Origin of the sequence: Pseudomonas sp. NY5710, assembly GCF_013305665.1 — a bacterium.
Lineage (GTDB): Bacteria > Pseudomonadota > Gammaproteobacteria > Pseudomonadales > Pseudomonadaceae > Aquipseudomonas > Aquipseudomonas juntendi.
The window spans coordinates 3,582,605-3,812,207 of sequence record NZ_CP045554.1 but is presented as its reverse complement, the minus strand read 5'-3'; the positions used below and the strand labels follow the sequence as shown (position 1 = coordinate 3,812,207).

The window sequence follows — 229,603 nt, the reverse complement described above, 5'->3', positions numbered from 1 at the left end:
AGGGATGTGCACACCTTTACCGTCGAGCCCGCCGACGCCACGCTGCAATGGCGGTTGACCGGCCTACCCGGCAGTTCGGGGGAGTGGGGGCGTATCGATGCCGACACTGGCACCTATACCGCGCCGGGCCTCAATGCCATGGGCGGCCTCGCCACGCGCATCATGGTCACCGCGACCGATAGGGCCACCCAGCAGACGAGCGACGTGCTGGTTACCGTGCTGCCCCACGGGATCAGCGTCAACCCCTTGATCAGGGTGCTGCAGCCAGGGGATAAGGGGCAGTTGAGCGCGGCATCGAACGGCGGCGGCAACCTGGCTTGGTCTATCGAGGGCGCAGGGCCAGGGGCGGGTCTCCTCGAACCGACCCCCGATGGGGCCTTCTGTACGTACACCGCGGGTAGCCCCGATCCCGAGAAGGCGTGGGTGATCGACGAAATCGTCGTGAGCGATGGGCGAGGAGAAAGCCGCAAGGTACACATGCTGGTGGAGCAGCGCCAGCCGCTGCTCGACATCGCCCTCGGCGCGCTGCAACCGGGCGGCCGTGTGCAACTGGAGGCGCGTTTCAACGGAACCCTGTTGGATGAAGTGACGTGGAGCCTGCCGCTGGGTGGCCCCGGCTCTATCGATAAGCAGGGCATGTACGCGAGCGATCCGCTGGCCTTCGAGCATTACGCCCTGGTCGCCGCCAGCTATCAGCATCCCGAGTACGGCACCTTTGAGGGCTACTCGATTCTGCCACTACCGCTTTCGGCCCACTCGGCACTGCTCTCGCAGCTCGTCTGGCATGAGGCAAACGTCACAGGCAGCAATGATCCGCAATGACACGAGGCAATCGACATGCTTAGTAATTCACGTAACGACATTATTGCTCGGCTGCAAGGTCCAAGTACGCGTGGTTGGGGGGCGGTCTCGGTGTTCAGCCGCGCTCGGCTCAATCGGGCGCTGGAGCAGCAGTACTTGAGCCGTTTGGAAATGCTTACCTTTCTGCCGCCCTGCTCACTCGAATTCCAGGCAGCGGACAAGCGCATCGCCCTGGTCATGATCGAGTTCGGCACCCCGAGGCTGTCTTTTGAAACGGCCTCGCTCGAGGATTCGCAGGCCAGCTTGACCTTGAACATCATCGGCGGTCAGGTGCTCGAATACGGCGGCACGGGCGAGCTATTGGCCCGGTATGAGCTGTCCGAAAGCATGGGCTACACCCTGGAGATGGCCATCGAGTTGACCCAGGTGCAAGGTATCGTCGATCAACGCGGGCGCGTGGTGCTCGATCTGTCCCAGGGCACCCGCCTTGCCAGCAACCTGTACGAAGGGGAGCTCGCCGAGGCATTGAACCCCCGGCTCGGTAGCTGGTTCGCCGGGTTACCTCGGCATCGCACCCTGTTCGACCTGGGCATCATCGACCTTCAAGGGGTAAGCCCGCTGACACCGGATCGTTTCATCATTCGTACCCAGGCCGCGCCCGGGGCGCAAGTGCTGGGTGCGAACAACTATGGGGCTGGGGCGGTGGTGGTGTTCATCAAGCTGCTAGGCAACGAGGCAATCGGCCTCGAGCCTGACCGCGAATTCCCCTACCTGATACCTGACGATGGCGATGGCGAACGGTATTCCGCGTCGCTGCTGGTCCAGCGGGAAATGCTCGAGCATGTCACCGGCGGCCGTCTCGATGTACTCAGCAGCCTGTTGTTTCCTGGTGGCCAGGTGTTCCAGGAGGTCGACCGTGATTTACCCAGGGATCTGATCGTGTTTGGCGACATCGCGCCACACCGTAGTCTGTTGACCTTATCGCCGGCGACTCGAACGCTACAGGCCGGGGAGACGGTCCAGTTCACCTTGCATGATGCCGATGGCGCGCCGCTACAAGCGACGCGCTGGACGGCGATGAGCCTGCGCAGTCACCAGCGCAAGGCGGATGGCATGTTCGTGAGTGGCCGCCCGGGCTTGTACCAGGCCGCCGACGTAGAGACCATTGGCCAAAACAGCCTGACCGTGGTGATCACCGCCGAGCACGAGCAAGGCGGGGTCCTGCGCAAGGCCAGCGCCCGGTTGCTGGTGCAGCACCAGCCGGTCGCCTTCGCGCCTGCGCTGTACAAGACCGTTGGCAGCCTGGAACCGGTGAGGTTGAACGCCTCGCGTACCGATGACAATGCCTTGTCCTGGCGCTTGCTGGGGCCTGCATTGGGCACCTTGCTACCAGAGGCACGGCAAGCGAAATTCGAACCTGCTGCGGGCATAACCCACGACGTGGCGTTGCAGCAGATCGCTGTCGACGCCGAAGGCAAGCAGCGCCTCGGGGTCGTGCTCAACAACAGCTATCAGCCGGCCCGCATCAACTCCAGCGAACAAGGCGTGATCAAGCCTGGCCAGCAACGCACGTTCATGCACGACGATGCCACTTGGTTGCCCAGCGCCGAACGTCGTTGGCGCGCACTGGGCAATGGCGTACTCGATGCTCAGGGCCAGTATACCGCGCCCACCGACTTGCTCGCGGCCACGGATGTGGTAGCGCTGGCGTTTATCCAGAACGGTGTGAGCTACCCTGGTGGGCACGCGGTAGTGACGGTCTCGAGCCTGGAACCGGAAAAGAGCTGGACAGATCTAGACATATTTCAGGTAACGCTCAGTAGCGGTGTGGGGAGCACGCATGAGGGGCGCGCATTTGCTAACGGTTACCAACAGTTGCAGGTAGACATCAAGGTGAAGCCGGTTCAGCCCGTTTCTGGAGACGAGGTGTATTGGCTCAGCCCTACGGAAATCGCCAGCATCCGCTTGCGCGATCGCCGGTCGGGGATAGACATCGACATTCTGGATGAGGAGGACGAAGGCATCGAGAGCGGCTCAACGTCTCTGTACGCAACGCGCACCACGCGCAATCGGTTCCGGCTGTCCCAAGGCGGGCAGGGCCATACGCGTTTGGCCGACGCTGACGAAGGGGTTACCTTCAAAATGCTTTTTTTGCACGCACGCGACGAGAGCGCCCAGAATGCCGAGTTCAACGTGGTGCTGCATAAGGAAGGGGGCGGCGAGTTTGTTTCGACAGAAAAGACCCTAGATAACGTCTCGTTCACATTCAAGCATATACCTCGCCCTATTTTCAAAGAGGAGCAGTACAGCATTAGGCGTTGGCGCGCCGAGGGCGGGTCGGCGGCCCCGGGCGACCCGGTAGAGGACGATTTCGTCTTTCATCTCCGGACCCAGGATTACTTTATTCTGGAGTATGGTCAGGGTATTTTCGAGACATGCAAGTTCTATTGGCTCAATGACTACGAAAAAGACACCGTGGGAACACCGCCCTGCTCGCTGCTGACTTGGGAAAGCAGCTACAACAACGAGGTGATGGCCAGCTATACCGGCTGGATTTTCCGCGATCGCCTGGAAAAAACGGAAGGCGATGGCCCGCCCCCACTTGAAATAAAGTATGACAGCCGCCTGAAACCTTATGTGGAGAAAGTGATCGGGGACTTCAAGCAGACGGTGGACCTCACCGGTTTCAAGGACGGCGCGTTGGTAATCGTCAACTTCAGGCATGACGACTTTCCATTCAATGCGAAAGCGCTGGCTGCCGTCGATAAAGATCTAGGCGTCGAGTTGGTAGACCAGGACGGCAATGCCCACTATCTGCGCCTTTCTTACGGACCGCCCACTCAGGTTGGGCGGCGCAATCAGGTGGAACTCAAAGTCGAGCAACCTCCGCGGAGCGTGATGCGGGCCAATTCGAGAGGAGCGATATAATGAAAATTCGTACGGGCTGCATGTTGGCGATACTGGGGCTGCTGGCACTCGATACAGCGCTTGCCGGAAATATCGAATTCGCCGAAAAGTGGGACAGCGCCAATGGCCCCGGCGGGGATCGGTGTTCAATTGAAGTAGTAAGAATGAAAGGGGAACAAACCTTTGACTTCAAAGATGATGATACTAATAATTGCAAGAATGATCAGATGACCTACTTCAAGCTTAACAATGTGCCGTCAGCGACCCTGATCGGCTTGTACGCAGAGGCTAACTGTAGAACGGAAAGAACACCGGATTGGTATTTCATTTTGCGCGTGTATATAAATCCTATGTCGACGGGTTGGATAGCCATTCCTGATTTAGAGCATGTATCTAAGGATGGAATTGTTAAGGGGGGGGTGTGCGACGCGTGAGCTATGTTCATAATCAGGGAAAAATCAAAGGGAAATTGTCTTGTGTATCAATCGATCACTACTGACTGGTCGCACGCACAATCCTTTCTGGAGATACCAACATGACCGATTCCACTGCCGTTCATTCGAACGCCTTCAACTTCATGAGTTACCTCGCTTCCGGTGTCGACCCACGCACTGGCCAATATACATTCTCGGTCAACTTGCCCGGGCTCAATTGCAACTTCCTGCAGGGGCCGCTGTTCGAGTTCCCGTTGTTCTACAGTCCGCTCAATACCGTCGATTCGGGGTTCGGCAAGGGTTGGACGTTGCGGCTTTCGCAATTCAACCCCGCCACGGACGTCGTCTCGCTGGCCACCGGTGAAAGCTTCAAGGTCACTGGTAAACCCGCCGGCAAACCCTGGGTGATGAAAGAGCAGAAACTCGAAACGTTCCACTTCTACGCGCACGGCAACCGAGGCTATCGTATCGTGCACAAATCGGGCGCTGTCGAAGTGCTCAAGCCGCAAGGCGCCCGCAACCTTGCCGTGCCCGTGGAAATATACAATGCGCAAGGCCATGGCATACGCCTGTACTACGAGGACTTTGGTGGCTTCCCGCAGTTGGCATCGGTCACCCAGGACGATGGCGAGGTTGTGTTGCAGATCAAGCGAGAAGGGAATGCGCTGTACGCCACGACTTTTCCCAACCTGGAAGACGCACAGGCCCGCACGGCCTTCACGTTGCTTCTGAGGGGTGATGGGCAAGTGGACCGGCTCATACTGCCGACCGAGGAGCAAGCTTCCTGGCGCTTTCGCTACGAAACCATGCGCGACCTGCAGTGCATCGTCGAGGTGCAGACCCCGACCGGCGCCCTTGAAGCGTTGCGCTATGAAGACGAAGGCCATTTGTTTCCCGGCAATGCACGCACCTCGCTCCCTCGGGTCACGCACCATTTGATCCACCCCGGATTCGAGCAACCCACGATCGAGAAGCGCTATGGTTACGAACTCGATCCTGGCCGGCCCAACAAGCACAATTTCCTCGGTTACGGGCTGCCGGTGACCTGGCAGGACGATGGCTTGGACAACCTGTTCCGCTATGTCGGCACGTATGCATACGGGTCGGTGGAAACCTGGTATGTCGCCGATGAGCAAGGCGCCGCACAGCCGGTGCGCACCATTACCCGTGCGTTCGATCAGTTCCACCTGCAAACCAGTACACAGACCGTCCAGAACGACAGTGTTCAACGCTCGAGCACGGTGTACAACGTGCAACTCGACAGTGACGGCAACATGATTGAGTTCGCCCAGCAACCGGCCAATATGCAATTGCCCACCCAGAGTACCGAGGCCTGGTGGCGCCTTTCACAATCGGCCCTGCGCCGTGAACAGAGCGTCCTGACGCGGTATGACCGGTTCGGCAACCTGCTGGAGCAGGTCGATGCCACTGGGGTGAAGACGCTGCAGCAGTGGTATGACGCGTCGCATCAGGACGGGCATGACGCCGACCCTGAAGGGTTCACCCGAGACCTCAAGCAGAAAACCGTGGTGCCGGCCGAAAACGGTGTGGGCGCGGCCAGCGTCCTGGTAAGCCGTTACCGTTATGCGACGCTGGCGGCATTGGGCAATGATGGCGAGGCGGGCGTGGAGCTTGCGCCGTGGTATGCACTCGACAGCGAGACCCTGGTGGAAATGTTGCCGGCCGACACTGAACGGCAGTGGCAGGAAATGACCTACGAGTACGAGACCGACCCCGCCGAACGCTGGACATACGCTCGACCGCGGCGCAAGGTTCAGCGCATGGAAGGTGGCGACCTCACCACACGGTATGCGTATAGCCAGCAACCCTACACTGCTGGCCAGACCGCGCTGCTGGGCAATACCGTGCTCCAGGTCCAGGAAACCCTGACCGGTTCGCTCGAAGGCGACGATCAGCACTCGCCTACCCGAACCATCGTGTCCCAGCATTCGGTAGTGCTCGACGAGCCTTTGCTGACGCGCGACGACAACGATGTCGAAATACGCTACGAATACGACGCCTTGCACCGGGTCACCTGCGAGACTGTCGCGCCCGGCCGGCCCGAGCAAGCCAGTCGGCGTTACCAGTACCAGCTTTGTGCCGCTACCGGCGAGCAGGCAAGCCAACTGAGCTTTGACGTCAAGTCGGTGGCCACCCGCAGCGAGTTCGACGGTTTGAATCGGGTCATCGCTGAACTGCGCGAGGACGTCGATGCGCTCATTGATGGCAGTGGTGACCTGCATCCGACCTATCGCGCTGCCTTCAACGCGCTGGGAGAACAAATAGCGGAAGAAGACATCGACTGGGTAGACGGCAAGTTGTTGCAACTGCGCACGACTTACCGTCATGACGACTGGGGGCAACGATGCTGCACGGTTGGGCCTGACCGGGTGCACCATTATGCCTATACCGACCCGGTAGGGGTCGCTGGGCACGACGGGGTGGTCACTCGGGCCTGGGACGAGGTCGAGGCGGAGGCTTCGGACGGAACCCGTCAGTGGCTCAAGTCGGGCGTGACGGTCACTTGGCTGAACCTTTTCGACAAAGAGGTACGCACCGAACGGCAAGATATCGAGGGCAACACGATCAGTATTCAGGAAGACAGCTACGATGGGTTGGGGCGCCACACCCGCGAGGTCATCAACACACGGGTCAACCAGTACCAGTATGACGTCTTCGACCGCTTGCTCGAGCATAAGCTGCCGTATGATCACATTGTCGTGCGTACGTATGCGTCGCACAGTGCCGACGACCTGCCAACGTCCATAGCGATCAACGGCAAGATACTGGGCGAACAGAGCTTCGATGGCCTGGGGCGGATGAGCACCTCCACCACTGGCGGCCGGCTGCAAACCTACACTTACAACGGCAGCCAACTGCGTCCGCAAACCGTGACCATGCCCAGCGGCGATGTGGTCGAATACGACTACTTGCCAACGCTTGTCGATGAGCCCGTCAGCAGGACTATCGCTGCGTCGGGAACCGATCGAGCAGGGCTGGCGAACGAACAGGACATCTACGACTACGATCGCCAGAACGGGCGGCTGTTGAGTTGCGTCGCGGGGGACCAGACGGTCGTGCGCAGCTATTACAGTACCGGGGAGGTGAAGGAGGAAACACGGACTTACACTGCGCCAGCCGCGAACGGCGATGATCAGACCTTCACCATGAAGTACGGCTATAGCGTCAAGAAGCGCCTGATGAGTTACCAGGACGTGCTCGGCGGCGTGCAGACCTATGACTATGATGAGAGCGGCCGCTTGTCCCGGACGACTTTGGGCTCCACCACGGCGGACTTCACCTACGATGCATTCGGACGCACCCATTCCATCACGACGAAGGACGGCGACCAGCAGTTGGTGACGACCTTGATGTATGACGAGTTCGATCGTGAGGTCTTGCGTACGTTCGATTTCGGCGGTGGCCTGACGCAGAGCTTGACGCAGGTGTACAACGACATCGATAACTTGGTGCAACGTACGTTGTGCGAAGGCAACACGGTACTGCGCGATGAGTTCTTTAACTACGACCTTCGTAATCGGTTGACGGATTACCAGTGCAAGGGCGAGGGTGGGCAGCCTGCATTGCAGGCCCCCGAGGACCCGTGGGGCAATGTGATCGCGCGGCAGGCATTCATGCTCGATGAGTTGGACAACATTACCCTGGTGACCACCACCGATGCTGAAGGCCAGATCCACAGGACGCGCTACAATTTCGACAACCCGTTGGATCCGGCGCAGCTGACCGGTCTGGTCCATTACCCTGCAGATCGGTCGGTGCCGCCACCTGTGTCATTCACCTACGATGCCAATGGCAATATGACGTGCGACGAGGCAGGCCGCACCTTGATCTATGATGGCGTGAACCGGCTGCGCGAAGTCTTCGATGGCCAGGCCAGCCACCAGTACCACTACGATGCTCAGGACGTGCTGACGGGCACCTCCGGGCCGGCTTGAACCTGTCGCGGTGCCGCGCTAGCGGTAGCGCAGGGTGAAGTTCAGCGCGCCGCTGGCAGCGCCAGGGACAACGGTGTCCTCGGTCTGGAACAGGTGGGCACCCAGGTCCAGGCGCATGTCGCCCGAGCTGATCGGCAGCATGTCGTGCTCGACTTCCAGGGGGAAAGGCGAGCTATCGTTCTTGACCACCTGGATCCCGACGCCGTCGGCGTCCGCGCCAGCGCCCATGCTGAAAACGCCGGGGTGGCGCGGGTCGGCCTGCGAGCCGTTGGTCGGGTCCAATTGCAGCGTCACCCGGCTATTGCCGCCAGGGTCGGCTACGCAACCTTTCAAGGCGATGGTGAACGGTACGGTCGTGGTGCGCGACCCTGGTCCGGTGAAGTCGCTTTTCTGCCATTCCCCAAGCACCACGGGGTTCGGGCTCACCGCGTCGCCGACGATACTGCACTCGGCCTGGACGATGGTGGCCGATACCAGGAACTTGAACGCTTCACCGAAGTTATTGAAATCGAGGACGGCATTGAACATCTGCTTGGCGGCGATCCTGTGGGGGCCGGGTGCGATATTACCGGTTTTGACGAAGGTGATCTGTGTGTAAAGGAGCCCCAATATTGTTCCGAGAAGACCGTTGTCGGTATCTCTGTAAGCGACGTAAGGCACACGCGTGTCACCGTTCTCTGGAATGAAGCTACTGGATATAACGCCGTCAAGCGGCCTCTTGACCCGGATGCGCACACCTATGCCGTCAATACCGGTTTCGAGAATGTGTCCATCTGAGGGTTCACCGCCGATCGGTGGCAACGGGTGTGGGACAATGGGCACGCTCGCGTTGAGGTGCAAGCGCATGTAGGCGCCGTCGCCAAAATGAAAGCATATAAGCCTTGCGCCGTCGGTCGTTTCCCAGGTTTCAGGGTCGAGTTGGCCGATGACCGTACCGACCGGGGCGTCGCGCGGCACGTGCAAGGTTCCCAGGTCACGGTGATAGGTCATGGGAATAGGCCCGTGAAGCTCCACGGTACAAAAGGAGGGGGCTGCGCTTGGCGCTGCTTGGCCGTGCGGCAGGAAGCCGAGCGTACAGATCAACGTGGTGATAGCGAGGGTATTGCGGGGGCTGAACATTGAATATCCTTGTCTGGCGGTCAACCCGTGGGCGACCGGCCAAGGCTGGTGAGTCAGTTGCAGGTCAGGGTTTGCTGTCGATACCCGCCCGAGATGGGCAGGCCAGCAGGGTTCAGTTGCACCTGGCAGCGTGGTTGGTCGTCTTCGCCCCAGTGCGCGGTCAGGGTGTGCTCACCCTCATCCAGGGCCAGCAATAGCTGCCCGCCCTGGCCGACCATGCCTACGACCTCTCCCGAGTGGTCGAGCAGTTGTGCGCCGAAGGGCAGCACGTAGCCTTCGGCGTTGTGCAGGGTCAGCACCATGCGGTTGATGCGGCGGGCCTCGAAGCGGTGCCTGACAACCGCTCCGCGCCGTGGCACAAGCTGGGCAGTGGCATTTTCGATGGTCACATCCGCCCCGAGTTGGTCGGTATCCAGTACCAAGGCATTAGGCTTGTAGGGGCGCAGGTGAGGAATCAGCGCGTAGCCGTTGGCATCGGTACGGGCTGCGCCACCCTGGCGTATGCCGACGTCGGCGATACCTGGCACCTGAACCAGGCCCATGGTGTCTCCCAGGTAGGGGCCGAAAGCCAGGCCGTCTTCATGCAGCAGCACGGCGCCGCTGGCATTCACCGATACGTTACGGTACCGCTCGCTCAGCACGCCTCCCGCACCGAGGCTGGCGTGCGGTGTTTGGTATGCCAAGGCCAGTGAAAGGGTATCATTGCGCTGCTGATCACGCTGAACGCTGGCGTTATAGCCTAGCTCCTGTCCCGCCTGGCCGCTGAGTGAGGTGCGCAGGCTACTGCCACTGGCGCTGTGCGACACGTCGGTCGACAGCCGGTGGGCGGCGCCGAACTCCAAGGGCATCGACAGGCTCAGGCCAATTTGGCGGTCACTGTGTGAGCCGGCGCTGGTCAAGGATTGCGAAGCATACAGGTTGTAGTTGAGCGAGCCATGATAGCCGCTGAAATTGAACTGGAACTGACGTTGTACGTCCTGGCGCTGCCAGTAGTCCTGCTGCGACAGGTTCAGGCTGACCGAGTGCCCTTTGCCGATTTTCTGGTAAACAGAGGCCTCGAGGCGGCTGCGACGGCTGCCGAGAAAGCTGCGTTCGTTGCTGCCTTGTCGGACCCATTCGTCGAAATCCCGATACCCTGGGGTGGAATAGCGGTAACCGGCGAAGCGCAGGTGCGTGTCGGCGCCGAAGCTCTTGCTGTAACGCATCGAATAGCTCTGGCCCTGCAGGTCGCGGTGCGGCGCTGGCAGCTCGCTGCTGGCGTGGGTCACATCCAGTGAAAGCGCCCCCAGCTCGCCCAGGTCGCGCGCTATGCCCAGCGCGACTGCGCGATACCCGGTGCTGGACATCACCCCGCCGTACACCGATGAGCGCCAGGGCGTGCCCATGGCCAGGCCGGCCTGCCAGAATACCGGGGTGTCGAACTTGTCGGGCGGGTTGTAGCGCCCCACTGCGGCGCTGTAGTTCCAGACCCCAGGCCGTAGAAGGTTGCCGATGCTGGCATAGGGTTGCTGAAAGCGGCGCACCTGCCCGTCAGCTTCGGTCAGCACCACCTCCAGTTCTCCAGTACCACCTACGCTCAAGTCGTCGATGGCATAGGGGCCAGGGCTGACATAGGTGGAGTAGATCGGGTAACCGTTCTGCCAGACTTCCAGCTTGGCGCGGCTCTGGGCGACGCCGCGGATCACGGGGGCATAACTGCGCAGGGCATCCGGCAGCATGTCCTGGTCTGCATTCGCGCGGATACCGAGCATGGGAATGCTTCGAAACACCTGGCTGTCGGTGAACGACTCGCCCAAGGTCACGGCTCCCCACGTCCCGGGCAGGTCGTGCTGGGCGAAGGTATTGGTCCTGTCCCAGTGTGCCCCGCTGCCGCTGTCTTGACGCCAGGACTGTTGGCTGCGTAGGCGCCAGCCCTGCACGTTCAGACCGGTATTGAGGTACAGGTCCTGGCTGTACTGGCTACTCTGGTAGCCGTCGCTGCGTCGCGCCGAGGCCTGGTAATTGACGAATGCTGCGTTGATGCCACTGTCCCAACGCTGGGGATCGACATAGCCTGCCACATCACGGCGCAAGGCGATTTGCGGTATGGACAGCGATAGCTGGAGCTTTTCGCTGTCGAAGTTCACTTGCGCGCCGGGCACTACGCCCGGCAGGTCCAGGCACTGGAGGCTGGTGGCCGTCGGATCCTCCAGTGCATCCAGGCGCAACCCCAATTCACCTAGGAGCGCCGGGGGGAGGCAGGCTTCGAGCGTTTGCGTGCGGGCATCGTTTTCGAACGTCAGCCAGTGCTCACCGATGTCCTCGAGATTGACGATCAGCCTCACCCGGTAACGCCCCGGCGGTAGTTGCTGTTCGTCGCTCAAGGCGCCGAGCGCCAGGGCGCTGGCGCCAGGTTGGCGGGGGTCTTGGCGAAGAAAACCGGCTTCGAAAGGTGCAGCTATGGCTCTGCCCGGTTGCACGAGCAGGGGTACTAGACAGCTGAGCGCGAGCAGCGCTCGCCGCACCGACTCGCTGTCAGGACAGGTTGGTGATGGGTTCATGTGTTCCATTCCTGAAGGCGACTCGCTACGCTCAGATAGCGTCCTGCACGGGGAGGGTCAGAGGCTGGGTCAGGCCACCGTAATCGTTGATGAACGTAACGGTGACCTTCAGGCCACTCGTGCCGAATTGGCGCGGTATCGCATAGCGTTGCGTGTCTAGCGGGCGCAGCATGTCGGCCTCACGCAGCGGGTGGCGCTGGTCGGCGAGCTGCAGCTCGAACCGGCTGAACACGTAGTGATAAGGCGTGGGATTACGTACTTGCAGGTAGCGGCGGCCGCCCTCCTGCACGGTGGAGAACTCCAGCTTTTTCAGCTCGCGTGCCGGGTTCCCGGCGATGGCGGTGGGCCGATAGAACAGCTTGATGCGTGTACGCAGGGCGATGCGTAGCGTATTGCGAGCAGCCGAGTCCGGGTCGGCTTGTGGCACTTCCTGCAGGTTGAAGAAGAACAGCGACTCGCGGTCCTGGGGTAACTCATTGGGTAACCCATTGATCTGCACGGTTTGCTCTCGGCCTGGGTTCAGGCGAAACAGTGCAGGGGTGGTGACGAGCGGCACGCTGGTAGTGGTGTCGTCGGCCTCGGTGTTGACCCAAGCCTGTGCGGCATAAGGCTGCCCCGAGGGATTGGCGACAACTACCGAGGCACTGCGTTGATGAGCGTCGTAGACGATGCGGGTGGTGCTGATGGTGAGCGCTGCCTGGGCACCGTTAGGCGCCAGGGCGAGCGGCAACAGACAAGCGCATAGCAAGCGCCTGCCTGACGTCAGAACATTCATGTCGAGACCGTTCGAGGTGAGGTTGTAGCGGAAAACTCCAGGTGCGCGGGCGGCACCTGGAGTGAATCGTCAGGGCAGTTCGACCGAGAAATTGACGCGGGCCTCTGCGAGGCCTTCGGTCACTACCGCGTCTGTCGATTGGTAAGCTGCATAGAACTGCATGTCAGTCGGTAGCGACGGAGAAATGTCGTACTCTTCCGACTCCATGTCGGGCTTGAGGATGTTGTGATTCTGATCCTTGATCAGTACGCCCAGGCCCGATGCTGTGCCGTCGCCCCGGCGCAGCCCGTAGAGCTCGTCGCCACCCACTACGCCATGCAAGGCTTCGAAAGTGACCTTGGCTTTGGTGCTGGGCGTGCAAGTCGCGTCGGGCGTAATGCGCAGTGCGAACGCCTTTTCCGGTGAAGTGGTACCCACTACCGGGAAGTGCTTGGGCAGGAAGTTGCCCATGGAAACGGAAGGCAGGACGCCCATGCCCGGCTCGACCACCTCGATTGGGCAGGTGCCGCCAGCGTAGATGTAACCCGTGAAGTCGATGCGGCCGGTTTCTGTCGCCGCTGAAACGGTTGTACTCGCCAGCGCAAGGCCTAGCGGGAAAAGCAGTCTTTTCATCGTGATGTCCATAATCAAGTTCAGGTGGCTGCGTGAACTCCGCAGGTTCCGGAGCGCGAGTGAGCAGTGCACTTGCGGAACTCGAACAGTTTATGGACGGGCGAATAGGGCGAATGTAGGAAGACCGCGAATAACGTTAAGTAATGGGACAAGAGCGCGTAGGAAATAATGCTCTATTCGCGAAGGGCAGTTTCCCGGGGACGCTTCTACACAGTGTCACCGGGCAACCGTGGCATCAGTGGGGGAGATCGGGCGAACCAAGCGTACGTTTTTGCAGGTTCCAGTCGAAGGGTTCGCCTTTGCGTTCAGCTTCGTAGCGCAGTTCTTCCAGGCGCTGATAGAGATCGAGTTCTTCGTCCGGCATGTAATGCAGGCAATCGCCGCCGAAGAACCACAGCAGGTCGCGGGGCACCAAGTGTGCGATTTGCGGGTACCGCTGGATCACCTGGCAGATCAGGTCCTGGCCCAGGTACTGGCTTTCCAGCGGGTCTTGCGGCAGCAGGGTCAGCAGTTCGTCGAAGCGTTCGAGGAATAGAGCGTGGCTTTCCTCTGGTACCTGCTCGGCTTCACTCAAAGCCACCAGGATAGTGCGCAAGTGGTTCAGCAGTTGCAGGTGGTATTCCAGATTGGGGGTGGCCATGGGGCGGTCCTCGGTGTCGTTGAAACGGTCGCGGAGTATACGCCAGATCATGTCTTTTGGAGACAGTGCGGCCCGCCATGGGCCGCTCCGGTCTAGCGGACCTTGCCGGGCTCGGGCAGCAACTGATCCTTGTCGAAGGCGTCCACGTCGATCACAGCCCGCCGTGCTGCCTCGGCTGCCAGCAACCGTTGCCCCTCGGTCGACTGCAGCACACCCGCCGCCACGGCGGCCTCTATGGTCGATTGCCCGGGCGCGGGCCGCACTCGGCCATCTTTGAGCGCCTGGTGCACGTCTTTTTGCAGGGGGGCCGCTTCACCCAGCAAGTCACAGGCCCGTTGGAGGGCCGCTACCGGGTCTCCCTCAGCCTGGGGCCTGAAGCAGCCGGCCAGCAGTTCTTCCAGCGCTGGGTCGCCTTTATGACGGCCGATCAGTGCAGCCACCTCGGCGTCCAGTTCATCGCTCGGCCCGGTGTGACGGCGCCCGAATGGGAAAACCAGCACGCGCAGGGCGCAGCCGACGAAGCGGTTCGGGAAGTTGTCGAGCAGGCTATCCAAGGCCTTTTCCGCTTGGCCCAAGCTCTCTTCCATGGCCCAACGCAACAGCGGCCGCATATGCTCGGGTGAGCCAAGGTCGTGGTAGCGCTTCAGGGCGGCACTGGACAGGTAAAGATGGCTGAGCACATCCCCCAGGCGCGCACTCAAACGTTCGCGCCGCTTCAGCGCGCCGCCGAGCAGCATCATGGAGAGGTCGGCCAGCATCGCGAACGCGGCAGCCTGACGGTTCAGGGCATGGAAATACCCTTGGCTCAAGGCATCGCCCGGCACCTTCTCAAATCGGCCCAGGCCGATGCCGTGGATGAACGTACTGGCCGCATTGCCAGCGGCGAACATGATGTGCTGCATCAACAGGTCGTCGAACTCGCGCAGTGCCTGGTCGTGGTCCTGGCGCCCGGCCAGGGCCATTTCCTTGAGCACGAACGGGTGGCAACGGATGGCGCCCTGGCCGAAGATCATCAGGTTGCGCGAGAGGATATTGGCGCCCTCAACCGTGATGAAGATCGGCGCCCCCTGCCAGTTCCGGCCCAGGTAGTTGTTCGGGCCCATGATGATGCCCTTGCCGCCGTGCACGTCCATGGCGTGCTGGATGCATTCTCGGCCGCGCTCGGTGAGGTGGTACTTGAGAATCGCCGACAGCACCGAGGGCTTTTCGCCCAGGTCCACGGCCTTGGCGGTGAGCAGGCGGGCGCTGTCCATCAGCCAGGCGTTGCCGCCGATGCGCGCCAGGGATTCCTGGATGCCTTCGAAGGCCGCCAGCGGCACATTGAACTGCTCGCGGATATTGGCGTATTGGCCGGTGACCAGGCTGGTGTACTTGGCCGCCCCCGTGCCGACGGCGGGCAGAGAAATCGAGCGGCCAACCGACAGACAGTTCATCAGCATCATCCAGCCCTTGCCGAGCATGGCCTGGCCACCGATCAGGAAACTCAGCGGTATGAACACGTCCTTGCCGCTGTTGGGGCCGTTCATGAAGGCAGCGCCCAGCGGCAGGTGGCGCTTGCCGATTTCGACGCCGGGGGTGTCGGTAGGGATCAGGGCCAGGCTGATGCCCAGTTCTTCCTGCTCGCCCAGCAAATGGTCCGGGTCGTAGGCCTTGAAGGCCAGGCCCAGCAGGGTCGCGACCGGGCCGAGGGTGATATAGCGCTTTTCCCAGTTCAGGCGCAGGCCGAGGACTTCTTCGCCTTGCCATTGGCCTTTGCAGATGACGCCAGTGTCGGGCATGGCGCCAGCGTCGGAGCCGGCCAATGGGCCGGTGAGGGCGAAGCAGGGGATTTCTTCGCCACGGGCCAGGCGCGGCAGGTAGTGGTTGCGTTGCTCATCGGTGCCGTAGTGCAGCAGCAACTCAGCGGGCCCCAGGGAGTTGGGCACCATCACAGTCGACGCCAGGTCGCCGCTGCGGGTCGCCAGCTTCATCGCCACCTGGGAGTGGGCATAGGCGGAGAAACCTTTACCGCCATATTCCTTGGGGATGATGAGGGCAAAAAAACCGTTCGACTTGATATGGGCCCACGCTTCGGGCGGCAGGTCGAGGTCCTGGCCGATCTGCCAGTCGCTGACCATTGCGCAGAGCGCTTCGGTGGGGCCGTCGATGAAGGCCTGTTCTTCCTCGGTCAGCTTTGGTGCAGGATAGGCCAGCAGGGTACGCCAGTCGGGGCGGCCGCTGAACAGTTCGCCGTCCCACCAGACGGTGCCTGCGTCGATCGCTTCGCGCTCGGTTTGCGACATGGGCGGCAGGGTGCGCCGGAACCAGTTGAACACCCGGCCGGTGAACACCTTGCGGCGCCAGTCGGGCAGCGCCACCAGGGCTACCTTGAGCGCCAGCACGATCCAGATCAGCGCTAGCAGCCAGCCGGGGGCGCTGCTGAAAATGCTCATCAGCAGGGCATAGGCCGCCACGCTGCCGAGAATCTGCAGGGGCGCCAGGCGCCGGTGCGTGAGGTATGCCGCGCCGATCACCAGCACTACCAACCATAACAGCAACATAATCGGTCCTCCTTGGAACCAAGGGCTTGAGCCGTCCCGGATAGCTTAGACGCAACGCTGTGAACGGCAGGGTCAGAACAGTGACAGGGTGTGGCGGTGGGAGTTTCAGGATATTTTCAGCCTGTGCCGGCCTCTTCGCGGGCACGCCCGCTCCCACAGGGATATCACAGGGTTCGAGACTGGTGAGACACCTGTGGGAGCGGGCGCGCCCGCGAGGAGGCCGGTACAGGCGAGAAAACTCTGGAGTAGACTGTGCAGCCCTCCACATTCATAAGGACGTTGCCATGCTGAAGATCTGGGGCCGCAAGAATTCGAGCAATGTGCGCAAGGCGCTGTGGATTGCCCACGAACTGGGCCTGGACTTCGCGTCCATCGACGCCGGCGGCGCCTTCGGCGTGGTCAACGAGCCGCACTACCGCGCGCTCAATCCCAACGGCCTGGTGCCCCTGCTGGAGGACGGCGACCTGGTCCTGTGGGAGTCCAACGCCATTGTCCGCTACCTGTGCGCCGAGTACGGCGCCGAGCGAGGCTGGTACCTGGAAAACCCACGCCAGCGCGCCCTGGCCGACAAGTGGATGGACTGGACCACGTCATCCTTGGCAACCCCCTTCCGCCCGCTGTTCTGGGGCCTGCTGCGTACCCCGGAAGACCAGCGCGACTGGGTGGCGATCAACGCTGCGCACAAACGCTGTGCCGAGCTGCTGGCGATGGCCGATGCAGCCCTGGCCAAGCAACCGTATCTTTCCGGTGACCAGATCGGCATGGGCGACATCCCACTGGGGTGCTTAGCCTATGCCTGGTTCGAGCTGCCCATCGAGCGCCCGGCCATGCAGCATCTGGAAGACTGGTACGCACGACTCAAGGCACGCCCGGCCTACCAGGCTGCGGTGATGACGGCGTTGACCTGAATCGAACACCACGGCTGTTTCGATAGTCACTATCAATACACATGACTGTACTTGTGCGGCCAGGCCTTGCACCATTGGCCGCACTCACTGCGCCAGTGACGTTATCTGGCGTGTCCTGCACCTTATTCTTCGGTAAGTGACCCGCTATGAGTTCTGCCCTGTCCATCCGACAGCTCACCAAAACCTACGGCAACGGCTTCCAGGCCCTCAAGGGCATCGACCTGGACGTTGCCGAAGGTGACTTCTTCGCCTTGCTCGGCCCCAACGGCGCCGGCAAGTCCACCACCATCGGCATCCTGTCCACGCTGGTGAACAAGACCAGCGGCACGGTCAACGTGTTCGGCCATGACCTGGACCGCGAGCCCGCCGCGCTCAAGCGCTGCCTGGGCGTGGTGCCGCAGGAGTTCAACTTCAACCAGTTCGAGAAAACCTTCGATATCGTGGTGACCCAGGCCGGCTACTACGGCATCCCGCCCAAACTGGCCAAAGAGCGCGCCGAGCAATACCTGACCCAGCTGGGTCTGTGGGACAAGCGCGACGTGCAGTCGCGTTCGTTGTCTGGTGGCATGAAGCGCCGCCTCATGATTGCCCGCGCGCTGATTCACGAGCCGCGCCTGCTGATCCTGGACGAACCTACCGCCGGGGTGGACATCGAGCTGCGCCGGTCGATGTGGAGCTTTCTCACCGAGCTGAACCAGAAGGGCATCACCATCATCCTCACCACCCATTACCTGGAAGAGGCTGAGCAGCTGTGCCGTAACATCGGCATCATCGACCACGGCACCATCGTCGAGAACACCAGCATGCGCCAGTTGCTGGGCAAGCTGCATGTCGAAACCTTCGTCCTCGACCTCAAGCAGGACCTGGCCACGGCGCCGCTGTTGCAAGGCTACCCTTGCCGGCTGCTGACCCCGCACACGCTGGAAGTGCAGGTGGACAAGGACATCGGCATTACCGCGCTGTTCGGCCAGCTGGCCCTGCAGAACATCGAAGTGCAAAGCCTGCGCAACAAGACCAACCGACTCGAGGAGCTGTTCGTGTCCCTGGTGGAAAAAAACCTGTCGAAGGTGGCCGTATGAGTGTGGAACTGCGTACCAACTGGGTCGCCCTGAACACCATCGTCTACCGTGAAGTGCGGCGTTTTCTGCGCATCTGGCCGCAGACCCTGCTGCCGCCCGCGATCACCATGGTCCTGTACTTCGTGATTTTCGGTAACCTGATCGGCCGGCAGATCGGTGACATGGGTGGTTTCACCTACATGCAATACATCGTGCCCGGGCTGATCATGATGTCGGTGATCACCAACTCTTATGGCAACGTGGTGTCGAGCTTCTTCGGCAGCAAGTTCCAGCGCTCGATCGAAGAGTTGATGGTGTCGCCGGTATCGCCGCACATCATTCTCGTCGGTTATGTGCTGGGTGGCGTGTTGCGTGGCCTGGCGGTGGGGGTGATCGTGACCATCCTGTCGATGTTCTTCACCGACCTGCAGGTGCACCACCTGGGCGTGACCGTGGCCGTGGTGCTGCTGACCGCGACCATCTTCTCGCTGTTGGGCTTCGTCAACGCGGTGTTCGCGCGCAACTTCGATGACATTTCGATCATCCCGACCTTCGTGCTGACGCCACTGACTTACCTGGGCGGGGTGTTCTATTCGATCAACCTGCTGCCGCCATTCTGGCAGACCGTGTCGCTGGCCAACCCGGTGTTGCACATGGTCAACTCATTCCGCTACGGCATCCTAGGGGTGTCGGATATCAGCATTGGTACGGCGATCACCTTCATGCTGGTGGCCACCGCGGTGCTCTACCTGCTGTGTGTGCGCCTGCTGGTCAGCGGCCGCGGCATGCGCGCCTGAGGCCTTGCACCGGCATTGGCGCCGCCGCCACTGCCGGCCCACCCACCAGCGCCAGTACAGCATGGTGCCGAAGTAGCCAAGGATGCCCAGCACCACGCCGCACACCACCGAGCCGAGCAGGAAGGGTTGCCACAGCGTCGACAGCTGGTCGGTGATCCACTCGAAGGTCAGTTCGTCGGGCAATGTGCGCGGTGGTACCTGCATCAGCCAAGCGCCGGTCATGTAGGTGACGAAGAACACCGGCGGCATGGTCAGTGGGTTGGTCAACCATACCAGGCTCACCGCGATCGGCAGGTTGCCGCGCACTGGAATGGCCAGCGCGGCGGCCAGCAGCATCTGCGCCGGCATCGGGATCAGTGCCGCGAACAGGCCAACGCCCATGGCCCGCGCCACCGAATGGCGGTTCAGGTGCCACAGGTTCGGGTCGTGCAGCAACTTGCCGAAAAAGCGTAAGGACTTGTGTTCCCGAATACTGGTCGGGTCCGGCATGTAGCGTTTGAAAAGTCGGCGCGGCATGTAGGCTCCCGGAGCGTTGACCCGGGCAGTATGCCCTTATTCCCGCTCAGCCTCGTTCAGAGTTTGTGACAATTGTTGAGCAAGCCGTGCCGGCAATTGGGCTATGCCTCAGAAGGTGATTTCGCTTCTGGAGCTCTACCTCATGCGCACAGGGATGTTGGCGCTTGCGCTCGGGCTGCTGTGCCTGGGCTTTCTTCCTGCATTGCCACCGGACGGGTGGTTGTGGGTGCTGGCGGCTTGCGCTGGCGTCTGCCTGTTCACCCGCGGGTGGCCATTGGGCTGTTTTCTGTTGGGGCTGTGCTGGGCCAGCTGGTCTGCCCAGCAGGCCGTGGATGACCGCCTGGCGGCCGCTTTGGATGGCCGCACCTTGTGGCTGGAGGGGCGGGTGGTCGGTTTGCCGGCGCGCACTGCGCACGGTGTGCGTTTCGAGCTGGAGGCCGCCCGTTCGCGCCGTGCCGAATTGCCGCAACGCCTGCAGGTCAGCTGGTTCGACGGGCCGCCGGTTCGGGCTGGCGAGCAGTGGCGGCTGGCAGTGACCTTGCAGCGCCCGGCAGGGTTGTTGAACCCGCATGGGCCGGACCGTGAAGCGCAGCTGCTGGCCCGGCGGGTCGGTGCTACCGGTACGGTGAAGGCGGGGCAACTGCTGGCGCCGGCCAGCTATGGGTGGCGGGACTCGCTGCGCCAGCGCTTGCTGGCGGTCGATGCCAACGGCCGGCAGGCCGCGCTAGTGGCCCTGGTGCTCGGCGACGGGGCCGGTCTTGCGCGGGAAGATTGGCAGACGTTGCAGGCCACCGGCACGGTGCACTTGTTGGTGATTTCCGGCCAGCACATTGGCTTGGTCGCCGGTTTGCTCTATGGCCTGGTCGCCGGGTTGGCCCGCTGGGGGCTGTGGCCCGCGCGTCTGCCATGGCTGCCCTCGGCCTGCGCGCTGGCCATGGGGGCGGCACTGGCCTACGGCTGGCTGGCCGGCGCGGGGGTGCCGGTACAGCGTGCCTGCCTGATGCTGGCCGTGGTGTTGCTGTGGCGGTTGCGTTTTCGGCACCTGGGGGCGTTCCTGCCACTGTTGCTGGCGCTGGTGGCCGTGTTGCTGGTCGAGCCGCTGGCGGCACTGCTTCCGGGCTTCTGGCTGTCGTTCGGCGCCGTGGCCACGCTGGTGTTTTGCTTCAGTGCCCGCCTGGGGGCATGGCGGCCATGGCAAGCCTGGACGCGGGCGCAGTGGGTGATTGCCATCGGTTTGTTGCCGGTGCTCCTGGCTGTGGGCTTGCCGGTGAGCCTGAGTGCGCCGCTGGCCAACCTGGTGGCGGTGCCCTGGGTGAGCCTGGCGGTACTGCCGTTGGCCTTGCTGGGTACCTTGCTGTTGCCGTTGGGTGGGGCTGGGGAGGCCTTGTTGTGGCTGGCAGGTGGCTTGCTGGATGTGCTGTTTCAGGTGCTGGCGCTGGTTGCGCAGCAACGCCCGGCATGGGTGCCGCCAGCCCTGCCGCTATGGGCCTGGCTGCTGGTCTGCCTGGGGGCTTTGCTGGTGCTGCTGCCCCGTGGCGTGCCGCTGCGAGGGTTGGGCGGGGTGATGCTGTTGGCCCTCTGGGTGCCCCGCGAGCCGGTGCCTTTCGGGCAGGTGGAGGTCTGGCAACTGGACGTCGGCCAAGGCTTGGCGGTGCTGTTGCGCACCCGGCATCACAACCTGCTGTATGACGCCGGGCCGGCGAGGGGCGACTACGACCTGGGGGAGCGGGTGGTGTTGCCGACCTTGCGCAAGTTGGGGGTGAGTCACCTGGACGTGATGCTCATCAGCCATGCCCACGCCGATCATGCCGGCGGTGCTGGGGCGATACAGCGGGGTTTGCCGGTCGAGCGGGTTATCGGTGGGGAAGCGCTGGATGATGTTCAGTTGCAACCTTGTGCCAGTGGCGAGCAATGGGAATGGGATGGCGTGCGTTTTTCGCTGTGGCGCTGGGCGGATGGGCGCAGCAGTAATGACCGCTCCTGTGTGTTGCTGGTCGAGGAGGCGCAGGGGGAACGGTTGTTGCTCGCCGGCGACATGGAAGCGGGGGCGGAGCGTGCCTGGCTGGCGGCGACCGACGCGCCACGCATTGACTGGCTGCAGTCGCCGCACCATGGCAGCCGCAGTTCTTCCAGCGAGATGTTCATGCGTGCCACGGCGCCGCGTGGGGTGCTGATATCGCGGGGGCGCAACAATAGTTTTGGGCACCCGCATGCGCAGGTGGTGGAGCGGTACCGGCGGCATGGGGTGGTGGTGCATGACACGGCGGTGCAGGGGGCTTTGCGGTTGGTGTTGGGCGGGTGGGGGGAGGTTGAGGGGATGCGGGGGCAGCGGCGGTTCTGGCGGGGTCGGGGGGAGTGAGGGGAGGGGCTTGCAGGTGCTTGCCATGACATTTTCTATGCCCCAGGGGTTCGCCATGACAGTTGCAGCGCCTGTGAAATCGAGCGCCGCCCGCGCGGCGCATCGCCGGCAAGCCGGCTCCCACATCTGTTTTGAGCCAGTCTCTCCTGTGAACTCACCGCTGCGCGCCTTGTTCGTTCCCTTCGATATTGAAGGTGTCGCCTCTGTCTTTCATCAATATCCAGCCATGCACCAAGGGTGCGCGCGCCTAAGGTGCAGGAGTAACTGGCCCGAAACAGATGTGGGAGCCGGCTTGCCGGCGATGCGCCGCGCGGGCGGCGCTCGGTCTCACAGGCGCTGGAAAACCCAAGGCATGCACCTGTCAGCTCTGATACCCACCCAAGGCATGCCCCTGTCAGCCCTGATACCCATCCAAGGCATGCTCCCTGACCTCCGGCAGATGAGCCTCCGCCGTGCCTATGGTAGAGTGGCGGCCTTTATCCGAAGGGGCGTTTACTGTGTGGGAATTGGTCAAGTCCGGTGGTTGGATGATGCTGCCGATCATTCTGAGCTCCATCGCTGCCATGGCTATCGTCATCGAGCGCCTGTGGACCCTGCGCGCCAGCCGCGTCACCCCGCCACACTTGCTCGGCCAGGTCTGGATATGGATCAAGGACAAGCAACTCACCAGTGACAAGCTCAAGGCGCTGCGCGCCGATTCGCCACTGGGTGAAATCCTCGCCGCGGGCCTGGCCAATTCGCGCCATGGCCGCGAAATCATGAAAGAGTGCATCGAAGAGGCGGCTTCGCGCGTCATTCACGAGCTGGAGCGCTACATCAGCACCCTCGGCACCATCGCCGCCATGGCCCCGCTGCTGGGCCTGCTGGGCACCGTGCTGGGCATGATCGACATCTTCAGTGCCTTCATGGGCACGCAGATGACCGCCAACGCCGCGGTACTGGCCGGTGGTATTTCCAAGGCCCTGGTCACCACGGCGGCGGGCCTGATGGTTGGTATTCCGGCGGTGTTCTTCCACCGTTTCCTGCTGCGCCGCATCGATGAACTGGTGGTGGGCATGGAGCAGGAGGCGATCAAGCTGGTGGAAGTGCTGCAGGGCGACCGCGAAGTGGAAGTGGCTGGAGGCAAGGCGTGAAGTTCCGGCGCAATCGCCAGCGGGAGAACGTCGACATCAACCTGGCGTCGCTGATCGACGTGGTGTTCGTGCTGCTGCTGTTCTTCGTGGTCACCACCACCTTCACCCGTGAAACGCAGCTGCGGGTCGAGCTGCCAGAGGCCGCCAGTGCCGAGCAGGCGCCGGCCGACCAGGGCAAGCTGGTGGAAATCACCATCAGCGCCGAAGGCGTGTACTCGGTGAACAACCACCTGCTGCCCAAGAGCGACCTGGCCACCCTGAGCGAGGCCATCGAGCGTGAGTCGGGTGGTGACAACAAGCTGCCGCTGGCCATCAGTGCCGATGGCAAGACCCCGCACCAGGCTGTGGTCACTGCGATGGATGCTGCCGGCAAGCTCGGCTTCAGCCAATTGCGCATGACCACCGTCGAGGCGGCCCAGGGCACGCCCTGATGGCTATCGCCGACCGCCTGCTCGCCGCCTGGTACGCCGGGCACCCGGCGCTGGCGCTGCTGCGCCCGCTGGAGGCGTTGTACCGCCGCGTGGTCACGCGCAAGCGCGCGCGCTTTCTAAAGGGTGAAAGTGCCAGCTACCGCGCACCGGTGCCGGTCATCGTGGTGGGCAATATCACCGTGGGTGGCACCGGCAAGACACCGATGATTCTCTGGCTGATCGAGCATTGCCGCCAGCAGGGGCTGAAAGTCGGCGTGGTCAGCCGTGGCTATGGCGCCAAACCGCCGCAGTTGCCGTGGCGGGTGCTGGCCGACCAGTCGGCCGAACAGGCCGGGGACGAACCGCTGCTGATCGTGCAGCGCAGTGGGGTACCGCTGATGATCGACCCAGATCGCGCCAGGGCCGTGCAGGCCCTGCTGGCCAGTGAACCGTTGGACCTGATCCTGTGTGATGACGGCATGCAGCACTACCGCCTGGCACGTGACCTGGAGCTGGTCCTGATCGATGCCGCGCGTGGCCTGGGCAACGGCCGCTGCCTGCCGGCCGGCCCGCTGCGCGAGCCTGCCGAACGCCTGCAGGGCGCCGACGCGGTGCTGTTCAATGGTGCCGGCGAAGACCGTGCCGGTGGCTTTGGCCTGCGCCTGCAGCCATCCGCACTGGTCAACCTGCGCAGCGGCGAGCGCCGCGCACTCGACCATTTTCCCGCCGGCCAGCGCCTGCACGCGGTGGCCGGTATCGGCAACCCGCAACGTTTCTTCAATACCCTGCTGGGGCTAAACTGGCAGCCGCTGCCGCACCCTTTTGCCGACCATGCACAATTCAGCGCCCGGAGCCTGGCCTTCAGCCCACCGCTACCGCTGGTCATGACCGAGAAAGACGCCGTGAAATGCCGCGCCTTCGCCGCCGACGACTGGTGGTACCTGGCTGTCGAAGCACAGCCCACGCCGGCATTCAGCGCCTGGTTCGACAGCCAACTGCAGCGTTTGCTGCACCAGCCCTGAGCCCGTTTTCATTTCTGGCCATCTGGCCTAAAGGAAGCCTTCAATGGACACCAAACTGCTCGATATCCTCGCCTGCCCGATCACCAAGGGCCCGCTCAAGCTCAGCGCCGACAAGACCGAGCTGATCAGCAAGGGTGCCGGCCTGGCCTACCCGATTCGCGACGGTATCCCGGTCATGCTGGAGAGCGAGGCACGTACCCTGACCGACGACGAGCGCCTGGACAAATGAGCCTTGACTACACCGTGGTGATTCCTGCCCGCCTGCGTTCCACGCGCTTGCCAGGCAAGCCGCTGTTGGCCATCGCCGGCAAGCCGATGGTGCAACATGTATGGGAGCAGGCGCGCAAGAGCGCGGCCAGCCGCGTGGTCATTGCTACCGACGATGCCAGCATCTTCGAAGCTTGCCAGGCATTTGGCGCCGAAGTGCTGATGACGCGTGTCGACCATGAGTCGGGTACCGACCGCCTGGCTGAAGTGGCGACGCAACTGGGCCTGGCGGCCGATGCCATCGTGGTCAACGTGCAGGGTGACGAGCCGCTGATCCCGCCGGTGATCATCGACCAGGTAGCTGCCAACCTGGCTGCTCACCCGCAAGCGGCCATCGCCACCCTGGCCGAGCAGATCCATGAGCCGGAAACCGTGTTCAACCCCAATGCGGTGAAGGTGGTCAGCGACAAGCATGGCCTTGCCCTGAGCTTCAGCCGGGCGCCGCTGCCGTGGGCGCGTGACACCTTCGCCAAAGGCCAGGACCAGTTGCCCGCCGGCGTACCTTACCGCCGCCATATCGGCATGTACGCCTACCGCGTGGGCTTCCTCCACGACTTCGTCAGCTGGGGCCCGTGCTGGCTGGAGCAGACCGAAGCCCTGGAGCAGTTGCGTGCCCTGTGGCACGGTGTACGCATCCACGTCGAGGACGCGATCGAAGCGCCTGCCGTGGGCGTAGATACCGCTGAAGACCTGGAGCGCGTACGGCGCTTGCTGGAGGCCTGATGCGCGTACTGTTCGTGTGCCTGGGCAACATTTGCCGCTCGCCGACTGCCGAAGGCGTGCTGCGCCACCAGCTACAGGCTGCCGGGCTCGCCGACCGCGTGCATGTGGCCTCTGCGGGTACGGGCGACTGGCACGTTGGCAAACCACCCGACAGCCGCACCTGCAAGGCGGCGCAGGCGCGTGGCTATGACTTGTCCAGGCAACGCGCGCAGCAGGTCAAGCAGCGGCACTTCGCCGAATACGACCTGGTGCTGGCCATGGACGAGAGCAACCTTCGCGACCTGAGTGCCCTGCGCCCGCCAACGGCGACGGGCGAGCTTGACCTGTTCCTGCGCCGCTATGGTGCGGCATTGGATGAAGTGCCTGACCCGTACTACGGCGGCGCCGATGGCTTTGAGCAGGTACTCGACCTGATCGAATCGGCCTGCCAGGCGCTGGTGCTGGAAATCAAGGGGCGGTTATGACCGGGCAATGGCAGGAGCAGGTATCGCTCAAGCCTTACAACACCTTCGGCATCGACGTGAAGGCGCGGTACTTCAGCCAGGCGCATGATGACGAGCAGATACGCCAGGCGCTGACGCAGGCGCACCAGCGCGGCCTGCCGGTGCTGGTGATCGGTGGCGGCAGCAACCTGCTGTTGACCGGCGATATCGACGCGCTGGTGCTGCACATGGCCAGCCGTGGCCGCCGCGTGCTAAGCGACGATGGCGAGCGCATCGTGGTCGAGGCCGAGGCCGGTGAGCCTTGGCACCCGTTCGTGCAGTGGACGCTGGCGCAGGGCTATTGCGGGCTGGAAAACCTCAGCCTGATCCCCGGTACCGTGGGCGCCGCGCCGATGCAGAACGTGGGGGCCTATGGGGTCGAGATCAAGGACGTGTTCGTTGGTCTGACCGCTCTGGATCGCGAAACTGGCGAGCTGCGGGACTTCGATCTGGCGGAATGTGCCTTCGGTTATCGCGACAGCCTGTTCAAGCGTAACCCTGGGCGTTGGTTGATCCTGCGCGTTCGGTTCGCCTTGAGTCGTACTTTGCAGGCTCACCTGGACTACGGACCGGTGCGCCAACGCCTGGCCCAGCAGGGGGTGGCTACGCCGACTGCGCAGGCGATCAGTGATGCGATCTGCAGCATTCGTCGCGAGAAGCTGCCGGCCCCGGCAGAGCTGGGCAATGCCGGGAGTTTCTTCAAGAACCCGGTGGTATCGACGCAACTGGTTGAGCGTATTCGTGCGCAGTACCCGGGCGTGGTGGCTTATCCCCAGGCTGATGGCCAGGTGAAGCTGGCGGCGGGCTGGTTGATCGAGCAGGCGGGCTGGAAGGGTTATCGCGAAGGTGATGCCGGGGTGCATCGTTTGCAGTCGCTGGTGCTGGTTAACTATGGCCAGGCGAGCGGGGTGCAGATGCATGCGCTGGCGCGACGGATCCAGGCCGATATCCTCGAACGGTTCGGGGTTGAGCTGGAGATGGAGCCTAACCTGTACTGATTGCTCCCACAGGTTTACCGCTGCATTAGAGGGCGGTGCAGAACCTGTAGGGGCGGGCCTTGTGTCGCGATGGGGCGCAAAGCGGCCCCAGGAATATTTGCATTGACGCTGAAATCTGGGGCCGCTACGCGCCCCATCGCGACACAAGGCCGCTCCTACAAAGGGCAGCGCCGGCGCTGACATAAAGTGATAGGCCAAGAAAAAGCCCCGCCAGTTCGCACTGGCGGGGCTTTTTCATTCAGCCTTGGCTATCAACCATGATGAGGCTTTTGCTCATCGGCGGTTTCCAGGGTTGGCTCTCCGGCGGCTGCAGCAGCTTCCTGCGCGGCTTTGGCGGCAGCCTCGGCCTCACGTTTGCGGCGGCGAACTTCACGCGGGTCATTCGGCGCACGGCCGTTGGCCAGCATGACAGTGGCAGGCTCTACCACGGCTGGGGCCGCGACCGGCGCAGGCTCGACAACCACAGGTGCAGGCTCGGCCACTACTTCTGGCTGGGCTTCGGCAACCGGGGCAGGCTGTTCGGCAGCCGGCGCAGCCTCGACCACGGTCGGGGCCTGCTCGATTTCACCGGCTTCGACAGCTGGCGCTTCTACCGGAGCTTCGACAGCCACGGCCGGCTCGACAACAGGCGCTTCTTCGACGACCGGTTGTGGCGCGACTTCGACCACTGGCTCGGCAGTTGCCTCGACCACGGCTACAGGCTCGCTGACCGGCTGCTCGACCACTGGGGCCACGGCCACTTCTTCAACCTTGGTGCCAACTTCGACTTGCTCGACCTTTTCAGCCTGCTCAACCGGCTGGGCGGCTTCGCTGTTGTCGGTTGCTGCAGCGGCAACGACGTCAGCGGTGGCGCGCTCGGCCTGCTGGTTGGCCTGGGCTTCGGCGTCGCTGCTGATGTTGCTGGTAGCGACAGCGGCAGTCACGGCCAGGCCGGCCGCCAGTTCAGCACCCAGCTCGGTGGCCTGGTGCTGCTGTGGCTGTTCGTCGCTGCCTTCTTCTTCGCCGTCGATCAGCTCGCCATTGGCATTGCGCTGACGTTCACGACGGTTGCTGCGGCGACGCTGGCCACGCGAGCGGCGGCGCGGACGCTCGCCATCGGTGCCTTCCTGCTCGTCTTGCAGTTGTTCTTCATTCGGCAGTTGCTCTTCGGCCAGCTCGGCAGCCTGTTCGGCCGCTTCTTCGGCCGCGCGTGGCTGACGCTCTTCACGGGGTGGGCGCGGGGCGCGCTCTTCACGCGGAGCACGTTCTTCACGTGGTGCACGCTCTTCACGCGGGGCGCGTTCTTCACGTGGTGCACGCTCCTCACGCGGGGCGCGCTCTTCACGTGGTGCTCGCTCTTCACGCGGCGCGCGTTCTTCACGTGGTGCTCGCTCTTCACGCGGCGCGCGTTCTTCACGCGGGGCACGCTCTTCACGGGCTACGCGCTCTTCGCGCGGCTGGCGCTCTTCACGCTCGGCTGGCGGGGTGGCATCCAGCGGCTCGCGCAGTTCGCGCACGCGCTCTTCGCCACGGTTGCCACGGCGGTCTTCGCGTGGCTGGCGTGGGGCGCGTTCCTCACGTGGTGCACGCTCTTCGCGTGGTGCACGCTCTTCGCGTGGTGCACGTTCTTCGCGCGGGGCGCGCTCTTCACGTGGCGCACGTTCTTCACGCGCAGCGCGTTCCTCGCGTGGCTGACGCTCTTCGCGTGGTGCGCGCTCAGCACGCTCTTCGCGTGGTTTACGCTCTTCGTCGCGGCGGCCATTGCGGTTGCGGCTTTGCTGACGGCCGTTGCGGCGTTCTTCGTTGCGTGGGCTGCGCTCGGCGGCCGGTTTTTCGGCGGCAGGGGCGACCGGGGCAGCGGCAGGCTCGTCCTTGCCGGCGAACAGGCTGACCAGCGACTTGACCAGGCCCTTGAACAGGCTTGGCTCCGGCGCGCTCGGCGCGGGGGCGGCAGGTGCAGGCTGCTGCTCTTCGGCGGGGGCCGGTACCGGTGCATTGGCGCGGGCCGGGGCGGTTTTCACTGCCGCCTCCTGGCGAACCAAAGTACGGGTGGCAGTCGGTTGTGGTGCTTCTTCGGTTTCGCTGGCGGCGATTTCGTAGCTGGACTGGTTGTTCAGCACTTCCGGGTTGTCGTCGCGCAGGCGCTGGACTTCGAAGTGCGGGGTTTCCAGGTGATCGTTCGGCAGGATGATGATGCGCGCACGGGTGCGCAGCTCGATCTTGGTGATGGAATTACGCTTTTCGTTGAGCAGGAACGCCGCCACCGGGATTGGCACCTGGGCACGCACTTCGGCGGTGCGGTCTTTCAGGGCTTCTTCTTCGATCAGGCGCAGGATGGCCAGCGACAGCGACTCGACGTCACGGATGATGCCGGTGCCGGAGCAACGTGGGCAGACGATGCCGCTGCTTTCACCCAGCGATGGGCGCAGGCGCTGACGGGACATTTCCAGCAGGCCAAAGCGCGAGATGCGGCCCACCTGCACGCGGGCGCGGTCGGCTTCCAGGCACTCACGCACGCGCTCTTCGACGGCGCGCTGGTTCTTGGCCGGGGTCATGTCGATGAAGTCGATGACGATCAGGCCGCCGATATCACGCAGGCGCAACTGGCGGGCGATTTCCTCGGCCGCTTCCAGGTTGGTCTGCAGGGCGGTTTCTTCGATGTCGCTGCCTTTGGTGGCGCGCGCCGAGTTGATGTCGATGGACACCAGGGCCTCGGTCGGGTCGATCACGATCGAGCCCCCGGACGGCAGGTCGACCACGCGCTGGAAGGCGGTTTCGATCTGGCTTTCGATCTGGAAGCGGTTGAACAGCGGTACGCTGTCTTCGTAGAGCTTGACCTTGCTGGCGTACTGCGGCATCACCTGGCGGATGAAGGTCAGGGCTTCTTCCTGGGCGTCGATGCTGTCGATCAATACTTCGCCGATGTCCTGGCGCAGGTAGTCGCGGATGGCGCGAATGATGACGTTGCTTTCCTGGTAGATCAGGAACGGCGCGGCGCGGTCCAGGGACGCTTCCTTGATGGCGGTCCACAGCTGCAGCAGGTAGTCCAGGTCCCACTGCATTTCTTCGCTGCTGCGGCCCAGGCCGGCGGTGCGCACGATCAGGCCCATGTCGCCCGGTACGGTCAGGCCGTTCAGGGCTTCGCGCAGTTCGTTGCGCTCTTCGCCTTCGATGCGGCGCGAGATGCCACCGGCGCGCGGGTTGTTGGGCATCAGTACCAGGTAGCGGCCAGCCAGGCTGATGAAGGTGGTGAGGGCGGCACCTTTGTTGCCACGCTCTTCCTTCTCGACCTGAACGATGACTTCCTGGCCTTCGCTGAGCACTTCCTTGATGTTCACCCGGCCTTCCGGGGTTTTCTTGAAGTATTCGCGGGAGATTTCTTTCAGCGGCAGGAAGCCGTGACGTTCGGAACCGAAGTCGACGAAGGCGGCTTCGAGGCTGGGTTCGATGCGGGTGATCTTGCCTTTGTAGATGTTGGCCTTTTTCTGCTCACGCGCGCCGGACTCGATGTCCAGGTCGTAGAGACGTTGGCCGTCCACCAGGGCTACACGCAACTCTTCGGGTTGAGTTGCGTTAATCAGCATTCTTTTCATGTTGTACCGTCGGTTTCCGGGCTGCCGGAAACGGCGTTCGGCACACACGACGTCTCATGGTCGGTGCCAAGGTGCGCAAAGGGTGGCCGGGCCACCCCCGTGTCGAGCAACGTTCGGCACCAGCCGGTTGCCCAGCCTGCCGTTGTCGCGACGACGCGTCCTGTTTGCTGCGGTGCCAACAAGGCCCCGGTGGCTTCGAATGGGTATCCGAATCAACCAAGCGGGCCTTGTGCACTCAGTCAGGAGGAGGAATCAACCGTCAGCCGTGGACGCCCGGGGGCATCTGTTCAGGACCTTATCCGCTCACCAGCCTTCAATCGGCTGCTGGCCGGACGCGGTGCTACACGGTCCGAGGGCTGTGCATCTCCACCCTGCACGTATCCCTGATAATTCGGGTGCTGCCGCGCGCTGAATCCGCAACGGGTTGCATTTTTCGCCAGCTTCGAATGGGAAGCTGACGCCATTACATGTCCAAGGCTGTTGTTTCCGGAGCATTCGCCTGGCGTTGCGTGGAAGCGACGGGGCGGGCAGAGCTACAACGAAAAGAATCGGGTAAGCAGGTGAACAACCACACTTGTCGTTTTTTTCGGTCTTCTCTACACGGCGCTGGTGGCGATTCCAGACAATTCGGTAAACTGGCGAAAACCCCGTAGGACGGCCTCGCGTCCTGGAGAATTGCGTAGGTCAGCAGCCGGCTCAGGGCCTGGTTTTGCTGGCCTGCCACTTTTGGCGGCGTTCGCGACTATAGCAGCAATGATTAAGTGCTTCAATTCCATAAAAAATTGTTATGATTCCCGCCATGACGACCAATACCCCTCCGACTTCCGGCGTACAGCTGATCGAAGTCGCGCCGGAGCTTGCCGGCCAACGCATCGACAATTTCCTCATCACGGCGCTCAAGGGCGTGCCCAAGACCCTGGTCTACCGCATCCTGCGCAAGGGTGAGGTGCGGGTCAACAAGGGCCGCGTGAAACCCGAGTACAAGATCCAGGCCGGCGATATCGTGCGGGTGCCGCCCGTCCGCCTGCCGGAGCGCGACGAGCCGGCACCGGTTGCCCAGGGGCTGTTGCAGCGCCTGGAGGCGGCCATCGTCTATGAAGACAAGGCGCTGATCGTGATGAACAAGCCCGCCGGCATCGCCGTGCATGGCGGCAGCGGCCTGAGCTTCGGCGTGATCGAGGCGCTGCGCCAGCTGCGCCCCGACGCCAAGGAGCTGGAGCTGGTGCACCGCCTGGACCGCGACACCTCCGGCCTGCTGATGATCGCCAAGAAGCGCAGCATGCTGCGCCACTTGCACGCGGCGCTGCGCGGTGATGGCGTGGACAAGCGCTACATGGCATTGGTGCGGGGCCACTGGCCCACGGCCAAGAAACAGGTCAACGCGCCCCTGCTCAAAAGCAACCTACGCTCGGGCGAGCGTATGGTCGAGGTGAACGATGAGGGCAAGGAGGCGCTGACCCTGTTCCGCGTGCTGCGTCGCTTCGGCGATTTCGCCACCATTGTCGAGGCGCGGCCGATCACCGGGCGTACCCACCAGATTCGCGTGCATACCCTGCATGCCGGGCACATGATCGCCGGCGACAACAAATACGGCGACGAAGATTTCAGCCGCGAAATTCGCGAGCTGGGTGGCAAACGCCTGTTCCTGCATGCCTACGCGCTGACCGTGCCGCTGCCGGACGGTGGCGAGCTCAAGCTTGAGGCGCCGGTGGACGAAGTCTGGGCCAAGACGGTGGAGCGGCTGAGTGCGCCGTGACCTATGAAAAAAGCTTATGAACTGCTGATCTTCGACTGGGACGGCACGCTCGCCGACTCCATCGGGCGCATCGTGGAGTCCATGAACGCGGCTGCCGTGCGTGCCGGTGAGGCGCAACGCAGTGATGATGCGATCAAGGGTATCATCGGCCTGGCCCTGGACGAGGCCATCCATACCCTGTACCCGCACCTGGAGCCCGTTCAGGTCGAAAGCTTCCGTCAGCATTACGCTGATATCTACACCGCCCTGGATCAGCAGCCTTCGCCGCTGTTCGAGGGGGTGAGCGAGTCGCTTGACGCCTTCCGCGCCGAGGGTTACCGCCTGGCGGTGGCCACCGGCAAGGCCCGTCGCGGCCTGGATCGGGTGCTCAAGGCCAACGGCTGGCAGGCGTTTTTCGACATTACCCGCGCCGCTGATGAAACCCGCGGCAAGCCGCACCCGCTGATGCTCGAGGAAATTCTCGGCCATTGTGGTGTAGAACCGCAGCGAGCGCTGATGGTCGGAGATTCTGCATTTGACCTGCAAATGGCCAGCAATGCCGGCATGCATTCGGTGGCCGTGGGCTATGGTGCCATGTCGTTACAGGCGCTGGCCGAGTTCGGCCCGCAGGCGTGCATCGAGCATTTTTCCCAGCTGCGCGAGTGGTTGGCTGGGGCCGCAATTCCACTTCCAAGGTAGGTGAGCATGGCAGACGAATGGAAAGCCCCCGAGGCCGAGCCCGGGGAGCGCGAAGAGCGCAAGAGCTGGCAACTGCTGGAAAAGACCCTGTTGGCCAGTGTGCAGGAGCAGCGCCGCTCACGGCGCTGGGGTATTTTTTTCAAGCTGCTGACCTTCGTTTACCTGTTCGGCATCCTGGCGCTGTTCTCGCCGCTGATGGATATGGACAAGGCCGCCTCGCGCGGTGCCAGCCATACCGCACTGGTCGAGGTGCGCGGCGTGATTGCCGACCAGGAGGCAGCCAGCGCAGACAATATCGTCAAGAGCCTGCGTGAGGCCTTCAAGGACAGCAAGACCAAGGCAGTGGTGATGCGCATCAACAGCCCGGGTGGCAGCCCGGTACAGGCCGGCTACGTGTACGACGAAATCCGCCGCCTGCGTGCCGAATACCCGGCCATCAAGCTGTACGCGGTGATCGCCGACCTGGGGGCGTCCGGTGCGTACTACATTGCCAGTGCCGCAGACGAGATCTACGCCGACAAGGCCAGCCTGGTGGGGTCGATCGGGGTAACGGCGGCCGGCTATGGCTTTGTCGGCACCATGGAAAAGCTGGGTGTCGAACGCCGCGCCTATACCTCGGGTGAGCACAAGGCGTTCCTTGATCCGTTCTCGCCGGAAAAGCCCGAGGAGACGCGGTTCTGGCAAGGGGTGCTGGACACCACGCACAACCAGTTCATCGCCATGGTCAAGCAGGGCCGTGGCGAGCGCCTGAAAGACAAGGAGCACCCGGAGCTGTTCAGTGGCCTGGTGTGGTCGGGTGAGCAGGCCAAGGCGCTGGGGCTGGTGGATGGGCTGGGCAGTGCCAGCTATGTGGCCCGCGAGATCGTGGGCGAGAAGGAGCTGGTGGACTTCACCGTGCAGGAATCGCCGTTTGACCGCTTCTCCAAGCGGGTCGGGGCCAGTGTGGCTGAGCACCTGGCCATGTGGATGGGCTTCCAGGGGCCACAGCTGCGCTGATAGCCTGTTCAGGCCCCATCGCCGGCAAGCCGGCTACCACAGGCGCCCCACAGTTCTCAAAACTTGTGCAGTATCTGTGGGAGCCGGCTTGCCGGCGATGGGGCGCAAAGCGGCCCCAGGCCCTCAAGGAATCACCACCCCTTCCTTGGTCAGCATGTCCACCAGCCGAATCAACGGTAGCCCGATCAGGCTGGTGGCGTCGCAGCCATGGGTACTCTGAAACAAACTCACCCCCAACCCCTCCGCCTTGAAGCTGCCAGCGCAGTCCAGCGGCTGCTCCGCCGCTACATAGCGCTCCACCTGCTCCCGGCTCAGTTCGCGCAAGGTCACGGTAAACGGTACGCAATCGACCTGGCATTGCCCGGTGGCGCTGTTGAGCAGCGCCAGCCCGGTCAGGAAGCTCACCTGCTGCCCGCTGCACGCCAGCAATTGCTCGCAAGCGCGCTCGAAGGTATGTGGCTTGCCCAGCACCTGTTCGCCCAGTACGGCCACTTGGTCCGAGCCGATGATCAGGTGCCCGGGGTGGTTGCCCGCCAGTGTCTCGGCCTTCTGCCTGGCCAGGCGCCGCACCAGCTTTGACGCCGGCTCGTCGACCTGGCGCTGCTCGTCTATGTCGGGGCTTGCCCAGGTGAAAGGCAGCTGCAGGCGGGCAAGCAGTTCGCGGCGATAGGCAGAGCTGGAAGCCAGTAACAGAGGAAGCATGGTAGACTCCTGATTCAGTTGAACAAATTCTATCACGCACGATGCCGCCTAATTTCCTTTGACAGGGGCGGGGGGCATCCCTATTATGCTGCGCCTATGTTGAATGACCCGATTCCACCTCACGTTGACCCGCGCAAATTAGCCGATCGTGGCGTAACCCTTAACGGTTCGCTGCAGCTCGCTGATTTGGAAAGACTCTGCGACCCGCTTTCCGACAATGTCGGTACGGTGCAGGCGAAGTTCGATTTTGAACGAGATGAACAGCACGTGGTGGTTATCCACAGCGAGCTGGACGTCGAAGTCAAAATGGTTTGCCAGCGTTGTCTTGAGCTGGTCACCCTGCCGATCCATAGCGAATGCACTTACGCTGTGGTGAAGGAGGGTGCGAATACCCAGTCGTTGCCGAAAGGCTATGACGTGCTGGAACTGGGCGAAGATCCTTTGGATCTGCAGGCATTGATCGAGGAGGAGCTTCTGCTCGCCCTGCCAATCGTGCCTGCTCATCATCCGGAAGAATGCCAGCAGCCGGCGGGCGCAGACGAGCCCGAATCGAGCAAGGACGAGGTATCGCGGTCCAACCCGTTCAGTGTTTTGGCGCAGTTAAAGCGTGACCCAAACGTTTAGGAGTTAATCAATTATGGCTGTTCAGCAGAACAAAAAATCCCGCTCTGCCCGTGACATGCGCCGTTCGCACGACGCTCTGTCGGAAAACGCGCTGTCGGTAGACAAGTCCACCGGTGAAGTACACCTGCGCCACCACGTTTCGCCAGAAGGCGTATACCGTGGTCGCAAAGTGGTCGACAAGGGCGCTGACGAGTAATCCTTGTCCGCTCAGGTCATCGCGATCGACGCAATGGGCGGGGACTTCGGTCCCCGCAGCATTGTTCAGGCTAGCATTGCCTGCCTTTCCGCTACCCCCTCGTTACACCTGACCCTCGTCGGTCAACCCTCCCTCCTGGAAGATCTTGTCAGCGGCCTTGCGGCTGCGGATCGCGCGCGCCTGCAAATCGTCGCCGCCAGTGAAGTGGTCGGCATGGACGAGCGGCCATCCCAGGTGCTGCGTGGCAAGCCGGACTCGTCCATGCGCATCGCCCTTGAACTGGTGCGTGATGGCAAGGCTCAGGCCTGCGTCAGTGCCGGCAATACCGGCGCGCTGATGGCGTTGTCACGCTTCGTGCTCAAGACTCTGCCGGGTATCGATCGCCCGGCCATGGTGGCGGCGATCCCGACCCAGGCCGGTTACTGCCAGTTGCTCGACCTGGGTGCCAATGTCGATTGCAGTGCCGAAAACCTGTACCAGTTCGCCGTGATGGGGTCGGTGGCCGCCCAGGCCCTGGGTGTTCATCGCCCGCGCGTGGCGTTGCTGAACATCGGTACCGAGGACATCAAGGGCAACCAGCAGGTCAAGCTGGCGGCAAGCCTGTTGCACAATGCCCGCGGGCTCAACTATGTGGGCTTTGTCGAAGGTGACGGGCTGTACCGTGGCGAGGCTGATGTGGTGGTGTGCGACGGCTTTGTTGGCAATATCCTGCTCAAGTCCAGCGAGGGTCTGGCCACCATGATCGGTGCGCGGATCGAGCAATTGTTCAAGGGTGGCTTGCTGGCGCGGGCTGCTGGAGCGGTGGCCATGCCCCTGCTCAAGCGTCTGCAGGCCGACCTGGCCCCGGCCCGGCACAATGGCGCGAGCTTCCTGGGTTTGCAGGGTATCGTCATCAAGAGCCATGGCTCCGCGGGCGTTCAGGGGTTCCAGAGTGCCATCCAGCGGGCGTTGATCGAGATTCAGGAGAATCTGCCGCAGCGTTTGCACGGGCGTTTGGAGGACCTGCTGCTTTAGCCTGCGACGGGGCCCGAGCAGGCAAACAAAGACCTTAGGCATATCACCGATGAAGTGCTTAAATGTGACCGCTTGGTCTGCGTCTTCATCCAAGCTTTCAGATTCCGCGCCTGGCCCAAGGCCTGGCGTACCCTATCCGACGACAAGATCATAAGGGCTTGTTCAATGTCTGCATCTCTCGCATTCGTCTTTCCCGGTCAAGGTTCCCAGTCGCTGGGCATGCTCGCCGAGCTCGGCGCCGAGAAGCCAGTGATCATCGAAACCTTCAAGGAAGCTTCTGAAGCACTCGGTTACGACCTGTGGAAGCTGGTCCAGGAAGGTCCGGAAGAGCAACTCAACCAGACCGACAAGACGCAGCCGGCGATCCTCACCGCGTCCATCGCGCTGTGGCGTCTGTGGCTGGAAGAGGGCGGTGCCACGCCAGCTTTCGTGTCCGGTCATAGCCTGGGTGAGTACAGCGCCCTGGTCGCTGCCGGCAGCATCAGCCTGAAAGACGCTGTGCGCCTGGTCGAGCGCCGTGGCCAGCTGATGCAGGAAGCGGTACCTGCCGGGCACGGGGCCATGGCCGCCATTCTCGGCCTGGACGACGCTGTGGTCGTGGAGCTGTGCGCCGAAGCGGCTGAAGATGAAGTGGTCAGTGCCGTCAACTTCAACTCGCCAGGGCAGGTGGTCATCGCCGGCAACAAGGCGGCGGTCGACCGCGCCATGGAGCTGTGCAAGGCCAAAGGCGCCAAGCGCGCCCTGCCGCTGGCTGTCAGCGTGCCTTCGCACTGCGCCCTGATGAAGCCGGCTGCCGAGCGCTTTGCCGATGCGGTGAACGCCATCGAGTGGAAGGCCCCGCAGATTCCGGTGGTACAGAACGTCACCGCCGCCATCGCGGCCGACCTCGATGCCCTCAAGCAGGACCTGCTGGCGCAGCTGTACCAGCCGGTACGCTGGGTTGAGTGCGTGCAGGCCCTGGCGGCCAATGGTGCAGTCAATCTGGTCGAGTGCGGCCCGGGCAAAGTGCTGGCTGGCCTGAACAAGCGTTGCGCCGATGGCGTGACCACTTACAACCTCAATACCCCTGACGCCGTTGCCGCCACCCGCGCGGCACTGGCCTGAATTGGAGAAGCTTGCATGAGCCTGCAAGGTAAAGTTGCACTGGTCACTGGCGCCAGCCGTGGCATTGGCCAGGCCATCGCCCTGGAACTGGGCCGCCAGGGCGCAACCGTGATTGGTACCGCCACTTCGGCCTCCGGCGCCGAGCGTATCGCCGCCACCCTGAAAGAGCACGGTATTACCGGCACCGGCATGGAATTGAACGTGACCAGCGCCGAGTCGGTGGAAGCGGTACTGGCTGCCATTGGTGAGCAGTTCGGCGCCCCGGCCATTCTGGTCAACAACGCCGGCATCACCCGCGACAACCTCATGCTGCGCATGAAAGACGACGAATGGTTCGACGTGATCGACACCAACCTGAACAGCCTCTACCGTCTGTCCAAGGGCGTGCTGCGTGGCATGACCAAGGCCCGTTGGGGTCGTATCATCAGCATCGGCTCGGTCGTCGGTGCCATGGGTAACGCTGGCCAGGCCAACTATGCAGCTGCCAAGGCCGGGCTGGAAGGCTTCAGCCGCGCCCTGGCGCGTGAAGTCGGTTCGCGTGGCATTACCGTCAACTCGGTGACCCCTGGTTTCATCGATACCGACATGACCCGCGAACTGCCTGAAGCGCAGCGCGAAGCCCTGCAAACCCAGATTCCACTGGGCCGCCTGGGGCAGGCCGACGAAATTGCCAAGGTGGTTTCGTTCCTGGCTTCGGACGGTGCAGCCTATGTAACCGGTGCAACCGTGCCGGTCAACGGCGGGATGTACATGTAACCCTGCAACTCAATGTGACGGATTTCGTAAAAAAAGAGTCATACTGCGAGCCTAAAATCCGTTATAAAGCTGCAATCAGATTCCAGACAGCGGGTGCGGTGACTAGCCTGAAGGCAGGTTCAGCTTGAAAAGCGAACGTCTTTCTATAAAATTAGCCACCGGCCAGCTGCCTGCATATATCCATTAGGAGTGAAAACTAGGTATGAGCACCATCGAAGAACGCGTCAAGAAAATCGTCGCCGAGCAACTGGGCGTCAAGGAAGAAGAAGTGACTGCTGAGAAGTCCTTCGTCGATGACCTGGGTGCCGATTCGCTTGACACCGTTGAACTGGTGATGGCTCTGGAAGAGGAATTCGAGACCGAAATCCCTGACGAAGAAGCCGAGAAGATCACTACCGTTCAAGCTGCTATCGACTACGTCAAGAGCCACCAGGCTTAAGACGTTACCGTCGACGCTACTTGTCGGGGAAAACCGCACTGCCTTCGCTGGCGTGCGGTTTTTTCTTTGCGAGCGCCGCGTATTGTCCAGGCCGCCTCGTTCACCGCGCACCAAGAGCCTGTTGCCATTTCATTCCAGCGCTTGAATGCAATGCCAAGAGACTCTGTTATTAGAAAAGGAGAGTACTGTGTCGCGTAGACGCGTCGTGGTCACCGGTATGGGTATGCTGTCGCCACTGGGTACCGATGTACCGAGCACCTGGCAGGGCATTCTGGCTGGCCGCAGTGGCATCGGTCCGATCGAACACACGGACCTGTCTGCCTACTCCACCCGTTTTGGCGGCTCGGTGAAAGGCTTCGAGGTGGAGCAGTACCTGTCGGCCAAAGAGGCCCGCAAACTCGACCTGTTCATCCAGTACGGCCTGGCGGCCGGGTTCCAGGCGGTGCGTAATGCCGGCCTGGAAGTCACCGACGCCAACCGCGAGCGCATCGGCGTGGCCATGGGGTCGGGGATCGGTGGCCTGACCAACATCGAAGAAACCAGCCGCACCCTGCATGACTCGGGGCCGCGTCGCATTTCGCCATTCTTCGTGCCGGGCTCGATCATCAACATGATCTCGGGTTTCCTGTCGATCCACCTGGGCCTGCAGGGCCCCAATTACGCCATTGCCACGGCCTGCACCACCGGCACCCATTGCATCGGCATGGCCGCGCGCAATATCGCCTACGGTGAAGCCGATGTAATGATTGCCGGCGGCGCCGAAATGGCCGCTTGCGGGTTGGGCATGGGTGGCTTCGGTGCTTCGCGCGCGCTGTCCACCCGCAACGACGAGCCTGCCCGCGCCAGCCGCCCATGGGACAAAGGCCGCGACGGTTTCGTGCTGTCCGACGGTGCCGGTGCCTTGGTGCTCGAAGAACTGGAGCATGCCCAGGCCCGTGGGGCGACCATCTATGCCGAGTTGATCGGTTTTGGCATGAGCGGCGACGCTTACCACATGACCTCGCCACCAGACTCCGGTGAAGGCGCTGCGCGCTGCATGGCCAACGCCCTGCGCGATGCTGGCATCCAGCCGGAACACGTGAGCTACATCAACGCCCATGGCACTTCGACCCCCGCGGGCGACATTGCCGAAGTGGCGGCGATCAAGCGCGTATTCGGCGAGCACGCCTACAAGCTGGCAGTCAGCTCGACCAAGTCGATGACCGGCCACCTGCTGGGGGCAGCTGGCGCGGTAGAGGCGATCTTCAGTGTGCTGGCGATCAACAGCCAGATGGCGCCGCCGACCATCAACCTGGACGAACCGGACGAAGGTTGCGACCTGGACTTCGTACCGCACCAGGCGCGCAGCATGCCGATTGATGTGGTGTTGTCCAACTCGTTCGGCTTTGGTGGCACCAACGGCTCGCTGGTGTTCCGCCGGTTCGCCGGTTGATGCTCAGCTGGATCGACGGCCAGCCCGCGACTGCGCTCAATCTGCAGAACCGCGGCCTGGCCTACGGCGATGGTCTGTTTGAAACCATCGCCGTTCGGCATGGCCGGCCCAGCCTGCTGGACGGCCATCTCGCCCGCCTGGCGCTGGGTTGCCAGCGGCTGGCGATTGGCGCCGACCTGGCGCAGGTGCGTGAGGAATTGCTGCGTTATGCCAGCCAGCTCGGCAACGGGGTAGCCAAACTCATCCTCACCCGTGGCGACAGCCAGCGTGGTTACGCGCCGGTTGCCGATGCCGTGCCCCGGCGTATCCTGCAGGGCGGCCCGTTACCCAGCTATCCTGTTGCCCATGCCGAGCAGGGCGTACGCTTGTTCCCCTGCCAGACACGGCTTGGGGAACAACCGTTGCTGGCCGGGCTCAAACACCTCAACCGCCTGGAGCAGGTGCTGGCCCGTGCCGAATGGCAGGACAGTGACCATGCCGAGGGCCTGATGCGTGACGGGCAAGGCCGGGTGATCGAAGGGGTATACAGCAACCTGTTCCTGGTGCGCGACGGCGTGCTCTTTACCGCCGACCTCAGCCGTTGTGGCGTGGCCGGGGTCATGCGCGGTGCCTTGCTCGACCAGGCGCGCTTGCAGGGTATTACGGCCAACGTCTGCGACCTGCCGTATGATGCGCTGGAGCAGGCCGATGAAGTATTTGTTTGCAACAGCGTCTATGGCGTGTGGCCCGTGCGCGGGCTTGCCGCGTTAAACTGGTCGCCGGGCCCGCTTACCCGAAAACTGCAGGCCGTTGCCCGTACGTTACTGGAAACCTGAATTCGTGAGACGTAAATTCCTGCTGTTGCTGGAAATGGGTCTGATCCTCGCCGGTCTGGCGCTAGGCTGGTCGGCCTGGAAAATCAACTCGGTCCTGGAGCAGCCACTGCACGTCACGCAGGAACGCCTGCTCGACGTGCCCAATGGCACCACCCCCAACCGCATGTTCTACCGCATGCAAACCGAAGGGCTGCTCGACGACGCCGTCTGGTTGCGCCTGTACTGGCGCTTCAACATGGCCGGTACCCCGTTGCACACCGGCGAATATCGCCTTACCCCTGGCATGACCGTCGAGCAGCTGTTCGACGCCTGGCGCCGGGGCGACGTGGTGCAATACAACCTGACCCTGGTCGAGGGCTGGACCTTCCGCCAGCTGCGCTCGGCCGTGGCCAAGCATGAAAAGCTCAAGCACACCCTGGATGGCCTGTCGGACGCCGAGGTCATGGACAAGCTCGGCCATACCGGTGTATTCCCTGAGGGCAGGTTCTTCCCCGATACCTACCGCTTCGTGCGCGGCATGAGCGACGTCGAACTGCTGCAGCAGGCCTACATGCGCCTGGAAGAAGTGCTGGCCAAGGAATGGGCCGAGCGCGCCACCGACCTGCCGTACCGCGATCCCTACCAGGCGCTGATCATGGCTTCGCTGGTGGAGAAGGAAACCGGCATCCCCCAAGAGCGCGGGCAGATCGCCGGGGTGTTCGTGCGGCGTTTGCGCCTGGGCATGATGCTGCAGACCGATCCGACGGTTATCTACGGGATGGGTGAACGCTATAACGGCAAGATCACCCGAGCCGACCTGCGCGAGCCTACGCCCTACAATACCTACACCATCACCGGCCTGCCGCCTACGCCGATTGCCATGGTCGGCCGCGAGGCGATTCACGCGGCGCTCAACCCGGCCGATGGAACCAGCCTGTACTTCGTCGCCCGTGGCGACGGCAGCCATGTGTTCTCCGACGACCTCAACGATCACAACTCGGCGGTACGGGAGTTTCAGCTCAAGCGGCGGGCAGACTATCGCTCCAGCCCCGCGCCGCAGCAACCGGCAAAACCGGGTGACGATGACGCGGCGCCAGCGGCCAGCGAAGAGCAGCCGGCGCCGGCCGCTCCCGGCGGTGATGCCCAGGCGGCCGAGCCGGCAACGCCCGACGAACAACATTAAGGACTGCCTGTGAGCGGCTTGTTTATTACTTTGGAAGGCCCCGAAGGCGCGGGCAAAAGCACCAACCGCGACTACCTGGCGGCGCGCCTGCGCGAGCATGGCCTGGATGTGGTGCTGACCCGTGAGCCTGGTGGCACGCCGCTGGCCGAGAAGGTGCGTGAACTGCTGTTGGCCCCCAGCGATGAACCCATGGCCGCCGACACCGAACTGCTGCTGGTGTTCGCTGCCCGCGCCCAGCACCTGGCGCAGGTGATCCGCCCGGCGCTGGCCCGTGGCGCTGTGGTGTTGTGCGACCGGTTTACCGATGCCACGTATGCCTACCAGGGCGGTGGCCGCGGCCTGTCGGTCGAGCGTATCGCCACCCTGGAGCAATTCGTCCAGGGCGACCTTCGCCCGCAGCTGACGCTGGTGTTCGACCTGCCGGTCGAAGTCGGTTTGGCCCGTGCCGCTGCGCGCGGTCGCCTCGACCGCTTCGAGCAGGAGGGCCAGGCGTTTTTCCAGGCTGTGCGCCAGGCTTACCTGCAGCGCGCTCGGCGCGAACCCCAGCGTTACAGCCTGCTGGATGCCGCACAGCCGCTCGCGGCCGTGCAGCGTGCTATCGATGCGCTGTTGCCGGCCATCGTGGAGCGGTGCCGTGGCTGAGGCCTACCCATGGCAGCAGGCGCTCTGGCAGCAATTGGCCGGGCGCAGTCAGCATGCCCATGCCTACCTGCTGCACGGTCCGCAGGGCATTGGCAAGCGGGCCATGGCCGAGCGCCTGATGGCCCGCCTGTTGTGCCAGCAGCCGCAAGGCCTCGATGCCTGCGGCACCTGCAAGTCCTGCCTGCTGCTGAAGGCAGGTAGCCACCCTGACAACTACATCCTTGAGCCCGAAGAGGCCGATAAGCCGATCAAGGTCGACCAGGTCCGCGAGCTGGTGGCCTTCGTGGTGCAGACGGCGCAGTTGGGTGGGCGCAAGGTGGTGTTGATCGAGCCGGTGGAAGCCATGAACGTCAATGCTTCCAACGCACTGTTGAAAAGCCTTGAGGAGCCTTCCGGCGACACCGTGTTGCTGCTGGTCACGCACCAGCCCAGCCGGCTGCTGCCGACCATCAAGAGTCGTTGCCAGCAGGTGGCCTGCCCCCAGCCGAACCTGGCCCAGAGCCAGGCCTGGTTGGCCGCGGCGTTGCCTGATACGGCCGAGGCCGAGCGCGATGAATTGCTGACCCTGGCCGCCGGTTCGCCGCTGATGGCGGTCAGCCTGCAGGCGCAGGGAGTGCGCGAGCAGCGTGCGCTGGTTACTGACGGGGTGAAGAAGTTACTCAAGCAACAGCAATCGCCCAGCCAGCTGGCCGAAGCCTGGAAGGCTGTGCCGGTGTTGAGGGTATTCGACTGGTTCTGCGATTGGGCGCACCTCATTCTGCGCTACCAGTTGACCCAGGACGAGGAGGGGTTAGGCTTGGCCGATATGCGCAAGGTGGTGCAGTACCTGGCGCAGAAAAGCCGCCAGGCCAAGGTGCTGGAGGTGCAGGCGTGGATCCTCGAACAGCGCCAGAAGGTGCTGGGCAAGGCCAACCTCAATCAAACCCTGTTGCTCGAATCGCTGCTGGCCCATTGGCTGCAACTGCCGGGCGCCCGCTGATTTCCCATTTTCCATGTGTGCCGCTATCCCATGCTCGTAGACTCCCATTGCCACCTTGACCGTCTTGACCTCAGTGCCCATCAGGGCTCGCTCGATGCTGCGCTGCAGGCGGCGCGTGATCGCGGGGTGGGGCATTTCCTGTGCATCGGTGTCAGTGCCGAAAACGCCGGCGCGGTAAAGGCGTTGAGCGAGCAGTACGCGGATGTCGACTGCTCGGTCGGTGTACACCCGTTGGACCTGGCGCCGGGCGAAACCCCGGCGCTGGAGTGGCTGTTGCGCGAACTGGCCCACCCGCATGTGGTGGCCATTGGCGAAACCGGGCTGGATTACCACTACGAGCCTGAAGCCGCTGAATTGCAGCAGACCTCGTTCCGCCTGCACCTGGAGGCTTCGCGGCAGACCGGCAAGCCAGTGATCGTGCATACCCGTGCGGCGCGGGCCGATACCCTGGCGCTACTGCGCGAGGCCAATCTGCCGCAGGCTGGCGTGCTGCACTGTTTTACCGAAGACTGGGACATGGCCAAGGCGGCGCTGGACCTGGGCTATTACATATCGCTGTCTGGCATCGTTACCTTCCGCAATGCCGATGCCCTGCGGGAAGTGGCGCGGCAAGTGCCGGTCGACCGCTTGTTGGTAGAGACCGATTCGCCGTACCTGGCGCCGATTCCGTATCGCGGCAAGCCGAACTTGCCGCAATATGTGAGAGAAGTGGCGGAGTATGTGGCTTCGCTGCGCGGGGCCAGTTATGGGCAATTGGCTGAGCAGACAACGGCTAACTTCAAGCGGTTGTTTCCGTTAGCGCGGGTGGGTTGATTCATTGGAGTTGAAGGTTGTGTGAGGGCCATGAGGTGCCTGCCACAACAAATTCAGCGCCCGTGAGATCGAGCGCCGCAGGTGTTCGCCGAAGGATTTGCAGCGCCTATGAGATCGAGCGCCGCCCGCGCGGCGCTTCGCGGCTAAAGCCGCTCCTACGTTTGTTTCGGGCCAGTATCGCCTGTGCCAGGCGCGCGCGACCGCCTTGTTTGTATGACGCCATATCGTGCCATGCGCCAAGGCGGTCGCGCGCAAATCCCACAGGAATAATTGGCCCTAAACAAACGTAGGAGCGGCTTTAGCCGCGAAGCGCCGCGCGGGCGGCGCTCGATCTCACAGGCGCTGCAAATGCTTCGGCGAACACCAGCGGCGCTCGTACCATCCCCAAAAATCCCACCTCCAACGCCCGCCGCAAACACACAAAAAAAACCCGGGTTCTGGGGGAGGAATCCGGGTTAAGACCATTAGGAGTAAAACAAAGGTACGCGGTCCCTGAGCACCTTTATCGGCGCGCCGCTAGGGGGGATGCGCCGCGCCAACACTTCTAGTATTGGCCAGGTTTGGCGGCCTGCCAGTGGCTATTGGTCGTTTTTTAAACAAATTTGGAATACGCCCGCGTCTGGTTCCTCCCGCAGCGTATGGCCGAGAGCATCCTGAAACACAGCCATGCTCTGAAGATCCGTGCAATTTCCCGCAAGTTAGGCATAATAAACCGCTTCGATTGTCATCCAGTCCTTCCCATGCAGAAAGAACCTCGTAAGGTCCGTGAGTTTCGCCGTCGCGAACAGGAAATCCTCGATACCGCGCTCAAGCTGTTTCTCGAGCAAGGTGAAGACAGCGTCACCGTCGAGATGATCGCCGACGCCGTGGGCATCGGCAAAGGCACGATCTACAAGCACTTCAAGTCCAAGGCCGAAATTTACCTGCGCCTGATGCTCGACTACGAGCGCGACCTGAACGGGTTGCTGCACTCGGCCGACGTCGACCGTGACAAAGAGGCCCTGTCGCGTGCCTATTTCGAATTCCGCATGCGTGACCCTCAGCGTTACCGGCTGTTCGACCGCCTGGAAGAGAAGGTGGTCAAGGGCAACCAGGTGCCGGAAATGGTCGAACAGTTGCACAGCATCCGTGCCTCCAACTTCGACCGCCTCACCCAGCTGATCAAGGGCCGCATCAGCGAGGGCAAGCTCGAAGACGTGCCTCCTTACTTCCATTACTGCGCCGCCTGGGCACTGGTGCATGGTGCCGTTGCGCTGTACCACTCACCGTTCTGGAGCAATGTGCTGGAAGATCAGGAAGGCTTCTTCCAGTTCCTGATGGACATCGGCGTGCGCATGGGCAACAAGCGCAAGCGCGACCCGGAGCCGTCCCACTGAGCTACGCCCCACCGGCTATGTGTACAGGGCTTGCAAAAACCTGATTTATGAGTCAGCTTTTGCCGGCCCTTCTATCCATGCCGGAGTCATCCATGATCGTCGATCGTCAAGGCAGGCGGTTTCGTAACCTGCGTGTCAGCCTGACGGCTGCCTGCAATTACGCCTGTACCTATTGCGTGCCCGACGGCAAGCGCCTGGTGGCGGCGCAGGATGAGCTTTCGGCAGACGCACTGGCGCGTGGCGTGGCCTACCTGATTGAAGCAGCCGGCATCGAGCGCTTGCGTATCACCGGTGGTGAACCGCTGGTCAGTCCGCGCCTGGATCCCTTTCTCGCCGCGGTGGCCAAGCTCGGCCTCGAGGATATTTCGCTGACTACCAATGGTCAGCTGCTGGGCCGTAAGTTGCCGCAATTGCAGGCAGCCGGAATTCGCCGGCTGAATGTTTCGCTCGACACCCTGGACCCGTTGGCGTTTCGCCAGATCGCCCGCGGCGGCGACCTGGCCACGGTGCTGGCGGCGATGGAGCGGGCCCGCGCCATGGGCATGCAGATCAAAGTGAACATGGTGCCGATGCGCGGGCAAAACCTCGACCAGGTGCTGCCGTTGCTGGATTACTGCATGGCGCGTGGCTTTGAGTTGCGTTTTATCGAACTGATGCGTATGGGCCACCTGGCGCGTGACCACTCTGCTTTCCTGCGACAATTTGTCAGCCTCGATGACCTGCTCACGCTGATCGGCGGTCAGCACGCCTTCGCCCGTGTCGCTGCGCCGGTGGACGCCACCGCCATGCGCTATCAGATCCCCGGCAAGGGGCACTTCGGCGTCATTGCAAATGAGAGCGTGCCGTTCTGCCGGACGTGCTCCCGGCTGCGGCTGTCATCCACAGGTTGGCTGCATGGCTGCCTGTCGTCGGGTAATCGTCATTTCGTTGGCGACCTTCTGGAAAAGCCACGCCACCAAGCCTTGCCCGCGCTGCAACGGTTGCTGGTCAAGGCCCTGGCTGACAAGCAGGCTTTGGCGTTTTCCGGCGGTGTGACCGTGATGAAGGTCATCGGCGGCTGAAGCTGGCGCAAAAGCTGCATCCGCCGGCTATTCGCCGGTTTTTCGTCGCCGGTCACTGGAGGAAAGATGCGTAGCCTGGTCTTGCTGCTGGCGCTGATGGCGTTGAGCGGCTGCATGAATGTCAGCGATATGGGCGAGGGCGTCCGCTATCACATGAGCGACGCAGGGCTGCTGGACCATAGCGAAACCCGGCGCACGCTGTCGATTCGCCTGCAGCCTGACTCGTTCATCTTCATAGGGCAGGGCGCATTCGTGCCGCCTGGCAAGGGCCCGGTACCCCGGCAGAATGTAGTGGCCGAGCAGGCGTTCAAAAGTTTCGTCGAGTATTTCCCGCTTGTGCGCCGCGCCCAAGGCCCGCTGGGCCTGGAAGAGGCCATTGCGCAGGCCCGTTCGGTCGGTGCCGACTATGTGCTGTATACCCGCTTTGCCCGCACCGACGACCGCATCGGCAATGGTGACGAGTGGTACGACGAGCAAGCCGTCGACCGCCTGGGCTGGGACAGCGGCGTGGTGCAGATGATGCTGATCGAAACCAATACCCGCTACCTGATCGATACCGCTCGCATCAAGAGCCGTGGCGGTTTGTTGACGTTCCACGACAAAACCCCCGAGGATTTGCTTGCCGCACCGATGCGCGAGTACGCTCGTAGCCTTCTGGGCATGAGTGAGTGAGGCGAGTGTGATGAGCGACACCGGTAAGGCCAACGACCTGCTGGCGCAGATCCCCAAGGCCAAGGGCCTGCCGCCGGTCCACCTGTGGAACCCGGATTTCTGCGGTGACATCGACATGCGTATCGCCCGCGATGGCACCTGGTATTACCTGGGCACGCCCATCGGCCGCAAACCGATGGTGCGGCTGTTCTCTACCATCCTGCGCCGCGATGGTGACGATTACTTCCTGATTACCCCGGTGGAAAAGGTGGGCATTCAGGTAGACGATGCGCCGTTCGTGGCAGTGGCGCTGGAGGTGCAAGGGCAGGGCGAGCAGCAGGTGCTGCGCTTTACCAGCAATGTCGAGGATCAGGTAGAGGCCGGCCCGGCCAATCCGCTACGGGTAGTCACCGATCCGGTGACGCAAGCGCCGTCGCCGTACGTGCTGATGCGCAGTAATCTCGAGGCATTGATACACCGCAATGTGTTCTACCAGATGGTGGAGTTGGCGGTGCCGCGCGAGATCGATGGCGAGCCATGGCTGGGCGTTTGGAGCGGTGGCGAGTTCTACCCGATTGGGCGCAGCAGCTGATTGGATTGTGCGTGCGTCGCCGGCTTCGCAGCAAACGAAAAAGCCCCCGGGTGCTGTGACAGCTGGGGGCTTTTTCAATGTTTGGCTCCGCGACCTGGACTCGAACCAGGGACCCAATGATTAACAGTCATTTGCTCTACCGACTGAGCTATCGCGGAATCTGCGCACATCATACCGATCGCCAGGGGGAAGTCAAGCCACCCCCTGGCAAATCAAGCAGTTACAGCACTTGCACGATCGCTTTGGTGACGACATGGATGTTGCTCTGGTTCAGCGCAGCCACAGCGATGCGGCCAGTGTCCAGCGCGTAGATGCCAAAGTCGTTCTTCAACCGGGCCACCTGCTCTACGCTCAGGCCCGAGTAGGAGAACATGCCGACCTGGCGACCGACGAAGCTGAAATCGCGGTTGGCACCGTATTCGGCCAACAGCGCGACCATCTGCTTGCGCATACCGTGGATACGTTCGCGCATTTCGGCCAGTTCGGTTTCCCACATCTGGCGCAGCTCGGCGCTGTTCAGCACGGTAGCGACGATGGTTGCGCCGTGGGTGGGCGGGTTGGAATAGGTGGTGCGGATCACGCGCTTGACCTGCGACAGCACGCGGGTGCTTTCGTCTTTGGAGGCGGTAACCACCGACAGCGCACCCACGCGCTCGCCGTACAGCGAGAACGACTTGGAGAACGAGCTGGATACGAAGAACTCCAGGCCCGACTCAGCGAACAGGCGGACCGCGAAGGCGTCTTCGGCAATGCCGTCGCCAAAGCCTTGGTAGGCCATGTCGAGGAACGGCACGTGGCCTTTGGCCTTGACCACTTCCAGCACGTTTTTCCAGTCGTCCAGGCTCAGGTCGACGCCCGTCGGGTTGTGGCAGCAGGCGTGCAGCACCACGATCGAGCCAGAGGGCAGGGCGTTGAGGTCTTCTAGCATGCCGGCGCGGTTGACGTCGTTGCTCGGGGCGTCGTAGTAGCGGTAGGTCTGCACCGGGAAACCGGCCGACTCGAACAGGGCGCGGTGGTTTTCCCAGCTCGGGTCGCTGATGGCCACCACGGCGTTTGGCGAGATCCGCTTGAGGAAGTCGGCACCGATTTTCAGTGCGCCAGTACCACCGACGGCCTGCACGGTGACCACGCGGCCGGCGGCCAGCAGTGGCGATTCGGCACCGAACAGCAGCTTTTGCACGGCCTGGTCGTAGGTGGCGATACCATCGATCGGCAGGTAGCCGCGCGAGGCATGCTGGGCTGCACGCTGGGTCTCGGCTTCGATCACGGCGCGCAGCAGCGGAATGCGGCCTTCCTCATTGCAATACACGCCAACACCCAGGTTGACCTTGTCGGTACGTGGGTCGGCGTTGAATGCTTCGTTGAGGCCCAGGATAGGGTCGCGGGGTGCCAGCTCGACAGCGGAAAACAGGCTCATTGTTACTTCGGCTCTGATTGGAGAGTGATAGGGCGTACACGCTCCAGCCGAATGCACTGAAGCGGTGCACAAACGGGGAGTCAGTATAGTGATACCGACCGGTGACCGCGACACTCTGGCGCGGCTTTTCCGGGTATTTGCGCAAATATTTTTTGACCATCGGTCTGATTGCCCGGTCAACCGTAATACCTGGTTGTGGCTGTGCCTTGAAAGCCGCCCCTTGCGGGCGCATTTGGGTATAGACTACTGGCTAAATTTACAGTTGCTGCAGCACCGCGAGGTCCGTCATGTCCGAGTTCCAGCTCGTTACCCGTTTCCAGCCTGCCGGCGACCAGCCCGAGGCGATCCGTCAGATGGTCGAGGGCATCGAGGCCGGGCTGTCGCACCAGACGCTGCTGGGGGTGACCGGTTCGGGCAAGACGTTCAGCATTGCCAACGTGATCCAGCAGGTCCAGCGCCCGACCCTGGTGCTGGCGCCGAACAAGACCCTGGCCGCGCAGCTGTACGGTGAGTTCAAGGCGTTTTTCCCCAATAACGCGGTGGAGTACTTCGTCTCCTACTACGACTATTACCAGCCGGAAGCCTATGTACCGTCGTCGGACACCTTCATCGAGAAGGATGCATCGATCAACGACCATATCGAGCAGATGCGTCTCTCGGCGACCAAGGCGCTGCTGGAGCGCCGCGATGCGATCATCGTCACCACCGTGTCGTGCATCTACGGCCTGGGCAGCCCCGAGACCTACCTGAAAATGGTCCTGCACGTGGACCGCGGCGACAAGCTCGACCAGCGCGCACTGTTGCGCCGCCTGGCCGACCTGCAGTATACCCGCAACGAGATGGACTTCGCCCGCGCTACATTCCGGGTAAGGGGGGATGTGATCGACATTTTCCCGGCGGAATCGGACCTGGAGGCCATCCGCGTCGAGCTGTTCGATGACGAGGTGGAGAACATCGCGGCGTTCGACCCGCTGACCGGCGAGGTCTTCCGCAAGCTGCCGCGGTTCACCTTCTACCCCAAAAGCCACTATGTCACCCCGCGGGAAACCCTGCTGGATGCCGTGGAGGGCATCAAGGCAGAGCTCAAGGACCGCCTGGAGTACCTGCACAAGGCCAACAAGCTGGTCGAAGCCCAGCGCCTGGAGCAGCGCACCCGGTTCGACCTGGAGATGATCCTGGAGCTGGGCTACTGCAATGGCATCGAAAACTACTCGCGTTACCTGTCTGGCCGCCCGGCGGGTGCACCGCCGCCAACGCTGTACGACTACCTGCCGCCCGATGCGCTGCTGGTGATCGACGAATCCCACGTCAGCGTGCCGCAGGTGGGGGCCATGTACAAAGGCGACCGTTCGCGCAAGGAAACCCTGGTCGAGTATGGCTTCCGCCTGCCGTCGGCACTGGACAACCGGCCCATGCGCTTCGATGAATGGGAGAGTGTCAGCCCACAGACCATCTTCGTTTCCGCCACCCCGGGGCCTTACGAGGCCGAGCATGCCGGGCGGGTGGTGGAGCAGGTGGTGCGCCCCACCGGGCTGGTCGACCCGCAGGTCGAGATTCGCCCGGCGCTGACCCAGGTCGACGACCTGCTGTCGGAGATCCGCAAGCGGGTGGCTGCCGGCGAACGGGTGCTGGCCACCACCTTGACCAAGCGTATGGCCGAGGACCTCAGCGACTACCTGGCCGATCACGATGTGCGGGTGCGCTACCTGCACTCGGACATCGACACGGTGGAGCGGGTAGAGATCATCCGTGACTTGCGCCTGGGTACCTTCGACGTGCTGGTGGGGATCAACCTGCTGCGTGAGGGCCTGGACATGCCCGAGGTGTCCCTGGTGGCGATCCTCGATGCCGACAAGGAAGGCTTCCTGCGCTCGGAGCGGTCGCTGATCCAGACCATTGGCCGTGCGGCGCGTAACCTCAATGGCCGGGCCATCCTGTACGCCGACAACATCACCGGCTCGATGCAGCGGGCGATCGATGAAACCGAGCGCCGCCGCGAGAAGCAGATCGCCTTCAACGAAGCCAACGGCATCGTGCCCAAGGGCGTGATCAAGGACATTACCGACATCATGGAGGGCGCCACCGTACCGGGTGCGCGCAGCAAGAAGCGCAAGGGCATGGCCAAGGCCGCGGAGGAGAGCGCCCGTTACGAGGCCGAACTGCGCACGCCTGGGGAGATCACCAAGCGTATCAAGCAGTTGGAAGAGAAAATGATGCAGTTCGCCCGCGATCTGGAATTCGAAGCCGCGGCGCAGTTGCGTGACGAGATCACCAAGCTGCGTGAGCGGTTGATCACCAGCTGAAGGCTGGCGCCGGCCCTGTGGGTGCATCGCAACAAGCTCAATGGGCCTCGCCAGCTTTCAAGCCCTGGGGCAATTTGCGCGTCAGCAGCACCGCCACCATGCTTACCGCCAAACCAATCCCGACGAAGTGGAAGGCGTCGTTGTAAGCCATGATCAGCGCCTGCTGGTGGGTGATCTCGCTCAGCTTGCCCAGCGCTGCATTGTCACTCCCCAGGCGCTCCGTCAGTTGCGCCAGGCGCTCGGCCACTTGGGGGTTGGTGGGCACCACGGCCTCACGCAGGTAATCGAAATACACCTTGGTCCGCGCGTCCAGCAGTGTTGCCAGCAAGGCAATGCCAATGGCGCCGCCGAGGTTGCGCAGGATATTGAACAGGCTCGACGCAGACCCTGCGTCCTGCGGCTGAATATAGGCGGTGGCGATCAGCGAGATGGTGACCATGATCATTGGCTGGCCAAGTGCGCGAATGATCTGCACATGGTTGAACTGCGGCCCGGCAAAGTCAGGGTTCAGTACCCCCGAGCCGAAACTGGCAGCGCCGAACAGGCAGAAGCCCAGCGCACACAGCACCTTGGGTGATACCACCTTCATCAGCTGCGGCACCAGCGGAATCAGGAACAACTGCGGAATACCCATCCACATGATCACTTCGCCAATCTGCAGGGCGTTGTAGCCCTGCACCTGGGTCAGGTACAGCGGCAGCAGGTAGATCGAGCCATACAACCCGACGCCCATGCCCAGGCTGGCGATGCTCGACAGGCCGAAGTTGCGGTTGCCGAGGATGCGCAGGTTGATCAGTGGGTGCGGCCTGGAAAACTGCAGGATGACGAAGGTGATGAGGCTGATCAAGGCGACGCTGCCCAGGGCTACGATCAAGTGCGATTCCAGCCAGTCCTTGCGGTGGCCTTCTTCGAGAAATACCTGCAGGCAGCCCAGGCTCAGGCCGAGTGTGAGGATGCCGCCATAGTCGGTGCTTTTCAGCAGGTCCCAGTGCGCCTCCTTTTTCTCCAGCCCGTACAGCAGGCCAGCGATCATCACCAGGCCCGGCGGAATGTTGATATAGAAGATGTATTCCCAACCCCAGTTCTCGGTCAGCCAGCCGCCCAGGGTGGGGCCGATCGAAGGCGCGAAGGTGGCGGTCATGGCGAACATGGCCATGCCCTTGGCGCGGTGGTGCTCCGGCAGTTTGGTCAAGGTCAGGGTGAATGCCAGCGGTATCAGCGCGCCGCCGGTAAAGCCTTGCAGGGCGCGGAACAGGATCATGCTTTCCAGGTTCCAGGCCATCGAGCACAGTAACGAAGACAGCAGGAACCCGGCCGAAACCCACACCGCCAGGCGCCGCGCCGACAGCAGTTGCACCAGCCAGGCCGTCAGCGGGATCATGATGATTTCCGCGACCAGGTACGAGGTGGAGATCCACGAACCTTCTTCCAGGGTGGCCGACAGCGCGCCCTGGATGTCCTTGAGCGAAGAGTTGGTGATCTGGATGTCCAGCACCGCCATGAAGGCGCCGAGCATCACGCTCATCACGGCGATCCAGTCGCGGCGGCTGGGCTCCCCTGTCGGGCGCAGCAGTTGTTCAGCGGCCATCGTGGCCTTCGTCTTCGTTGCGCAGATCCACGGTGGCAGTGACCGACATGCCCGGGCGAATACGCCCGTGCAGAGGGTTGTCGGCGCGGAAGGTGAGTTTTACCGGGATGCGCTGGACCACCTTGGTGAAGTTGCCGGTGGCGTTGTCCGGTGGCAGCAGGCTGAATTGCGCCCCCGAGGCTGCGAACAGGCTGTCGACCCGGCCTTCGATCGGCGTATCGGGGTAGCTGTCGAACAGTAGTTCGGCGCGCTGGCCTGGCTGCATATGCCCAATCTGGGTTTCCTTGAAGTTGGCCTGCACCCAGATGTCTTCGTCAGGCACGATCGACAGCAAGTAAGCCCCGGCCTGCACCACCTGGCCATTGCGGGCACTGCGCTGGCCGATGGTGCCGCTGATGGGCGCGCGGATCTCGCAGCGGGTGAGGTTCAACTCGGCCTGGGCCAGGTCGGCGCGGGCATTGGCGATCTGCGCATCAAGGCGCTTGAGGTCGGCATTCAGTGCGCTGACCTGCTGGCGCTGGCTTTGCAGGTCGGCACGGGCCTTGTCCACTTGCGACCCGGCAACGTGGCTGTCGGCCGACAGGGTGGTGACGCGTTCTTCCGACACAAACCCTGGCTTGCGCAGTTTCTCGGCGCGGCTCAGGTCCAGCCGCGAGCGGTCGAACGCGGCCTTGTTGGCGGCCACCTGGGCCTGGCCGGCGGCAATCAGGCTGCTTTGCTGGGTAAGGCGGCTTTGCGCCTGGGCGTACTCGGCTTCGCGGGTGGCCAGTGCCGCACGGGCGCGCTCAAGGGCCAGCTCGAAATCGGCCGCATCCAGGCGCACCAGCAGGTCGCCCTGGTTGACATGCTGGTTGTCTTCGACCGGCACGCTGTCGATGCGCGCGCCCAACTGGCTGGAGACACGGGTGATCTCGCCCTGTACGTAGGCGTTGTCGGTGCTTTCGTAGAAGCGCCCTTTGAAATACCAGTGGGCCAGGAAAGCCAGGGCAATGATGGCCACCAGGGTGAAAAATATCGCCAGGCGGCGTTTGAGTTGGGCAGGCATGGGGGATTGTCGTTGCAGAAATGTAAATAAATTTAACAGCGGCAGATGGCCAGTCGGCAAGTGACGTTCGCGCCATTGCTGGAGCCCGGTGCCCGCCACCTGCTAACATCCCGCCTTTGTTTCATCTTTCGTTCGAGACTCTCCATGACCACCGTACGCACGCGTATCGCGCCATCGCCTACCGGCGACCCTCATGTTGGCACTGCCTACATCGCCCTGTTCAACTACTGCTTCGCCAAGCAGCACGGCGGTGAGTTCATCCTGCGCATCGAAGACACCGACCAGTTGCGCTCCACGCGCGAGTCGGAACAGCAGATCTTCGATGCCCTGCGCTGGCTCGGCATCGAATGGAACGAAGGTCCGGACGTTGGCGGCCCGCACGGCCCTTACCGGCAGAGCGAGCGTGGCGAGATCTACGCCCAGTACGCCAAGCAACTGGTCGACGCCGGCCACGCTTTCTACTGCTTCTGCACCGCCGAAGAGCTGGAACAGATGCGTGCCGAACAGCAAGCCCGCGGCGAAACCCCGCGCTATGACGGCCGTGCCTTGCTGCTGAGCGACGAGGAAGTGCAGCGCCGCCTGGCCGCTGGCGAGCCGCACGTCATCCGCATGAAGGTGCCAAGCGAAGGCGTGTGCGTGGTGCCGGACATGCTGCGTGGCGATGTCGAAATCCCGTGGGATCGCATGGACATGCAGGTGCTGATGAAGAACGACGGCCTGCCCACGTACTTCCTGGCCAATGTGGTGGACGACCACCTGATGGGCATCACCCACGTGCTGCGCGGCGAAGAATGGCTGCCATCGGCACCCAAGCTGATCAAGCTGTACGAGTATTTCGGCTGGGAGCAGCCCAAGCTGTGCTACATGCCGCTGCTGCGTAACCCCGACAAGTCCAAGTTGTCCAAGCGCAAGAACCCGACGTCGGTCACCTTCTACGAGCGCATGGGCTTCATGCCGGAAGCCATGCTCAACTACCTGGGCCGCATGGGCTGGTCGATGCCAGACGAGCGCGAGAAGTTCTCGCTGGCCGAGATGGTCGAGCACTTCGACCTGTCGCGCATCTCGCTGGGCGGCCCGATCTTCGATATCGAGAAGCTGTCCTGGCTCAACGGCCAGTGGCTGCGCGAGCTGCCGGTCGAGGAGTTCGCGGCGCGCCTGCAGAAGTGGGCGTTCAACAGCGACTACATGATGAAGATCGCCCCGCATGTGCAGGGCCGGGTGGAAACCTTCAGCCAGGTCGCCCCGCTGGGCGGTTTCTTCTTCGAAGGCGCGTTGAAGCTGGACGCCAAGCTGTTCGAAAGCAAGAAGTTGTCGGCCGACCAGGTGCGCCAGGTCATCCAGCTGATCCTGTGGAAGCTCGAAAGCCTGCGCCAGTGGGAAAAAGAACGTATCACCGGCTGTATCCAGGCTGTGGTCGAGGCCCTGGAGCTCAAGCTGCGCGATGCCATGCCGCTGATGTTCGCGGCCATCACCGGCCAGGCCAGCTCGGTATCGGTGCTGGACGCCATGGAAATCCTTGGCCCGGACCTGACCCGCTACCGCCTGCGCCAGGCCCTGGACCTGCTGGGTGGTGTGTCGAAGAAGGAAAACAAAGAGTGGGAAAAGCTGCTGGCTTCCATCGCCTGATTCAATACTACACCTAACCTGTGGGAGCGGGCGCGCCCGCGAATGCGGTGTTTGATCTACGATCGCATTCGCGGGCACGCCCGCTCCCACAGGCCCAGCTGAAGCCCAAAAACCGGGGTAGGGCGGTAAGTGATTGTTATCTGTGAAAAAATTTTTGGTTATTTTTGAAAATTCGTTTGACAGCCCTGCAATCCGATCTTAATATGCGCCCCGTCCACAGCGATGAACGTAAACGAAGCGCCAGGCACCCAGTCAGCGGTTCGGTTCAAAGCGACATTGTGGGGCTATAGCTCAGCTGGGAGAGCGCCTGCATGGCATGCAGGAGGTCAGCGGTTCGATCCCGCTTAGCTCCACCAAATTCCGCTTAACAGCCCAGGCTGGTAAGCAAGACCGGGTCCAGCAACCGGGTCTTGAAGGTAAGAAGGTTCGTCCCCTTCGTCTAGTGGCCTAGGACACCGCCCTTTCACGGCGGTAACAGGGGTTCGAGTCCCCTAGGGGACGCCAGTTTTGCACAAGCGATGTTGTAGATGTCGCTGGGCCGCGAGGCTAAAAATCCGGGGCTATAGCTCAGCTGGGAGAGCGCCTGCATGGCATGCAGGAGGTCAGCGGTTCGATCCCGCTTAGCTCCACCAATTCTGCCAGGGTTCATGCAAATGAATCTTTGCGAAGGTTATGTCCCCTTCGTCTAGTGGCCTAGGACACCGCCCTTTCACGGCGGTAACAGGGGTTCGAGTCCCCTAGGGGACGCCACTTTTCCTGCGTTTTGCAGGGCTTAAAAAGGCTCGTCGATTATTGATGAGCCTTTTGTTTCGGGGCTATAGCTCAGCTGGGAGAGCGCCTGCATGGCATGCAGGAGGTCAGCGGTTCGATCCCGCTTAGCTCCACCATTTATGCCAGGGTTCATGCAAATGAATCTTTGCGAAGGTTATGTCCCCTTCGTCTAGTGGCCTAGGACACCGCCCTTTCACGGCGGTAACAGGGGTTCGAGTCCCCTAGGGGACGCCAATTTTTTTACCCGCGTTTTGCGGGACTTTGAAGGCTCATTCGATTATTGAATGAGCCTTTTGTTTTTTCCCTTCCCCCGTTTTCCCTGTCATACCTGCTCTGGAATAGGGCCATGGCTTTTGCCTGGCGAACGCATTCTGCAGGCTGCGCAGGGTGCTTTGGCCCTGGAGCATGGCGATGTCGCTGGACATTGACCCGCTCGGCGCTGCTAAATCGGCTTTTGCGCCAAGGAAGCGAACATGAGTTGGGACCTGCCAACACCCTTCGTCATCGACCTGCGCGTCGGCAGCGAGGACATCGATGGCCTCGGCCACGCCAACAATGTCGTCTACGTCACCTGGCTGGAGCGCTGTGCCTGGCGTCACTCCCAGCGCCTGGGCCTGGACCTTGCCGCGTATCGCCGGCTGGACCGTGCAATGGCTGTGGTGCGCCACGAAATCGATTACCTGGCGGCCGCCTACGAAGACGACGAATTGCAACTGGCCACCTGGATCATCGACTGGGATCAGCGCCTGCGCATGACCCGGCGTTTCCAACTCCAACGCCCGCGTGACGGTGTGACCCTGTTGCGAGCGCAGACCACCTTCGCCTGCATCGAGCTTTCCAGCGGCAAGCCCAGGCGCATGCCGGCAGAATTTCTCGACGGTTATGGGCCGGCGCTGATCGGTGCCTGAAACGCCGGGTTTTTTTGTTAGACTGCCGCCTTTTTCCGCCGAGACCCCGACATGCAAATTGCTCTGGCCCCCATGGAGGGGCTGGTCGACAACATCCTGCGCGACGTGCTGACCCGTGTGGGCGGTATAGATTGGTGCGTCACCGAGTTCATTCGGGTGTGCGACCGCCTGTTGCCGCCGGCGTCGTTCCACAAGCTGGCGCCCGAGCTGCGCCAGGGGGCGCTGACGGCTGCCGGGGTGCCCATGCGCGTGCAATTGCTGGGGTCGGACCCGCTATGCCTGGCGGAAAACGCCGCACTGGCCTGTGAACTGGGCGCGCCGGTCATCGACCTGAACTTTGGCTGCCCGGCCAAGACAGTGAACAAGTCCCGCGGTGGCGCCGTGCTGCTCAAGGAGCCGGAGTTGCTCCATGCCATCGTGCATGCCGTGCGCCGCGCGGTGCCTGCGCATATCCCGGTAACCGCGAAGATGCGCCTGGGCTTCGATAGCCCGGCCGGCGCGCTGGATTGTGCCATGGCGCTGGCTGATGGCGGCTCGGCGCACCTCGTGGTGCATGCGCGGACCAAGGTCGAGGGCTACAAGCCACCCGCCCATTGGGAGTGGGTGGCGCGGGTGCAGGACGTGGTCAAGGTGCCCGTGTTTGCCAATGGCGAGATTTGGACCGTGGACGACTGGCGGCGTTGCCGTGAGGTCAGTGGTGCTGAGGACATCATGCTTGGCCGTGGGCTGGTTTCGCGCCCTGACCTTGGCCTGCAGATAGCCGCGGCGCGGGATGGGCGTGATTACCAGCCGCTGGGCTGGCAGGACCTGCAGCCGCTGCTGCGCGAGTTCTGGCGCCAGGCCCAGGCCAAGCTGTCACCGCGTTATGCGCCCGGCCGACTGAAGCAGTGGCTGGCCATGCTGACCCGTAGCTACCCGGAGGCGGTGCTGCTGTTTGCCGAGTTGCGCCGCGAGGATGACTGTGCGCGCATCAGCCGGTTGCTGGGCTGTGATGCGGTGGCCGAGGCCTGTGTTGCCTGATCGGCCATCGGTCTGTTCACCTCTGCAGATTTTTCAATTTACCCCCTTGAAAGCCGTTGTCTCGGCCCTATCTATTGAGTACGCGATGCCGAATTCGGGTCGCGCAATGACTTACTTGCTGATACTCAGGAGTTTATGACCATGACTACCGCTTTCTCTCTTGCTCCACTGTTCCGTCATTCCGTTGGCTTCGACCGCTTCAATGACCTGTTCGAATCTGCGGCCCGTAATGAGGCTGGTAGCAGCTACCCGCCCTACAACGTGGAAAAGCATGGCGATGACCAATACCGTATCGTGGTTGCCGCAGCCGGTTTCCAGGAGCAGGACCTCGACCTGCAGGTCGAAAAGGGCGTCCTGACCGTCACCGGTGGCAAGCGTGACAATGGTGATGCTGAAGTGACCTACCTGCACCAGGGTATCGCGCAGCGCGCCTTCAAGCTGTCGTTCCGCTTGGCCGACCACATTGAAGTCAAGGCTGCCGGCCTGGCCAATGGTCTGCTCAGCATCGACCTGCTGCGCATCGTGCCTGAAGAAGCCAAGGCCAAGCGCATCCCGATCAACGGCGACAAGCCAGCGCTGAATTGATGGGGTCGTTGTAAACAAGGGCACCTTTGGGTTAATGCCTGCGTAACTGGGGCTGCTTTGCAGCCCTTCGCGGGCACCCCCGCTCCCACAGGTTTAGCGCTGAACTCAAGAAATGCGCTATCCCCTGTGGGAGCGGGCGTGCCCGCGAAGGGTCGCAAAGCGGCCACAAATTACTTAACTGACTGGCATTAACCTTCGGGTGCCCTTTTTTTGCCTGGCCCTGCGCAAACGGCGACACCGGCGTTCCAGTCAGTAATCCGCGGGTGCTTCCAGCAACATCTGCCGGAACTCCGCCAACGGCAACGGCCGGCTATGCAGGTAGCCCTGGTACAGGTAGCACCCCAGCTGCTCCAGAAACTCCAGCTGCTCTGTGAGCTCGACCCCTTCGGCAATCACCGCCAGGTCCAGGCTGCGGGCCATGGCGACGATGGCACGGACGATCTCGGCATCGTTCGGGTCGACAGTCGCATCGCGCACGAAGCTCTGGTCGATCTTCAGCGCATCGACCGGCAAGCGCTTCAGGTACGTCAGTGATGAGTAGCCCGTGCCGAAGTCATCCATGGCGAAACTCACCCCGTAGCGCTTGAGCTCGCGCATCTTGCTGATGGTGTCTTCCAGGTTCTGGATGACGATGCCTTCGGTGATTTCCAGCTTCAGCATCTTGCGTGGCAGGCGGTAGTCGTCGAGGCTGCGCAGTACCCGCCCCACGAAGTCGGCCTGGCGGAACTGCCGCGGGCTGATGTTCACGCACAGGCTGAAGTCGTCGGCGTCGATCAGGCCGTCCGTCAGCATGCGCGCGCAGGCGTCGCAGGCCTCGTCCAGGATCCAGCTCCCCACTTCCAGAATCAGCCCGCTTTCCTCCAGTACCTGGATGAACTGCGCGGGTGGCTGCTGGCCAAGTTGCGGGTGGTGCCAGCGCAGCAGCACCTCGGCACCGACGATGCGGTTGTCACGGGCATCCACCTGCGGTTGGAAGTGCAACGCCAGTTCGCCGCGGGCCAGGGCCAGGCGCAGGTCGTTCTCCATGCGCAGGCGTTCGCTGGCGGCCTTTTGCATGGTGGTGTGGAACAGCTGGGTGGTGTTGCGCCCGGAATCCTTGGCCCGGTACAGGGCGATGTCCGCGCGTTTGAGCAGGTCGGCCGGCGTGGCGCCATGGTCGGGGATCAGCGCCACGCCGATGCTTGGCGTGACCTGCAGGCGCTGGCCATCCAGCGACATGGGCTCGGCCAGCAGCTCGCGCAGTGTGTCGGCCAGTTCGCGCACTTGTGCTTCCACCACTTCCCGGCTGCCCTCCAGGCCACTGAGCAGCACCACGAACTCGTCGCCGCCCAGGCGCGCCACGGTGTCTTCCAGGCGCACGCTGGCTTCCAGGCGCGCGGTAATGATCTTCAGCACCGCGTCGCCCACCGGGTGGCCCAGCGAGTCGTTGATGTGCTTGAAGTGGTCAAGGTCGAGGAACAGCAGCGCCCCGCGCAGGTTATGGCGCTTGAGCAGGGCGATCTGCTGGCTGAGGCGGTCCATCAGCAGCGCGCGGTTGGGCAGGTTGGTCAGCGGGTCGTGGTAGGCCAGGTGCCGGATCTGCGCCTGGGCGTTCTTCAGCTGGCTGACGTCGCGGGCGGTCAGCAACAGGCAGTCCACTTCATTGAGGGTGATCCGCTCGACCGACACCTCCACGGTCAGGATATCGCCGCGCTTGTTGCGCCCAAGCATCTCGCGGTGATGAACCCGGCCGCGCTCGCGTAGCTCGGCGAGCAAGGCGCCGCGTTGCTTGTCATCGGCCCAGATGCCGATTTCGTAGACTGTCTTGCCCACCACCTGCGCAGCGCTGTAGCCGGTCAGGCGACAGAAGCCATCGTTGACTTCCAGGTAGCGGCCACTGTTGTATTCGGTGATGGTGATGGCGTCAGGGCTGGAGTGGAAGGCCTTGGCGAACTTTTCCTCGCTGGATTTCAGGGCCGCTTCGGCGCGTTGCTGTTGGGTGATGTCGCGCAGGGTGGTCACGCTGCAGGGCTGGTCGTCGACAGTAATCAGGCGGCTGGAGATCACGCACGTCAGGGGCGCCCCACTGCGATGGTTGACGACCACGGCGACATTGCTCAGCGCCTGTTCGCGGATCACCCGTTCGATCCGTTGCGCACGCTCGATGGATTCGGCCCACAAGCCGATCTCCTCGGCAGTGCGGCCAAGCACTTGCTCGCTGCTCCAGCCGAAGTTCTGGGTGAAGGCCGGGTTGATCTCGATGAACTGGCCAGTGTCCTGGCGGGTAACGCAGATGGGGTCAGGGCTGACCTGGAACAGGCTGGCGAACTTCTCCTCGGAGGCGCTCAGGCGCTGCTCGCGTTCGACCTGGTCGGTAATGTCGAGCAGCGTGCCGGCCATGCGCAGCGGGTTGCCCTGGTCGTCCCGGTAAAGCCGGGCGCGGCTCTCGATGTAGCGCGAAACGCCGTTTTCCAGCTGCACCCGGTAGGTGATCTGGTAGTTGCCGGCAGGGCCTTCGCGCAGGCTTCGGTAGGCCTGGCGCATCGAGTTGCGCTCTTGTTCCGGTACACCCTCGAAGAAGGCGTCGAACGACTCGTGGAAAGGAGTCGGCGGCAGGCCGTGCAACTGCGCGGCGCGGGCCGAGCCATAGAGCATGCCGCTGGGGATATGCCAGTCCCAGGTGCCCAGCTGCGCCGAGTCCAGGGCCAGGTCCAGGCGCTCCTGGCTGTCTTTCAGGGCCTGCTCGGCGCGCTTGCGCTCGCTGGTATCGACGAAGGTGCTGATCAGGAAGGTCACGCCTTCCAGTTCGATACCCTGGGTACAGAGAATGCCGTCGTGCACCTTGCCGCTGATGGCCCGGAACTGGACCTCCATGATCTGCGGGTCGCCGTTGGCACGGGTCGATTCGATTACCTGCTGACGCTGCTCGGGGTTGACCCACAAGCCCAGCTCCAGGCTGGTCTTGCCGATGACCTGGCTGCCAGGCCAGCCGAACATGTCTTCGAAATGCTGGTTGACCTCGAAGATCATGCCGTCGTGGCGGCGGGAGAGCAAAATGGCGTTGGGGCTGAGGTGGAACAGCGTGGCGAAGCGCTTCTCCGAGTTGATCAATGCCGCTTCCCGTTCGCGCTGGCGGGTGATTTCACGTACCACCCCGATCATCTGTGGCCGGCCATGCTGGTCGTGGGTCAGGCTGCCGTTGATCTCCAGCCAGTGCAGGCTGCCGTCCGGCCAGCGGATGCGGTGGCGCATGGCGCGTTCCACCGGCTCGCCGTTGAAAATCGCCTGGAACACCTGGCGGGTACGGGCGCGGTCCTCTTCGGGCAGCAGGTCGAGGTAATCGGCATCGGCGGGCAGCGGGCGCTGGGGGTCGAAGCCGAACAGCGCCTGGGTGCCGCGTGACCAGCTGACCCGGCCGCTTTCGATATCCCATAGCCAGGCACCCAGGCGAGCGCCGTTGAGCGCGGCCAGCAATTGTGGGGCGTTCTGCCAGGCCTGCTCGGATTCCTGCGGGTCGGCCGCAGGTATTCGCGGCAGGCGCAAAAAGCGGTTCACTGATTTGGGCATCGGTACCAGACCTTTGGCGTAAGACGCGTCCTTGGAGTTGGAAATGCCGGGCTGACGGCCGGTCAGGCGGACCCCGCGTGGCTGTCGAGCAACGCCATGAACGCCCTGGCCGCGTTCGACAGCGTACGCTCCGTGTGCAAAATGTAGCCTAGCTGGCGCGACAGCTGTATGCCGGGCAAGGCGATGGGTGCAACCTGTTCATCGAGCATGGTGCGCGGCAGCACGCTCCAGGCCAGGCCGATCGATACCATCATCTTGATGGTTTCCAAGTAGTTGGTGCTCATGGCGATGTTCGGCGTCAGGCCCTGGCTTTCGAACAGGCGCTGGACGATATGGTGGGTAAACGTGTTGCCACCGGGGAACACCGCCGGGTGGCGGGCGACATCGGCCAGGCTCACTGCCTGGTTGTTGGCCAGCGGGTGCTCAGGCGCCGCGACGAAATCCAGGGCGTCGTTCCATACCGGTACCGCCTTGACCAGGTGGTGCGGTTCGGGCGCCAGGGTGATCACGGCAATTTCGGCGCGGCCATGAAGAATTTCGTCGTAGGCCTGTTCTGAATCCATGAACTGAATATCCAGTGCTACTGCTGGGTATTCGCGGGTGAACGCCCGTAAAAGCGGGGGCAGACGGTGCAGACCGATATGGTGGCTAGTGGCCAGGGTCAGCCGACCACTCACTGCCCCGTTCAGGTTGGTCAGCGCCCGTCGGGTATCATCGAGGACGTTGAGGATCTGGTAAGCGCGGGGCAGCAGTGCCCGCCCGGCCTCGGTCAACGTCACTTCACGCCCCAAACGGTCGAACAGGCGTACGTCCAGCTGCTGCTCCAGGCCCGCGATGCGCTTGCTGATGGCGGGCTGGGTCAGGAACAGGCGTTCCGCTGCCCCGGAAAAGCTGCCGCTTTCCGCAATAGCGATAAAGGCACTAAGGTTGGCCAGGTCCATGGTTTGGTATTCCTTTTGGCTATCCAAAGCATAAAAATTATGAATTTGAGTTATTCAATCTAACCCCATAGCATCGTCCATACAAGCCAAGGGGTTTTTGGCACAGAAAGACGCTGATGAGGAACAGTCTGATGGCTGGCAAAACGCTCTACGACAAACTCTGGGAAGCCCATGAGGTCAAGCGCCGTGATGACGGCTCGTCCTTGATCTACATCGATCGCCACATCATCCACGAAGTGACATCGCCCCAGGCCTTCGAAGGCCTGCGCCTGGCCAACCGCAAACCGTGGCGCATCGACGCCAACATCGCGACGCCGGACCACAACGTGCCAACCACGCCAGAGCGCAAGGGCGGTATCGAGGCCATCGTCGACCAGGTGTCGCGCCTGCAGGTGCAGACTCTCGACGAGAACTGCGACGAATACGGCATCGTCGAATTCAAGATGAACGACGAGCGCCAGGGCATCGTCCACGTCATCAGCCCGGAGCAAGGCGCCACCTTGCCGGGCATGACCGTGGTCTGCGGCGACTCGCACACCTCGACCCATGGCGCGTTCGGGGCTCTTGCCCACGGTATCGGCACCTCCGAGGTCGAGCACGTGCTTGCCACCCAGTGCCTGGTCGCCAAGAAAATGAAGAACATGCTGGTCCGGGTGGAAGGCGAGCTGCCGGCCGGCGTCACCGCCAAGGACATCGTCCTGGCCGTGATCGGCAAGATCGGCACCGCCGGTGGCAACGGCCACGCCATGGAATTCGCCGGCAGCGCCATTCGTGCGCTGTCGATGGAAGGCCGCATGACCATCTGCAACATGTCCATCGAAGCCGGTGCCCGCGTGGGCCTGGTGGCCACCGACGCCACTACCGTTGCCTACGTCGAAGGGCGCCCCTACGCGCCGAAGGGCGAGCAGTGGAAGCAGGCGGTCGAGGCGTGGAAAGACCTGGTGTCGGATGACGACGCGGTGTTCGACACCGTGGTCGAGCTGGATGCCAGCCAGATCAAGCCGCAAGTCAGCTGGGGCACTTCGCCCGAGATGGTCCTGGCCGTCGACCAGCGCGTACCGGACCCGGCCGCCGAAGCCGACCTGGTCAAGCGTGGCTCGATCGAACGTGCCTTGAAGTACATGGGGTTGACGGCCAACCAGGCCATCACCGACATCAAGTTGGACCGCGTATTCATCGGCTCGTGCACCAACTCGCGCATCGAAGACCTGCGTGCCGCGGCGGAAATCGCCAAGGGCCGCAAGGTGGCCGCCAGCGTCAAGCAAGCCATCGTCGTGCCGGGTTCGGGCCTGGTCAAAGCGCAGGCCGAACGTGAAGGCCTGGACAAGATCTTCCTCGAAGCCGGTTTCGAATGGCGTGAACCAGGCTGCTCGATGTGCCTGGCGATGAACCCGGACCGCCTGGAGAGCGGCGAGCATTGCGCCTCCACCTCCAACCGCAACTTCGAAGGCCGTCAGGGCGCCGGTGGGCGTACCCACCTGGTCAGCCCGGCCATGGCCGCCGCTGCCGCGGTAGCCGGTCATTTCATCGATGTTCGCGAGTTGATCCAAGGGAGCGCAGCATGAAAGCCTTTACCCAGCACACTGGCCTCGTCGCACCGTTGGACCGTGCCAACGTAGACACCGACCAGATCATCCCCAAGCAGTTCCTCAAGTCGATCAAGCGCACCGGCTTTGGTCCGAACCTGTTCGACGAGTGGCGTTACCTGGACGTGGGCCAGCCTTACCAGGACAACAGCAAGCGCCCGGTCAACCAGGAGTTTGTGCTCAACTACCCACGCTACCAAGGTGCCAGTGTGTTGCTGGCGCGGGAAAACTTCGGTTGCGGCTCCAGCCGCGAGCACGCCCCTTGGGCGCTGGACGAGTATGGCTTGCGCAGCATCATTGCGCCGAGCTTCGCTGACATCTTCTTCAACAACAGCTTCAAGAATGGCTTGCTGCCCATCATTCTCAGCGATGAGGAAGTGGACGAGTTGTTCAAGCAGGTGGAAGCCAACCCGGGCTACCAGCTGACCATCGACTTGCAGGCCCAGGCAGTGACCCGCCCAGACGGCAAGGTGCTGCACTTCGAGATCGACGTCTTCCGCAAGCACTGCCTGCTCAACGGCCTGGACGATATCGGCCTGACCCTGCAGGACAGCGATGCGATCAAAGCCTTCGAGGGCAAGCACCGTGCTGCGCAGCCTTGGCTGTTCCGGGATGCCTGAATGATGTAGCCGGGTTTGCTGGCCTCATCGCCGGCAAGCCAGCGCCCACCGGGTTCCCACAACTTTCAGGCTGTGGTGCTCCTGTGGGCGCTGGCTTGCCGGCGATAGCGCCCGTAGAGCCAACCCAGACCCATAAAGGATTAAGACATGACCAGCAGCCAACACACCGACGTGGTCCAACGCCAGTTCGGCGAACAAGCCAGTGCCTACCTCAGCAGCGCTGTGCACGCCCAGGGCAGTGAATTTGCCTTGCTCCAGGCCGAACTGGCCGGGCAGGGCGCCGCCCGTGTGCTGGACCTGGGCTGCGGTGCCGGGCATGTCAGCTTCCACGTCGCGCCGCTGGTCGCCGAAGTGGTCGCCTACGACCTGTCGCAGGCCATGCTCGATGTGGTCGCCAGCGCCGCTGCCGAGCGCGGCCTGGGCAATATCATCACCGAACGCGGCGCGGCCGAACGCCTGCCGTTCGCCGATGCATCGTTCGACTTCGTTTTCAGCCGCTACTCGGCCCACCACTGGAGCGACCTGGGCCTGGCCTTGCGCGAAGTGCGCCGGGTGCTCAAGCCAGGCGGCGTGGCGGCGTTCATCGACGTGATGTCACCGGGCAGCCCGCTGCTCGACACCTACCTGCAAACGGTAGAAGTGCTGCGCGACACCAGCCACGTGCGCGATTATTCCGCCGCCGAATGGCAGCGCCAGGTCAGCGAAGCCGGTTTGCACGTGCGTAGCCACACCCGCCAGCCGCTGCGCCTGGAGTTTTCCAGCTGGGTCGAGCGCATGCGTACCCCCGAGCCGATGCGCGTGGCTATCCGCCAATTGCAGCAAGCCATGGGCGAAGAAGTACGGCAGTATTATCAGATCGACAGCGATGGCTCGTTCAGCAGCGATGTACTGGTGCTGTGGGCAGAGCGATAAGTTTTTTTCGGTGGGGCCCGCTTGGCCGCGCCGTGTGAATGGATAGAGGAAAGCATGAGCAAGCAGATTCTGATTCTCCCAGGTGACGGTATCGGGCCGGAAATCATGGCCGAAGCGGTCAAGGTGCTGGAGCTGGCCGACGACAAGTTCCAGCTCGGTTTCAGCCTGGCGCATGATGTGATTGGTGGCGCTGCCATCGACAAGCATGGCGTGCCCCTGGCCGACGAAACCCTGGAGCGTGCGCGCAAGGCCGACGCGGTCTTGCTGGGCGCGGTGGGCGGGCCGAAGTGGGACAAGATCGAGCGTGATATCCGCCCGGAGCGCGGCCTGCTGAAAATCCGTTCGCAACTGGGCCTGTTCGCCAACCTGCGCCCGGCCATCCTCTACCCGCAACTGGCCGATGCGTCTTCGCTCAAGCCCGAGATCGTTTCCGGCCTGGACATTCTCATCGTTCGTGAGCTGACCGGCGGCATCTACTTCGGCGCCCCACGCGGCCAGCGTGAGCTGGAAGGTGGCGAACGCCAGGCCTACGACACCCTGCCGTACAGCGAAAGCGAAGTGCGCCGCATCGCGCGTGTCGGTTTCGACATGGCCCGCGTGCGTGGCAAGAAGCTGTGCTCGGTGGACAAGGCCAACGTGCTCGCTTCCAGCCAGCTGTGGCGCGAAGTGGTCGAAGACGTGGCCAAGGACTACCCGGATGTGGAACTGAGCCACATGTACGTCGACAACGCCGCCATGCAACTGGTGCGCGCCCCCAAGCAGTTCGACGTGATGGTGACCGACAACATGTTTGGTGACATTCTGTCGGATGAAGCTTCCATGCTGACCGGGTCCATCGGCATGCTGCCTTCGGCCTCCCTGGATGCCGACAACAAGGGCATGTACGAGCCTTGCCACGGCTCGGCCCCCGACATCGCCGGCCTGGGTATCGCCAACCCACTGGCGACCATTCTGTCGGTGTCGATGATGTTGCGTTACAGCTTCAATCAGTCGGCCGCCGCCGAGGCGATCGAGAAGGCCGTGAGCCTGGTTCTGGACCAGGGGCTGCGCACGGGCGACATCTTCTCGGAAGGCTGCACCAAAGTTGGTACGCAGGAAATGGGCGACGCAGTAGTCGCAGCCCTGCGGAATCTGTAATCTCTCTGGCCCGCCACCCCAAATTCCTGGTGGCGGCCCACTTTTAGCAAAGGTGTAGTTGCGATGAAACGTGTAGGTCTGATCGGTTGGCGCGGTATGGTCGGTTCCGTGCTCATGCAGCGGATGCTGGAGGAGCAGGACTTCGACCTTATCGAGCCGGTGTTCTTCACCACCTCCAATGTGGGTGGCCAAGGCCCGAACGTGGGCAAGGATACAGCGCCGCTCAAGGACGCTTATTCGATTGAAGAACTCAAGACCCTCGACGTTATCCTGACCTGCCAGGGCGGCGACTACACCAACGAGGTCTTCCCCAAGCTGCGTGAAGCCGGGTGGCAGGGTTACTGGATCGACGCCGCCTCGTCCCTGCGCATGCAGGACGACGCGGTCATCATCCTCGACCCGGTCAACCGCAAGGTCATCGACCAGCAGCTGGACGCCGGTACCAAGAACTACATCGGGGGCAACTGCACTGTAAGCCTGATGCTGATGGGCCTGGGTGGCCTGTTCGAAGCTGGCCTGGTCGAGTGGATGAGTGCCATGACCTACCAGGCAGCCTCGGGCGCCGGCGCGCAGAACATGCGTGAGCTGATCAAGCAGATGGGTGCTACCCACGCGGCCGTCGCCGACGACCTGGCCAACCCGGCCAGCGCCATTCTCGACATCGACCGCAAGGTCGCCGAGGCCATGCGCAGCGAAGCGTACCCGACCGAGAACTTCGGCGTACCGCTGGCTGGCAGCCTGATCCCGTGGATCGACAAGGAACTGCCGAACGGCCAAAGCCGTGAAGAGTGGAAGGCCCAGGCCGAGACCAACAAGATCCTCGGCCGCTTCAAGAGCCCGATTCCGGTCGACGGTATCTGCGTGCGCATCGGCGCCATGCGTTGCCACAGCCAGGCGTTGACCATCAAGCTGAACAAGGACGTGCCGATTGCCGATATCGAAGGCATGATCAGCCAGCACAACCCTTGGGTGAAACTGGTGCCTAACCAGCGTGAAATCAGCATGCAGGAGTTGTCGCCGACCAAGGTCACCGGCACCCTGAACATTCCGGTTGGCCGCCTGCGCAAGCTGAACATGGGCTCGCAGTACCTGGGCGCGTTCACCGTGGGTGACCAACTGCTGTGGGGCGCTGCCGAGCCACTGCGCCGCATGCTGCGGATTCTGCTGGAGCGTTGATCGTTCTGGTTCGTCTGAAAACCCGTGCTGGCAACAGCACGGGTTTTTTGTTTGGCGCCAGCTGCTGCAGCCTCGGCGAACCACCGCTGGCCCCGTCAAGCAGTCTGCTACCGTAGCTGGCCCAACCAAGCTAAAGCCGTCACAGACAAAACCCTGCAATCCGAGTAAAGTGCCGCCCCCGCCGTTTTCTGCAAGAGGATCCCTACCATGACACACCCATTGGACATCGCCGTCGTCGGCGCCACCGGCAGCGTCGGTGAAGCCTTGGTACAGATCCTCGAAGAACTGGATTTTCCCGTGGCGACCCTGCACTTGCTCGCCAGCATGGAGTCTGCCGGCAGCAGCGTGATGTTCGCCGGGAAGAAACTGAAGGTTCGCGAAGTCGACAGCTTCGACTTCGGCCAGGTGAAGCTGGCGTTCTTCGCCACTGGCGCTGCGGTCAGCCGCAGCTTTGCCGGCAAGGCGCTGCAAGCCGGTTGCACGGTGATCGACCTGTCCGGTGACCTGGACGAGGCCCTGGCGCTGGTGCCCGAGGCCAACGCCGAGCGCATCGCCGGCCTGGCGCTGCCCGCGCGAATTGTCAGCCCGTGCTCGGCCGCTGTCGCCTTGGCCGTCGCCCTGGCGCCGCTCAAGGGCCTGCTGGAGATCGAGCGTATCCAGGTGATGGCTGCACTGGCCGTTTCGGCACAAGGCCGCGAGGGCGTCAGCGAACTGGCCAGGCAGACGGCCGAACTGCTCAATGCTCGGCCGCTGGAGCCACGCTTCTTCGACCGGCAGGTGGCGTTCAACCTGTTGGCCCAGGTCGGTGCCGCCGACGATCAGGGCCATACCGCGCTGGAGCGCCGCCTGGTCTCTGAGGTGCGTGTGCTGCTCGGCCTGCCTGAGCTGAAGATTTCCGTGAGCTGCATTCAAGTCCCGGTGTTTTTCGGCGATAGCTTCAGTGTGGCCGTGCAAAGCCGTCACCCGGTCGATCTGGCCGCGGTCAACCAGGCTCTGGAGGCCGCCGACAGCATCGAACGGGTGGAAAATGATGACTATCCAACCCCGGTTGGTGACGCAGTCGGGCAAGACGTGGTCTATGTTGGTCGTGTACGGCGCGGTATTGATGAACAGCAGCAGCTCAACCTCTGGCTGACTACCGACAACGTGCGCAAAGGTGCCGCGCTCAACGCTGTGCAAGTGGCGCAATTGTTGATTAAACACAGGCTGTAAAAGATACTGGCGAGCACTTTTGTCCTGCTCCGCATGCAGGTTTCGGGACGATTCATACAAGGGAAGAGGTCATGCTTCGAATTCGCAAACTGGTTCTGGCCATGGCTGCAGCTTCAGCGCTGTCGTCTGGCATGGCGAATGCGCTGGGCCTGGGGGAGCTGACCCTGAAGTCGGCACAGAATCAGCCGCTGGACGCCGAGATCGAATTGCTCGACGTGCGCGACCTCAAGGCCGCCGAAGTGGCACCCAGCCTGGCGCCTGCGCAAGAGTTCAGCAAGGCCGGGGTGCCATTCGCGGCCTACCTCGAAGACCTCACCTTCACGCCGGTCATCAACCCCAATGGCAAAAGCGTGCTGCGGGTGACCTCCAGCCAGCCGCTGCCTGGGCCCGTGGTCAAGTTCCTGGTCCAGGTGATGTGGCCGCAGGGCCGCCTGCTGCGTGACTACAGCGTGTTGCTCGACCAGGCCCAGGCCCAGGGCGACAAACCGGCTGCTGGCAATCTCAACCCGGCCAGTACCGCTGCCAGCAGCTACACCACCCAGCGTCGCGACACGTTGTGGCAGATTGCCGCGCGCAACACCCAGGGCGGTTCGATCCAGCAGACCATGATCGCCATCCAGGCCCTGAACCCGGATGCCTTCATCGGCAATAACATCAACCAGCTGAAGGTTGGCCAGGTGCTGCGCCTGCCGGACCAGCAGCAGGTTCAGAGCATCCCCCAGGCTGAGGCCAACCGGGAAGTGGCCGAGCAGTACACGGCCTGGCGTGAAGGCCGTCGGCTAGGCCCGCGTGCCCGACAGCTGGATGCCACTCGCCGCGGCGCCGCCGACGCCGCGCCTGCACGTGTTGCCCAGGGCGACAACCTGCGCTTGGTCAGCCCGGGCAACCAGGCGGGGGCCGACCAGGCCAAAGCGCTAAGCGACAAGCTGGCGGTGGCGCAGGAAAGTCTCGATACCAGCCGCCGCGACAACGACGAACTCAAGAGCCGCATGAGTGACCTGCAGAGCCAGCTGGACAAGCTGCAGCGTCTGATCGACCTGAAAAACGACCAGTTGGCGCGTCTTCAGGCGCAGGGCGCCGCCACGCCGCCCTCGGCAGGCGTCGCCCCGGCGCCCGCGCCGCAAGCCGCGTCAGCGCCTGCGGCAGGTGCCGAGAGCGGCGAGCCAGCCCCCACCCAGGCTGCACCTGCCAGCAAGCCGGCGGCAGAGCCTGCCCCGGCCGCGGCCAGCCAGGCGAACGGCGCGCTCGAGCAGATTCTCGGTAACCCTTGGCTGCTGTGGTTGATCGCCGGGTCTGCCATTCTGGTCTTGGCCCTGTTGTTGTGGCTGCTGGCGCGCAAGCGCAAGGCTCAACAAGAAGCGGAAAAGCACCTGCGCATGGCGCGGGCGCTGGAAGAAGAGCAGGGCACCGGTTTCGACACCGACACCGAAAGCTTCGACGGCGTCGAAGTGGCCGAGCCGAGCGTAACCTTGTCGCCTGCAGTGGTCGCCGCATCGGCTGCCGCTGCCGTGGCTGCGGAAAAAGTGGCCGAACCGGCTGCCGCAGAGCCACCGGCAGACCCTCACGCCGCGCTGCTGGCGGAGGTCGACCAGTGCCTGGCCGAGGGGCGCCTGAACCGTGCCGCCGATCTGCTCGAGCCTGCCGTGGCCGCTGCCCCGGCCCGTGATGACCTGCGCCTGAAACTGATGGACGTATACGCCCGCCAGGGTGATCAGACGGCCTTCGCCGAGCAGGAGCGCCAGTTGCCAGGGAGCGAGCACAACCGCGCCGCTGTGGCCGAGTTGAAAGAACGCTACCCAGCCATGCTGGGCCTGGCAGCTGCCGGCCTGGGTGCGGCAGCTTTGGCGGCCGAGATGGACGAGCAGTACGTGCAGGAGTTGTTGCACGACGATGCCGCGGCGCCGGTGGTGGCCGAAGGGGTGCCTGAGCAGGTGCCAGAGCTCGAACCGCAGGCAGTGGCTGAGCCGGAGGTTGGCGTTGAACCTGATGCCGGGCTGGACCCTCTCGATGAAGTGCCTATCCTGGACGTCGCCGGCCTGGAGGATCAGGGGCTGGGCGAGCCGGACCTGGACCACACCTTTGACCTGAGCCTGGGGGAAGACCTGCCCGAGGACGATCAGCTGGCCGCGCCGATGCTCGACGAGCCCGCGGCGCAGGAGCCAGTGCCTGATGAGCTGGTGATTGCCGAGCCGGTGCTGGACGAGCCCGTGCAGCCAGGTGTGCCGCCTGAAGAGCAGTCGTTCGCCCTGGATGAGGACCTGCAAGCCGACGCCGATGCGGATTTCGAAGCCATGCTGGCCCAGGCCGAGCCGCAACCCGCGGTCGACCTGTCGGATTTCGACCTCGATGTCACCGAACCCGTCGCCCCCGCTGCTGCGCCAGCAGCCGACGCCGCCGCGGGCGATGTGGCTGCCGAGCTGGCGGCGTTCGACAGCGTGCCAGAGTTCGATCCGGTCTCCGAGTTCGATCTGCCCTCGGACTTCGACTTGTCACTGTCGCTGGAAGACGACTCTCCCGCAGCCAAAAGCTTTGCCTCGGAACTCGATGACGTGAACGCCGAGCTGGACAAGCTGTCGCAGAGCCTGGAGGCGCCCTCGCTGGAACCGCACTTCACCAGCGAAGATGCAGCCGCGCAGCCAGAGCCCGAGCCGCTGGACGATCTCGACTTCGATTTCTTCTCCGGCAGTGACGAAGTGGCCACCAAACTGGACCTGGCCCGCGCCTATATCGACATGGGCGACAGCCAGGGCGCACGCGATATCCTCGACGAAGTGGTGAAGGACGGCGACGACACTCAGCGCCAGGAAGCCAAGGACATGCTGTCCCGGTTGGTCTGACGCCGGCGAGGCGGCCCTCGGTTACAGTGAACAAGCAACGGCAGCCCTACGCGGCTGCCGTTGTCGTTATAATCCCCGCCATTTCGTACACCCCACAGGTTGCATGCTCTTGGACATCATCGACACCGCCGCCACCGAATCCGCGGCCGAAGGCTACTCCCGCATCGCCCTGGGCGTGGAATACAAGGGCGCACGCTACCGCGGCTGGCAGCGCCAGGCCAGCGGCGTGCCCAGTGTCCAGCAAGCCTTGGAGCAAGCGCTGTCCAAGGTCGCCAACGAGCCGATCGCCGTGGTTTGCGCCGGCCGCACCGATGCCGGTGTTCACGGTTGTGGGCAGGTTGTGCATTTCGACACCCGTGCCGTGCGCGACGAACGTGCCTGGACCATGGGCACCAACTTCAACCTGCCGCACGACATCAGTGTGGTCTGGTCGCAGCCGATGCCGGCTGATTTCCATGCTCGCTTCAAGGCATGCGCCCGGCGCTACCGCTATGTCATCTACAACGACCCGATCCGCCCGGCGCACTTGGCCGAGGAGGTGACCTGGAACCACCGCCCGCTCGACGTCGAGCGTATGGCCCAGGCGGCACAGTCGCTGCTCGGTACCCACGATTTCAGCGCCTTCCGCGCCAGCCAGTGCCAGGCCAAGTCGCCGATCAAGCATATCTACCACCTGCGGGTTACCCGCCATGGCCAGATGATCGTGCTGGACGTGCGCGCCACCGCCTTCCTGCACCACATGGTGCGCAACATTGCCGGCGTGTTGATGGCCATCGGTAGCGGCGAACGCCCGGTAAGTTGGGCGCGTGAGGTGCTGGAAGGGCGTGACCGCCGCGAAGGCGGGGTAACCGCCCATCCCTATGGCCTGTACCTGGTGCAGGTGGAGTACCCCGACACATTCACCCTGCCAAGGCGTTACATTGGCCCACACTTTTTAAGCGGGTACGAAGGGTTGGCGGACTGACGGGCGAAAAGCCATTTGCTAAGATCCGGCCTTTGACCGTTATCATCAGGGTTCGCGTTTCATGAGCTATGTTCGCAGCAAGATCTGCGGGATTACCCGCATCGAAGACGCGTTGGCTGCTGTCGAGGCCGGGGCCGATGCCATCGGTTTCGTCTTTTATGCCAAAAGCCCACGTGCAGTGGACGCGCGCCAGGCGCGGGCAATCATTGCTGAACTGCCGCCGTTCGTGACCACGGTAGGGCTGTTCGTCAATGCCTCGCGGTGCGAATTGAACGAGATCCTCGAAGTGGTTCCGCTGGACCTGCTACAGTTCCACGGCGATGAAACCCCGGAAGACTGCGAGGGCTACCACCGCCCCTGGATCAAAGCCCTGCGGGTGCGCCCGGGCGATGACCTCGAGGCAGCCTGCCAGCGCTATGCCGGCGCTCGCGGCATTCTGCTCGATACCTATGTGGCGGGTGTGCCTGGGGGAACCGGCGAGGCGTTCGACTGGTCCCTGGTCCCGGCGCGGCTGAGCAAGCCGATCATTCTTGCCGGTGGGCTTTCGGCGGCCAATGTCGGCCAGGCCATTGCCCAGGTACGGCCCTACGCAGTGGATGTCAGCGGTGGCGTCGAGCAGGCCAAAGGCATCAAGGACGCCGCGAAGATCGAAGCCTTCATGCAGGCGGTAAGGCAGGCATGATGGCAGATGTGACGGCTGGCTGCGCGCCATCGTCCATAGCATTCGCAGCCCTGCCGGGCAGCCGCCTCCATGGTGGCGGCAACACAACGCATTAACGGTGGACTGGCGCGCTGGAAGCCCTGGCGGCCGGTCCATCATCGTTTCGTAAAAGATTTTGAGCTCAAGGGCAGGGCAGGCCGACGATAACGGCCCCCGCCTGCCAATACTGGAGAAAAAAAGCATGAGCAACTGGTTAGTCGACAAACTGATCCCTTCGATCATGCGTTCCGAGGTGAAAAAGAGCTCGGTGCCTGAAGGCCTGTGGCACAAGTGCCCGTCCTGCGAGGCCGTGCTGTATCGCCCGGAGCTGGAAAAAACCCTCGATGTCTGCCCCAAGTGCAACCATCACATGCGCATCGGCGCACGCGCGCGCATCGACATCTTCCTCGACGCCGAAGGCCGTGCCGAACTGGGCGCCGACCTCGAGCCGGTCGACCGCCTGAAATTCCGCGATAGCAAGAAGTACAAGGATCGCCTGACCGGCGCGCAGAAGCAGACTGGCGAAAAAGACGCGTTGATCTCCATGAGCGGTACCCTGATGGGTATGCCGATCGTGGTCAGTGCCTTCGAGTTCTCGTTCATGGGCGGTTCCATGGGCGCCATCGTCGGTGAGCGCTTCGTCCGCGCTGCCAACTACGCCCTGGAGAACCGTTGCCCAATGGTCTGCTTCTCCGCTTCCGGCGGTGCGCGCATGCAAGAGGCGCTGATCTCGCTGATGCAGATGGCCAAGACCTCGGCGGTGCTGGCGCGCCTGCGCGAAGAAGGCATCCCGTTCATCTCGGTGCTGACCGACCCGGTCTACGGCGGTGTATCCGCCAGCCTGGCCACGCTTGGCGACGTCATCGTCGGTGAACCGAAGGCGCTGATCGGCTTCGCCGGCCCACGTGTGATCGAACAGACCGTACGCGAAAAGCTGCCTGAAGGCTTCCAGCGTAGCGAGTTCCTGCTGGAGCATGGCGCCATCGACCTGATCATCTCCCGTGGTGAGCTGCGCCCGCGCCTGGCTCGCCTGCTGGCGCAGATGACTGGCCAGGAAACCCCCGAGCAAGCGCGTGAGGCGGCTGCCGTCGCGTGATGAAACAACGATCCCTGGGCGAATGGCTCGCCTACCTCGAACAGTTGCACCCCTCGGCCATCGACATGGGCCTGGAGCGGTCGCAGCAGGTGCTTGCCCGGCTGGCGCTGGGTAAGCTGGCGCCACGCGTGGTGACCGTGACCGGCACCAACGGCAAGGGTTCGACCTGTGCTTTCGTGGCCTCGTTGCTGCGTGCCCAGGGGTTCAAGGTGGGCGTGTACAGCTCGCCGCACCTGTTGCGTTACAACGAGCGGGTGCTGATCGATGGCCTGGAGGCCAGCGATGAGCGCCTGTGCGAAGCCTTCGCCGCCGTGGAGGCGGCGCGGGGCGATATTTCCCTGACTTACTTCGAGATGGGCACGCTGGCTGCGTTCTGGTTGTTCCACCAGTCGCAGCTCGATGCCGTGGTGCTGGAAGTGGGTCTTGGCGGGCGCCTGGACACCGTGAACGTGGTGGATGCTGACCTGGCCCTGGTGACCAGTATCGGCGTCGACCATGTCGATTACCTGGGCGACACCCGTGAGCAGGTGGCCTTTGAGAAGGCCGGTATCTTCCGCCCGGGCAAACCGGCCCTGTGCGGCGATCTCGACCCGCCACAACCGCTGCTGGAAAAAGCCGCCGAACTGGCTGCGCCCTTGTTCCTGCGCGGCCGTGACTTTGACCTGGCAAGCGCCGAAAACGGCTGGAACTGGCGTGGCACTGCTGCCGATGGCGCGCCCGTTGAGCTGCACGGCCTGCCGTTGCTCGACCTGCCGATGGAAAACGCCACGCTGGCCCTGCAGGCGTACCTGTTGATGGGCCTGCCGTGGGATGCCGCGCAGGTGCGCCAGGCGTTGCTGGATACCCGGATTACCGGGCGTCTCGACCGTCGCCAGCTGGTCTGGCAGGGCCGGCCGGTGGAGTTGCTGCTGGATGTCGGGCACAACCCGCATGCGGCGCAGTACCTGGCCCGGCGCCTGGCGAGCCGGCCGCTGAAGGGGCGCCGGCTGGCGGTATTCGGCCTGCTCGCCGACAAGGACCTGGCAGGCGTGGTCGCGCCGCTGCACGGGTTGATCGATGACTGGGCCGTGGCCCCGCTGGACACCCCGCGCAGCCGGCCAGCTGCCGAGTTGGCCGAAGCCTTGACGAACCTTGGCGCGACGGTGAAGTCTTATGCCGGAGTCGACGCGGCCCTCGAAGGGCAATGCGCGCAGGCAACGGCAGATGACCAGATCGTGCTGTTCGGTTCGTTTTTCTGTGTCGCCCAGGCCCTGGCGTGGCTGGAGCGGCATGCCCAGGAGGGTAGAGTAGATGGCAGTGCTGGATAAAGGGATGAAACAGCGCATGGTCGGTGCGCTGGTGCTGGTGGCACTGGCGGTGATCTTCCTGCCGATGCTGTTCACCCGCGAGGACGAGATGCGCCAGGTGCGCGTCGAAGCCCCGCAGGCACCTGCCATGCCCAGCCTGCCGGAAGTGAAGGTAGACCCGGTGACCGTGCCGCAGCCGCAGGAAGTTCCTGAAGCACCGCAGCCGGCGCCGGTGGTGGTCGACGAGTCGACTGCCCCTGCCAGCACGCCCAGCCAGCCGATCACGGCCTCGCCACAGACCCAGGCACAGGCCCAGCCGGTCAAGCCGCAGGCGTCCGCACCGGCGGCCAAGGTCGAAACCAAACCTGCAGCGACGCCGGCCCAGGCTGCGCCATCGAAGATCGACGTCAACGGGCTGCCGGTCAGTTGGTCGATCCAGCTGGCCAGCCTGTCCAACCGCGCCGGTGCCGAGAAGCTGCAGCAAACCTTGCGTAGCCAGGGTTACAACGCCTATATCCGTTCGGCCGGCGGCATGAACCGGGTGTATGTGGGGCCATTGATCGAGCGCGCTGAGGCCGAGCGCGTGCGCGATGCGGTCAACCGCCAGAACAGCCTGAAAGGCTTTGTGGTGCGTTTCCAGCCTGAGCGCGGCTGATATCGCCAGGGCGGCTTTGCCGCCCATCGCCGGCAAGCCAGCTCCCACAGGGGCTGCACATGGCTTGAGGTTTATGCAGTCCCCGGGAGCTGGCGTGCTGGCGATGGCGCAAATACCCATCCACCTGACATAGGAGCTGCACATAGCGTGAGGTTTATACAGTCCCTGTGGGAGCTGGCTTGCCGGCGATGAACCAAACACCCATCCACCTGACATTCCGCTTACCCAAGCCCCCACCGCTCTGGTAAAATGCGCCGCCTCTAACGTCTGCAGGCAGCGCCGTGGCATTTACCCTGGTTGATTGGGCGATCATCGCGATCATCGCCGTCTCCACACTGATCAGTCTCAAGCGCGGCTTCGTCAAGGAAGCCTTGTCCTTGCTCATCTGGATCATTGCCGGTGCGGTTGCCTGGATGTTCGGCGGTTCGCTCTCGGTGTATCTTGAAAGCTACATCCAGACGCCATCGATGCGCGTCATCGCGGGCTGCGCCATTCTTTTCGTCGCCACCTTGCTGGTGGGGGCCATGGTCAACTTCCTGGTCGGCGAGCTTATCCGCGTGACCGGGCTGTCCGGCACCGACCGTTTCCTGGGCATGGCCTTCGGCGCCGCGCGCGGGGCCTTGCTGGTAGTGGTGGCCATCGGCCTGATCAGCCTGGGGCCGGTTCAACAGGACACCTGGTGGCAGGAGTCGCGCCTGATACCACAATTTCTTCTGGTCGCCGACTGGTCGAAAAACCTGATTCTGGGTTTCGCCGGCCAATGGTCGCCCGGTGGTCTGATCAGCGCTCCGGCTGATCTTCCGTTCAAGGAACAGTTGCTCGGGCCAGCTAAGCCCTGAGCGCTATTCACTCAAGTTTCATCAAAGTAGGGGTTGCGTCGCATGTGTGGCATCGTCGGTATCGTCGGTAAGTCGAACGTCAATCAGGCGCTGTATGACGCGCTTACGGTCCTCCAGCACCGCGGCCAGGACGCTGCCGGTATCGTGACCAGCCATGACGGCCGGTTGTTCTTGCGCAAGGATAATGGCCTGGTGCGCGACGTGTTCCAGCAGCGCCACATGCAGCGCCTGGTGGGCAATATCGGCATCGGCCATGTGCGCTACCCGACCGCGGGCAGCTCGACCTCGGCCGAGGCCCAGCCGTTCTACGTCAACTCCCCGTATGGCATCACCCTGGCGCATAACGGCAACCTGACCAACGTCGAACAGTTGGCCAAGGAGATCTACGAGTCCGATCTGCGCCACGTCAACACCAACTCCGACTCGGAAGTGCTGCTCAACGTGTTCGCCCACGAGCTGGCGGTGCGCGGCAAGCTGCAGCCGACCGAAGAAGACGTGTTCGCTGCCGTTTCCCATGTGCACAGCCGCTGTGTAGGTGGCTACGCCGTGGTGGCAATGATCACCGGCTACGGTATTGTCGGCTTCCGTGACCCGCACGGCATCCGCCCGGTGGTGTTCGGCCAGCGTCACACCGACGAAGGCGTCGAATACATGATCGCCTCCGAAAGCGTCGCCCTGGACGTGCTGGGTTTCACCCTGATCCGCGACCTGGCACCCGGCGAAGCGGTGTACATCACCGAGGAAGGCCAGCTGTTCACCAAACAGTGCGCCGAAGCGCCGAAGCTGCAGCCATGCATCTTCGAGCATGTCTACCTCGCCCGCCCAGACTCGATCATCGACGGTGTGTCGGTGTACAAGGCGCGCCTGCGCATGGGTGAAAAGCTCGCCGACAAGATCATGCGCGAGCGCCCCGATCACGACATCGACGTGGTCATCCCGATTCCCGACACCAGCCGCACCGCCGCCCTGGAGCTGGCCAACCGCCTGGGTGTCAAGTTCCGCGAAGGCTTCGTCAAGAACCGTTACATCGGCCGTACCTTCATCATGCCTGGCCAGGCTGCGCGCAAGAAGTCGGTGCGCCAGAAGCTCAACGCCATCGAGCTGGAATTCCGTGGCAAGAACGTGATGCTGGTGGACGATTCGATCGTGCGCGGTACTACGTGCAAGCAGATCATCCAGATGGCCCGCGAAGCCGGCGCCAAGAATGTCTACTTCTGCTCGGCAGCCCCGGCAGTGCGCTTCCCCAACGTCTACGGCATCGACATGCCGAGCGTGCACGAACTGATCGCTCACAACCGCACCACCGAACAAGTGGGTGAGTTGATTGGCGCCGACTGGCTGGTCTATCAGGACCTGCCGGACCTGATCGACTCGGTCGGCGGCGGCAAGATCAAGATCGAGCACTTCGACTGCGCGGTGTTCAACGGTGAGTATGTCACCGGCGATATCGACGAAGCCTACCTCGACCGCATCGAGCAGGCCCGCAACGACCTGGCCAAGGTCAAGAACCAGGCGGTCAGCGCGATCATCGACCTCTACAACAACTGATTCAGGGAGCGACGGCATGACGGATCAATGGGATGCCGGGCGACTGGACAGCGACCTCGAGGGTGTCGGTTTCGACACCCTGGCGGTGCGCGCTGGCCAAAGCCGTACACCGGAAGGCGAGCACAGCGAAGCGCTGTTCCTGACCTCCAGCTATGTGTTCCGCACGGCGGCCGACGCCGCTGCGCGCTTTGCCGGCGAAACGCCAGGCAACGTCTATTCGCGTTACACCAACCCGTCGGTGCGTGCCTTTGAAGAGCGGCTGGCCGCGATGGAAGGCGCCGAGCAGGCTGTGGGCACCTCCACCGGCATGGCGGCGCTGCTGGCTGTGGTCATGTCGTTGTGCAGTAGCGGTGACCATGTGCTGGTGTCGCAGAGCGTATTTGGCTCGACCATCAGCCTGTTCGAGAAGTACTTCAAGCGCTTCGGCCTGCAGGTGGACTACGTGCCGCTGGCCGACCTCGCGGGCTGGGAAAAGGCCATCAAGGCCAATACCAAGCTGCTGATCGTCGAATCGCCATCCAATCCGCTGGCCGAACTGGTCGATATCACTGCCCTCAGTGAAATTGCCCATGCCCATGGCGCCATGCTGGTCGTCGACAACTGCTTCAGCACCCCGGCACTGCAACAACCGTTGAAGCTGGGTGCCGATATCGTGTTCCACTCGGCGACCAAGTTCATCGACGGCCAGGGGCGTTGCATGGGCGGCGCAGTGGCCGGCCGAGCCGAGCAGATGAAAGAGGTGGTGGGCTTCCTGCGTACCGCAGGCCCGACCCTCAGCCCGTTCAATGCCTGGATCTTCACCAAGGGCCTGGAAACCTTGCGGTTGCGCATGCGTGCGCATTGCGAAAGTGCCCAGGCCCTGGCTGAGTGGCTGGAGCAACAGGACGGCGTGGAGAAGGTGCATTACGCCGGCTTGCCAAGCCACCCCCAGCACGCCCTGGCCAAGCGCCAGATGAGTGGCTTTGGTGCAGTGGTCAGCTTCGAGGTCAAGGGCGGCAAAGAGGGCGCCTGGCGCTTCATCGACGCCACTCGGGTGATTTCCATCACCACCAACCTGGGCGACAGCAAGACCACCATCGCCCACCCGGCCACCACGTCCCACGGCCGCCTGTCGCCGCAGGAGCGTGAGGCTGCAGGTATTCGCGACAGCCTGATCCGCGTTGCCGTGGGCCTGGAAGACGTGGCAGACCTGCAGGCCGACCTGGCGCGCGGGTTGGCCGCACTGTGATGCAGATTGGCGGCAGCACCCCGGGCCACAACGGCCGGGTAGCCCTGGTGACCGGAGCCGCGCGCGGCATCGGCCTGGGCATTGCCGCCTGGTTGATCTGCGAGGGTTGGCAGGTGGTGCTCAGCGACCTTGACCGGCAGCGGGGCGCCAAGGTGGCCAAGGCCCTGGGTGACAATGCCTGGTTCATCACCATGGACGTTGCCGACGAGGCCCAGGTCAGTGCCGGGGTATCCGAGGTGCTCGGGCAATTTGGCCGCCTGGATGCACTGGTGTGCAATGCAGCGATCGCCAACCCGCACAACCAGACCTTGGAAAGCCTGAGCCTGGCGCAGTGGAACCGGGTGCTGGCGGTGAACCTCAATGGCCCGATGCTGCTGGCCAAGCATTGTGCGCCGTACCTGCGTGCGCACAACGGGGCGATCGTCAACCTCACCTCCACCCGGGCGCGGCAGTCCGAGCCTGATACCGAGGCCTACGCGGCGAGCAAGGGCGGCCTGGTGGCCTTGACCCATGCGCTGGCGATGAGTTTGGGCCCGGAGATCCGCGTCAATGCGGTGAGCCCTGGCTGGATCGATGCCCGTGACCCGGCGCAGCGCCGTGCCGAGCCGTTGAGCGAAGCCGACCACGCCCAGCACCCAACGGGCAGGGTAGGGACCGTGGAGGATGTGGCTGCCATGGTTGCCTGGTTGCTGTCACGGCAGGCGGCGTTCGTCACTGGCCAGGAGTTCGTGGTCGATGGCGGCATGACCCGCAAGATGATCTACACCTGAGCTGCAAGCTTCAAGCTTCAAGCTTCAAGCTTCAAGCTTCAAGCTGCAAGCTGCAAGAGGGGGCCGCAAGGTTCCTTCGTCATTTGTAGGGTTCAGAAATTCATCAAGCGACCCCATGCTTGTTCTTGCCACTTGCCACTTGCCACTTGCCACTTGCCACTTGCCACTTGCCACTTGCCACTTGCCACTTGCCACTTGCCACTTGCCACTTGCCACTTCTTCGAAAAAAATCCAACGGGGCTATTGACTTAGCTTCGCCACCTGCGTAAATTTCGCGGCCTCAGCGAAGCAAACGCAACAAGTAACATCGCGAGGGTGATTAGCTCAGCCGGGAGAGCATCTGCCTTACAAGCAGAGGGTCGGCGGTTCGATCCCGTCATCACCCACCACTTCCTGAGATGTTCCTGCCGCTTCAGGTTTCGCAAGAAACCCAAAGCCAGAGAGGAACGCACTGCGCAGCGGTAGTTCAGTCGGTTAGAATACCGGCCTGTCACGCCGGGGGTCGCGGGTTCGAGTCCCGTCCGCTGCGCCATTTTTCAGTAACAGATCGGTGCCTGACACCGGTCTGGAGCCACAAGGCCAACGCCTTGGGCTGATCCCAGTTTCAATCGGGCGCAAGCCTGAACGATACGCAGCGGTAGTTCAGTCGGTTAGAATACCGGCCTGTCACGCCGGGGGTCGCGGGTTCGAGTCCCGTCCGCTGCGCCATCTTCGTTTCAAGGTCCCTAGAACGCCTTGAAACAAACACAAGAGAAGCGATGATCCAATCGCTTTTTTTGTGCCTGCCTTGCGGCCCTCGTGCCCCAAGGTCAGACCCAGTTTCAATCGGGCGCAAGCCTGAATGATACGCAGCGGTAGTTCAGTCGGTTAGAATACCGGCCTGTCACGCCGGGGGTCGCGGGTTCGAGTCCCGTCCGCTGCGCCATCTTCGCCCCAAGGCCCCATGAACGCCTTGAGGCAACGTCAAAGCGACCTTCGGGTCGCTTTTTTCGTTCTGGTACCTGGCTGTTATTGGCCTGGGCCCACATTTACACCAACCTTACAGGTTCTTCACCGACCAGTGGTTGGTGTGCTCGCCTGCTGTGTTGCACAATAGGCACCCTCTCGACATACCCGGAATACGCAATGACCAGATCTTCCGTCTTTGGTGCGCTCGGGCTGGCCCTGGTGCTGGCGGGCGTGAGCGGTTGTTCCTCGAAAAAAGCGGCCGTCTACGAGCACGAGAACTTCGCTGACTCGGGTACGTTCTCGCGCAGTTTCCCGGTAAGCGATGCCGGCTCTTGCGAGGCGGCGCGGCGCGCCTTGCTCAGCCAGGGCTACATCATCACCAGCAGCGGTGCCAACCAGGTGGTGGGCAACAAGAGCTTCCAGCAGAACAGCGAAAACCACCTGCAGATCAGCTTCAACGTTACCTGCGCGCCAGACGCGAGTGACGACCAGCACTCGACCATGTTCGCCAACGCCCTGCAGGACCGCTACGCGCTGAAAAAGTCCAACACCTCGGCCAGCCTGGGCGTAGGCGTGCTGGGTTCGGTGTCGATGCCGATTGGCTCCAGCGACGACTCGATGGTCAAGGTCGCGAGCGAGACGGTAACGGCGGCGCAATTCTACGATCGCTATTTTGCCTTGGTGGAAAGTTACCTGCCCAAACCGAAGAAGGTCAGCAAAGCCAAGGTCGAAGCGCCAAAAGTGGAAAAACCGGCGGTTACCCTGGGGCTGCCGGAGCAAGCGGCGGCGAACCCACTGACACCGACCCCGGCGGCGGCAGCGCCGGCGCCCGCTGCTGAAACTGCGCCCGCCGCGCAGGCCGCGCCAGTCACCGAAGCGCAGCCCGCGCCAGCAGCGGCTGCCCCAGCCACGGAGGCGCCAGTGGCACCTGTGGTGGATGACAGCCAGGGTTCGCAGCCGCTGGCACCACCGCCCGAAGCGGCGCCGATTCAGGTGCAGCAGGATACGCAGCCATCCGAGGCAGCCACGTCCACGCCTTGATGCTTCAGCAGTCGCTGGCGGGCCCGGTCATACCCACAGGGCCAGCAGCGCGGCGGCCAAGGCAGGCGGCATCACCAGCGCACCTAGGCACAGAAAGCGCCACGCGCTGACATGTTCACCCTCCCGGCGAATCGCCACCAACCACAACAGGGTGGCCAGGGAGCCGGTAATCGACAGGTTCGGACCTAGATCGACGCCAATCAACAAGGCTGCAGTGGTTTGCTGAGGCAGCGCCACCAGCGAGCCCATGGACCCGGCGATCAACCCGGTCGGCAGGTTGTTCATCAGGTTGCTGGCGATCGCCACACCCACGCCGCCGACCCAGCTGGCGGTAACCGGTGTTTGCGCGGACAGGCTGGCCAGTGCCTGGGCGAGGCGCTCGATCAGCCCGGTCTGTGCAACGGCTTCGACCAGGATGAACAGGCCTGCCACCAAGGGCAGCACGCCCCAGGCCACGTGGCGCAGCACCGGCAGTGGGCTGCGTCGTTGCCACAGGTGGATCAGTGCCGTGGTCGCCACCCCGGCACAGAACGTTGGCAGCCCCAGCGCCCGATCCAGTGCCGAGGCGCCCAGCAGCAACGCGCCGGCGACCACGATACCCATCGCACACAGGCGGGCGCCAGTCGTCAGGGGCTCGCCGCTCACGCTCAGCGCCAGCGGTTGGCGTATCTGCCGGCGCTGAGTCACCCGCAGCACCCCATAGGTCAGGCAGATTGCGGCCAGGGAAGGCAGGCTGAACTGGCGTAGCCAGTCCAGCAGTGGCGGCATATGGCTGCCGAATACCACCAGGTTGGCAGGGTTGGAGATAGGCAGTACGAAACTCGCGGCGTTGGCGATGAAGGCGCAGATGAACAGGTAGGGCAGTGGCTCGGCCTTGGCGGCCTTGCATGCGGCATAGACTGCCGGGGTCAGGACCACGGCCGTGGCGTCGTTGGACAGGAATACCGTAACCAGCGTGCCCACCAGGAATACCAGGTCGAACAGCCGTTGCCCGGAACCCCGCGCATGTTGCACGGCATAACGTGCCAGCCAGTCGAACAAGCCTTCCTGGCGAGCAAGTTCGGCCAGTACCATCATGCCGATCAGAAACAGGTAGACGTCACCGCCTTCGGCCACCGCGGCCAGCGCCCGCCGAGGCGTCATCAGGCCAAGGCCGACCAGCAGCACCGCCCCGCCCATGGCCCAGACGTACTCCGGAACGCGCCATGGGCGCAAAATGACGCCGCAGGTAGCCAGCGCGGCGACCGCCCAGATGATCAATGCACTTTCACTGACAGGCATAAGGCGCTCAGTTTCCGACCGGGGTGGGCAGTGGCGCTGGCAGGCTGCGCGGGTGCGTTTCTGGCAGCGCCAGCACCACCAGGGTGAAGGCGACCCCGGCGATACCCGCCAGGGTCAGGAACGCGGCATCGTAGCCTGCAGCTTGCACCACCAGCCCGGCGATGCCAGGGCTGAGCGCGGCGCCCAGCCCGAACACCGCGGTCAGCGCGCCGAGGCTCACATTGAATCGGCCGGTACCTTCGGTCAGGTCCTTGACCACAATCGGGAACAGCGCACCGAAGATCCCGGCACCGATGCCATCGAGCAGTTGCACGCCCACCAGCCAGAACGGGTTGTCAGACACCACATAGAGCGCCCCGCGAAGCGGCAGTATCAGGAAACCGATCAGCAGGAACGGCCTGCGGCCCCAGTGTTCGGCCTTGGCGCCTACCAGCAGCGCCATGGGCACCATCACCAGTTGCGCGGCAACGATGCAGGCGGAGGTCAGCGGGGTGGCCAGCTGCAGGTCGACCTGCGAGAGCTTCTGGCTGACCAGTGGCAGCATGGCCGCGTTGGCCAGGTGAAACAGCGCGCAACACGCGGCGAATACCAGTAGCGTCCGGTTGTGCAGCAGTACCCGCAGCCCTGCAGGGGCGTCATCACCGCCGGGGCCGTGCATCAGGCCGCGGGCCAGTTGGTGATCGATGGCCGTGGCAGGCACGCAGCTCACCGCCACGACACTGGCCACGGTCAACACGGCCATCAGGTAGAACACCACTACCGGGCCGAACAGATACGCCAGGCCGCCGGCCAGCAGTGCCGAACAGGCATTGCCGGCATGGTTGAAGGTTTCGTTGCGGCCTACCCGGCGGGTAAAGGCTTTGGGGCCGCTGATGCCCAAGGATATGGCGGCGATCGCTGGCGCAAAGATCGAGCCCGCCAGGGCACTGATGGTCTGGGTCAAGGCTACCCCGCTGAACGAGGAAATCCACGGCAACAGCAGGCAGCTGCCAGTCACCAGCAGCGCAGCGATCACCACCACGGCACGCTTGGCTTTGGTGCGGTCGATCAATGCCCCTGCCGGGGTTTGCGCCAACAGTGCCGCAATGCCTGCCAGGCTCATTACCAGGCCGATGCTAGCCGGCTGCCATTGATGCACCGCCAGCAGGTAGATGGCCAGGTACGGCCCAAGCCCGTCACGCACATCTGCCAAAAAGAAGTTCAGCCAGTCGAGGGCGCCGTCGGGAGAAGCGGGAGAGCGTGGTCTGGCCAAGATGCAGTCTCGAAAGGGATCATGGGGGGAGCGCGCCTGCTGTGTGCGCCAGCCCTGACGGACAGGCACACGGGCTTTCCCAGGCAATGCTCGGTAGTCGTTGTTCAATCGACAACTGGGTGTGGAAAGGGCTCCGAAAACTGTACGTGAAACATTTTTGATGGCTGCTTCATGCCGCAGGCGTTTCTCGCTTCGCTAGCATGCCGTGCTTTTACTGCGCAGAGAACGCCCGTGGTTCGAATGTTGTCCTGTGCTGCGGTCCTGGCTTCTTCATCGGCCTGTTCGCTCGCCCAAGCTGCACCTGCCGAACCGCCAGCCCTGACGGTCCAGAGTTCCGGCGGCAGGCTGCAGGTGCTGGCCGCGCCCTCGGGCCTGCTACAGGCTAAGATGCGCAAGGATACGCCCCTATGGTTGAAAGAGAGCTGTATGGAGTTACGTCAACTTCGCTATTTCCTGAGTGTCCTGGAGCACGGCAGCCTTGGCAGGGCTGCGGTCGAGCTTGGCGTCGGTGCTTCGGCACTGAGCCAGCAATTGTCAAAGCTGGAAAGCGAGGTCTGTACCCGGTTGCTGACGCGCTCGAGCACCGGCGTGTCGCCGACTGCTGCGGGCCTGGCCTTCGAGTACCACGCGCGCCTGGCCCTGCGCCAGGCAGAGCACGCTGTGCTGGCCGCGCAAAGCGGCCGCATGAGCGGCTATGTCAGCGTGGGCCTGGCGCCGACTACAGCGTCGGTGCTGGGCCTGGCGCTGATCGACAGGATGCGTGAACGCTATCCCGACATCCGCCTGCACCTGGTGGAGATGCTCTCGGGCTACCTGGTAAACCAGCTCAACGCCAGGCACCTTGACCTTGCGGTGTTGTTCCAGGCAGAAGCGGGGCCGCGGCTGGATGTGCGGCCGCTGCTCACCGAGCGGCTGTTTGCACTCATCCCCGCCGCGCTGGTGCGCCCCGAATGGGGTGAATCGCTGACGTTGCAGCAGATCGCCACGCTGCCCTTGGTGATGCCCAGCACGCAGCACGGCTTGCGCGCGACCCTGCGCGCGATCTTCGAGCGTGCCGGGCTGGAGGCCAACATTGTCATGGAAGTCGATGGCCTGTCGCTGCTGATGGATTGCGTTTGCGCGGGCCATGCTGCCACCCTGCAGCCGGGCGCCACGGTGGCCCGGGCGCACCAGGCGGGGTTGCGGGTATATGCCATTGATGATGCCCAGGCGCAGCGCCGCAACGTAATGGTCAGCCTGGCCGACGACGAGCTGTCACCGGCTGCACTGGCGACCCGGATCGTGCTGCAGGAAGTAGCGCGGGCGCTGGTGGAGCAGGGGCGGTGGCCTGGCGCCCGGCTGCTCTGACGGCGGCCCGCCGCTTGCCCACCCTTTAGAAAAACTGAAGGCCCCCCCGCTGTCATCGCGTTTCGCCCCGCCCGGGCACTGATTAAAGTCCCTGGCCACGAGGAGCAGCCGACCATTCGGCGCTTCGTGACCTGGAGGCGAAATGATCGATGTGCTAGTCATCGGAGGGGGTAATGCCGCCCTCTGTGCCGCGCTGATGGCGCGCGAGGCCGGAGCCAGCGTGCTGCTGCTCGAGGCCGCACCCCGCGCCTGGCGTGGTGGCAATTCCCAACACACGCGCAACCTGCGCTGCATGCATGACGCCCCGCAGGACGTGTTGGTCGAGGCATACCCAGAGGAGGAGTTCTGGCAGGACCTGCTCAAGGTGACCGGGGGCCAGACCGACGAAAAGCTCGCGCGCCTGGTGATCCGCGCCTCTGCCAGTTGCCGGGGCTGGATGCGCCGGCATGGCGTGCATTTCCAGCCTTCCTTGTCCGGTGCGCTGCACACTGCCCGCACCAACGCGTTTTTCATGGGCGGTGGCAAGGCGCTGGTCAATGCCTATTTCCGCAGTGCCGAAAAGCTGGGCGTGCAGATACGCTACGACACGCCTGTGGCCGACATCGAGCTGGACAACGGCCGCTTCGTTGCGGCCCATGTGCCGGCGCGCGAGGTTCAGGGGCGCGCCCTGCCGGGCGAACGTATCGAGGCGCGCAGTTGTGTGCTGGCGGCCGGTGGCTTCGAGTCCAACCGCCAGTGGTTGCGCGATGCCTGGGGGCAGAACGAGCGGGGCGAATGGCCTGCGGACAACTTCCTGATTCGCGGTACGCGTTTCAACGAAGGGGTGCTGTTGCGCCGCATGATCGAACAGGGTGCCGATACCATCGGCGACCCTACGCAAGCGCACATGGTGGCGATCGACGCCCGGGCGCCGCTTTACGACGGCGGCATCTGCACGCGTATCGACTGTGTGTCGCTGGGGGTGGTGGTCAACCGCGACGGCCAGCGCTTTTACGATGAAGGCGAGGATTTCTGGCCCAAGCGCTATGCCATCTGGGGCCGGCTGGTGGCTCAGCAGCCAGGGCAGGTGGGTTTCTCGATCATTGACCAGAAAGCCCTTGGCCGTTTCATGCCGCCAGTGTTCTCGGGCGCCCGCGCCGATACCCTGGAGGGGCTGGCGGCGTCGCTCGGTTTGCCCGTGCCGGCCTTCGTCGAGACGGTGCAGGCCTACAACCGCGCCTGCCGGGTCGGCAGATTCGACCACACCCGCCTGGACGACTGCCACACCCAAGGCCTGCAACCGGTGAAAAGCCACTGGGCTCGGCCGCTCGACACGCCGCCTTACTACGGCTACCCGCTGCGCCCCGGCGTGACCTTCACCTACCTGGGGCTGCGCACCGATGAAACGGCGGCCGTGCATTTTGCCGGCCGGCCCAGCCCCAACCTGTTCGTCGCCGGCGAAATGATGGCGGGCAATGTGCTGGGCAAGGGCTACACGGCAGGTGTCGGCATGTCCATCGGCACTGCCTTCGGCCGCATCGCCGGCACCAGCGCCGCTGTCGCAACCGGCCACGACCATCCAGAACACGAGAACGACCATGACCGCGCAACTGCCTGAAGCACGCCAGCCCGTCGCCCAACCCGCAGCACTTGAACTGATACCTGCGCTGAACCTGGAAGAGCAGGAAGTCGACCGGCAAATGCGTATCTGCAATGCCTGCCGCTACTGCGAGGGCTTTTGTGCCGTATTCCCGGCAATGACCCGTCGGCTTGAGTTCGGCAAGGCCGACATCCACTACCTGGCCAACCTGTGCCACAACTGTGGGGCCTGCCTGCATGCCTGCCAGTACGCCGCCCCCCACGAATTTGCCGTGAACGTGCCCCAGGCCATGGCCAAGGTGCGTGGCCAGACCTACGCCGAGTATGCCTGGCCGGCCCGCTTCGGCCGGCTGTATCAGCACAACGGCACCTACGTCGCCGTTGCCCTGTCGCTGGCCCTATCGCTGTTCCTGCTGCTGACCTTGTGGCTCAACGGCACGTTGTTGCCGGGGCGGCTGGCCGGAAACTTCTACGCGGTATTCCCGCACAATACCCTGGCATTGATGTTCGGTGGGGTATTCGCTGCGGCGGGCCTGGCGCTTGGGGTGGCGGTACGTCGCTTCTGGCGTGCTGTAACGCCTGCAAACGCCCAGGCGCAACCCGCCCAAGGGGCCGTGCTGGAGGCAACCAGCGCGGTGTTGACCTTGAAGTACCTGGACGGTGGCCACGGCCAGGGCTGCAACAATGCCGATGACCGCTACACGCTGTGGCGCCGGTGCTTCCATCACATGACCTTCTACGGCTTCATGCTGTGCTTTGCCGCCACGGTGGTCGCTACCGGCTACCACTACCTGCTGGGCCAGCAGGCGCCATACCCGCTGCTCAGCGCGCCGGTGCTGCTGGGTACCTTGGGAGGTATCGGCCTGATCGTCGGCCCGCTCGGGTTGCTGGCGCTGAACCTGCGCCGGGCCCCGGAGCAGGGCGACGTCGCCCAGCGCCCCATGGACCGTGCCTTCATCCTGCTCCTGCTGCTGGTCAGCGCCAGTGGCCTTGCCTTGCTGGGCCTGCGTGATACCGCAGCAATGGCGATCGTGCTGGCGCTGCACCTGGGTACGGTCATGGCGCTGTTCGTCACGTTGCCCTATGGCAAGTTTGCCCATGGGCTGTTCCGCTCGGCCGCCCTGCTCAAGTTCGCCATCGAGAAGCGCCGCCCCAACACCCTCGGCCTGGGCGGGGAATGACGATGAGTGCTGCCGCCCTGCACCCCTCGCTGCACCCAGGCCAACGCCAGGCTGACCGGTCAGCGGTTGGGCCACTTTTCCAGCAGGATCGAGACGAATTTCTCCGCCGCCGGCGACAGCGAGGCGCCACGCCGGTAGACCAGGCCCAGGGTGCGAGTGACCTCGGGCTCGGTCAGCGGCACGCTGACCAGCGTTGGGTGGTCGGCGTTGGGCATGGCCAGGCTGGGCATGGCCGACACGCCCAGCCCGGCTTCGACCATGCCCAGCGAGGTGGACAGGTGCTGCACTTCATAAAACCACTTGGGCCGCAGGTTGAGCCCGGACAGGGCGTGGTCCAGCAGCATTCGGTTGCCGCTCAGCCGGCCCACGCCAATCAGGCGGTAGTCGGCCAGTTCCGTCCAGGTCACGCATTCCCGGTTTGCCAGCTTGTGGTCGCGACGGCAAGCCAACACGAAATGCTCCTGTACCAAGGAGACGAACTCGATGTCCGGGTGCTGGCCGCTCATCATGTTGATGCCGAAGTCGGCTTCACCGCGCAGCACGGCTTCGAGCCCGTCGTTGGCACTGAGGTCAAGCAGGCGGATGCGGATCTTCGGGTATTGCTCGTTGTAGTCGCGAATCACCGACGGCAGGAAATAGAACGCGGCGGTGGGGATGCAGGCCAGGGTCACCTGGCCGGTCTGGCGCTCGGCCAGCTCGCGAATGCTCAGGATCGAGTCTTCGAAGTCATCCAGCAGGCGCCTGGCCTTGGGCAGGAAGTCGCGCCCGACACTGGTCAGGCTGACGCGACGGGTGGTGCGCTCAAGCAGGGACGTGCCCAACCCTTCTTCCAGCTTCTTGATCCGCCGGCTGAGCGCCGGCTGGGACAAATGCAGCGCTTCCGCAGCCTCGTGGAAACTGCCGAGTTCGGCGATTTTCACGAAAGATCGGATGTCTTGGAGTTCATATTCCATCTCGAATCGCTCTCTGGCCCCGGTGTTTAATTGATGCCTGGATCGGAATAATAGCTACGATATTTGCATTGGATTGATTTATCCATCCCTGTCAATCTTGTGTCCACAACATCAATGATGTCCATTGATCAACAAGAGTGCGAAATCATGCAACGAATTCCTTGCGTACTCATGCGCGGTGGCACCTCCAAGGGGCCGTTTTTCCACGCCTGGGACCTGCCTGCCAACGTGGTCGAGCGCGACGAATTACTGATCAACCTGATGGGCTCCGGGCATGAACTGGAAATCGACGGGATCGGTGGCGGTAGCCCGCAGACCAGCAAGGTCGCGATTGTAAGCCCATCGCTGCATGCCGACGCTGACGTAGATTACCTGTTCGTGCAGGTCATGGTCGCCCAGCGCCGGGTCGACACTGCCCCTAACTGCGGCAACATGCTGTGCGCCGTTGGCCCGTTCGCCATCGAGCAAGGGTTGGTCAAGGGCCAGGAAGGCAAGACCCTGGTGCGTATCCGCAACCTCAACACCGGAACGTTCGTCAACTCGCTGGTGGAAACCCCCGGCGGGATCGTGCGTTACGAAGGCCGCACGGCGATCGATGGCGTTCCGGGCACTGCCGCCCCGGTGCAGCTGACGTTCCTCGATGCGGTTGGCAGCAAGACCGGCAAGCTGTTCCCGACCGGCCAGGCCACGGACGTGATCGATGGTGTACCGGTCACCTGCATCGACATGGCCATGCCGATGATGGTGGTCGAGGCCAGCCAGCTCGGTGTCACCGGTTCTGAAACCCCTGCCGAACTCGATGCCAACGAAGACCTGCTCAAGCGCCTGGAAGCGCTGCGCCTGAAGGCCGGCAAGGCCATGGGCCTGGGCGATGTCAGCGGGATGGTCATCCCCAAGCCGGTGTTGGTTTCCAAGCCGCGCTACGACGGCACCCTGCAGGTTCGCTACTTCATGCCGCACAGCTGCCACCGCGCGCTGGCCATTACAGGTTCGATCGGGTTGGCCACTGCCTGTGTCAGCCCTGGCACCGTGATTGGTGAGCTGCTGGGCGAGGGCGCCGAGCAATTGACCGAAGTGCGCCTGGAACACCCAAGCGGTGGCATCGATGTGGCATTGTCGCGCACCGGCGCCGATGGCAAGACCATCCAGGCCTCGGTGGTGCGAACCGCCCGACGGTTGTTCTCAGGTTTCGTTTACGCCCCTACATTCCGCAGATTGGCCGGGTAGCTCTGGCAGCCGTTCAGCTCCAAACATTTGCAACAAGCGCATCCGCACAATTTCAACAATGGGTGATGCCTCATGAGACTCGCCAAATCGCTGTACTTTCAGATCCTCTGCGCCGTCCTGCTGGGCGTAGTGGTCGGCCACTTCTGGGCGCAACAGGCTGTTGCGCTCAAGCCGCTGGGTGATGCTTTCATCAAGCTGATCAAGATGATGATTGCCCCGGTGGTGTTCTGCACCATCGTCACCGGTATCGCCGGCATGACCGACAAGCGCTCCCTGGGGCGCTTGATGAGCAAGACATTGCTGTTGTTCCTGGGCTTGACCGTGGTCAGCCTGATGATCGGCCTGGCGGCGGTGTACCTGTTCCGCCCTGGCGTCGGCATGAACATCGACCCAGCGACCCTCAGCACTGCCGGGCTGAGCCAGTACGCTGCGTCGGCGGCCAAGCTCAGTGTGGTCGACTTCTTCATGCACATCATCCCGGACACCTTCATCGGTGCGTTCAACAAGGGTGAGGTGCTGCCGGTGCTGTTCATCGCCGTGCTCAGCGGTTTTGCCCTGTCGTCCATGGGCGAGAAGGGCAAGCCGGTACTGAATGTGCTGGAATCGGCCTCGACCATGGTGTTCCGCATCTTCGGCTACCTGATGCGCTTCGCCCCCATCGGCGCCTTCGGTGCACTGGCGTTCACGGTCGGCCAGTACGGCGTGACCTCGCTGGGTGCCTTGGCCAAGCTGGTCGGTACGCTGTACATCGCCTGTGCGTTCTTCGTGCTGGTGGTGCTCGGCGGCATCTGCCGTGCGTATGGCTTCAGTTTGTGGAAGCTGCTGCGCTACTTCCGCGAGGAATTCCTGGTGGTGCTCGGCACGTCCTCCACCGAGCCGGTGCTGCCGCGCATGCTGGAGAAGCTGGAGAAACTGGGCTGCAAGAAGGGCGTGGTAGGGCTGGTGCTGCCTACTGGCTATTCCTTCAACCTCGACGGCACGGCCATCTACCTGTCGCTGGCCGCGGTGTTCATTGCCCAGGCCTGCAACATCGACCTGACCCTCGGCCAGACGGTGACCATGCTGGCGATCATGCTGCTGTCGTCCAAAGGGGCAGCAGGCGTGACCGGCAGTGGTTTCGTGGCCCTGGCCTCGACCCTCACCGTGATTCACGACATCCCGCTGGCCGGGCTTGCCTTGCTGATCGGTATCGATCGCTTCATGTCCGAAGCGCGCGCCCTGACCAGCCTGGCCAGCAACGCTGTGGCGACCGTGGTCATCTCCTTGTCGGAAAATGCCTGTGACCGGAAAACGCTGCTGCGCCGCCTGAACGGAATCCCGGCCGCTGCAGACGAAGCCGATACGGCACAGGCCGACTGGGCTGCGGAGCCTCGGCACCACGGCTGAACACCTTTTCCATCTGTCCTCGCTGACTTGAAATCCCACCCAGCAACCTGACGGTGCGGGTGGGGTAGGGGGCCGTCTGCCCTGCTGGCGGCCGCAACACAATAAAAACAAGAGAAAAAACCATGCTCGCACTCCTGGGCCTGATCATGGTGGTGACCTTCACCTACCTGATCATGAGTAAACGCCTGTCCCCCATCGTGGCGCTCACCGTCGTACCGATTGTCTTCGCAGTGATCGGTGGCTTTGCCCCCGACCTGGGAAAGATGATGCTCGATGGCTTGAAAATGGTGGCACCGTCAGCCGCACTGCTGTTGTTCGCCATCCTGTTCTTCGGCCTGATGATCGATGCCGGCCTGTTCGACCCGCTGATCCGCAAGATCCTCAAGCGCGTCAATGGCGACCCGGTCAAGATCGCCATCGGCACCGCGCTGCTGTCGCTGGTGGTGGCGCTGGACGGTGACGGCACCACCACGTACATGATCACCTGCGCGGCCATGCTGCCGTTGTACAAGCGCATCGGCATGAACCCGATGATCCTGGCCACGGTGTCGATGCTGTCGCTGAGCATCATGAGTGGCATGAGCCCCTGGGGCGGGCCGGCTACCCGGGCCATCGCCGCGTTGGGCCTGGACGCCACCGAATATTTCATCCCGATGTTGCCGACCGTGATCGGTGGCGCTGCCTGGGTGGTATTCACCGCCTTCCTGCTGGGCCGTGCCGAGCGTCGCCGCATCGGGAACATCGCCCTGGAGTCGGGTGGTGGCAATTGCTACATCAAGGAAATCCTTGGCGACGCTCCCTACAAGCGCCCACGCCTGGCCTATGTAAACCTGGCCCTGGTGATCGCCGTGATGACCGCGTTGGTGTTCGGGGTAATGCACGCGGCGATCCTCTTCATGATCGGCTTCGTCGCCGCGCTGATGATCAACTACCCGCAACTGGACTTGCAGAAAGAACGCATCCTCGCCCATTCGGGCAATGCCATGACCGTGGTATTGCTAGTATTTGCCGCGGGCATCTTCGCCGGTATCTTCTCGGGCACCAAGATGGTCGACGCCCTGGCGCAGACCCTGGTCGACTGGATTCCTGCCGCCTGGAGCCACTGGTTCCCACTGGTGGTGGCCCTGACCAGCATGCCATTGACCTTCGTGCTGTCGAACGACGCCTACTACTTTGGCGTGGTACCGATCCTGGCCAATGCCGCGACCGCCTATGGCATCGACCCGATTGAAATCGCCCGCGCCTCGGTGCTGGGCCAGCCGGTGCACCTGATGAGCCCACTGGTGGCCTCGACCCTGCTGTTGGTGGGGATGGTCGACCGCGACATCGGTGATTTCCAGAAAGCCACGGTGAAATGGGCGGTGCTCACATCGTTGGTGATCACTGCGCTGGCGCTGGCCACCGGTGCCTTGTCCTTCTTCGTCTGAACTGCTTCGGGCGCCGACCGGCGCCCCGCTCACCCAAAAACAACAATAGAGTATCAATCATGTCCCGAGCTGTTTTCCGTGGGGCCACCTGTGGCCTGCTGTGCGGCTGGCTGCCTGTGGCCGGCGCCGCCGGTTTCGTCGACGATAGCAAGCTGAAGCTGCAACTGCGCAATGTGTACTTCAACGAAAACTTCCGCGACGAACAGGGCATGAGCCCGCGCGCCGCTGCCACCGCCAAGAGCGAGCGGGTGGAATGGGCGCAGGGCTTCCTGCTCGACTATCAGTCCGGTTTCACCCAGGGCCCGCTGGGGCTGGGGCTCGACGCCATGGGGCTGCTCGGCGTGCGGCTCGATTCGGGCCGCGGCCGCAGCGGTACCGGTTTGCTGCCGACGCATGACGATGGCCGCGCCGCAGACGAGTTTGCCAGTGCCGGCGTGACGGCCAAGGCGCGGCTTGGGCAGACCGTGGTCAAGCATGGCACCTTGCTGCCGAAAACCCCGGTGCTGATCTACAACGATGCCCGCTTGTTGCCGCAAACCTACCAGGGCACCCAGCTGACCAGCACCGACATCGACAACCTGACCCTGACTGCCGGGCACCTGAACCGCTTCAAGCTGCGCGACTCCTCTGACAGCACTGGCCTGTACCTGGACGGTTACAGCGGTGGCGAGTCTGGCGATTTCAACTTTGCCGGCGCCGATTACGCCGTCAACAAGCAGTTGAAGTTGAGCTATTTCCACGGCCAGCTGGAACACTTCTACCGCCAGGACTTTGCCGGCCTGATTTACGACCTGCCCTTGGCCGGCGGCGTGCTCACCACCGACTTGCGCTATTTCAACAGCCGCGACAGCGGCGCTGCCCGGGGCGGCGAAATCGACAATGACATGTTCAGCGGGCAACTGTCGTACACCCATTCCGGGCACACATTCGGGGGTGGCTACCAGGTGCTCGACGGCAAGGCCGGGCTGCCCTACATCAGCGGCGCCACGGTGTACTCGTTCAGTAACGTGGGTATCGGCAAGTTCATCGAGGAAGAAGAGAAAACCTGGATGGCCAGCTATGCCTACAACTTCGCTGCGGCGGGCATCCCAGGGCTTACCTTCATGACCCGCTACCTCAGCGGGGATAACGGGCGCTCGGCTGACGCTGGGCTGAGCGAGTGGGAGCGCGACATGGAGCTGGCCTACGTGGTGCAATCCGGGCCGGTCAAGGGCCTTGGGGTGAAGCTGCGCAACTACGTGTACCGCTCCGACTTCTCCCGCGGGCGTGACAGCAACCGCATCTACCTGACCTACGACATCGCCCTCTGGTAAGGGATAAGCGCCGCAGTCAGCCCTGGCGGGTCAGCCTGAGTGGTCGGCCGCGCCGGGGCGACGTGCAGGCGGTTGCGCGGCCATGTGGGTTCAGGTGTTGGTCGGTATGTTTGCGCCAGGCATGCTGCCGTGGCCCAGGTTGCGTTCGACGTGGCGCACGGTTTTTGCCAATGTGTGTTTGATGTCCGGGTGAGTGAGCTGATACCTGCGTTCCAGTTGTTCGCTGAAACTCAGGTCGAAGCGCTGCGGCTGGATGAAGTTCAGCGACTCGGGGCTGATTGCCAGGCGGGTCGCTACCCCGGGAATTGCCAACAAGCACTTCAGCACGCCTATCGGCACATGGTGGCGCGGGGCTCTTACCTGCAGGGTGGCGGCGATGTCCTCCAGCAAGCCTTGCAGGTTAGGGGTGTGCGGGTCGAGTGCAAGCACTTGGCGGTTGGCCATCGAAGGGTCGAATGCCACGCAAGCCATCAGGGTAACCAAGTAGTCGACGCTGACCAGTGGCAGCCAATGGCTGGGCGAACCCGGAATGGCCTTGAACCGGCCCAACGCCAGGCCGCTAATCAGCGCTGCCAACGGCTGGCCGTCGAGGATGTGCCCGCGCACACTGTCGCCGCAGACCGTGGCAGGGTGAACGATCGAGTACGCTGCGCCCGCACCCTGCATGTAGCGGATGACGGCGAAATGCGCTTCCAGCTTGCTCGCCTCATAACCGCCTACGCGGCGGTAAACCGCGGGCCAGTCGGTATGTTCCGGGTGCTCGTGATCCACCCCGATGCTGGCCAGGTGGCTGAAATTCTGCAGCATGTAGCCGCCCACCATCAGCAGGCGGGTGCCCTGGCTAGCCGCCAGCTGCGCGACCCGCAGCGCACCTTGCACATTCACGGCACGGGCGTGTTCCAGAGGCAGCCCCCAAGTGAAGTGCGCCGCGAGGTGGAACACCACTGCGGCAGCCGACACACATTGTCGGTCGGCTTCGCTGAGCCCAAGGCCTTCTGTGCCGATATCGCCGGCAACTGCCTGTACGCATTCAGGCTTGCCCCCCAGGCGGCCTACCTGTTCACGGAGCCGGGCAAGGTTTTCCGGGTGGCGCATCAGCACCCGCACGGTGTGCCCGGTGGCGGTGAGCCGCGCCAGTAGATGCTGGCCGATAAAACCACTACCGCCGGTAACGAAGCATTCCACGCTCATGTCAGTTTCCTTGTCTGCAAGATGGGCGCAGGTTAGGGTGTAGAGCGCACTCTAAGGTCAAGGGGTTTTGTGCCATGAACATCGGGGAGCTGGAGCGCCGCAGCGGCGTCGGCCGCCATGCGTTGCGCTATTACGAGCAGCTCGGGCTGATCGTGGCCCAGCGGCAAGCCAACAATTATCGCAGCTACAGCGAGCAGGCCGTCGCTGACCTGAACTTCGTGCAAACTGCCCAGCGGGGCGGTTTCACGCTTGCCGAAATAGGGGAGATACTGGCCGCCAGGCGCGGCAATACCCTCGATTGCGTGCAGGGTGCACTGCTGGTCACTGGCAAAATGGCTGAAATCCAGGCCAAGATTCAGACGCTGCAGGCCGCGTATGAGGTGCTTGATAGCGAGCGTGCCAAGCTCGTCGCCAGTGCTATTGCGACTGGGCTGACAATTCCTGAAAACATTTCCGCTGGCGCCTGAACGCCTGTCCTCCTAAAAAGGATTTTGTGGTACTCGAGCAGCGTTGCATAGCGTCTTCACTGGAACGATGGCCGCGTTGCCCGATCATAAGGTTGTCATCATTGCGTCATGCCACTGGCTTAGCATGACGGCGATAACTACGAAGATGAAATGAGTAAAGAGGGAGCAGGACCATGGATGAATACCAGGAAGAACTACTCGAATCCCAAGCCTACGAGCTGGACACCCCGGAACCGGCCGACGACGCCACCGAGCTTTGACCTGCCCGCCGCTGGCTGCGGCGAAACTCTCCCGGCGTAAGGCCCGTCCAGCGCTTGAACGCGCGCTGGAAGGCCTCGGCCGAAGCGAACCCCAATAAATAAGCAATCTCGCCGAACGCCAGTTCCGTATCACGGATATAGGTCTCGGCCAGGTCGCGTCGTGTTTCATTGAGCAGGTCACGAAACCGCGTGCCTTCTTCGGCCAGCTTGCGCCGCAGTGTCCAGGTGGGCAGTTGCAAGTGCAGGGCTACCTCGACCAGGTCCGGTTCGCGACCACCGTTGAGCAATGGGCCAAGCAGGTGGGTGATGCGCTCACCCAGGCTGCGCACCCGCGTGCGCTGCAGCATGTCTGCTTCACACAACTGCAGCAGGTGCTGCCAGGTGCTGGGGCAGTGCCTGGGGTTGGCCAACTGCAAGGTGGCGCGGCTCAGGCGCAATTGATTACCGTCGGCAGCGAACTGCACCGGGGTGCTGCACAGCGCCTGGTACTGCGCGGCGTAGGCGGGGGCGGCAAATTCGATTTCGAGGCGCTCGGCCTGCAGCGGAACACCTGCCAGGTCGGCCAGTTGAGCCAGCCAGCCTGCCAGCACCGAGTCCACCACAAAGCGGTTGTAAGCGTTGTAGGGGCTGATGGAGTAGAAACGCAGCCAGGCACCTTCGGCGTCTTCATGAAAGCTGGACTGGCCGCGGTAGTTGGCGGCGTACAGCGGTTCGAAGCGCAGCAAGGTGCGCGCGGCTTCGCCCACGGTTGGCGCCTGGGCCGCAGTGACTCCCGCCAGGCCCGCCTGGGCCAGCCGGCTCAGGCGGCCCATGTGCAAGCCCAGCGCGGCTTCGCCACATTGTTCGATGGCCGCATGGCCCAGGTGCATGTAGCGCGGGATCGAAAGGCGCGCGTTGGCTTCGCTCAGGCGCGGTGCCTCCAGCCCATAGCGGCGCAGCAGCGGTTCGGGGGCGTGGCCCAGTTCGCGCAGGGCCTCGGTCAGCGGCTGAACAAAGCCGACCGACAGCTCGCCCAGGCGTACGCGGGGGCGGGCCATGGCCTTACAACCACAGGTTCAGCAAGCGGGCGCCAGGGCTCGGCGTGCCTGCCAGCAACTCACCGGCCTGGCGGGCGAAGCCTTGGCCGTCACTGCCGTGTTCCCAGAACTGCCCGCGCATGAACACGCTCATGCTGCTGACCCCGGCCCCGGCCGCCTCGGTCAGGCGTTGCCAGGCCGTTTGCTCACTGACCTGGCCACGCTGCACGGCCAGCCCGGCACTGGCCGCCTGGTGGCGGTTGCCACGCCAGGGGGCTTGCCAGCTGCCTTTGCCGCTGAGAAACACCGGGTTGGCCACCAGCTGCACGCCCTGGCTGGCCAGTTGCTCATGGTTCTGCGGGTACCAGCTGTCACTGCCCACCAGCACGCCCAGGCGCCCGGCGGGGGTTTGCACGACCTGCAGCGGATAATCGTGGCCCTCCTGCACATAACGGCGCAGGTCACTGTCGGGGTATTGCTGGCGTTGCGGTTGGCCGAGCAGGGAACCGTCACCGGCGAACACCACGCTGCTGTTGAACAGCGCGCCACGGCCGGCATGCAGCACGCCTTGTTGCACATAGGGGGCCGGCAGCACGATGGAGCCGGCCACCAGGGTCACGCCAAATTCCTTGGCCAGGCCACCGAACAGCTGTTGATAGTCGGCAGCCATCTGCTCAGCCTTCATGCGCAGGTGGGCGTCGGCACGCCGGTCGTCGCCCTCGGCCGCGAGCATGGCCAGCGCGTAGCGCAGCGGGTTGCTCAGTTCCAGCCATTGCTCGGCCTCGCGGCTCTGCGTGACCTGGTACAGCTCGTTCTTTTCGCCGCGTGCCCACAGCCAGGTACCGATGTGTTCCGGCAGCACGACCACGGTGCGCGGGCCGACCAGGCCCTGGGCGCGCGCCTGCTCCAGGTAGGCGGCCAGCTTGCGGTGCAGGCGTTGCAGGTTCTGGTAGTCGCCGGGGAACAGCAACGGCTCGATACCCAACAGGTTGCCGCGGTCGCCCGGCACGCCATGGTCCAGCGCCAGTTCGATGCGCAGGTCGGACAGGTAGTGGCCTTCCGGGCGCTGCTGGCTCCAGAAGCCGTAGCCGCAGAGCGCGGCGATCATTACCAGCGCCAGGGCGCTTGCCAGAAGTTTTCGCATGAAACAGAACGGCACATTGGCTGACGAAGGCTATCTAGGGTAAGCGCCCTGTTTGCCAGGATCAATAACTTGTCAGTTTCGATCATTGAGCCAATTCAAACGGCTGTTTAATGTCGCTGACAGACAAACGACGGAGGCCCGCCATTCGGTGAGGCGCCCGCATACCGTGAATCACGCCACCTGGGGACCTTTCCATGGCCGCCGAACGTTACCCGCACCTGCTTGCCCCGCTGGACCTTGGCTTCACCACCTTGCGCAACCGCACCCTGATGGGCTCGATGCACACCGGCCTCGAGGAGCGCCCCGGGGGTTTCGAGCGCATGGCGGCCTACTTTGCCGAGCGTGCCCGGGGCGGCGTCGGCCTGATGGTCACCGGCGGTATTGCGCCCAATGATGAAGGCGGGGTGTATTCCGGCGCGGCCAAACTCAGCACCGAGGCGGAGGCCGACCAGCACCGCATCGTCACCGAGGCGGTGCACGCCGCCGGTGGCAAGATCTGCCTGCAAATCCTGCATGCCGGGCGCTATGCCTATAGCCCACGGCAGGTGGCACCCAGCGCGATACAGGCGCCGATCAACCCGTTCAAGCCCAAGGAGCTGGACGAGCAAGGCATCGAGAAGCAGATCGCCGACTTCGTCAATTGCGCGGTGCTGGCCCAGCGTGCCGGTTACGACGGCGTCGAAATCATGGGTTCGGAAGGTTACTTCATCAACCAGTTTCTCGCCGCCCACACCAACCAGCGCACCGACCGTTGGGGCGGCAGCTACGAAAACCGCATGCGCCTGGCGGTGGAAATCGTGAGCCGGGTACGCGCGGCAGTAGGGCCGAACTTCATCATCATCTTCCGCCTGTCGATGCTTGACCTGGTCGAGGGCGGCAGCGACTGGGCGGAAATCGAGCAGTTGGCCAAGGCCATCGAGCAGGCCGGCGCTACCCTGATCAACACCGGGATCGGCTGGCATGAGGCGCGGATCCCGACCATCGCCACCAAGGTCCCGCGTGCGGCGTTCAGCAAGGTCACGGCCAAGCTGCGGGGTGTGGTGAGCATTCCGCTGATTACCACCAACCGCATCAACACCCCGGAAGTGGCCGAGGCGGTGCTGGCCGAAGGTGATGCCGACATGGTTTCGATGGCTCGGCCGTTCCTGGCCGACCCGGATTTCGTCAACAAGGCTGCTGCCGGTCGTGCCGACGAAATCAATACCTGCATCGGTTGCAACCAGGCCTGCCTGGACCACACCTTCGGCGGCAAGCTGACCAGTTGCCTGGTCAACCCGCGGGCCTGCCACGAAACCGAGCTCAACTACCTGCCTGCGCCAGCGCCGAAGCGCATTGCCGTGGTCGGCGCCGGCCCGGCGGGCCTGGCCGCCGCCACCGTTGCCGCCGAGCGCGGGCATCACGTGACGCTGTTCGACGCTGCCAGCGAAATTGGCGGCCAGTTCAATGTCGCCAAGCGCGTCCCGGGCAAGGAAGAGTTCTTCGAAACGCTGCGCTACTTCCGCAACAAGCTGCAGAGCACTGGCGTCGACCTGCACCTCAATACCCGCGTGGATGTGCAGGCGCTGGTGCAGGGCGGCTATGACGAGATCATCCTGGCCACTGGCATTGCCCCGCGCACCCCGGCCATCCCCGGGGTCGAGCATGTCAAGGTGCTCAGCTACCTGGATGTACTGCTTGAGCGCAAGCCGGTGGGCAAGGCGGTCGCCGTGATCGGGGCCGGCGGTATCGGTTTTGATGTATCCGAATACCTGGTGCAGGAAGGGCGGGCCAGCAGCCTGGACCGTGATGCGTTCTGGAAGGAGTGGGGCATCGATACCCGGCTTGAGGCACGCGGCGGCGTTGCCGGCATCAAGGCCGAGCCGCATGCGCCGGCGCGTCAGGTGTTCCTGCTGCAGCGCAAGGCATCGAAGGTGGGGGACGGGTTGGGCAAGACCACCGGCTGGATCCACCGCACCGGCTTGAAGAACAAGCGCGTGCAGATGCTTAACAGTGTCGAGTACCTGGGCATAGACGATGCCGGTTTGCACATTCGCGTGGCGGGCGGTGAGCCGCAGGTGTTGGCCGTGGACAACGTCGTGATCTGCGCCGGGCAGGAGCCGCTGCGCGAACTGCAGGATGGGTTGGTGGCTGCGGGGCAATCGGTGCATTTGATCGGCGGCGCCGACGTGGCGGCAGAACTGGATGCCAAGCGGGCGATCAACCAAGGGTCGCGGTTGGCGGCGCAGCTCTGAGATCGGCGGGGGCAGCCCACAGGCGCTGCCCCGGGCTTTGCCTGTAAACTGCGATCCATGCATGCATTCGACCTTCCTCAAGCCCCACTGCAACGCTTGAACCTGCCGTGGTTGCAACACGCCCAGGTGCAGGTGGCCATTCTGCGCCTGGACCTGATCGATCCGCTGATCAGCGGCAACAAGTGGTTCAAGCTCCGCCACCACCTGCAGCAGGCCGCCACTGGCAATGCCCCCGGGCTGATCAGCCTGGGGGGCAGCCACTCCAACCACCTGCATGCGCTGGCTGCGGCCGGCAAGCGGTTTGGCTTCGCCACTGCCGGCCTGTTACGCGGCCATGCCCAGGACACGCCCACCGTACGTGACCTGCAAGCGCTGGGCATGCACCTGCACTGGCTGGGTTATGGCGGCTACCGCGCACGCCACCAGCCCGGTTTCTGGGAACCTTGGCAAGCGCGCTATCCGGGCTGGCAGTGCATTCCCGAAGGCGGCGGTGGGCTGGCTGGCGCGCAGGGCTGCGCGCTGATTGTGCAGCAGGCGCAAGCGCAGATCTCGGCCCTGGGCTGGCCGGACTACGATGGCTGGTGGTTGGCTGCCGGAACAGGCACTACCGTGGCTGGCCTGGTCATGGCCGAGGCGGGCGCGCGTACCGTGCATGGCGCCTTGGCGGTGCCTGCAGACCATGGGGTGGCGCAAGGGGTGGCAGCGCTGGCGGGCGCACATGGCTACCAGCTACATGAGGCCTGCCGAGGTGGGTTTGCCCGGTTCGACGACGAACTGCTGGCCTTCATCGCCGACTGCGAGCAGCACACGGGGGTGCCGCTGGAAGCGCTCTATACCGGCAAGGCCCTGTTGGCCCTGCGCGATCATGTTGCTGCCGGGCTGTTGGCGCCCGGCAGCCGCATGATCTTCGTGCATACTGGCGGCCTGCAAGGCCGACGTGGTTATTTGTAGGGCAGCATGCGCAACAGCGTGTTGTCGCGCACCACATAGTGGTGGTAAAGCCCGGCCAGCGCATGCAGGCCGATCAGCCAGTAGCCCCAACTGCCGACGCGCTCATGCCAGCCCTTGATGAACTTGGCCTGGTCCGGGTTCGGGCCGATCAGGTGCGGCAGCTCCAGGCCGAAGAACGGTACCGGTTTGTCGGCGGCGCTGAGGATCAGCCAGCCGGCCAGCGGCATGCCGATCATCAGCAGGTACAGTGCCAGGTGCATCAGGTGGGCAAGGCCGGTCTGCCAGGCGGGCGGCTTGGGCAGGATCGGCGGGGTAGGCCGGCTCAGGCGCATCGCCAGGCGCAACCAGACCAGCACGAAGACACTGAGGCCAAGCATGAAGTGCAGGTCTTTCATCAGGTTGCGCTCGGCGCTGTCCTTGGGGAACAGGCCGCGCAGCTCGATAAGGGCGTAGACAGCGGCCAGCAGCACCAGCATCAGCCAGTGCAGGGCAATGGACAGGCGTGCGTAATGCGGTGCTGGGGTGGATGAAACCATGATCAGTCCTCGTCATCAGGTTTAAATAGCGCTCTTGTTGGCGCTCAGGTGTCACTTTAATGCCTACTGGCAGCAGATCTTTGCGCCAGGCCTGTGAAAATTGTGTTGCCTGCACGGGCTTTTGTGCGGCCTGGCGTTGACCTGCGTCAGGCCTGCATCAATCACGGTGTAGCTGCGGCCAATTGTCAGCCACCAGAAACACCCGTTCGGCTTCCTGCCAGGCGCCATCGGCCTCCTGCTCAAGCCGTACCAGCAGTTGCGCCGGGGCCTGCGGGTCCAGCACATGCAGCCATGCTGCAAACTGCTCTGCCTGCCAGCATTGCGCCGCTTCGACCCGCGCTGGCGCCAGCCACGCGCACCGCGGCAGCGGTTGCCAGCGCTCGCCAACTGCCATGGCCCAATCCCGCCGCCTGACCCAGCGCCCGCGCAGGTGCTGCGGGTTGGCGCCTACGGGAGGCTCGGCATGCCCAGGCCACGGATAAAACAGATAGCCCCCCAGCCACATATGCGCCTGCACCTGCTGCGCCTCTAGCCGAGCAAGCGCCTGCTGGCTGTGCGCCCCCCGTGACATCGGCAACTGGTGCTGCGCCAGGTGGGCCAGCTTGGCCCCCAGCCGGTCATGACAGCCTGGCCCCAGCCAGGCCTGGGTATCGTGCCCGCCACCTGGCGGGCCCAGGTACAGCTTGATCGCCAACTCCAGGTGGTGGACCCCATCTGTATCACGCAGCAGCACATCCAGCTCGCCCAAGGTCAGGCCGCCCTCGCGAATGGCCAGGTTGGCGGCCAGCAGCTCAATGCCCGGAGCGTGGCTCAGGGCGAATTGCCACAGGCGTTCGTAGTAAAGCCCCAGGCGCCGGCTGCCCAGTTTCGCCAGCCAGTCGCGCAGCGGATGGTCATCCTTATCCAGCGCCCGCAGCCACTGCTCCAGGCGGTGCGGCTGCTGTGCCCACAGGCTGCCCGCCAGCGGGTGGCGCTGAGGGCAGGGCGCGGCGCCGAGCAAGGGCGGCGACAGCACTGCCCAGGCCAGGTCGCGCACGGCCGGGCGCTGCAGTTGCTTGGGCAGATCGTGGAGTTGGCTGAAGGGCGTCATCCTGCGAGCATAGCCGGTTTGCCGCTGCCCGGTGGTTTCGCCCATAATCGGCGCATCGTCACCCGCCGCAGAGCCTTGCAGGAGCCCCATGGAGCAATTTCGCAATATCGGTATCATCGGTCGCCTCGGTAGCTCGCAGGTGCTCGACACCATCCGCCGACTGAAAAAATTCCTCCTCGACCGCCACCTGCACGTGATTCTCGAGGACACCATTGCCGAAGTGCTGCCCGGGCATGGCTTGCAGACCTCCACGCGCAAGCTGCTGGGCGAAGTCTGCGACCTGGTCATCGTGGTGGGCGGCGACGGCAGCCTGCTCGGCGCCGCCCGGGCCCTGGCCCGTCACAACATTCCGGTGCTGGGCATCAACCGGGGCAACCTGGGCTTTCTCACCGACATCCGCCCCGACGAGCTGGAAGAAAAGGTCGCCGAGGTGCTCGACGGCCACTACCTGGTGGAAAACCGCTTCCTGCTGCAGGCCGAGGTGCGCCGCCATCACGAAGCCATTGGCCAGGGCGATGCGCTGAACGACGTGGTGCTGCACCCGGGCAAGTCCACGCGCATGATCGAGTTCGAAATCTATATCGACGGCCAGTTCGTCTGCAGCCAGAAGGCCGACGGCCTGATCGTTGCCACCCCAACCGGCTCCACCGCCTACGCGTTGTCGGCTGGCGGCCCGATCATGCACCCCAAGCTGGACGCCATCGTCATCGTGCCGATGTACCCGCACACCCTGTCGGGGCGGCCGATCGTGGTCGACGGCAACAGCGAGCTGAAGATCGTGGTGTCCAAGGACCTGCAGATCTACCCGCAAGTTTCCTGTGATGGCCAGAACCACTTCACCTGCGCCCCCGGCGACACCATTACGGTCAGCAAAAAACCGCAGAAGCTGCGCCTGATCCACCCGCTCGACCACAATTACTACGAGGTCTGCCGCACCAAGCTTGGTTGGGGCAGCCGCCTGGGGAGCAGTGACGACTGATGCTCGACCCGGCGCGCAGTTTCGACATCATCGGCGACGTGCACGGTTGTGCGCATACCCTTGAACGCCTGCTCGATACCCTCGGCTACAAGCGCGTGGCCGGCGTGTGGCGCCACCCGCGGCGCCAGGCGCTGTTCCTCGGCGACATCGTCGACCGTGGGCCACGCATCCGCGAGGCCCTGCACATCGTCCACGACATGGTCGAGGCTGGCCAGGCGTTCTGCATCATGGGCAACCACGAGTACAACGCCTTGGGCTGGGTCACGCCGGCGCTGCCCGGCAGCGGCAAGGCCTTCGTCCGCGAGCACACCCCGCGGCACGCCCGGCTGATCGACGAAACCCTGGCCCAGTTCGCCCAGCACCCCGCTGACTGGCACGACTTCGTCAACTGGTTCTACCAGCTGCCGTTGTTCATCGATGCCGGGCGTTTTCGCCTGGTGCACGCCTGCTGGGACCGGCAACTGATCGAGCCGCTGCGCCAGCAGTACCCCGACGGGCGCATCGATGAACACTTCATCCAGGCTTCTGCCGTGAGCAACAGCTTTGCCGCCACCGTGTGCAACCGCCTGTTGCGCGGTACCGACATGCGCCTGCCCGACGGCCTGACCTTGACCGGCGGCGACGGCCTGACGCGCGCCTTCTTCCGCACCAAGTTCTGGGAGGAAGACCCGCAAACCTACGGCGATATCGTGTTCCAGCCCGATGCCCTGCCGGCCGAGGTGGCCAATGCGCCGCTCAGCCACAGCCAGAAAAATGCCTTGCTGCGTTATGCCGAAGACGAGCCGATGCTGTTCGTCGGCCACTACTGGCGCAGCGGCCACCCCGCGCCGATTCGCCCCAACCTGGCCTGCCTGGACTACAGCGCGGTGCTGTACGGCAAGCTGGCGGCCTACCGGCTGGATGACGAAACCCGCATCGACCCGCACAAGTTCGTGTGGGTCGACGTAGACCGCCCACAGGCCAATCAATGAACATAATCGAAGTGATGCGCCTGCCGCTGTCGGTCGACCTCAGCGGCTTCATTCACATGCTGCAGCGCCTGCAGGTGCCGCACCGGGTCAGCGAAGAGGGGGACGTGCAGGTACTCTGGGCGCCCGACACCCTGGCCGAAGACGTCCGCGAACTTTACCAGCGCTACCCGCAAGGCAACGCCGAGCTGCCGGCTGCCCCCGAGCCGGTGGCAGCGGGCATGTCTGCGAAAGTGCCGTCCCTGGCAGAACAGGCCCGAGCCTGCAAGGTCACCACGCTCACCCTGCTGGCGTGCTTCATCGTCGCAGGCCTCACCAGCCTGGGCGACAACTTCACCACCATCAGCTGGTTTACCTTCCTCGACTTCCGGGTGCAGGGCGACTACCTGTATTTCACCCCGCTGGCAGAAACCCTCGACCAAGGGCAATGGTGGCGGTTGGTATCACCCATGCTGTTGCACTTCGGCGTGCTGCATCTGGCCATGAACAGCCTGTGGTACTGGGAGCTGGGCAAGCGCATCGAGCTGCGCCAGGGCCCCTGGATGCTGCTGGGCCTGACCCTGCTGTACAGCCTGGTCTCCAACCTGGCGCAGCACTACACCAGCGGGCCGAGCCTGTTCGGCGGGCTGTCTGGCGTACTGTACGGCCTGCTGGGGCATGTATGGCTGTTCCAGTGGCTGGCACCGAACCGTTACTTCAACCTGCCCAAGGGTGTGCTGGTGATGATGCTGATCTGGCTGGTGGTGTGCCTGACCGGTGTGGTCGGCAGCCTCGGCCTTGGCCAGATCGCCAACGCTGCCCACGTTGGCGGGCTGCTCATCGGATGCCTGACCGGGCTCTTGGGTGGGGCGCTGGCCCGGCGTAAACTGTCGGCTTGAATCAGGAGACTGTATGTCCACTTTCGCGCAAATGATTGAAAACATCACCCCGGAAATCTACGAAAGCCTGAAACTGGCCGTGGAAATCGGCAAATGGTCGGATGGCCGCAAGCTCACCGCCGAGCAGAAAGAGCTGTCGCTGCAGGCCGTCATCGCCTGGGAGATGAAAAACCTGCCAGAAGACCAGCGCACCGGTTACATGGGCCCGCAGGAATGCGCGTCGAAGTCTGCGCCGATCGCCAACATTCTGTTCAAGTCGGACTCGGTACATTGATCGAACTCGCTCGTGGCTCGTTGAGCAAAATGGCGGTAAGCCTGCAGGCGCCGGTGGTCCAGTACAGCTTCCGCCTGGATGACACGCAGGTGCCGGTCAACCCGCTGATCGGCCAGCGCCTGCGCCTGGAATACCTTGGCGCCATTCACTGCAGCCATTGCGGCAAGCGCACCAAGACCAGCTTCAGCCAAGGTTACTGCTACCCGTGCATGACCCGGCTGGCCCAGTGCGATGTGTGCATCATGGCCCCGGAAAAATGCCACTACGAGGCCGGCACCTGCCGTGAACCGGCCTGGGGCGAGCAGTTCTGCATGACCGACCACGTGGTCTACCTGGCCAACTCGTCAGGGATCAAGGTCGGCATCACCCGCGCCAGCCAACTGCCCACCCGGTGGCTCGACCAGGGGGCCAGCCAGGCCCTGCCGATCATGCGCGTGGCTACCCGCCAGCAGTCTGGCCTGGTCGAAGACGTGCTGCGCAGCCAGGTGCCCGACCGCACCAACTGGCGTGCACTGCTCAAAGGCGATGCCGAGGTGCTCGACCTGGCGGCCATTCGCGAGCAGGTTTTCGACGCGTGCGCCGAGCGCCTGGGCGAGCTGCAGGGGCGTTTCGGCCTGCAGGCGATCCAGCCGTTGCCGGACGCCGAAGTGGTGCAGATCAACTACCCGGTCCAGGCCTACCCGCAAAAGATCGTCAGCTTCAACCTGGACAAGGACCCGGTCGCCGAAGGCACGCTGCTGGGCATCAAGGGCCAGTACCTGATCTTCGACACCGGTGTGATCAATATTCGCAAGTACACGGCCTACCAGTTGGCCGTGCTCCAGTAAAAAGGACCTGCACATGCGCACCGAACAACCGCAAGTGATCTACCTGAAGGATTACCAGGCGCCCGAGTACCTGATCGACGAGACGCACCTGACCTTCGAGCTGTTCGAGGACCACACCCTGGTTCACGCGCAGCTGGTGATGCGTCGCAACCCGGCACGCGGTGCCGGCTTGCCGCCGCTGGTGCTCGATGGCCAGCAGCTTGAGCTGCTGCGTGCCGCGCTGGATGACCGGGAATTGCAGGCCGCCGATTACCAGCTGGACGGTGACAGCCTGACCGTGCAGCCGCAAGCCGAGCACTTCACCCTCGACACCAGCGTGAAGATCCACCCGGAAAGCAACACTGCGCTCGAAGGCCTGTACAAATCCGGCAAGATGTTCTGCACCCAGTGCGAGGCCGAGGGTTTCCGCAAGATCACCTACTACCTCGACCGCCCGGACGTGATGAGCAGCTTCACCACCACGGTGATCGCCGAGCAGCATCGCTACCCGGTGCTGCTGTCCAACGGTAACCCCACCGGCAGCGGGCCGGCCGAGGATGGCCGCCACTGGGCCACCTGGGAAGACCCGTTCAAGAAGCCAGCTTACCTTTTCGCCTTGGTGGCCGGTGACCTGTGGTGCGTCGAAGACACCTTCACGCGCCAGTCGGGCCGTGATGTGCTGCTGCGCATCTATGTCGAGCCCGAGAACCTGGACAAGTGCGACCACGCCATGGTCAGCCTGAAGAAATCGATGCGTTGGGACGAGGAAGTCTACGGCCGTGAATACGACCTGGACATCTTCATGATCGTTGCCGTCAACGACTTCAACATGGGCGCCATGGAAAACAAGGGCCTGAACATCTTCAACTCCAGCTGTGTGTTGGCCCGCGCCGAAACGGCCACCGATGCCGCGCATCAGCGTGTCGAAGGTGTGGTCGCCCACGAGTATTTCCACAACTGGTCGGGCAACCGCGTCACGTGCCGCGACTGGTTCCAGCTGTCGCTGAAGGAAGGGTTCACGGTGTTCCGCGATGCCGAGTTCAGTGCCGACATGAACTCGCGCACGGTCAAACGTATCGAGGACGTGGCCTACCTGCGTACTCACCAGTTTGCCGAAGATGCCGGCCCCATGGCCCACCCCGTGCGCCCGGACAGCTTCATCGAGATTTCCAACTTCTACACCCTGACAGTGTACGAGAAGGGCGCCGAAGTGGTGCGCATGGTTCGCACCTTGCTGGGCGCCGAAGGTTTCCGCAAAGGCAGCGACTTGTATTTCGAGCGCCACGATGGCCAGGCGGTGACCACCGACGACTTCATCAAGGCCATGGAAGACGCCAACGGCGTGGACTTTACCCAGTTCAAGCGCTGGTACAGCCAGGCAGGCACCCCGCGCCTGGAAGTCAGCGAGGCGTACGACGCCGCCGCCCAGACCTACAGCCTGACGTTCCGCCAAAACTGCCCGCCCACCCCGGACAAGGCCGAGAAGCTGCCGTTCGTGATCCCGGTGGAGTTGGGCCTGCTGGATGCTGCCGGCAACGACCTGCCGCTGCAACTGGCAGGTGAGGGCGCCGCCACGGCGGTCGAGCCAGCCACCAGCCGGGTACTTTCGGTGACCGAGGCCGAGCAGACCTTCACCTTCCAGGGTATCCAGGCCAAGCCGCTGCCGTCGCTGCTGCGTGGCTTCAGCGCCCCGGTCAAGCTCAGCTTCCCGTACGACCGCGACCAGTTGATGTTCCTGATGCAACATGACAGCGACGGTTTCAACCGCTGGGAAGCGGGCCAGCAGCTGGCGGTCCAGGTGTTGCAGGAACTGATCGGCCAGCACCAGCGTGGTGAAGCCCTGAAACTGGACCAGCGCCTGATCACGGCCTTGGGCACGGTACTGGGCAACCCGTCGCTGGACCCGGCCATGGTCGCCGAAATGCTCTCGCTGCCGGGTGAGGCCTACCTCACCGAAATCAGCCAGGTGGCCGACGTGGACGCCATCCATGCCGCCCGCGAGTTCGCCCGCCAGCAGATCGCCGAGCAACTGTTCGACGCGTTGTGGGCGCGCTACCAGGCCCACCGCGAAGCGTCGCGCAGCACTGCCTATGTGGCCTCGGCCGAGCACTTCGCCCGCCGCAGCCTGCAGAACATCGCTTTGTCGTACCTGATGCTGAGCGGCAAGCCGCACGTGCTGGAAGCGACCCTGGAGCAGTTCGAACACTGCGACAACATGACCGAGCGCCTGACCGCGCTGGCGGTGCTGGTCAACTCGCCGTTCCAGGCGGAGCGGGCGAAAGCGCTGGAGGCGTTCGCCGAGCACTTCAAGGACAACCCCCTGGTGATGGACCAGTGGTTCAGCGTGCAGGCGGCCAGCACGCTGCCGGGCGGGCTGGCACGGGTCAAGGCGTTGATGCAGCACCCGGCGTTCACCCTGAAGAACCCCAACAAGGTGCGTGCGCTGATCGGTGCGTTTGCCGGGCAGAACCTGGTCAACTTCCATGCCGCCGATGGTTCTGGCTACCGTTTCCTGGCCGACCTTGTGATCGAACTGAATGCGCTGAACCCGCAGATCGCTTCGCGTCAGCTGGCGCCGCTGACCCGCTGGCGCAAGTATGACGAGGCGCGTCAGGCGCTGATGAAGGGCGAGCTGGAGCGGATTCTCGCTTCGGGTGAGCTGTCCAGTGATGTGTATGAAGTGGTGAGCAAGAGCCTGGCTTGATGCTTCTGTAGCCTGGGCTGGCCTCTTCGCGGGTGAACCCGCTCCTACAGGAACTGCACTGCTTTCATGGGCGGTGCGGTGCCTGTAAAAGCGGGTTCACCCGCGAAGCTTTTCAGGCCGACAACAAAACATAACACCCCGCCCGTTGTAATCCCGCGAACATCCCCGCTACGATCCCTTCAAGCTGTTGCAGGCCTCTAGATCAGGCTTTTCGCAGTGCCTGCAATGCATTGACCCGCCGAATAAAAACACCAAGGGGACAGTCATGAGGGAACACAACAGGCGCCGCGCCTGGCCATTGGCAGCGGCATTGGCGCTGGCACTGGGCGCGTGGGCCGGCAGCGTGCAAGCCGCCAGTGCCGACCAGTACTCCACCGAATCGGCCAAGGCCAGCCAGAGCCTGTTGATCGGCACCACCCACGCTGGCAAGCGTCTGGTCGTGGTCGGTGATCGCGGCCATATCCTGTTCTCCGACGACCAGGGCAACACCTGGACCCAAGCCCGCGTACCCACGCGGCAGTTGCTCACCGCCGTGTTCTTCATCGACGACAAGCGCGGCTGGGCCGTCGGCCATGACGCACAGGTGCTCGCCAGCAGCGACGGCGGCGCCACCTGGAGCAAGCAGTTCGAAGATCTTTCCCGTGAAGCGCCGTTGCTGGATGTCACCTTCCTGGATGCCCGGCATGGCTTTGCCGTGGGGGCCTACGGTGCCTTGTTGGAAACCACTGACGGCGGCCAGCACTGGCAGGACGTGGCCGAGCGCCTGGACAACCCCGACCAGTTGCACCTCAACGGCATCACCCAGGTGCGCGATGCCGGCCTGTTCATCGTTGGCGAGCAGGGCGGCATGTTCCGTTCTGCAGACAACGGCCAGACCTGGGCCAAGGTGCAAGGCCCCTACGAGGGCTCGCTGTTTGGCGTGATCGGCACCCGTTCACCCCGCACCCTGCTGGCCTATGGCTTGCGCGGCAACCTGTTCCGTTCAGCCGACTTCGGTGACAGCTGGCAGCAGGTCGAACTGAAGGCCGCGCGCGGCAGCCTGGAATTCGGCCTGGCTGGCGCTGCGCTGCTGGCTGATGGCGCCCTGGTGCTGGTCGGCAACGGCGGCAGCGTGCTGCGCAGTACCGACGATGGCCAGACCTTCAGCGTGTACAACCGTGCCGACCGCATCGCCCTGGCCGGCGTCAGTGGCCTGGCCAGTGGCGGCCTGCTGCTGGTGGGCCAGGGCGGTGTGCACCTGGCAACCGCGCAGGGTGCCGATCGCACTGCCGAGGAGCCGCGCCAATGACCAGCCGGGAGAGCATCACCATGCATCCGCATCACCAGGACAAACCTACGCTGCTCGAACGGCTGATCTTCAACAACCGCCCCGTGGTCATCGCGCTGTGCGTGCTGATCAGTATTTTCCTGTTCTGGCAGGCGACGCAGATTCGCCCCTCCACCAGTTTCGAGAAGATGATCCCGCTGCAGCACCCGTTCATCGAGCAGATGATGGAGCACCGCAACGACCTGGCCAACCTCGGCAACACCGTGCGCATCTCCGTGGAGGCGGTCAAGGGTGACATTTTCGACAAGGATTACATGGAGACCCTGCGCCAGATCCATGACGAGGTGTTTTACCTGCCTGGGGTCGACCGTGCCGGGCTGAAGTCGCTGTGGAGCCCCAGCGTGCGCTGGAGCGAGGTCACGGAAGAGGGTTTTTCCGGTGGCGAGGTGATCCCCAACACCTACAACGGTTCCCAGGACAGCCTGGATACCCTGCGCAACAATGTGCTCAAGTCAGGCCAGGTCGGGCGGCTGGTCGGCAACAACTTCAAGTCCAGCATCATCGATGTGCCGCTGCTGGAGAGCTACCCTGACCCGCAGGACCCCAGCCGGCTGCTGAAACTGGATTACCAGCAGTTCTCGCACCTGCTGGAAGAGAAGGTGCGTGACAAGTTCCAGGCGCAGAACCCCAATGTGAAAGTGCACATTGTCGGCTTTGCCAAGAAGGTCGGTGACCTGATCGACGGCCTGGTGATGGTGGCGATGTTCTTCGGCGTCGCCCTGGTGATCACCTGGGTGCTGTTGTACTGGTTCACCTGGTGTATCCGCAGCACCATTGCCGTGCTCATCACCACCCTGGTGGCGGTGGTCTGGCAACTGGGCCTGATGCACGCGGTGGGTTTCGGCCTGGACCCGTACTCGATGCTGGTGCCGTTCCTGATCTTCGCCATTGGCATTTCCCACGGGGTGCAGAAGATCAACGGCATCGCCTTGCAGTCGAGTGACGCCGACAACGCGCTCACCGCTGCACGGCGTACGTTCCGCCAGTTGTTCCTGCCGGGCATGATCGCCATCCTGGCCGATGCGGTGGGCTTCATCACCCTGCTGATCATCGACATCGGGGTGATTCGCGAGCTGGCCATCGGCGCGTCCATCGGGGTGGCGGTGATCGTATTCACCAACCTGATCCTGCTGCCGGTCGCCATCTCCTACGTCGGCATCAGCAAGAAGGCCATCGAACGCAGCAAGAAGGACGCCACCCGCGAACACCCGTTCTGGCGCCTGCTGTCGAACTTTGCCAGCGCCAGGGTGGCGCCGGTGTCGGTGGCGCTGGCGCTGCTCGCCTTCGGCGGGGGCCTGTGGTACAGCCAGAACCTGAAAATCGGCGACCTCGACCAGGGCGCGCCGGAGCTGCGCCCCGACTCGCGCTACAACCAGGACAACAACTTCGTCATCAGCAACTACTCGACCAGTTCCGATGTGCTGGTGATCATGGTCAAGACGCCGGCCGAGCAGTGTTCCATCCACTCGACCATGACCCCGATCGACGAGCTGATGTGGACCATGGAAAACACGCCGGGGGTCCAGTCGGCGATCTCCCTGGTCACCGTGTCCAAGCAGGTGATCAAGGGCATGAACGAGGGCAGCCTGAAATGGGAAACCCTGTCGCGCAACCCCGACATCCTCAACAACTCCATCGCCCGTGCCGACGGGCTGTATAACGGTGACTGCTCGTTGGCGCCGGTACTGGTGTTCCTCAACGACCACAAGGCCGAAACCCTGGAGCGGGTCACGGCGGTAGCCCAGGCGTTTGCCGACAGCCACAACAAGGAGGGCCTGCAGTTCCTGCTGGCAGCAGGCAATGCCGGGATCGAGGCCGCGACCAACGAGGTGATCAAGTCGGCCGAACTGACGATCCTGATCCTGGTGTACATCTGTGTGGCAGTGATGTGCCTGATCACCTTCCGCTCGCTGGCCGCCACCCTGTGCATCGTTCTGCCGCTGGTGCTGACCTCGGTGCTGGGTAACGCCCTGATGGCCTACATGGGCATCGGTGTGAAGGTGGCCACCTTGCCGGTGGTGGCGCTGGGCGTGGGCATTGGCGTTGACTACGGCATCTACATCTACAGCCGCCTGGAAAGCTTCCTGCGCGCCGGGTTGCCGTTGCAGGAGGCGTATTACCAGACCCTGCGCTCGACCGGCAAGGCAGTGCTGTTCACCGGGCTGTGCCTGGCCATTGGTGTGTGCACCTGGATCTTCTCGGCGATCAAGTTCCAGGCCGACATGGGCCTGATGCTCACCTTCATGTTGCTCTGGAACATGTTCGGGGCGTTGTGGCTGCTGCCGGCCCTGGCGCGGTTCCTGATCAAGCCGGAAAAGATGGTGGGCAAGCAAGGGGGGTCGATTTTCGCCCATTGAAGGCAGGGGGCCGCGTTGCGGCCCAATCGCCGGCAAGCCAGCTCCCACAGGGATGTCACAGGGTTATACTGGCAGCACTTCCCTGACAGGTAACCCAATGTCCTCCCTCAGCCACGCCCTGCAGTCCTGCGACATGCTCCTGATCGACGGCCTGCACGCCTTCGACTTCACCGCCGATACCACTGGCCTGCGCGTCGAGTGCATGGACGGCCGCCAACTGCGCCGCTGGTCGTTTACCCCCGAGCAGGTCGCCGCGGCGACCCCCATGGGTGACGAGTGGCAACTGGACGATGCCAACGGCGCGCATCGGCTAGTCTGCATGAGTGCCTTTCGCGCCCCGGATGAAGACCAAGATGAACCGCACCTGGACGACCCTGCTGACCACTAGCCTGATGAGCCTGACTATCCCGAGCCACGCCGCGACCCTGCTGGTGGGCAGCTATACCGATGGTGCCAGCCAGGGTATCTACCGCTACCAGTTCGACGAACAACGTGGCCACATCGACCCTACCCCGCAGCAAGTGGTGAAAAGTGTCAGCCCGTCGTGGCTGGTGCTGTCGGCCGACCGCCGCCTGCTGTTCGCTGTCAATGAAACCCCGGGCGGCAATGCCAGCAGTTTCAGTGTCAGTGCAAAGGGCGACATCAAGCCGCTCAACCAGGTGGCCAGCCAAGGCGACGAGCCAACCCATGCCAGCCTCAGCCACGACCAGCGCTACCTGTTCGTGGCCAACTACGCGGTCAACCCTGACCCCGGCGGCAGCCTGGCAGTGATGCCGGTAGCCAGGGACGGTCAGCTCAAGCCGGTCGTGCAGCAACTGCGACACCGGCCCAGTGGCGTGAACCGCGAGCGCCAGGCGGGGGGGCATGTGCATTCACTGGTGTCGTCACCCAATGGGCAGTATCTGTACGCCTGCGACCTCGGTGCCGACAAGGTATTCATCTACCGCTACGACGGCGCCAGCCCGGACCAGCCGCTGAGCCCAGCCACGCCGGCGTCGGTGGCGTTGCCGCCAGGCAGCGGACCACGCCACCTGTTGTTCGATGCCACGGGGCAGCATGCCTACCTCACGTTGGAAATGAGCGGTGAAGTGGTGATGTTCAATGTCAGGGGTGCGGACCTGAGCGTGGGCCAGCGCCTGGCACTGACCGAAGACTCGGCGTCGACGGCCAAGGCGGCGGGCGGGTTGCACCTGTCGGCCGACGGGCGCTTCCTGTACGTGAGCAATCGCGGTACAGCGAATGAAATCGTGGTGTTCGCGGTTGGCGAGGGCGATGGCAAGCTGACCTTTGTGCAGCGCCGCTCCGTGGAAGGCGACCACCCCCGCGAGTTTGCCTTGGACCCCGACAACCGCTTCCTGCTGGTAGCCAACCAGAAGAGCAACCAGATCGTGGTCATGCGCCGTGACGCCAAGACTGGCAAGCTGGGCGAGACGGTGCAGATTCTGGCCCAGGACGCACCCTCGGACTTGAAGTTCATCGACTGATATCAAACACCACGCCTTGTAGGAGCGGCCTTGTGTCGCGAAAGGGGCGCGCAGCGGCCCCGGGTTCTGGCGTTACCGCCGACATTGCCGGGGCCGCGCTGCGGCCCTTTCGCGACACAAGGCCGCTCCTACAGGGTGAGGTGAAGCTACCTGGCCATGATCGAGCGGAACAGGTCTGATGCCAACCACCCCTCCAGCCAGCTCCGCAGCCGCGGATAAGCGGCCTCGGCGAACCACTGCGGTTCCACCCCGGCAAACTGGCGCATCAGCGGCAGCAAGGCGGCGTCGGCGATGCTCGGCTGGTCAGCCAACAGGTACGGCCGGCTCTCCAGCAACCCTTCGAGCTCTGCCAGCCAGGCCTCGGCCTGCTGGCGGTAGTACGCGCGAGGGTGCTGCGGGTAGCGCTCGGCATACTTGTACAGGTTCACCTGCGCCTTGAACCTGCTGTCGTTACGTGCGATCAGGGCATGCGCCTGCTGCGCCGCCACGGGGTTCGCGCGCAGTTGCCAATCCTGCGGGTCGTTCTGCGCCAGCGCCCAGCGCATGATATCCAGGCTCTCTTCCAGCACCTCGCTGCCGGTGTCCAGCACCGGCACCGTGCCCTTGGGGGACAAGGCCAGCAGTTCTGCCGGCTTGTTCTTCAGCGCCACTTCGCACACCTCGACCTCACAGCCTGCATAGCGCAGGGCCAGGCGCGCGCGCATGGCCCACGGGCAGCGACGGAACGAGTACAGGATCACCCGCACACCTGCACTTCGCTCAGGCCATTGCCTTGGCGGCGCACCTGAATCTGCACCGGAATGCGCTCGTGCATTTCCTGCACGTGGGAAATCACTGCCACCTTGCGCCCCTGGGCCTGCAAGCCGTCAAGGGCATCCATGGCCAGCTGCAGCGACTCGGGGTCCAGGCTGCCAAAGCCTTCATCGATGAACAGCGATTCGATGCGCAGGGTGCTGGAGGCCATCGAAGCCAGGCCAAGGGCCAACGCGAGCGACACCAGGAAGGTTTCGCCGCCGGACAGCGAATGCACCGAGCGCAGCTCGTCGCCCATTTCGGTGTCCAGGACCAACAGGCCCAGGGCACTGCCGCCCCGCTTGAGGCGGTAACGGCGGGCCAGTTGGCGCAGTTGGCTGTTGGCGTGGTGCAACAGCAGGTCGAGGTTGTAACCCTGGGCGATCTTGCGGAACACATCGCCCGAGGCCGAGCCGATCAGGGCATTCAGGCGGGCCCAGCGCTGCCACTGCTGGCGGGCTTGCTCGATCTCGGCTGCCAGTGCCTGATGGGCCTGCTGGCGGCGCTGGTCATCGGCCTGCTGCGCCCGCAGTTCGGCGCATTGCTGCTCGTGGATTGCCATGCGCTCGCGCAGCTCCAGCAGGGCTTGCTCGAGGGCTTCGGCCGTGGTGTCCACGGTCATGTCGGCCACGTGCTGTTGCAGGCGCTGTTCGCGTTCCTGCAGCAATACGCGGCTTTGTTCGATGGCTTTTTCCGCGCTGAGCAAGCGCTGGCGCAATGCTGCGACCTGCGCATCCTCCATGGCCAGCAGGCGGTCCAGCCCGGCGTCATCCAGCTCCGGGTGCTGGCTGCGCCACTGCGCGATCTGGCCCTGCAACTGCTGGCATTCGGCAACCAGCGCCTGCTGCTGCTGGCCGTCGGCCTTCAGCTCGCTGGCCAGTTGCAAGGCTTGCGTGCGCAGTTCCTGCAGGCGTTGGGCGGTGTCGGCGTCCAGGGCGCGGGCCTGGTCCAGCGCGGCGTCCATGTGCTGTTGCCAGGCTTCGGCAGTGGCGTGTTCACCGAGCAGTTCGCCGAGGGCGGCCTGGGCCTGCTGGCGCTGCTCGTCTAGGGCGGCAACTTGCTGCTGCAACTGCTGCAGGCCTTGCACTCGGGCCTGGTGCTGGTCGCGCAGCTTGTCGAGTTGCGTTTGTCGGGCCTGCTGTTCTTCCAGTTCGTCCTTGCGCTGTTCCAGTTGCTGCAAGCGCTGGGCGATCTGCTGGTCCAGGGCCAGGAAAGCATTGGCCGGGTCTTCGTCGAGTGCCTTCAGGGCCTGCTCGGGCAGCACACCGGCCAAGTCGTGCAAGCCTTGCTGCAACTGCTGCTCGTCGTTGGCCAGGGCCTGGTGCTGTTGCTCGAGGTGGCGCTGGGCCTGCTGTTGAGCGTCTTGGGCGGCCTGCAGTTGCTGGTTGAGGCGGGCAGCATCGCGTTGCAGCGTGAGCAGCGCGCTCTGGCGCTTCTCGTCCTGCGCGATTTCCGCCTCCAGGCGCTGCAGCTGGCTGGCCAGCCAGGTGCTACGGGCCTTGTCATCCTGCGGGGCCAGGGCCGGCCACAGGCTGTGCGCCTGAACTTGCGCCACCAGCGGTTGCAACTGATCGCCCAGTTGCTGCTGTTGTTGCTGGAAGTCCTTGAGCTGGGCGTTGACCACGCCCAGCTGGGTGCGCAGCTCGACCAACTTGCCGTTCAGGGTGTCGACCTGTTGCTGCGCGGCAGCTTCTTCAGCCTGGTCATGGCGGCCCAGGCTGTGCAGCAGTGCGTCAGGCTGGTGGAACGGGTGTTCGGCACTGCCGCAGACTGGGCAGGGTTCGCCATCGCGCAATTGGCCGCGCAGTGCCTCTACGCTGGTGGTGCGCGCCAGGCGTTGGCGCTCCAGCAGCTGGCGGGTGAGGTTGAGCGCCTGTTCGGCCGCCTCCAGCTCGGCCTTGGCCGCGGTGCCTTCGTTGATCAACTGCTGGCGTTGCTGCATGGCCTGTTGCTGGCGTTCACGAACGCTGTCCAGGTGCTGGCGCAGTTCCAGTTCGCGGCCGTGCAGGCGCGAAATTTCTTCAACGGCGCGCTGCTGTTTGCGGTTGTCCTGCAGCATGCCGCCGAGCAGGTCGATCTGCTCGGCCAGGGCCTGGGGTTCGGCCTTGGCTTCGCGGAACAGCAGCTCGTAGGCATCGCGCTCGGCCTGCAGCTGCACATTGGCCTGGCTGGCCTGGGCCTGCAGGCCGGGCAGCTCTTCGCGGCCCTTGGCCAGGCGGCCGCCAATCAGCATTACCTGTTTCAATTGTGGCAGGTAGGCGTGCCACGCACTGGCCAGGCCTGCCAGGTGCTCGCTGTCGGCAAGGGCACTGTCGATCTGCGCCAATTGCTGCAGGCTGCGCTGCTGGTTGGCCTCCAGCTGTTGCAACTGCTGCTGGCCATCGGCGACGTGTTGTTCAGCCTGTTGGCTGCTGCTGCGTTGCGCGGCCAGCGCTTCGTGCAGGCGCGCCAGGTTGTCCTGGGCGGCGAAGGCCTGGCGCAGGCGTGGGGCACTCTCGGCGTGTTGCGCCTGGCTGTCGGCGAGCGCCTGGCGGGCGGCGTTCAGTGCTTGCTCCAGGGCATTGGCGCGTTCCTGGAGTTCGTCCTGCTGCTGTTGCTGCTGCGCAATTCTTGCCGCCAATGGGGCCAGTTGTGCGTTCAGCGCCTGCTGGCGGTGGAACTGATGGCGCTGAGGGGCCAGGCGCTCCAGGCGCAGCAGGTCCAGGCGCGGTTCGGCCAGCTGCTGCCAGTCCTGCTCGGCGGCCTGCTGCGCGCGGGCCGCCTCGGCGTGCTGGGCTTGCAACCGGTTTTGCTCGTGCAGCCAGTTGCGTTGCTGTTCCAGCTGGCGCTCACCGGCCTGGTCAGCCTTCAGTTGCTGCTGAGCCTGCTCCAGTTGCTGGTCGAGCTGGGCGCGGGCTTCGGCGTCCATCGGCAGCAGGTGGCTGGCGCGCGCGAGCAGGTCGTTGTGCACCTCACCGGCCTCGCGGGCCTTGCTGAACGCGCGCTGGCCCAGGCGGGTGTAGATGGCGGTGTTGGTCAGTTTTTCCAGCAGTTCGCTGCGCTCTCTGTCGTCGGCCTTGAGAAACGCGCCAAACTCGCTCTGGGCCAGCATCACCGCGCGGGTGAACTGCTCGAAGTTCAGGCCCAGGCGGGCCTCGACCAACTGCTTGTATTCGTTCTTGCCGCTGGCCAGGACCTGTTCGCTGTCCAGGTCGTAAAAGCTCTGGCGGCTGTGCTGCAACTTGCCGTTGGCCTTGTCGCGGGCGCGGTTGGCTTCCCAGCGGGCACGGTAGCGGCGGCCGTCGACGCCGACGAAATCGACTTCGGCAAAGCCGCTGCCAGTACCACGGCGCAGCAGGTTGCGCGGGTCGGATGTGGGAATGTCGCCGTCGGCATCCGGCACCTTGGCTTCGCGACCGATGTCATTGAGCCGCGGCACGGTGCCGAACAGGGCCAGACACAGGGCGTCGAGCAGGGTGCTCTTGCCGGCGCCGGTGGGCCCGGTAATGGCGAACAGGCCGGCGCTGGCCAGGGGCTCGGCGGTGAAGTCGATGTCGACGGGGCCGGCCAGCGATGCCAGGTTCTTCAGGCGGATGGCAAGAATCTTCATGGCTGTTCCTCTTCCTGCTGCACGTCCTGCAACAGCAGGGCAAAGTCGGCCAGCGCCTGCTCGTCGACAGCGCTGCCGTAGGCTTGCTCCCAGGCCCGGCTGAACAGGTCTTGCGGGGTCATCTGGGCCAGTTCGACAAAGGCCAGGTCATCATCTTCGGTACTGTTGCGGCCAGCATACTCGGCACTGATGCGCACCAGCCGCACTGCCTTGCCCGCCAGCGCGGTCTCGATCTGCTGGCGCAGGTCCGGTTGCGGCTCGTCGAGAATGACCCGCACCTCCAGCCAGGGTTGGCGATTGGGGTCTTCCAGTAGGTCGATTACCGGCAGATCTGCCAGTAGCTGTAAAAGCTCACCCAGCGGTGCCGGGCCGATGCGTTGCAAGGCCACGGCGCGCGGTACCGGGCGCGGCTCGACGCTGACCAGGCCGCTGCCGTCCAGTTCCACCTCCAGCACCTGGTGCGGGTAGTTGATTTCGGCGAACGACAGCGGGATCGGTGAGCCGCTGTAGCGGATGCGTTCTTCGCGGTTGACCTTCTGTGGTTTGTGCAGATGGCCGAGGGCGACATAGCTGATGGACTTGTCGAACAGCTTGGCCGGCAGCGCCTCGGCGTTGCCGATGATCAGGCTGCGCTCGGAGTCTTCCGACACTGCGCCCCCGGCCATGTGCGCATGGCTGATGGCAATCAGCGCCTGGTCTTTCTTGCGTTTGTGCAGTGCTGCGGCGATCAGTTGCTGGTGCACCTGGGTGATGCCTTCGAGGTAGTCGTCGCCCAGGTTGGGGCCGGTGACTTCGGCCGGCCGCAGGAAGGGCAGCGCCAGGCACCAGGCTGCGACCTTGCCGCGGCCATTGGTCAGCGGGATCAGCAGCCGCTCGGCATCCAGTTGGCCCTCGTCCAGCCAGTGCACACGGCCCAGGGCGTGGGTGCGCAGGCGACGCATGAGTGCGGCAGGCAGCTCGATGCGCGAGCCGGAATCGTGGTTGCCGGCGATCATCACGATGTCCAGCTTGGGCTGTTGTTCATGCGCCTTGACGATGAAGTCGTAGAGGCGCTCCTGAGCTTTGACCGGGGGGTTGACCGTGTCGAAGATATCGCCGGCGATCAGCAGCGCATCCGGCTGGCGCAGGCGAAGCTGGCCGAGCAGCCAGTCGAGGAAGCAGGCGTGTTCGAAATCGCGTTCCTGGCCGTGCAGGCTTTGGCCCAGGTGCCAGTCAGAGGTATGAAACAGACGCATGGATGACCTGTGGTGTCGAGTCGAGCAAGCCAGAGGGCTTGGCTTTGGGGATGGGCGTTGCGCGAGGGCGGTATGGTAACCCAAGCAGGGGGGTGGGGGGCAGGGCGGGGAATGGGGGGAGGGCTGGCACCGGCTGCGCCGGTGTTCGCGGGCGCGCCCGCTCCTACAGGCACCGCGCAAAGCTCAGGCATACGTTGTACCTGTGGGAGCGGGCATGCCCGCGAAGAGGCCCTGGCCGGCAGCCGGCTACTTGGGATAAAGCGGCGGCAAGCTGCCATTCTCCCCAGCCGGCAACAACACCTGCTCGGCCGGCGGTATCGTGCCGATCGCCCGCCACAAATCCCCACCCTGCCAATACTGCCCACTCTCGCTGTACAACGCGCCATTCAACCCATCCAGCGCATCCGACAACGGCACGAAGCGTGCCGCCATCTCGGCCAGGGTCTCCGGTTGCTGCCGGGCCCAGGCGTCCAGCGCCTGGCGGGTGGCCTGGGGGTCGTTCGCCAGGCAGGCGCGCTTGAGGTCATCCAGCAAGGTGCGCGGGCTTGGCCCGTTCTGGGCCGCACGCAGCACCGCCGGTTGCGAGCGGGCGCGCCACCACAGGGCGAAGCCCAGTACGGTGGAAAGGGCGAACAGCAGAGTCGCCAATTGCCAAGGCCACAGCGCGCTGCTGGCGCTGCTGTTATCGCCCACCGGGCTGTCGGCACTCAATGCCGGGTTGTCTTGCACGTTCAGCGTACGCGCCGGCAGGCTGCTTTGCTCCAGGTGATCTTCACGGGTGCTCCACCACGCCACTTCCAGCGCCGGCAGGGCCAACGTGCCGGCATGGGTGGGCACCAGTGCTTCGCGTTCCTCGCGGTTGGCGGTCATGCCGCGTTCGTTGATTTCGTTGCGCAGCAGCGGCTGGTCGGGGTAACGGCGCAGGCCGGTGATTTCGGTGGCGGGCAACGGCGGCAACTGGGTGCTGGAAAGGCCTTCGGCGCGCAAGGTGATGTTGCGTGTCAGCGAGTCGCCAATCTGTACCTGCTGGTTGCCGGGGTCGGGGTTCCAGTGCTCTTCCAGCGTCAGGCTACGCGCCGGCAACCACGGCACACCCGCAGGCCAGGCGGCGGGAATCGGGCGTACCGCCAGCCGCAGCGGCAGCGAACTGACCTGTACCTGGTGCCCGGCACGGGCCGTGCCATTGGCTTGCGGGGTTTCGTCGCTGCTGGCTGCGGCGGTGGCGCTGAACGTCAGTGGCGGGATCTCGAGCGTGCCACTTTGTTGGGGGTACACGGCATAGCGGGTCTCGATCACGCCGTGGCGCACGCCATTGATTTCCTTTTCATAGGTGCGCGATTCGCCGAGCGGTTCGACCTTGGCGCCTTCCAGCTGCAGCGGGCTCAGGCTGCTGTCGTCATAGAGCGCCACCGAGTGATAGATGCGCAAGGTGAGCACAGCCTGCGCCTGCACGTAGACGTCGGGGCTGTCGAGGGTGGCCTCGATGAACACCTGTGAAGTGTCCTGGCGGCTGGCATCGGCCTGCAGTACTTGCAGGTCGATGGCCTGGCTGCGTGACTGACCCAGCTGCAGCTCGGGAATACGCAGGCTGCCGCTGCGCCGCGGCAGCAAGGTGATGATCCAGCGGGTGCTGGCGCGGGTTTCACCGTCGAGGGTATGCAGGCTGTTCAACTGGCGCGTGCCGCGCACCTCGAAGTCGCCTTCCAGGGCGCGCAGGTCGGGCTTGCCGAACTGGGTGACGTCCTGGCTTTCCAGGGTCAGTTCCAGGCTTTCGCCAGCCTCCAGGCGGGTGCGGTGGACGCTGGCCTGCAGCAGGGGTTCAGCCTGGGCCAGGGTGGCCCACAGCAGGGAGAGGAGCAAGACGCCGAAGCGACTCATCGTGGGGTTTCCTGTTGCAGTTGCTGTTCGTACCAGAATTTGCGCCGCAGCAGCTCCGCCGGGTTATCGGGGATCTCCCGCAGCCATTGTTCCAGGGCTTGGCGCTGTTCGGCGTCGAGGCTGGTCGACACCGGGCGCTCGGGCGGCTGGATGACGCCCTCATCGGCACCGGGCTGGTTACCCGGTGCGGCCTGGCTGTTGCTGCTGCTTTCGCCAGGCTGCTCGGCGCTGGCTTGTTCATCACCGCTGGGGGTGCCCTGGGCGGCGCTGTTGGCCGAACTGCTGTTGCCTTCGGTGTCGCTGCCGGGAGTGCCTTGGGCATCGTTACCGGGCGGTTGCTCCTCGGCTTTGGCCTGGCGCTGCTGCAGTAGCTGTTGCACCAACGCCTGGTTGTCCAGTGCCACTTGCAGATCGGGTTGGCGCTCCAGCGCCTGCTCGTAGGCGTCCAGGGCCGCTTCCAGCTCACCGGCACGGGCCAGTGCATTGCCTCGATTGTAGTGGTCGGCGGCCGTGTCGCCTTGGGAAAATGCCTCGGCCGCACCCGCGTAGTCGCCAGCCTGGTACAGCGCCAGGCCGCGCCACTGCGTGTCATGGAAGTGCCGAGCCGCGCTGGCCGGGCGGTCCAGTTCGAGCAGGCGTTGGCCTTGCTGGTCGGGGCGCAGCCACAGGTCTTGGAACTCGAAAGCCTGGCTGGGCTGGGGCAGGGCCAGCAGCAACGGCAGGCAGAACAGCCAACCGCGCCGGCCGGCACACGCGGCCAGCAGTAGCAGCGGAATCAGCAACCAGTAGCCTTGGTCGGCCCAGCTGTCCAACTGCAGGGTCTGGCCGTCGTTGCGCCCGGCCCGCGGCTGGTCGAACAGGCCCAGGCCGCGCAGGTCCAGGTCGTCAATACGCGCATGCCGGTAGCGCCCGCCGGTGCCGTTGATGAAACCCTTGAGGCTGGCATTGTCCAGGCGGGGCACCAGAATGCCGCCTTGGTCATCCTTGAGGTATTCGCCGTTGGCCTGGCGCACCGGAGCACCGTCACGGCTGCCGATACCCAGCATCAGCAGGCTTGGGCCCTGCCGGCCAAGGGCCTGGGCGATGCCCTGGCGCTCCGGGGCGCTGAGCGACGACCCGATCAGCAGCAGGCGGCCCTGGCCGAGCCCGCTCTGGGCCAGCAGGGCCAGGCCCTTCTGCACGGCCAGGTCGGCGCGCTGGCCGGGCTTGGGCATGATCGACGGGTCGATGGCCTCCAGCAGGTTGCGCGTGGTGGCCAGGTCATCGGACAGCGGCACCAGGGTGTGTGCGGAGCCGGCATACACCACCAGCGCCGTCTGGCTGTCGCGGCGGTGCTCCAGCAGGTCGAGGATTTTGCGCCGGGCCTGTTCCAGGCGATTGGGCGGGCTGTCCTCGGCAAGCATCTGCGGGGTCAGCTCCAGCAATATCACCAGCGGGTCGGCTGGGCGCTGGCGGTTTTCTTCCACTCGCTGCCAACTGGGTCCGAGCAGGGCCAGGATCACCAGTAGCCATGCCAAGCCCAGCGCCACCCACGGCAGTTTGCTGGTGTTGCCGTTGCCGCCGCCCAGCAGCACAGCGTGGAATGCCGGCGGCAGGATCAGCTGCCAGCGCCCGGCGCGTTTGCGCCGATGCCACAGCTTGTACAGCAGCCAGCCAAGCAAGGGCACGGCCAGCAGCCACAGCGGGCGCAACCATTGCGGCCACAGGTCGATCATCGCCGCCTCCTCAAGCGCAAGCGCTTCAGGCGTTGGCGCCATTCCGGGTGTGGCTGCAAGAAGCGCGGCTTGCGCAGCAGGCGCTGCATCAGGTTGTCGGGCCATTGCACGGCCACCACGAGCAGCACGCTCAGCAGCAGCGCCAGGGCCAACGGCCAGGCGTACAGGGCTTGGGCGGTGCGGGCCTGGGTCGGTTGCTGGGCCACCGGTTCGAGTTGGTCGAGGGTGTCGCCAATAGCGTCCAGTTCGGCTCCGTCATGCGCGCGGAAGTACGCGCCGTGGGTGATTTCGCCGATTTCCCTGAGTGCGGCTTCGTCCAGGTCCAGGCTCGGGTTGAGGCCGAGCAGGCCTGGGGTGCCACTGGCTTCGGGGTTGGCGCCAATGCCGATGGTGTAGATGCGCACGCCTTCCTGGGCTGCCAGGCGGGCTGCCGTCAGCGGGTGGATCTGCCCGCCATTGTTGGCACCGTCGGTAATCAGTACCAGTACCCGGCTTTGCGCCGGGCGCTGGCGCAGGCGTTTCACCGCCAGGCCAATGGCGTCGCCGATGGCCGTGTTCTTGCCGGCGATGCCGATTTGCGCTTCGTCGAGGAAGGTGCGCACGGTACGCCGGTCGAAGGTGAGCGGGGCTTGCAGGTAGGCCTGGCTGCCGAACAGGATCAGGCCCACGCGATCGCCTTCACGGTCCTGCAGGAAATCGCCGAGCAGGGCCTTGACCAGGTCGAGGCGGCTGATGTCTTCGTTTTTCCACTGCATGTCCGGGAAGTCCATCGACCCAGACACGTCCACCGCTACCAGCAGGTCGCGGCCGCTGGCCGCCACCGGCACCGGGTCGCCGAGCCATTGCGGGCGCGCGGCAGCGCACAGCAGCAATAGCCAGATGACCACGAATGGCCCTTGCTGGCGCCAGGTGGGCAGGTTCAGCCGTGCGCGCCGCCCGGCCAGGCCTTCCAGTTCGTTGAGGAAGCCAACCTTGAGTACCGGTTCGCCGCTATCGGCGGCGGGCAGCAGCAGGCGCGCCAGCCACGGCAGCGGCAACAAGGCAAATACCCACGGCCAGGCCAGTTCAAACATGCTTGCGGATCCAGGTTTCGACGGCTTGGCTCAGCCCGGCGATGGCCTTGTCGTCGAGTTTGCACTCGGGCTTGTAGGCGCCTTCGACCAGCACCATCCAGCGTGTGAGGCCGGCTGCCGGGCAGCGGTTGTCGAGAAATGCCAGCCACTGGCGGCCGTTGAGGGTATGGCTGTTGGCGCTCGGGTAGTGGCTGCGGCACAGGCGCTTGAGCAGGGCGTTGATCTGTTGCAGCCAGGCGCCGGCGGGGGCGCCGTCGTAGGGGCGTGGCAGGCGTGCCAGCTCGGCCAGCGCCTCTACCCGCACCGGGTCCAGCGGTTGCTCAGCGCGTACGACGCGGCGCTTGCGCGGGCGCCAGTGCCGCAGCCGCCACAGGCCCCAGCCCAGCATTGGCAGGATGACCAGCAATGCCCACCAGCCGGGTGCTGGCGGCCATAGGCCGATGGGCGCCGGTTCGATCAGCGGTTGCAACTGATCGAGTGGGTTCATGACGCGCTCCGCGGGCGCTGTGCGCTCAGGTATTCGCGCAATTGCTCGATCATTTCACTTTGCGTGCTCAGCGGCATCAGCAGCACCCGCAGCTTTTGCGCCAGCAGCTCCCAGCGCTCGATGCGGGCTTCGGCCTGCTGGCGGTAGGCCTGGCGCAGGTTGGCGTCGAGGGTGTCGAGCTCCAGCTGCGCGCTGCGTTGGGCAAAACGCAGCAGGCCAGCGGCCGGCAGGGCATGGTCGAGGGGGTCGGACACCGGCAGCAGCAGCAGGTCGCAATGCCGTGACAGCATGGCCAGGTGCTGCTCCACTTGGGCGCTGAGCGAACGCTCGTCGCAAATCACGATGGCCAGGCTGCCCGGGCGCAGTACTTCGCGGGCGCGGCGCAGGGCCAGGCCCAGGCTGTCGGCCCCGGCAACCGCCTCGGTGTGCAGTGCCTGGTTGACCTTGGCCATGCGGTTGAGCAACTGCAGCAGGCTCTGTTTGCTGCGCCGGGGCTTGATTTCGTGGTGCTCGTTGTCGCCGAACACCAGGCCGCCGATGCGGTCGTTATGGGCCAGCGCGGCCCAGCCGAACAAGGCGGCGGCCTGGGCCGCGAGCACCGACTTGAACATCAGGCCCGAGCCGAAGAACAGCCGCTGGCTCTGCTCGACCAGGATGAAAATCGGCCGTTCGCGTTCTTCGTGAAACAGCTTGGTGTGGGGCTCCTGGGTGCGTGCGGTCACCCGCCAGTCGATGTTGCGCACGTCGTCGCCGGCCTGGTACACGCGCACCTGGTCGAAGTCCACACCGCGCCCGCGCAGCTTGGAATGGTGCAGGCCGACCAGCGGGCTGCGTTGGCCGGGCTTGGAAAACAGCTGGATTTCGCGCACGCGGTGGCGCATGTCGATCAGCTCGGCGAGGCCGATGCGGATGCCGGGTTCGGCCAGGTGCGCAGTGGGCATGGGGTCAGGCAACGGCGACGACGTCGAGGATGCGCTGGACCACGCGGTCCTGGTCGATCCCCGCAGCCTCGGCTTCGAAGGAGAGGATGATGCGGTGGCGCAGCACGTCGAACAGCACCGCCTGGATGTCTTCGGGGCTGACGAAGTCGCGCCCGGCCAGCCAGGCGTGGGCACGTGCACAGCGGTCCAGCGCAATGGAACCGCGCGGGCTGGCGCCGTAGGCGATCCAGTCGGCCAGCTCGGTATCGAATTTGGCCGGGGTGCGGGTGGCCATGACCAACTGCACCAGGTACTCCTCGACGGCATCGGCCATGTACAGGTTGAGGATTTCCTTGCGCGCGGCAAAGATCGCCTGCTGGCTGACCCGCCGTTCGGGTTTCACTTCGCCGCCCAGCGCTTCGCCGCGGGCCTGCGCCAGGATGCGCCGCTCGACCGCGGCGTCCGGGAAGCCGATTTTCACGTGCATCAGGAAGCGGTCGAGCTGGGCTTCGGGCAGCGGGTAGGTGCCTTCCTGCTCGATCGGGTTCTGCGTGGCCATGACCAGGAACAGGGGCGACAGGTCGTAGGTGCTGCGGCCCACACTGACCTGGCGTTCGGCCATGGCCTCGAGCAGTGCCGACTGGACCTTGGCCGGTGCGCGGTTGATTTCGTCGGCCAGCACCAGGTTATGGAAGATGGGCCCCTGCTGGAAGACGAAACTGCCGGTTTCCGGACGGTAGATTTCCGTGCCGGTGATGTCGGCCGGAAGCAGGTCGGGGGTGAACTGGATGCGGTGGAACTGCGCTTCTATGCCCTCGGCCAACTCCTTGATGGCCTTGGTCTTGGCTAGCCCGGGCGCCCCTTCGACCAGCATGTGGCCGTCTGCCAGCAGCACGATCAACAGCCGCTCGACCAGTTTCTCCTGGCCTAGGATCTGGGTTGAAAGAAAGGTGCGCAGCGCGATCAGCGCTTCACGGTGTTCCATCGGCGACGGTTCCTGGTAGGGGGCCGGAGGCGGCTGACGACAGCTGCCCTGGCAAGGGCTGATACTTTAATCCATCCGGGGGGGCGGCGACTAATGGCATGGGGTAAATTTATCGCTGCAGCGGGCCTGGGGTAAGGAAATCTCTCACGAAGGGTTGGCGATTGCCTGATGTTGCCTGACGGCGTACTGGCGCCTGCTTGTGCTTTTGGGTCAAGCACAAGGCACGAAGATGGTAGCGAGCAACGGCGGTACGCCGACCCCTCGACGGGTAACCCTGCGTTTCGGGGTGTTCTTCGATGGCACCGGTAACAATCAGTACAACGCCACGGCATTGGCGCGGCACGGCGGCAGTTATGCCAATGCGCTGAGCAATGTGGCCCTGCTGCATGCGCTGTATCCGGCGCAAGCGGCCGATGGCGAGGCGCGCTGGGTATTTTTCAAATGCTACATGGAAGGCATCGGCACCTTGGCCGGTGAAACCGACCCGGTGTATGCCTGCGCGACCGGGCGTGGCCGCACGGGCGTCGAAGCCCGTGTGCACGAGGCGTTGCAGGTGATTGCCGGGCAACTGCAGGGTTGGTGCCAGGCGCACCCGCAGTGGGTGCCGGCACGCCTGGAGTTCGACTTGTTCGGCTTCAGCCGTGGCGCGGCGGCGGTTCGCCACCTGGCCAACCTGTTGCACGACGGTGCCGGGCAATTGTTGCCGGTGGCGTGTGACATCGCGATCAACTTCATGGGCTTGTTCGACACGGTGGCCGCGATCATCGCGCCGTTGCAGGGCGACTTCGACCCCGCCGACGAGCGCCACGGTGGCTTGCGCCTGGGCCTGGGGGCGGGTATTGCCCGGCAGGTGGTGCAACTGGTGGCCCGCGATGAGCAGCGGCATAACTTCCCGCTGGTGAGCAGTGGCCACGACATAGTGCTGCCGGGTGTGCACTCGAATATCGGTGGCGGCTACCCGGAAACCACATGGGAACAGGTGCTGTTGTGCAAACCCCAGTCCCAGCGCGTGCCGGTGGCGACGCCTGCCGGGCAGTGCCGCGTGCATGCCGTGATGCAGGGCCTGTTGGCGACGGATTTTGCCGACATGGGGGAACCCAGGCCACGGGTGATCACCTGGGAGGAGCCAATCGCTGGCGGCCACCCGCGTGAAGCAGAGAAGCAAGTCTACGCAGCGGTAGCCCGCGAGCGGGAGGTCGCCGGGCACCTGTCGCGCGTCTACCTGAGCGTGATGCGCGAGCTGGCGGTACGGGCTGGCGTGCCGTTTGCGCCGTTGGGCGGCCAGGCGGAGCACCGTTTGCCGGCTGAATTGCAGGTGATCAGCGCAAAACTGCATGGCTTCGCTTTGGGCGAAACCGGGCAATTGGCGCTGAGCGAGCAAGAGCAGCGGTTATTGCGCGACAAGTATGTGCATGCTTCGGCGAACTGGAATGCGCTGAAAGGGTTGCGTAACAGCGTGCTGGATGTGTTGTTTGTCAACCGGCCGGGGGTGGCGGGGCGAGTAGTGCATGGGAATCCGGTGGGGTGAATGTGTCTGGGGTGGCAGGAGGGGGTCGCCACTCCATTCACTCATCGCTGCGCGTTCCTGCGTTTTCGAGCCCTGTACCCCTCCTGCGCCACGGTCAGCATCACCGTCAGCGCCATGAACGCTACCGAAGCAACGAAAATGCCATTTGGCAGCCCCCGGTCGAGCATCCAACCGAACGCCACTGGCCCGACGGCGCCACCGATGTTGAACCCGGTCGAGACCAGCCCGAAGGTCTTGCCTTCGGCACCCTTGGGCGCGGCCGCTTTTACCAGCATATCCCGCGACGGAGCGATCATTCCGGTCAGCAGGCCGATGCTGCCCAGCACCACCACCAATGCCCATTCGCGCAGCACACCCAGGGCCACCACTGCGGTCAGCACAGCGGCCAGGGCGAAAGCCAGCGCCGCCGCCAGGCCATGCCGGCGGGTACGGTCGGCCAGGGCACCGCCACACAGCACCCCGGCGGCGCTACAGAGCAAGAAGGCGGTAAGCGCGGTATTGGCCCAGGCCAAGGTCAGGCCTTGCCCTTGCACCAGTGCGGCAACGGAGAATTTCTCGATGGCACTGGTGCTCAGGTTGAGCAATATGAACAGCACTGTCAGCACGCCGATCATGGGTGTGAACAAGCGCACTCGGCCATTTGCCGGGGGCGCGCCGGCATTGCCCGGGTTGCCCATCTCCTTTACCCGGTACACCCCGCTGCCTGGTAGCGATATCAACAGCAGCGCAGCAGCGCCGAACACTGCGCCCGTCGCCAGGGCTGCCCGTGTGCCCAACACGGCAGCGATACCGAGGAATATTGCCGGGGTTACCGCCGAGCCGAGAAAGCCTGCGAAGGTATGAATGGAGAATGACCGCCCCAGCCGGTCTGGCTCGATACCCTTGGCTAGCAGCGCATAGTCGGCCGGGTGGTACACCCCATTGGCCAGGCCGGCCAGCGCCATGCTCACCAGCAACACCGCATGGCCGGGGCTGGCTGCCAGTAGCAGGAAGCTGAGGCTGCCCAACAGCAGCCCGGCCTTGAGCACCTTGCGCGCGCCAAAGTGGTCGACGGCGTAACCCAGCGGGGCTTGCACCAGGGCAGAGACGATATTGAACACCGCCAAGGCCACGCCGAGTTCGACGAAACCGACCCCCAGCAGGGAGGGCAGCACTGGCAGCAGTGCCGGGACCAGCATGATGTGCACATGGCTGACGAAATGTACGGCGGCAACCTGGGTCAGCAGCTTGGGGGCAGCAACGTAGCGCATGTCGGGACCTGTAGACAGCGTGCGCGCCTGGCGCACGGCAAGGGGGATGGAATGCCCGCTTGGCGGGCGTCGCTGCGCAGCGCCCGAAGGCGGCCATGCAAACGCCGGCAGCGATCCCGCCACCCAGCGCGTTGCCTGTTGCGCGGGTAACCCGCGCTTAAAGGGCTGCGCTGTCGAGGGTCAGGCAGCCAGTTCGGTCAGCAGGTTTTTCAGATAGTCGCTGCCTTGCACATCCAGCGCCTGCAACGGCAGGCGGGGCGCGCCGACATCCTGGCCCAGCAGCTTCAGGCCGGCCTTGATGGTGGTGGGCAGGCCGCGGCGGGTGATGTATTCCAGCAGTTCGTACTGGCGGTAGAACAGCGTGCGGGCTTCGGCCAGTTGGCCTTGCTGCACGGCGTCCCACAATGCCAGGTTCAATGCCGGAATCAGGTTGGGCGCGGCGGTGCACCAGCCGCTCGCGCCTGCCACCAGGGCCTCCAGGGTCAGCGGGTTGCAACCGTTGTAGAACGCCACCTGACCCTTGCTGGCCTGGAACAGGCGGTGCATGCGCTGAATGTCACCGGTGCTTTCCTTGACCATGGTCACATTCGGCACCTCGGCGAGGATGCGCAGGATCAGTTCCACCGACAGGTCGATGCCGCTGGTGCCCGGGTTGTTGTAAAGCATGATCGGGATGTCGATAGCGGCGCCGACGGCCTTGTAGTGGGCCACCACTTCGGCTTCGGTGAGCTTCCAGTACGAAACGGGCAGCACCATGACCGCCGTGGCCCCGCATGCCTGCGCCAGGCGCGCACGCTCCACGGTGCGTGCGGTGGTCAGGTCGGAGACGCTGACCACGCTGGGTACGCGCCCGGCGATGCGCGCCTGGCTGAAGCGCACTACGCTTTCCCATTCGCTGTCGCTCAGGTAGGCCCCTTCGCCGGTGCTGCCCAGCGGCGCGATGGCGTGCACGCCATGCTTGATCAATTGGTCGATGGACGTGCCCAAAGCCTCCAGGTCGAGTGTGCCGTCTGCCGAGAAGGGAGTGATGGTGTAGCCGATGACGCCGCGAATTACAGGTGTAGACATGACCAGGCACCTTTGCCGTTGTTGAGGGAAGAGTACAGCTTCGAGTCAGGCCAGGCAGTCGCCGTGGGCCCGCAAGGCACGCCGCGCGTAATAGCTGAACGCGGCGCCATGACGCTTAGGGGTGGAGATCCAGTCGTGGGCTTCCTTGCCCAGGGCTTCGGGGATGGGGCGGATGTCACCGGCCCCCATGGCCAGCAACTGCATCCTGGCGGCCCGCTCGAACAGCAGGGCAAGCACGCAGGCTTCTTCGATCGAGCCGCCAGCGATCAGCAGGCCATGGTGGGAAAGCAGGATCGCGCGCTTGTCGCCGATGGCCGCCGCGATGATTTCGCCTTCTTCATTGCCTACCGGCACACCAGGCCAGTCCTTGAGGAAGGCGCAATCGTCGAACAGCGGGCACAGGTCCATGTGCGAGATGGCCAGCGGTACCTCGAGCATCGACAGGGCGGCGCTGTGCAGCGGGTGGGTGTGGATGATGCAGTTGACGTCAGGCCGGGCGCGGTAGAGCCAGCTGTGGAAACGGTTGGCCGGGTTGGCCATGCCGCGGCCTTGCAGCACTGTCAGGTCTTCGTCCACCACCAGCAGGTTGGAGGCGGCGATTTCGTCGAAGCCCAGGCCCAGTTGCTGGGTGTAATAGGTGCCAGGCTCCTGGGCGCGGGCGGTGATCTGCCCGGCCAGCCCCGAGTCGTGGCCGCCGTCGAACAGGATGCGGCAGGTGAGGGCCAGCTTTTGCCGGGTACTGTAGGTGTTGTCGGCCAGGGCCGTCAGCATCTGCTGCTGGGCGTGCTTGACCAGTTGGTCCTTGGGGGCATGCATGGTGGTCGTCATGGGCGGTACCTGCAGGAAAGGCGGTGGGTTGCTGAGCGACACAGGAGGGTCGCCAGGACACACGGCGATCATAATGACACTCTGTGTCATGTTCAAGCAGGTAATGACACAATTTGCTTGCAGCAGGGCTCCAGAGGCGGCATGCCGGGCGGCAAGGAGGTGCGCGAGGAGGCGTTGGCAAAGCGCGCGGCGCAGGCGCTGACACCGGCTGGGCTGGTGTTCGCAGCTGGCGCCGCGGCAAGAGGGGGGGTTACGCGCCTATGCAGAGCGGGGTGGGCAGCGGGGCAGGGTGCGCGTGCTGGTACTGCCGGAAGGCCTCGGCAATGGCGTTGATCAGCGGCGCGTCGCTGAGCGGGTTCAACGCCGGGAAGCGCTTGCCATGGCTGCTGCCCTGATAGGTCAGCACAGCCTCGACGCTGCGATCATGGTCCAGGTACACCTGCCTGATCGCCTGGGCATCGAGGTTCTTCGCATCGTCGCAGCGCAGGGCGTGGTGGATGGCCAATGCCGCGCCAAAGGCCAGGGCCGGTGTGTCGATGCCGTGCCTGCCGGCCAGTTCGATGCTGCTGAGGATACGTTCATTTCGCTGCAGTTTGCGCAGCGGGTCGCGGCCGACGCGGGCGCACGGGTCCTTGAACGAGGTTTTGCAGCGCGCCAGGAAGGCGTCGGCGAACCGGCTGATCACCTCGGTCATTTGCGGGTACTCCGCTTCCAGGGCGGGCGCCACTTCCTGGCGTATCAGCCGCTCGGCCAGGGCATTGACGCGGGCGTCGCCCATGCCCTGGCCCACCCACGCATGGCCCAGCAGGCTGGCGTACCAGGCAATGATCGCGTGCGGGCCGTTCCACAGGCGGTTCTTGATGACCTGGATCTGGGTAATATCCGGCACCGTGTGCACTTGGCGCAGGCCTTCGAGCAGGTCGCTGCCGCGCTCGACATACAACGGCATGTCGGCTTCGCTGTTGAACAGCACCAGGTGCAGTTGGCTCATGGCGCTGCTGGGCTGGGCAAAGGGCCTGAAATGCCCGAGCAATCGCTCGTATTCAGCCGGCGGCGCCGAGGCACTGCGGGGTGCGGCAGGCTCTTCTTCCAGGCTGTTGCGAAACATCTGCGACTTGATCCGCAATTGCCGCACCAGCGCATCGTTGCTCAGCTTGGAAACGATGCGGCTGACTACCGTTTCCGCGAAATGGGTCTTGAGCATTACCTGCTCGCAGATCGCTGGCGGGCACAATGTCGCCAGCTCGGCTTGCACATGCCGGCGCACGAACGCGCCGCCACCCACCTTGTTCAGCACGATCAGCAACGTCAGTTCGCGGCCGCGGCGCTCGAAGCGCTGCAGCAGGCCTTGGGCAATTACCCTGGCCTGGTTGCGAATGGCCTGTTCAGGCAGGCTCAGGCCGATGATCTCGGCGTCGTTGTACATGGCGATCACCGCCTGTTCATCGCCCAGGTCGATCATGCGCACATTGTCGATGGTCTGGTCGAACGAGGTGCTGCCATAGCGCACGCTGTAGCTGCCGAAGGCACTCACGCTCTCGCGCAGCATGCGTGAGCGGGTAGCGGCGATGATTTCGCAGGGCCGGGTGTAGCCGTCCCAATGGGAAAACACCTGGGTCAGGTAACCGCCGCCGATGGCGCCAAAGCCATGAATACCGACACGGAACTGGTTCAACGACGCCGGGAAGGGTTCGCTGAGCGCGGGCATGCCCAGCTCGGGCACACATGCATTCAGGTCGGCGAGGAACTCCGGCATGCTGTGGTAAGCCTTGAGTGCGCCGGCCTTGATGTCGGCGGCAGGTGGCTTGATGTCTTCGATCAGAATCGCCTGGCCCTCGGCACGCATGGCCGACAGCATGCCGTTTTCCGAATCTTCTACCATGAAGCACTGCGCTGGCGGGCAGTTGAGTGCGCGGGCGGCCTTCAGGAAGATCTCCGGGTGGGGTTTGCCCTGGCTGACTTCATCGCCACACACGGTGATGTCGAAGTACTTCAGCACATTGGCGTTGATCAGGTATTCCTCGGCGATGGCGCGGCGGCTGGAGGTGGCCACGGCCATGGTCAAGCCGGCCTTGCGCAGGCGTTCCAGTACCTCCAGCAGGCCGGGCTTGATCGGCACGCCGTGATTGCGCACGTACTCCAGCTCCAGTTCATCGGCGCGCTGGCGGATGGCGGCATAGGGGAAGTCTGCGCCGTTATGCGCCTTGGCCAAGGCTTCGGCTTTTTTCGCGCTCAGGCCCAGAGAGCCGAGCAGTGTGTGCTCGCCCAGCGGCTTGCCGAAGATTTCCAGCGACGCTTGTTTGAGGGTCTTGAAGCGCAGGCGTTCGGTGTCGAAGAGGGTGCCATCCATATCGAAGATAGCGCTGAGGATGCGTTTGCCGTGAAAGAAAAGCATGGGTTGTTGCCCCTTGTCGGTGGGTCGTACATCCCGCCTGCAATAGGCGAGCATGGCGTGCGAGCTGCAGCAATGGCAGTCAGGTAGGGGGCACGCGGTCGACAGGAGGGCGCTGGGGGGTGACGCAGAGGTAGGGCGGGATGGAGCGGGGGGTGCACAGCAGGTTGGCGAACCTGGAAGCGAGGCGGGCGGCACGTTTGGCCTTGAGGTCACGCCCACTGGCTGCAGTCGGTTTTGCAGGCAGTGGGCGCAAATAGCGATGGATACGTGTGATTCCGAGCATGAGGTACTGTGAGTCCTTTTTCGACTTTGGTAATCCTTTTTCAGCCTTGCACGTATGCGCCGTGACATGCAAGGCTTGGCCTTTCGCTCGTCTTGCACAACCAGGTGAACCGCCATGACCCAAGTTACCGACCAGGCCTTCTACGACCGTGCCGATGCGCACATAGAACTGGCCAACCAGCAGATCGACAGGGTCGAGGACCTGGGCAAGGTAAGCGCTTCGCTGACCTTTGGTGCCGCGCGCTTCAGCGCCTGGATGAGCGCCCGCAGTTTCAAGAGCGGCACAGAACTGGGCGCTGCGCGGGACGAGATCCTGAAATACTTCTGCGAGCAGTACCGGATGATGCTCGAAGATAACCTGGACGAGCATATCGAGCATTTTGACCAGTACATGTTGGGCAAGAATGACTAACACCGCAGGTCGCTCGCCACAGCCTCTTCAACACTTTTTGGTCAACACCTGCCAGCCCTGATGCGACCCCTGTGGGAGATCACACAGCCCTACGGGCTGCGCTGTCGCGCATAGAACTCAATTCATAAGCGCGACGCAGCTTGTGGGAGCGGGCGAGCCCGCGAAGAAACCAGCGCGCTGCATGGCACCGGCTGAGCCGGTGTTCGCGGGCATGCCCGCTCCCACAGGTTACTGCGTCGGCTTTGATCGCTGCGCTATGCCTGTGAGGGGCTGTTTGTCCGTGGTGGGGAAGACTCGATGCCATCGAGAATTGCCTCAATCACACCCTCGGCCATTTCAATCGCATGCAGGTTCGACCAGAACATGCCACGGCCTTCTTCGCGCATGTAGTCCAGGGCTTTGTAGCCGGTTTCATAAGCGCTGCGTAGGTACAGGGCTACATGGACCAGAGCGTCTTCGGCGGAAATGTTCGGGTTGACGGTGAAAGGGGATCATGGCCAGCGTCGCAGCGGCCGAAGGGGCGGTTGGAGGTGCAAGGAAGAGGTGGATCGGGGACTATTTTCTTCAACATTGGAAAATGCTCCTCAAGGCCGCCAACCATCACTACCACGTGAATGGGTGGCGACTGTACGCGAGGTGGTAGACCCGGGCATTTTCCAATCCAGGCAGGCTCGAAAGCCTCCCACGCACAGCCGCCATAGACTGTCATGGAAAAAAGCATCTGGGCTACCACACCCGATCGCCAAGGTATTCGGCGACGGATAGAGCCTAGAGACACTGGTTCCCATTGAACAGGTGATGGCAGAGGATGCGACTCGTAGGATATTTCCGAAGTGGCCAACTGGACAGCTATTTTGGCAAAGATCAGAAAAGCCTGATCCAGGAAGCAAGCTACATGAGGTGCATGCGGGGTAGCGCTCTAGTCATCGGGGCTGCCAGTTGCTCGCCACAGCCTCTTCAGCGCCTTTTGGCCAACAACTGCCAGCCCTGACGCGATCCCGGTGGGAGCGGGCGAGCCCGCGAAGAAACCAGCGCGCTGCATGGCACCGGCTGAGCCGGTGTTCGCGGGCATGCCCGCTCCCACAGGTATTGCACCTTCGTCTTGCCTACGATATCGCCAGCCGGTGATGGTGCGGGCCGGACGACATGTCCGGCCCTTAACCGCCTGTTGCGCCCTGGGTCAGCGACGCAGCAGGCGAGAAATCACCAGTGTGACGGCGGCGGTGATGGCCAGTGCGGCGATAGGCTTTTCCTTGACGAACGAAGACACCGTGTCCACGGCATCACCATAGGTCTTGGTCACCTGGCCTGCCGCCTGACGCGCATCGCCTTCGGCTTCCAGCGCCGGGTCTTCGACCAGCCGGCCTACAGCGCTCTGCGCCTTGCCTGCAAGGTTCTCGGCAACACCTTCGATCTGTTCGCGTTTCATGATGGCTATGTTCCTTCCTGTAAGCGGCTTTGGGTTGACAGCACAGGGTTAGGGAGGTGAAGGGCCGCAATGGTTCCAACTACTCACCACCTTCAAGCCACACGCTCCTGCAACGAATCGCACGTGGCGTGGGTGGCGAGGCTAGCGCGCCTTCTTTTCCAGAATCCGCGCGCCGCTCCCTTCCTTGGCCAGCACATCCCCGGGGTTGCGCAATGGGCAGTCCTGCAGTGACAGGCAGCCGCAGCCAATGCAGTTGTCGAGGCTGTCGCGCAGCGCCTCCAGGGTACGGATGCGTGCATTCAGGTCTTCGCGCCAGGCCGTGGACATCTCGCCCCATTGCGCCGCCGTCAGCTTGGTGTTGGGCGCATAACGGCTCAACGCCTGTTTGATTTCCTGTAGCGCAATACCGGTGCGCTGCGCCACCTTGATGATCGCCAGCGTGCGCAGCACCAAGGACGGATAGCGGCGCTGGTTGCCTGCTGTACGTACACTGGCGATCAGCCCCTTGGCTTCATAAAAGTGCAGCGCTGACACCGCCACACCGCTGCGCTTGGCGACTTCGCCCACTGTAAGCATCCGCGTGTTGTCTGCTGCCATGCCTGTCGACCTTGCCTTGGGTTGAGCGCCGTAAGGGCGCCTGAGGTTTTGAAACGGGTTACCCCGCTGCGCGATCCCGGCGCAACTGGGTAACCAGGGTAAAGCGGTCATGCGGGTGGATCGTCTCGGCCACGGCCATCAGGTCACCGTTCTCTTCGCGGTAGTGGCGAATGATCTGCAACGCCGCCGAACCCACCTGCGCCTTCAGCGCGTGGGCCAGCTCTGCCGTCAGCGCTAGCGCCCGTACCTGCTGGTCGATCACCGCGATCGCTCGGCCGTAATGCTGCTCGATCAGCCTGGCAATCGGCTGTTCGGGCTGCTCGCGGGCGCGTTCGATGACTTCGCCGTAGTCCCGCTGTGCATATACATGGGTGCAGCACAGCGGCGGCGCAGCCTGCGCCCCCGCCACGGCGATGCTCGACAGGCAAAAGTAGTGCTCGCCCGGCACCAGCCCCAGCCGTGCCGCCTGGCCCAGGTCGGCAACGAAGTGCTGCACATCGCGGATCTGCCAGCGCTGATCTGGCGCCAGCTGTGCCAGGTCGGCGACGCTGGCCAGCGACTGCGTGTAGCCCCCGCGGGGGCTGCTGGCCTCGACCCGGGTGCCGACGCGCTTGCGTCGCGATACCAGCCCCTGGCCGAGCAACTGGTCGATCGCGGCACGTACCGTGTGCCGGCTCACACCGTAAAGGTCGCACAGCTCGTGCTCGGTCGGCAGCAGGCTGCCCACCGGATACCGGCCACTGGCAATGCCTGCCATCAAATCCTTGGCCACGGTGGCATAGCGCGTCGGGTTCATACCTGTGTTCTGCCTCGCACCTGTCGTCGGCCCAGAGTGTACCAGCGACCTGCGCCGGGTGGTCGGCGAGCAGGCTGCACCTAGCGGTGCAGCCCAGCATCCACGGGGCCCGCTGACGTTATTCAGGTGTTCTGCCAGGCCCGCAACAGCATCGCCGCCAGGGCACAGCCGAGCAAGGCCAGGCACGCCAGGTAGAACGCGTCGCTGTAGGCCATCAGGTACGCTTCGCGGCGAATGGTTGCCGCCAACCCCTCCAGCGCCTGTTGCTGCTGCGGCAACCAGCTCTGCACCGTGTGGTTGATGCGTTCCTGCATGCCCGGCTCGAACACGCTGACCTGCTCGTGGATGCGTTCGCTGTGGAAACGCTCGCGGGTGGCCACCAACTGGGTCAACCCGGCCGTCCCCACCGCGCCCCCCAGGTTGCGCAGCATCGAGAACACGGCCGACGCCGACCCGGCTTCACGCTTGTCCAGCCCGGCCACCGCCAGCACCGACAACGCAACCATGATGAACGGCTGGCCGATGCCACGTACCACAGTGGATGGGATGATCACGTTGTCGGCACTGTCGGCGCTCAGGCTTGCCCCCAGCCAGCAACCCAGGGCCATGATCAGGAAACCGCTGGCGACCATGAACTTGGCGCTGGTCCAGCCCATCAGCCGCGGCATCATGGGCGCCAGCAGCAACTGCACCACCCCATAGGCGATCAGTGCTACACCCACGTCGTGGGCGCTGAAGCCCTGCAGTTGCGACAGGTAGTTGGGCACCAGGAACACCAGGCCGAAGGTTGCCGCGCCGAAGATGAACATGGCCACACTGGCGACGCCAAAGTTGTAACGCCCCAGCAAGCGCAAATTGATGAAAGCGCGCTGGCCGCGCAGTTGGGTAACCACGAACACCACCAGGGCAATGGCGGCGATCGCGCTCATGCCAATGATGAACGATGAGCCGAACCAGTCCAGCCTGCCGCCTTCTTCCAGCACGATCTGCAAGCCACCCAGGCCGATGACCATGGCCGCGATACCCAGCCAGTCGCCCTTGCGCAGCAGCGCGAGTTGCATTGGCCTGGCGTCGATCGACCAGGCGATGGCGAACAGCAGGGCGATACCCGGGAACAGTTGCAGGTAGAAGATCCAGCGCCATGAATAGGCGTCGGTCAGCCAGCCGCCAATCGACGGCCCGGCCGCCTGTGCCACGCTGTTGGCCAGGCTGAACAGCGCCATGCCCATGGCCATCTTGCTGGCTGGCAGCTCGGTGATGATCAACTGGAACGACAGCGGGATCAACACCGCGCCGGCCGCACCCTGCACTACGCGCAGGGTGATCATCGTTTCCAGGTTGGGGGCCCATGAGCAGGCCACCGAGGCCAGCAGGAAGATCAGCGAGCCGGTCCACATCACCCGGCGCAGCGAAAACACTTCGACCAGCCACGCGGTCAGCGGGATCATGACGATTTCCGCCACCAGGTAGGCGGTGGAGATCCATGAGCCTTCCTCGAAGCTGGCGCCCAGCGAACCCCGGATTTCCGGCAGCGCGGCGCTGGTGACATGCACGTTCATGCCGGCCATGAAGCAGCCGAACAGGCCGCCGAGCACGGCGACCCAGGCGCGCAACGAGACGGGTTGCTCAGTGGCCATCGGCAACCTCGGCAGGGCGGGTGTCGACGATGCTCACCACCGACATGCCCGGCAGCAGCTGCGGGCCTGCGGGCGCTGGGTCGAGCAGGATGCGCACCGGGAAGCGCTGAACGATCTTGGTGAAGTTGCCAGTGGCGTTGTCCGACGGCAGCAGGGCGAAGACATTGCCCGAGGCGGGGGAGAAACTGGCCACACGTCCGTGCAGTGGCTGGCCGGCGAAGCTGTCGACGCGGATTTCCACGGGTTGCCCGGGGCGCATGCGGGCCAGTTGGGTTTCCTTGTAGTTGGCGACCACGTAGGCCTGCTGTACCGGCACCACTGCCAGCAGCGGCTGGCCCGGCACCACGTACTGGCCAGCACGCACGCGGCGTTGGCCCACGATGCCAGCGAGCGGGGCGCGAATCACGGTGTCGTGCTGGTCCTGGCTGGCCAGTTGCTGGCGAGCCTGGGCGTGGGCCAAGGCGGCTGCGCGCTGTTGCAGTTCGGCGTCGGCCTGGGTAGAGCGGGCCTTGGCCATGGCCAGTTGAGCGCGTTGTTCGCGCAGCGCGGCCTGGGCCCCTTGCAGCGCCGCTTGTGCCTGGGCCGCCTGGGCGTTGGCACTTTCCAGCCGCTGCGCGGTGGCCGCTTGATCGCGTACCAGGCCGCGGTAGCGGTGCACGTCCAGGGCAGTGCGTTGGCGTTCGGCGGTGGCGCTGCGCACGGTCGTTTCAGCCTGCTGGATGGCGTGCTGGCGCTGGTTGATGCGCTCGGCCGCCAGCTGTTGGCCTGCCTGTGCGGCGGCTAGTGCTGCCTGGGCTTCGGCCACGCTGGCCTGGGCCTGCTCGACACGTGCGCGGTAGTCCTGGTCTTGCAGCCGTACCAGTACATCGCCGGCCTGGACTGGCTGGTCGTCCGCCACTTCCACCTTGGCAACATAGCCGGCAACGCGCGGGCTCAGTGCCACCCAATCGGCACGGACATAGGCATCGTCGGTGGTCTGCAGGTAGCGGCCGGTGGTGAGCCAGTAGCTGGCGAAGGCCAGCACCGTGACGGCCGCCAGGCTGCCGCCGGCGATCCATGCCGGGCGGCGACGTGGTCTGGGGCTGGCTTGCTGTGCTTCGGCGGGGGCGTTCTGTTCTACGGCGGCATTCATGTTCGGTTTCCATTTCTGATGTTGGGGCTGCTAAGCAGCCCATCGCCGGCAAGCCAGCTTCCACAGGGACCGCGCTGGCCTTGGCGTTCGTTACAGGGCAGCCACTCCCTGATCATTGAAAAAGCGTTCGGCCCAGCGCGGTCCCTGTGGGAGCTGGCTTGCCGGCGATGGGCCGCATCGCGGCCCTGTTGGTTGTTGCTGCGAGCTACCACCGCCCACCCAGCGCGCGGAACAGGTTGACCTGTGCCTGCGCCAGGCGCCCTTGGGCCTCGACCTGGCTGGCGCGCAAGCGGATCAGTTCGCGTTCGCTGTCGAGCAATGCCAGGCCGTCCACCGTGCCGGCGCGGTAGTTGTTCTGGGCCAGGGCAAAGCCCCGCTCGCTATGGCCAAGCGCTGCCTCCAGTGCCTGCAGGCGCTGCCGCTCACCGGCGTAACGCGCCAGGGCCTGGCGCACGTCCTTCAGCGCATTCAACGCTACGCCCTGGTAGCGGGCGACCTGCGCCTGCTGCAATGCTCGAGCCTTGCCAACCCGCGCGCGATTGGCCTTCAGGTTGGGAAACTGCCAGTGAATCAGCGGGCCGATCCCGAACATCACCGCGCGGCTGTCGCCGAGGTCGGCCAGGTGAGCGGCGGTGGAGGTCAATGAGGCGCCGAAGCTGACCTTCGGGTACAGGTCCGCCCGGGCGATTTCGGTCTCCAGCGCAGCAGCCCGCAGTTCCCGTTCTGCCTGGCGCAGATCCGGCCTTCGCTCAAGCAGGCGCCACCCATCGCCAAGCGGTAGCGGCACCGATACCGTGGGGATGGCGCTGCAGTCGCCTACCGGTGCCGCAACCGCCTGGCCACTGAGCATGGCCAGTTCGTAAAGCGCCATTTGCCGCCTGGCAACGAGCATCGGCAGTTGCGCCCGCACCTGCTCACGCAAGCCCAGCAGCCGCTCGCTGTCGAGCGCCGTTGCCACGCCGGCCTGTTGCTGGCGTTCACTCAGTTGCACGCTGCGCTCAAGGCTTTGCAGCGACTGCCTGGCCTGGGCCAGGCGTGCGCCATACACGCATTGAGCCAGGTAGGCGCGGCTGGTCTGGGTGACCACCTGCAGGCGTACCAGGTCCCGTGCTGCAGCGCTGGCATCGGCTTGAGCGCGGGCGCGCTCGATGGCCGCACGTACCTGGCCCCAGACATCCACCTGGTAGGCCAGCTCGATGCCGGGGCTGAATTGCCATTGTGACGGCGCATGACTGTCAGTGGCCTCGGCCAGGGTCTGGTCCTCCGCGCTCTTGCCATAGGTTGCGCCAACCTCCACCGCAGTGGTGGGCCAGCGCCGCGCGTCGAATTCACCGATACCCGCCAGCATGGCCTGCACAGTGGCGTCTGCCTGGGCCAGGTCCTGGTTATGCGCCAGGGCCAGCTGTACCCAGTGGTTGAGTTGCGGGTCCTGGAACAGCGCCCACCATTGCGCGGGTAACGGCTGCTGGCTGACCCCCGCCGGCAGGTCTGCCAACGGGTTTGCCTGCAGCACGGGTGGCGGCGCGGCGGGGGCCGGCTGCCGCGTGCACGCCGTGAGGGCACCCAGCACGGCGAGCGTGGCGCCCAGCCGGGCAGCAAAGGGAGAAAAGTGCAGTAAAGGCATCACACAGGTCACTTGAAGGGGGTGATGCGAGGTTAACCAGGGATGGGGAAGCGGCGCTGTCGCAAGCAGGACAAGCCTGCGCGCAAGCGGGACAACCTGCTGTTCAGTGACCGCGTGTGAGGTTGTGCTGCCAGTCACTCGGCGCGTAGCCGAGGATGCGCTTGAACATGGCGGTGAACGCGCTTGCACTTTGGTAACCGTGCTCCAGCGCCACGTTGAGAATAGGCTGACCCTGCGCCAGGCATTGCTGGCTGAGCATTACCCGCGCGCGGGCGCGCCACTCGCCATACGACATGCCCAGTTCGCGTTGAAACAGCCGCGCCACGCTGCGCGCACTCAGGTTCAACTGCGCGCCACACTGCGCCAGCGTCAGGTCCTGGGCCGGGTACTGGAGAAAGCCCTCGCACCAGGCACGCAAGCGCGGGTGCGAGGGCGTGGGCACGAAGGCATGGATGCGCCGAGCGGCGGACAACTCGTTAAGGATCAATGCCCGCGCATGCTCGCCGTCACGCCGGTCGAGCATGCGTGACGCGGCCAGGATCAGTTCGCGCAGCAAGCCGGATACCACGATGACCTGGCAGCACGCGATGCCGGCGTCGAGCAGCAACGTGCGCATGCTCACCACGCCCTGCATGCGGATGGCGTGGCTGACCCCGGCAGGCACCCACAGTGCATGCCCGCCGGGGATCACCCAGTCGCCTCCCGCGCTGCTGACGCGCATTACACCGCTGGCGGCATAGATCAGCTGGTCTTCAGCGTGGCAATGGCTGGCAACCTGGTCGCCGTGGCCGTAGTCCATTTCCAGTGTTCGCATTCAAGGCATCCTCGATATTGGATCCAATTATACGGCGGTGGATTTTCATCGGGTTGCGATGGTGGGCATGGAAAAGGGGTGAGCAAGACAAAAATGGCTGTTTGGCAGTTGAACGTGGTGAATTATTGCCAGGCGAGTGCTACGCGCAACAAATAAAGCGGCTTCTGTTGTCAGAGCCAGACATCATTGACGGCGGTGCGCTCGCCGCCCTCATGCCCGGTGTTCAGAATGCCGCGGGGCTCGATCATCATCAGTTTCGCTTCGCCCTCTGCGGCTGTCCTGTGTTCGATACCGCGCGGCACGACGTACAGCTCACCGGGATTGACGTACACACAGCCATCGGGCAGATCGATGCGCAGAACACCCTCCAGCACCAGAAACGCTTCGTCGGTTTCCGGGTGTGCGTGCCAGATGAATTCGCCTTCGATGCGCACCACCTTGAATTGGTAGTCGTTCATTTCGGCAACGACCCTGGGGCTCCACTGCTGCTCGATCAGCGACGCTTTGTGCAGCAGGTTGGCAGGCTGGGAGGGGATACGGGCTTCAGACATGACAATTCCTCGTTGAGTGGAGTGGCCAGCCTAACGGTCTGCAACATGGGCATCTTGTACGATCCTGCAAGTCAGCGGGTGGGGCGCAGGCGCTCCAGCCAACGCAAGGGCGGCACCCCATAGCAACGAGTGAAATGCCGAGTCATGTGGCTCTGGTCATGAAAGCCGGCAGCAAGGGCCGCATCGACCAGGCTGAACCCGTCGACCACCATGCGCCGCAAACAGTCCAGGCGGCGCAAGGTGACGAAGCGGTAGGGGCTGGTGCCGTACAGCGTGCGAAAATCACGCGACAGGCTCCAGCGCTCACGGCCGCTGGCCTGTTCGAGCATGTCCAGGGTAATGCTCTGGTGCAGGTGCGCCATGATGAAAGCTCTGGCACGTTCGGCGGCTTGGTAGTCCAGGCGCTTGCGCCCGCGTGGTTTGCCGCCGACCGCCAACAAGGCCATGGCCAGGTCGTACAGGGCGTCCTGCTGCTCCAGCGGCTCCAATGGGTGGTCCACGGCCTGTACCAGTGCCTCGCTGGCCTGGTACAGCCGTGGGTCGCTGGACAGCCCGCCAGCGATGAAGGGCAGCGGCTGGCCACCCAGCACGTTCTGGATCAGGGCCGGGTCTACGTAAGCCATGCGGTAGCGAAAGCCTGCGTTGGTGCCGGCCATGCCGTCATGCAGCTCGTCCGGGTGCAGCACCAGGGTGTTGCCGGGTATGCCGTGGCGCAGCGAGCCCTTGTAATGGAAGCTTTGCACGCCGGCCAGGGTTCGCCCGACCGAGTAGGTATCATGACGATGCGGGTCGTAACCGTGGCTGCCGAACCAGGCCTCGATACGCTCGATGCCGCCCGGCTGGTCGCTGCGGATTACCCAGTCGGACGGTGGCGGGTCAGCTTTACGGTTCATCGCGGTGGGAGCCTGGGCGGAGCACGGCTGGGGCGGCCGTGAGGGGGTGGGAAGCAAGGGTAACCGGACTGTCCGTTGTCGGGCAATCAGGTCGCCGCCAAGGGCCGTGCTGCCAGGTTATCTACCAACGTTGACTCGACCAGGGTGCTTGTCGATGCTGAAATCGAGCATGCACAACTACAATGGGCCGGGAGCGCCAATGAACCGCAACGAACTGCGCAAAGCCGATATCAACCTGATGGTGGTGTTCGAAGCGCTGATGCAGGAGCGCAACCTTACCCGCGCGGCAGAAAAGCTGTTCGTCGCCCAACCTACGGTCAGCGCTGCGCTGGCGAGGTTGCGGGCGATGTTCAATGACCCGTTGCTGATCCGTGTGGGCAACCGCATGGAGCCATCGGCCCGCGCCCAGGAGGTGATCAAGCACCTCACGCCTGCGCTGGATGCGATGTCTGTGGCCCTTAGCCTGACCCACGACTTCGACCCGCTTTCCAGCAAGATGACCTTTCGCATCGGTTTGTCCGATGACGTCGAGTCCGGGCTGTTGCCGCCGTTGTTGCGGGCGTTGCGGGTCGAGGCGCCGAACGTGGTGGTGGTGGTGCAGCACGTGGATTACTGGCGCATTCCCGACCTGCTGGCGGCGGGTGATGTCACGGTCGGCATCAGCCAGACCCGGGGCCTGCCGGCCAATGCCAAGCGCAAGGTATTGCGCAGCATGCAGGCAAGGGTGGTGCGCGCCGACAAATCCACCACGGCGTTGACGTTGGATGAGTTCTGCGCCCGCCCGCACGTTCAGGTCTCGCCTACGGCCAATACCCACGGTGTAGTCGATGACTGGCTCAAGGAGCTGGGGCGCGAACGCCAGGTGGTGTTGTCGGTGCCGCAATTCAGTACGCTGCCGGCGATCCTGGCCGGTACCGAACTGCTGGCCTGCTGCCCCGATTACGCCGCCCAGGGGATGGAGCGCTGGGGCAACCTGCAGGCCGAGCAACTGCCGTTCGCCGCCACGGCGCTGGAGCTGGCCATGGTCTGGCTGAGCACTACCGACAATGACCCGGCCGAGCGCTGGCTGCGCGGCCGCCTGGAGTACTACATGGGCGGTATGGCCTAGCCGGCAGAAGGGTGCTTAAAAGCCCGCTTCCAGGTCCAGCAGGTCCTGCACGGTCTGCCGCCGGCGAATCATTCGCAGTGCACCGTTCTCGATCAGGAACTCTGGCAGCAGTGGCCGGCTGTTGTAGTTGGACGACATCGATGCGCCATAGGCCCCGGCATCGTGAATTACCAGCAGGTCGCCCACCTGTGCTTGCGGCAGGTCTTGCGGGGTGAGTTCCTGGTCGTCCTGGGTGAATACGTCACCCGACTCGCACAGCGGCCCGGCCACCACGGTTGGCTGGCGTGGGCGCTCCACCGGCTGGCCGTTGGCATCGAGCAGGGTCATGCCGTGGTACGCGCCGTACATGGCCGGGCGCATCAGGTCGTTGAAGCCGGCGTCGATCATCACGAAGGTATTGCGCCCCACCTGTTTCACCGCCCGCACCTCGGCCACCAGGTAGCCGCACTCGGCCACCAGGAAGCGGCCGGGTTCGATCTCCATACGCACCGGGTGGCCGAGCATCGCTTCGATTTCCTTGCGTGCCACTGCCCAGGTCTGGGCGTAGCGCTGCAGGTCGACCGGCTTGTCGCTGCTGCGGTAGGGGGTGGAGAGCCCGCCCCCGATGGAAAATGCCTCGATGTCCACCCCCAGGCGGCCGACCAGCTCGATCATCGAGCGGGCTACCTGTTCCAGGTGCTGGTAATCCACGCCCGAGCCAATGTGCATGTGCACGCCGACCAAGTGCAGGCCGTGTGCCTTGATCACGCCCAGCGCTTCGTCCAGCTGCTCATGCCAGATGCCGTGCTTGCTGTTTTCACCGCCGGTGTTGGTCTTGCGGCTGTGGCCGTGGCCAAAGCCGGGGTTGATGCGGACCCACACGCGGTGCCCAGGGGAGCGCTCGCCCAGCTGGCGCAGCATGTCGATGGAGCCGGCGTTCACTTCGATCTTTTCTGCCACCACCCGCTCCAGGGTAGGCCGGTCCAGTGCATCGCAGGTCAGCACCACGCCGGCCGGATCGCCCTGAACGCTGGCGCCGGCAGCGAAGGCCCGCTCCATCTCGCCCAGCGACACGGCGTCCAGCACCAGGCCGTGGCCGCGCATCAGGCGCAGCACGTGCAGGTTGGGGTTGGCTTTCTGGGCGAAGCGTACGGTGTCGAACACCTTCAGCTGTTCGACACGCTCGGCGATGGTGCCGGTGTCGTAGGCCCACAACGGCGAGCCATGTTGGCGCACTGCCTCGGCCAGGAGGGTGAAGGGTGTTGTCATGTTGGCGCTACTCGCTCAGGTGATACCAGGAAGGAAAGCAGGATGCGATAAAGCTGGAATTCAGAAAAATAGCTTTTTTTCTGTCGGCCATTCATATCTGATATGGCCACTGTCATTACGCAGGGCGTTGCCGTGAAATTGTCCGTCCGCCATATCGAAGTGTTCCGCGCCATCATGGCGGCGGGCAGCGTCACCGCTGCAGCTCGCCTGCTGTTCACTTCGCAGCCCACCGTCAGCCGCGAGCTGGCCCGGCTGGAGCAGGTCACCGGGCTGAACCTGTTCCAGCGCGAAGGTGGGCGGCTGGTGCCGACAGCCCAGGCACTTCTGTTGATCGAGGAGGTGGAGCGCGCCTATGTCGGGCTGGAGCGGATCGACCGCTTTGCCCAGGCCATTCGCAATTTCGAGCAGGGCCGGTTGGCCATCACCTGCCTGCCGCTGTTCTCGCAAACCCTGCTGCCCAAGGCCTGCCAGCGCTTCCACCAGCAGCACCGGGGGGTGAGTGTGAGCATTCTGGCCCAGGAATCGCCGTTGCTGGAGGAGTCACTGGTGGCCCAGCAGCACGACCTGGGCCTGACCGAGGTCGAGCAGATACCCCGCGGGGCGTATGGGGAGCGGCTGTTCAGCGCCAACATGGTGTGCGTGCTGCCCGAACACCACCCGTTGCAGGCCAAGGCCGAGCTGGCGTTGAGCGATTTTCACGAAGTCGATTTCATCAACCTGGCCAGCCTGGACACCTACCGCCAGCAACTGGACCAGCACTTCCGCGCGGCGGGTGTGAACCGCCGAACGGTGATCGAGACGACCAGTGCGGCCTCGGTCTGCGCCATGGTGCGCCAGGGCCTGGGGGTTGCCATCATCAACCCGCTGAGCGGGCTGGAGGCCGCGCAGGGCGGGCTGCCGATCCGGCCGTTGCGGGTATCGGTGCCATACCAGGTGATGCTGATCCGCCCGGATCATCGGCCGGCTTCGGCTGCGGTGGAGCCGTTTTGTGAGGCATTGCGGGCGCAGGCTAAAGCAATGCAACAAGCGCTGGCATGATCAGGGGCGACGCGCGGCGTATGAAGCCCTAAAGCTCGCAGACGAAGGTGCCAGTGCCGGCCAGGATGTTCTCCAGGGTTTCCTTCACCTCATCCAGGTCACTGAGGTCGCTGGTCAGGTTGATTTCCAGCACCTCATCCCCCTTCAGCGCATCGCGGTCACCGGCGGCCACTTCGATCAGCAGGCGCTTGGCACTCAAGGTCACTTTCAGCCCGTCCAGCGTCGACGGCTCGTCATCCAGGGTCAGGTCGACGGTGTCTTCGTCCGGGTAGCGGGTAAGCAGGAACATCTGGCCCTTGTCGCTATGGCAGCACAGGGTCGCCATGTTGTCTTCCTCGTCATCGCAAGGGGTGGCGAACAGCAGGGCGGTGTTGATTTGCATGAGCAGGCTCGGATCAAAGGAAACGGAAGGGAATTCTGACAGTCTTGGCTACATGCATAAACGTAAAGTTACCGCCCCTTGACCGAAATTGTCGCAGCGCTGCAAGCCTTGATGACCGATCAGTCGTTAAGCTTCGCCAAGCCCGGGCGTGCCTGCGCACGTTCCACCTCTGGTTTTTACCGTCCGCCTTGCCACGGGTTGGCTATCGTTGATCCGTAAATGGCGCACGCAGCGACGCTTCAACTATTACAAAGCCCAAGCGGAGTACCACAGATGGCGTTCTTCACCGCAGCCAGCAAAGCCGACTTCCAGCACCAACTGCAAGCGGCCCTGGCGCAGCACATCAGCGAACAGTCCCTGCCACAAGTGGCGCTGTTCGCCGATCAGTTCTTCGGCATCATCTCTCTGGACGAACTCACCCAGCGCAGGCTTTCCGACCTGGCCGGCTGCACCCTGTCGGCCTGGCGCATCATCGAGCGTTTCGACCCCCAGTACCCGCAAGTACGCGTGTACAACCCCGATTACGAACGCAACGGCTGGCAGTCGACCCATACCGTGGTCGAGGTGCTGCACCACGACCTGCCGTTCCTCGTCGACTCGGTACGCACCGAGCTCAACCGCCGTGGCTATAGCATCCACACCCTGCAAACCACCGTGCTCAGCGTGCGCCGGGGCGCAAACGGCGAGCTGCTGGAGCTGCTGCCCAAGGGCAGCCGGGGCGAGGGTGTGCAGCACGAGTCGCTGATGTACCTGGAGATCGACCGCTGCGCCAATGCCGCCGAACTGGCCGTGTTGACCCGCGAGATCGAACAGGTGCTGGCTGAGGTTCGGGTGGCGGTTGCCGACTTCGAGCCGATGAAAGCCAAGCTGCAGGAAGTGCTCGCCAAGGTGGAGCAAACCGCGTTCGGCCCGGCGCAAAACGAGAAGGGCGAGGTCAAGGCCTTCCTCGAGTGGCTGCTGGACAACCACTTCACCTTCCTCGGCTATGAGGAATTCACCGTCGCCAGCACTGCCGATGGCGGCCAGATGGTCTACGACGAACAGTCGTTCCTCGGCTTGCCGCGCCGCCTGCGTGTGGGCCTGACGGCCGACGAACTGCGCATCGAAGACTACGCCGTGGCTTACCTCAATGAGCCGCTGCTGCTGTCGTTCGCCAAGGCCGCGCTGCCCAGTCGCGTGCACCGCCCGGCCTACCCGGACTATGTCTCGATTCGCCAGCTGGACGCCGACGGCAACGTCATCAAGGAGCACCGCTTCATGGGCCTGTACACCTCGTCGGTGTACGGCGAAAGTGTGCATGCCATTCCGTACATCCGCGTCAAGGTCGCGGAAGTGGAGCGCCGCTCGGGCTTCGATCCCAAGGCTCACCTGGGCAAGGAGCTGGCTCAGGTGCTGGAGGTGCTGCCGCGCGACGACCTGTTCCAGACGCCAATCGACGAGCTGTTCACCACGGTCATGGCGATCGTGCAGATCCAGGAGCGCAACAAGATCCGCGTGTTCCTGCGCAAGGACCCGTACGGCCGCTTCTGCTACTGCCTGGCCTACGTGCCGCGGGAAATCTACTCCACCGAAGTGCGGCAGAAGATCCAGCAGGTATTGATGGAGCGCCTGAAGGCCAGCGACTGCGAGTTCTGGACGTTTTTCTCCGAGTCGGTGCTGGCCCGCGTGCAGTTGATTCTTCGGGTCGACCCGAAAAACCGCATCGACATCGACCCGCAGCAGCTGGAGCGCGAAGTGGTGCAGGCCTGCCGCTCGTGGCGCGACGACTATTCGGCGCTGGTCGTGGAGAACTTCGGCGAAGCCCAGGGCACCAACATCCTCGCCGATTTCCCCACCGGCTTCCCGGCGGGCTACCGCGAGCGTTTCGCCGCCCACTCGGCGGTAGTCGACCTGCAGCACGTGCTCAACCTGTCGGAAAGCAAGCCGCTGGCGATGAGCTTCTACCAGCCGTTGACCCAGGTCGGCGAGCGCATCCTGCACTGCAAGCTGTACCACGTGGACACGCCGCTGGCGCTCTCCGATGTGTTGCCGATTCTGGAAAACCTCGGCCTGCGCGTACTCGGCGAGTTCCCGTACCGGCTGCGCCATGCCAGTGGCCGTGAATACTGGATCCACGACTTCGCCTTCACTTACAGCGAAGGCCTTAGCCTGGATATCCAGCAGCTCAATGACACCCTGCAGGACGCGTTCATCCATATCGTGCGCGGCGATGCCGAGAACGATGCCTTCAACCGCCTGGTGCTGACTGCCGGCCTGCCTTGGCGCGACGTGGCACTGCTGCGCGCCTACGCCCGTTACCTCAAGCAGATCCGCCTGGGCTTCGACCTTGGCTACATCGCCAGCACCCTGAACAACCACACTGACATCGCCCGTGAGTTGACCCGGCTGTTCAAGACCCGCTTCTACCTGGCGCGCAAGCTGACCCAGGACGACCTGGACGACAAGCAGCAGCGCCTGGAACAGGCCATTCTGACCGCGCTGGACGAGGTGCAGGTACTCAACGAAGACCGCATCCTGCGCCGCTACCTGGACCTGATCAAGGCCACCCTGCGCACCAACTTCTACCAACCGGACGCCAACGGCCAGAACAAGTCGTATTTCAGCTTCAAGTTCAACCCGCGGCTGATTCCCGAGCTGCCCAAGCCGGTGCCCAAGTTCGAGATATTCGTCTATTCGCCACGGGTCGAGGGCGTGCACCTGCGCTTTGGCAACGTGGCCCGTGGCGGCTTGCGCTGGTCCGACCGCGAAGAAGACTTCCGCACCGAAGTGCTCGGCCTGGTCAAGGCCCAGCAGGTGAAGAACTCGGTGATCGTGCCGGTGGGTGCCAAGGGTGGCTTCCTGCCGCGGCGCCTGCCGCTGGGCGGCAGCCGTGACGAGATCGCGGCCGAAGGCGTGGCGTGCTACCGCATCTTCATTTCCGGCCTGCTCGACATCACCGACAACCTCAAGGATGGCGGCGTGGTGCCGCCGGCCAACGTGGTGCGCCACGACGATGACGACCCGTACCTGGTGGTGGCCGCCGACAAGGGCACCGCGACCTTCTCCGACATCGCCAACGGCATTGCCATCGACTACGGTTTCTGGCTGGGCGACGCCTTCGCCTCGGGCGGTTCGGCCGGTTACGACCACAAGAAAATGGGTATTACCGCGCGCGGCGCCTGGGTCGGCGTGCAGCGGCACTTCCGTGAGCGCGGCATCAACGTGCAGGAAGACCCGATCACCGTCATCGGTGTGGGGGACATGGCCGGCGACGTATTCGGCAATGGCTTGCTGATGTCCGAAAAGCTGCAATTGGTGGCCGCGTTCAACCACTTGCACATCTTCATCGACCCCAACCCCGAGCCGGCTTCCAGCTTCGCCGAACGCAAGCGCCTGTTCGACCTGCCGCGCTCGGCCTGGACCGACTACGACACCAGCATCATGTCCGAAGGCGGTGGCATCTTCCCGCGCAGCGCCAAGAGCATTGCCATCAGCCCGCAGATGAAAGAACGCTTCGCCATCGTAGCCGACCGCCTGACGCCGACCGAGTTGCTGAACGCGTTGCTCAAGGCCCCGGTCGATCTGCTGTGGAATGGCGGGATCGGCACCTACGTCAAGGCCAGTAGCGAAAGCCACGCCGACGTCGGCGACAAGGCCAACGACGCGCTGCGGGTCAACGGCAACGAGCTGCGCTGCAAGGTGGTGGGCGAGGGTGGCAACCTGGGCATGACCCAGCTTGGCCGGGTCGAGTTCGGCCTGCACGGCGGGGCGACCAACACCGACTTCATCGACAATGCCGGTGGCGTGGACTGCTCTGACCACGAGGTCAATATCAAGATCCTGCTCAATGAAGTGGTGCAGGGTGGCGACATGACCGAGAAGCAGCGTAACCAGCTGCTCGGCAGCATGACCGATGAAGTCGCCAGCCTGGTGCTGGGCAACAACTACAAGCAGACCCAGGCGCTGTCGCTGGCCGCCCGCCGCGCCCGCGAACGCATTGCCGAGTACAAGCGCCTGATGGCTGACCTGGAGGCGCGGGGCAAGCTGGACCGTGCCATCGAGTTCCTGCCCTCCGAGGAGCAACTGGCCGAACGCCTGGCCGCCGGCCATGGCCTGACCCGCGCCGAGCTGTCGGTGCTGATCTCGTACAGCAAGATCGACCTCAAGGAGCAGTTGCTGAAGTCGCAGGTGCCGGACGACGACTACCTGACGCGCGACATGGAAACCGCCTTCCCGCCGTCGCTGGTCAGCAAGTTCGCCGAATCCATGCGCCGCCACCGCCTGAAGCGTGAAATCGTCAGTACCCAGATCGCCAACGACCTGGTCAACAATATGGGCATCACCTTCGTCCAGCGTCTCAAGGAGTCGACTGGCATGAGCCCGGCCAACGTGGCCGGGGCTTACGTGATCGTGCGCGACATCTTCCACCTGCCGCACTGGTTCCGCCAGATCGAGGCCCTCGACTACCAGGTGCCGGCGGAGGTCCAGCTGACCTTGATGGACGAGCTGATGCGCCTGGGCCGCCGTGCAACCCGCTGGTTCCTGCGCAGCCGCCGCAACGAGCAGGACGCCGGGCGCGACACCGCGCACTTCGGGCCGAAAATCGCGCAGCTCGGGCTCAAGCTGGATGAGTTGCTCGAAGGCCCGACCCGCGAACGCTGGATGGTGCGCTACCAGGGCTTCGTCGAGGCTGGCGTGCCGGAACTGCTTGCGCGCATGGTGGCCGGTACCAGCCACCTGTACACGTTGCTGCCGATCATCGAAGCGGCTGACGTTACCGGGCATGAGCCGGCGCAGGTGGCGAAGGCGTTCTTCGCCGTGGGCAGCGCGCTGGACCTGACCTGGTACCTGCAGGAAATCAGCAACCTGCCGGTGGAAAACAACTGGCAGGCGCTGGCCCGCGAGGCCTTCCGTGACGACATCGACTTGCAGCAGCGGGCGATCACCATTTCGGTCCTGCAAATGGCCGACGGGCCGCAAGACATGGACGCCCGTGTGGCGCTGTGGGCCGAGCAGCACCGGGTGATGGTAGAGCGCTGGCGCGCGATGCTCGATGACCTGCGCAATGCCAGCGGCAACGACTATGCGATGTATGCGGTGGCCAACCGCGAGCTGGTCGACCTGGCCATGAGCGGGCAGGCCGCGGTGGTGCCTGCTTAAGCTGCAAGCTGCAAGCTGCAAGCTACAAGCTACAAGCTACAAGCTACAAGCTACAAGCTACAAGCTACAAGCTACAAGCTACAAGCTGCAAGCGGACCTCACTGGTTTCGCTTGCAGCTTCTGGCTTTAGCACCGTTTAGATCCTGTACACAGCCCCCGCTTTTTCTTGAAACTTGAAGCTTGAAGCTTGAAGCTTTCCTACTTGAACCGCCGCTCCACGCCTTTCTCCACCAGGATCTTCGCCGAAATCTCTTCCACCGAAAAATGCGTGGAATTGATGTTGGGAATGTTCTCCCGGCGGAACAAACTCTCCACCTCGCGCACTTCAAACTCGCACTGGGCAAAGCTTGAGTAACGACTGTTGGGCTTGCGCTCGTGGCGGATGGCCGTGAGGCGGTCAGGGTCGATGGTCAGGCCGAACAGCTTGTTGTGGTGCTTTTTCAGCACTGCCGGCAACTGCAGGCGTTCCATGTCGTCTTCGGTCAGGGGGTAGTTGGCGGCGCGGATGCCAAACTGCATGGCCATGTACAGGCAGGTGGGGGTCTTGCCGCAGCGCGACACACCCACCAGGATCAGGTCGGCCTTGTCGTAGTAGTGCGTGCGCGCGCCGTCGTCGTTGTCCAGGGCGAAGTTCACCGCCTCGATGCGTTCCATGTAGTTGGAATTGCCGCCGATCGAATGGGACTTACCCACGGAATACGACGAATGGGCGGTCAATTCCTGCTCAAGTGGGGATAAAAACGACGAAAAGATGTCGATCATGAAGCCATTCGACGTGGCCAGGATCTCACGTATGTCCTGGTTGACGATGGTGTCGAAGATGATCGGGCGCACACCGTCACGCTCGGCCGCGGCATTGATCTGCTGGACCATGGTCCGCGCCTTGTCGGGCGAATCGATGTACGGCCGGGTGAATTTGTTGAACGGGATGCTCTCGAATTGCGCGAGCAGACTCTGGCCCAGGGTTTCGGCTGTGATACCGGTGCCATCGGAGATGAAGAACGCGGTTCGTTTCATTTGCGACCTGGGCCTTAAGCTGATGAAGATTCTTGGATATGATAAGTTCGGTTTGCCGAATGCGGCTGTCGACATTCTGCCACATTTGCAAAGCCTATTTTCCAGGTACAGGCCACAAACGCCCGGCCAAGTCATAGCGTACAGGCGGGCGCCCTTTGAGCTTTTCCAACACAGTTAGTGGAGAGATCACCTTGGTAGAGTACGTAGTTTCCCTCGATAAGCTCGGCGTCCATGATGTGGAGCATGTGGGGGGCAAGAACGCATCCCTGGGCGAGATGATCAGCAACCTTGCCGGTGCTGGTGTATCGGTGCCGGGCGGCTTTGCCACTACGGCGCAGGCGTACCGCGATTTTCTCGAGCAGAGTGGCCTCAATGACCGGATCCATGCGGCGCTCGACGCCCTCGACGTGGATGACATCAACGCCCTGACCAAGACCGGCGCGCAAATCCGCCAGTGGGTCATGGAAGCCGACTTCCCGGCGCGTCTGGATGCGGAAATCCGTACGGCGTTTGCCGAAATGGCCGCTGGCAACGACAACATGGCCGTTGCCGTGCGCTCCTCTGCCACTGCTGAAGACTTGCCGGACGCCTCGTTCGCCGGCCAGCAGGAAACGTTCCTCAACATTCGCGGCGTGGACAACGTGATCCGCGCGGCCAAGGAAGTGTTCGCTTCGCTGTTCAACGACCGTGCCATTGCCTACCGCGTGCACCAGGGCTTCGATCACAAACTGGTCGCCCTGTCTGCCGGTGTGCAGCGCATGGTTCGTTCCGAAACCGGCACCGCCGGTGTCATGTTCACCCTCGATACCGAGTCAGGCTTCCGCGACGTGGTGTTCATCACCGGCGCCTATGGCCTGGGTGAAACCGTGGTACAGGGTGCGGTAAACCCCGACGAATTCTACGTGCACAAGAACACCCTGCAGGCCGGCCGCCCGGCTATCCTGCGCCGCAATCTGGGCAGCAAGGCGATCAAGATGGTCTATGGCGATGAAGCCAAGGCCGGCCGTTCGGTGAAAACCGTGGAAGTCGACCGCGCCGAACGTGCGCGCTTCTGCCTGAGCGACGCCGAGGTCAGCGAACTGGCCAAACAGGCGATGATCATCGAGCAGCACTACCAGCGCCCGATGGACATCGAATGGGCCAAGGACGGTGACGACGGCAAGCTGTACATTGTCCAGGCCCGCCCCGAAACCGTGAAAAGCCGCTCCAGCGCCAATGTCATGGAGCGCTACCTGCTGAAGGAAAAGGGCACGGTCCTGGTTGAAGGCCGTGCCATTGGCCAGCGCATCGGCGCCGGCAAGGTCCGCGTGATCCACGATGTGTCGGAAATGGACAAGGTGCAGCCAGGCGACGTGCTGGTTTCCGACATGACCGACCCGGACTGGGAACCGGTGATGAAGCGCGCCAGCGCCATTGTCACCAACCGCGGTGGGCGTACCTGCCACGCGGCGATCATCGCCCGTGAGCTGGGCATCCCGGCCGTGGTCGGTTGCGGCAACGCCACCCAGGTGCTCAAAGACGGCCAGGGCGTCACGGTTTCCTGCGCCGAAGGCGACACCGGCTTCATCTTCGAGGGTGAGCTGGGCTTTGACGTCAAGCAGAACTCGGTCGATGCCATGCCCGAGCTGCCGTTCAAGATCATGATGAACGTCGGCAACCCGGACCGCGCCTTCGACTTTGCCCAGTTGCCCAACGCCGGTGTCGGCCTGGCGCGTCTGGAATTCATCATCAACCGTATGATCGGCGTGCACCCCAAGGCACTGCTGAACTACGCAGGTCTGCCTGCCGACCTCAAAGACAGTGTCGACAAGCGCATTGCCGGCTACAACGACCCAGTCGGCTTCTACGTCGAGAAATTGGTCGAGGGCATCAGCACCCTGGCCGCGGCCTTCTACCCGAAAAAGGTCATCGTGCGCCTGTCGGACTTCAAGTCCAACGAGTATGCCAACCTGATCGGCGGCAAGCTGTACGAGCCGGAAGAAGAGAACCCGATGCTGGGCTTCCGCGGTGCCTCGCGCTACATCAGCGAGTCGTTCCGTGACTGCTTCGAACTCGAGTGCCGCGCGCTCAAGCGCGTACGCAACGAGATGGGCCTGACCAACGTCGAAATCATGGTGCCCTTCGTGCGTACCCTGGGCGAGGCCAGCCAGGTCGTCGACCTGCTGGCCGAAAACGGCCTGGCCCGTGGCGACAACGGCCTGCGCGTCATCATGATGTGCGAGCTGCCGTCCAACGCCATTCTCGCCGAGGAGTTCCTGGAGTACTTCGACGGCTTCTCGATCGGCTCCAACGACCTGACCCAGCTTACCCTGGGCCTGGACCGTGACTCGGGCATCATCGCCCACCTGTTCGACGAGCGTAACCCGGCCGTGAAGAAGCTGCTGGCCAACGCCATTGCTGCCTGCAACAAGGCTGGCAAGTACATCGGCATCTGCGGCCAGGGCCCGTCGGACCACCCAGACCTGGCCAAGTGGCTGATGGAGCAGGGCATCGAGAGCGTGTCGCTGAACCCGGACTCGGTACTCGAAACCTGGTTCTTCCTCGCCGAAGGCCAGGGCGCAGCCTGACGCAATAAACGCGGGGGGGCGTCTGGCGTGCCCCCGCCTGGTTTTTTCCAGGGCGAGTTCCAGCAATGGATCCCGCCCTTTTTTGTGCACCAAGCAACCTTATGCAAAGCAGTAGCCGTTTATTTCCCGTGGCCTTGCTCAGTGCCGAGCGCCGCGGCGACCTCAGTGAAGACGTGTACCGGATCAAGGCCGGCAACAGCCCTGATCCCAGTGTGGAGTTGGCCGTTACCCGTCTGGGGCTGGCCGACCAGGAGCAGGCCCAGGGCGTGCCGGTGATTCTGCTGCATGGCAGTTTTTCCAACCGGCGTTTCTGGTATTCGCCCAAGGGCATCGGCCTGGGGGCCTATCTGGCACGGGCCGGTTTCGACGTATGGATCCCGGAAATGCGTGGCCATGGTCTGTCGCCACGCAATGCGGCCTGGCGACTCAACACCGTAGCCGGCTATGCCCGTGAAGACCTGCCAACCATCAACGCCTTCGTGCGCGAACAAGCCGGCCAGGCGCCGCATTGGGTGGGCCACTCACTCGGCGGGACAACCCTTGTGGCAGCGTTGGGTGGCGGTTTTCTGAGCGCCGACGAGGTTGCGAGCGTGGCCCTGTTCGGCACACAGGTCAGCCGCGTGTACTGGCCGTTGAAGGTCCCGCCAGTGGCCTGGGGCGCGAAGTGGCTGCTCAAGCGCTGGGGGCAGATTTCCGGGCCGCGCTTCAAGCGTGGGCCAGAGGACGAACCACTAGGGCTGGCCCTGGAAAGCCTGCGCTGGCATGGCCTGTTCGGGCGTTTTGGCGACAAGAAGCAGGATTGGTGGGCAGGGCTGGCCGAGGTCGATGTGCCGCTACTGGCAGTGGCCGGCGCCGGCGACTTCCAGGACCCGGTGTGGGCCTGCCGCAAGCTGTTTGAACAGGTGGGGGGCGAGCGCAAGCAGTTCCTGCGGCTGGGGCGTGAAGAAGGTTTCGACACTTTCGGGCATGTCGACATGCTGGTGAGCAAGGCTGCGCAGGTGCAGGTGTGGCCGCTGGTGGAGCGCTGGCTGCGTAACCCGCTGTTGCCGGTGCATGCGTCCACAGTGGTTGCAGAGCCTGTGCCGGTCAGCTGAGTTTGCGTCGCCTGTGCTGGCCTCTTCGCGGGCGCGCCCGCTCCTACAGGTACTGCACAAGCCTGCGAACCTGTGACAATCCTGTGGGAGCCGGCTTGCCGGCGATAGGGCCGGCACAGGCAAAACACACATGACTATCTAGTCCCGGATGACTGCAATGGGCTCTACGGTGTAGCCTTGGCCGATACCCGCTTTCGTTGTGACTGACAGGAGCTTCCCATGCAGCATTACGTAACGCCCGACCTGTGTGACGCCTACCCGGACCTGGTCCAGGTGCTGGAACCGATGTTCAGCAACTTCGGTGGCCGTGATTCGTTTGGCGGCCAGATCGTTACCATCAAGTGCTTCGAGGACAACTCGCTGGTCAAGGAGCAGGTCGAACTCGATGGCAAAGGCAAGGTGCTGGTAGTCGATGGCGGTGGGTCGCTGCGTCGGGCATTACTGGGGGACATGCTTGCCGAGAAGGCTGCCAGAAATGGCTGGGAAGGCTTGTTGATCTACGGCTGCGTACGCGACGTCGATGTATTGATCCAGACCGACGTCGGCGTGCAGGCGCTGGCCAGCCACCCGATGAAGACCGACAAGCGCGGCATCGGTGACCTCAATGTGGCAGTGACCTTCGCCGGCGTGACGTTCCGCCCGGGCGAGTATGTGTACGCCGACAACAATGGCGTGCTGGTGTCGCCAAGCCCGTTGAAAATGCCGGAGTGATGCGCCGCACGCGCTGATGGAGCTTTGATGTTCGAGGAAGACAACGCGCAGTGGGGGCTGGTGCATGCCCTGGTGCTCGATGGCAAAGGCGGCGCGCGCTCGATTGCCCGTACCGAACTGGCCGACCTGCAATTGCAGCCCCAGCAGAGCCTGTGGCTGCACTGGGATCGCAGCCACCCGCAAACCCGTACCTGGCTGTTGCATGAAAGCGGCCTCAGCGAGTTCGCCTGCGAGCTGCTGCTGGAGGAGAATACCCGCCCGCGCTTGCTGCCCATGGCCGATGAACAACTGCTGCTGTTCTTGCGTGGGGTCAACCTGAACCCGGGTGCCGAGCCGGAAGACATGGTCTCGGTGCGCATTTTCGCCGAGGCGCAGCGGTTCATCTCGCTGCGCTTGCGGCCCCTGCGCGCCAGCGACGAGGTGCTCCAGCTACTGGAACAGGGCAGGGGGCCCACATCCGCATCCGAACTGCTGCTGCTGATGGGGGAACTGCTGACCGAAAAGGTACAGGGGCTGGTCAGTGACCTCGCCGAACTGGTCGACCTGGAAGAAGAAAAGGTCGAATCCGACGAACGGTATACCCCCGAACAAGGCAGCCTGCAGCAGATCCGTCGGCGGGCCGCTGGGTTGCGCCGGTTCCTGGCCCCGCAACGGGAAATCTATGCCCAGTTATCACGCAGCAAGTGGGGCTGGTTCGCCTATGCCGATGCCGATTACTGGAACGAGCTGAACAACAGCCTGATCCGCTACCTGGAGGAGCTGGAGCTGACCCGCGAGCGCGCCGCGCTGGTGCTGGAGAGCGAAGACCGTCGCCGCAGCGAGCGGATGAACCGCACCATGTACCGCTTTGGCATCATCACCTGCATTTTTCTGCCGATGAGCTTCATCACCGGGCTGCTGGGCATCAATGTCGGTGGCATTCCGGGGGCGCAAAACCCCTACGGCTTCCTGTTCGCCTGCCTTGTGGTGCTAGGGCTGGCGGTGGGGCAGTGGTGGTTGTTCCGCCGGTTGCGATGGGTATGAAGCGTGGGCGGGCTGCAGGCGTACATCACACCATTCGAAACATTCGTGCCAATCGGATGTGTGACCCATCGCCGGGCCATCTCGTCTCTAGCTGACACTGCGCGAGGTGCACATGCACGATCCGTTTGAAGAATCCCTGCGCGACCTGCTCAAGGCGTCACCCTCCGGCAACGACCGGGACGACCGGGATGACGCTGCCTGCTTGGGTCGCGTGCTGAAAACCGCCAACCGCCAGGTCGGTGCGGGTGATCTGTTCAGCTTGCTTGGCCGCTGGAGCCAGGCGCTGCTGATTGCCGTGAACAATGGCTCGGCGCATGTCGCGCCGGTGCGTCGACACACTTCCCGCAACGCTGCCGCTGGCAGCAAAGCAGATAAGGCCGATTGAATATGGAACTCGATCTCTGGACCCAGAGCCTGGTCACCGCGATGACCGCCCTTTGGACCAAAGTGGCGAACTTCATCCCTAACCTGTTCGGCGCATTGGTCGTGGTGCTGCTCGGTTTCGTGGTAGCCAAGCTGCTCGATACACTGCTGTCCAAACTGCTGGCCAAATTCGGCCTGGACCGCCTGATGGCGGGTACCGGCCTGACCAAAATGCTGGGCCGGGTCGGCATTCAGGTGCCCATTTCCACCCTGATCGGCAAGATCGTCTACTGGTTCGTACTGCTCATCTTCCTGGTTTCCGCCGCTGAATCGCTGGGCCTGGAGCGGGTTTCGGCGACCCTCGACATGCTTGCCCTGTACTTGCCGAAAGTGTTCGGCGGGGCCCTGGTGTTGCTGGCCGGTGTGCTGCTGGCACAGGTGGCCAATGGCCTGGTGCGCGGTGCTGCAGAAGGCATTGGCCTGGAGTATTCGGCTGGCCTGGGGCGGATCGCGCAAGGGCTGGTCATCATCATCAGCATTTCGGTGGCCATCAGCCAGCTGGAGGTGAAAACCGACCTGCTCAACCATGTGATCGTCATCGGCCTGATTACCGTTGGTCTGGCGGTTGCCCTGGCCATGGGCCTGGGCAGCCGCGAAATTGCCGGGCAGATTCTGGCCGGCATTTATGTTCGCGAGTTGTACCAGGTAGGCCAGCAGGTGCGGATTGGAGAGGTCGAAGGGCTCATTGAGGAAATCGGCACGGTGAAAACCACGCTGCTGACCGAGGAGGGGGAGCTGGTGTCGTTGTCCAACCGCGAGCTGCTGGAACAGCGAGTCAATAGCCGCTAACCGCGTGAAAGCTGTTAATGTATGCCGCCGCGAAATTCGACCCACGGGGTCGCGCGGCGACATTGACCTGACTGTCGGCCAGATCCGTTTTGAATAAAGTTCCTACGCCGCCCATGCGTTATGACCCTCGCGAGCTCACCGACGAAGAGTTGGTGGCGCGTTCGCATGAGGAGCTGTACCACGTCACCCGTGCCTATGAGGAGCTCATGCGGCGCTACCAGCGGACCCTGTTCAACGTCTGTGCACGTTATTTAGGGAACGACCGTGACGCGGACGATGTCTGTCAGGAAGTGATGCTCAAGGTGCTGTACGGTCTGAAGAACTTCGAGGGTAAATCCAAGTTCAAGACCTGGCTCTACAGCATCACCTACAACGAGTGCATTACCCAGTACCGCAAGGAGCGCCGCAAACGCCGGTTGATGGATGCCCTGAGCCTGGACCCTGTTGAAGAGGCGTCCGAGGACAAGGCACCGAAGCCGGAAGAAAAAGGCGGGCTGGACAAGTGGCTGGTGCATGTGAACCCGATCGACCGCGAGATCCTGGTGCTGCGTTTTGTCGCAGAGCTGGAGTTCCAGGAGATCGCCGACATCATGCACATGGGCCTGAGCGCTACAAAAATGCGATACAAGCGCGCGCTAGACAAGCTTCGTGAGAAATTTGCGGGTCTCGATGAAACTTAGTCGTCTGCAAATATCTCTAACGAATCGGCGAGTTCTGCTAGACTTGCCGTCGAGTTGTCCCCCTTGTTTATGGTGGGACTGCTTAACTATCACCAGATGGGGATTTAACGGATGAAATTGAAAAACACCTTGGGCTTGGCCATTGGTTCGCTCGTAGCCGCCACCTCGATTGGCGCTATGGCACAAGGTCAAGGCGCGGTCGAGACTGAAATCTTCTACAAGAAAGAATTCTTCGACAGCCAGCGCGACTTCAAGAACGACGGCAACCTGTTCGGCGGTTCGATCGGTTACTTCCTGACCGACGACGTTGAACTGCGTCTGGGCTACGACGAAGTGCACAATGCTCGTGGCGATGACGGCAAGAACATCAAGGGCTCGAACACCGCCCTGGACGCCGTTTACCACTTCAACAACCCGTACGACGCTATCCGTCCGTACGTTTCCGCTGGTTTCTCGCACCAGTCGCTGGGCCAGACCGGCCGTGGCGGTCGTGACCACTCCACCTTCGCCAACGTTGGCGCCGGTGCCAAGTGGTACATCACCGACATGTTCTACGCCCGTGCTGGCGTTGAAGCCCAGTACAACATCGACCAGGGCGACACCGAGTGGGCCCCAAGCGTTGGTGTTGGTCTGAACTTCGGCGGTAGCCCGAAGCAAACCGCAGCCCCCGCTCCAGCACCTGTTGCTGAAGTTTGCTCCGACTCCGACAACGACGGCGTGTGCGACAACGTCGACAAGTGCCCAGACACCCCGGCCAACGTTACCGTTGATGCTGACGGCTGCCCGGCTGTTGCCGAAGTCGTTCGTGTTGAGCTGGACGTGAAGTTCGACTTCGACAAGTCGGTCGTCAAGCCAAACAGCTACGGCGACATCAAGAACCTGGCTGACTTCATGAAGCAGTACCCACAAACCACCACCGTGGTTGAAGGTCACACTGACTCCGTGGGTCCAGACGCTTACAACCAGAAGCTGTCCGAGCGTCGTGCCAACGCTGTCAAGCAAGTCCTGACCCAGCAGTACGGCGTAGAGTCCAGCCGTGTTGACTCGGTTGGCTACGGCGAAACCCGTCCGGTTGCTGACAACGCCACCGAAGAAGGCCGTGCTATCAACCGTCGCGTTGAAGCTCAGGTAGAAGCCCAGGCCAAGTAATTGGTTTGAAGCTTCACGAAAAACCCGGCCTCGGCCGGGTTTTTCTTTGGCTGGATTTTACCGGCCGGCGGGCCGTGGCTGTCAGCCGGTAGCGGTCACCCACTGCTGAGCGACCTGCGCCCCAACCACCTCGCCAATCACCAGGATCGCCGGGCTACGCAAAGCGAACCCACGCGCATCCTCGACCATCCCCTGCACATCGCTCCTGCACTCGCGTTGCTCGGGGAGCGAGGCATTCTCGATCATGGCCACCGGCATGCCGGGTGCCATTCCCCCGTCCAGCAACCCTTGGCGGACCTGCTCCAGCCTGGCCACGCCCATGTACACCACCAACGTGGTGCCAGCCTGGGCCAATGCTGCCCAGTTCAGTGCGCTGTCATCCTGGGTATGCGCGGTCACCAGCGTTACCCCGCGGCTGACGCCCCGCGAGGTCAGGGAAATACCGCACTGCGTGGCGCCTGCCAGGCCTGCGGTGATGCCGTTGACGATTTCCACCTCGATACCATGCCCCTGCAGCCACAGGGCCTCCTCGCCGCCGCGGCCGAAAATGCATGGGTCGCCGCCCTTGAGCCGCACTACACAGCGCCCTTGGCGGGCGTGGCGCAACATCAGGCGCTGGATGAACGCCTGTGGTGTCGAGCGGCAGCCACCACGCTTGCCCACTGCAATAACCCGCGCCTGCGGGCAATGTTCCAGCACTGCCGGGTTGACCAGGTCGTCGACCATCACCACTGCCGCTTGCTGCAAGGCGCGTACAGCCTTGAGGGTGAGCAGTTCCGGGTCACCCGGGCCGGCGCCGACCAGCCACACTTTTGCATTCATCCGCGTTTCCTCATTGGCAAGCTGCATTCAGCCCTTGAGCAGGGCGAGCAGTAATATCAAGTTGATCAGTAGCGACAGCACGGCCAGGGTGCGCCAGACTTTCAGTGGCTCGCGCTCCAGCAATGGCCGTGGCCGCCCGGGCAATTCCTGGCGGTCGCCCCGTTCGAGCAGCAGCAACCAGTGTTCGGCGGTTTCGAAGCGCTGCGCCGGGTCGGCGGCCACGGCCTGCTGCAGGTGGTGCTGCAGCCACTCCGGCAGGTCGGGCCGGTAGCGCGCAGGGTTGACCGGTTGGCCGAAGCGTGGCCGCTGAAAAGCTTCCACTTCCCCGTACGGGTAGTGCCCGGTCAGCAGGTGATACAGCGTCACGCCTGCGGCATACAGGTCCTGGCGTGGGCTGGGCGGCAGGCCGTCAAAGGCTTCCGGGGCGATGTAGGACGGGGTGCCGGGCAAGGCATGTTGCGGGTCTTCGCAGAGCCCGGGGCAGTACGCCAGGCCGAAGTCCAGCAGGCGCAACTGGCCATCGCAGCCCAGGTGCAGGTTGTCGGGCTTGATGTCGCGGTGCAGCAGGTTGCGCCGGTGCAGCACCCCCACCGCCTGTAGCAACTGCCGGGCGAGCTCCAGCCACTGGGCCAACGGCAGTGGGCCATTTTCGGCCAGCAGCGCGGCCAGGCTCTGGCCAGGGTATTCGCGCATCACGTAGTACAACTGCTGGCGCTGGCTACAGGCGTGCAGCTCGGGGAAGTGCCGGCCGGCGACCCTGCGCATGAACCACTCTTCGAGCAGCAGGGCCTGCGCCGCACCAGGCTCCTGCCGCCGCTCGGGCGGCAAGGTCTTGAGCAGCCACGCCTGGCCTTGGCCATCGCGCACCCGGTACAACAATGACTGACGGCTGTGCGCGCGCAGTTGTTCGACCTGCCAGCCATCGATCAAAAGGCCTGGCCGTAATGGCTCGGGCACAGGCCAGTGCTGCAGTTGCGCCAACGTGTCGCCAAGGTTCGCCGTGCCCAGTTGGTCGACCTGCACGAGCATGGCGCTGGCGTTATCCTGGCTACCGTTGAGGTGGGCGCTGGCAACCAACGTGTCCACGGCCAGCTGCAGGTCGGGTTGCTCGCGCAGCACCGCCTGGATGTGCTGGTCGCCCAGGCTGGCCAAGACACCGTCGCTGACCAGCAGATAACATTCACCCGGCTGCAATTCGCCTTCCAGGTAATCCACCAGCAGATGCTGGTCCAGGCCCAGCGCGCGTTTGAGTACATGCTGCATGCCGGGCTGGTCCCAGACATGGTCTTCGCTCAGGCACTGCAGCTGGCCGGCGTGCCAACGATACACCCGGCAGTCGCCTACGTGGGCCAGGGTGAAGCGCCGCCCACGCAGCACCAGTGCGCTGAGGGTGGTCAGCAACGGCTGACCATTCCCTTGGGCGCGCAGCCAGCGGTTCTGTGCCAGCAGCAGGCGGTCGAGGGCTTGGGCCACGCCCCAGGTGGCCGGCGTGGCGTAGTAGTCCAGGGCCAGCGCCTGCAGGCTGGCCCGCGCGGCAAGGCCACCGTCGGCACATTGGCTGACCCCGTCGGCCAGGGCGAACAGGTAGCCCTTGCTGGCGGCCAGTTCGGGCGCCGGGGTGACCAGGCGCAAGGCATCCTGGTTTTCCGCGCGTGGCCCGGTGGCACTGGCCTGGGCAAAGCTCAGTTGCAGGCTCATGGGTGTGCCTCAGACCCGCGCTGCGGTCACGGCCGCCGAGCCCCAGGTGGTGCGCCAGCGTTGTTTCACGCCGTGCAGGCCGAACCAGGCCAGCAGGCCCAGGCTGGCGAACAGCCACAACCCCAGTTGGTAATCGCCAGTGTGCTGCTTGATGGTGCCCAGCCCCGCCGCCAGCAGGAAGCCCCCCATACCACCGGCCATGCCGATCAGCCCGGTCATCACGCCGATTTCCTGGCGGAAGCGTTGCGGCACCAGTTGGAACACTGCGCCATTGCCGGCACCCAGGCCGAGCATGGCGCTGACGAACAGGGCCAGGGCGGCGGCCGCGGAGGGCAGGTTGAAGCCGACGGCAGCAATGCAGATGGCCGCTACGCTGTACATGCCCAGCAGCGTGCGGATGCCGCCAAAGCGGTCGGCCAGGGCGCCACCGAGCGGGCGCATCAGGCTGCCGGCGAACACGCAGGCCGCCGTGTAGTAGCCGGCGGTGACCGGGCTGAGGCCGTACTGATCGCTGAAGTAGCCAGGCAGGGCGCTGGCCAGGCCGATGAAACCACCGAACGTAACGCTGTAGAAGAACATGAACCACCAGCTGTCGCGGTCGCCCAGTGCCTTGAGGTAGTCGGCCATGGCTTTGGGCTTGGGCCGTTGTGGGGCGTTACGTGCCAGCAAGGCGAATACCACCAGCGCCAGCGACAGTGGCAGCAGTGCAAAGCCGAAGACATTGTTCCAGCCAAAGCCGGCTGCCAGTGCCGGGGCGAGCAGGGCCGCGAACACCGTGCCCGAGTTGCCGGCCCCGGCGATGCCCATGGCCTTGCCTTGATGCTGTGGCGGGTACCACTGCGAAGCCAGTGGCAGCGACACGGCGAACGAGGCGCCGGCAAAACCGAGGAACAAGCCCAGCAGCAGTGCCTGTTCATAGCTGTGCACGCCCAGGCGCCAGGCAGCGGCCAGCGCGACGATGACCACTACCTGGCCGATCAGCCCGGCGGTCTTGGGCGACAGGCGGTCCACCAGCACGCCCATGGCAAAGCGCAGGATGGCCCCGGCCAGGATCGGCACCGCCACCATCAAGCCCCGCTGTTGTGCGCTCAATTGCAGGTCGGCGGCAATCTGCACCGCCAGCGGGCCCAGCAGGTACCAGACCATGAAGCTGAGGTCGAAGTACAGGAACGCGGCGAACAGCGTGGGCACATGCCCGGACTTCCAGAAGCTGGTACTCATCGAACACCTCACTCGGTCATGCAACGGAACGAAAAAGACGCCGCCACCCGCTCCACGGCTGTGGAGGGGTGAGCGACGTCTTTGTCGGAATTTAAGTGGGGCAACCGCCGTTGGTTACCGGTGCGTTTTGTTCAGCAAGAGATGGGCCAACTGTGCCTGGGCAGGGTGGCCAGGCAGTGCACCGGCCCCCTCAGCCGAGCATCTCGTGCATGGCGATGATCTGCTCGGCCACCTGGATCAGCTTCTGTTGGCGGCTCATGGCCTGGCGGCGCATCAGGGTGTAGGCCTGTTCTTCATTGCAGTCTTTCATTTTCATCAGCAGGCCCTTGGCTTGCTCGATACGCTTGCGTTCAGCCAGTTGCTGGTCGCGTGCCAGCAACTGGGCGCGCAGGGCCTGGTCGCTTTCGAAGCGAGCCATGGCCACGTCCAGAATCGGCTGCAACCGCGCCGCATGGATACCTTCCACGATATAGGCACTGACCCCTGCCTGGATCGCCTGGCGCATCACCCCGGGGTCGTGTTCGTCAGTGAACAGCACGATCGGTCGGGGTTGGTCACGGCTGACCAGCACCACATGCTCCATCACATCGCGGTCCGGTGAATCGGTATCGATCAGCACCACGTCCGGGCGCACCGTTTCGACGCAGGCGGGCAGGTCGATGGTCAGGCCTGGGGCTTCGGTGACGTCGAAGCCGGCCTCGGTCAAAGCGGCCTTGAGGCGGCCTAGTTTGCTCTGGGTGTCGTCGATCAGCAGGATGCGCAGCATGGTCGTCCCCCCTTACCTGCCAACCTGGGCGTCGGGCAGCTCGCCCAACGCATGCAGGCTGAAGCTACGGGCATAGCCGTAGGGGTCGCTGCCGTCCCAGCGGCCACCGTCTATCAGCAGGCTGCTGCGCATGGGGTGCGCCGGGCATGCCACGCCCAGGCTCTGGGCGGCCTCGGTGTACAGCGCCAGTTGTTGGACCTGGCCTGCGACCTGGTGGTAATCCGGGTCTTCGCGCAGCAGGCCCCAGCGGCGAAACTGGGTCATGAACCACATGCCGTCGGACAGGTATGGGAAGTTGGCTCGGCCCTGGTCGAACAGGCGCAGGGCGTGCGGGTCTTGCCAGTGGTTGCCCAGGCCGTCCTGATAGTGGCCCAGCAGGCGTGGCTCGATGCTGGCCAGCGCGGTGTCCAGGTAGGCGCTGCCACTGAGCAGTTGCGCGGCGCTGCGGCGGTTGTCCGGGCTTTGCTCGATGAACCGGCTGGCAGCGAGGATCGCCTTGATCAACGCGCGCGCGCTGTTGGGGTATTGTTCGGCAAAGGCGCGGGCACAGGCCAGGACCTTTTCCGGGTGGTCGGGCCAGATCGACTGGCTGGTGGCCAGAGTGAAGCCCTGGCCTTTGGCGACCGCGTCGGCGGCCCACGGCTCGCCGACGCAGAAGCCGTCGATGCGCCCCGCCTGGATGTGTGCGGCCATCTGCGCAGGCGGTACGACTACGCTGTCGACGTCACGCAATGGGTGGATGCCTTGGCTGGCCAGCCAGTAATACAGCCACATGGCGTGGGTGCCCGTGGGGAAGGTCTGGGCAAAGGTCAGCCGTGGGCCATGTTGGTGCACCAGCCGCGCCAGTGCTTCAGGGTTGGTCACGCCTTTGCGTTGCAGGGTTGGGGACAGGTTGATGGCCTGGGCGTTCTGGTTCAGCCCCATGAGCACGGCCATGTCGCTGCCCGGCACGCCACCGATGCCCAGGTGCACGGCGTAGACCAGCCCATACAGGCAGTGCGCGGCGTCCAGTTCGCCACTGACCAGTTTGTCCCGCAGGCCGGCCCACGAGCCCTGGCGCTTAAGGTTGAGGGTCAGGCCGTGCTGCTGGGCGAAGCCCTGGGTGGCGGCGACCACGACCGAGGCGCAGTCGGTGAGGCCCATGAAACCGATGTTGAGGCTGGGTTTCTCCGGCGCGTCGCTGCCGTTGACCCAGGCCAGGGGCGTTGCTCGGGGTGCAGTGTTCACAAGGTTCCTCGCCCATACTGATAAGGCTGTGGGCACTTGGGGTGCAACCGATGTGCCATTTACGCGATCACCTCGCTCCGCAGCCCCACGATGTGCTGTCATGCCGGCGCCGCGCTAGCTATAATCGCCCCCTCACTCACCCTGAGCCTTGCCCGCCCATGTATACCCTGGCCCGCCAGCTGCTGTTCAAGCTTTCCCCGGAAACTTCTCACGACCTGTCCCTGGACCTGATCGGCGCCGGTGGCCGTCTTGGCCTCAACGGCATGCTGTGCAAGCAACCGGCGGCGTTGCCGGTATCGGTCATGGGCTTGAACTTTGCCAACCCGGTCGGCCTGGCCGCCGGCCTGGACAAGAATGGCGCGGCCATCGACGGCTTTGCGCAGTTGGGCTTCGGTTTCGTCGAAATCGGCACCGTCACGCCGCGCCCGCAGCCGGGCAATCCCAAGCCTCGGCTGTTCCGCCTGCCGCAAGCCACCGCCATCATCAACCGCATGGGCTTCAACAACCTGGGTGTCGATCACCTGCTTGGCCGTGTTCGTGCGTCGCGTTACAGCGGTGTGCTGGGTATCAACATCGGCAAGAACTTCGACACCCCGGTCGAGCGCGCGGTGGACGACTACCTGATCTGCCTGGACAAGGTGTATACCGCTGCCAGCTACATCACGGTCAACGTCAGTTCGCCGAACACCCCGGGCCTGCGCAGCCTGCAGTTCGGCGATTCGCTCAAGCAACTGCTCGATGCCCTGGCCGAGCGCCGTGAGCAGCTGGCTGCTGCACATGGCAAGCGCGTGCCGCTGGCGATCAAGATCGCCCCCGACATGAGCGACGAAGAAACCGCCCTGGTGGCGGCTGCGTTGATGGAGTCGGGCATGGATACAGTGATTGCCACCAACACCACGCTGGGCCGTGAGGGTGTCGAAGCGCTGCCTTATGGGGGCGAGGCAGGTGGCCTGTCAGGCGCGCCGGTGCTGGAGAAGAGCACCCATATCGTCAAGGTGCTGGCGGGTGAATTGGGTGGGAAGTTGCCGATCATTGCCGCCGGTGGCATCACCGAAGGGCGCCACGCTGCCGAGAAGATCGCTGCTGGGGCGAGCCTGGTGCAGATCTATTCGGGCTTCATTTACAAGGGGCCGGCGCTGATTCGCGAAGCGGTGGATGCGATCGCGGCGATGCCTCGCTAGCCTGGCGGGGTTTGCCAGCGCATGAAAAAGGGCCCCTTGAAGGGGCCCCTGGGCCTAAGCCCGCCGCCCGGTTGGGGCGTGCATGGTAAATCGAATTCAGTGTCCTCGATCAGCCTACGGCGTGATTTTCGTTGAGTCTATGGATGCCAGCGGTGCCAGTCATACCGTCCCAGTTATCGCCGCGACCTTCACGCCAGCCGTTGATCCAGGCTTGGCGAACAGAAGGAAGATTGAATGGGCAAAGTTCGCGGGATTTGCCGGTTACCCCGTATTGGTAGCCACGTGAATATGCTCTTTCCAACGGATCACGCTTAAGTCTTCTCATAGGGTGTTGCCCTCACTTGTTGACTGTAATGTCCCGTCGGCCTCTCCGAGGCCGGGCAGAGTCTTTCTGCCGGTTTGCGCTCGCTGCCGGCGTGGCGAGCTGAATGTGCCGCCTCGTTGCGAAGCGGCCTGAGACCAGTTCTATCGAATGCGAGTCACGGTGTGAATGATCGATTTGTCATAAGGACGTAACGTTTGTGAGGGTGTGGGGATAAGTAAAGAAATGCGACTCAACCTTATTTAGAGTTGAGCCCGCTACGATCGGGGTTTGCCGATCATTGACGTCATTTTGCCAGCGTCAGTCAAGGAACAGAGAAATAATTTGAAATGCGACGAAGGGTCACACAGCGCTCTACGTCGCCAGAATTTTTCGTACTGCCTGATGATCTAAGCTGTCTTTGCCACCCGGCGAAGCGCAGATCTGTCAGGTGGCCCGGCCCGCTGCGGCACACGAGTGTGCCCAACCGGCCACCTGCACGCCTGCTGGAAAGGCGTGCGGGCAAACATCGCGGGGCGATGCGTCGCCTCGTCAGTCAATAGCCCAAGGCTCTGGAATATTCATGTCGGACCGTTTCGAACTCTACCTCACCTGCCCCAAAGGCCTTGAAGGCCTGCTTGCCGAAGAGGCCAAAAGCCTTGGCCTGGACGAAGTGCGTGAGCACACCTCGGCCATCCGCGGCGCCGCCGACATGGAGACCGCCTACCGCCTGTGCATCTGGTCGCGCCTGGCCAACCGGGTGCTGCTGGTGCTCAAGCGTTTTTCCATGAAGAACGCCGACGACCTGTATGACGGTGTGCACGCCGTGGACTGGGCGGACCACCTGGCGGCCGATGGCACCCTGGCTGTCGAGTTCAGCGGCCATGGCTCGGGCATCGACAACACCCATTTCGGTGCGTTGAAGGTCAAGGATGCCATCGTCGACAAGCTGCGCAACCGCGAAGGCCTGCGCCCGTCGGTGGAAAAGATCGATCCTGACGTTCGCGTGCACCTGCGCCTGGAGCGCGGCGAGGCGATCCTGTCCCTCGACCTGTCCGGGCACAGCTTGCACCAGCGTGGCTATCGTCTGCAGCAGGGCGCCGCGCCGCTCAAGGAAAACCTGGCGGCTGCTGTGCTGATCCGTTCCGGCTGGCCGCGTATTGCCGCGCAAGGTGGTGCGCTGGCCGACCCGATGTGCGGTGTGGGTACGTTCCTGGTAGAGGCCGCCATGATTGCTGCCGATATCGCGCCCAACCTCAAGCGTGAACGCTGGGGTTTCAGCGCCTGGCTCGGCCACGTGCCGGCGCTATGGCGCAAGGTGCATGAAGAAGCGCAGGCACGTGCCCAGGCTGGCCTGGCCAAACCCCCGCTGTGGATCCGTGGCTACGAGGCCGACCCGCGGCTGATTCAGCCGGGCCGTAACAACGTGGAGCGCGCAGGCTTGGGTGACTGGGTGAAAATCTACCAGGGCGAGGTCAGCACCTTCGAGCCGCGCCCGGACCAGAACCAGAAAGGCCTGGTCATCAGCAACCCGCCCTACGGCGAGCGCCTGGGTGATGAAGCCAGCCTGCTGTATCTCTACCAGAACCTTGGCGAGCGCCTGCGCCAGGCATGCATGGGTTGGGAGGCTGCGGTATTCACCGGTGCGCCGCAACTGGGCAAGCGCATGGGCATTCGCAGCCACAAGCAGTACGCGTTCTGGAACGGCGCGTTGCCGTGCAAGCTGCTGTTGTTCAAGGTGCAGCCTGACCAATTCGTCACCGGTGAGCGTCGCGAGGCACCGGCCGACACCGGTGAGGTCGGCCAGCAGGTGCCCGTCACCAGCGAGCCGGCCCGCCTGTCGGAAGGGGCACAGATGTTTGCCAACCGCCTGCAGAAAAACCTCAGGCAACTGGGCAAATGGGCCCGGCGCGAGCAGGTCGACTGCTATCGCCTGTACGATGCCGACATGCCTGAATATGCCCTGGCAGTCGATCTGTACCACGATTGGGTACATGTGCAGGAATATGCCGCACCACGCTCGGTGGACCCGGACAAGGCCCAGGCGCGCCTGCTTGATGCCCTGGCGGCCATCCCGCAGGCATTGGGCATTGCTCCCCAGCGCGTGGTGCTCAAGCGCCGCGAGCGGCAAAGCGGTACCCGCCAGTACGAGCGTCAGGCTACCGAGGGGCGTTTCCAGGAGGTCAACGAAGGCGGCGTGAAGTTGTTGGTCAACCTCACCGATTACCTCGACACCGGCTTGTTCCTCGACCACCGCCCGATGCGCATGCGGATTCAGCGCGAAGCAGCCGGCAAGCGCTTCCTCAACCTGTTCTGCTACACCGCCACGGCCACCGTGCACGCGGCCAAGGGCGGCGCGCGCAGCACCACCAGCGTCGACCTGTCGAAGACCTACCTGGACTGGGCGCGGCGCAACCTGGCGCTCAATGGTTACTCCGAGCGCAATCGCCTGGAGCAGAGTGATGTCATGGCCTGGCTGGAGGGTAACCGTGACAGCTACGACCTGATCTTCATCGACCCGCCGACCTTCTCCAACTCCAAACGGATGGAAGGTGTGTTCGACGTGCAACGTGACCATGTGCAGTTGCTGGACTTGGCCATGGCCCGCCTGGCGCCCGGTGGCGTGCTGTATTTCTCCAACAACTTCCGCAAGTTCCAGCTGGACGAACACCTGATGGCGCGCTACGCAGTGGAGGAAATCACGGCCCAGACCCTGGACCCGGATTTCGCCCGCAACAACCGTATTCACCGCGCCTGGCGCTTGCAGCTGCGCTGAGCCGACGGGGTACATTGCGTCGGTAGTGGCAATTGGCTATAACTGAGTGCAGGGCAGGATAATCCGCAGGACGCTGACGTGACGAGACGGGTGTATGTCAAAGTGTGGCGTGCTTGCGCGGGTGCTTGGCCTGCGCGCAGAGGCGATGTCCGCCTGGCTGATGGCCTTGATTGCGCTGCTGGCCGGCGGCCTGTTGACGGCCGCCCTGGCCCTGGCCGCGCAGTCGTTTTACAACCAGCAGCTGCGCCAGCGCTTCGAGCTGCTGGCGGGCGAGCGCTTTGGCCGCATCGCCGAGCGTTTTGCCGAACAGCACCAGCGCCTGGATGGGCTGCGGTGGTTTTTCAGCTATTCCGACGAAATAACCCCTCGGGAATTTGACGGTTATGCCCGGCCGCTGCTGCACCGTACCCAGGCCTATGCTTGGGCCCCGCGTGTAGAGGCTGCTCAGCGCGCCGTGTTTGAACGCCAGGCCAGCACCCTTGCCGGCCCGGGCTTTGTGATTCGCGATCAGGACGAACAGGGGCAATGGCGCCGCGCTCCCGCGCGCGACCTGTATTTTCCCGTGCTCTATAACGCATCAGGCACCTCGCCGGGGCTGCCTTATGGTCTCGACCTGGCCGCGCAGGATGCGGCCCGGGCCGTGCTTGCGCGGGCGCTGGTGCCGGGAAGCATGGCGGTGTCCCAGCCGCTCAAGTTGAATGCCAGCGAACAGGGCGCGGGCGGCCTGTTGATGGTCGCGCCGGTGTTCGCCGTTGCCGCGACCCACGGCGCTGCAGCGGGCTATGTGCTGGCCTTGTTGAGCATGCCCGAGCTGATCGGCGATGGCCGGCCAGTGGCGCCTGACGATAACCTGGTAACACGCTTGGTTGACCCGTCCGGGCGGCAGGGCCCAGAAGTTCTCTACGACTCCAACAACCCCGTGGCGCCTCTCTCGCTGGTCTGCGATCAGGTGCTGCACCTGGCGGACCGCCAGTTGCTGCTGAGTATCCGCCCCAGCCTGGCATTCTTGCAGGCCAACCGTTCTTCGGCGGTGCTGGCAGTCGGTGCCCTGGGCGATTTGCTGAGCCTGCTGCTGAGCGTGCTGTTGTTCAGCCTGTTCAGCCAGCGTCAACGGGCCTTGGCCCTGGTTGCGCAGCGCACCGAAGAGCTGCAGATCAGCGAACAGTCGCTGCGCGGCACTCACAATCAGCTGCGCAGCGTGCTGGATGCCGCGACCCAGGTTGCCATCATCGCCACCAACCTCAAAGGGGTGGTCAGCACCTTCAATGCCGGTGCCGAAAGCATGCTCGGTTACCCGGCCAGTGAAGCCATTGGCCGCCTGCGTCTTGAGCAACTGGTGCTGGCCGAGGAGCTGAGCCAGCGCGCCCACGCCTTGAGTTTGCGCTTTGGCCGCGCCATTGCGGGGGGCCATGCACTGTTTGCCGAAACGGTATACGAACAGGGGGCCGAGCCGGGTGAGTGGACCCTGGTACGCGCCGACGGCAGCCAACTGGTAGCCAACATGCTGGTGACCGCCATGCTGGACGAGCAGGGCTTGTGGGTGGGTTACCTGGCCATCTGCATCGATGTCACCGAGCGGCGTCGGGTGCACGAGGCATTGGCTGCGCGTGACCGGTTGCTGGAAAAACTCAGTGCCGAAGTACCGGGCGGCATCTACCAGTACAGGCTGGATGCCAACGGCCATTCGTGTTTCCCCTATGCCAGCAAGGGGCTGTACGACATTTATGAGCTTGACCTGCAGCAGCTGCGCGAAGATGCCGCCGCAGTGTACGAACGCATTCACCCTGATGACCTGGAGCGGGTGAGCCGCTCGGTGCGTTATTCGGCCGAACACCTGACGCCGTGGCGCGAGGAGTACCGCGTGTGCCTGCCCCAGGCGGGCTTGCGCTGGGTGCGTGGCGAGGCAACGCCGGAAGTGGGCGAGCAGGGCTGCACCTTGTGGCATGGCTATCTGACCGATATTTCCGATCTCAAGGGCGTGGAACACGAGTTGCGCAGGCTGTCGGTGACCGATTCACTGACCGGCATCCATAACCGCCGTTACTTCCAGGAACGGCTGAAAAACGAGTTGGAGCGTGCCCTGCGAGGTGGCCAGGCGCTGGCCGTGATCATGCTCGACATTGATCACTTCAAGCGCATCAACGACCGTTTCGGCCATGCGGTCGGTGACCGGGTGCTGCGTAGCCTGTGCCAGCGCATCGGCCAGCGCTTACGGCGGACCGATGTGTTCTGCAGGCTGGGCGGGGAGGAGTTCATGGTGCTGTGCCCGGGCAGTGATGCCGAGCAGGCGCGTGTGCTGGCGCTGGAGCTTTGGCAAGGCGTGCGCAATGACCCAGTAGACGGCGTGGGCCAAGTGACCGCGAGTTTCGGCGTGGCCGGGTGGCGGCGGGGGGAGGGCGCCGATGCATTGCTGTTGCGCGCCGATGCCGGGGTTTATGCGGCCAAGCAGGCCGGGCGGGACCGGGTAGAGGGCGAGTCGACCTGACCGCGCTGCCAGGTGCTGGTCACTGCATCTTCAGCGCCTGTGAGATCGAGCGCCGCGCCGGCGGCGCTCAATGCATCAATTGGCAGCGGTGCTGCCGGCCAGTTTCGGCTGGCGGTACAGGTCCAGCAGCACCTGGTCCAGTACCTGCGAGGCACCCCATGGTTTCGGGTCGTTGAGGATCGCCGCCACCGCCCAGGTGTGGCCGTTGCTGTCGCGGCTGAAACCGGCTATTGCGCGGACCGTGTTCAGGGTGCCGGTCTTGATGTGCCCTTCACCGGCCATGGCGGTGCGCTTGAGGCGTTTGCGCATGGTGCCATCCATGCCCACCAGCGGCATCGAACTCATGTATTCGGCAGCGTAGGGGCTCTTCCAGGCCGCCTGCAGCATCTCGGCCATTTCCCGGGTGCTGACTCGCTCGGCTCGCGACAGGCCTGAACCGTTTTCCATTACCAGGTGCGGCGCGGTAATGCCTTTTTTTGCCAGCCACTGGCGTACCACGCGCTGTGCGGCACGCGCATCGTCGCCATCGGCATCGGTGCGGAACTGTGCGCCAAGGCTCAGGAACAACTGCTGGGCCATGGTGTTGTTGCTGTACTTGTTGATGTCGCGGATCACTTCGACCAGGTCTGGGGAGAAGGCACGGGCCAGCAGGCGGGCACTCTTGGGCACGTTCTCGATGCGGTCGCCGCCCTGGATGGTGCCGCCCAGCTCGTTCCAGATGGCACGCACGGCACCGGCCGCGTAGGTCGGGTGGTCAAGCAGGGCCAGGTAAGTCTGCGAGTTGCAACCGTCACCCAGTTGGCCGCTGACCGTCACACTGATGCCGTTGGCCTGAGGCACTGGGTTGTAGCGCACATCGCCGCTGCATTGTTTCGAGGCCACAGGCTTGACCTGGTTGTCGATGCGGATGCTGGCAATCGGTGGCTCCACCGCAATGGTGACCTTGCCGCCATCGTTGCGGGCTACAAAGCGCAGGGCCTTGAGGTTGACCAGCAGCGAGTCGGGCTTGACCAGGAACGGCTTGTTTTCGTCACCGCCGTCGTCGTTGAACTGGGGCAGGTTGGGTTGCACGAAGTGGCTGCGGTCCAGTACCAGGTCACCGGTGACAGTGCGCACACCATTGGCGCGCAGATCCCGCATCAGCAGCCACAGCTTTTCCATGTTCAGCTTGGGGTCACCGCCGCCTTTGAGGTAAAGGTTGCCGTTGAGCACCCCGTTGCTCAGGGTGCCGTCGGTGTAGAACTCGGTCTTCCACTGAAAGGTCGGGCCAAGCAGCTCGAGGGCTGCGTAGGTGGTGACCAGTTTCATGGTCGAGGCCGGGTTCACCGACACGTCGGCATTGAACACGGTGGGAACACCGGGGCCATCCAGGGGCAGCATGACCAGCGACAGCGCGGTGTCTTGCAGTTTGTTGGCTTTGAGCGCCTGCTGCACTTTGGCAGGCAAGGTGGTGTTGACGGCTGCGGCTTGGCTGGGCAAGGCGAAGGGCAATAGCAGGCCGGCAAGTACGAGGGGACGAAGCGTTTTGATCATGGTGAGCAAATACCCTGCAGCGAGGGAAAAGGACATTGGGGCTGTAAGCGATGATGGCCCCACGAGCTAAAGAAACCGCATTATGCCCCAAGCGTAGCGACGATGCGCCACGTTCGACGGAAAACCATCGCCAATAAAAAGGCCACCTCGAGAGGTGGCCTTTCTTCGATCGAACCGGGCTGAGGGTTACTCAGCCTTGTTGATCGGCTTTTCCGGGTACCAGGCGTCCAGCAACGGGCTGACTTCGATTTTGGTCAGTTCGCTGCGGCCTTTGAGCCAGGCTTCGACGGCGGCGCGTTGCTCTTCGCTGACCGAACCGCGTTTGACCGAGCAAACCAGGCCGTAATCGTCACCGCCTACATAATCCAGGCCGTTGGCGTCCATGGCTTCAGCCAGGAACGCGTCGAGGAAAGCATCGATTGCCTGGTCATCCAGATCTTCCTTGAATTCCAGGTTCAGCTCGAAGCCCAATTCCTGAAACTCGTCGACACACAGCTTCTTGCGCAGACGACGGGAGCGGTTTGTGGCCATGAAACAATCCTCTTAGGTAATAACGCCGCGCAGTCTACCAGTTAACACGCGTGGCTGCCTGCCTGAGTGTCGGCGGTTGGCGCCAACTCCCTGGCCAGGGCGCGCTCCACCCGGCGCATGTGGCGTGCCAGTGCCTGGCGCTTCAAGCGTAGCTGGGCAGTGGTAAGGGTGCCGGCTTCAAGCGCTTCGCATGCCGCCATCAGGGCGGGTGCCTTGAGCATACGCGCGGCGCTCAGCACCTTGTGGGCCTGGTCGGAGATGGCCGTGCTGTCGTGCTGTGGGTCCAGCGCCATCAAGCTGAGCAGGTCGGCCTGCAGGCTCTGCAGTAGCGCTTGCAGAAAACGCTGACGGTCGTCGGGTGCTGGGCCGGTCACGGCCGCCAGGCCGTCCAGTTCGTACAACCTGCCCGGGGGGCATTGCTGGCGGCGCGGGCGAATGCCCGCCAGGCACTGGCTGAGCGTACTCAGGCTGATGGGCTTGAGCAGGCAGTCGTCCATGCCGGCGCTCAGGCACTTGCGACGCACCTCTGGCTGGGCGTTGGCGGTATAACCCAGGATGGTGCAGCGCGGCCGCTGGCCATGGCGTTCTTCGGTGCGCACGGCGGTTGCCAGCTGGTAGCCGTTCATGTGCGGCATGTTGCAGTCCAGCACCAGCACGTCGAAATCACCTGCGCGCCAGGCGGCCAGGCCTTCCCGGCCATCCCTGGCGCTGGCATGCTGCAGGCCCAGATAACCGAGCTGCTGCGCCATCAGTTCCAGGTTGGCCGGGTGATCGTCGATCACAAGCACGCGCAGACCGGGGTCGGGAGCGTCCAGGCATTCCGGCAACTGGGCGGGTTGCGCTGCAGCATCGACCCGTTGCAACGGCATCTTCAGGCGCACCTGGGTGCCGACGTCCTCCAGGCTTTTGATGGTCAGGCTGCCCCCCATCATGTCGCACAGGTTGCGGCAGATGGCCAGACCGAGCCCGGTGCCCGCACGGGCACCCTGGCTGTGAGGGTTGGCCTGGATGAACGGGTTGAACAGGCGCTCCAAGTCTTTGGCAGGGATACCGATACCACTGTCGCGCACCTCCAGGTCCAGCATTGCAGGCCTGCCAGGGCGTTCGTCCAGCAGGCTGACGCAGATGCGTACCTGGCCATGCTCGGTGAACTTGATGGCGTTGCTCACCAGGTTGGACAGCACCTGCTTGAAACGCAGGGGGTCGAGCAACGCGTGGCAACGTGCGGCCGGATCGATGATCACTTCCAGCGCCAGGCCTTTTTGCCGTGCCTGGCCATCGAACATGCGCCCCACCGACTCGACCAAGGCTGCCAGGTCGACCACCTCGGGGGCCAGCGACAGATGCCCGGATTCGATGCGCACGATATCGAGAATGTCACCGATCAGGCCCAGCAGGTCTTTGGCCGAATGGTGCGCCAAGGCCAGCGCGCTGCGGTCCACCCACCCTTGATCGGCGCGTTTGACCGCCAGTTCGAGCATGCCGATGACCGCATTCATGGGGGTGCGGATTTCGTGGCTGATGGTGGCCAGGAAGGTGCTTTTGGCGCGGTTGGCATCGTCGGCCTGCTGCTTGGCCTGGCGCAGTTCCGTGACCAGCTGGCGGCGGTCGCTGATGTCGATCCAGCCGCCGATGATGCCCTGCACCTCACCCAGCGAATCACGGTAGGGCAGGATCCAGTGGTAGATGGTCATCTCCCGGCCCTTGATCCGCAACGGGCGGTCCATGATCAGGGGGGAGCCGGCAGCCATCACTTTGTGGTAATCAGCCTGGATTTGCCGGGTCTGTTCGGCGTCAGCGAACAGGCTGGCGCTCAGCTGTTTGCCGATAACCTGCTCGGAGCGGGCCTGCACCGCCTCCAGGTAGCTGTAGTTGCAGCTTTGCAAGCGGCCATCGCGGTCGCGCACGTACATAGGGTGAGGGGTGCCGTTGAGCAGTGCGCGCATGAATGCCAGTTGGTCGTTCAGCGCCCTTTCGGCGCGCTGGCGCTGGCGGATCTGCAAGCGCAGGCGGGCGTTCCAGAGCAACGCCAGCAGAAGCAGCACCGCCGTGGCCAATACCACCTGCAGCGCCAGCCGGCGGTAGCTCTGGCTTTTGCTGTCTTCGTGCGGGCCAAAGCTGCGCCAGCGGTTGTTGATGACCCCCAGTTCCTCGGGCGAAATGCTCTGCAGGGCCTTGTCGAGGATCGAGGCCAGTGCCGGTGAAGACGCGTTGGTGGCCATGGCGTAGTTGGCGGGCTCCCCGCCGACCGAGGTGCGGATGACCAGGTCGGGGTTGCTGGCCAGGGCGTGGTTGGCATCGATAAGGGTGGTGATCACCGCATCGACTGCGCCGCTGTTGAGTAACGCCATGGAGTAGAACGCGCTGGCGCTCTCGACCCAGCCGATGTGCGGATAATGCTGCGGCAACGTGGCATGCAGGGCGCTGTGGCGGGTAAAGGCGATGCGGTGGCCCTGCAACTGTTCCAGGGACCCTGGGGCCGGTTTGTCCTTGCGGCTGACCAGAACATAGGCGCTTTCCAGGTACGGCCGGCTGATCTGCAGGTCCTTGTCGACCAACCCGGCGATGGCCAGGGCGGCGATCACGTCGGCGCGGCCATCCTTCAAGCGGGCGATCATGTCGGCGATGCCACTGGCCCGCTGCACCTCGAAGCGCAAGCCAGTGCGCAGGCGAATGAGCTCCAGCAGGTCGGCCGTGATGCCGCGAAAGTGCCCCGAGCCATCGAAGTAGGACAAGGGCGCAGCGGTATCGTCGATGGCCACACGCATCACAGGGTGCTGTTGCAGCCATTGTTGCTCCGTTTCGCTCAATTGCAGGTTGCGGTCGGTCAACAGCAGGTCGCTGCCGGCGCTCCAGCGTTTGAAGATACTGGCGCGCATGGCGGGGGGCTGGCTATCGAGGACGGTATCGACCAGTTCCCTCAGTACGGTGTCCTGCTGGCGCAGGGCAAAGCCAAAGCCGATGGCTTCATGCTTGCCGAAGTTGGCCATGCGCAGGCGTGGCAGGTGGCCGCGGTTGAGCTGGTAGTGGGTGGAAATGGTGTCGCCGATGAACACATCGGCCTGGCCGAACGCTACGGCATTCAACGCCTGGCTGGAGGACTCGAACGTCAGCAGCTCGGCATCGGGGTAGGCGTTGAGCAGTTCTGCCTCGGGCAGGTAGTGATAGAGCATGCCCAGGCGCATGCCGGCCAGGCCCGTGTCCAGTGCCCGCGTTTCGTCTTCGCGTGTGACCAGCACCGGCTGGTCCACGGCATAGGGGTGCGACAAGGCCAGGCCGCCGCTGGCCGCTTCGTAGCCATTGGCGCTGCCCAGCAGGTCGATGTCGCCTTGCCGGAGTGCTTCCAAAGCGGCCTGCCGGCTGGGAAAACGCAGCACCCGGACCGGCAGCTCCAGGGCCGTGCCGATCAGGTTTGCATATTCGGCGGTAAGCCCCTGGTAGTCACGGCCGCCACTGGTGATGTCGAACGGCGGGTAGTCAGGGGCCGAGGTTCCCAGCACCAGTTCCTGGCGCCCTGCAAGCCATTGCCGTTGCTCGGCGTTGAGTTCCGGTGGCGCTGGCATAGCCGATGAACGCGGCAGGAGCGTGTACGATGCAGTTTCGTGGTGGGTGGCCAGTGCCGCGCTGCTGAATAGCAGCAGCGCGAGCAGCAAGCGGGCGAAAGGGCGGGCCATGACCATGCTCAGACCAATGCGTTGCGCTTGGCCATCTCGATCAGGTCGACCAACGTACTGACCTGCAGCTTTTGCATGAGGCGCTTCTTGTAAGTGCTCACGGTCTTGCTGCTGAGGAACATGCCCTTGGCAATTTCCTTGTTGCTGCGCCCTTGGGCGAAGAGTTGCAGTACCATCAGTTCGCGATCATTTACCTGGCGGAAAAGTTGCAGGTCGCTCGTGGTTGCCTGGTCATGCTTTATTGCCTGGCTGGGGAAGTAGTTGTAACCGGCCAGCACGGCCTTGATTGCACTGAGCAGTTCACCAAGGTCCTCCTGCTTGCACACATAACCGGCAGCACCCGAGTGCATGCAGCGCACGGCAAACAACGCCGGGGCCTGGGCAGTCAGCACCAGCACTTTCATGGGCAGCGCCATGGCCTGGAAGCGCGCAAGCACTTCCAGCCCGTCTAGCTTGGGGATGCTGATGTCGAGGATGACCAGGTCGGGGTGGCTCTCGCGGATCATCTGCATCGCGTCCACGCCATTGTCCGATTCACCGACAATCTTGTAATTCTGGTTTTCCAGCAGCATGCGGACGGCAAGGCGGATGACCGGATGATCGTCAACAATAAATATGGAATGCATGTTCAACTTGCCTGCGGTCAATTGGGGTGACAGGTGGCACCTTATCGCAGTTGGAAGTCGACGGGCATGCAAGGAAGGGCTGTTAGCCCTATATGGGAAATGGCTTACAAGATAAAGCAAAACCGGCTACGAGATAATCGTGCGCGCCGCAATGTCAAAGTGCATTTGGTAACTTTTCGTTGGCAAATTAAACGTGTTGTTTAATTTGCCCTCGGTATATGTAGGAAGTTTCCTTTAACACAGGTACAGCACCGGCACGCTGGCCGGTCTGCACCGCCATGCCTCAGCCCGGGCCCGAGCGCCCGGTCATTTCCCTGGCCATTTCGCTGGCGTAGCTGTCGGTCATGCCGGCGATGAAGTCGATCATGCGCAGGAACGCGTTGTACAGCGAGCCGTGTGGGTCTGGTGCACTGTTGCCGAGCAGGTCCATGACCCGTCGGCTCTTGAACGATGGCGTGCGCCCGCCGTGTTGTTCGAGCGCCGCGCCGCAGAAGGTATTCAGCAGGATTTCCAGTGTGGTGTAGGCGCCGATTTCGTGCAGGGTCTTGCGCTTGTCCTGAAAGATCTTGTTGCGCGCCATGTCTTTGGCCTGCAGCACGCAGCGCTTGGCCGGGCCGTGCATGTGTTCGACCAGGTCGCCTGGCAGTTGCCCGGCCAGCAACGCTTGCTGCTGCTCGACAAAAGCTTGGGCGGCAGCGTTGGTCAAGTGCTCGATGGCCTTGCCACGCAGGATGGCCAGCTTGCGCCGGCGAGAACCGCCGGGGCCCAGCTGGCGATAGGTTTCCGGCAGATCGTCGCCGACCAGGTCGAGCAACAAGGCTTCGACTTCGCCGTATTGCAGCAAGTCCATCTCCAGGCCGTCTTCCAAGTCGATCAGCGCGTAGCAGATGTCATCGGCCGCTTCCATCAGGTACACCAACGGGTGGCGCGCCCAGCGCTGGTGCTCCAGCTGTGGCAGGCCCAGCTTGCGGGCGATCTGTTCCAGCAGTAGCAGCTCGCTCTGGTAGCTGCCGAACTTGTGCTTCTTGTAGCCCAGGGCGTCGGCATGGCGGGCGCTCCAGGGGTATTTGAGGTAGGTGCCAAGGGTGGCATAGGTCAACCGGGTGCCGCCGTCGAACTGGTGGTACTCCAGCTGCGTAAGCACGCGAAAACCTTGCGCATTGCCCTCGAAATTGAGGAAGTCGGCACGCTCGTCATCACCCATATCGTCCAGCCAACCGCGCCCGGCCGCCTGCTGGAACCAGTGACGTATGGCGTCTTCGCCAGAATGGCCGAATGGCGGGTTGCCGATGTCGTGGGCCAGGCAAGCCGACTGCACGATCATCCCCAGGTCGCTGGGCGCGCACCAGTCTGGCAAGCTTTCGCGCAGGGTTTCCCCCACGCGCATGCCCAGCGAACGCCCCACGCAACTGACTTCCAGCGAATGGGTCAGGCGCGTGTGAATGTGATCGTTACTGGTGACGGGGTGCACTTGGGTCTTGCGCCCCAGGCGGCGAAAGGCGCCCGAGAAAATGATGCGGTCGTGGTCTTTGTGGAAGGGGCTGCGCCCCAGTTCTTCAGCGCTATACAGGGCTTTGCCCAGACGTTCGCGGGTGAGCAGGGTGTGCCAGTCCAAGGCGCGTTCTCCAGGGGGTCAAAGGCTATAGCTTCTGGTGTGCTGTGCATGCGCGCAAGTGGCAGGGGCAACGCTGGGCGCAGGCATGGATTACCCACGAACGGCCGGTGACGCCACCGATGCGTTCGCGGGTGAGCCTGTACCCATTCACCCCCCTTAGGGGCGGCGGCTACCTTGCAGGTACAGGCGCACCAGCGGCAGCAGGCTGGTGCCCAGGCGCACAAGCCTGCCCAGATTGCCGCTGCGCACGCCCTTGCCGGTCATGAAGCCCAGTGCTACCACAGCGCCAATGCCCCACAGCGGCGCGCGCTTGATGCCCAAGCCGTCGTGCAGCGAGCTGCCCATGCCGCGCATGCGCTGCAACGGTGCCAGCAGTTGCCCGGATTCGTGGCGGATCTCCTGGCGGTGCATTTCCATGCGCAGGCGCAGCAATGCCTTGCGCAGCTCGCGTGGGTTTCGTGTGTTCGGCAGTTGTGGCAGGTTCATGGCAACAAGCGCTCCCGGTCCTTGGCGAGTTCTTCGAGGGTAGCGTTGAAGGGGGATGACTCGTCGAACACCGCTGCCTTCAACCGTACACCGCAATACAGTGCGGCCAAGCTATAGAACACGCACAGGCCGATGATGCCGGCAAGGCGATAGCTATCCCACAGCAGCACCAGCAGCAAGCCCGACAGGGCGGTAAGCAGCAGCAGGGCGAATACCAGTGCCAGGCCGGCGAACAACAGCAACTTTAGCGTGCGGCCTTTCTGCTCCTGCAGCTCGATACCGAACAGCTCGATATGGCTGTGCAGCAGCCCCAGCGCGGCTGCGCCCAGGCGCTTGCCCGATGCGCCGGCGCCGTTGGCTTCGTTCTCCATGGGAACCCCTTAACGCCGGTTGGCCAGCAGGCCGATCAACAGGCCCACGCCGGCAGCGATGCCGATGGCCTGCCATGGGTTTTCCTGTACGTACTGCTCGGCGCTGCCCAGCGCAGCCTGGCCGCGGTCGCGTACCGACTCCTGGGTCAACTGCAGGGCTTCGCGTGCCTGGGCCAGGCGCTCGTGAATCTGCCCGCGCAACTCCTCGGCCTGGTCGCCGGCCAGGTTGGCGGTATCGGCCAGCAGCTTTTCGGTGTCGCGCACCAAAGCTTGGAAGTCAGCCATCAATATCTCTTGTGCAGTCTTTGCCGAATTGCTGGCCATGTGTCTCTCCCTGTCGATGAATGTTGGTAGTTCGAGTGATAGCACGCGCGGAAGGTTCAAGTGAGCGTACAGCCGCGTGTGCTGGTATGCGCCTTGCTATGTGTTTGCCACGTTGCGGGGCGCCTCTGGCGGTTTTTGCGCCGATTCAGGGCGCCCACGCGGCGAATATCGATAAACCTTAACGCAATCCTCGACAAACCCAAGAAAAAACCACGCAGGTCCTGCCCACGCAACGGAAACAGGGCGATGACTGGCACCGATTCGGTGCAGGGATGCAGGTTCTTGAACTGTCCTGGTGCCTTTTTTCAGCAGGTCTGCCTATTTCATGGATAACATGCACAGCGCGATGGACTCCCTGGTCCACGGTTCCAACACCCTGTTCCTTCTCATGGGCGCCATTTTGGTGCTGGCCATGCATGCCGGCTTCGCGTTCCTCGAAGTGGGCACCGTACGCCACAAGAACCAGGTCAATGCCTTGTCGAAGATCCTCAGTGACTTCGCCATTTCGGCGCTGGTGTATTTCTTTATAGGCTACTGGATCGCCTATGGGGTCAACTTCTTCCAGCCTGCTGCAACGCTGGCCGCCGACCATGGCTATGCGCTGGTCAAGTGCTTCTTCCTGTTGACCTTCGCTGCAGCCATTCCGGCGATCATTTCCGGGGGCATCGCCGAGCGTGCGCGTTTTCTGCCGCAACTGTGTGCCACCGCCTTGATCGTGGCATTTGTCTACCCCTTCTTCGAGGGCGTGGTGTGGAACGGCAACCTGGGCCTGCAAGCCTGGTTGCAGGCCCGCTTTGGCGCGCCGTTCCATGACTTTGCCGGCTCGGTGGTGGTGCATGCCATGGGCGGCTGGCTTGCGCTGGCGGCGGTGATGCTGCTCGGCCCCCGCCGCGGGCGCTATCGCGATGGTCGGCTGGTAGCTTTTGCGCCCTCGAGCATTCCCTTTCTCGCCCTGGGCTCGTGGATCCTGATCATTGGCTGGTTCGGTTTCAACGTGATGAGCGCCCAGACGTTGGAGGGGCTCAGCGGCCTGGTGGCGATCAACTCGCTGCTGGCCATGGTTGGCGGCACGTTGTCGGCGTTGCTGGCCGGGCGCAACGACCCTGGCTTCCTGCATAACGGGCCGTTGGCCGGGTTGGTGGCGGTTTGCGCCGGCTCAGACCTGATGCACCCGATCGGTGCGCTGACTACCGGCCTGGTGGCAGGCGGGCTGTTCGTGTGGACGTTCACCGCGGCCCAGAACCGCTGGAAAATCGACGACGTGCTGGGTGTTTGGCCGTTGCATGGTCTGTGTGGCGTGTGGGGTGGGGTTGCCTGCGGCATCTTCGGCCAGGCGGCACTGGGCGGCATGGGCGGCGTCAGCCTGGTCAGCCAACTGCTGGGGAGCCTGATGGGGGTGGTGGTGGCACTTGCCGGTGGTTTTGCCGTGTATGGTGCGCTGCGCGCCGTGCATGGCCTGCGCCTGAGCCATGAACAGGAGTTCCAGGGCGCCGACCTGTCGCTGCACCGTATCGGCGCCACCAGCCAGGATTGAAGGTGCACGATGGCCGTGGTGGTCCTAGAATAGGCTTCTCTGCATGCCACCTCGGGACCCGCCCATGCTGCCTGAATGCCAACTGTTCGGCACCCTCGGCTGCCACCTGTGTGAAGTGGCCGAGTCGGTGCTGATGCCCTTCGTCGATCATGGCCTGCTGGTGGAGCTGGTCGATGTTGCCGAAAGCCAACCTTTGTTCGAACGCTATGGGCTGGTCATTCCGGTGCTCCGGCGCTGTGACAACGGTGCCGAGTTGCACTGGCCGTTCGATGCCGAGCAGGTGGTGGCGTTCCTGGGGCAATGACGCCAACAGGGGAGTTACAACCCTGCTCCATGGCAGGTGATGCGCACTGATGATCAGGCGCCGGCGCACCAGTGCCGGTGCCCCTAGCCATCATCGGAACCGCTTGCCATGTTGATCACACCACATTTTACCCTCGCTGAACTGACCGTTTCCCAGCTCGCCGCCAGGGATGGGTTCGACAACACCCCGCCACCTGAAGCCAGGGCCAACCTGCAATTGCTGTGTTGTGCGCTGGAGCAGGTGCGCGCGCTGTTCGGCGTGCCCATCATTGTCAGCAGCGGCTACCGTAGCGAGAAAGTCAACCGGTTGATTGGCGGTGCCGCCAACAGCCAGCATGTACAAGGGCTGGCGGCTGACTTCACGGTCATAGAGGTGAGCCCGCGCGAGACCGTGCAACGGATCAGCGAAAGTACAGTGCCGTTCGATCAACTCATCCTGGAATTCGACAAGTGGGTGCACCTGTCGGTGGCGCGGGGCATCCCGCGGCGCCAGGTGTTGACCATTCGCAAGGGCAGCGGCTATCTGGCGGGGCTGCAATGAAGCGCATTGACTGCGACGCGAGGATGTTCGTATGCTGTATATAAATACAGTATCGAGGTAAAGCCATGCTCAACGTCGAGCAACTCAAGTACAGCGTCAACCGCATGCCTGTGGAGCGGGTGGCCGACGCCGTTCTGGAACTGCGCCTCGAAGGCCTGGTGACCGATGACCGCACCCCCTTCGGCAAGGTGCATTTCAATACCTGCTTTGCCGAGATCGAAGCCTTGTTCCAGCGGGCCGGCTACCACCGTGGGCTCGATGTAGTCGGGTACCAAGGGGCGCTCTACGCACTCTACGACCCTGGCCGCTGGGAGCCGGTGCAGGTACTGCGCTGGTTGAAGGAGCGCAGCGAGGCGCTGGCCCAGGCTGGTTGATGGGGCGGGGTTGGGTGATAATGCGCGGCCGTGCCTGTTCCGAGCCCTGCCATGTCCACGCCTTTCGACCCCGCCCGCCAGCAAGCCAGCACCGTGTGCCTGCCACCCGGTCACTGGGCAACGGTGCTCGATTGCCTGTGTGACCATTTCAAGGCCATCGACCGTGCCCAGTGGCTCGACCGCTTTGCCAGGGGGCGGGTGCTGGACGCCCAGGGGCAGGCAGTGGCTGCCGAGCTGCCTTACAAACCGGGCATGCGCTTGCACTATTTTCGCGAAGTGCCGAACGAACGACCGATCCCGGTGCAAGAGCACGTGCTGCACGTGGACGAGCACCTGGTGGTGGCGGACAAGCCGCATTTTCTGCCGGTAACACCGACCGGCGAGTACGTTGAACACACCTTGCTGCGCCGCCTGATCCGCAGGCTGGATAACCCTCACCTGGTGCCCTTGCATCGCATCGACCGGCATACCGCCGGGCTTGTGCTGTTCTCTGCCAACCCGCAGACGCGTAGCGCTTATCAGCGGCTATTCCCCGAGCGACGCATCGACAAGCGCTACCAGGCCATTGCGGCCGCTTTGCCGCAACATGCGTTTCCGTTGGTGCATAAAAGCCGCCTGGTGCATGGCGAGCCCTTTTTCCGCATGCATGAGGTAGAGGGCGAGGCCAATAGTGAAACCCTGGCCGAGGTGCTGGAGAAGCGTGGAGCGCTGTGGCGGTACGGGTTATCGCCGGTCACCGGCAAGACCCACCAGTTGCGGGTGCACATGGCTGCGTTGGGCGCGGGCATCAGCAATGACCCGTTCTATCCGCAGTTGCTCGACACGGCGGACGATTACCAGCGGCCATTGAAGCTGCTGGCGCAGAGCCTGCGTTTCACCGACCCGTTGAGCGGCGAAGAGCGCTATTTCGAGAGCCGCTTGAGCCTGGCATGGTAACCCTGCCTGGGCATGCTTTGCCAGCCAGGGGCTGCTGTGCAGCCCCCTCGCGGCGCGCAGGCCTGCGGTCAGCGGTTGAAGCGCTCCACCAGTGAGTACTGGCTCCCGGCGGTAGTGGTCAGCTCTTCGCTCAACAGCGCCGAGTGCTGTGCCTGCTCGGCGGTCTGGTCGGCCAGTTCGGCGATGGTGCTGATGTTGCGGCTGATCTCATCGGCGACGGCGGTCTGCTCTTCGGTCGCGGCGGCGATCTGGGTCGCCATGTCGGTGATGTTGGCGACCGCTTCGCTGATGCCGAGCAGCGCTTCGTCAGCCTGCATCACGCGAGCAACGCCTTCCTCCGCCTGACGGTGGCCGGTTTCCATGGTCAGAACGGCGTTGCTGGCGGTTTGCTGCAGCTTGGCGATCAGGCTGTGGATCTGCCCGGTGGACTCGGCGGTGCGTTGAGCCAGCTGGCGCACTTCGTCGGCCACCACAGCAAAGCCACGGCCCATTTCCCCTGCCCGCGCCGCCTCAATGGCGGCATTCAATGCCAGCAGGTTGGTCTGGTCGGCAATGCCCTTGATCACATCGACGACACCGCCAATTTCGTCGCTGTCCTTGGCCAGTTGCGTGACGGTCTGGCCGGTTTCGCCCACTGCTGTCGACAGGCGTTCGATGGCCTCGCGGGTTTCCCCGGCAATCTGCCGGCCCTGGCTGGTCAGGCGGTTGGCTTCCTGGGTGGCATCGGCTGTGCGTTGCACGTGGTTGGCAACTTCCTGGGTGGTCGCGGCCATCTGGTTGACGGCGGCGGCGACCTGTTCGGTTTCGACCCGCTGGCGTTCCAGCCCCGAAGAGCTCTTGTGTGCCAGGGCGTCGGACTGCCGCGCCTGGTCGCTGAGGTGCTCGGCGCTGTCCTGCAAGCGGGTCAGGCAGGTTTTCAGGCGCGCATCCTGGCTGAGCATGGCCATTTCCAGGCGGGCCTGCACGCCACGGCTGTCGGTGTACATCTGCGCGATCAGCGGGTCGGAGGTGGTCTGTTCAGCCAGCCGCAGCAAGCGCTTGAGGCCGCGTTGCTGCCAGCTCAGGCCGATCAGGCCAAGCGGTACGGAAAGCGCGGCGGCCAACGCGAAGCCCCAGGAATGGCCCAGCCAGTTGCCAATCAGGAAGCCCGCCTGGCTGATCAGGATGAACGGCAGCCAGTCCTGCAGCACCGGCAGCCATTTGTCACGGCGCGGTACCGGCGGCTTGCCTTGGTTGATGCGCTGGTACAGGGCCTCGGCCCGGCGGATCTGCTCGGCGGTGGGTTTGACCCGCACAGACTCGAAGCCGACCACCTGGTTGTTGTCGAAAATCGGTGTGACGTAGGCGTTGACCCAGTAGTGGTCGCCCGACTTGCAGCGGTTCTTGACGATACCCATCCACGGCTGGCCTTGCTTGAGGGTTTGCCACATATGGGCAAACACCGCTGGCGGCACGTCAGGGTGGCGCACCAGATTGTGCGGCGCACCGGTCAGTTCTTCGCGGGTGAACCCACTGATGTCGATGAAGGCATCATTGCAGTAGGTAATCACGCCCTTGGCGTTGGTGGTGGAGATCAACCGCTGCTGGGCAGGGAAAGTCCGTTCTCTCTGGGTAATCGGCTGGTTGTTACGCATGGGGTGATAGTCCGCAGGGCTTTGGATGGGTATCGGCAAGCCACCGGGATTATTGAGTGTATATTTAACATGCGTGACGAAAGGTGTTCGATTTTGGTGCAAGGGTGCTTGAGCAATCGAGCGCCGTATGGGCGGCGCTCGATTGGCAGGTGTCGCAGGTTTTCCAGTGCGGCTGCGCCCTCAACCTGCAATCAGCTGGCGCAGCACATAGTGCAGAATCCCGCCTGCCTTGAAGTACTCCACCTCGTTGACGGTATCGATCCGGCACAGCACCTCGATCTGTTCCTGCTGGCCATCCTCGCGGGTGATGCGCACCTGTAGCGGCATGCCGGGGTGAATCGGTGCGCCGGCCAGCCCCAGCACGTCGATCTGCTCCTTGCCGGTCAGCCCCAGCGCCTTGCGGTCATGCCCGGCCGTGAACTGCAGCGGCAGCACGCCCATGCCCACCAGGTTGGAGCGGTGGATACGCTCGAAGCTTTCCGCCAGCACTGCCTTCACGCCTAGCAGGTTGGTGCCCTTGGCCGCCCAGTCGCGGCTGGAGCCGGTGCCGTATTCCTGCCCGGCAATCACCACCAGCGGGGTACCTTCCTGCTGGTAGCGCATGGCTGCGTCATAGATCGACAGTTTTTCACCCGAGGGCACGTGCAAGGTGTTGCCGCCTTCCTCGCCCGCCAGCATTTCGTTGCGGATTCGGATATTGGCGAACGTACCGCGCATCATCACTTCGTGGTTGCCGCGCCGCGAACCATAGGAGTTGAAGTCGCGTGGCTCCACACCTTTTTCGCGCAGGTAACGCCCCGCTGGGCTGTCGGCCTTGATGTTGCCGGCAGGGGAAATGTGGTCGGTGGTCACCGAGTCGCCCAACAGCGCCAGCACGCGGGCGCCGCGAATGTCGGTGATGGCCGGTGGCGGCCCGTCGATGTCGTCGAAGAACGGTGGGTGCTGGATATAGGTGGAGTCGGCCTGCCACACGTAGGTGGCCGCCTGGGGCACCTCGATGGCCTGCCACTGGGCATCGCCGGCGAATACTTCGGCATATTGCTTGTGGAACATGGCCGTATCGACCTTGGCCACCGCCGCCGCGATCTCCTGCTGGGTGGGCCAGATATCGCGCAGGTACACCGGTTGGCCGTCCTTGCCCGTACCCAGCGGGTCACGCGTCAGGTCCACGCGCACACTGCCGGCGAGCGCATAGGCCACGACCAGGGGCGGCGAGGCCAGCCAGTTGGTCTTGACCAGCGGGTGAACGCGCCCTTCGAAATTACGGTTGCCCGACAGCACCGAGGCCACGGTGAGGTCCGCGTTGGCAATGGCTTTCTCGATGGCTTCATCCAGCGGGCCGGAGTTGCCGATGCAGGTGGTGCAGCCATAGCCAACCAGATCGAAGCCCAGTTCGTCGAGGTAAGGCGTGAGCCCGGCGGCCTTGAAGTAGTCGGTGACCACCTTGGAGCCCGGTGCCAGCGAACTTTTCACCCAGGGTTTGCGTTGCAGGCCCTTTTCCAGGGCGTTCTTGGCTACCAGCCCGGCAGCCATCATCACGCTGGGGTTGGAGGTATTGGTGCACGAGGTGATGGCGGCGATCACCACGGCGCCATCGCGCAGGGTGTGGGTCTGGCCTTGGTGGCTGTAGTCGATCTCGCCGGCCTGGTCGGCGTTGCCAACGGCCACGCCACCACCCCCTTCACTTTCCAAACGGCCGACTTCCTTGGCCAGCGGCTTGGGTTGCAGTTCGATGAAGTGGTCGAAGGCCTGGCTGACCTGGCCCAGCTCCACCCTGTCCTGAGGCCGCTTGGGCCCGGCGAGGCTGGCTTCGACCTCGTGCATGTCCAGCGCCAGGGTGTCGCTGAACAGCGGCTCGTGGCCGGGCAAGCGCCACATGCCTTGGGTTTTGCAGTACTGCTCGACCAGTTGCACGGTCGCCTCTGGCCGCCCAGACAGGCGCAGGTAATCGAGGGTGACGTCATCGACCGGGAAAAACCCGCAAGTAGCGCCGTACTCCGGGGCCATGTTGGCGAGGGTGGCGCGGTCGGCAAGCGGCAGCTCGGCCAGGCCGTCGCCATAGAACTCGACGAACTTGCCGACCACGCCTTTCTTGCGCAGCATTTGGGTCACGGTCAGCACCAGGTCGGTCGCAGTGATGCCTTCGCGCAGCTTACCGGTCAGCTTGAAGCCGATCACTTCCGGGATCAGCATCGATACGGGCTGGCCGAGCATGGCCGCCTCGGCTTCGATGCCGCCGACCCCCCAGCCAAGAACGCCCAGGCCGTTGATCATGGTGGTGTGCGAGTCGGTGCCGACCAAGGTGTCGGGGAAGGCATAGGTGCGGCCATCGGCTTCACGGGTCCATACCGTGCGGCCCAGGTATTCCAGGTTGACCTGGTGGCAGATGCCGGTGCCGGGCGGTACCACGCTGAAGTTGTCGAAGGCGTTCTGGCCCCAGCGCAGGAAGGCATAGCGCTCGCCGTTGCGCTGCATTTCGATATCCACGTTCTCGCTGAAGGCTTGTGCTGTACCGTAGCGGTCGACCATCACCGAGTGGTCGATCACCAGGTCGACCGGTGACAGCGGGTTGATGCGTTGCGGATCGCCGCCGGCCTTGGCCATGGCGGCGCGCATGGCGGCCAGGTCGACCACTGCCGGTACGCCGGTGAAGTCCTGCATCAGTACGCGCGCGGGGCGGTACTGGATTTCGCGGTCGGAGCGCCGCTCGCCCAGCCACTGGGCGAGGGCGCGCAAGTCGTCGCCGGTCACGGTTTTGCCGTCTTCCCAGCGCAGCAGGTTTTCCAACAGCACCTTCAAGGACATGGGCAGGCGTTGCAGGTCACCCAGCTGGCGGGCGGCTTCGGTGAGGCTGAAATAGTGGTAGGTCTGGTCGCCAACCTTGAGCGGCTTGAGGGTGTTCAGGCTATCGAGCGAGGGCATTGCCAACTCCTTCTGCGCCGGTGCCCGGCATTTAATTGCGGTTTGCCGGTAGCACCGTTGTGTATCGGCCCGCACGGCACGGACCTGGCTGAAAGGTCAGGTTAGACCGGTTTAGGCCACCTGACCCTTTTCTGGACCGGCGGGGCGTGTCGCAGGTTCCGAACTTCCTTTATCATCGCCGCCCTGCCGGCGCCTGTGACGCGCCCGCCGTAGTGGAGTGAGAGATGAATACCCTGTTCATGCATTGCCGGCCCGGTTTCGAGGGTGAGGTGTGCGCCGAGATCAGCGAACATGCCGCCCGCCTGGGTGTCGTGGGCTATGCCAAAGGCAAGCCGCACAGTGCCAGCGCCGAGTTTGTCTGTAGCGAGGAGGGCGGTGCCGAGCGGTTGATGGGGGAGCTGCGTTTCAATCAGCTGATCTTCCCGCGGCAATGGGCCCGGGGTGCGTTTGTCGAGTTGCCGGAAAGTGACCGCATCAGTGTGCTGCTGGCGCAGTTGGCTGGTTTTCCGGTGTTCGGCAGCCTGTGGCTGGAAGTGCTGGACAGCAACGAGGGCAAGGCGTTATCGACGTTCTGCCGCAAGTTCGAAGTGCCTTTACGCAAGGCCCTGGAAAAGGCCGGGCGCCTGGTCGACGACGCCAGCCGCCCACGCTTGCTGCTGACCTTCATCAGTGGCCGGCGGGTATTTGCGGGTATCGCTGCGGCCAACAACAGCGCGTTGTGGCCCATGGGTATCCCGCGTCTGAAGTTCCCCCGCGAGGCGCCCAGCCGTTCCACCCTCAAGCTGGAAGAGGCCTGGCACCAGTTCATCCCGCGTGAGCAGTGGGAGCAGCGCTTGGGCGATGATATGACGGGCGTCGACCTGGGGGCTTCGCCGGGAGGGTGGACTTACCAGCTGGTGCGTCGTGGCATGTTGGTGACGGCTATCGATAATGGGCCGATGGCCGAGAGCCTGATGGATACCGGCCTGGTCCAGCACCTGATGGCCGATGGCTTTACCTGGCAACCCAGGCAACCGGTGGACTGGATGGTGTGCGATATCGTCGAGAAGCCGGCGCGGACGACTTCGCTGATCGAAACCTGGTTGGGTGAAGGGCTTTGCCGTGAGGCGGTGGTTAACCTGAAGTTGCCGATGAAGCAGCGTTATGCCGAGGTACGGCGGCTGCTCGAGCGCATGGAGGCGACGTTCAAGGCACGCAAGGTGCGGGTTTCGATTGCGTGCAAGCAGCTGTATCACGACCGTGAGGAAGTGACATGCCATTTGCGGCGGCTTGATCTGAAACCTCGTTGAATCGGTGGTTGGTGCTTGAGGGTGGGGCCGGGCAATGGGGGGTGGTTCGATAATTGGAGTCTTAAGCGCTGGTTTTTGGTGGCGCGAAAACTCCAGCTGCGATAGCGACGCATAGTCACCCTTTCGCCCTTACGGCGAGTCACTTTTTGTCAGACGCGACAAAAAGTAACCAAAAAACGCTGCGCTCCCGTCATCCGGCCCCTACGCTGCGCTCCGGGGTTCCCTCGCTACGGTCATGCTCCCGGGAGTACGCGCTGCAGGCCCCATCCCTGGGGCCTCAGCGCTTGACGGGCATCCATGCCCGTCACCTCCCTGCGCATGCCCTCCGCTCGGCCTCCTGAAGTCGCGAAGATCAAGATCAAGATCAAGATCAAAAGCTGTGTGGGGTCTGGTTGTGTGATGCGAAACCCACGAAAGCGCAGTTGTTGCTTCTGCTTTTTGCTTTTGCTTCTAAACGCGCGGTAGCACAGGCGACGCAGATTGCGACTTCAGGAGGCCGAGCGAAGGGCATGCGGAGGGAGGTGACGGGCATGGATGCCCGTCAAGCGCTGAGGCCCCAGGGACGGGGCCTGCAGCGCGTACTCCCGGGAGCATGCCCGTAGCGAGGGAACCCCGGAGCGTAGCGTAGGGGCCGGATGACGGGAGCGGGCGGCTTTGGTTACTTTGGCCAAGACCAAAGTAACCCGCCGTAAGGGCGGAAAAGTGACTCGGCGCCGCCGCCGCGAACGAATACCTATGCGGTTTCAACGCCCACATTTTTGCAGAGCTTGAAATCTTGAGCGCCGGTTTTGATAGCGCGAAAACTCCAGCTGCGATAGCGACGCATAGTCACCTTTTCGCCCTTACGGCGAGTCACTTTTTGTCAGACGCGACAAAAAGTAACCAAAAAACGCTGCGCTCCCGTCATCCGGCCCCTGCGCTGCGCTCCGGGGTTCCCTCGCTACGGTCATGCTCCCGGGAGTACGCGCTGCAGGCCCCATCCCTGGGGCCTCAGCGCTTGACGGGCATCCATGCCCGTCACCTCCCTGCGCATGCCCTCCGCTCGGCCTCCTGAAGTCGCGAAGATCAAGATCAAGATCAAGATCAAGATCAACAGCCAGATCAAAATCTGGGCGGGGTTTGGTTGCGCGCTGCGAAACCCACTAAAGCGCTGCTGTTGCTTCTGCTTTTTGCTTTTGCTTCTAAACGCGCGGTAGCACAGGCGACGCAGATTGCGACTTCAGGAGGCCGAGCGAAGGGCATGCGCAGGGAGGTGACGGGCATGGATGCCCGTCAAGCGCTGAGGCCCCAGGGACGGGGCCTGCAGCGCGTACTCCCGGGAGCATGCCGTAGCGAGGGAACCCCGGAGCGTAGCGTAGGGGCCGGATGACGGGAGCGGGCGGCTTTGGTTACTTTGGCCAAGACCAAAGTAACCCGCCGTAAGGGCGGAAAAGTGACTCGGCGCCGCCGCCGCGAACGAATACCTATGGTTAACGCCCACACTTTGCAGAGCTTGAAATCTTGAGCGCTGGTTTTGATAGCGCGAAACTCCAGCTGCGATAGCGACGCATAGTCACCTTTTCGCCCTTACGGCGAGTCACTTTTTGTCAGACGCGACAAAAAGTAACCAAAAAACGCTGCGCTCCCGTCATCCGGCCCCTGCGCTACGCTCCGGGGTTCCCTCGCTACGGGCATGCTCCCGGGAGTACGCGCTGCAGGCCCCATCCCTGGGGCCTCAGCGCTTGACGGGCATCCATGCCCGTCACCTCCCTCCGCATGCCCTTCACTCGGCCTCCTGAAGTCGCGAAGATCAAGATCAAGAGCAAGAGCAAGAGCAAGAGCAAGAGCAAGAGCAAGAGCAAGAGCAAGATCAAGAGCAAGAGCCAGATCAGAAACCGTGCGGTGATGGGTACGTGGCGCTGAAGCCTCTGACGCGCCGTAGGGGCGCAAAGGGCTTTGGCAACGTCCGTCCGGGCGTATGGGCTGCAAAGCCGCGCTTGGACCCCGCCGCGTGATGCGCGACAATAGCGATCATTTTCGGAGCCCCCCCATGACCGATTTCACCCCCGACGCCATCCTCGATGCCACCGGCCTGAACTGCCCGGAGCCGGTGATGATGCTGCACCAGCACGTACGCAACCTGGCCGCCGGCGGCCTGCTCAAGGTCATCACCACCGACCCGTCCACCCGCCGCGACATTCCCAAGTTCTGCAACTTCCTCGGCCACGAACTCGTGCAACAGCAGGAAGACGCCGGCACCTTCCTTTACTGGATTCGCAAAAAAGCCGACTGAAACCCTGTGCAACCCACCCGGCGATGCGCCTACACTGCGCTCCCCAGACAGGAGAGCGCCATGCTGATAGTTGCCGACGAAAACATCCCGCTGCTCGATGCCTTCTTCCAAGGCTTCGGGGAAATTCGCCGCTACCCCGGCCGAAGCCTCGATGCCGCCAGCGTCAAGGATGCCGATATCCTGCTGGTACGCTCGGTGACCAAGGTTGATCGCACATTGCTCGAAGGCAGCCGGGTACGCTTCGTCGGTACCTGCACCATCGGTACCGATCACCTGGACCTGGACTATTTTGCCGAAGCCAGCATTCGCTGGAGCAGCGCGCCAGGCTGCAATGCCCGCGGTGTGGTCGATTATGTGCTGGGCAGCCTGTTGACCCTGGCCGAACTGGATGGCGTTGCGCTGCCCGAACGGGTCTACGGCGTGGTCGGTGCAGGTGAAGTCGGGGGGCGCCTGGTACGTGTGCTGCGCGGTCTGGGCTGGAAGGTGCTGGTATGCGACCCGCTGCGCCAGGCCGCTGAAGGCGGTGACTACGTCAGCCTGGAAACCATTGTCCAGCAGTGTGATGTGATCAGCCTGCATACCCCGTTGCAGCGTAGCGGCGGCTACCCCACCTGGCACTTGCTGGGCCAGGCGCAATTGGCACAATTGCGCGCTGGTGCCTGGCTGGTCAACGCCAGCCGTGGGCCGGTGGTGGACAACGCCGCCCTGCGCGAGCTGCTGTTGCAGCGCGACGACATCCATGCCGTGCTGGATGTATGGGAAGGCGAGCCGCAAGTCGACCTGCAACTGGCCGACCTGTGTACCCTGGCGTCACCGCATATTGCCGGTTACAGCCTCGACGGCCGCCAGCGTGGCACCGCGCAGATCTACCAGGCCCTGTGCCGCTTCCTCGGGGTGGATGAGCAGGTGCAACTGGCCGACCTGCTGCCGCGCCCGCCGCTGGCGCAAATCGAGCTGGATGCCAGCGCCGACCCGGCCTGGGCCCTGGCCACCCTGTGCCGCGCCGTGTATGACCCGCGCCGTGATGATGCCGATTTCCGACGCAGCCTGAGCGACGACCCACAACAACAGCGTGCCGCGTTCGACCAGTTGCGCAAGCAGTACCCAGCGCGACGTGAAATCGAGGGGCTGGCGGTGCGCTTGCGTGGCGAGGCGCCGCAGTTGGCGCAACTGGTCAGTGCGCTGGGTGGCGTATTGGTCTGACGGCGTGCCGGCCGCTGCACGGGCATTCGCCCGGGCGAGCGCGCCCAGCCGGGCCTGGCCGCAAGGGGCCAGTACAGAACTCAGGGCAAATAAAAACCCGGCGCAGGCGCCGGGTTGTAAGAAATTCGCCGCTCAACCTTTGCGTACGCGCTCGACCCGGCTCTGTTCCAGGGCCTTGCAGGCCTGCTGGATCATCTGCTCGGTGATCGGTACTTCGCGCCCCTGGGCATCAATGATCGAACCGCATACCTGGGGTTGCTGGTTCGGCCGGGGCTGCTGGTTGTCGCTGGTAGGCTGCAAGCTCATGCATGGTCTCCTCATCAGGTGAACACTCAGGGTAGTCCTGCACCGTGACTGGCCGGTGACGACAGGCTCGTCACGGCAATACCAGTCCAACAGAAACGCTGGCAAAGCTCCATACCCTGGTTAGATCGATAGGCTATAGCCACCTGCCCGCGTTCCCCAGCCCTGATGAGTGGTAGTCTGGGCCTTCGCCACCCAGAGTGATCGTCGCCATGCCCGAATCGGTTTCCCCGCACCCACGCCGGGCATTGCGCCTGGCCTGGCAGTTCGTTCGCCCCTATCGCCGGCAGGTTCTGCTGGCCTTGCTGGCACTGGTGGTCACTGCGGGCATCACCTTGTCGATGGGCCAAGGCATCCGGCTGCTGGTCGACCAGGGTTTCATGACCCGTTCCGCGCACCAGCTCAACCAGACCATCGGGCTGTTCCTGCTGCTGGTACTGGCCCTGGCGGTGGGTACGTTCAGCCGTTTCTACCTGGTGTCCTGGATTGGCGAGCGGTGCGTGGCGGACATGCGGCGGGCCGTGTTCAACCACCTGATCGGCCTGCACCCCGGTTTTTTCGAAGATAACCGCAGCGCCGAGATCCAGTCGCGGCTGACAGCAGACACCACGCTGCTGCAATCGGTTATCGGCTCGTCCCTGTCGATGTTCCTGCGCAATGCATTGATGGTGTTGGGCGGTGTGGTGCTGCTGTTCATTACCAACCCCAAGCTCACCAGCATCGTGGTGGTGACCCTGCCGCTGGTGTTGGCACCCATCCTGCTGTTTGGTCGCCGCGTACGCAGGCTGTCGCGGCAGAGCCAGGACCGGGTCGCCGACGTAGGCAGCTACGTGGCCGAGACGCTGGGGCAGATCAAGACTGTGCAGGCCTACAACCATCAGGCACACGACCGCGCACTTTTTGCCGACACGGTCGAGGCGGCATTCACCGTGGCGCGCAAGCGCATTGCCCAGCGGGCCTGGCTGATCACTCTGGTGATCGTACTGGTGCTGGGGGCGGTTGGGGTGATGCTGTGGGTGGGCGGCATGGATGTGATCGCCGGGCGCATATCCGCCGGCGAGTTGGCCGCCTTCGTGTTCTACAGCCTGATCGTCGGCAGCGCCTTCGGCACCCTCAGTGAAGTGATCGGCGAACTGCAGCGCGCCGCCGGTGCTGCCGAGCGCATCGCCGAACTGCTGGCCGCACGCAGCGCAATCCTGCCTGGCTTGGCCGCCTGCGGCGTGCTGGGGCGGAGGGCCCGCGGGCACATCGAGTTGCAGGAACTGGTGTTTGCCTACCCGTCACGGCCCACCGTGGCAGCGGTAGCTGGCCTGAGCCTGGTCATCGAGCCTGGCCAGACCGTGGCCCTGGTCGGCCCTTCAGGGGCCGGCAAGTCGACCTTGTTCGATCTGTTGCTGCGGTTTTACGACCCCCAGCAAGGGCGCATCCTGCTCGACGGCCAGCCGCTGACAGAACTCGACCCTGAGCAGCTGCGACGGCAGTTTGCCCTGGTTGCACAGAACCCTTCGCTGTTCCGCGGCACGGTGGAGGCCAATATCCGGTATGGCCGCCCCGAGGCGAGCCAGGCCGAGGTCGAAGCCGCAGCCCGCGGCGCCTATGCCGATGAGTTCATTCGGCAATTACCTCAGGGCTATCAGACGCCACTGGGGGAGGGTGGCATCGGGCTTTCCGGCGGCCAGCGCCAGCGCCTGGCCATTGCCCGGGCGCTACTGGTAGACGCGCCGATCCTGTTGCTGGACGAAGCCACCAGCGCCCTCGATGCGCAAAGCGAACACCTGATCCAGCAAGCACTGCCTCGCCTGATGGCCGGGCGTACCACGCTGGTCATCGCCCATCGGCTGGCCACGGTCCAGCACGCCGAGCGCATCGCGGTCATCGACCAGGGGCGCTTGGTGGCGGTGGGCACTCATCGCCAATTGATTGAGCAAAGCCCGCTGTATGCCCGGCTGGCGGCTCTGCAGTTCACCAGCGGCTGACATAGGGTGACGGGTGAGTGCAGGTGGCTATCGGCCTCTCAGCACCACCCGCTGCCAGGCACAAAAAAGCCCGCATCAGCGGGCTTCTGGAGGATTTGGTCGGAGAGACAGGATTCGAACCTGCGGCCTTCTCGTCCCGAACGAGACGCGCTACCTGGCTGCGCTACACTCCGATGAACAAAATCCTACTGCATCGTGTTTTTGCTCGCAAGCCCCTGTTGTGCAAAGGGTTGCTGAAAGCGCGGCGCGGTTACAGCTCTTTCACGGTGCGGATCTGGTCCTTGTTCAGGCGGGTGCGCTTGCCGTCCAGCTGCTCGAATTCGTAGAAGCCGGAGTCTTCGTCGTAGGACGGTTTATCCGTCGCCTGGATTTCTCGGCCATCGTTCAGGGTGATGACGGTTGGGGTGGAGCAGCCGGCAAGGGTGCCCAGGCCCAAAGCGAGCAGGAAGGCGGGTAGGGTCCGTTTGATCATCGTGGTTCTCCAAGTGCGATGGTGCTAGATGACAGTTATGACGCAGGACTTTAGTGCAAGTTCACTGCAAGTGCATCATAGGGACAAATCCGCGCGGTTGATCCAGGGCAAGCCTGTCGGGCGCCACCCGGTAAAAGTGCGCTGTGATATAACTGCGGCCAACCTATCCTGTTGTGACGGACCCCCATGAAAGCCAAGGCAGATACCCCCTTCGTGCCGCTGAATATCGCGGTGCTCACCGTTAGCGACACCCGCACGCCCGAAACCGATACCTCTGGCCAGATGTTCGTCGACCGGTTGAGCGAGGCCGGTCATCACCTGGCAGAGCGGGTATTGCTCAAGGACGACCTGTACAAGATCCGCGCGCAGGTCGCCACCTGGATCGCCGACGAGCGCGTGCAGGTGGTACTGATTACCGGTGGCACTGGCTTTACCGGCCGCGACAGCACGCCGGAGGCGGTAGCCTGTCTGCTGGACAAACAGGTCGATGGCTTCGGCGAGTTGTTCCGGCAGATCTCCGTGCCGGATATCGGTACCTCCACGGTGCAGTCGCGGGCCTTGGCCGGCTTGGCCAATGGCACCCTGGTGTGCTGCCTGCCAGGCTCGACCAATGCTGTGCGCACCGGTTGGGACGGCATTCTTGCCGAGCAACTCGACGCCCGCCATCGGCCGTGCAACTTTGTCCCGCATCTGAAGCAGGCAACGGCCTGTGACAGCCGTGGCTGAGGTCAGCCAGCCACGGCCGCTGATGCCGGTAGAGCAAGCCCTGGAACAATTGCTGGCATTGGCCGAGGCGGCACCGATTCAGGAAACTGAAAGCCTGCCCCTGGCCGAAGCCGAAGGCAGGGTACTGGCGACCGACCTGGTGGCCTCGCTCGACCTGCCGCCCTGGCCGAACAGTGCCATGGACGGCTATGCCCTGCGCCTGGCCGACTGGCAGGGCCAGCCGTTGCCCGTCAGCCAGCGCATCTTCGCCGGCCATGCGCCACAGCCGCTGCAGCCGGGCACCTGTGCCCGCATCTTTACCGGTGCCCCGGTGCCCGCAGGTGCCGATTGCGTCGAGATGCAGGAAAACACCCAGGTGCTGGAGGATGGCCGGGTACGTTTCGTCGAGGCGCTGCGCGCCGGGCAGAACATTCGCCCGCAGGGCCAGGAAACCCGCAAGGGCGAGCAGGTGATGAACGCCGGCACGCGCCTGGGGCCGATCGAACTGGGCCTGGCGGCGACCTTGGGCCACGCCCGGCTCGAGGTGGTACGCAAAGTCAAAGTGGCGGTGCTGTCCACCGGCGACGAACTGGTCGAGCCCGGGCTACCGTTGGGGCCCGGCCAGATCTACAACAGCAATCGTCGGCTGCTGGTCAGCTGGTTGCTGCGCCTGGGGTGCGAGGTGGTCGACGCCGGCATCCTCCCGGATGACCTGGCGCAGACCCGTGCCTGCCTGGCCGGGCTGGGCGATGTCGACCTGATCATGTCCACTGGCGGCGTGTCGGTGGGCGAGGCCGACTATCTCGGGGCGACACTGCGCGAAGCGGGCGAGCTGGCGCTGTGGAAGCTGGCGATCAAGCCGGGCAAGCCGCTGACCTTCGGCCATTACCAGGGCGTGCCGGTGATCGGCCTGCCGGGTAATCCGGCCTCGACCCTGGTCACCTTTGGCCTGCTGACCCGGCCCTACCTGCTGCGTCGCCAAGGGGTGGGCAATGTCACGCCGCTGCGCTTCGACATGCCGGCGGGGTTTGACTGGCCCAAACCCGGTAGCCGCCGCGAATACTTGCGCGCGCGCATCGAGCACGGCCAAGTGCGCATCTACAAGAACCAGAGTTCGGGTGTGCTGCGCAGCGCGGCCTGGGCTGACGGGCTGGTGGAGGTGCGCGAAGGCAGCACGCCGAAAACGGGTGACAGCGTGCCATTCATTCCCTTCAGCGAACTACTTGGCTGAACGCCCCAGCCAGGCATCGGCCAGCGGCCCTGGCACCGGTGCCGCCTGGGTCAGGCGCATGTGCACGGTTTCCAGTTGTTGAGCCGCCACGCTCCAGTCGTGGCGCTGGCGGGCGAACTGGCGCCCGGCCGCGCTCAACTGGCTCATGCGCCAGGGCTGGTTGAGCAACTGGGTGATCAGCAGGGCCAGTTGATCACTGTCATCGCTGCCCAGGTAATGCTCGCCGTTGTTCACCGCCAGGCCGGAAACGCCTTTGCCGGTACTGATTACCGGCAAGCCGGCAGCCATGGCTTCAAGGATTTTTACCTTCGAGCCACCGGCATAGCGCAGCGGCGCAAAAAACAGGGCTGAGCGGCTTTGCAGTTCACGCAGATCGGGGCGATAGCCGAGCCATTCGATCCGCGGGTCATTCCAGTGCAGCCTCCAGCTGGCCGGCATCGCATGCCCGGCTATCGCCAGGCGCACGGCCGGGTTGCTCAGCCACACCTGCGGCATGATGTCTTCCAGCGCCCACTCGATGGCTTCCAGGTTGGCGCCGTATTCAAAATTGCCGACAAACAGCAGGCGCTGGCTATGCAGCGCCGGTTGCACCTGCTGGTAGAAATCACATTCCACGCCATTGACTACCACATTCACCGGGCGCCTGCTGATCTGGCCGATCAGCTCGGCATCGTGAGCGCTGACGGCTACCAGCTCGGTGGGCTGGCCCAGCACGCGCTGTTCCCAGCGCCGGTAGCGCCACCGGTCGAAGGCATTGAGCGGGCGTAGCCATAACGGCAGGCGGTCATGGCAGGCGCTGCCGGTAACCGACTCCAGGTTGTGTTCGCTGAGCATGAAGGGAAGGCCGCGGCCCTGCAGGGCCTTTTCGAAAGGCTGGAAGCTATAGCTGTGCTCGATCTGGATCACGTCCCAAGGCTCCTCCAGCAACTGCTCGAAGCGGTGCCGCAATGCTGCGCAAAGGCCGTTGATGATCGCCCGCATGGGGTAGTCGATGATCGGCGATGCCAGTAGGTTCAGCGGGCTATGCAGTGGCCTGCGCGGCAGGACTATCAGCCGTTCCAGGTACGGTTCCAGCGCCTCGCGTGCAGCGTCGTTGAGGGGTACCTTCGATTGCACCAGCAGCGTGATGCGGTGGCCGCGCTGGGCCAGTGCCCGGATCAGGTGGTATTGGCGAGTCTTGCAGCCACTGGTGGTCGGCCAAGGCAGGTAAGGCAGTGTCCAGAGAATACGCATGACCGTGGTCCTCGCTGACGGCTGCAGATGGCAAGACGCACCTGTCGGCCGTTTGCAGAAGTGGGCCGGGAGGTGCGTCCGTGGCGGGCAAGCCAGGGCATTTCACAGTCAAAATGCTGACTCGCCTTTGCTCATTCGCTTCTAGGGTCAAAAACCTGTCAAAAGTGTCTCGACTCAGCATAGTCGGGCATTGTCGGCTGTGGAAAAAATGCCATTATCTTCTCAACCAGCCGAGCCGGCCTGCTGCAGGGAACACCGCCTGCCACGCGCGACACGCAGCTGGCTGTTTTTGAACGCGGCATGCAACGATCCACGCGTGCCCGTGGTCGAGATAGGGTTGGTCAACCTCAGGGAGATGCGCCTATGCAAGCGCGCAAGGCAATGCTGGTCCTGCACGGCAAGCAGGCGATGAACGACGAACTGCGCGATGCCGTGCACGACATGCGCCACAGTGGCTGGGTGCTGGATGTGCGGGTCACCTGGGAGGCGGGCGATGCCCAGCGCCTGGTGACCGAGGCGCTGGCGGCAGGCTACAGCCACATTGTCGCCGGTGGCGGCGACGGGACCTTGCGCGATGTGGCCGAGGCCATGGGGCAGGCGGGGACCGATGCCAGCCTGGTATTACTGCCGTTGGGCACCGCCAACGATTTTGCCAAGGCCGCCGGGATTCCGCTGGAGCCTGCCGCTGCGCTGGCCTTGTTGAATGTGGCGGCACAGCCCATAGACCTGGGCCAGGCCGGCGACCAGCTGTTCCTCAACATGGCCACGGGTGGGTTCGGCAGCCAGGTCACGGCCAATACGTCCGAAGACTTGAAGAAGGTCCTGGGCGCCGCGGCCTATCTGTTCACCGGCCTCACACGCTTCAGCGAACTGCAGGCGGCTTCGGTCGAGCTGCTAGGGCCGGATTTCCACTGGCAAGGGGATCTGCTGGCACTGGGTATCGGCAATGGCCGCCAAGCGGGAGGCGGGCAGGAGCTGTGCCCGGATGCGGTAGTCGATGATGGCTTGCTCGATATCGCCGTGCTGCCTGCCCCACAGGAAATGCTGGGCACGTTGCGTGACCTGCTGGCCGGTGATGGCCTGTTCGTCCGTGCCAGGTTGCCCTGGGTCGAGATCAAGAGCGCCCAGGGCCTGGACCTCAACCTCGATGGCGAGCCCTTGCAGACTACCAACTTGCGTTTCGAAGCCCGGCCCGCAGCGTTGCGCCTGCACCTGCCTGCCGGGTCGCCGCTGCTCAGTCGTCCAGGCTGATGATTTTTTCGCGCACGGCAAACAGTACCAGGCCAGCCACATCATGAATTTGCAGGCGCTTCATGATTTGCGAGCGGTGGGTTTCCACGGTCTTGATCGACAGGCCGAGGCCTGTGGCAATTTCCCGGGTCGATTTGCCGCGCACGATCAGGCGCAGGATCTCCAGCTGGCGCGCCGTGAGGTTATGCCGGTCGCTGTTGCCCTGCGCGCCCGGCCTGTTGCGTTGTAGCGCCTGGTTGATGACGGTGTGGGCGATGGCCGGGCTCAGGTAGCGCTCGCCGTGGCGTACCGCCTCCAGGGCCTGCTCCAGCTCGGTGGCACTGGTGTCCTTGAGCAGGTAACCATGGGCACCGCTTTCCAGGGCGCGCATGATCAGGTCCGGATCGGTGTGCATCGACAGGATCAGCACCTTGCAGGTGCTGCCGCAGGCCCGCAATTGGGTCAGGGCGTCCAGGCCACTGGTCGAGCGCATGGAAATGTCCAGCAGGACAATGTCCGGCGCCAGTGCGCGCACCTGCTCAAGCAACTGGCTGCCATCGTCGGCCTCACCGACCACGCTGTAACCGGGAATATCGCAAACCAGCGCACGTACACCGGCGCGGATCAGCGAGTGGTCGTCGACCAGCAGCAATCTACAGGTCATGGGCAACAGTACTCCTGGCGCGTTGCTGGGTGCGCGGTGGCCACGGGAACATCGCTTCTATCCGTGTACCCTGGCCAGGCTGGCTGGTGATCTGCAGGCTGCCCTGCAAGGCCGTTACCCGCTCCTGCATGCCGGCCAGGCCGCGTTGGCCGGCCTCGGCCGGGTGCCGGGCGGGGACGAAGCCGCAGCCATCGTCGTGAATCGACAACGCCAGCCCGGCAGGGGTGCGTTGCAGGCGCACAACCAGGTTGCGTGCCTGGGCATGGCGCAGCATGTTGGTGACCGCTTCCTGGGTGATGCGGAACACTGCCATGGCCACTGCATCGTCGATGCCGCCCAGGCGTTGGTTGCACGCCAGGCTCCAGTGTACGCTGCTGCTGCCCAGCGTGCGGACCAAGTGCGCGCGCAAGCTGGCTTCCAACCCGAGGCTCGCCAATTGCCTGGGGTTGAGCAGGCTCGACACGTTACGCACCGTGCCCAGGGTGTCATCCAGGGTGCTGTGCAGCGCATCGCAGTGGCCCTGCAACTCGGCCGGCATGCGCCGCTTCAGCCATTGCAGTTGCAGTTTGGCGGCAGTCAGCAACTGGCCAATGTCGTCGTGCAACTCCCGGCCCAGGTGTTGCCGCTCGTCTTCCTGCACCTTGAGCATGCGCTCGGCCAGTTCAGCTGGGCGCAGGCTGATCGACCTTGCGCCCAGGCCCAACTGCAGGGCGGCGGCGAGTGTTGCGCCCAACTGCAAAAGCAGCAGGCCGGCCGGGATTGCCAGGTCGGCCAGGTACAGCATCAGGTGAGTGACCAGCGAGGCCACACACAGCCCGACTGTCAGCCAGCGCAGCAGGGCAACGCGGCGGCGGCTACGCATGGCAAGTTTCAAGCGTGGGAGCATAAATAGGGAAGCCACTGAAGTATTGCTGATAAAGGCCTTGCACAATGCGGGTCAGAGGCTTTGGCGCAGTACTTCCGCTGTTTTGTCGAGCACCTGATGTGCAAACTTTTTTGTGATTGCAAGTGTTTCTGGGGGCGCATATTAACACTTCGTACGGCGTAGGTCGCGGCTGGGTAACGCTCCGAAACGCCTGTTGACAGGGCGGTGCCGGGTAGCAAAGTGCCACCTGCGGGTCATGCTGCTCGCACCTGCATTGCAACTAAGGCGGTAATGATTCAACTTGGCCGTCCTGAAACTTTGCGAACTTTGCAAGTTCGACCAGCACAGGGCTTGAGTGCATGTACTTAGTTGCACTTCTGGTCAGGTTAGTGCGCGCGGTACGACCGGCTGCCATGGCTGCCGGAGCGCATGGCGTCATGCGGGTGATCGCACGTTTTGCCTGCTTCATCGCAGGACGCGCACGCAGGTGCAAAGGGCTGCTGCACGACCTTGGCCAGCTCGCCCAGCAGCACCAATTGCTCGCCGATATCCAGGTTCAAGCGCCCGGTTCGGCTATCGAGCAACTCCAGTTGCCAGGCCAGCAGGGTCAGGCACGCCTCGATCGCAGGCAATGCTTCAGGCTGCAGGCAGCCACTTTGGCAGGCCGGGGCCAGCAACTGGTGAAGCGCGGTGGCGTAATGGGCAACTTCGCGCGCGCCCAGGCGGGTGGCTTGCCCGGCAAGGCTGGCCAGGGTGCTGTCCAGGCAGCGGCAGGCGTCCGGATCGTTGTCGATCAATTCCAGATGCTGCAGGCATTCCTGGGCCTGGGTCAGCAGTACTTGGGCATCCAGCAGGAAGCCCTGCAGTGCGTTGTCGAACGCTAAGGCGGTGTCCATGATCAGGTCCCCGCGCGTGGGGTAGGCGCAGGTGACGGGCACACCGCAACGATAGCTAGCAAAAGCCTGACTCCATTCATGCAATGAGAATGGCGTCACATTAATGGCTAAAGGATATCGCGAATATCAGGTTCCACCTGACTGCCCCTAGGGGTTTCCCTGATGTAGGCTGCTGAAATCGCGCAAGGTGCCGGCAGTAAAGCATGATGGTAAAGTGATATCAATTGCCGGCTCGGCATTTTCCCGCAAGGGTCAAGGTGTGCGGCAAGCCGCCGATACAGGGTAGGTCAATTCACCTTTTTCGACTCAAGCCTGGGGGCTTTCCAATGGCTGGCATTCTCGACACGGTAGACCAACGCACGCAACTGGTAGGTGAGAACCGCCTGGAAATCCTGATGTTCCGCCTGGCGGGCCGCCAATTGTTCGCGATCAACGTGTTCAAGGTTCAGGAAGTGCTGCAACTGCCCAAGCTCACCCTGATGCCCCAGCGCCATGCGTTCGTCTGCGGCGTGGTCAACCTGCGTGGGCAGACGTTGCCGGTGATCGACCTGTCCCAAGCCATTGGCATGCGCCCGCTGCAACCCACGCCCGACAGCACCATCATCGTCACCGAGTACAACCGCTCGGTGCAGGCCTTCCTGGTGGGAGGGGTCGACCGCATTGTCAACATGAACTGGGAGTCGATCATGCCGCCGCCGTCCAGCGCCGGGCGCCAGCATTACCTGACTGCCATCACCAAAGTCGATGATCAACTGGTCGAGGTCATCGACGTAGAAAAGGTGCTGGCTGAAATCGTGCCTTACAACGCCCGGGTTTCTGGCGAGAAACTGGCCGACCCCGTGCTGGCAAGGGCGCGAGGCCGGGAGGTGCTGTTGGTGGACGACTCCAGTGTGGCCCTGGCGCAGTTGCGCGACACCTTGTCCCAGTTGGGCATGAAACTGCATGTGGCCAGTGATGGCCTGAAGGCACTGCGCATGCTCAAGGGTTGGGCCGATGCGGGCGAGGACGTATGTGAAAAGCTGCTGATGGTGTTCACCGACGCCGAAATGCCGGAAATGGACGGCTACCGCCTGACCACCGAGATTCGTAGCGATGCGCGGCTGCGCCAACTCTATGTAGTGCTGCACACATCGCTGTCGGGCAGTTTCAATGAATCCATGGTCAAGAAAGTGGGTTGCGACAACTTCCTTTCCAAGTTCCAGCCCGATCGCCTTGTCGACGTGGTCAAGCAGCGCCTGCAGCTGGATACGGCCACCGCGTGATCGCCACGCCTGCCCGGTATAAGCTTGGCATTTGCCAAGACGCGAGGCGGCAGGGATGTTTCTGAGTGAGTTGTACCGATACCCGGTGAAGTCGTGCCAAGCGCAAAGCCTGCGCGCTTCGCCGGTGGGGCTGCTGGGCCTGCAGGGTGACCGGCGCTGGATGGTGGTCGAGGAAGAAAACGGACGCTTCCTGACCCAGCGTGCCTGGCCACGCCTTGGCCAGATCGCGGCGCACGATGACGGCGGCGGCCAGCTGCTCTTGCAGGCGCCTGGGCGCGCCTCGCTGAGGGTGGCAGTGCCCCCTGCCGATGACGGCCTGCGTGGCGTGACGATCTGGCGCGATACCTTGCGCGTCCCAGACGCCGGCGATGCCGCGGCGGCCTGGCTGAGCGAGTGGCTGGGCAAGGCTGTGCGCCTGGTGCATTGCCCGGAGCAGCGTGCCCGTTACTTGCCCAACGGTTATGGCTTCAACAGCGATCGCGCGGCTTTTCCGGATGGTTTCCCCTTGTTGCTGATCGGCCAGGGCTCGCTGGACGAACTTGACCGCCGTGTGGGGCGGCCCATGGAGATGCTGCGTTTTCGGCCGAACCTGGTGGTGCAGGGGGCCGAGCCTTTCGCCGAGGATGGCTGGAAGCGTATCCGCATTGGCACCCTCGAATTCCGGCTGCTCAAACCGAGTGTAAGGTGTATTTTTACCACCATCGACCCCGCCACCGGCGAGCGCAGTGAAGACCGCGAACCGATGGCCACGCTCAGGACCTTCCGCGAAAAGGAAGGCGATATCCTGTTCGGGCAGAACCTGGCGGCGGATGGCAGCGGGTGGCTTGAGGTCGGGATGGACGTGGAAATCCTGGAATAGCGGCATGCTGACACTGGCCTGCTCACAGGGTTACCCGCGAACAGGCCGGCAAGGGCTCAGCGAACCTTACATGTCATCGAAATACCGCTCATGCCAATCCACCAGCGGCTGCGGTGAGTTCAGTTTCTGCCCGTAGATCACCGAATACGACAGCACGTTCTGCACGTATTGGCGGGTTTCGTCGAACGGGATCGACTCCACCCACACATCGAAACTCAGGTGCTTGGCGCCCCTCAGCCACTGGCGCACGCGCCCGGGCCCCGCATTGTAGGCTGCTGAGGCCAGGACCCGGTTGCCGTTGAACTGGCTGTGCACCTGGCTCAGGTAGGCGGCGCCCAGCTGGATGTTCTTGTCCGGGTTGAGCACCTGTGCCGGTGAGGCAAGGGGAATGCTGAACTTGCGCGCAGTTTCCTTGGCGGTAGCCGGCATCAGTTGCATCAGGCCGCTGGCGCCTACCGGGGAGCGTGCGTCTTCCATGAACGCGCTTTCCTGGCGGGTAATGGCGAATACCCAGCTCGAATGCAGGCCGCGCACATTGGCTTCGCGCACCAGGGTATCGCGGTGGGCCATCGGGAAGCGGATGTCCAGGTCGTCCCAGTATTGGGCCTGGCTGATGGTGCGGATGGCCGGGAAGTACCAGCGCAATTCATAACCCAGGCGCGCCTGGGCCACCATTTCATCGCGGGTGAAGTGCCGGCTGACGTGGTACCACTCGCGGCGGCCTTCGACGATCTGGCCGCGGGCATGGAATTCCAGTGCCCGCTGGATGCCGGGTGTATTGCGTACTTTCTTCACCAGTTGCGGGCTCAGCAACAGGGGTTTGTTGTTCAGCTGGTACGGTGTCTTGGCCCGGTCGGCGGCGAGGAAACCATAGAAGTCACGCTCGCGCGCCACGGTCTTGTACAGCAGCGGGATCTGCGGGTTGTTCGGCTGTGCCAGCTCCAGGCTGCGCGCTTGCCAGTACTTCCAGCGGCTGCTGCTGGCCAGGTCCTGAGGCAGGCGCCGGGTCAGCTCGTAGGCATCTTCCCAGCGGCCCAGGCGCAGCAGCAGGCGCAGGCGCCATTCACTGACGGTGTTGTCGCGCAGCTCAGGGTCGTAGCGGGTCATCAGGTCGAGCGCCCGCGGGTCGTAGCGGCGGGCCATGGTCAGGCCTATTTCGCGGGCGATGGCCACCTTTTCTTCGCGGGAGAAATGCATGCGCTGGGCGTAGTCGTCCAGCAGCGCCATGGCCCGCTCCGGGTCCTGGCGGGCCAGGCGGCGCAGGCCCAGGCTGACCACATCGGCCATCGCCTCGTTGGCCGGGGCAAAGCGTGATGGCTGGTTGAGCAGCTCAGGCTTCTGTGCCACGTCGACCAGCAGCCGGCCTTGCGGGCCGAGGGTGGTCAGGCCGTTGACCAGGCTATTGGCCAGGCTGTAATTGCGCGCCTGGGCCGCCAGCTTGGTGCGCTGCCAGCGCTTGCTCTCGGTCAGTTGGCCTTCAGCGGCCCACATGCCGAACAGTGTGTCGCACGCGGCAGGTTGCGACTTGCCCACGTTCCACAGCTTTTCGGCGGTGGCGTTGCCTTCGGCACGCAGGCCATGGCTGAGCTGGTACTGGCCGTTGAGGCAATCGAGCTCGGTGAAATTGAGCTTGGGGTCGTAGTACTTGACGAAGGTGTCCCACTCGCCGCGTTCGGCCAGCCAGCGCAACCAGCGCAGTTTCATCCAGTTGGCCTGGGGCAGGTCGCCATGCTTGGCGAGGAACGCCTCGATTTCCTGGTTGCTGGCGCTTTTCAGGCGGGCGGTGAGCTCGTCGTAGGCCAGGTACGGGGTCAGCGGGTAGTCACTCAGAGCCTGGGCATAGCGCAGGTAAGGGCCTTTGTCGCCCTTGGCCAGCGCGCGCTTGGCTTCGTCGTAGTACTGGCGCTGCAGGGTGAGGTCGGTGGCCTGTGCCGCGCTGGTGGCAGCGGTCAGCAGCAGGCAGGAAGCAATTTGTAACAGGCGGCTGCGCATGATACGTCCGGGCAGTTGAACCATGGGGAAGTGACGGCGGAGCCAGCACTGTTGGAAGCTATTGCCTTAGCTTAGCCGTTTGCCGGCAGCGGGTGAAAGCACTGTGCTTGTATCGGCATATTAACGTCGACCGGATGTCGCCACGCGTGCATCGATTGGCCTGGCTGCTGCCGTCGGGGGCCCAAGTCAGGTAGAATGCGCGCCCGATTTATGGAGACCAACATGACCCTGCTCAAATTCAGCGATGTGTCCCTCGCATTCGGCGCCATGCCGCTGCTGGACAAAGTGTCCTGGCAGATCGCTCGTGGCGAGCGGGTGTGCATCATCGGCCGCAACGGCACCGGCAAGTCGAGCATGCTGCGCCTGGTCAAGGGCGAGCAAAAGGGCGACGACGGGGAAATCTGGCGTGCCCCGGGCCTGAAGATCGGCGAACTGCCGCAGGAACTGCCGGTGGCCGATGAGCGCACGGTGTTCGACGTGGTCGCGGCCGGCCTCGACGGCGTGGGTGAACTGCTGGCGCAGTTCCACCACCTGAGCATGAACATCCAGGGCGACGATGACCTGGAAAAGCTCATGCATGTTCAGCACGAACTGGAAGCCCGCGACGGCTGGCGCCTGCAGCAGGTGGTGGAAAGCACCCTCAGCCGCCTGCAACTGCCTGCCGACAAGACCCTGGCCGAGCTGTCCGGTGGCTGGCGCCGCCGGGTGCTGCTGGCCCAGGCGCTGGTGTCGGAGCCCGACCTGCTGCTGCTCGACGAGCCGACCAACCACCTGGACATCGGCGCCATTGCCTGGCTCGAGGAGGCCCTGCGCGGCTTCAACGGCGCGGTACTGTTCATTACCCACGACCGTTCGTTCCTGCAGAACCTGGCCACCCGCATCCTTGAACTGGACCGTGGCGGCCTGATCGACTGGAACGGCGACTACGCCAGCTTCCTGGTACACAAGGAGGCCGCACTGGCCGCCGAAGAAACCGCCAACGCGCTGTTCGACAAGCGCCTGGCCCAAGAGGAAGTGTGGATTCGCCAGGGCATCAAGGCCCGCCGTACCCGCAACGAAGGTCGCGTGCGTGCCTTGAAGGCCCTGCGGGTAGAGCGTGGTGAGCGCCGCGAACGCCAGGGCAAGGCCAACATCCAGATCGAGGCAGCGGAAAAGTCCGGCAAGCAGGTCATGGTGCTGGAAAACGTGAGTTTCCATCATGCCGAAGGGCCGATGCTGGTCAAGGACTTCTCCATGGTCCTGCAGCGCGAAGACCGTATCGGCCTGCTGGGTGCCAACGGTACCGGCAAGACCACCTTGCTGAAGTTGATGCTCGGTGACCTGGAGCCCACTTCAGGCAAGGTCGAGCGCGGCACCAAGCTGGAAGTGGCCTATTTCGACCAGATGCGCCACCAGCTCGAGCTGGAAAAGACGGTGATCGACAACCTCGCCGAAGGCCGTGACTTCATCGAGATCGATGGGCAGAACCGCCATGTGCTCAGTTACCTGGGCGACTTCCTGTTCAGCCCCCAGCGTGCGCGCACACCCGTCAAGGCGCTGTCGGGGGGTGAGCGTGCCCGCCTGCTGCTGGCCAAGCTGTTCAGCAAGCCGGCCAACCTGCTGGTGCTCGACGAACCGACCAACGATCTGGACGTGGAAACCCTCGAACTGCTCGAAGAGGTGCTGTCCAACTACAAGGGCACCGTGCTGATCGTCAGCCACGACCGGGCCTTCCTCGACAACGTCGTCACCAGCACCCTGGTGTTCGAAGGCGAGGGCAAGGTGCGCGAGTATGTAGGGGGTTATGAGGACTGGATTCGCCAGGGTGGCTCGCCGAGGCTGCTGGGCGTGACCGAGAGCAAAGGCGGCAAGTCGGCCCTCAACAGCGCGGTGGTGGAGAAGGTCGAGGCCAAGCCTGCGCCTGTTGCTGCGCCGGTAGTGGAGGAGGCATCGAAGAAGAAGCTCAGCTACAAGCTGCAGCGTGAGCTGGAAATGCTGCCGGGGCAGATCGACGCGCTGGAGCAGCGCATGGCTGAAGCTCAGGAAGAGGTGAATGCGGCGGGCTTCTATCAGCGGCCGCTTGCGGAAACTTCGGCAGTGCTGGCCAGGATTGAGAAGCTGCAGGGTGAGCTGGATGTATTGGTAGAGCGCTGGGCTGAGCTGGAAGGCTGATAGTTGTTAGCCTGCTCCGGCCCTATCGCCGGCAAGCTCCCACAGAGGCACCATGGATTTCAAACCTTATGGTGGCCCTGTGGGAGCTGGCATGCCGGCGATAGGGCCGGAGCAGGTTGAATCAGTCCTTCTTCTGCAAGCGCACCGCCAGCACGTCACACGGCGCACCGTGCAGCACGTCATTGGCAGTGGACCCCAACAGCAACGCCAGACCATGGCGGCCATGGCTGCCGACCACGATCAGATCGCACTTCTGGTCCTTGGCCAGCTGGTGGATTTCCTGGCGCGGTTGGCCGTAAGTTAGGTGCGAGTCGCCCCGATTAATGTCTGGGTACTTGTTGAACAACCGGTCCATGCGTTCTTTAGCCTGGTCGAACTGCTGTTGTTGCAGTTGCGACAGGTCCATCGGCACATCGCCGCCAAACGCCATGGCCATTGGCTCGACGATATGCACCAGCGATACCTTGGCGTTCGATGGGGCAGCCAAGGCCATGGCGCGCTTGATCACCGGGTCGCATTCTTCGGTCAGGTCGACCGCGACCAACAAATGTTCGTAGGGCATGAGCAGTACTCCTGACAATCGCGATAAAGGAAGTATGGTCGCTTTCGGGCGGGTCTTCCGTGAAAAATGGCTAACCAGCTCATTTGCAACGCTTTATGGAATCTACTGATATGACGGTATTGCTGGTGGTGTCAATCCTTGCGCTGATTCTCAGCCCATTTTCCTGGTTGCGCAGTTCGCGCAAGCAGAGCGAGCAGATGAAGCTGCGCCTGGAAGCCCGACGTATGGGGTTGGCCATGCAGCTGGCGCCGCAACAGTGGCCGCACTGGCTGGAGAAGGAGCCGCCAAGTCCTTGCCCGCAGTACCACCGGGCGCGCCGCCATGGGCACCAGAACAGCTTCAGCTACTGGCAGGTCAGCCCGGGGGTGTGGTGGAACCAGTACCGCGAACCCTGCGAAGACCCGCGTTACGTGGAGGCGCTGGCGCGCTTGCCGGCGAGCGTTTACAAGGTCGAAGCGGATGCTCAGATGATCGCGTTGTACTGGACTGAACGGGGCGATACGGCTGTATTGCAGGATGTTGCCTACGTCCTCGAAGTCCTCGCCTGAGTTCAGTTAAACACGATCCCTTTAGGAGCAATTGTCTTTCTCAAAATTTGAAAAGCCAGCGCGATTCATTGTGGGAGCGGGCTTGCCCGCGAAGCAGGCGACGCGGTGGATGGCACCGGCTTTGCCGGTGTTCGCGGGCATGCCCGCTCCCACAGGGCCTGCGCTGGCTTGGATTGCCGCCGTACTTGCAGGAGCAACTGTCTTTCTCAAAATTTGAAAAGCCAGCGCGATTCACCTGTGGGAGCGGGCAAGCCCGCGAAGCAGGCGACGCGGTGTCTGGCACCGGCTGCGCCGGTGTTCGCGTTCATGCCCGCTCCCACAGGGCCTGCGCTGGCTTGGACGTGTCGCCGTACTTGCAGGAGCAACTGTGTCTAATCCCCTCTCAAGACACAATACCGCGCCTACAACGACAAAGCGGCGGCTTGGCAAACCCCTGAAGGGGTGGGGTGCCAAGTCGCCGCTTTGCGTTCTGCTTTCGCAGAAAAGGCCAGGCAGGCCGGGTATTCATTCACGCAAGTGGCAGTGTAGCCATACCCGGTCGGCGCGCAAGCGAAAATGTGCAGCGCTGTGCAATCGCGGGGGTTGATCGCTGGCATGAATGACCGGTGATCACTGTCATCATGGTTTGCTGCGCGCACGGTACACAATGACCGGAAAGTCGCGTTTTCTTCGTGCTCGTGAGCATTTGACAACGCAGATCTTTTCGGAGAATGTGTGCACACCCAAATCAAACGGGCGTATGAATTGAGCGTTTGTATGTCACCACGCCAAGCCATACTTCCGACTAGCGCGCTGACGGGTGTGCCTGGGCGGGGCAGCTAGGCCTGCTTCCGCTGCAGCGATCGGCGTGTACAGTTCAGCTTCCATATCGTGGAGATCAGTTGATGATTTACGAAGGTAAAGCCATCACGGTTAAGGCTCTTGAAAGTGGCATCGTCGAGCTCAAGTTCGACCTCAAGGGTGAGTCCGTCAACAAGTTCAACCGCCTGACCCTGAACGAGCTGCGCGAGGCCGTAGGCGCCATCCAGGCCGACGCCTCGGTCAAGGGCGTTATCGTCAGCAGTGGCAAGGACGTGTTCATCGTCGGCGCCGACATCACCGAGTTCGTCGACAACTTCAAGCTGCCCGAGGCCGAACTGGTCGCCGGCAACCTGGAAGCCAACCGCATCTTCAACGCCTTCGAAGACCTCGAAGTGCCGACCGTCGCGGCCATCAATGGCATCGCCTTGGGTGGCGGCCTGGAAATGTGCCTTGCCGCCGATTACCGTGTCATGTCCAGCAGCGCCAAGATCGGCCTGCCGGAAGTCAAGCTGGGCATCTACCCGGGCTTTGGCGGCACCGTGCGCCTGCCGCGCCTGATCGGTTCGGACAATGCCATCGAGTGGATCGCTGCCGGCAAGGAAAACCGCGCCGAAGACGCCCTCAAAGTCGGCGCCGTCGATGCCGTGGTTGCGCCCGAGCTGCTGCAGGCTGGCGCCATCGACCTGATCAAGCGCGCCATCAGCGGTGAGCTCGACTACAAGGCCAAACGCCAACCCAAGCTGGAAAAACTCAAGCTCAACGCCATCGAACAGATGATGGCGTTCGAAACTGCCAAGGGCTTCGTAGCCGGGCAGGCCGGGCCGAACTACCCGGCCCCGGTCGAAGCCATCAAGAGCATCCAGAAGGCCGCCAACTTCGGCCGCGACAAGGCACTGGAAGTCGAAGCGGCCGGGTTTGCCAAACTGGCCAAGACCTCGGTTGCCGAGAGCCTGATCGGCCTGTTCCTGAACGACCAGGAGCTCAAGCGCAAGGCCAAGGCGCACGACGAAATCGCCCACGACGTGAAGCAGGCTGCCGTGCTTGGCGCCGGGATCATGGGTGGCGGCATCGCCTACCAGTCCGCGGTCAAGGGCACCCCGATCCTGATGAAGGACATCCGCGAGGAAGCCATCCAGCTGGGCTTGAACGAGGCCTCCAAGCTGCTTGGCAACCGCGTTGAAAAGGGCCGCCTGACCCCGGCCAAGATGGCCGAGGCGCTCAATGCCATTCGCCCGACCCTGTCCTATGGCGACTTTGCCAATGTCGACATCGTGGTCGAGGCCGTGGTCGAGAACCCGAAAGTCAAACAGGCGGTGCTGGCGGAAGTGGAAGGGCAGGTCAAGGACGATGCGATCCTGGCCTCCAATACCTCGACCATCTCCATCAACCTGCTGGCCAAGGCGCTCAAGCGCCCGGAAAACTTCGTCGGCATGCACTTCTTCAACCCGGTGCATATGATGCCGCTGGTGGAAGTGATCCGTGGCGAGAAGTCCAGTGAAGTGGCTGTGGCTACCACCGTGGCCTATGCCAAGAAAATGGGCAAGAACCCGATCGTGGTCAACGACTGCCCGGGCTTCCTGGTCAACCGCGTGCTGTTCCCGTACTTCGGCGGCTTTGCCAAGCTGGTCAGCGCCGGTGTCGACTTCGTGCGCATCGACAAGGTCATGGAAAAGTTCGGCTGGCCAATGGGCCCGGCCTACCTGATGGACGTGGTGGGTATCGACACCGGCCACCACGGCCGTGACGTGATGGCCGAAGGTTTCCCTGACCGCATGAAGGACGAGCGCCGCTCGGCGGTGGATGCCCTGTACGAGGCCAACCGCCTGGGGCAGAAGAATGGCAAAGGCTTCTACGCCTACGAAACCGATAAGCGTGGCAAGCCGAAGAAAGTGTTCGACGCCACCGTGCTCGACGTGCTCAAGCCGATCGTGTTCGAACAGCGCGAAGTCACCGATGAAGACATCGTCAACTGGATGATGGTGCCGCTGTGCCTGGAGACCGTGCGCTGCCTGGAAGACGGCATCGTCGAGACCGCTGCCGAAGCCGACATGGGTCTGGTCTACGGCATTGGTTTCCCGCCCTTCCGCGGTGGTGCGCTGCGCTACATCGACTCGATCGGTGTCGCCGAATTCGTTGCCCTGGCCGATCGCTATGCCGACCTGGGGCCGCTGTACCACCCGACCGCCAAGCTGCGTGAAATGGCCAAGAATGGCCAGCGCTTCTTTAACTGAGCGGTCAACGAGCTAGAGCGAGAGATTTGATATGAGCCTGAATCCAAGAGACGTGGTGATTGTCGACTTCGGTCGCACGCCAATGGGCCGCTCCAAGGGTGGCATGCACCGCAACACCCGCGCCGAGGACATGTCGGCGCACCTGATCAGCAAGCTGCTGGAGCGCAACGGCAAGGTCGACCCCAAAGAGGTCGAGGACGTGATCTGGGGCTGCGTCAACCAGACCCTGGAGCAGGGCTGGAACATCGCCCGCATGGCTTCGCTGATGACGCAGATCCCGCACACCTCCGCGGCGCAAACCGTCAGCCGCCTGTGCGGCTCGTCGATGAGCGCGCTGCACACCGCCGCCCAGGCCATCATGACCGGCAACGGCGATGTGTTCGTGGTCGGCGGCGTGGAGCACATGGGCCATGTCAGCATGATGCACGGCGTGGACCCTAACCCGCACCTGTCCTTGCATGCCGCCAAGGCTTCCGGGATGATGGGCCTCACTGCAGAAATGCTCGGCAAGATGCATGGCATCACCCGTGAGCAGCAGGACCTGTTTGGCCTGCGTTCGCACCAGTTGGCACACAAGGCCACGGTCGAAGGCAAGTTCAAGGATGAAATCATCCCGATGCAGGGCTACGACGAGAACGGCTTCCTGAAGGTGTTCGATTTCGACGAAACCATTCGCCCGGAAACCACCCTCGAAGGCCTGGCGTCGCTCAAGCCGGCATTCAACCCCAAAGGGGGCACGGTCACGGCCGGTACCTCGTCGCAGATCACCGACGGCGCGTCGTGCATGATCGTCATGTCTGGCCAGCGCGCCATGGACCTGGGTATCCAGCCGTTGGCGGTGATCCGCTCGATGGCGGTGGCCGGTGTGGACCCGGCGATCATGGGCTACGGCCCGGTGCCATCGACCCAGAAAGCCCTCAAGCGTGCCGGGCTGACCATGGCCGACATCGACTTCATCGAGCTCAACGAAGCCTTCGCTGCACAGGCCTTGCCAGTGCTGAAAGATTTGAAAGTGCTCGACAAGATGGATGAGAAGGTTAACCTGCACGGCGGCGCCATCGCTTTGGGCCACCCGTTCGGTTGCTCTGGGGCACGTATTTCCGGCACCCTGCTCAATGTCATGAAGCAAAATGGCGGTACCCTGGGGGTGGCGACCATGTGCGTCGGCCTCGGCCAAGGTATCACCACTGTCTTCGAACGCGTCTGATCGCGCCGCTGGACAGCAACCGGGGCCTTGTGCCCCGGTTTTGTTTTTTCAGGTTTTATTCAGGAGGGTGTGCAACATGCAGATACAGCCAGGCGTCTACCGGCATTACAAAGGGCCTGAGTACCGTGTCTTCAGCGTTGCGCGGCACTCCGAGAGCGAAGAGTGGATGGTTTTCTACCAGTGCCTGTATGGTGACTACAGCTTCTGGGTAAGGCCACTTTCGATGTTCCAGGAGTCCGTCGAGGTTGACGGCGAGCAGGTGCCACGCTTTGCTTTGGTCAAGGCCGAAGAGGGGCTGCCCGGGTTGCTGGGCAAGTCGCACGCATGATCGTTCGAACTTGACCTCACACTTTTGCCACTATATATAGCGGTGCCGCGTGTCGGCACCTGACGCGTTTTTCATCTTCAGATTCAGGAATACTCCGATCCATGGGCAAATCGCTGGTCATTGTGGAATCCCCGGCCAAGGCCAAGACCATCAACAAGTACCTGGGCAACCAGTACGTGGTGAAGTCGAGTATCGGCCATATCCGAGACCTCCCCACCAGCGGTTCGGCCAGCGCAAGCAAAGAGCCGGCCGCCAAGCGTGGTAAGGCTGCGGGTGAGGCCCCGGCGCTTTCACCCAAGGAAAAGGCCCGTCGCCAGCTGGTGTCGCGCATGGGTGTCGACCCCGACCACGGCTGGAAAGCCAAGTACGAGATCCTGCCTGGCAAGGAAAAGGTGATCGAAGAGCTGCGCCGCCTGGCCAAGGATGCCGACACCATCTATCTCGCAACCGACTTGGACCGCGAAGGGGAAGCCATTGCCTGGCACCTGCGCGAGGCCATTGGTGGTGACGACGCCCGCTACAAGCGCGTGGTGTTCAACGAAATTACCAAGAAGGCGATTCAGGAAGCCTTCTCGCAACCGGGCGAGCTGGACATCGATCGGGTCAACGCCCAGCAGGCTCGGCGTTTCCTTGACCGTGTGGTTGGCTACATGGTGTCGCCGCTGCTGTGGGCCAAGATTGCCCGTGGCCTGTCTGCCGGTCGCGTGCAGTCGGTAGCGGTCAAGCTGGTGGTAGAGCGCGAGCGTGAAATTCGCGCGTTCATCCCCGAAGAATACTGGGAAATCCACGCCGACCTCGGCACCGCGAAAAACGCCAAGGTGCGTTTCGAGGTGGCGCGTGAAAATGGCGAGGCGTTCAAGCCGCTGAACGAAGCCCAGGCCATGGCCGCGCTGGAGAAGCTCAAAGCTTCCAGCTACAGCGTGGTCAAGCGCGAAGATCGCCCGACCAGCAGCAAGCCGTCGGCGCCGTTCATTACCTCCACCCTGCAGCAGGCCGCCAGCAACCGCCTGGGCTTTGGTGTGAAGAAGACCATGATGATGGCCCAGCGCTTGTACGAAGCTGGCTACATCACGTATATGCGTACCGACTCGACCAACCTGTCGGCCGATGCCCTGGACATGGCCCGCAGCTACATCGAGCGTGAGTTCGGCAAGGAGTACCTGCCGGACGCGCCGCTGGTCTACGGCAGCAAAGAAGGCGCCCAGGAGGCGCACGAAGCAATTCGCCCGTCGGACGTGAATACACACCCGACCAAGCTCAGTGGCATGGAGCGCGACGCCGAGCGCCTGTACGAGCTGATCTGGCGCCAGTTCCTGGCTTGCCAGATGCCGCCGGCGCAGTACCTGTCTACCAGTGTTACCGTGGCTGCCGGCGACTTCGAGCTGCGCGCCAAGGGCCGTATCCTGAAGTTCGACGGTTATACCCGTGTGCTGCCACAACAGAGCAAGCCCGGTGAAGACGACGTACTGCCGGAAATGGTCCAGGGCGAAGCGCTGAAGTTGCTGCAGATCGACCCGAGCCAGCACTTCACCAAACCGCCGGCACGCTTCACCGAAGCCAGCCTGGTCAAGGAAATGGAAAAGCGCGGCATCGGTCGCCCGTCGACCTATGCGGCGATCATTTCCACCATCCAGGACCGGGGTTATGTGACCCTGCACAACCGCCGCTTCTACTCCGAGAAAATGGGCGACATCGTCACCGAGCGCCTGTCGGAAAGCTTCTCCAACCTGATGGACTACGGCTTTACGGCCGACATGGAGGAGAACCTCGACGACGTGGCCCAGGGCGAGCGTGACTGGAAAAACGTGCTCGACGAGTTCTATGGTGACTTCAGCAAGAAGCTGCAGACGGCCGAGTCGAGCGAAGACGGCATGCGCGCCAACCAGCCGACCATGACTAACATTCCGTGCAAGGAATGTGGCCGGCCAATGATGATTCGTACTGCTTCCACTGGCGTATTCCTTGGCTGCTCTGGCTACAGCCTGCCGCCGAAAGAGCGCTGCAAGGCGACCGTCAACCTGGTGCCCGGCGATGAAATCGCTGCGGACGACGAGGGTGAGTCCGAGTCGCGGGTGCTGTTGGGCAAGCACCGTTGCCCGATCTGCGCCACGGCGATGGATGCCTACTTGCTGGATGAGAAGCACAAGCTGCACATCTGCGGTAACAACCCGGACTGCGCTGGTTACGAAATCGAAGAAGGCAACTACCGCATCAAGGGTTACGAAGGGCCTAGCCTGGAATGCGACAAGTGCGGCAGCGAGATGCAACTGAAGACCGGCCGGTTCGGCAAATTCTTCGGCTGCACCAACCCGGCTTGCAAGAACACCCGCAAACTGCTGAAAAACGGCGAGGCGGCGCCACCGAAGATGGACAAGGTGGACATGCCTGAGCTCAAGTGCGAAAAGGTGGACGACACCTACGTGCTGCGCGATGGCGCCTCGGGGTTGTTCCTGGCGGCCAGCCAGTTCCCCAAGAACCGCGAAACCCGGGCACCACTGGTCATGGAAATCGTGCCGCACAAGCACGAGATAGACCCGAAATACCACTTCCTGTGCGATGCGCCGCAGAAAGACCCGGACGGGCGCCCAGCAGTCATCCGCTACAGCCGCAAAACCAAGGAGCAGTACGTGCAGTCCGAGGTCGATGGCAAACCGACCGGCTGGAAGGCGTTCTACGACGGTGGCGCCTGGAAGGTAGAAGACAAGCGCTGAGCCTTCAGTGCTGTAATTGGGGCCGCTTTGCGGCCCCAATCATTTATGATGCAGAAACTTGCCTTGCAGCCTGAAGGGAGGGCACAGAAATGGCCCAGGAAACCTACACCCGCACCAACCAGAAACTGTTCTTTGCCGGGCTCGCCCTCGAGGCCATGGCCAAGGCCGAGCAGAGCCAGGCCATGAATGCCCAAGGCCTGGTACAAGCCGAGCGCGAGTCTGCGCTGTTTCACCTGTACGGCGCGCTACTGGGCATGTGCCATGAAATTGGTGCTTACTACCGCCTGCCGGTTGTGGCAACTGTGGAGCAGGCGCTGGCCGACGACAGCCTGAACGGCATCGCCATCCCCGAGGTGGCCGAGCTGCTGGAGCTGGCGCGCCAACGTGAAACCTGGCTGGCGCAAATGCTCAGTGCTTATGCCGATTTGTTCCGACCACCTGTCGCCAGGAAAGCGCCAAAAACCGATGTTACCCAGCCGCTGATTCAGGCCGTGAACCTTGACGAGCCCGAGCATCCAGCGCTGTCCCGTGCCGAGCTGGAAAGCTGGCGCAATAACCTCAAAGGCCTGGTCAGGCGTTTTCGCGACGCGTTGAGTGAGTGCTGATCGCGGCAACGGCTGATACAATACTGGCCTTTCGCGGAGAACTGCCATTTATGTCTACGTCTTTTCTGGAAATTGTCGAGTTGCCTGATGGCCGCATCGAACTGCGTCGCGCCGAGGATGAAGGCTCACTGGTAACCTTGGATTTCTCGGAAGACGCCAAGGTATTCCTGCAGGGTCAACATGTTGAAGTGGCCAAGGCTATGCTCAGCGTGGGCGTGCAGATGGCCGGTCGCCTGATGGAAGGTGAGGTTGAGCGTGACGAAGGGCCGCGGGTGCTGCACTGAACCCTAAGGGTGCAGCAGGTGCCTGGCGTTTTGAAGTAACAGGCAAAGCCTGAACATCAGCCGAGGCGGATGTTCAGGCTTTGTGCATTTCCGGTAGTGGCTGCCCGTAGCAGTTGCTGGCGGGCAGTGGCATTCACGCTACCCAGCCAGCTGACCACTGTGTGGCTAAGGCCCAGGCGCAGGGCTTCGCAGGCCAGCTGCAATGGGCTCTGATTGCTACGGGGTTGCAGCAGCAGGATCCGTTCACGGTTGAGGCCTGCGTCGCGCAGCCAGGCCTGGGTCAGGCTAGACGGTGGCGCGATCAGGGTCAGCCAGCGGGTCTCGTCTTCTTCGCTCAACTCACGCAGTATGGGTGCCAGCAGGTTTTGGCAGTGCCCTTGGGCGCCACGCAGCGACAGTTCGCTGAAAAGCTCGGGGTCGCTGTGCTTGCGTGCCAGTTCGCTGGCCTTTAAGCCAGGAAGTACGGGTTGGGCAAGGAATGCTTCGAACAACGGCAACTGGGCTTGCTCGGGTACGTGAATGAACTGCTGCATGACGCCTCCTGGATCAGCGGCGAATGACGCCGACGCTCAAGCCCTCGATCACCAGTTCCTGTTCTTTCAGGTCGACTTCGATGGGGGCGAATTCGGGGTTTTCGGCCAGCAGCCAGACTTTGCTGCCTTCGCGCTTGAAGCGCTTGACGGTCACTTCGTCGCCGATGCGGGCCACGACGATCTGGCCGTTGCGTGCTTCCCGGCAGGTGTGTACCGCCAGCAGGTCGCCGTCCAGAATACCGACGTCCTTCATGCTCATGCCGTGCACGCGCAGCAAATAGTCGGCCTGGGGGTGGAAGAACGCGGGGTTGATGTTGCACGATTGCTCGATGTGCTGCTCGGCCAGGATCGGCGCACCGGCAGCCACACGGCCGATGATGGGCAGGCCACTTTCTTCGGCCTTGGCTTCGAAGCCCGGGATGCGGATGCCGCGGGATGCACCTGGGGTCATTTCGATGGCACCCTTGCGGGCGAGGGCCTTGAGGTGTTCTTCGGCAGCGTTGGGCGATTTGAAGCCCAGTTCCTGAGCGATCTCGGCACGTGTGGGCGGGAAACCGTTGTCTTCCAGGCAACGCTTGATGAACGCGAGAATTTCGGCTTGGCGTGGCGTCAGTTTCAGCATGTTGTGCGCTCTGGCTTTTTGTACAGTGACTGGGATTATATACAGTACTGGGTAAGCTTCAAGCCACACGTTGCAAGAAAAGTCGAACGCCCCCTCCCGGAGGCACGACGCGCGCTGTTTTCCGACGGCGACCGCCCGGTCACCGAGCCTTGACAGATGCAGGGCTGAAACGTATGTTTCAAACAACTGTTTGTCTGGCGGAGTAGTCGGAGTAGTCATGGCCCAATCGGAAACCGTTGAACGCATTCTCGATGCTGCCGAGCAGCTGTTCGCGGAAAGAGGGTTCGCTGAAACCTCGCTGCGGCTGATTACCAGCAAGGCCGGGGTCAACCTGGCGGCGGTCAACTATCACTTCGGCTCCAAAAAAGCGCTAATCCAGGCCGTGTTCTCGCGCTTCCTGGGCCCGTTCTGCGCCAGCCTCGAGCGTGAACTGGAGCGCCGCCAGGCCAAGCCCGAGCACAAGCCAAGCCTGGAAGAGTTGCTGGAAATGCTGGTGGAGCAGGCATTGGCCGTGCAGCCGCGCAGCAACAACGACCTGTCGATCTTCATGCGCCTGCTGGGCCTTGCCTTCAGCCAGAGCCAAGGGCACTTGCGGCGCTACCTGGAAGACATGTACGGCAAGGTGTTCCGCCGCTACATGCTGTTGGTCAACGAGGCGGCCCCGCGTATTCCGCCGCTGGAGCTGTTCTGGCGCGTGCACTTCATGCTGGGGGCGGCCGCGTTCAGCATGTCCGGTATCAAGGCCCTGCGGGCCATCGCCGAAACCGACTTCGGCATCAACACGTCCATCGAGCAGGTCATGCGCCTGATGGTGCCGTTCCTGGCGGCCGGCATGCGGGCGGACAGTGGCGTCACCGACCCGGCCATGGCCACTGCACAGCTGCGCCCGCGCACCAAGAGCAGCGCCGCCACGGCCAAGGCCTGAAGGCTGGGCGCGGCGGGGCGCTTGGGCTAAGCTAGCGGCGCTTCTGTTCAGTCTTCAATTAAGGAATACCCATGACCGTCAGTCTGCAAGGCTCCCTGATGGTGGACATCGCCGGTAAATGGCTGACCGCCGAAGACCGTCACCTGCTGCGCCAGCCCGAAGTGGCCGGCCTGATCATCTTCGCCCGCAATATCGACAGCCCGCGCCAGGCGCGTGAGCTATGCGCATCCATCCGCGCCATACGCCCCGATCTGATTCTGGCGGTGGACCAGGAGGGCGGCCGTGTGCAACGCCTGCGCCAGGGCTTCGTGCGCCTGCCCGCCATGCGCGCGCTGGCCGACAACGACAACGCCGAATACCTGGCCGAGCAGTGTGGCTGGCTGATGGCGACCGAAGTGCTGGCAGTGGGCCTGGACCTGAGCTTCGCTCCGGTGCTTGACCTTGATCACCAGCGCAGTGCCGTAGTGGGCAGCCGCGCCTTCGAGGGCGACCCGCTGCGCGCGACGCAGTTGGCCGGGGCGTTCATCCGGGGCATGAATGCCGCAGGCATGGCTGCCTGCGGCAAGCACTTCCCGGGGCATGGCTGGGCCGAGGCCGATTCGCACGTGGCCATTCCCACCGATGAGCGCAGCCTTGCGCAACTGCGCCAGGCCGACCTTGTACCGTTCAGCCGCCTGAGCGGGCAATTGGCGGCGGTGATGCCGGCGCATGTCATCTACCCGCAGGTGGACAACCAGCCGGCCGGCTTCTCGCGCCGCTGGCTGCAGGACATTCTGCGTGGCGAGCTGGGCTTTGACGGAGTGATCTTCAGTGATGACCTGTCGATGGCCGGTGCCCATGTGGTGGGCGATGCGGCCAGCCGTATCGAGGCGGCATTGTCTGCCGGCTGCGACATGGGCCTGGTTTGCAATGACCGCGCGGCGGCAGAGCTGGCACTGAGCGCAGCGCAGCGCATGCAGGTCAGGCCCTCGCCGCGTATCGCCCGGATGCGCGGGCAGGGCTTTGCGCGTACCGACTATCGCCAGCAGCCACGCTGGCTAGCGGCGTTGGGCGCGTTGAAAGAGGCGCAACTGGTCGACTGACCTGTCGCCGCTGTAGCAGGTTTCTGGTTGCCTGTGAGATCGCCGCCGGCGCGGCGCTCGGCCTCACTGCCAGCCAACCCTCACGGCCGACCCGAGGGCATCAGCGCCCACGCTTGCCCGGCAACGGTGCAA

General features: G+C 63.6%; 191 protein-coding genes, 12 tRNA genes and 2 pseudogenes (2 of these 205 cut by a window edge). 127 read left to right on the top strand and 78 right to left on the bottom strand.

Features of this window, described 5'->3' with window-relative positions; translation table 11 throughout:
- From GEV39_RS17520 to GEV39_RS17505, 4 genes are all read left to right on the top strand, one after another.
- A protein-coding gene (locus GEV39_RS17520) for a hypothetical protein (protein ID WP_173890720.1) crosses the window boundary here: on the top strand, window positions 1-822 show its final stretch. Its footprint begins 1,452 nt before the window's first position; only the last 822 of its 2,274 coding nucleotides appear in the window; its start codon lies off the left edge, out of view; the stop codon is at window positions 820-822.
- 135 nt (window positions 823-957) lie between these two features.
- Window positions 958-3,729 (top strand): hypothetical protein, encoded by a 2,772-nt coding sequence (locus GEV39_RS17515; RefSeq protein ID WP_173890719.1) that lies wholly within the window; start codon window positions 958-960, stop codon window positions 3,727-3,729.
- Window positions 3,729-4,142, top strand: a complete 414-nt coding sequence (locus GEV39_RS17510; RefSeq protein ID WP_173890718.1) for a hypothetical protein — start codon at window positions 3,729-3,731, stop codon at window positions 4,140-4,142. Before GEV39_RS17515 ends, GEV39_RS17510 begins: the two co-directional genes overlap by 1 nt.
- Before the next feature lie 101 nt (window positions 4,143-4,243).
- On the top strand, window positions 4,244-8,098 hold the full coding sequence (locus GEV39_RS17505; RefSeq protein ID WP_173890717.1) for an RHS repeat domain-containing protein: 3,855 nt from the start codon (window positions 4,244-4,246) through the stop codon (window positions 8,096-8,098).
- A gap of 18 nt (window positions 8,099-8,116) precedes the next feature.
- Here the strand turns inward: GEV39_RS17505 and GEV39_RS17500 are convergent, their stop codons facing one another.
- From GEV39_RS17500 to GEV39_RS17475, 6 genes are all read right to left on the bottom strand, one after another.
- The gene (locus GEV39_RS17500; protein ID WP_173890716.1) at window positions 8,117-9,217 is read right to left on the bottom strand and encodes a fimbrial protein; all 1,101 of its coding nucleotides are present in this window, start codon (window positions 9,215-9,217) and stop codon (window positions 8,117-8,119) included.
- A gap of 53 nt (window positions 9,218-9,270) precedes the next feature.
- Window positions 9,271-11,757: a fimbria/pilus outer membrane usher protein gene (locus tag GEV39_RS17495; protein ID WP_173890715.1), complete on the bottom strand. Its 2,487-nt coding sequence runs from the start codon at window positions 11,755-11,757 to the stop codon at window positions 9,271-9,273.
- Between the two features lie 31 nt (window positions 11,758-11,788).
- Window positions 11,789-12,532, bottom strand: coding sequence for a fimbrial biogenesis chaperone (locus GEV39_RS17490; RefSeq protein WP_173890714.1), 744 nt, complete (start codon window positions 12,530-12,532; stop codon window positions 11,789-11,791).
- Window positions 12,533-12,601: 69 nt separating this feature from the next.
- The gene (locus GEV39_RS17485; protein ID WP_173890713.1) at window positions 12,602-13,144 is read right to left on the bottom strand and encodes a fimbrial protein; all 543 of its coding nucleotides are present in this window, start codon (window positions 13,142-13,144) and stop codon (window positions 12,602-12,604) included.
- A 235-nt stretch (window positions 13,145-13,379) separates the two neighbouring features.
- Window positions 13,380-13,784, bottom strand: a complete 405-nt coding sequence (locus tag GEV39_RS17480; RefSeq protein WP_173890712.1) for a PA2817 family protein — start codon at window positions 13,782-13,784, stop codon at window positions 13,380-13,382.
- Between the two features lie 92 nt (window positions 13,785-13,876).
- Window positions 13,877-16,324 (bottom strand): acyl-CoA dehydrogenase, encoded by a 2,448-nt coding sequence (locus tag GEV39_RS17475; RefSeq protein WP_173890711.1) that lies wholly within the window; start codon window positions 16,322-16,324, stop codon window positions 13,877-13,879.
- A gap of 284 nt (window positions 16,325-16,608) precedes the next feature.
- On the opposite strand from GEV39_RS17475, the gene GEV39_RS17470 reads away from it, so the two are divergent.
- The 3 genes from GEV39_RS17470 (at window position 16,609) to GEV39_RS17460 (ending at window position 19,087) form a co-directional block, all read left to right on the top strand.
- Entirely contained in the window at window positions 16,609-17,232 is a 624-nt protein-coding gene (locus tag GEV39_RS17470; protein ID WP_173890710.1) for a glutathione S-transferase, read from the top strand.
- Between the two features lie 146 nt (window positions 17,233-17,378).
- Complete coding sequence (locus GEV39_RS17465) at window positions 17,379-18,311, top strand: ABC transporter ATP-binding protein (protein ID WP_173890709.1); 933 nt, start codon at window positions 17,379-17,381, stop codon at window positions 18,309-18,311.
- Entirely contained in the window at window positions 18,308-19,087 is a 780-nt protein-coding gene (locus GEV39_RS17460) for an ABC transporter permease (protein WP_009681883.1), read from the top strand. The genes GEV39_RS17465 and GEV39_RS17460 overlap by 4 nt, the downstream gene beginning before the upstream one ends.
- 9 nt (window positions 19,088-19,096) lie before the next feature.
- Here the strand turns inward: GEV39_RS17460 and GEV39_RS17455 are convergent.
- A pseudogene (locus GEV39_RS17455) lies at window positions 19,097-19,603 on the bottom strand (DUF2062 domain-containing protein); the annotation flags it as partial.
- Window positions 19,604-19,745: 142 nt separating this feature from the next.
- On the opposite strand from GEV39_RS17455, the gene GEV39_RS17450 reads away from it, so the two are divergent.
- The 8 genes from GEV39_RS17450 to murB all read left to right on the top strand — a co-directional run bounded on the left by GEV39_RS17450 (window position 19,746) and on the right by murB (window position 26,997).
- Window positions 19,746-21,962 (top strand): DNA internalization-related competence protein ComEC/Rec2, encoded by a 2,217-nt coding sequence (locus GEV39_RS17450; protein WP_173890707.1) that lies wholly within the window; start codon window positions 19,746-19,748, stop codon window positions 21,960-21,962.
- 497 nt (window positions 21,963-22,459) lie between these two features.
- Complete coding sequence (pocA, locus tag GEV39_RS17445) at window positions 22,460-23,095, top strand: flagellar polar localization protein PocA (RefSeq protein WP_009685211.1); 636 nt, start codon at window positions 22,460-22,462, stop codon at window positions 23,093-23,095.
- Window positions 23,092-23,526, top strand: a complete 435-nt coding sequence (pocB, locus tag GEV39_RS17440; RefSeq protein ID WP_012271149.1) for a flagellar polar localization protein PocB — start codon at window positions 23,092-23,094, stop codon at window positions 23,524-23,526. The genes pocA and pocB overlap by 4 nt, the downstream gene beginning before the upstream one ends.
- Window positions 23,526-24,527, top strand: coding sequence for a tetraacyldisaccharide 4'-kinase (gene lpxK / locus GEV39_RS17435; RefSeq protein WP_173890706.1), 1,002 nt, complete (start codon window positions 23,526-23,528; stop codon window positions 24,525-24,527). Before pocB ends, lpxK begins: the two co-directional genes overlap by 1 nt.
- A 43-nt stretch (window positions 24,528-24,570) precedes the next feature.
- On the top strand, window positions 24,571-24,756 hold the full coding sequence (locus GEV39_RS17430; protein WP_003247142.1) for a Trm112 family protein: 186 nt from the start codon (window positions 24,571-24,573) through the stop codon (window positions 24,754-24,756).
- Window positions 24,753-25,517 carry a 3-deoxy-manno-octulosonate cytidylyltransferase gene (gene kdsB / locus GEV39_RS17425; protein WP_054905782.1) on the top strand — a complete coding sequence of 255 codons (765 nt, stop codon included), beginning with the start codon at window positions 24,753-24,755 and terminating at the stop codon, window positions 25,515-25,517. The genes GEV39_RS17430 and kdsB overlap by 4 nt, the downstream gene beginning before the upstream one ends.
- The gene (locus GEV39_RS17420; protein WP_173890705.1) at window positions 25,517-25,981 is read left to right on the top strand and encodes a low molecular weight protein-tyrosine-phosphatase; all 465 of its coding nucleotides are present in this window, start codon (window positions 25,517-25,519) and stop codon (window positions 25,979-25,981) included. Before kdsB ends, GEV39_RS17420 begins: the two co-directional genes overlap by 1 nt.
- Window positions 25,978-26,997: a UDP-N-acetylmuramate dehydrogenase gene (gene murB / locus GEV39_RS17415; RefSeq protein ID WP_173890704.1), complete on the top strand. Its 1,020-nt coding sequence runs from the start codon at window positions 25,978-25,980 to the stop codon at window positions 26,995-26,997. Before GEV39_RS17420 ends, murB begins: the two co-directional genes overlap by 4 nt.
- A gap of 251 nt (window positions 26,998-27,248) precedes the next feature.
- Here the strand turns inward: murB and rne are convergent, their stop codons facing one another.
- Window positions 27,249-30,569 carry a ribonuclease E gene (gene rne, locus GEV39_RS17410; protein WP_173890703.1) on the bottom strand — a complete coding sequence of 1,107 codons (3,321 nt, stop codon included), beginning with the start codon at window positions 30,567-30,569 and terminating at the stop codon, window positions 27,249-27,251.
- 799 nt (window positions 30,570-31,368) lie between these two features.
- On the opposite strand from rne, the gene rluC reads away from it, so the two are divergent.
- Genes rluC through GEV39_RS17395 form a run of 3 tightly spaced genes read left to right on the top strand, consistent with a single transcriptional unit; the run spans window position 31,369 to window position 33,999 of the window.
- Window positions 31,369-32,325: a 23S rRNA pseudouridine(955/2504/2580) synthase RluC gene (gene rluC, locus GEV39_RS17405; protein ID WP_009685075.1), complete on the top strand. Its 957-nt coding sequence runs from the start codon at window positions 31,369-31,371 to the stop codon at window positions 32,323-32,325.
- Window positions 32,326-32,328: 3 nt separating this feature from the next.
- Complete coding sequence (locus tag GEV39_RS17400; RefSeq protein WP_173890702.1) at window positions 32,329-33,003, top strand: HAD family hydrolase; 675 nt, start codon at window positions 32,329-32,331, stop codon at window positions 33,001-33,003.
- A 6-nt stretch (window positions 33,004-33,009) separates the two neighbouring features.
- A complete protein-coding gene (locus GEV39_RS17395; protein ID WP_009685073.1) occupies window positions 33,010-33,999 on the top strand; it encodes a S49 family peptidase in 990 nt (329 codons plus the stop codon).
- A 123-nt stretch (window positions 34,000-34,122) separates the two neighbouring features.
- Here GEV39_RS17395 and GEV39_RS17390 read toward each other — a convergent pair whose 3' ends face one another.
- Window positions 34,123-34,701, bottom strand: a complete 579-nt coding sequence (locus GEV39_RS17390) for a Maf family protein (protein WP_173890701.1) — start codon at window positions 34,699-34,701, stop codon at window positions 34,123-34,125.
- 96 nt (window positions 34,702-34,797) lie between these two features.
- Between GEV39_RS17390 and GEV39_RS17385 the strand changes: the two genes are divergently transcribed.
- The 16 genes from GEV39_RS17385 to GEV39_RS17310 all read left to right on the top strand — a co-directional run bounded on the left by GEV39_RS17385 (window position 34,798) and on the right by GEV39_RS17310 (window position 48,357).
- Window positions 34,798-35,325, top strand: coding sequence for a YceD family protein (locus GEV39_RS17385; RefSeq protein ID WP_012313431.1), 528 nt, complete (start codon window positions 34,798-34,800; stop codon window positions 35,323-35,325).
- Window positions 35,326-35,338: 13 nt separating this feature from the next.
- On the top strand, window positions 35,339-35,521 hold the full coding sequence (gene rpmF, locus GEV39_RS17380; protein WP_029887079.1) for a 50S ribosomal protein L32: 183 nt from the start codon (window positions 35,339-35,341) through the stop codon (window positions 35,519-35,521).
- A gap of 3 nt (window positions 35,522-35,524) precedes the next feature.
- Window positions 35,525-36,535: a phosphate acyltransferase PlsX gene (plsX, locus tag GEV39_RS17375; protein WP_082416259.1), complete on the top strand. Its 1,011-nt coding sequence runs from the start codon at window positions 35,525-35,527 to the stop codon at window positions 36,533-36,535.
- 165 nt (window positions 36,536-36,700) lie between these two features.
- On the top strand, window positions 36,701-37,639 hold the full coding sequence (gene fabD, locus GEV39_RS17370; protein WP_082416260.1) for an ACP S-malonyltransferase: 939 nt from the start codon (window positions 36,701-36,703) through the stop codon (window positions 37,637-37,639).
- 15 nt (window positions 37,640-37,654) lie between these two features.
- Window positions 37,655-38,395, top strand: a complete 741-nt coding sequence (fabG, locus tag GEV39_RS17365) for a 3-oxoacyl-ACP reductase FabG (RefSeq protein ID WP_003247160.1) — start codon at window positions 37,655-37,657, stop codon at window positions 38,393-38,395.
- A 202-nt stretch (window positions 38,396-38,597) separates the two neighbouring features.
- Window positions 38,598-38,834, top strand: coding sequence for an acyl carrier protein (gene acpP, locus GEV39_RS17360; protein ID WP_043214413.1), 237 nt, complete (start codon window positions 38,598-38,600; stop codon window positions 38,832-38,834).
- Window positions 38,835-39,021: 187 nt separating this feature from the next.
- Window positions 39,022-40,266 carry a beta-ketoacyl-ACP synthase II gene (gene fabF, locus GEV39_RS17355; RefSeq protein ID WP_173890700.1) on the top strand — a complete coding sequence of 415 codons (1,245 nt, stop codon included), beginning with the start codon at window positions 39,022-39,024 and terminating at the stop codon, window positions 40,264-40,266.
- Window positions 40,266-41,081 (top strand): aminodeoxychorismate lyase, encoded by an 816-nt coding sequence (gene pabC / locus GEV39_RS17350; RefSeq protein WP_173890699.1) that lies wholly within the window; start codon window positions 40,266-40,268, stop codon window positions 41,079-41,081. The genes fabF and pabC overlap by 1 nt, the downstream gene beginning before the upstream one ends.
- A 4-nt stretch (window positions 41,082-41,085) precedes the next feature.
- The gene (gene mltG / locus GEV39_RS17345; protein ID WP_173890698.1) at window positions 41,086-42,243 is read left to right on the top strand and encodes an endolytic transglycosylase MltG; all 1,158 of its coding nucleotides are present in this window, start codon (window positions 41,086-41,088) and stop codon (window positions 42,241-42,243) included.
- A gap of 9 nt (window positions 42,244-42,252) precedes the next feature.
- On the top strand, window positions 42,253-42,885 hold the full coding sequence (gene tmk / locus GEV39_RS17340; RefSeq protein WP_173890697.1) for a dTMP kinase: 633 nt from the start codon (window positions 42,253-42,255) through the stop codon (window positions 42,883-42,885).
- Complete coding sequence (locus GEV39_RS17335) at window positions 42,878-43,864, top strand: DNA polymerase III subunit delta' (RefSeq protein WP_173890695.1); 987 nt, start codon at window positions 42,878-42,880, stop codon at window positions 43,862-43,864. Before tmk ends, GEV39_RS17335 begins: the two co-directional genes overlap by 8 nt.
- A gap of 30 nt (window positions 43,865-43,894) precedes the next feature.
- Window positions 43,895-44,677, top strand: a complete 783-nt coding sequence (locus tag GEV39_RS17330) for a TatD family hydrolase (protein WP_173890693.1) — start codon at window positions 43,895-43,897, stop codon at window positions 44,675-44,677.
- A gap of 740 nt (window positions 44,678-45,417) precedes the next feature.
- Window positions 45,418-46,053, top strand: coding sequence for a TetR/AcrR family transcriptional regulator (locus GEV39_RS17325; RefSeq protein ID WP_009685056.1), 636 nt, complete (start codon window positions 45,418-45,420; stop codon window positions 46,051-46,053).
- 92 nt (window positions 46,054-46,145) lie between these two features.
- Window positions 46,146-47,114, top strand: a complete 969-nt coding sequence (locus GEV39_RS17320) for a GTP 3',8-cyclase MoaA (RefSeq protein ID WP_173890691.1) — start codon at window positions 46,146-46,148, stop codon at window positions 47,112-47,114.
- 66 nt (window positions 47,115-47,180) lie between these two features.
- Window positions 47,181-47,786: a DUF4823 domain-containing protein gene (locus GEV39_RS17315; RefSeq protein WP_173890689.1), complete on the top strand. Its 606-nt coding sequence runs from the start codon at window positions 47,181-47,183 to the stop codon at window positions 47,784-47,786.
- A gap of 10 nt (window positions 47,787-47,796) precedes the next feature.
- Window positions 47,797-48,357 carry a DUF1285 domain-containing protein gene (locus GEV39_RS17310; protein WP_173890687.1) on the top strand — a complete coding sequence of 187 codons (561 nt, stop codon included), beginning with the start codon at window positions 47,797-47,799 and terminating at the stop codon, window positions 48,355-48,357.
- Window positions 48,358-48,439: 82 nt separating this feature from the next.
- On the opposite strand, the gene GEV39_RS17305 is transcribed toward GEV39_RS17310, so the two are convergent.
- Both GEV39_RS17305 and GEV39_RS17300 read right to left on the bottom strand, forming a co-directional pair.
- A tRNA-Asn gene (locus tag GEV39_RS17305) sits at window positions 48,440-48,515 on the bottom strand.
- A gap of 62 nt (window positions 48,516-48,577) precedes the next feature.
- Window positions 48,578-49,774, bottom strand: a complete 1,197-nt coding sequence (locus GEV39_RS17300; RefSeq protein ID WP_029887102.1) for an amino acid aminotransferase — start codon at window positions 49,772-49,774, stop codon at window positions 48,578-48,580.
- A 287-nt stretch (window positions 49,775-50,061) separates the two neighbouring features.
- Between GEV39_RS17300 and uvrB the strand changes: the two genes are divergently transcribed.
- Window positions 50,062-52,077, top strand: coding sequence for an excinuclease ABC subunit UvrB (uvrB, locus tag GEV39_RS17295; protein WP_009685051.1), 2,016 nt, complete (start codon window positions 50,062-50,064; stop codon window positions 52,075-52,077).
- Window positions 52,078-52,114: 37 nt separating this feature from the next.
- Here uvrB and GEV39_RS17290 read toward each other — a convergent pair whose 3' ends face one another.
- Both GEV39_RS17290 and GEV39_RS17285 read right to left on the bottom strand, forming a co-directional pair.
- On the bottom strand, window positions 52,115-53,665 hold the full coding sequence (locus GEV39_RS17290; RefSeq protein WP_502707956.1) for an MDR family MFS transporter: 1,551 nt from the start codon (window positions 53,663-53,665) through the stop codon (window positions 52,115-52,117).
- Window positions 53,655-54,710, bottom strand: a complete 1,056-nt coding sequence (locus tag GEV39_RS17285; protein WP_173890685.1) for an HlyD family secretion protein — start codon at window positions 54,708-54,710, stop codon at window positions 53,655-53,657. Before GEV39_RS17285 ends, GEV39_RS17290 begins: the two co-directional genes overlap by 11 nt.
- A 144-nt stretch (window positions 54,711-54,854) precedes the next feature.
- On the opposite strand from GEV39_RS17285, the gene gltX reads away from it, so the two are divergent.
- The 7 genes from gltX to GEV39_RS17250 all read left to right on the top strand — a co-directional run bounded on the left by gltX (window position 54,855) and on the right by GEV39_RS17250 (window position 57,341).
- Entirely contained in the window at window positions 54,855-56,336 is a 1,482-nt protein-coding gene (gene gltX, locus GEV39_RS17280; protein ID WP_029887104.1) for a glutamate--tRNA ligase, read from the top strand.
- 280 nt (window positions 56,337-56,616) lie between these two features.
- A tRNA-Ala gene (locus GEV39_RS17275) sits at window positions 56,617-56,692 on the top strand.
- Between the two features lie 72 nt (window positions 56,693-56,764).
- Window positions 56,765-56,840 (top strand) — tRNA-Glu (locus GEV39_RS17270).
- A gap of 52 nt (window positions 56,841-56,892) precedes the next feature.
- Window positions 56,893-56,968 (top strand) — tRNA-Ala (locus GEV39_RS17265).
- 42 nt (window positions 56,969-57,010) lie between these two features.
- A tRNA-Glu gene (locus tag GEV39_RS17260) sits at window positions 57,011-57,086 on the top strand.
- A gap of 61 nt (window positions 57,087-57,147) precedes the next feature.
- Window positions 57,148-57,223 (top strand) — tRNA-Ala (locus GEV39_RS17255).
- A gap of 42 nt (window positions 57,224-57,265) precedes the next feature.
- Window positions 57,266-57,341 (top strand) — tRNA-Glu (locus tag GEV39_RS17250).
- A 35-nt stretch (window positions 57,342-57,376) separates the two neighbouring features.
- Here GEV39_RS17250 and GEV39_RS17245 read toward each other — a convergent pair.
- The gene (locus tag GEV39_RS17245) at window positions 57,377-57,532 is read right to left on the bottom strand and encodes a hypothetical protein (RefSeq protein WP_173890683.1); all 156 of its coding nucleotides are present in this window, start codon (window positions 57,530-57,532) and stop codon (window positions 57,377-57,379) included.
- A gap of 48 nt (window positions 57,533-57,580) precedes the next feature.
- Between GEV39_RS17245 and GEV39_RS17240 the strand changes: the two genes are divergently transcribed.
- From GEV39_RS17240 to GEV39_RS17230, 3 genes are all read left to right on the top strand, one after another.
- Window positions 57,581-58,015, top strand: coding sequence for an acyl-CoA thioesterase (locus GEV39_RS17240; RefSeq protein WP_173890681.1), 435 nt, complete (start codon window positions 57,581-57,583; stop codon window positions 58,013-58,015).
- A gap of 51 nt (window positions 58,016-58,066) precedes the next feature.
- On the top strand, window positions 58,067-59,035 hold the full coding sequence (locus GEV39_RS17235; RefSeq protein WP_173890679.1) for a tRNA dihydrouridine synthase: 969 nt from the start codon (window positions 58,067-58,069) through the stop codon (window positions 59,033-59,035).
- 141 nt (window positions 59,036-59,176) lie between these two features.
- Window positions 59,177-59,620: an Hsp20 family protein gene (locus GEV39_RS17230; RefSeq protein ID WP_029887105.1), complete on the top strand. Its 444-nt coding sequence runs from the start codon at window positions 59,177-59,179 to the stop codon at window positions 59,618-59,620.
- A 249-nt stretch (window positions 59,621-59,869) separates the two neighbouring features.
- On the opposite strand, the gene GEV39_RS17225 is transcribed toward GEV39_RS17230, so the two are convergent.
- Both GEV39_RS17225 and GEV39_RS17220 read right to left on the bottom strand, forming a co-directional pair.
- Window positions 59,870-63,166 carry a PAS domain S-box protein gene (locus tag GEV39_RS17225; protein WP_173890677.1) on the bottom strand — a complete coding sequence of 1,099 codons (3,297 nt, stop codon included), beginning with the start codon at window positions 63,164-63,166 and terminating at the stop codon, window positions 59,870-59,872.
- 62 nt (window positions 63,167-63,228) lie between these two features.
- The gene (locus GEV39_RS17220; RefSeq protein ID WP_173890675.1) at window positions 63,229-64,107 is read right to left on the bottom strand and encodes a LysR family transcriptional regulator; all 879 of its coding nucleotides are present in this window, start codon (window positions 64,105-64,107) and stop codon (window positions 63,229-63,231) included.
- Between the two features lie 131 nt (window positions 64,108-64,238).
- Between GEV39_RS17220 and leuC the strand changes: the two genes are divergently transcribed.
- The 21 genes from leuC (at window position 64,239) to GEV39_RS17115 (ending at window position 84,662) form a co-directional block, all read left to right on the top strand.
- A complete protein-coding gene (gene leuC, locus GEV39_RS17215; protein WP_009681665.1) occupies window positions 64,239-65,672 on the top strand; it encodes a 3-isopropylmalate dehydratase large subunit in 1,434 nt (477 codons plus the stop codon).
- Window positions 65,669-66,313, top strand: a complete 645-nt coding sequence (gene leuD, locus GEV39_RS17210; protein ID WP_173890673.1) for a 3-isopropylmalate dehydratase small subunit — start codon at window positions 65,669-65,671, stop codon at window positions 66,311-66,313. The genes leuC and leuD overlap by 4 nt, the downstream gene beginning before the upstream one ends.
- Before the next feature lie 147 nt (window positions 66,314-66,460).
- The gene (locus tag GEV39_RS17205; RefSeq protein ID WP_009681663.1) at window positions 66,461-67,225 is read left to right on the top strand and encodes a class I SAM-dependent methyltransferase; all 765 of its coding nucleotides are present in this window, start codon (window positions 66,461-66,463) and stop codon (window positions 67,223-67,225) included.
- 54 nt (window positions 67,226-67,279) lie between these two features.
- Window positions 67,280-68,362 (top strand): 3-isopropylmalate dehydrogenase, encoded by a 1,083-nt coding sequence (gene leuB, locus GEV39_RS17200; RefSeq protein WP_173890671.1) that lies wholly within the window; start codon window positions 67,280-67,282, stop codon window positions 68,360-68,362.
- Between the two features lie 63 nt (window positions 68,363-68,425).
- Window positions 68,426-69,538 (top strand): aspartate-semialdehyde dehydrogenase, encoded by a 1,113-nt coding sequence (asd, locus tag GEV39_RS17195; protein ID WP_173890670.1) that lies wholly within the window; start codon window positions 68,426-68,428, stop codon window positions 69,536-69,538.
- A 207-nt stretch (window positions 69,539-69,745) separates the two neighbouring features.
- Window positions 69,746-70,750 (top strand): aspartate-semialdehyde dehydrogenase, encoded by a 1,005-nt coding sequence (locus GEV39_RS17190; RefSeq protein WP_173890668.1) that lies wholly within the window; start codon window positions 69,746-69,748, stop codon window positions 70,748-70,750.
- Between the two features lie 71 nt (window positions 70,751-70,821).
- Window positions 70,822-73,587: a motility hub landmark protein FimV gene (locus GEV39_RS17185; protein WP_173890666.1), complete on the top strand. Its 2,766-nt coding sequence runs from the start codon at window positions 70,822-70,824 to the stop codon at window positions 73,585-73,587.
- Between the two features lie 103 nt (window positions 73,588-73,690).
- Window positions 73,691-74,551 (top strand): tRNA pseudouridine(38-40) synthase TruA, encoded by an 861-nt coding sequence (truA, locus tag GEV39_RS17180; RefSeq protein WP_009686022.1) that lies wholly within the window; start codon window positions 73,691-73,693, stop codon window positions 74,549-74,551.
- 61 nt (window positions 74,552-74,612) lie between these two features.
- Entirely contained in the window at window positions 74,613-75,233 is a 621-nt protein-coding gene (locus GEV39_RS17175; RefSeq protein ID WP_173890664.1) for a phosphoribosylanthranilate isomerase, read from the top strand.
- A gap of 220 nt (window positions 75,234-75,453) precedes the next feature.
- Entirely contained in the window at window positions 75,454-76,347 is an 894-nt protein-coding gene (gene accD / locus GEV39_RS17170) for an acetyl-CoA carboxylase, carboxyltransferase subunit beta (protein WP_173890662.1), read from the top strand.
- Complete coding sequence (folC, locus tag GEV39_RS17165) at window positions 76,347-77,654, top strand: bifunctional tetrahydrofolate synthase/dihydrofolate synthase (protein WP_173890660.1); 1,308 nt, start codon at window positions 76,347-76,349, stop codon at window positions 77,652-77,654. The genes accD and folC overlap by 1 nt, the downstream gene beginning before the upstream one ends.
- Window positions 77,638-78,288: an SPOR domain-containing protein gene (locus GEV39_RS17160; protein WP_173890658.1), complete on the top strand. Its 651-nt coding sequence runs from the start codon at window positions 77,638-77,640 to the stop codon at window positions 78,286-78,288. The genes folC and GEV39_RS17160 overlap by 17 nt, the downstream gene beginning before the upstream one ends.
- A gap of 281 nt (window positions 78,289-78,569) precedes the next feature.
- A complete protein-coding gene (locus tag GEV39_RS17155; protein WP_029886425.1) occupies window positions 78,570-79,127 on the top strand; it encodes a CvpA family protein in 558 nt (185 codons plus the stop codon).
- A gap of 42 nt (window positions 79,128-79,169) precedes the next feature.
- Window positions 79,170-80,675 (top strand): amidophosphoribosyltransferase, encoded by a 1,506-nt coding sequence (gene purF / locus GEV39_RS17150; RefSeq protein WP_009683775.1) that lies wholly within the window; start codon window positions 79,170-79,172, stop codon window positions 80,673-80,675.
- Between the two features lie 16 nt (window positions 80,676-80,691).
- Window positions 80,692-81,903, top strand: a complete 1,212-nt coding sequence (locus GEV39_RS17145; protein WP_173890656.1) for an O-succinylhomoserine sulfhydrylase — start codon at window positions 80,692-80,694, stop codon at window positions 81,901-81,903.
- A complete protein-coding gene (locus GEV39_RS17140) occupies window positions 81,903-82,673 on the top strand; it encodes an SDR family oxidoreductase (protein WP_054905332.1) in 771 nt (256 codons plus the stop codon). Before GEV39_RS17145 ends, GEV39_RS17140 begins: the two co-directional genes overlap by 1 nt.
- 313 nt (window positions 82,674-82,986) lie before the next feature.
- A tRNA-Val gene (locus GEV39_RS17135) sits at window positions 82,987-83,062 on the top strand.
- A gap of 66 nt (window positions 83,063-83,128) precedes the next feature.
- Window positions 83,129-83,205: transfer RNA gene (locus GEV39_RS17130), tRNA-Asp, on the top strand.
- A 99-nt stretch (window positions 83,206-83,304) separates the two neighbouring features.
- A tRNA-Asp gene (locus GEV39_RS17125) sits at window positions 83,305-83,381 on the top strand.
- Between the two features lie 140 nt (window positions 83,382-83,521).
- Window positions 83,522-83,598: transfer RNA gene (locus GEV39_RS17120), tRNA-Asp, on the top strand.
- Window positions 83,599-83,798: 200 nt separating this feature from the next.
- Window positions 83,799-84,662, top strand: a complete 864-nt coding sequence (locus GEV39_RS17115; RefSeq protein ID WP_173890654.1) for a DUF2242 domain-containing protein — start codon at window positions 83,799-83,801, stop codon at window positions 84,660-84,662.
- Between the two features lie 27 nt (window positions 84,663-84,689).
- Here GEV39_RS17115 and GEV39_RS17110 read toward each other — a convergent pair whose 3' ends face one another.
- Window positions 84,690-85,943 (bottom strand): arsenic transporter, encoded by a 1,254-nt coding sequence (locus tag GEV39_RS17110; protein ID WP_173890652.1) that lies wholly within the window; start codon window positions 85,941-85,943, stop codon window positions 84,690-84,692.
- Between the two features lie 7 nt (window positions 85,944-85,950).
- Window positions 85,951-87,195, bottom strand: coding sequence for an MFS transporter (locus GEV39_RS17105; RefSeq protein ID WP_173890651.1), 1,245 nt, complete (start codon window positions 87,193-87,195; stop codon window positions 85,951-85,953).
- 426 nt (window positions 87,196-87,621) lie between these two features.
- Between GEV39_RS17105 and GEV39_RS17100 the strand changes: the two genes are divergently transcribed.
- The 3 genes from GEV39_RS17100 (at window position 87,622) to tcuB (ending at window position 91,301) form a co-directional block, all read left to right on the top strand.
- Window positions 87,622-88,542, top strand: coding sequence for a LysR family transcriptional regulator (locus GEV39_RS17100; RefSeq protein ID WP_173890649.1), 921 nt, complete (start codon window positions 87,622-87,624; stop codon window positions 88,540-88,542).
- A gap of 142 nt (window positions 88,543-88,684) precedes the next feature.
- Window positions 88,685-90,139, top strand: coding sequence for an FAD-dependent tricarballylate dehydrogenase TcuA (tcuA, locus tag GEV39_RS17095; RefSeq protein WP_173890647.1), 1,455 nt, complete (start codon window positions 88,685-88,687; stop codon window positions 90,137-90,139).
- Entirely contained in the window at window positions 90,120-91,301 is a 1,182-nt protein-coding gene (tcuB, locus tag GEV39_RS17090; RefSeq protein WP_249414288.1) for a tricarballylate utilization 4Fe-4S protein TcuB, read from the top strand. Before tcuA ends, tcuB begins: the two co-directional genes overlap by 20 nt.
- Before the next feature lie 59 nt (window positions 91,302-91,360).
- Here tcuB and GEV39_RS17085 read toward each other — a convergent pair whose 3' ends face one another.
- Window positions 91,361-92,254, bottom strand: a complete 894-nt coding sequence (locus GEV39_RS17085; protein WP_009683764.1) for a LysR family transcriptional regulator — start codon at window positions 92,252-92,254, stop codon at window positions 91,361-91,363.
- 147 nt (window positions 92,255-92,401) lie between these two features.
- Between GEV39_RS17085 and GEV39_RS17080 the strand changes: the two genes are divergently transcribed.
- From GEV39_RS17080 to GEV39_RS17065, 4 genes are all read left to right on the top strand, one after another.
- Window positions 92,402-93,481: a 4-oxalomesaconate tautomerase gene (locus GEV39_RS17080; RefSeq protein WP_082416152.1), complete on the top strand. Its 1,080-nt coding sequence runs from the start codon at window positions 92,402-92,404 to the stop codon at window positions 93,479-93,481.
- 72 nt (window positions 93,482-93,553) lie between these two features.
- On the top strand, window positions 93,554-94,867 hold the full coding sequence (locus GEV39_RS17075) for a dicarboxylate/amino acid:cation symporter (RefSeq protein WP_029886337.1): 1,314 nt from the start codon (window positions 93,554-93,556) through the stop codon (window positions 94,865-94,867).
- A gap of 122 nt (window positions 94,868-94,989) precedes the next feature.
- A complete protein-coding gene (locus GEV39_RS17070) occupies window positions 94,990-96,294 on the top strand; it encodes a CitMHS family transporter (RefSeq protein ID WP_009683761.1) in 1,305 nt (434 codons plus the stop codon).
- 59 nt (window positions 96,295-96,353) lie between these two features.
- Entirely contained in the window at window positions 96,354-97,607 is a 1,254-nt protein-coding gene (locus tag GEV39_RS17065) for an OprD family porin (RefSeq protein ID WP_173890645.1), read from the top strand.
- Window positions 97,608-97,697: 90 nt separating this feature from the next.
- On the opposite strand, the gene GEV39_RS17060 is transcribed toward GEV39_RS17065, so the two are convergent.
- A complete protein-coding gene (locus tag GEV39_RS17060; RefSeq protein WP_173890643.1) occupies window positions 97,698-98,798 on the bottom strand; it encodes an SDR family oxidoreductase in 1,101 nt (366 codons plus the stop codon).
- A gap of 74 nt (window positions 98,799-98,872) precedes the next feature.
- On the opposite strand from GEV39_RS17060, the gene GEV39_RS17055 reads away from it, so the two are divergent.
- Window positions 98,873-99,265: a MerR family transcriptional regulator gene (locus GEV39_RS17055; protein WP_161893111.1), complete on the top strand. Its 393-nt coding sequence runs from the start codon at window positions 98,873-98,875 to the stop codon at window positions 99,263-99,265.
- A 211-nt stretch (window positions 99,266-99,476) separates the two neighbouring features.
- On the opposite strand, the gene GEV39_RS17050 is transcribed toward GEV39_RS17055, so the two are convergent.
- Both GEV39_RS17050 and GEV39_RS17045 read right to left on the bottom strand, forming a co-directional pair.
- The gene (locus GEV39_RS17050; RefSeq protein WP_173890641.1) at window positions 99,477-100,562 is read right to left on the bottom strand and encodes an AraC family transcriptional regulator; all 1,086 of its coding nucleotides are present in this window, start codon (window positions 100,560-100,562) and stop codon (window positions 99,477-99,479) included.
- A gap of 4 nt (window positions 100,563-100,566) precedes the next feature.
- Window positions 100,567-101,685 (bottom strand): nitrilase-related carbon-nitrogen hydrolase, encoded by a 1,119-nt coding sequence (locus GEV39_RS17045; RefSeq protein ID WP_173890639.1) that lies wholly within the window; start codon window positions 101,683-101,685, stop codon window positions 100,567-100,569.
- A gap of 194 nt (window positions 101,686-101,879) precedes the next feature.
- Here GEV39_RS17045 and GEV39_RS17040 point away from each other — a divergent pair, with 194 nt between their 5' ends.
- Together GEV39_RS17040 and GEV39_RS17035 are read left to right on the top strand one after the other, a co-directional pair.
- The gene (locus tag GEV39_RS17040; protein WP_173890637.1) at window positions 101,880-103,916 is read left to right on the top strand and encodes an NADPH-dependent 2,4-dienoyl-CoA reductase; all 2,037 of its coding nucleotides are present in this window, start codon (window positions 101,880-101,882) and stop codon (window positions 103,914-103,916) included.
- A gap of 57 nt (window positions 103,917-103,973) precedes the next feature.
- Window positions 103,974-104,867 (top strand): 1-aminocyclopropane-1-carboxylate deaminase/D-cysteine desulfhydrase, encoded by an 894-nt coding sequence (locus GEV39_RS17035; RefSeq protein WP_173890635.1) that lies wholly within the window; start codon window positions 103,974-103,976, stop codon window positions 104,865-104,867.
- Here the strand turns inward: GEV39_RS17035 and GEV39_RS17030 are convergent.
- Window positions 104,858-105,403, bottom strand: a complete 546-nt coding sequence (locus tag GEV39_RS17030) for a cytochrome b (RefSeq protein WP_009683752.1) — start codon at window positions 105,401-105,403, stop codon at window positions 104,858-104,860. The two genes, GEV39_RS17035 and GEV39_RS17030, sit on opposite strands and share 10 nt — an antisense overlap.
- A 157-nt stretch (window positions 105,404-105,560) precedes the next feature.
- A complete protein-coding gene (locus GEV39_RS17025) occupies window positions 105,561-106,583 on the bottom strand; it encodes a DUF1853 family protein (RefSeq protein WP_173890634.1) in 1,023 nt (340 codons plus the stop codon).
- Here GEV39_RS17025 and GEV39_RS17020 point away from each other — a divergent pair.
- The 10 genes from GEV39_RS17020 (at window position 106,582) to GEV39_RS16975 (ending at window position 118,270) form a co-directional block, all read left to right on the top strand.
- Window positions 106,582-107,472, top strand: a complete 891-nt coding sequence (locus tag GEV39_RS17020; protein WP_009683749.1) for an NAD(+) kinase — start codon at window positions 106,582-106,584, stop codon at window positions 107,470-107,472. The genes GEV39_RS17025 and GEV39_RS17020 overlap by 2 nt on opposite strands.
- The gene (locus GEV39_RS17015; RefSeq protein ID WP_009683748.1) at window positions 107,472-108,443 is read left to right on the top strand and encodes a metallophosphoesterase; all 972 of its coding nucleotides are present in this window, start codon (window positions 107,472-107,474) and stop codon (window positions 108,441-108,443) included. Before GEV39_RS17020 ends, GEV39_RS17015 begins: the two co-directional genes overlap by 1 nt.
- Window positions 108,440-109,318, top strand: coding sequence for a rhomboid family intramembrane serine protease (locus GEV39_RS17010; RefSeq protein WP_110679556.1), 879 nt, complete (start codon window positions 108,440-108,442; stop codon window positions 109,316-109,318). Before GEV39_RS17015 ends, GEV39_RS17010 begins: the two co-directional genes overlap by 4 nt.
- A gap of 13 nt (window positions 109,319-109,331) precedes the next feature.
- Window positions 109,332-109,592: a YeaC family protein gene (locus tag GEV39_RS17005; protein ID WP_003260154.1), complete on the top strand. Its 261-nt coding sequence runs from the start codon at window positions 109,332-109,334 to the stop codon at window positions 109,590-109,592.
- Window positions 109,589-110,419, top strand: a complete 831-nt coding sequence (locus tag GEV39_RS17000; RefSeq protein WP_178120139.1) for a DUF2797 domain-containing protein — start codon at window positions 109,589-109,591, stop codon at window positions 110,417-110,419. The genes GEV39_RS17005 and GEV39_RS17000 overlap by 4 nt, the downstream gene beginning before the upstream one ends.
- A gap of 13 nt (window positions 110,420-110,432) precedes the next feature.
- Window positions 110,433-113,102 (top strand): aminopeptidase N, encoded by a 2,670-nt coding sequence (gene pepN / locus GEV39_RS16995; protein WP_173890632.1) that lies wholly within the window; start codon window positions 110,433-110,435, stop codon window positions 113,100-113,102.
- A gap of 265 nt (window positions 113,103-113,367) precedes the next feature.
- On the top strand, window positions 113,368-114,390 hold the full coding sequence (locus GEV39_RS16990; RefSeq protein ID WP_173890630.1) for a WD40/YVTN/BNR-like repeat-containing protein: 1,023 nt from the start codon (window positions 113,368-113,370) through the stop codon (window positions 114,388-114,390).
- Window positions 114,391-114,410: 20 nt separating this feature from the next.
- Window positions 114,411-116,786 (top strand): efflux RND transporter permease subunit, encoded by a 2,376-nt coding sequence (locus GEV39_RS16985; RefSeq protein ID WP_173891723.1) that lies wholly within the window; start codon window positions 114,411-114,413, stop codon window positions 116,784-116,786.
- Window positions 116,787-116,883: 97 nt separating this feature from the next.
- Window positions 116,884-117,174: a DUF5629 family protein gene (locus GEV39_RS16980; protein ID WP_173890628.1), complete on the top strand. Its 291-nt coding sequence runs from the start codon at window positions 116,884-116,886 to the stop codon at window positions 117,172-117,174.
- Window positions 117,140-118,270, top strand: a complete 1,131-nt coding sequence (locus tag GEV39_RS16975) for a lactonase family protein (RefSeq protein ID WP_249414287.1) — start codon at window positions 117,140-117,142, stop codon at window positions 118,268-118,270. Before GEV39_RS16980 ends, GEV39_RS16975 begins: the two co-directional genes overlap by 35 nt.
- A gap of 146 nt (window positions 118,271-118,416) precedes the next feature.
- Here the strand turns inward: GEV39_RS16975 and GEV39_RS16970 are convergent, their stop codons facing one another.
- From GEV39_RS16970 to GEV39_RS16930, 9 genes are all read right to left on the bottom strand, one after another.
- A complete protein-coding gene (locus GEV39_RS16970) occupies window positions 118,417-119,010 on the bottom strand; it encodes a glutathione S-transferase (RefSeq protein WP_173890624.1) in 594 nt (197 codons plus the stop codon).
- Window positions 119,007-122,651, bottom strand: coding sequence for an AAA family ATPase (locus tag GEV39_RS16965; RefSeq protein ID WP_173890622.1), 3,645 nt, complete (start codon window positions 122,649-122,651; stop codon window positions 119,007-119,009). Before GEV39_RS16965 ends, GEV39_RS16970 begins: the two co-directional genes overlap by 4 nt.
- Window positions 122,648-123,886 carry an exonuclease SbcCD subunit D C-terminal domain-containing protein gene (locus GEV39_RS16960; protein WP_173890620.1) on the bottom strand — a complete coding sequence of 413 codons (1,239 nt, stop codon included), beginning with the start codon at window positions 123,884-123,886 and terminating at the stop codon, window positions 122,648-122,650. The genes GEV39_RS16965 and GEV39_RS16960 overlap by 4 nt, the downstream gene beginning before the upstream one ends.
- Before the next feature lie 246 nt (window positions 123,887-124,132).
- Window positions 124,133-125,764 carry a BatD family protein gene (locus GEV39_RS16955; RefSeq protein ID WP_173890618.1) on the bottom strand — a complete coding sequence of 544 codons (1,632 nt, stop codon included), beginning with the start codon at window positions 125,762-125,764 and terminating at the stop codon, window positions 124,133-124,135.
- Window positions 125,761-127,479 (bottom strand): tetratricopeptide repeat protein, encoded by a 1,719-nt coding sequence (locus GEV39_RS16950; RefSeq protein WP_173890616.1) that lies wholly within the window; start codon window positions 127,477-127,479, stop codon window positions 125,761-125,763. Before GEV39_RS16950 ends, GEV39_RS16955 begins: the two co-directional genes overlap by 4 nt.
- Window positions 127,476-128,552 carry a vWA domain-containing protein gene (locus tag GEV39_RS16945; RefSeq protein ID WP_047149559.1) on the bottom strand — a complete coding sequence of 359 codons (1,077 nt, stop codon included), beginning with the start codon at window positions 128,550-128,552 and terminating at the stop codon, window positions 127,476-127,478. The genes GEV39_RS16950 and GEV39_RS16945 overlap by 4 nt, the downstream gene beginning before the upstream one ends.
- Window positions 128,545-129,039 carry a DUF4381 domain-containing protein gene (locus GEV39_RS16940; RefSeq protein WP_173890614.1) on the bottom strand — a complete coding sequence of 165 codons (495 nt, stop codon included), beginning with the start codon at window positions 129,037-129,039 and terminating at the stop codon, window positions 128,545-128,547. The genes GEV39_RS16945 and GEV39_RS16940 overlap by 8 nt, the downstream gene beginning before the upstream one ends.
- Complete coding sequence (locus GEV39_RS16935; protein ID WP_029886675.1) at window positions 129,036-129,980, bottom strand: DUF58 domain-containing protein; 945 nt, start codon at window positions 129,978-129,980, stop codon at window positions 129,036-129,038. The genes GEV39_RS16940 and GEV39_RS16935 overlap by 4 nt, the downstream gene beginning before the upstream one ends.
- Window positions 129,981-129,984: 4 nt before the next feature.
- A complete protein-coding gene (locus GEV39_RS16930; RefSeq protein WP_173890612.1) occupies window positions 129,985-130,944 on the bottom strand; it encodes an AAA family ATPase in 960 nt (319 codons plus the stop codon).
- 229 nt (window positions 130,945-131,173) lie between these two features.
- Between GEV39_RS16930 and GEV39_RS16925 the strand changes: the two genes are divergently transcribed.
- On the top strand, window positions 131,174-132,472 hold the full coding sequence (locus tag GEV39_RS16925) for a T6SS phospholipase effector Tle1-like catalytic domain-containing protein (protein WP_173890610.1): 1,299 nt from the start codon (window positions 131,174-131,176) through the stop codon (window positions 132,470-132,472).
- Window positions 132,473-132,513: 41 nt separating this feature from the next.
- Here the strand turns inward: GEV39_RS16925 and GEV39_RS16920 are convergent, their stop codons facing one another.
- From GEV39_RS16920 to mtlD, 4 genes are all read right to left on the bottom strand, one after another.
- Entirely contained in the window at window positions 132,514-133,722 is a 1,209-nt protein-coding gene (locus tag GEV39_RS16920; RefSeq protein WP_173890608.1) for an MFS transporter, read from the bottom strand.
- 180 nt (window positions 133,723-133,902) lie between these two features.
- A complete protein-coding gene (locus tag GEV39_RS16915) occupies window positions 133,903-134,790 on the bottom strand; it encodes a dihydrodipicolinate synthase family protein (RefSeq protein ID WP_173890606.1) in 888 nt (295 codons plus the stop codon).
- A 45-nt stretch (window positions 134,791-134,835) separates the two neighbouring features.
- A complete protein-coding gene (locus GEV39_RS16910; RefSeq protein ID WP_009683476.1) occupies window positions 134,836-135,618 on the bottom strand; it encodes an aldolase in 783 nt (260 codons plus the stop codon).
- 250 nt (window positions 135,619-135,868) lie between these two features.
- A complete protein-coding gene (gene mtlD, locus GEV39_RS16905; protein WP_173890604.1) occupies window positions 135,869-138,013 on the bottom strand; it encodes a bifunctional mannitol-1-phosphate dehydrogenase/phosphatase in 2,145 nt (714 codons plus the stop codon).
- Window positions 138,014-138,410: 397 nt separating this feature from the next.
- Here mtlD and GEV39_RS16900 point away from each other — a divergent pair, with 397 nt between their 5' ends.
- Window positions 138,411-138,707 (top strand): DUF3144 domain-containing protein, encoded by a 297-nt coding sequence (locus GEV39_RS16900; protein ID WP_173890602.1) that lies wholly within the window; start codon window positions 138,411-138,413, stop codon window positions 138,705-138,707.
- A gap of 254 nt (window positions 138,708-138,961) precedes the next feature.
- Here GEV39_RS16900 and GEV39_RS26150 read toward each other — a convergent pair.
- The 10 genes and pseudogenes from GEV39_RS26150 to GEV39_RS16855 all read right to left on the bottom strand — a co-directional run bounded on the left by GEV39_RS26150 (window position 138,962) and on the right by GEV39_RS16855 (window position 148,180).
- Window positions 138,962-139,278, bottom strand: a pseudogene (locus GEV39_RS26150) (hypothetical protein).
- 609 nt (window positions 139,279-139,887) lie between these two features.
- The gene (locus GEV39_RS16895) at window positions 139,888-140,136 is read right to left on the bottom strand and encodes a CsbD family protein (RefSeq protein ID WP_051098776.1); all 249 of its coding nucleotides are present in this window, start codon (window positions 140,134-140,136) and stop codon (window positions 139,888-139,890) included.
- Between the two features lie 141 nt (window positions 140,137-140,277).
- Window positions 140,278-140,733 carry a redox-sensitive transcriptional activator SoxR gene (soxR, locus tag GEV39_RS16890; protein WP_173890600.1) on the bottom strand — a complete coding sequence of 152 codons (456 nt, stop codon included), beginning with the start codon at window positions 140,731-140,733 and terminating at the stop codon, window positions 140,278-140,280.
- A 58-nt stretch (window positions 140,734-140,791) separates the two neighbouring features.
- On the bottom strand, window positions 140,792-141,529 hold the full coding sequence (locus GEV39_RS16885) for a GntR family transcriptional regulator (protein ID WP_173890598.1): 738 nt from the start codon (window positions 141,527-141,529) through the stop codon (window positions 140,792-140,794).
- A 122-nt stretch (window positions 141,530-141,651) separates the two neighbouring features.
- Entirely contained in the window at window positions 141,652-143,166 is a 1,515-nt protein-coding gene (locus tag GEV39_RS16880; protein ID WP_173890596.1) for a DHA2 family efflux MFS transporter permease subunit, read from the bottom strand.
- Complete coding sequence (locus GEV39_RS16875) at window positions 143,156-144,298, bottom strand: HlyD family secretion protein (protein WP_173890594.1); 1,143 nt, start codon at window positions 144,296-144,298, stop codon at window positions 143,156-143,158. The genes GEV39_RS16880 and GEV39_RS16875 overlap by 11 nt, the downstream gene beginning before the upstream one ends.
- A gap of 205 nt (window positions 144,299-144,503) precedes the next feature.
- Complete coding sequence (locus tag GEV39_RS16870) at window positions 144,504-145,922, bottom strand: efflux transporter outer membrane subunit (protein WP_249414286.1); 1,419 nt, start codon at window positions 145,920-145,922, stop codon at window positions 144,504-144,506.
- Between the two features lie 103 nt (window positions 145,923-146,025).
- Window positions 146,026-146,736 carry an AraC family transcriptional regulator gene (locus GEV39_RS16865; protein ID WP_029887877.1) on the bottom strand — a complete coding sequence of 237 codons (711 nt, stop codon included), beginning with the start codon at window positions 146,734-146,736 and terminating at the stop codon, window positions 146,026-146,028.
- A 170-nt stretch (window positions 146,737-146,906) separates the two neighbouring features.
- Window positions 146,907-147,287, bottom strand: a complete 381-nt coding sequence (locus GEV39_RS16860; RefSeq protein ID WP_173890592.1) for a cupin domain-containing protein — start codon at window positions 147,285-147,287, stop codon at window positions 146,907-146,909.
- 71 nt (window positions 147,288-147,358) lie between these two features.
- The gene (locus tag GEV39_RS16855) at window positions 147,359-148,180 is read right to left on the bottom strand and encodes an AraC family transcriptional regulator (RefSeq protein WP_009684032.1); all 822 of its coding nucleotides are present in this window, start codon (window positions 148,178-148,180) and stop codon (window positions 147,359-147,361) included.
- A 199-nt stretch (window positions 148,181-148,379) separates the two neighbouring features.
- Between GEV39_RS16855 and GEV39_RS16850 the strand changes: the two genes are divergently transcribed.
- Window positions 148,380-149,288, top strand: coding sequence for a LysR substrate-binding domain-containing protein (locus GEV39_RS16850; protein ID WP_173890590.1), 909 nt, complete (start codon window positions 148,380-148,382; stop codon window positions 149,286-149,288).
- 15 nt (window positions 149,289-149,303) lie between these two features.
- On the opposite strand, the gene lysA is transcribed toward GEV39_RS16850, so the two are convergent.
- The gene (lysA, locus tag GEV39_RS16845; protein ID WP_173890588.1) at window positions 149,304-150,536 is read right to left on the bottom strand and encodes a diaminopimelate decarboxylase; all 1,233 of its coding nucleotides are present in this window, start codon (window positions 150,534-150,536) and stop codon (window positions 149,304-149,306) included.
- A gap of 132 nt (window positions 150,537-150,668) precedes the next feature.
- On the opposite strand from lysA, the gene GEV39_RS16840 reads away from it, so the two are divergent.
- Window positions 150,669-151,574: a LysR family transcriptional regulator gene (locus tag GEV39_RS16840; protein WP_029887872.1), complete on the top strand. Its 906-nt coding sequence runs from the start codon at window positions 150,669-150,671 to the stop codon at window positions 151,572-151,574.
- 28 nt (window positions 151,575-151,602) lie between these two features.
- Here GEV39_RS16840 and GEV39_RS16835 read toward each other — a convergent pair whose 3' ends face one another.
- The gene (locus tag GEV39_RS16835; protein ID WP_009684028.1) at window positions 151,603-151,956 is read right to left on the bottom strand and encodes a hypothetical protein; all 354 of its coding nucleotides are present in this window, start codon (window positions 151,954-151,956) and stop codon (window positions 151,603-151,605) included.
- A 273-nt stretch (window positions 151,957-152,229) separates the two neighbouring features.
- On the opposite strand from GEV39_RS16835, the gene GEV39_RS16830 reads away from it, so the two are divergent.
- Window positions 152,230-157,095 carry an NAD-glutamate dehydrogenase gene (locus GEV39_RS16830; RefSeq protein ID WP_173890586.1) on the top strand — a complete coding sequence of 1,622 codons (4,866 nt, stop codon included), beginning with the start codon at window positions 152,230-152,232 and terminating at the stop codon, window positions 157,093-157,095.
- 198 nt (window positions 157,096-157,293) lie between these two features.
- Here the strand turns inward: GEV39_RS16830 and ppsR are convergent, their stop codons facing one another.
- Window positions 157,294-158,112, bottom strand: coding sequence for a posphoenolpyruvate synthetase regulatory kinase/phosphorylase PpsR (gene ppsR, locus GEV39_RS16825; protein ID WP_012271263.1), 819 nt, complete (start codon window positions 158,110-158,112; stop codon window positions 157,294-157,296).
- Between the two features lie 191 nt (window positions 158,113-158,303).
- Here ppsR and ppsA point away from each other — a divergent pair, with 191 nt between their 5' ends.
- The 8 genes from ppsA to GEV39_RS16785 all read left to right on the top strand — a co-directional run bounded on the left by ppsA (window position 158,304) and on the right by GEV39_RS16785 (window position 166,548).
- Entirely contained in the window at window positions 158,304-160,679 is a 2,376-nt protein-coding gene (ppsA, locus tag GEV39_RS16820; protein WP_173890584.1) for a phosphoenolpyruvate synthase, read from the top strand.
- Between the two features lie 101 nt (window positions 160,680-160,780).
- A complete protein-coding gene (locus GEV39_RS16815; protein WP_249414285.1) occupies window positions 160,781-161,773 on the top strand; it encodes an alpha/beta fold hydrolase in 993 nt (330 codons plus the stop codon).
- Window positions 161,774-161,992: 219 nt separating this feature from the next.
- Window positions 161,993-162,484 carry a ribonuclease E activity regulator RraA gene (rraA, locus tag GEV39_RS16810; protein ID WP_009684023.1) on the top strand — a complete coding sequence of 164 codons (492 nt, stop codon included), beginning with the start codon at window positions 161,993-161,995 and terminating at the stop codon, window positions 162,482-162,484.
- Window positions 162,485-162,511: 27 nt separating this feature from the next.
- Window positions 162,512-163,507 (top strand): divalent cation transporter CmaX, encoded by a 996-nt coding sequence (cmaX, locus tag GEV39_RS16805; protein ID WP_173890580.1) that lies wholly within the window; start codon window positions 162,512-162,514, stop codon window positions 163,505-163,507.
- A gap of 112 nt (window positions 163,508-163,619) precedes the next feature.
- The gene (locus tag GEV39_RS16800; protein ID WP_173890579.1) at window positions 163,620-163,892 is read left to right on the top strand and encodes a CrfX protein; all 273 of its coding nucleotides are present in this window, start codon (window positions 163,620-163,622) and stop codon (window positions 163,890-163,892) included.
- 2 nt (window positions 163,893-163,894) lie between these two features.
- Window positions 163,895-164,719 carry a mechanosensitive ion channel family protein gene (locus GEV39_RS16795; protein ID WP_173890577.1) on the top strand — a complete coding sequence of 275 codons (825 nt, stop codon included), beginning with the start codon at window positions 163,895-163,897 and terminating at the stop codon, window positions 164,717-164,719.
- Window positions 164,720-164,832: 113 nt separating this feature from the next.
- Window positions 164,833-165,399, top strand: a complete 567-nt coding sequence (gene sigX, locus GEV39_RS16790; RefSeq protein ID WP_003248665.1) for an RNA polymerase sigma factor SigX — start codon at window positions 164,833-164,835, stop codon at window positions 165,397-165,399.
- A gap of 111 nt (window positions 165,400-165,510) precedes the next feature.
- Entirely contained in the window at window positions 165,511-166,548 is a 1,038-nt protein-coding gene (locus GEV39_RS16785) for an OmpA family protein (protein WP_009684019.1), read from the top strand.
- Between the two features lie 81 nt (window positions 166,549-166,629).
- Here GEV39_RS16785 and cobA read toward each other — a convergent pair whose 3' ends face one another.
- The 5 genes from cobA to GEV39_RS16760 all read right to left on the bottom strand — a co-directional run bounded on the left by cobA (window position 166,630) and on the right by GEV39_RS16760 (window position 172,282).
- A complete protein-coding gene (gene cobA, locus GEV39_RS16780; protein ID WP_173890575.1) occupies window positions 166,630-167,370 on the bottom strand; it encodes a uroporphyrinogen-III C-methyltransferase in 741 nt (246 codons plus the stop codon).
- Window positions 167,371-167,397: 27 nt separating this feature from the next.
- Window positions 167,398-169,068 (bottom strand): bifunctional protein-serine/threonine kinase/phosphatase, encoded by a 1,671-nt coding sequence (locus GEV39_RS16775; protein WP_173890573.1) that lies wholly within the window; start codon window positions 169,066-169,068, stop codon window positions 167,398-167,400.
- Between the two features lie 9 nt (window positions 169,069-169,077).
- Window positions 169,078-170,289 (bottom strand): nitrate/nitrite transporter, encoded by a 1,212-nt coding sequence (locus GEV39_RS16770; RefSeq protein ID WP_173890571.1) that lies wholly within the window; start codon window positions 170,287-170,289, stop codon window positions 169,078-169,080.
- Between the two features lie 190 nt (window positions 170,290-170,479).
- Entirely contained in the window at window positions 170,480-171,055 is a 576-nt protein-coding gene (locus tag GEV39_RS16765; RefSeq protein ID WP_009684013.1) for an ANTAR domain-containing response regulator, read from the bottom strand.
- 12 nt (window positions 171,056-171,067) lie between these two features.
- Window positions 171,068-172,282: a CmpA/NrtA family ABC transporter substrate-binding protein gene (locus tag GEV39_RS16760; protein WP_173890569.1), complete on the bottom strand. Its 1,215-nt coding sequence runs from the start codon at window positions 172,280-172,282 to the stop codon at window positions 171,068-171,070.
- A 158-nt stretch (window positions 172,283-172,440) separates the two neighbouring features.
- On the opposite strand from GEV39_RS16760, the gene GEV39_RS16755 reads away from it, so the two are divergent.
- A complete protein-coding gene (locus GEV39_RS16755) occupies window positions 172,441-173,463 on the top strand; it encodes a quinone-dependent dihydroorotate dehydrogenase (protein WP_173890567.1) in 1,023 nt (340 codons plus the stop codon).
- 109 nt (window positions 173,464-173,572) lie between these two features.
- Here GEV39_RS16755 and rmf read toward each other — a convergent pair whose 3' ends face one another.
- Complete coding sequence (gene rmf / locus GEV39_RS16750; RefSeq protein WP_003248687.1) at window positions 173,573-173,788, bottom strand: ribosome modulation factor; 216 nt, start codon at window positions 173,786-173,788, stop codon at window positions 173,573-173,575.
- 559 nt (window positions 173,789-174,347) lie between these two features.
- Here rmf and rlmKL point away from each other — a divergent pair.
- Window positions 174,348-176,540 (top strand): bifunctional 23S rRNA (guanine(2069)-N(7))-methyltransferase RlmK/23S rRNA (guanine(2445)-N(2))-methyltransferase RlmL, encoded by a 2,193-nt coding sequence (rlmKL, locus tag GEV39_RS16745; RefSeq protein WP_173890565.1) that lies wholly within the window; start codon window positions 174,348-174,350, stop codon window positions 176,538-176,540.
- Window positions 176,541-176,634: 94 nt separating this feature from the next.
- Complete coding sequence (locus GEV39_RS16740; RefSeq protein ID WP_173890563.1) at window positions 176,635-179,025, top strand: sensor domain-containing diguanylate cyclase; 2,391 nt, start codon at window positions 176,635-176,637, stop codon at window positions 179,023-179,025.
- 75 nt (window positions 179,026-179,100) lie between these two features.
- Here the strand turns inward: GEV39_RS16740 and dacB are convergent, their stop codons facing one another.
- The 8 genes from dacB to GEV39_RS16700 all read right to left on the bottom strand — a co-directional run bounded on the left by dacB (window position 179,101) and on the right by GEV39_RS16700 (window position 188,185).
- Window positions 179,101-180,558 (bottom strand): D-alanyl-D-alanine carboxypeptidase/D-alanyl-D-alanine endopeptidase, encoded by a 1,458-nt coding sequence (gene dacB / locus GEV39_RS16735; protein ID WP_173890561.1) that lies wholly within the window; start codon window positions 180,556-180,558, stop codon window positions 179,101-179,103.
- A gap of 186 nt (window positions 180,559-180,744) precedes the next feature.
- Window positions 180,745-181,089 (bottom strand): YggL family protein, encoded by a 345-nt coding sequence (locus GEV39_RS16730; protein WP_009684007.1) that lies wholly within the window; start codon window positions 181,087-181,089, stop codon window positions 180,745-180,747.
- Between the two features lie 41 nt (window positions 181,090-181,130).
- A complete protein-coding gene (locus tag GEV39_RS16725) occupies window positions 181,131-184,763 on the bottom strand; it encodes an ATP-binding protein (RefSeq protein ID WP_173890559.1) in 3,633 nt (1,210 codons plus the stop codon).
- 8 nt (window positions 184,764-184,771) lie between these two features.
- Entirely contained in the window at window positions 184,772-185,389 is a 618-nt protein-coding gene (locus GEV39_RS16720) for a response regulator transcription factor (protein ID WP_173890557.1), read from the bottom strand.
- 283 nt (window positions 185,390-185,672) lie between these two features.
- Window positions 185,673-187,004, bottom strand: a complete 1,332-nt coding sequence (locus GEV39_RS16715; RefSeq protein ID WP_173890555.1) for a deoxyguanosinetriphosphate triphosphohydrolase — start codon at window positions 187,002-187,004, stop codon at window positions 185,673-185,675.
- A 156-nt stretch (window positions 187,005-187,160) separates the two neighbouring features.
- On the bottom strand, window positions 187,161-187,490 hold the full coding sequence (locus GEV39_RS16710; protein WP_173890553.1) for a hypothetical protein: 330 nt from the start codon (window positions 187,488-187,490) through the stop codon (window positions 187,161-187,163).
- Window positions 187,487-187,861 carry a phage holin family protein gene (locus GEV39_RS16705; RefSeq protein ID WP_173890551.1) on the bottom strand — a complete coding sequence of 125 codons (375 nt, stop codon included), beginning with the start codon at window positions 187,859-187,861 and terminating at the stop codon, window positions 187,487-187,489. The genes GEV39_RS16710 and GEV39_RS16705 overlap by 4 nt, the downstream gene beginning before the upstream one ends.
- A 9-nt stretch (window positions 187,862-187,870) precedes the next feature.
- A complete protein-coding gene (locus tag GEV39_RS16700; RefSeq protein WP_173890549.1) occupies window positions 187,871-188,185 on the bottom strand; it encodes an ElaB/YgaM/YqjD family protein in 315 nt (104 codons plus the stop codon).
- A 325-nt stretch (window positions 188,186-188,510) separates the two neighbouring features.
- Here GEV39_RS16700 and GEV39_RS16695 point away from each other — a divergent pair, with 325 nt between their 5' ends.
- The 5 genes from GEV39_RS16695 (at window position 188,511) to GEV39_RS16675 (ending at window position 191,873) form a co-directional block, all read left to right on the top strand.
- Window positions 188,511-189,719, top strand: a complete 1,209-nt coding sequence (locus tag GEV39_RS16695; protein WP_173890547.1) for an ammonium transporter — start codon at window positions 188,511-188,513, stop codon at window positions 189,717-189,719.
- Between the two features lie 64 nt (window positions 189,720-189,783).
- Window positions 189,784-190,023, top strand: a complete 240-nt coding sequence (locus GEV39_RS16690; protein ID WP_009683999.1) for a glutaredoxin family protein — start codon at window positions 189,784-189,786, stop codon at window positions 190,021-190,023.
- A gap of 108 nt (window positions 190,024-190,131) precedes the next feature.
- A complete protein-coding gene (locus GEV39_RS16685; protein ID WP_173890546.1) occupies window positions 190,132-190,563 on the top strand; it encodes a D-Ala-D-Ala carboxypeptidase family metallohydrolase in 432 nt (143 codons plus the stop codon).
- Window positions 190,564-190,628: 65 nt separating this feature from the next.
- Entirely contained in the window at window positions 190,629-190,937 is a 309-nt protein-coding gene (locus tag GEV39_RS16680; RefSeq protein WP_009683997.1) for a hypothetical protein, read from the top strand.
- A 51-nt stretch (window positions 190,938-190,988) separates the two neighbouring features.
- Window positions 190,989-191,873 carry a pseudouridine synthase gene (locus GEV39_RS16675; protein WP_173890544.1) on the top strand — a complete coding sequence of 295 codons (885 nt, stop codon included), beginning with the start codon at window positions 190,989-190,991 and terminating at the stop codon, window positions 191,871-191,873.
- Between the two features lie 68 nt (window positions 191,874-191,941).
- Here the strand turns inward: GEV39_RS16675 and GEV39_RS16670 are convergent, their stop codons facing one another.
- Window positions 191,942-193,507, bottom strand: a complete 1,566-nt coding sequence (locus tag GEV39_RS16670) for a methyl-accepting chemotaxis protein (RefSeq protein WP_173890542.1) — start codon at window positions 193,505-193,507, stop codon at window positions 191,942-191,944.
- A gap of 180 nt (window positions 193,508-193,687) precedes the next feature.
- A complete protein-coding gene (gene acnA, locus GEV39_RS16665; RefSeq protein WP_173890540.1) occupies window positions 193,688-196,429 on the bottom strand; it encodes an aconitate hydratase AcnA in 2,742 nt (913 codons plus the stop codon).
- 224 nt (window positions 196,430-196,653) lie between these two features.
- Between acnA and rlmM the strand changes: the two genes are divergently transcribed.
- The 4 genes from rlmM (at window position 196,654) to pdxB (ending at window position 201,193) form a co-directional block, all read left to right on the top strand.
- Window positions 196,654-197,718: a 23S rRNA (cytidine(2498)-2'-O)-methyltransferase RlmM gene (gene rlmM, locus GEV39_RS16660; protein ID WP_173890538.1), complete on the top strand. Its 1,065-nt coding sequence runs from the start codon at window positions 196,654-196,656 to the stop codon at window positions 197,716-197,718.
- 1,734 nt (window positions 197,719-199,452) lie between these two features.
- Complete coding sequence (locus GEV39_RS16655; RefSeq protein WP_173890537.1) at window positions 199,453-199,620, top strand: hypothetical protein; 168 nt, start codon at window positions 199,453-199,455, stop codon at window positions 199,618-199,620.
- Between the two features lie 127 nt (window positions 199,621-199,747).
- Complete coding sequence (gene tusA / locus GEV39_RS16650; RefSeq protein WP_173890535.1) at window positions 199,748-199,990, top strand: sulfurtransferase TusA; 243 nt, start codon at window positions 199,748-199,750, stop codon at window positions 199,988-199,990.
- A 60-nt stretch (window positions 199,991-200,050) separates the two neighbouring features.
- On the top strand, window positions 200,051-201,193 hold the full coding sequence (pdxB, locus tag GEV39_RS16645; protein WP_173890533.1) for a 4-phosphoerythronate dehydrogenase PdxB: 1,143 nt from the start codon (window positions 200,051-200,053) through the stop codon (window positions 201,191-201,193).
- A 132-nt stretch (window positions 201,194-201,325) separates the two neighbouring features.
- On the opposite strand, the gene GEV39_RS16640 is transcribed toward pdxB, so the two are convergent.
- On the bottom strand, window positions 201,326-201,499 hold the full coding sequence (locus GEV39_RS16640; protein WP_009686257.1) for a PA1571 family protein: 174 nt from the start codon (window positions 201,497-201,499) through the stop codon (window positions 201,326-201,328).
- A 209-nt stretch (window positions 201,500-201,708) separates the two neighbouring features.
- On the opposite strand from GEV39_RS16640, the gene GEV39_RS16635 reads away from it, so the two are divergent.
- Entirely contained in the window at window positions 201,709-203,472 is a 1,764-nt protein-coding gene (locus GEV39_RS16635; protein ID WP_173890531.1) for an ABC transporter transmembrane domain-containing protein, read from the top strand.
- Window positions 203,473-203,568: 96 nt separating this feature from the next.
- Here the strand turns inward: GEV39_RS16635 and GEV39_RS16630 are convergent.
- Window positions 203,569-203,645, bottom strand: a tRNA-Pro gene (locus GEV39_RS16630).
- A 77-nt stretch (window positions 203,646-203,722) separates the two neighbouring features.
- Entirely contained in the window at window positions 203,723-203,944 is a 222-nt protein-coding gene (locus GEV39_RS16625) for a YgdI/YgdR family lipoprotein (protein WP_009686259.1), read from the bottom strand.
- A gap of 186 nt (window positions 203,945-204,130) precedes the next feature.
- Between GEV39_RS16625 and moaB the strand changes: the two genes are divergently transcribed.
- Window positions 204,131-204,670 (top strand): molybdenum cofactor biosynthesis protein B, encoded by a 540-nt coding sequence (gene moaB, locus GEV39_RS16620; RefSeq protein WP_173890529.1) that lies wholly within the window; start codon window positions 204,131-204,133, stop codon window positions 204,668-204,670.
- Window positions 204,654-205,880, top strand: a complete 1,227-nt coding sequence (locus tag GEV39_RS16615) for a molybdopterin molybdotransferase MoeA (RefSeq protein WP_173890527.1) — start codon at window positions 204,654-204,656, stop codon at window positions 205,878-205,880. The genes moaB and GEV39_RS16615 overlap by 17 nt, the downstream gene beginning before the upstream one ends.
- On the opposite strand, the gene GEV39_RS16610 is transcribed toward GEV39_RS16615, so the two are convergent.
- Entirely contained in the window at window positions 205,869-207,113 is a 1,245-nt protein-coding gene (locus GEV39_RS16610; protein ID WP_173890526.1) for a glycosyltransferase family 4 protein, read from the bottom strand. The genes GEV39_RS16615 and GEV39_RS16610 overlap by 12 nt on opposite strands.
- A 363-nt stretch (window positions 207,114-207,476) precedes the next feature.
- Here GEV39_RS16610 and yegS point away from each other — a divergent pair, with 363 nt between their 5' ends.
- Entirely contained in the window at window positions 207,477-208,364 is an 888-nt protein-coding gene (gene yegS, locus GEV39_RS16605; RefSeq protein ID WP_173890524.1) for a lipid kinase YegS, read from the top strand.
- On the opposite strand, the gene GEV39_RS16600 is transcribed toward yegS, so the two are convergent.
- The 3 genes from GEV39_RS16600 to GEV39_RS16590 all read right to left on the bottom strand — a co-directional run bounded on the left by GEV39_RS16600 (window position 208,348) and on the right by GEV39_RS16590 (window position 210,768).
- Complete coding sequence (locus tag GEV39_RS16600) at window positions 208,348-209,007, bottom strand: response regulator (RefSeq protein WP_173890522.1); 660 nt, start codon at window positions 209,005-209,007, stop codon at window positions 208,348-208,350. The genes yegS and GEV39_RS16600 overlap by 17 nt on opposite strands.
- Window positions 208,997-209,893, bottom strand: coding sequence for a sensor histidine kinase (locus GEV39_RS16595; RefSeq protein WP_173890520.1), 897 nt, complete (start codon window positions 209,891-209,893; stop codon window positions 208,997-208,999). Before GEV39_RS16595 ends, GEV39_RS16600 begins: the two co-directional genes overlap by 11 nt.
- Window positions 209,894-210,258: 365 nt before the next feature.
- Window positions 210,259-210,768 carry a histidine kinase gene (locus GEV39_RS16590; protein ID WP_173890518.1) on the bottom strand — a complete coding sequence of 170 codons (510 nt, stop codon included), beginning with the start codon at window positions 210,766-210,768 and terminating at the stop codon, window positions 210,259-210,261.
- A gap of 326 nt (window positions 210,769-211,094) precedes the next feature.
- Here GEV39_RS16590 and GEV39_RS16585 point away from each other — a divergent pair, with 326 nt between their 5' ends.
- Window positions 211,095-212,030 carry a chemotaxis protein CheV gene (locus GEV39_RS16585; RefSeq protein WP_173890516.1) on the top strand — a complete coding sequence of 312 codons (936 nt, stop codon included), beginning with the start codon at window positions 211,095-211,097 and terminating at the stop codon, window positions 212,028-212,030.
- Between the two features lie 55 nt (window positions 212,031-212,085).
- Window positions 212,086-212,889 (top strand): MOSC domain-containing protein, encoded by an 804-nt coding sequence (locus tag GEV39_RS16580; protein WP_173890514.1) that lies wholly within the window; start codon window positions 212,086-212,088, stop codon window positions 212,887-212,889.
- A gap of 66 nt (window positions 212,890-212,955) precedes the next feature.
- Here GEV39_RS16580 and GEV39_RS16575 read toward each other — a convergent pair whose 3' ends face one another.
- Window positions 212,956-214,881 carry a transglycosylase SLT domain-containing protein gene (locus GEV39_RS16575; RefSeq protein WP_173890512.1) on the bottom strand — a complete coding sequence of 642 codons (1,926 nt, stop codon included), beginning with the start codon at window positions 214,879-214,881 and terminating at the stop codon, window positions 212,956-212,958.
- Window positions 214,882-215,103: 222 nt separating this feature from the next.
- Here GEV39_RS16575 and GEV39_RS16570 point away from each other — a divergent pair, with 222 nt between their 5' ends.
- Entirely contained in the window at window positions 215,104-217,032 is a 1,929-nt protein-coding gene (locus tag GEV39_RS16570; protein WP_173890510.1) for an ATP-binding cassette domain-containing protein, read from the top strand.
- 121 nt (window positions 217,033-217,153) lie between these two features.
- Here GEV39_RS16570 and GEV39_RS16565 read toward each other — a convergent pair whose 3' ends face one another.
- A complete protein-coding gene (locus GEV39_RS16565; RefSeq protein ID WP_173890508.1) occupies window positions 217,154-217,594 on the bottom strand; it encodes a universal stress protein in 441 nt (146 codons plus the stop codon).
- 110 nt (window positions 217,595-217,704) lie between these two features.
- On the opposite strand from GEV39_RS16565, the gene GEV39_RS16560 reads away from it, so the two are divergent.
- From GEV39_RS16560 to GEV39_RS16530, 7 genes are all read left to right on the top strand, one after another.
- Window positions 217,705-218,142 (top strand): hypothetical protein, encoded by a 438-nt coding sequence (locus tag GEV39_RS16560; protein WP_173890507.1) that lies wholly within the window; start codon window positions 217,705-217,707, stop codon window positions 218,140-218,142.
- 884 nt (window positions 218,143-219,026) lie between these two features.
- Complete coding sequence (gene fadB, locus GEV39_RS16555) at window positions 219,027-221,174, top strand: fatty acid oxidation complex subunit alpha FadB (protein WP_029887012.1); 2,148 nt, start codon at window positions 219,027-219,029, stop codon at window positions 221,172-221,174.
- A 31-nt stretch (window positions 221,175-221,205) separates the two neighbouring features.
- Window positions 221,206-222,381, top strand: coding sequence for an acetyl-CoA C-acyltransferase FadA (gene fadA / locus GEV39_RS16550; RefSeq protein WP_003248768.1), 1,176 nt, complete (start codon window positions 221,206-221,208; stop codon window positions 222,379-222,381).
- Between the two features lie 76 nt (window positions 222,382-222,457).
- Window positions 222,458-222,709 carry a DUF1653 domain-containing protein gene (locus GEV39_RS16545; protein WP_025754461.1) on the top strand — a complete coding sequence of 84 codons (252 nt, stop codon included), beginning with the start codon at window positions 222,458-222,460 and terminating at the stop codon, window positions 222,707-222,709.
- Between the two features lie 101 nt (window positions 222,710-222,810).
- Entirely contained in the window at window positions 222,811-225,420 is a 2,610-nt protein-coding gene (gene topA, locus GEV39_RS16540) for a type I DNA topoisomerase (protein WP_173890505.1), read from the top strand.
- 89 nt (window positions 225,421-225,509) lie between these two features.
- A complete protein-coding gene (locus tag GEV39_RS16535; RefSeq protein WP_173890503.1) occupies window positions 225,510-226,025 on the top strand; it encodes a DUF6586 family protein in 516 nt (171 codons plus the stop codon).
- A gap of 50 nt (window positions 226,026-226,075) precedes the next feature.
- A complete protein-coding gene (locus GEV39_RS16530) occupies window positions 226,076-226,309 on the top strand; it encodes a hypothetical protein (protein ID WP_173890501.1) in 234 nt (77 codons plus the stop codon).
- Window positions 226,310-226,365: 56 nt separating this feature from the next.
- Here the strand turns inward: GEV39_RS16530 and sulA are convergent, their stop codons facing one another.
- Window positions 226,366-226,842, bottom strand: coding sequence for an SOS-induced cell division inhibitor SulA (gene sulA, locus GEV39_RS16525; RefSeq protein ID WP_173890500.1), 477 nt, complete (start codon window positions 226,840-226,842; stop codon window positions 226,366-226,368).
- A gap of 13 nt (window positions 226,843-226,855) precedes the next feature.
- Window positions 226,856-227,464 (bottom strand): transcriptional repressor LexA, encoded by a 609-nt coding sequence (gene lexA / locus GEV39_RS16520; RefSeq protein ID WP_029887015.1) that lies wholly within the window; start codon window positions 227,462-227,464, stop codon window positions 226,856-226,858.
- 217 nt (window positions 227,465-227,681) lie between these two features.
- On the opposite strand from lexA, the gene GEV39_RS16515 reads away from it, so the two are divergent.
- The gene (locus GEV39_RS16515) at window positions 227,682-228,389 is read left to right on the top strand and encodes a TetR/AcrR family transcriptional regulator (protein WP_009686283.1); all 708 of its coding nucleotides are present in this window, start codon (window positions 227,682-227,684) and stop codon (window positions 228,387-228,389) included.
- An 83-nt stretch (window positions 228,390-228,472) separates the two neighbouring features.
- Window positions 228,473-229,471: a beta-N-acetylhexosaminidase gene (gene nagZ, locus GEV39_RS16510; protein WP_173891721.1), complete on the top strand. Its 999-nt coding sequence runs from the start codon at window positions 228,473-228,475 to the stop codon at window positions 229,469-229,471.
- Between the two features lie 100 nt (window positions 229,472-229,571).
- Here the strand turns inward: nagZ and GEV39_RS16505 are convergent, their stop codons facing one another.
- Window positions 229,572-229,603, bottom strand: partial view of a DEAD/DEAH box helicase gene (locus GEV39_RS16505; protein WP_173890498.1) — the end only. 3,283 nt of this gene lie beyond the right edge of the window; the window shows 32 of its 3,315 coding nt (coding positions 3,284-3,315); the start codon falls outside the window, past its right edge; it ends in the stop codon at window positions 229,572-229,574.

Excerpts from the sequence above, each read along its gene's own strand:
- GEV39_RS17510 (WP_173890718.1), top strand. The coding sequence starts at position 3,729 with ATGAAAATTCGTACGGGCTGCATGTTGGCGATACTGGGGCTGCTGGCA.
- GEV39_RS17505 (WP_173890717.1), top strand. The coding sequence starts at position 4,244 with ATGACCGATTCCACTGCCGTTCATTCGAACGCCTTCAACTTCATGAGT.
- GEV39_RS17500 (WP_173890716.1), bottom strand. The coding sequence starts at position 9,217 with ATGTTCAGCCCCCGCAATACCCTCGCTATCACCACGTTGATCTGTACG.
- GEV39_RS17495 (WP_173890715.1), bottom strand. The coding sequence starts at position 11,757 with ATGAACCCATCACCAACCTGTCCTGACAGCGAGTCGGTGCGGCGAGCG.
- GEV39_RS17490 (WP_173890714.1), bottom strand. The coding sequence starts at position 12,532 with ATGAATGTTCTGACGTCAGGCAGGCGCTTGCTATGCGCTTGTCTGTTG.
- GEV39_RS17485 (WP_173890713.1), bottom strand. The coding sequence starts at position 13,144 with ATGAAAAGACTGCTTTTCCCGCTAGGCCTTGCGCTGGCGAGTACAACC.
- GEV39_RS17480 (WP_173890712.1), bottom strand. The coding sequence starts at position 13,784 with ATGGCCACCCCCAATCTGGAATACCACCTGCAACTGCTGAACCACTTG.
- GEV39_RS17475 (WP_173890711.1), bottom strand. The coding sequence starts at position 16,324 with ATGTTGCTGTTATGGTTGGTAGTGCTGGTGATCGGCGCGGCATACCTC.
- GEV39_RS17470 (WP_173890710.1), top strand. The coding sequence starts at position 16,609 with ATGCTGAAGATCTGGGGCCGCAAGAATTCGAGCAATGTGCGCAAGGCG.
- GEV39_RS17465 (WP_173890709.1), top strand. The coding sequence starts at position 17,379 with ATGAGTTCTGCCCTGTCCATCCGACAGCTCACCAAAACCTACGGCAAC.
- GEV39_RS17460 (WP_009681883.1), top strand. The coding sequence starts at position 18,308 with ATGAGTGTGGAACTGCGTACCAACTGGGTCGCCCTGAACACCATCGTC.
- GEV39_RS17450 (WP_173890707.1), top strand. The coding sequence starts at position 19,746 with ATGCGCACAGGGATGTTGGCGCTTGCGCTCGGGCTGCTGTGCCTGGGC.
- lpxK (WP_173890706.1), top strand. The coding sequence starts at position 23,526 with ATGGCTATCGCCGACCGCCTGCTCGCCGCCTGGTACGCCGGGCACCCG.
- GEV39_RS17430 (WP_003247142.1), top strand. The coding sequence starts at position 24,571 with ATGGACACCAAACTGCTCGATATCCTCGCCTGCCCGATCACCAAGGGC.
- kdsB (WP_054905782.1), top strand. The coding sequence starts at position 24,753 with ATGAGCCTTGACTACACCGTGGTGATTCCTGCCCGCCTGCGTTCCACG.
- GEV39_RS17420 (WP_173890705.1), top strand. The coding sequence starts at position 25,517 with ATGCGCGTACTGTTCGTGTGCCTGGGCAACATTTGCCGCTCGCCGACT.
- murB (WP_173890704.1), top strand. The coding sequence starts at position 25,978 with ATGACCGGGCAATGGCAGGAGCAGGTATCGCTCAAGCCTTACAACACC.
- rne (WP_173890703.1), bottom strand. The coding sequence starts at position 30,569 with ATGAAAAGAATGCTGATTAACGCAACTCAACCCGAAGAGTTGCGTGTA.
- rluC (WP_009685075.1), top strand. The coding sequence starts at position 31,369 with ATGACGACCAATACCCCTCCGACTTCCGGCGTACAGCTGATCGAAGTC.
- GEV39_RS17400 (WP_173890702.1), top strand. The coding sequence starts at position 32,329 with ATGAAAAAAGCTTATGAACTGCTGATCTTCGACTGGGACGGCACGCTC.
- GEV39_RS17395 (WP_009685073.1), top strand. The coding sequence starts at position 33,010 with ATGGCAGACGAATGGAAAGCCCCCGAGGCCGAGCCCGGGGAGCGCGAA.
- GEV39_RS17390 (WP_173890701.1), bottom strand. The coding sequence starts at position 34,701 with ATGCTTCCTCTGTTACTGGCTTCCAGCTCTGCCTATCGCCGCGAACTG.
- GEV39_RS17385 (WP_012313431.1), top strand. The coding sequence starts at position 34,798 with ATGTTGAATGACCCGATTCCACCTCACGTTGACCCGCGCAAATTAGCC.
- rpmF (WP_029887079.1), top strand. The coding sequence starts at position 35,339 with ATGGCTGTTCAGCAGAACAAAAAATCCCGCTCTGCCCGTGACATGCGC.
- fabD (WP_082416260.1), top strand. The coding sequence starts at position 36,701 with ATGTCTGCATCTCTCGCATTCGTCTTTCCCGGTCAAGGTTCCCAGTCG.
- fabG (WP_003247160.1), top strand. The coding sequence starts at position 37,655 with ATGAGCCTGCAAGGTAAAGTTGCACTGGTCACTGGCGCCAGCCGTGGC.
- acpP (WP_043214413.1), top strand. The coding sequence starts at position 38,598 with ATGAGCACCATCGAAGAACGCGTCAAGAAAATCGTCGCCGAGCAACTG.
- pabC (WP_173890699.1), top strand. The coding sequence starts at position 40,266 with ATGCTCAGCTGGATCGACGGCCAGCCCGCGACTGCGCTCAATCTGCAG.
- GEV39_RS17330 (WP_173890693.1), top strand. The coding sequence starts at position 43,895 with ATGCTCGTAGACTCCCATTGCCACCTTGACCGTCTTGACCTCAGTGCC.
- GEV39_RS17325 (WP_009685056.1), top strand. The coding sequence starts at position 45,418 with ATGCAGAAAGAACCTCGTAAGGTCCGTGAGTTTCGCCGTCGCGAACAG.
- GEV39_RS17320 (WP_173890691.1), top strand. The coding sequence starts at position 46,146 with ATGATCGTCGATCGTCAAGGCAGGCGGTTTCGTAACCTGCGTGTCAGC.
- GEV39_RS17315 (WP_173890689.1), top strand. The coding sequence starts at position 47,181 with ATGCGTAGCCTGGTCTTGCTGCTGGCGCTGATGGCGTTGAGCGGCTGC.
- GEV39_RS17310 (WP_173890687.1), top strand. The coding sequence starts at position 47,797 with ATGAGCGACACCGGTAAGGCCAACGACCTGCTGGCGCAGATCCCCAAG.
- GEV39_RS17300 (WP_029887102.1), bottom strand. The coding sequence starts at position 49,774 with ATGAGCCTGTTTTCCGCTGTCGAGCTGGCACCCCGCGACCCTATCCTG.
- uvrB (WP_009685051.1), top strand. The coding sequence starts at position 50,062 with ATGTCCGAGTTCCAGCTCGTTACCCGTTTCCAGCCTGCCGGCGACCAG.
- GEV39_RS17290 (WP_502707956.1), bottom strand. The coding sequence starts at position 53,665 with ATGGCCGCTGAACAACTGCTGCGCCCGACAGGGGAGCCCAGCCGCCGC.
- GEV39_RS17285 (WP_173890685.1), bottom strand. The coding sequence starts at position 54,710 with ATGCCTGCCCAACTCAAACGCCGCCTGGCGATATTTTTCACCCTGGTG.
- gltX (WP_029887104.1), top strand. The coding sequence starts at position 54,855 with ATGACCACCGTACGCACGCGTATCGCGCCATCGCCTACCGGCGACCCT.
- GEV39_RS17245 (WP_173890683.1), bottom strand. The coding sequence starts at position 57,532 with ATGTCCAGCGACATCGCCATGCTCCAGGGCCAAAGCACCCTGCGCAGC.
- GEV39_RS17240 (WP_173890681.1), top strand. The coding sequence starts at position 57,581 with ATGAGTTGGGACCTGCCAACACCCTTCGTCATCGACCTGCGCGTCGGC.
- GEV39_RS17235 (WP_173890679.1), top strand. The coding sequence starts at position 58,067 with ATGCAAATTGCTCTGGCCCCCATGGAGGGGCTGGTCGACAACATCCTG.
- GEV39_RS17230 (WP_029887105.1), top strand. The coding sequence starts at position 59,177 with ATGACTACCGCTTTCTCTCTTGCTCCACTGTTCCGTCATTCCGTTGGC.
- GEV39_RS17225 (WP_173890677.1), bottom strand. The coding sequence starts at position 63,166 with ATGCCCAAATCAGTGAACCGCTTTTTGCGCCTGCCGCGAATACCTGCG.
- GEV39_RS17220 (WP_173890675.1), bottom strand. The coding sequence starts at position 64,107 with ATGGACCTGGCCAACCTTAGTGCCTTTATCGCTATTGCGGAAAGCGGC.
- leuC (WP_009681665.1), top strand. The coding sequence starts at position 64,239 with ATGGCTGGCAAAACGCTCTACGACAAACTCTGGGAAGCCCATGAGGTC.
- leuD (WP_173890673.1), top strand. The coding sequence starts at position 65,669 with ATGAAAGCCTTTACCCAGCACACTGGCCTCGTCGCACCGTTGGACCGT.
- GEV39_RS17205 (WP_009681663.1), top strand. The coding sequence starts at position 66,461 with ATGACCAGCAGCCAACACACCGACGTGGTCCAACGCCAGTTCGGCGAA.
- leuB (WP_173890671.1), top strand. The coding sequence starts at position 67,280 with ATGAGCAAGCAGATTCTGATTCTCCCAGGTGACGGTATCGGGCCGGAA.
- asd (WP_173890670.1), top strand. The coding sequence starts at position 68,426 with ATGAAACGTGTAGGTCTGATCGGTTGGCGCGGTATGGTCGGTTCCGTG.
- GEV39_RS17190 (WP_173890668.1), top strand. The coding sequence starts at position 69,746 with ATGACACACCCATTGGACATCGCCGTCGTCGGCGCCACCGGCAGCGTC.
- GEV39_RS17185 (WP_173890666.1), top strand. The coding sequence starts at position 70,822 with ATGCTTCGAATTCGCAAACTGGTTCTGGCCATGGCTGCAGCTTCAGCG.
- truA (WP_009686022.1), top strand. The coding sequence starts at position 73,691 with ATGCTCTTGGACATCATCGACACCGCCGCCACCGAATCCGCGGCCGAA.
- GEV39_RS17175 (WP_173890664.1), top strand. The coding sequence starts at position 74,613 with ATGAGCTATGTTCGCAGCAAGATCTGCGGGATTACCCGCATCGAAGAC.
- accD (WP_173890662.1), top strand. The coding sequence starts at position 75,454 with ATGAGCAACTGGTTAGTCGACAAACTGATCCCTTCGATCATGCGTTCC.
- folC (WP_173890660.1), top strand. The coding sequence starts at position 76,347 with ATGAAACAACGATCCCTGGGCGAATGGCTCGCCTACCTCGAACAGTTG.
- GEV39_RS17160 (WP_173890658.1), top strand. The coding sequence starts at position 77,638 with ATGGCAGTGCTGGATAAAGGGATGAAACAGCGCATGGTCGGTGCGCTG.
- purF (WP_009683775.1), top strand. The coding sequence starts at position 79,170 with ATGTGTGGCATCGTCGGTATCGTCGGTAAGTCGAACGTCAATCAGGCG.
- GEV39_RS17145 (WP_173890656.1), top strand. The coding sequence starts at position 80,692 with ATGACGGATCAATGGGATGCCGGGCGACTGGACAGCGACCTCGAGGGT.
- GEV39_RS17140 (WP_054905332.1), top strand. The coding sequence starts at position 81,903 with ATGCAGATTGGCGGCAGCACCCCGGGCCACAACGGCCGGGTAGCCCTG.
- GEV39_RS17115 (WP_173890654.1), top strand. The coding sequence starts at position 83,799 with ATGACCAGATCTTCCGTCTTTGGTGCGCTCGGGCTGGCCCTGGTGCTG.
- GEV39_RS17110 (WP_173890652.1), bottom strand. The coding sequence starts at position 85,943 with ATGCCTGTCAGTGAAAGTGCATTGATCATCTGGGCGGTCGCCGCGCTG.
- GEV39_RS17100 (WP_173890649.1), top strand. The coding sequence starts at position 87,622 with ATGGAGTTACGTCAACTTCGCTATTTCCTGAGTGTCCTGGAGCACGGC.
- tcuA (WP_173890647.1), top strand. The coding sequence starts at position 88,685 with ATGATCGATGTGCTAGTCATCGGAGGGGGTAATGCCGCCCTCTGTGCC.
- tcuB (WP_249414288.1), top strand. The coding sequence starts at position 90,120 with ATGACCGCGCAACTGCCTGAAGCACGCCAGCCCGTCGCCCAACCCGCA.
- GEV39_RS17085 (WP_009683764.1), bottom strand. The coding sequence starts at position 92,254 with ATGGAATATGAACTCCAAGACATCCGATCTTTCGTGAAAATCGCCGAA.
- GEV39_RS17080 (WP_082416152.1), top strand. The coding sequence starts at position 92,402 with ATGCAACGAATTCCTTGCGTACTCATGCGCGGTGGCACCTCCAAGGGG.
- GEV39_RS17075 (WP_029886337.1), top strand. The coding sequence starts at position 93,554 with ATGAGACTCGCCAAATCGCTGTACTTTCAGATCCTCTGCGCCGTCCTG.
- GEV39_RS17070 (WP_009683761.1), top strand. The coding sequence starts at position 94,990 with ATGCTCGCACTCCTGGGCCTGATCATGGTGGTGACCTTCACCTACCTG.
- GEV39_RS17065 (WP_173890645.1), top strand. The coding sequence starts at position 96,354 with ATGTCCCGAGCTGTTTTCCGTGGGGCCACCTGTGGCCTGCTGTGCGGC.
- GEV39_RS17060 (WP_173890643.1), bottom strand. The coding sequence starts at position 98,798 with ATGAGCGTGGAATGCTTCGTTACCGGCGGTAGTGGTTTTATCGGCCAG.
- GEV39_RS17055 (WP_161893111.1), top strand. The coding sequence starts at position 98,873 with ATGAACATCGGGGAGCTGGAGCGCCGCAGCGGCGTCGGCCGCCATGCG.
- GEV39_RS17050 (WP_173890641.1), bottom strand. The coding sequence starts at position 100,562 with ATGGCCCGCCCCCGCGTACGCCTGGGCGAGCTGTCGGTCGGCTTTGTT.
- GEV39_RS17045 (WP_173890639.1), bottom strand. The coding sequence starts at position 101,685 with ATGCGAAAACTTCTGGCAAGCGCCCTGGCGCTGGTAATGATCGCCGCG.
- GEV39_RS17040 (WP_173890637.1), top strand. The coding sequence starts at position 101,880 with ATGGCCGCCGAACGTTACCCGCACCTGCTTGCCCCGCTGGACCTTGGC.
- GEV39_RS17035 (WP_173890635.1), top strand. The coding sequence starts at position 103,974 with ATGCATGCATTCGACCTTCCTCAAGCCCCACTGCAACGCTTGAACCTG.
- GEV39_RS17030 (WP_009683752.1), bottom strand. The coding sequence starts at position 105,403 with ATGGTTTCATCCACCCCAGCACCGCATTACGCACGCCTGTCCATTGCC.
- GEV39_RS17020 (WP_009683749.1), top strand. The coding sequence starts at position 106,582 with ATGGAGCAATTTCGCAATATCGGTATCATCGGTCGCCTCGGTAGCTCG.
- GEV39_RS17025 (WP_173890634.1), bottom strand. The coding sequence starts at position 106,583 with ATGGGGCTCCTGCAAGGCTCTGCGGCGGGTGACGATGCGCCGATTATG.
- GEV39_RS17015 (WP_009683748.1), top strand. The coding sequence starts at position 107,472 with ATGCTCGACCCGGCGCGCAGTTTCGACATCATCGGCGACGTGCACGGT.
- GEV39_RS17010 (WP_110679556.1), top strand. The coding sequence starts at position 108,440 with ATGAACATAATCGAAGTGATGCGCCTGCCGCTGTCGGTCGACCTCAGC.
- GEV39_RS17005 (WP_003260154.1), top strand. The coding sequence starts at position 109,332 with ATGTCCACTTTCGCGCAAATGATTGAAAACATCACCCCGGAAATCTAC.
- pepN (WP_173890632.1), top strand. The coding sequence starts at position 110,433 with ATGCGCACCGAACAACCGCAAGTGATCTACCTGAAGGATTACCAGGCG.
- GEV39_RS16990 (WP_173890630.1), top strand. The coding sequence starts at position 113,368 with ATGAGGGAACACAACAGGCGCCGCGCCTGGCCATTGGCAGCGGCATTG.
- GEV39_RS16985 (WP_173891723.1), top strand. The coding sequence starts at position 114,411 with ATGCATCCGCATCACCAGGACAAACCTACGCTGCTCGAACGGCTGATC.
- GEV39_RS16980 (WP_173890628.1), top strand. The coding sequence starts at position 116,884 with ATGTCCTCCCTCAGCCACGCCCTGCAGTCCTGCGACATGCTCCTGATC.
- GEV39_RS16975 (WP_249414287.1), top strand. The coding sequence starts at position 117,140 with ATGAACCGCACCTGGACGACCCTGCTGACCACTAGCCTGATGAGCCTG.
- GEV39_RS16965 (WP_173890622.1), bottom strand. The coding sequence starts at position 122,651 with ATGAAGATTCTTGCCATCCGCCTGAAGAACCTGGCATCGCTGGCCGGC.
- GEV39_RS16960 (WP_173890620.1), bottom strand. The coding sequence starts at position 123,886 with ATGCGTCTGTTTCATACCTCTGACTGGCACCTGGGCCAAAGCCTGCAC.
- GEV39_RS16955 (WP_173890618.1), bottom strand. The coding sequence starts at position 125,764 with ATGAGTCGCTTCGGCGTCTTGCTCCTCTCCCTGCTGTGGGCCACCCTG.
- GEV39_RS16950 (WP_173890616.1), bottom strand. The coding sequence starts at position 127,479 with ATGATCGACCTGTGGCCGCAATGGTTGCGCCCGCTGTGGCTGCTGGCC.
- GEV39_RS16945 (WP_047149559.1), bottom strand. The coding sequence starts at position 128,552 with ATGTTTGAACTGGCCTGGCCGTGGGTATTTGCCTTGTTGCCGCTGCCG.
- GEV39_RS16940 (WP_173890614.1), bottom strand. The coding sequence starts at position 129,039 with ATGAACCCACTCGATCAGTTGCAACCGCTGATCGAACCGGCGCCCATC.
- GEV39_RS16935 (WP_029886675.1), bottom strand. The coding sequence starts at position 129,980 with ATGCCCACTGCGCACCTGGCCGAACCCGGCATCCGCATCGGCCTCGCC.
- GEV39_RS16930 (WP_173890612.1), bottom strand. The coding sequence starts at position 130,944 with ATGGAACACCGTGAAGCGCTGATCGCGCTGCGCACCTTTCTTTCAACC.
- GEV39_RS16925 (WP_173890610.1), top strand. The coding sequence starts at position 131,174 with ATGGTAGCGAGCAACGGCGGTACGCCGACCCCTCGACGGGTAACCCTG.
- GEV39_RS16920 (WP_173890608.1), bottom strand. The coding sequence starts at position 133,722 with ATGCGCTACGTTGCTGCCCCCAAGCTGCTGACCCAGGTTGCCGCCGTA.
- GEV39_RS16915 (WP_173890606.1), bottom strand. The coding sequence starts at position 134,790 with ATGTCTACACCTGTAATTCGCGGCGTCATCGGCTACACCATCACTCCC.
- GEV39_RS16910 (WP_009683476.1), bottom strand. The coding sequence starts at position 135,618 with ATGACGACCACCATGCATGCCCCCAAGGACCAACTGGTCAAGCACGCC.
- mtlD (WP_173890604.1), bottom strand. The coding sequence starts at position 138,013 with ATGCTTTTCTTTCACGGCAAACGCATCCTCAGCGCTATCTTCGATATG.
- GEV39_RS16900 (WP_173890602.1), top strand. The coding sequence starts at position 138,411 with ATGACCCAAGTTACCGACCAGGCCTTCTACGACCGTGCCGATGCGCAC.
- GEV39_RS16895 (WP_051098776.1), bottom strand. The coding sequence starts at position 140,136 with ATGAAACGCGAACAGATCGAAGGTGTTGCCGAGAACCTTGCAGGCAAG.
- soxR (WP_173890600.1), bottom strand. The coding sequence starts at position 140,733 with ATGGCAGCAGACAACACGCGGATGCTTACAGTGGGCGAAGTCGCCAAG.
- GEV39_RS16885 (WP_173890598.1), bottom strand. The coding sequence starts at position 141,529 with ATGAACCCGACGCGCTATGCCACCGTGGCCAAGGATTTGATGGCAGGC.
- GEV39_RS16880 (WP_173890596.1), bottom strand. The coding sequence starts at position 143,166 with ATGGCCACTGAGCAACCCGTCTCGTTGCGCGCCTGGGTCGCCGTGCTC.
- GEV39_RS16875 (WP_173890594.1), bottom strand. The coding sequence starts at position 144,298 with ATGAATGCCGCCGTAGAACAGAACGCCCCCGCCGAAGCACAGCAAGCC.
- GEV39_RS16870 (WP_249414286.1), bottom strand. The coding sequence starts at position 145,922 with ATGCCTTTACTGCACTTTTCTCCCTTTGCTGCCCGGCTGGGCGCCACG.
- GEV39_RS16865 (WP_029887877.1), bottom strand. The coding sequence starts at position 146,736 with ATGCGAACACTGGAAATGGACTACGGCCACGGCGACCAGGTTGCCAGC.
- GEV39_RS16860 (WP_173890592.1), bottom strand. The coding sequence starts at position 147,287 with ATGTCTGAAGCCCGTATCCCCTCCCAGCCTGCCAACCTGCTGCACAAA.
- GEV39_RS16855 (WP_009684032.1), bottom strand. The coding sequence starts at position 148,180 with ATGAACCGTAAAGCTGACCCGCCACCGTCCGACTGGGTAATCCGCAGC.
- GEV39_RS16850 (WP_173890590.1), top strand. The coding sequence starts at position 148,380 with ATGAACCGCAACGAACTGCGCAAAGCCGATATCAACCTGATGGTGGTG.
- lysA (WP_173890588.1), bottom strand. The coding sequence starts at position 150,536 with ATGACAACACCCTTCACCCTCCTGGCCGAGGCAGTGCGCCAACATGGC.
- GEV39_RS16835 (WP_009684028.1), bottom strand. The coding sequence starts at position 151,956 with ATGCAAATCAACACCGCCCTGCTGTTCGCCACCCCTTGCGATGACGAG.
- GEV39_RS16830 (WP_173890586.1), top strand. The coding sequence starts at position 152,230 with ATGGCGTTCTTCACCGCAGCCAGCAAAGCCGACTTCCAGCACCAACTG.
- ppsR (WP_012271263.1), bottom strand. The coding sequence starts at position 158,112 with ATGAAACGAACCGCGTTCTTCATCTCCGATGGCACCGGTATCACAGCC.
- GEV39_RS16815 (WP_249414285.1), top strand. The coding sequence starts at position 160,781 with ATGCAAAGCAGTAGCCGTTTATTTCCCGTGGCCTTGCTCAGTGCCGAG.
- rraA (WP_009684023.1), top strand. The coding sequence starts at position 161,993 with ATGCAGCATTACGTAACGCCCGACCTGTGTGACGCCTACCCGGACCTG.
- cmaX (WP_173890580.1), top strand. The coding sequence starts at position 162,512 with ATGTTCGAGGAAGACAACGCGCAGTGGGGGCTGGTGCATGCCCTGGTG.
- GEV39_RS16800 (WP_173890579.1), top strand. The coding sequence starts at position 163,620 with ATGCACGATCCGTTTGAAGAATCCCTGCGCGACCTGCTCAAGGCGTCA.
- GEV39_RS16795 (WP_173890577.1), top strand. The coding sequence starts at position 163,895 with ATGGAACTCGATCTCTGGACCCAGAGCCTGGTCACCGCGATGACCGCC.
- sigX (WP_003248665.1), top strand. The coding sequence starts at position 164,833 with ATGCGTTATGACCCTCGCGAGCTCACCGACGAAGAGTTGGTGGCGCGT.
- GEV39_RS16785 (WP_009684019.1), top strand. The coding sequence starts at position 165,511 with ATGAAATTGAAAAACACCTTGGGCTTGGCCATTGGTTCGCTCGTAGCC.
- cobA (WP_173890575.1), bottom strand. The coding sequence starts at position 167,370 with ATGAATGCAAAAGTGTGGCTGGTCGGCGCCGGCCCGGGTGACCCGGAA.
- GEV39_RS16775 (WP_173890573.1), bottom strand. The coding sequence starts at position 169,068 with ATGAGCCTGCAACTGAGCTTTGCCCAGGCCAGTGCCACCGGGCCACGC.
- GEV39_RS16770 (WP_173890571.1), bottom strand. The coding sequence starts at position 170,289 with ATGAGTACCAGCTTCTGGAAGTCCGGGCATGTGCCCACGCTGTTCGCC.
- GEV39_RS16765 (WP_009684013.1), bottom strand. The coding sequence starts at position 171,055 with ATGCTGCGCATCCTGCTGATCGACGACACCCAGAGCAAACTAGGCCGC.
- GEV39_RS16755 (WP_173890567.1), top strand. The coding sequence starts at position 172,441 with ATGTATACCCTGGCCCGCCAGCTGCTGTTCAAGCTTTCCCCGGAAACT.
- rmf (WP_003248687.1), bottom strand. The coding sequence starts at position 173,788 with ATGAGAAGACTTAAGCGTGATCCGTTGGAAAGAGCATATTCACGTGGC.
- rlmKL (WP_173890565.1), top strand. The coding sequence starts at position 174,348 with ATGTCGGACCGTTTCGAACTCTACCTCACCTGCCCCAAAGGCCTTGAA.
- GEV39_RS16740 (WP_173890563.1), top strand. The coding sequence starts at position 176,635 with ATGTCAAAGTGTGGCGTGCTTGCGCGGGTGCTTGGCCTGCGCGCAGAG.
- dacB (WP_173890561.1), bottom strand. The coding sequence starts at position 180,558 with ATGATCAAAACGCTTCGTCCCCTCGTACTTGCCGGCCTGCTATTGCCC.
- GEV39_RS16730 (WP_009684007.1), bottom strand. The coding sequence starts at position 181,089 with ATGGCCACAAACCGCTCCCGTCGTCTGCGCAAGAAGCTGTGTGTCGAC.
- GEV39_RS16725 (WP_173890559.1), bottom strand. The coding sequence starts at position 184,763 with ATGGCCCGCCCTTTCGCCCGCTTGCTGCTCGCGCTGCTGCTATTCAGC.
- GEV39_RS16720 (WP_173890557.1), bottom strand. The coding sequence starts at position 185,389 with ATGCATTCCATATTTATTGTTGACGATCATCCGGTCATCCGCCTTGCC.
- GEV39_RS16710 (WP_173890553.1), bottom strand. The coding sequence starts at position 187,490 with ATGAACCTGCCACAACTGCCGAACACACGAAACCCACGCGAGCTGCGC.
- GEV39_RS16705 (WP_173890551.1), bottom strand. The coding sequence starts at position 187,861 with ATGGAGAACGAAGCCAACGGCGCCGGCGCATCGGGCAAGCGCCTGGGC.
- GEV39_RS16700 (WP_173890549.1), bottom strand. The coding sequence starts at position 188,185 with ATGGCCAGCAATTCGGCAAAGACTGCACAAGAGATATTGATGGCTGAC.
- GEV39_RS16695 (WP_173890547.1), top strand. The coding sequence starts at position 188,511 with ATGGATAACATGCACAGCGCGATGGACTCCCTGGTCCACGGTTCCAAC.
- GEV39_RS16690 (WP_009683999.1), top strand. The coding sequence starts at position 189,784 with ATGCTGCCTGAATGCCAACTGTTCGGCACCCTCGGCTGCCACCTGTGT.
- GEV39_RS16685 (WP_173890546.1), top strand. The coding sequence starts at position 190,132 with ATGTTGATCACACCACATTTTACCCTCGCTGAACTGACCGTTTCCCAG.
- GEV39_RS16680 (WP_009683997.1), top strand. The coding sequence starts at position 190,629 with ATGCTCAACGTCGAGCAACTCAAGTACAGCGTCAACCGCATGCCTGTG.
- GEV39_RS16675 (WP_173890544.1), top strand. The coding sequence starts at position 190,989 with ATGTCCACGCCTTTCGACCCCGCCCGCCAGCAAGCCAGCACCGTGTGC.
- GEV39_RS16670 (WP_173890542.1), bottom strand. The coding sequence starts at position 193,507 with ATGCGTAACAACCAGCCGATTACCCAGAGAGAACGGACTTTCCCTGCC.
- acnA (WP_173890540.1), bottom strand. The coding sequence starts at position 196,429 with ATGCCCTCGCTCGATAGCCTGAACACCCTCAAGCCGCTCAAGGTTGGC.
- rlmM (WP_173890538.1), top strand. The coding sequence starts at position 196,654 with ATGAATACCCTGTTCATGCATTGCCGGCCCGGTTTCGAGGGTGAGGTG.
- GEV39_RS16655 (WP_173890537.1), top strand. The coding sequence starts at position 199,453 with ATGCCCGTCACCTCCCTCCGCATGCCCTTCACTCGGCCTCCTGAAGTC.
- tusA (WP_173890535.1), top strand. The coding sequence starts at position 199,748 with ATGACCGATTTCACCCCCGACGCCATCCTCGATGCCACCGGCCTGAAC.
- pdxB (WP_173890533.1), top strand. The coding sequence starts at position 200,051 with ATGCTGATAGTTGCCGACGAAAACATCCCGCTGCTCGATGCCTTCTTC.
- GEV39_RS16640 (WP_009686257.1), bottom strand. The coding sequence starts at position 201,499 with ATGAGCTTGCAGCCTACCAGCGACAACCAGCAGCCCCGGCCGAACCAG.
- GEV39_RS16635 (WP_173890531.1), top strand. The coding sequence starts at position 201,709 with ATGCCCGAATCGGTTTCCCCGCACCCACGCCGGGCATTGCGCCTGGCC.
- GEV39_RS16625 (WP_009686259.1), bottom strand. The coding sequence starts at position 203,944 with ATGATCAAACGGACCCTACCCGCCTTCCTGCTCGCTTTGGGCCTGGGC.
- moaB (WP_173890529.1), top strand. The coding sequence starts at position 204,131 with ATGAAAGCCAAGGCAGATACCCCCTTCGTGCCGCTGAATATCGCGGTG.
- GEV39_RS16610 (WP_173890526.1), bottom strand. The coding sequence starts at position 207,113 with ATGCGTATTCTCTGGACACTGCCTTACCTGCCTTGGCCGACCACCAGT.
- yegS (WP_173890524.1), top strand. The coding sequence starts at position 207,477 with ATGCAAGCGCGCAAGGCAATGCTGGTCCTGCACGGCAAGCAGGCGATG.
- GEV39_RS16600 (WP_173890522.1), bottom strand. The coding sequence starts at position 209,007 with ATGACCTGTAGATTGCTGCTGGTCGACGACCACTCGCTGATCCGCGCC.
- GEV39_RS16595 (WP_173890520.1), bottom strand. The coding sequence starts at position 209,893 with ATGCTCCCACGCTTGAAACTTGCCATGCGTAGCCGCCGCCGCGTTGCC.
- GEV39_RS16590 (WP_173890518.1), bottom strand. The coding sequence starts at position 210,768 with ATGGACACCGCCTTAGCGTTCGACAACGCACTGCAGGGCTTCCTGCTG.
- GEV39_RS16585 (WP_173890516.1), top strand. The coding sequence starts at position 211,095 with ATGGCTGGCATTCTCGACACGGTAGACCAACGCACGCAACTGGTAGGT.
- GEV39_RS16580 (WP_173890514.1), top strand. The coding sequence starts at position 212,086 with ATGTTTCTGAGTGAGTTGTACCGATACCCGGTGAAGTCGTGCCAAGCG.
- GEV39_RS16575 (WP_173890512.1), bottom strand. The coding sequence starts at position 214,881 with ATGCGCAGCCGCCTGTTACAAATTGCTTCCTGCCTGCTGCTGACCGCT.
- GEV39_RS16570 (WP_173890510.1), top strand. The coding sequence starts at position 215,104 with ATGACCCTGCTCAAATTCAGCGATGTGTCCCTCGCATTCGGCGCCATG.
- GEV39_RS16565 (WP_173890508.1), bottom strand. The coding sequence starts at position 217,594 with ATGCCCTACGAACATTTGTTGGTCGCGGTCGACCTGACCGAAGAATGC.
- GEV39_RS16560 (WP_173890507.1), top strand. The coding sequence starts at position 217,705 with ATGACGGTATTGCTGGTGGTGTCAATCCTTGCGCTGATTCTCAGCCCA.
- fadB (WP_029887012.1), top strand. The coding sequence starts at position 219,027 with ATGATTTACGAAGGTAAAGCCATCACGGTTAAGGCTCTTGAAAGTGGC.
- fadA (WP_003248768.1), top strand. The coding sequence starts at position 221,206 with ATGAGCCTGAATCCAAGAGACGTGGTGATTGTCGACTTCGGTCGCACG.
- GEV39_RS16545 (WP_025754461.1), top strand. The coding sequence starts at position 222,458 with ATGCAGATACAGCCAGGCGTCTACCGGCATTACAAAGGGCCTGAGTAC.
- topA (WP_173890505.1), top strand. The coding sequence starts at position 222,811 with ATGGGCAAATCGCTGGTCATTGTGGAATCCCCGGCCAAGGCCAAGACC.
- GEV39_RS16535 (WP_173890503.1), top strand. The coding sequence starts at position 225,510 with ATGGCCCAGGAAACCTACACCCGCACCAACCAGAAACTGTTCTTTGCC.
- GEV39_RS16530 (WP_173890501.1), top strand. The coding sequence starts at position 226,076 with ATGTCTACGTCTTTTCTGGAAATTGTCGAGTTGCCTGATGGCCGCATC.
- sulA (WP_173890500.1), bottom strand. The coding sequence starts at position 226,842 with ATGCAGCAGTTCATTCACGTACCCGAGCAAGCCCAGTTGCCGTTGTTC.
- lexA (WP_029887015.1), bottom strand. The coding sequence starts at position 227,464 with ATGCTGAAACTGACGCCACGCCAAGCCGAAATTCTCGCGTTCATCAAG.
- GEV39_RS16515 (WP_009686283.1), top strand. The coding sequence starts at position 227,682 with ATGGCCCAATCGGAAACCGTTGAACGCATTCTCGATGCTGCCGAGCAG.